Raw genomic sequence first — 165,586 nt, forward strand, 5'->3', positions numbered from 1 at the left:
ACCGCACCCGGCGCCCGGGCCRACGCGGTGCGCGCCGCCGCGTCCGCCGTGCGGGACGCCGCCGAGATGCTCGGCGACGAGCTGTGCCGCAGCACGGGGCGGCTGCTGACGCAGTCGACGGAGTCGGCCCGTGTCGCCGCCGACCTGCTCGACGAGGCGGCCGCCGCCGGCCTCGGCGCTGCCGGTCGGGTGCTCAGCGGAGGCTCCCCGGCGCTCGACCTCGTGCGGCGCGTGCCGCACGGTGTCGTCGCCGTGATCACCCCGTGGAACGACCCCTACCCGGCGGCGGCGGGCCTGATCGCCGCGGCGCTGGTGACCGGCAACACGGTCGTGCACAAGCCGTCCGAGCGGAGCGCCCTGCCCGGCTGGCACCTGGCGCGCCTGATCGCGGAGCACCTGCCGGACGGCGTGCTCGACGTCGTCAACGGCGACGGTGCCACGGGGGAGGCGCTCGTCGCGGACCCGCGTGTCGCGCTCGTCGCGCAGGTCGGGAGCACGGCGACCGGTCGTCGGATCGCGGCCGTCGCGGGTGCCCGAGGGGCGCGGGTGATCCGGGAGAACGGCGGCAAGGACCCGCTGCTCGTCGACGAGGGCGTGGACCCGGCGTGGGCCGCGCGGCAGATCGCGACGGGTGCCTTCACCAACACCGGCCAGCTGTGCACGTCGGTCGAGCGTGTCTACGTGCACGAACGGGTCGCCGACGAGGTCCTCGCAGAGCTGGTCTCGGTGTGCGACGCGCTCCGCGTGGGCGATCCCCGCGTGGGCTCGACCGACCTCGGGCCGCTCGTCGACGAGGAGCAGCTGGCCGTCGTCGAGCGGCACGTCGACGCCGCCGTGGCCGCCGGCGCCCGGCTGCTGGCCGGCGGGCGCCGGCTCGCCCGCGACGGGTGCTTCTATCCGCCGACCGTGCTGGACGGGTGCACGCCCGCCATGGACGTGATGACCGAGGAGACCTTCGGACCGGTCGCGGCGATCACCAGGGTGCCGGACTTCGCCACCGGCCTCGAGCTCGCCGGTGGCGGAAGGTACGGGCTGGCCGCGACCGTGCTCACGCCCCACCTCGAGCATGCGCTGCGTGCAGCCGACGAGCTGGAGGTGGGCACCGTGAAGGTCAACGCGGTCTTCGGCGGCGCCCCCGGCGGCTCGGCCGACCCCCGCAAGGACAGCGGCGCCGGCGCAGGCTACGGCCCCGACCTGCTCGAGGGCATGACCGTGCTCAAGGCGGTCCACCTCGAGGCGCTGCCTGTCATCGGCCGCTGAGCGCGGCACGGTGTGCGCGGCCGCAGCACCGCTGGGTCGACGAAGGCAGGATCAGCGCTGTTGCGCCTCGCCGATCACCCCGCCGAATCTCGACCCGACGATGACCACGTGATGCGGTGTCATGCGACGTTCGGGCCGAACCGGTCCCAGACGCGATGCCGACCGAGTGCCACCTCGAGGGCCTCGACCAGGACGGCGGCCTCCGCGGCGACCACGACGCCGGCCGCCGACTCGTCCACGCCCGCCGCTGCCAGGACGCCGCGGGCGTCGGGAACGGCGAAGATCGCCTTGGCGTGGCGGTAGGCCTCCTGGACCATCTTGGCCACCCGCGGGTCCACACCGTCGGCGGCGGTGCCGGCCTTGGCGTCGAACACCGGACGAGCGTCCGGCGCCGGCGCTGCCGACCCGAGAAGGACGACCGCGTCGAGCTCGACGGAGCTGGCGGTCAGCCACGTCCGCTGGGCGACGGTCGCCGGGCGGCCGTCCGCCAGCGGCCCACCGTGCGGGGAGACGACCAGCGGGAGGACGCCGGCTTCGGCCAGCCCCGCGTGCACGGCCTCGAGCACGTCCAGGTCGGTCGAGTCGTCGGCCACCAGACCCACCACACGGCCGGCGATCGGCCAGACGTCTCCCACCTGCGAGAGCGCGGCGCTTGGAGTGACGTCGGCAGGCACCTGGGTCGCGCTCGGCGCCCGCAGACCCAGACCTCGCGCGACGATGGCACACAGCTCGGCGTCGATGTTGGCGAGCGCCTGCAGCTGGCGTTCCTTGATCGCCTGCTCGTAGCACTTGCCTAGCTCGAACGTGTACGCCTGGGCGGTGTGGGCCTTCTCGACGGGGGAGAGGCTGGCCCAGAACAGTCGCGGCTGACTGAAGTGGTCGTCGAACGACGCGGGCGCCCCGCGCTCCTTGACGGCCGGCCCGACGGCGGTCGGCACGTCGAGGAACGCCAGATCTGCTCCGGCCTGGAACGGGCACCCGCCGTCCAGCGAGTTCGGTCGGTACGGGGCGACCCCGACGTGGTCCGCGCTCTGGTGCATGCCGTCGCGCAGCATGTCGTTGACCGGGGCGTGCGGCCGGTTGATCGGCAGCTGCGTGAAGTTCGGTCCGCCCAGCCGGCTGATCTGGGTGTCGATGTAGGAGAACAGCCGCCCCTGCATCAGCGGGTCGTCGGTGACGTCGATGCCGCGGACCAGGTGCCCGACGTGGAACGCGACCTGGTCGGTCTCGGCGAAGTAGTTGCGGGGGTTGGCCTCGAGGGTCAGCAGCCCGACCGGCTGCACGGGCGCGAGCTCTTCGGGGACGAGCTTCGTCGGGTCGAGCAGGTCGATCCCCTCGAACACCTGCTCCGGGGTGTCCGGGAAGACCTGCACGCCGAGCTCCCACTGCGGGAACGCGCCGGACTCGATCGCCAGCGCGAGGTCGCGACGGTGGAAGTCCGGGTCGGCCCCGGCCGCGAGCTGGGCCTCCTCCCACACCTGGGAGTGCACGCCGGCCCGCGGCTTCCAGTGGAACTTCACCAACGTCGTGCCGCCGTCGTCGGCGACGAGGCGGAACGTGTGGACCCCGAAGCCCTCCATCGTGCGGTAGGAGCGGGGGATACCACGGTCGGACATGTTCCAGATCGTGTGGTGCTGGGCCTCGGTGTGCAGCGAGACGAAGTCCCAGAAGGTGTCGTGCGCGCTCTGCGCCTGCGGGATCTCCAGGTCGGGGTGCGGCTTGACGGCGTGGATCACGTCGGGGAACTTGATCGCGTCCTGGATGAAGAACACCGGGATGTTGTTGCCGACCAGGTCGAACGTGCCCTCGGCCGTGTAGAACTTCGTCGCGAAGCCGCGCGTGTCCCGCACGGTGTCGGCGGAGCCGCGTGACCCGACGACGGTCGAGAACCGGACGAACACCGGCGTGACGACCTCCGCCTGGAGGAACTGCGCGCACGTCAGCTGCGCAGCGGTGCCGTACGACTGGAATGTCCCGTGCGCGGCCGCGCCGCGGGCGTGCACGACGCGCTCCGGGATCCGCTCGTGGTCGAAGTGCGTGATCTTCTCGCGCAGGTGGTGGTCCTGAAGGAGTGTCGGACCCCGCCGCCCCGCCTTGAGGGAGTGGTCCGTGTCGGACAGCGGCACTCCGCCTGCCGTCGTGAGCCACCGTCCGGCCTGCTGACGGGCTGCGTCGCCCTCCGCGAGGTCGCGCCCCGTCGCGGACACCGGCGCGGGGCCGGTCGTCGAGGGCTTGGGCGGGAGGGGATCGCGCGGGTCTGTCGGCTCCTCGGGAGGGGCGGGGGTTGCTCCGGGGACGCCGGGAGGGGTGCTGGGCTGGGCCATGGGCGGGCTCCTCGCCTCGAGGCACGGTCGTCGCACGTGGCTGGACGATCCGCCGCACCGGTCGCACCACTATCCGACGAGCCGACGTCGCACGCACCCGGTGCCCGCATGGGGGTCGAGGCTTGCCCGCGCGGGCGGGCGATGCCGGGCGTAGCGTCGATCTCGCGTCGAGGCGTGGCGCTCTCCGCCGCACGAGGACGACCACCATGCGCATCGGAATCATCGCCCCACCCTGGGTCCCCGTACCGCCGCCGGCGTACGGCGGTACGGAGTCTGTGATCGACCGCCTGGCCCGGGGTCTGCTGGATGCGGGCCACGAGGTCCTTCTGGCGGCCGCCGCCAACAGCGAGTGCCCGGTACGCCAGGTGCCCGGGACGGCGCCGGCGCCGGCGGACCGCCCCCTGACCGGCGACGCGGTCTCCGAGCTGACCCACGTCATCAACGCCTACGCGGCGATGCGCGATGTCGACCTCATCCACGACCACACGCTCGCCGGGCCCCTGCTGGAGCACCCGGACGGGACGCCGCCGATCGTGACGACGAACCATGGGCCGTTCAACTCGGCGCTCGCACCCCTCTACGAAGCGATGCGCGGAGTCGCCATCATCGCGATCTCCCACCACCAGGCCTCGACGGCCCGCGGCATACCCGTCGCCGCGGTGATCCATCACGGCATCGACGTCGACCGGGTCCCGGTCGGTGCCGGTGACGGCGGCTACGTCTCCTTCGTCGGCCGGATGTGCAAGGAGAAGGGCCCGCGGGAGGCGGTCCTCGTTGCGCGCGCGGCGGGGATGCCTCTGAAGATCGCGGCCAAGCTCCGGGAACCCCGCGAGTACCAGTACTTCGAGCAGGAGGTCGAGCCGTTGCTGTCGCGCGAGATCGAGTACGTGGGTGAGCTCGGGGAGCGGGACAAGCTCGCGCTCATCGGAGGCTCGACGGCGCTGCTCGATCCCATGCAGTGGCCCGAGCCGTTCGGGCTCGTGATGATCGAGGCGCTCGCGTGCGGCACGCCCGTCGTCGCGACCCCGGCCGGAGCAGCACCCGAGATCGTCGACGACGGAATCACTGGCTACCTGCGGCGTGACCAACGTGGCCTGGTGAGCGCGCTCGAGTTGGCGGGTGCGCTCGACCGGGGCGCCTGCCGGACGGCGGCCCGTGAGCGGTTCTCGACCAGGCGGATGGTGGACGACCACCTCGAGCTGTACTCGCGGGTGGTTGCCGCGCGTGCGTCCGAGCGGCCGCAGGCGCCACGGCCGGCCCGCGCCGCGCAGCCGCCCGACATCGTCGCCAACGGCCGTCCCGTCTTGGCCGCAGCGTCCGGGACCGCCGCACACCGCTCCCGCCCGTCATGATGTCGACGCCCGACGAGACGATGACCTCGGTCGGTGGGCCGGGCGCGGTCACCCTCTTCGAGGGCTCCTCGTTCTGCCTGTCGGGGATCGACGGAGACATTGATCCCCGCCGACCTCACGGAGTCTTCTTCGAAGACACCCGCATCATCTCGGCCTGGCAGGTGCTGCTCGACGGTCGACCGCTCGAGGCGCTCGCGGTCATGACGCCCGAGCCGTTCCGCGCCGTCTTCGTCGGCCGGAACCCGAGGGACGGACTCGACGACACGGACCTCGTGGTGGAGCGCCAACGGCGCGTGGCGACCGGCCTGCGCGAGGACGTGCTGGTCCGCAACTACGGGCGGGCCGCCGCGACCTTCGTGCTCACGGTCCGGGTCGCCGCCGACTTTGCCGATCTCTTCGAGGTCAAGGACGGTCGGGTCAAGCGGGTCTGGGACCACAGCGCCCGCGTGGACGCGAACGAGGTCGTGCTCGAGGCCGAGTGGCACGGTCACCGACGTGGGGTGGTCATCACGTCCGACGGTGGGGAGCCGGACGTCAGCGGCGTCACGTTCCGGGTGACCGTGCCGGCCCGCGGCACGTGGTCGGGCCACGTCATCGCGCACCCGGTCGTCGACGGCGCGCGGGTGGCGAGCAGCTTTCCCGTGGGGAAGCCGCTGGAGGACTCGGCCCCGTCGCGGCGCTATCGAGCCTGGCGAGAGCACGCGCCGGTGGTCGACGTCGAGGACGAGTCGCTCCAGCGCATCCTGGAACGCAGCCAGACCGATCTGGGGGCGCTGCGCATCACCGACCCGGCACATCCCGAGCGCACCGCGGTCGCCGCGGGTGCCCCGTGGTTCATGGCCTTGTTCGGTCGGGACTCGCTGCTCGCGTCGTTCATGGCGTTGCCGGTCGACCAGTCGCTCGCGCTCGGCACCCTCCAGACGCTCGCCCACTTCCAGGGCAGCAAGGTCGACCCGCTGACCGAGGAGCAGCCCGGCCGGATCCTTCACGAGGTCAGGCTCGGCGTCGACACGGGACTCGCCCTCGGCGGCGGGGGCGTCTACTACGGCACCGCGGACGCGACACCCTTGTTCGTCGGGCTCGTCGGGGAGCTGTGCCGCTGGGGCTTCGGTGACGACGAGCTCGCTGCGCTCATGCCGCACGTCGATCGCGCCCTGGAGTGGGTCACCGAGCACGGTGACCGTGACGGGGACGGCTTCGTCGAGTACGAACGCCTGCACGAAGGCGGCTTGGCGAATCAGGGCTGGAAGGACTCCTGGGACGGGATCACGTTCGCGGACGGCTCCCTCCCGCGCGCGCCGATCGCGCTGTGCGAGGTCCAGGGCTACGTGTACGCCGCCTACGTCGCGCGTGCCCTGCTCGCCCGGCACCAGGGGGACGACCGCTTGGCCCAGGAGTGGCGGGACCGCGCCGCCGTGCTCAAGGACGAGTTCAACCGGCGCTTCTGGCTACCGGACCGCGGCATGTTCGCGCTCGCCCTGGATCGCGACAAGCGCCCTGTCGACGCGTCCGCATCGAACGTCGGGCACTGTCTCTGGACCGGCATCGTCGACGAGGACAAGGCGGAGCTCGTCGCCGACCGGCTGCTGTCGCCCTCGATGTTCACGGGCTGGGGCGTGCGCACGCTGGCCTCGGACATGGGGGCGTACAACCCCGCGAGCTACCACAACGGATCGGTCTGGCCGCACGACAACGCCCTGATCGCCGCTGGGCTGATGCGCTACGGATTCGTCGAGCATGCTCAGCGCATCGCGGTCGGGCTGCTGGACGCCGCCGACCGGTTCGGTGGTCGGCTCCCAGAGCTCTTCTGCGGGTTCGCGCGTGACGAGTACCCCGGCGGTCCGGTCCCGTACCCGACGTCATGCTCGCCCCAGGCCTGGGCGACGACCACCCCGCTGCTGCTGCTGCGCACGCTCTTGCGGTACGACCCCTGCTTGCCGCACGAGACGGTCTGGCTGTCGCCCGCAATGCCGCCCGGCTTCGGTCGCGTGCGCGTCGAGAACGTGCCGCTGGGCGGTGCCCGCGTGCGTTTCGACGTCGCGTCCGAGGAGGAGGCCCACATCGCTGACCTCCCGGCGGGCCTCACCCTGTCCAGGACTCCGCGCCCCTTGAGTCACGACCTGGATCCGGGCTCCGCACGGGGATAGAACTCTGTCAGCGCGGTGTATGCGTGTCCCACCGGGTCGACGAACAGGGGCCCGGACCTGATGGTCCGGGCCTTCGTCGTGTGAGCGACCGACCGGCGGCGAGGCGTCCGGTCACGCGTCGTCCTCTGGGGGTGCCGGGGCGCCGTCGCGTTCATCGCGCTCGGCCCAGCGCAGCAGCGGCGCCAGGTCGAACACCGCGTCGTCGATGCCGGCATGGAGATCGCCGAGCTCGGCATAGCGCGCGGGGACCGTGAACAGCGTGCAGTCGCGGGGGTCGACGTCGTCGATCTCGTCCCAGCTCAGCGGCGTCGACACCGTGGCTTCCGGGGTTCCGCGGACCGAATAGGCCGAGGCGATCGTGTGGTCGCGGGCGTTCTGGTTGTAGTCGACGAACACGAGCGAGGGGTCCCGGTCGCGCCGCCACCAGGTGGTGGTGACGTCTCCCGGTGCACGGCGCTCCACCTCCCGCGCGAAGGCGAGCGCTGCTCGTCTCACGTCCGCGAACCCGTGCTCGGGCCTGATCCGCACGTACACGTGCAGCCCGGAGCCGCCGGAGGTCTTCGGCCAGCCGACCGCGCCCAGCTCGTCCAGGACCTCCCGCGCCACGTGCGCTACTCGCCGGACCCGGTCGAAGGGGCAGTCCGGCATCGGGTCCAGGTCGATGCGCCACTCGTCGGGGCGCTCGGTGTCGCCCCGGCGGCTGTTCCACGGGTGGAACTCGACGGTCGACATCTGCACCGCCCAGATCACGTGGGCGAGCTCGGTCACGCACAGCTCGTCGGCGGTGCGGCCGTAGCGCGGGAAGTAGAGCTCCACCGTCTCCATCCAGGGCGGCGCCCCGCGCGGCAACCGCTTCTGGTGCACCTTCTCCCCGGCGACGCCCGTCGGGTAGCGGTGCAGCATGCACGGGCGCTCCCGCAGCGCACGCACGATCCCGTCACCCACGGCGAGGTAGTAGCTCGCGAGGTCGAGCTTGGTCGCCCCGCTGGCGGGGAAGTAGACGCGGTCGGGGTTGGAGATCCGCACGGTGCGGGACCCGACCTCGAGCTCCACGGCGGGTGAGTGTTCCGGGGCCATGACTCATTCAAGCGCGCGGCGTGCCTCCGCGGCCGCAGGCTGATCGCGTGATCATCCCAGGAGACGGTCGAGGGCGGGCGTCGCACGCCCGGTGCGTCGTACGGCCTCGCTCAGGCCGCGGGCCAGCTCGTGCATCTCCTCGGGGGCGGCCCGGCTGTGTGCGCCGAACCACAGCTCCCCTCGGGGACCGTCGAGCACACGGCGCCAGTAGCGGACGACCAGCCCATCCGGGAGGCGGTAGAGGATGCGCAGGTTCGTGGGGATCTCGGCGTTGCCGTCGGCGCGCAGGGCGGCGAACGCCTGGCGGGTGGCGCTCACCATGAGGCGCAGGGTGGCCGCGTCGGCGGCGAGTGTGGTCGGGTCGCCCCCGACCCGGTAGAGCGCGAACGCGATCGGCACGACGAACGCGGCGTGCCCCACCAGCCAGTCCTCGATGTCGGCGCTGATGAGGGTGGGAAACCCGGCTCCCTCGAGCACACGCTGCAGGTGCCTGACTCGGGGACTGGTGCTGCCGTCCGACTCGCCGAGCATCGTCTTCTGCTGCCGGATCAGCACGTACCGGACGACCGGGCCGTCCCGGATGCCTCCCGCCGCCGGGAAGCCGAACAGCGCACGGCTACCCAAGGTGGCCGTCAGCTCGGCTTGCATGTCGGCCGTGTTGCCGAAGAACAGCACGTCGGAGCCGTCCGTCATTGTCGTCAGGACGGGCAGGGTGCCCCGGAGCTGCTCAGCGCGCACCGGGACCAGCACCAGCTCGAAGCGATCGTCTGCGGCGAGCTCGCCGACCGAAGGCACTGTCACCACGGAGCGGTCCCCGGTCTCGGCATCGTGCAGGACAAGCCCATGGGTCTGCAGGTCGGCCAGACGAGCACCGCGGGCCAGGAGGGTCACGTCGTGCCCCGACTGCACGAGCCTGCCCGCGTACACACCGCCGATCACGCCGGCGCCGAGCACCAGGATCCGCACCAGTGCACCCTCCAACGTCGTCGAGCCGCGTTCCGTCAGTCAACCGCAGTGACGCGCAGTGGTGCAGCCTCACCCGTGACCCCTCGGGTCGCGACTCGCGACCCCGGTCGAGCGGTCCTGCTACGACACCTCGTCGTGGTCGATTGCCGGTGGATGCGCGGACCGCCTGGGTCCGAGCTCAGGCCGCTCCCGCTGTGGTCGACCGGTCCCCGTGGTCTCCGAGAGCGATCGTGCCGGACAGGACCATGGCGGCGGTCGTCTCGGGTCTGGCGTAGCCGACGGGCAGGGAGCCGGGACCTGCGCTCAGGTCGACCTCGTCCATCGCGAGAGCCGACCGCAGCTGGCGTCCGACGGCTGGTCGGACCCGTCCGATGGTGGTGGCCCCCAGCATGAGCGCTACCCGGGGGGCGTGCCTGGGTGCTGTGCGGCGCCCGTCGGCGGCCTGCACCGCGTCCGCGAGCTCGTTCATCGTCAGGCAGGCCGGGCCGCAGATCTCCAGGGCGCGGCCCCGGGCCGAGGTGTCGGTCACGGCGCGGTCGACGATGGACGCCACGTCGACGACGGAGACGAAGTTGATCGGATTGGCTCCTCGGCCGAACACGACCGGTCTGCCCGACCTGGTCGCCGTCCGGCGGAGGATGTCGATCCACAGCTCCAGGTACGCCGTGGCGCGCACGATCGTCAGGGGCAGCCCGAGGGAGGTGGCGTGCGTCTCCGCGGCGTACTTCATCCGGAACAGCTCCATCGGGTGGTTGGCCGAGGCGCCCACCACCGACATGAGGACCAGGTCGGCACCCGCTGATCGCGCGACGTCGGCGAGCCTGATGTTGCCGTCCCGGTCGATCGCGGCGGGGTCCGCACCGTGGCTGCCGGGGAAGCCGTGCATCGCCGACACGACGACCGCCACCCCGTCCACGGCGCGCGCCAGCGAGGAGCGATCGCGGACGTCGCCCCGCACGAGCGAGATGCCGTCGCTCACGACCTTCGCGGCACGAGCCGGATCGCGTGTCATCACGCGGACCGGCAGGCCGCGCGCCGCCAGGCGACCGACGACGAGACTCCCGAGCCGGCCCGTGCCGCCGACGACGAGGATCACGGCGCCACCCCCGGACGGACCTGGCGCTGCACCGCGTCGTCGACGTCGCCGGTGTCATTCACCGGCTCGAGGTAGAACCGCGCCCACGCTGCGCAGCCCCGCTCGACCCCGAAGATCACGACGCCCCGCATCAGGTGGGGCGAGCCGTCCGGGCGCGTGCCTCGGTGCTCCCACTCGCTCCACACCGTGGAGCCCTCGACCGTGAGCCGCAGCACCTCGGCGCTGATGTCGGGCACGGCCGCGAAGATCTGCTGCCAGTTCTTGCGCACCTGCTCCCTGCCGACGAAGCCCCGTTCGGGATGTGCCGGCGTCTCGTTGCGGTAGGCCGGGGCGAAGCAGGTGACGAGAGCGTCGAGGTCGTGTGCGTTGGTCGCCGCGGAGAGTCGACGAACGAGCGCCGCGGGTCCGTCCTGGACGGTCGGAGGGGTCCCCATGATGAGCGGCTTCCAGCTGGAAAGGTGGGTGTGGCCCCGACGAGTGGGCCGTGAGGGGCACGTCGACCAGATATTTGCTACAGTGCCATGTAATCGATACATCACTATGGAACTAAAAGGAGGCCGCCGTCAAGAGCACCACGCGCCGGTACGACGCCAGCGGGCGTCAGGCACAGGCGGCTCGGTCGCGGTCGGCCGTCGTCGATGCCGCCCGCGACCTGTTCCTCGCGACGGGCTATGCCGCGACGACGATCGCCTCGATCGGTGCCCGGGCGGGCGTCTCGGTCGAGACGATCTACAAGGTGTTCGGCGGGAAGGCGGGCCTGGTGCGGGCCGTCTGCGACGGTGCGCTCGCAGGCGTCGGTCCCGTCCCTGCCGAGCAACGGTCCGACGAGCTCCAGCGCGGCGAACCGGACCCGCGCGCGATCATCCGTGGCTGGGGCGCGCTGACGGCCGAGGTGGCGCCGCGGATCGCGCCCATCCTCCTGCTGGTGCGGGACGCCGCGATCAACGACCCCGCGATGGCCGAGCTCCAGACGGAGATGGACCAGTCCCGGCTGACGCGGATGACGCACAACGCGGCGAGCCTGGCGGACGCGGGCCACCTGCGTGCCGGCCTCGACCTCGGGAGCGCGGCTGATGTCCTGTGGACCTACAGCTCGCCGGAGCTGTTCGAGCTGCTCGTCCTGCGCCGAGGGTGGGCGGTCGAGCGCTACGGAACGTTCGTCGCCGAGGCGATGATCGCTGCCCTCCTCGCGGACGGCGCTACATCTCCTCTGCCGTCCCCGTGACTCGGACGCGGCCCTCGCGCGGAACCTCCACGACGAGGAGCGACGGTCGCCCCGCCTCTGCCCCTTGGTCGACCGTGATCACGGCAGGCACGTCGACGTGCCTTCCGGCCMGCAGGTAGGCGCCGAGCCCGGCCGCCGCGGACCCCGTCGCCGGATCCTCCCGGATCCCACCCCGCGGGAACGGGTTCCGCGAGGCGAACCGGGTCGCCGAGAGCCGGTGGACGACCGGCACTGTGCCGTCCCATCCGTGCGAGTCCTGCAGCGTCAGCACCGCGTCGCCGTCGTGGTCGAGCCTCTCGAGGACGCCGCCGCGCACCAGGACGAGGGGATGCAGGTTGCCGCCGTGCACCAGCGCCGGACGCATCACGGGGTCGAGATCGTCGCGGTCGAGCCGGAGTGCGCTCAGCAACTCGTCGAGGAGGTCGTCGTCGTCGAGCTCCTCGACCTCGGTATCGACCGCCACCAGGGTCGCCCGCTGCGCGGTCACCTCCACGGGGACGAGCCCCGCGTTCGTCGTCAACCGCACCACGGGTGCCGCGTTCCGCCGCTGCGCCAGGGCCACCCCGAGGCGACCGTCGCATGCCCGCAGAACGCGATCTCCGCGCGCGGGGTGAAGTACCGGACCCGCGCCGCGTCCCGCTCGATCGTGGTGAGGAACGCCGTCTCGCTGAAACCGAGCTCCGCCGCGATCCGGAGCATGTCCGCGTCGTCGAGCTCCTCGGCGTCCAGCACGACGCCGGCCGGGTTGCCCGAGTCAGGGTTCGGCTCGGCAGTGGTGAACGCCCGGTACCTGAGGATCTCCATGTCGCAATGGTCCGCGCATATCACCCGGGATCGCGACGGCCAATCGGACAACGGTGGCCCTCATACGAGTCCTACCAGACGAACGGGACGAGCCGAGCGCGGCCGGCGGCAAAGATGCGGTACCTGTCCCCGAGCGCGGTGGTGAGTGCGAGCTCCTCGATCCGGATGCGATACACGAGGGCGATCACCAGCAGCGCCACCGAACCCGCGGTGCTGACCCAGTTCCCCAGCATCAGGCCGCAGCCGGTGAAGGCGAGCAGCAGACCCGTGTAGCTCGGGTGTCGCAGTACCCGATAGGGGCCACGCTCGATGACCGGTTGGTCGGCGCTCGTCGCCAGGACGACCGTGAAGTACCTGCCCAAGGTGACGAAGGACCACCAGCGGAGCAGAAGGCCCAGCCATCCGATGAGCACGCCGAGGGAGAAGGACCAGGCGCCGCCGCCGATCAGCGCGTCCGGTGCCACGATGCGCCCCACGGGGAGGAGCAGGACGGCGCCGAAGAACATCGCCCGGAACAGCGCCTCCGCGCCCAGGTTGCTGCGGGTCGCGTCGCGCCGCACGCGCAGCACCTGCACCAGCTCGCCCAGGACGAACGCACCGATGCTGATGGTCAGGACGGTGCGCGCCCAGTCGGCCTGGTCGACATACGGCGCCTGCACACGGGGATTATCGTCGCTCGCCCGAGACGGCGAGCTGCCGTGTGCCGCCGAGCCCCGCGGTCATTCCGTTGACCAGCGCGACTCGGAGGAAAAGACTGCGCCTATGGACCTCTCGAGGTCAGCGATCCGCCAAGTCGAGCGCCACCGGCGCCGGTCGGTGACGCTGTTCGGGATCCTGATGGTCGGAGCGGCCGGGTCGGCGTGCGCTGCGCCAGACGAGCATGACGACGCCGTCCCGACCGCGACTCTCGCGACGGCGCAGCCCACTGTGGCGCCCCCGCCGACGGGCAGCGGCGAGCTGTTCGTCGTTCGGCCGTTCGACGGTCCGCAAGCCGAGCCGGTGGCCGACGGCACCACGCACCGCTATCTGAACCCGCACGGGGGTGCGGGGGACGGCCATCGTGTGCCCTCGGACTACCGGTGGATCGAGTACACCGTCCCTGCGGGTTGGGAGGTCGGCGACATCTACATCGGGAAGAACCTCGGCGAGCCGAACGAGGTGGCCCTGAGCTTCTGGACGACGGCGGGCGTCTACCCCGATCCGTGTCGGCGGAGCACGACACTGAGTCCGCTCGACCTCGAAGATCACGGGCATCCGCAGGACGCGGCCATCTCGCTGGCAAGCTACCCCGAGCTGGGGTTGTCGGCGCAGCACGGGCGCGAGGCCTCGGAACCGCGGTCGGTGGTGATTGCGGATCCGACGGACGACACAGGCACGGTCGCGCTGCGCTCCGAGCTGACGGTGCCCGCGGATCTCGACATCACGGCCTGCGATGCCGGCACATACGTGGCGTGGCCGGGTTTCGACGTCGGCGATCGGCCGAACGACAACCACGTCGCCGGGCAGACGGACATCGTCTTCCAGGTCGATGTCGACAGGAACCCGCTCCTCATCGATGCCTCGTTCCGACCCGACACGTCCCAGGAGGACGTCGATGAGCTCAACTCCGTGATCGGCTCGATCGTCATGGAGCGCTGGTAAGCGTCGAACCACGAAGGCCCGGACCTGGTGGTCCGGGCCTTCGCCCTCCGCACGCAGGACGGGACGCGAGCGTTCAGCGCGACAGCTCGTCCACCAGACCGGGCCGGCTCGGCACCCACCCCCACGAGGACCGTGCGGGGGCCGACTGGTCCAGCAGCAACGCGTCCGCGAAGTTGGCGCCGAGCCGGGCACGTGTCTGGTCGGCGGGCTCGGGCACGACGCGCCCGTCCGGGCCGGCGACGGCCTGAGCGATCTCCCGGACCGTCGGGTTCTCGTCGGAGGCGGCCAGCACCCGTCGACCTCGGGGGCCGCCGACCAGCGCCGCGACGTAGGCGTCGGCCAGGTCCTCGACGTGCACCACCGACCAGCGCTGCTCGCCGGACCCGACGAGCCGGAGCGCGCCGTCCGACGTGCGAGAGTCCACCCCGAACACCCCGGGCACCAGGCCACGGCCCTGCCCGTAGACCACCGCCGGCGCCACGATGGTCGCGTGGACGTCGGCTGCGAGCAGTCGCTCCTCGCGCTCGACCCGCCACGCCACGAGCGCCGGGGGACGCAGCGGTCCGTCCGCGTGCACCTGGCCGGCGCCCCAGACCCAGACGCCGCTCGTGTGGAGGTACGGCTTGTCGGTCCCCGAGAACGCCTCGATCACGGCATCGATGACGGCGTCGTCGAACGCGGGGTTGTCCGCGTCCCCGGTCGCGGCGGTGTGGATCGCGGCGTCGACCGTGCGCAGCTGTCCGACGAGCCACGGCGTGTCGGTCAGGTCGCCGACGACCGCCGTCGCGCCCGCCGCGCGGGCCTGGTCGGCGGACGCCTCGCTGCGCGTCACGGCGAGGACCTGGTGCCCGGCGGCGACCAGTGCGGTCAGGACGTTCGAGCCGATGTAACCGGTCGCGCCGGTGAGAAGGACGTTCATGGGGAGACTCCCGAGTGTGCGTCTGAACTGGGTCGTCGCCGATAGTATGGATTCGATACCAGTCTCTTCAACGGAAGTCGGTCACCCCGTGGATACCGTGCCCTACGACGTGCTCGACGTGGCCTGCCCGAGCCGGATGGTGCTCGCCCGCGTGGGGGAGAAGTGGACCGTGCGCATCCTGCTCTCGCTCGACCGCTCGGTCCTCCGGTTCACCGAGCTGCGTGGGCTGCTCACGGACATCACGCCGAAGGTGCTCACGGAGACGCTGCGTGCCCTCGAGCGGGACGGGCTGGTCGCCCGACAGGTCTTCGCGGAGGTGCCCCCGCGCGTCGAGTACCGCCTGACCCCGCTCGGGACGTCGTTGCTCGACGCGGTCCGGCCCCTGCGCTCCTGGTCGGAGGCGAACGCTCCGGCGATCCTCGACTCCCGCGCCCGCGCGGACGCGGCTGCGTTCGTCTAGCCGGTGCTGCCCCAGCTAGGGCGACCCCATGCCCACGTGGGTGGGGTCCCACCGGCGGGTGGTGCCGGCGCCTGGGCCGTGGGTCTGAGCCCGCGCCCGAGCGATGGCCGCCTCGGCGGCGCGCTCGGCGACCTCCACCGACGGGCCGGCCGTGCACCGCATGTGCGGCTCGCCGGGTCGTGGAAACGCGGTGCCGACGGCGCTGCACGACGCGTGGACGGGCTCCGGCGGGGCGGCCGCGGTCTCGGTGGCGGGTGGGGGTGGCGCGGACGAGGCCGCGATGCCCGCGCCGAACGCGCCGGCGACGGCGAGGCCGATAGCAGTTCCGGTGATGGCGAGCAGGCGTCGCACGTGCAGCGCCCGTTCGCCGAGGTCGTGGGGTGGGGTGGGCACCGGGTCCGGGTCGAGCTCGAACTCGATGACGGTCTCGAGGTGTGCACGGCGGTGCACGGTCGCGCTGGTCATGGCACGGTCTTTTCGTCCGTGGGGTGATGTGCTCGTCGACATCGGGCGTGGCCGTGGCTACGCCCGGGAGTGGTCGGCTGTGCGGAGGACGTCGCATCCGCTCTCGGCGCCTTCGTGGATCAACGTGGCGCTCGCCGCCACCTTGCCTCAGTTCAGAGTCCCGTGATCGGGGCGAGCGCCGGATCAGGGGTACCCCCTGGTTTTATGACCTCGTGCCGGGCCTGGTGATACGAGCGGCGGAACCGACACCCGACCCGGCAGGCGCCATCGGGCGCGGCGGGTGAGACTGGCGCGATGATCTCGGCACCGATCCCCACCCTGAGCCTGCCCGGCGGGCGGATCCCCGTCGTCGGCCTCGGCACCTGGCAGTCGGAGGGCGGCGCGGCCGAACGCGCGGTGAGCGCCGCGCTGCAGCTGGGCTACCGGCACATCGACACCGCCACCGGCTACGGCAACGAGGCGGAGGTCGGCCGTGCCCTCGCCACGGTCGGCATCGACCGCGACGACGTCTTCGTCACCACCAAGCTGCCCCCGGAGCACGCCGGCCGGGCCCGGCGGACGCTCACCGAGTCGCTCGCGGCGCTGGGCACCGACCACCTGGACCTCTGGCTCATCCACTGGCCGCCGGGCCGCACGGCCTCGCCCGAGACATGGCAGGTGTTCCGCGAGGCGCGCGACGAGGGCCTCGTCCGCTCGATCGGCGTCTCCAACTACTCGATCGCCCAGATCGACGAACTCATCGAGGCCACCGGCGAGGCGCCGGCCGTGAACCAGATCCCGTACAGCCCGCGCGACCACGACCCCGACCTGCTGGCGGCCCACCGTGAGCGCGGCGTCATCGTGGAGGGCTACAGCCMGCTCAAGCGCACCGACCTGGGCTCGGACGCGCTCGTGGAGGCGGCCCTCGCCCACGACGTCACGCCCGCGCAGGTGGTGCTGCGCTGGCACCTCCAGCACGACGTGGTGGTCATCCCGAAGTCGACCACCCAGGAGCGGATCGCGAGCAACCTGGACGTGCTCGGCTTCGAGCTGACGCCCGAGCAGATGGCGGCGATCGACGCCCTGCGCTGAGCGGCAGCCGGTCCGTGCCGGCACGTGCGCGTCAGCCGTTCGAACCATCCACGGGGAACGAGGCGTACCACCGGGGCTGCTCGGCGCTCGCCTCGGGCCGGGCCGCGCTGGGCACCTGCTCCTCGTAGAGGACACTGCCCGGGCCGAACGTGTCGGACCATCCGACCCCGGGGACCTGCTGGTCGTAGACGGAGCCTCCGGACCGGTAGGCGGGTGGTGCCTGCACGGGCATCGGCGCCGGAACCTGCGCCGGCGAGCCGAGTCCGAGCGGGCGCAGCCACCCGGACACGAGCGCGACCGTCACCGCGGCCAGGGCCACGACGACGAGTGCGAGGACGAGCGTGCCGCGCGAGAACCCGGAACGGGGCGACGGCGTGACGGTAGGTGCGGCGGTGATCACGATGACCTCCAGGGACGGGCTCCCCGGCTGGGAGCTGCACCGCCACCGTCCGTCGGCCCGGTCACGGAGGGCCTATCACCGCGGTATCGCCGCGGTATCGGGTCAGGCGCAGGCCGGGCGGTACGGCGTCCCCGGCAGGTAGGCGCCCCACTCCTGCTTGGTCAGGGGCCGCCCGGCGAGCGCGCACGCGGCGTCCTTCCAGTGCTGGACGTCCAGGTCGAGACGCTCGACGCCGTTCCCGGTGCCGACGAACACGTAGCCGTCGGGCGTCGGCGCGAGGGAGGCGTCGCCGTCGGTCGCCGGGATGTCCCGGGTGGTCCCGATCGGGGCGAACGTCGTCGCGTCCCAGATCGAGAGCGCGACCTCGGTGTAGCCGTTCAGACCCAGGAGGAGGCGTCCGTCCGCGCTGTACCGGAGGGTCGAGTACTCCGTCAGGCCCCCGCTCGCGACGCGGGTGGTCGTGCCTGTTTCTAGGTCCCGCGCGACGATCTCGCCGGTGGACTTCCACAGGAGCAGGCGCTCGTTGTCGGGCGTGAAGGTCAGCGCGGCGTCGATCGGGTCGTCGGGTCCGACGGTGTCCGTGACGATCCGCTTGCCCGTGGGCACGGCGTAGACGATCAGCGTGGACGGGCCGCCGAACCAGGACGCAGCGAGCTTCGACGAGTCGGGCGAGAAGGCGAGGGCGCGCGGCTTCGGCAGGCCCCAATCCGGGTCGGCGATGTCGGCGAGCGAGTCGGTGAACACCGGCTCCGTGGTGTCGGCGAGGGCCCACACCCGCACGGTGTCCGTGATGGGGCCCCCGTCGGGGTGCGCCCCCTCCGGCACCGGCGCGTCGGACAGGTCCTCGGTGAACTCCGAGGTCGCGACGTACCGGCCGTCCGGCGAGACCGCCAGCCAGGACGCGTGCACGTCGTCGCGCGACCACAGCAGGCTCCCGTCCGCGACCGACCACATCCTCAGGTGCCCCGTGCGGTCGGCGGCGACGACGGAGGCGCCGTCGGGCGTGACCGCGAGCGCGGTGACCCGTCGGTGCAGGGGCGGGTTGTACGTGCCGTCCGGCTCGGGGTACGGCCCGAGCCACAGGTCGCGCACCTTGTGCAGGCTGCCCTGGTCGAACACGGCGACCTTGCCGTCGTAGAACCCGGCGGCCACGACCGTGCCGGGCGGCCCCGCGGACACCTGATCGATGGGTTCGGTCGGCTCGGTGGTGATGATGCTGCTCGCACCGTCCAGCGAGTAGGTCGTGGTCCGGGACTCCTCGTCGACCGCGACGACGGTGTCGCCGTCGGCCGGCAGGGCCACGAGCCGCACCATGACGCTCGTCGCCGGAGCGCGCAGCACCAGGCGCAGGTCCGCGGCGTCGTAGACCTCCACGGTGCCGTCCCGGTACCCGATCGCGAGCCGACCGCCGTCCGTCGAGTACGCCACGGCCGTCGGAACGGACGAGCCGGGCAGGACCGTCGAGGCGCCGCCGACGAGGTCGTGGAGCGTCACGGTCCCGAGCTGGGACGCGACCGCGAGGGTCGCTCCGTCCGGGGAGAGCGCGACGTCCCCGGCGGCGAGGTACGGCCCCGACCAGGCGCCGGTCGCCAGGTCGACGGCGAGCGCGAGCTGCGGCGGGTTGGCGTCCGCTCGCCCCAGGTACTCCATCACCAGGGCGACCCGGCGGCCGTCGGCGCTGAACCGGATGCTGTCGGGCGCCTCTTGGTCCGAGCGGGACGCCGGGAGCTGGGGCAGGGGGAGCAGCCGCGGGCCGAGCCACGCGCCCCCGTCGTTCGTCCACACCCGCAGCGTGCGGTCGGCCATCGAGACGAGGGTCTGGCCGTCCGGGCTGATCGACAGCCGTTCCTGGGCGAAGAAGTCACCCGTGACGGAACCGGGCACCGGCTCGGGAGGCCCGGTCACCGCCCCGCTCGTCGCGTCGAGCCGGACGAGCTCGCGTGCCGCACCGTCCGCGGTGTCGCGCATGACGACGACCGTCCGCCCCCCGTCGACGAATCCCGAGACCCACGGCACGTGCCACCAGTCCACGCCGGGCGGCCCGATACCCATGCTGGTGATGATCGCTCCCGTGCGGGCGTCGACGAGGTACGGGCCGGTGTCGCCCTTCGGGTCGGTCGGCATGGCGTCCAGCATGACGCGGGACCCGTCGGCGCTCACCGCCGAGTCGTCGAACCGCATCGGGATGAAGACGCCGGCGCTCCCGGAGCTGACGACGTCGCGCCGGGCCAGCACGTCGAGGAGGTTGCCCTGCAGCGAGGGACGCGGAGTCATCTCGACGGCCTGGCGGGCGAGCAGCAGCGCCAGGTCGATCCGCGGCTCCGACTGGCTCGCCGACGAGAGCCGGTCGCYGCGGGCGTCCGYGKCGGCCGCCTCCGCCGCCCGGGCCGAGGCGGCGGCCCGCCGGCCGTTCCCGACGGCGATCGACCCACCGAACAGGGAGACCGCGAGGAGCAGCACGACCGCGACGAGCGCTCCGAGCAGCTGTCGGTTGGACCGGGTCCGTGCCTGTAGCCGCCGCGCCTGCTCGCGGTGCTCGTCCTGCTCGTGCTCGGCCGACGCGTCGAGGAACGCGCTCTCGCTCGCCGAGAGCACCGGGTGGGCTCGGGCTCGCCACTCGAGCGCGGTCTGCAGTCGGGCCTCGCGGTAGAGGTCCTCGAGCGGGCGCCCGGCGCGATCCCAGGCGTCCGCGGTGACCTGCAGGTGCGTGAGCGTGCGCTGCCCGTCGACGTCCTCGTCCAGCCAGGAACGCAGCCGCGGCCAGGCCCGCACCAGGCTCTCGTGCGCAAGCGTCGCGGTGTCCGCGTCGGTGGTCACGAGCCTCGACCGCACGAGGAGGTCGAGCAGCCGTGGTGCGTCGTCGGTCTGCTCGAAGACGCGGATCGGTACCCGGACGACGACGGGGTCGCCGCCGGGAGCCGTCGCGACGAGCCGGTGCACGACCGCGCGCAACGAGTCGCGGTCCGCTGCGGGCAGCGAGACGTAGAGACGCTCGGCCGACTGGGCGACCGCGCCCTTGATGCCTCCGCTCGCCGCGTACCCCGCGACCGTCAGCACCGTGCCCTCCCGCCGTGCCCAGGTCTCGGCCAGGGCGTGGCCGAGCAGCGGCAGGGCGCCGGGCTCGCCCAGCACGTCGCGCACGAGCAGGTCGACCAGTCCGGGTTCCAGCAGGAGCCCGCTGCGGCGAGCCGGCTCCTCGACCGCGCGCCGCAGCGCCGCCTCCGAGAGCGGGCCGAGCAGCAGGACGCCACGCTCGACGTGGCGCGCAAGGTCGGCGTTGCCGGACATCGACGCGAGGTGGTCGGCGCGCACCGTCGCGACGACCGTCCGCCCATCGTCGACGAGCGCCGTGAGGCCGCCGAGGAACCCGGACACGTCGGCCTGGACGGTCGGCGCGAACACCTCTTCCAGCTGGTCGACGACGATCACCGGTGTGTCACCGGTCGCGACCGCCGCGGCGAGGGTGGCGACCGGCGTCGCCMCGGGGGTGAGCACGACGACCGGCTGTTCGCGGCGGCGCAGCGCAGGGACGAGCCCGGCGCGGACCAGCGACGACTTGCCGGACCCCGAGGCGCCCACCACGACCAGGAACCGGGACGTGTCCAGCCGCGCCAGGCAGTCGGCGATCTCCTGCTCCCGGCCGGCGAACAGATCGGCCTGGTCGGCGTCGAACGACCGGAGCCCGGGGTACGGGCACACGTCGGAGGGGCGGACCGCCGCCTCGTCCCCGCCTGCGAGCGCAGGGTCCTGCGCGAGGATCGCGCGCTCGAGGTCGACCATCTCGGCCCCCGGATCGAGCCCCACCTCCTCGCGGAGCACCGCCCGGGCACGGCGCAGCACGTCGAGGGCCTCGCGCTGACGACCGCTGCGGTAGAGCGCGAGCGCGTAGAGGGCCCACCGGTGCTCGCGGGTCCGCGTCCGGCTCACCAGCCGCCGACCGTCGGCGACGGCCTCCCCGGTCCGGCCGCAGGCCAGCAGGGCCTCGACGAGCTCCTCCTCGACGGACTCGCGCATCTCCTCGAGCCGCGCCGCCTCGGCGCGACCGTCGTCCCAGTCGAGCAGGTCGGCGAGGGCCGGCCCGGACCAGCACGCCAGGGCCTGGCCGTAGACCGCCACCGCCCGGTTGGCGTCGCCGACCGCCAGGAGCTCCCGTGCCCGGCCGGCCAGCCGCTCGAAATCGGCGACGTCGACGTCGAGACCGTCGGGCGCGAGCACGTACCCGCCGCTCGTCGTGCTGATCCGTTCCGGGCCCAGCGCGCGACGCAGCCGCATCACGACGCCCTGCACGACCTTCGACGACGACGGGGGGACGGAGTCCCCCCACAGGGCCACGGCGAGCTGATCGACCGTCATCGGCTCCCCGGCGTGGACCAGGAGCGCCGCCAGGACCACGCGGTCGCGGCGCCCGAGCGCGCCATCGCCCTCGACCTGTGTCGGACCCAGGAGCCGGACCCTCATTCTCGGAGTGTCCGCCTGCCTGATACCGGGGTCAACGCGCTGATACCGGGGCGATACCGGGTCGTCGGCTCACGTGGTTGCCCGAGTTTTCGCGATCGTATATGATCGCGCACACCGACGGAGAGGGAGTCGATGACGACGGCCACCCAGCTCGGCGACGCGCCGGACGACAGTGCACGCGAGGGGTTCGGCGCGCTCCCGTCCCGCCCGGGAAAGATCATCGCCGTCCACCTGAGCTACGCCTCGCGCGCGGACCAGCGCGGCCGGCGGCCCGCGCACCCGTCGTACTTCCTCAAGCCGTCGAGCTCCGTCGCCGGCTCCGGGGGAGTCGTCGAGCGCCCCGCGGGCACCGAGCTCCTCGCCTTCGAGGGCGAGATCGCGCTCGTCATCGGCACGACCGCGCGCCGGGTCCCGTCGGAGGCGGCGTGGAGCCACGTCGGCTGGGTGACGGCGGCCAACGACCTCGGCCTCTACGACCTGCGGGCCAACGACAAGGGCTCCAACCTGCGCTCCAAGGGCGGCGACGGCTTCACGCCGATCGGCCCCGCGCTCCTCGACGCGCGAGCGGTCGACCCCGGGGCACTGCGCGTCCGGGCGTGGGTGAACGGCCGGCTCGCGCAGGACGACACCACGGCCGGCCTGCTCTTCCCGCTCGTGCAGATCGTGGCCGACCTCTCGCAGCACCTGACGCTCGAGGTGGGCGACGTGATCCTCACCGGCACCCCCGCCGGGTCGAGCGTCGTGGTCCCGGGTGACGTCGTCGAGATCGAGGTCGACGTCGCCGGGGGACCGACCACCGGGCGCCTCGTCACCACGGTGACGCAGGGCGACGTCGCCTACGACGGCGCGCTCGGGTCGCTCCCGTCCGTCGACGACCACCAGCGCGCCGAGGCGTGGGGGTCGCCCGAGGCGGCCGGCCTCGGACCCGCGCTCTCGGCGGCCCTGCGGGACAAGCTGCTCAGGGCCCCGGTCGCGGGCCTGTCGGCGCAGCTGCGCAAGCGCGGGCTGAACAACGTCACGGTCGACGGCGTCCGGCCGATGCACCCGGGCGCGAAGCTCGTCGGCACGGCCCGGACCCTGCGGTTCGTGCCCAACCGCGAGGACCTGTTCGAGCGGCACGGGGGCGGCTACAACGCGCAGAAGCGCGCGTTCGACACCGTCGCGGCCGGCGAGGTGCTCGTCATCGAGGCGCGCGGCGAGACCGGATCCGCGACGCTCGGCGACGTGCTGGCGCTGCGGGCCCACGCGCGCGGCGCCGCCGGGATCGTCACGGACGGGGCGGTGCGCGACGCCGACGCCGTCGCGGCGGTCGGCATCCCGGTCTGGTCGGCCGGGAACCACCCCGCCGTGCTCGGCCGCAAGCACGTCCCGTGGGAGGCCGACGTCACCGTCGCGTGCGGCGGCACGACGATCCAGCCGGGCGACATCGTGGTCGGTGACGCGGACGGGGTCATCGTGCTGCCGCCCGGCCTCGCCGAGGAGGTCGTCGACGCCGCGCTGGCCCAGGAGGACGAGGACGTGTGGGTCGCCGAGCAGGTGGCGGCGGGCAACCCGGTGCAGGGGCTGTTCCCGATGAACGCGCAGTGGAGAGCGAGGTACGACGCGTGGCGGGCGACGCGGTGAAGGTGGCGACCGGCCTGAGCAAGTCCCAGGCGGCGTACCTCTGGATCAAGGAACGCATCGCGCAGCAGGACTTCACGCCGGGCTACCGACTGGTGCTCGGGACCATCGCCAACGAGCTCGACATGAGCGTGGTGCCGGTCCGCGAGGCCGTGCGCCAGCTCGAGGCCGAGGGTCTGGTCACGTTCGAGCGCAACGTCGGCGCGCGCGTGTCGATGATCGACGACACCCAGTACCGCTTCGCGATGCAGGCCATCAGCATCGTCGAGAGCGCCGCCACCGCGCTGGCCGCCCGCAACCTCACGGTGGACGACCTGCGCCGGGCCCGCGCCGTGAACGACGTCATGACCGCGTCCCTCGACCGCTTCGACCCGCGGGCGTTCTCCGCCCTCAACCAGGAGTTCCACCACATCCTGTACTCGCGCTGCGCCAACCCGCGGCTGCTCGAGATGGTCGACGCCGAGTGGGTCCGGCTCGGGCACATGCGCGACTCGATCTTCGCGTTCGTGCCGGGCCGTGCGCGGGAGTCGGTGCACGAGCACGAGGGCATCCTCGAGCTCATCGAGCGCGGTGCTGCCCTCTCGGAGATCGAGCAGGCGGTCCGGCGCCACCGGACGGGCACCCTCACGGCGTTCCTCCGGCACGAGCACCCCGACGAGACGCTCGGTCTGCCGGCCCTGTGATGACGAAGGAGCCACGATGCTGACGGCCGAGACGATCAGCGCGATCGCCGACGAGCTCGCCGAGGCGGAGCGCTCGCGCGGCCTCGTCCCGCGGATCACGGCCCGGTATCCCGACGCGACGGTCGAGGACTCGTACGCGATCCAGGGCGTGTGGCGCGACAAGAACCTCGCGGCCGGCCGGCGCCTGGTCGGGCGCAAGATCGGGCTCACGTCGCGCGCCATGCAGCAGGCGACCGGCATCACCGAGCCCGACTACGGCGTGATGTTCGACGACACGGTCTGGGAGAACGGCTCGACCATCCCGTTCGACGCCTTCTCCAACGTGCGCATCGAGGTCGAGCTCGCCTTCGTCCTGTCGGCGCCGCTCGAGGGTCCCCGCTGCACGGTGTTCGACGTGCTGAGGGCGACGGAGTACGTGACGCCCGCGCTCGAGATCCTCAACTCGCACATCGAGCTGGAGGGCCGCACGATCGTCGACACCATCGCGGACAACGCCGCGTACGGCGGCATGGTGCTGGGCGGCCGGCCGATGGCCCCCGACCAGGTCGACCTGCGCTGGGTCTCCGCGTTGCTGTACCGCAACGAGACCATCGAGGAGACGGGCGTCGCCGCGGGCGTGCTCAACCACCCGGCCACCGGCGTGGCGTGGCTGGCGAACAAGCTGCACCAGCACGGGGCGAGCCTCGGGGCGGGCGAGATCATCCTCGCGGGGTCGTTCACGCGCCCGGTCTGGGTGTCCCGTGGCGACAGCGTGCTGTGCGACTACGGACCGATGGGGACGATCTCGTGCCGCTTCCTCTGAGAGCGACGTTCCGCGACGACCTGGCGGCGGCGACCCGACCGCTGGCCGGGATGTGGGTGTGCTCGGGCAGCCCGCTGGTCGCCGAGATCTGCGCGGACGCGGGCCTGGACTGGCTGCTCATCGACATGGAGCACGGCCCGAACGGGCTCGGGTCGGTGCTCGCGCAGCTGCAGGCCGTCGCCGCGTACCCGACCGCGCCGGTGGTCCGCGTGCCCAGCAACGACGCGGTCACGATCAAGCAGGTGCTCGACCTGGGCGCGCAGAACCTGCTGGTGCCGATGGTGTCCTCGGCCGACGAGGCCCGCGCCGCCGTGGAGGCGGTGCGGTACCCGCCGCGCGGCCGGCGCGGCGTGGGCTCGGCGCTCGCGCGGTCGGCACGCTGGAACCGCATCGACGGCTACCTGGCGCACGCCGACGAGCACGTCTCCGTGTTCGTGCAGGTCGAGTCGCTCGCGGGCGTGGACGCCGCCGCGCAGATCGCCGCGGTCGACGGCGTCGACGGCGTCTTCGTCGGGCCGTCCGACCTGGCCGCGTCGATGGGTGTGCTCGGCCAGCAGACGCACCCCGAGGTCACGGCGGCGGTGCTGCGGGCGTTCGAGGCGGTCCGCGGTGCCGGCGTCCCGGTGGGCGTCAACGCGTTCGACCCCGCCGTCGCGGACACCTACCTGGCGGCGGGTGCGACCTTCGTGCTCGTCGGTGCCGACGTCGCCCTGCTCGCGCGGGGCTCGGAGGCGCTGGCCGCGCGGTTCGTCGGCACCGACGACGCGCAGCGCGCCGGCTACTGACGCTCACGACCCGCAGCGCGCCGGCTACTGACGGTCACGACCCGCGGCGCGCCGGCTACTGACCCCGGCGCGCCGCCGTCGGTCAGCGGTCCCGCACCAGCGCGGCGCGCAGGCGGGCGAGCCGGTCGCGCAGCGCGGGCGGCACGCGGTCGCCGAACGTCGCGAAGAACTCCTCGGTGAGGTCGGCCTCGAGCTGCCACGAGTCGGGGTCGACCTGGAACAGCCGCGTGAGGGTGTCCGCGTCGAGGTCGAGACCGTGGGTGTCCAGCGCGCCGGGCGCGGGCAGCAGGCCCACCGGGCTGTGCACGGCGCCGACGTCGGTGCGCAGCCCGCGCCGGCGGTCCACCTGGTCGACCATCCACGCGAGCACGCGAGAGTTCTCGCCGAACCCGGGCCACAGGAACGCGCCGTCGTCGTCCTTGCGGAACCAGTTCACCTGGAAGACGAGCGGCCGACGGGCCGGGTCGAGCGTGGCGCCGACGCGCAGCCAGTGCGCCCAGTGGTCGGCCATGTCGTAGCCGCAGAACGGCATCATCGCGAACGGGTCCCGGCGCAGCTCGCCCACCAGGCCCTCGGCCGCGGCGGTGCGCTCCGACGAGATCGTCGCCCCCATGAAGACGCCGTGCTCCCAGCTGTCCGCCTGGGCCACGAGCGGCACGTTGGTGGCCCGGCGCCCGCCGAACACGATCGCGTCGAGCGGCACGCCCTCGGGGTCGTCCCACCCGTCGGCGATCGTCGGGCACTGCGCCGCCGCGACCGTGAACCGCGAGTTCGGGTGCGCGGCGGGGCGACCGGAGAAGGGCGTCCAGTCCTGCCCGGTCCAGTCGACCAGGTGGGGCGGGGCGTCGTCGGTGAGGCCCTCCCACCAGACGTCGCCGTCGGGCGTGAGCGCGACGTTGGTGAAGATCGTGTCTCGGGCGAGCGTCTCGATCGCGGCGGGGTTGGTGTCCGGCCCGGTGCCGGGCGCGACGCCGAAGAACCCGGCCTCGGGGTTGATGGCTCGCAGCGACCCGTCGGGGCCGCGGCGCAGCCACGCGATGTCGTCGCCGATCGTCTCGACGCGCCAGCCGGGCAGCGTGGGGCGCAGCATCGCGAGGTTCGTCTTGCCGCACGCCGAGGGGAACGCCGCCGCGACGTGGTAGCGACGGCCCCGGGGCGACGTCAGCCGGACCAGCAGCATGTGCTCGGCGAGCCAGCCCTCGTCGCGACCCATCACTGAGGCGATCCGCAGCGCGAAGCACTTCTTGCCGAGCAGGGCGTTGCCGCCGTAGCCCGAGCCGTACGACCAGATCTCGCGCGTCTCGGGGAAGTGGGAGATGTACTTCGTCGGGTTGCACGGCCACGGCACGTCGTCCTGCCCGTCGGCCAGGGGAGCGCCGACCGAGTGGACCGCGGGCACGAACGGCGCGCCGGCCTCGATGAGGTCGAGCACTGGGCGGCCCACGCGGGTCATCACGTGCATGCTTACAACGGCGTACGGGGAGTCGGTGACCTGCACGCCCGCGTGGGACAGGGGTCCGCCGACCGGTCCCATCGAGAAGGGCACCACGTACATGGTGCGGCCGCGCATGCTGCCCGCGAACACCGCGTCGAGCTCCGCACGCATCGCCGAGGGCTCGCGCCAGTTGTTGGTCGGACCGGCGTCGGACTCGTCGCCCGAGCAGATGAACGTGCGCGACTCGACCCGCGCGACGTCGTCGGGGTCGGACCGGGCGAGGTAGCTGCCGGGGCGCAGGGTCGGGTCGAGTGCCAGCAGCGTGCCCGTGCGCTCCATCTGCGCCAGGAGCGCGCGCCGCTCGTCGTCCGAGCCGTCGCACCACACGACTGCGTCGGGCTCGGTGAGCTCGGCGACGGCGTCGACCCATGCGTGCACGTCGCCCAGCACGGCGGCGGCGGTGACGTCGGGGAGCGAGATGGTGCGGGTCGTCGCGGCGTCCTTCACAGCGGCGGGCGGTTCGGCCAGCGTGGTCATCGTCGATCTCCTCCTGGGGGGCCGTGGCCGGCCCGTGCTCTCGATAGATCCCATCGTGTCGTCAAGTCGCACGCGCTTCCCGGGCAATTTCCATGTCAAGTTCGGCACTTTTTGACATAGAGTCACGATGTGACCGCACAGGGCAGTGACGTGGACGACGCGGGCGTGCGCGGTGGAGCCGGCGCACCCGACGCGCTGACGCTCGGGCGTCGGCTGCGGCACCTGCGCAAGGCGCGCGGACTGACCCTCGACGACCTCGGTCGTCAGGTCGGCGTCACGCCGAGCCTCCTGTCGCTCTTCGAGAACGGTCGCCGCGAGCCCCGGCTCACGCTCCTGCGCAGCCTCGCGACCGCCCTCGACGTGACCGTCGCCGACCTGCTCGACGCCGAGCCGCCGTCGCGGCGCGCCGCCCTCGAGATCGCGCTCGACCGCGCACAGCGGTCGGCGGGGTTCGAGCGGCTCTCGCTGCCGACCGTCCGCCCGGGTCGTGCCCTGCCCCTCCCGGTGCTCGAGCACCTGGTCGGCCTGCACGCCGAGCTCGCCCGGCGCGACCTCGAGGCCGTCGCGACGCCGGAGGAGGCGCGCCGCGCGAACACGCAGATCCGCCTCGAGCGCCAGCAGCGCGACAACTACCTGCCCGACATCGAGCGGCTCGCGGAGTCCATGGCGCGCAAGGCCGGGTACACGGGCGGGGCCCTCACGCACCGGGCGGTGTCCCGGATGGCCGAGCAGCTCGGGTTCGCGATCATCCACGTCGACGACCTGCCCACCTCCACCCGGACCGTCACCGACCTGGCGAACGGGCGCGTCTACCTGCCGCCGGCGTCGACCCCGGGCGGGCACGGCCTGCGCTCGCTCGCACTGCAGGCCATCGCGCACCGCGTGCTCGGGCACGAGCGCCCGACGTCGTACGACGACTTCCTGCGCCAGCGCATGGAGACCACCTACTTCGCGTCCTGCTGCCTCATGCCCGAGACGGCCGCGGTCGAGCACCTCCAGCAGCACAAGAAGGAGAAGGACCTCGCGATCGAGGACCTGCGCGACGCGTTCGGCGTCACGCACGAGGCGGCGGCCCAGCGCTTCACCAGCCTCGCGACCCACCACCTGGGCATCCCCGTGCACTTCGTGCGGATCGGCGGCGACGGCTCGATCTACCGCGCGTACGCGAACGACGGGCTGCCCCTGCCCACCGACGTGACGGGCGCGATCGAGGGCCAGCTCGTCTGCCGGAGCTGGGGCGTGCGCCGCGCGCTGACCCGGCAGGACCGCACCTCGGAGTCCTACCAGTACACCGACACCCCCGCCGGAACGTTCTGGTGCTCCACGCAGACCGGCTCCGGCACGACGGGGCAGCTGGCGCTCGCGGTCGGGGTGCCCTTCGCGTCCGCGTCGTGGTTCCGGGGGCGGGACACCACGGTCCGGCACCGCTCGACCTGCCCCGACGAAGCGTGCTGCCGACGCCCGCCGGCGAGTGCGTCCGCCCGCTGGCAGGACGCGTCGTGGCCGAGCGCCCGGATCCACCAGCAGGTGTTCACGGCGCTGCCCACGGGGGCGTACCCGGGGGTGGACGCGCGAGAGGTGTACGCGTTCCTCGACCGGCACGCGCCTCAGGCGCCGGAGTCCGACGACGAGTAGGAGCGGCTGGCGCGGCTGCATGTCCGCCCGACTAGCCTGAGCCTCATGCCTGAGGCGGCCGCGCGTGAGCCGGAGGGCCGCACGACGTCGCCCGAGCCGACGGAGGCGGCCGTCCCCGACGCGGCCGCGATGCCCGAGGAGCCGCTGCCGCAGGAGGACCCGGCCGGCGACGGACCGCCGCCCCGACCGGAGCTCGGCGGGGTCGGCTTCGTCGCGACGACCGCCGCGCCGCCCATGCCGAGCATCGTCTCGACCGGGTTGGGCCTGTGGGTCGGCAGCCTGGCGGCCGGGCTGCTCGCCGCCGGGTCCATCGTCCGGTCGCAGCCCGCGTTGCGGGACCGCTTCGCGGCCGAGGTGATGAAGGCGGACCCGACGACCACGCTCGGGACCGCTCAGGACGCCGCGAACGTGCTCGTCTGGGTCGTGGTCGGGGGACTGGCCCTCGTCTGGCTGGTGCACCTCGTGCTGGTGGTGCGCACGGCGGGTGGGCACGGGGGAGCGCGCTGGGGCCTGATCATCCTCGGGATCCTGGGCGGCCTGACGGTGCTGCTGCTGCAGGACGTCATCGCGGACCCCGACGTCTCGCCGATGCAAGACCTCAACCGGGTCGCGATGCTCGCGCAGGCGGTGCTCGCCCTGCTCGGCTCGGTCGTCCTGTCCCTGCGCCCGGCCGGCCGGTGGTTCAAGGACGTGCGGCGCCGACGCTGACCTCCCGAGGCGACGGTGCGCCCAGCAGCTCGCGCGCCGCGCTCGCCACGTCGGGGACGCGGCCGTCGCGCTCCACGAGGTCCAGGAGCTGCACGAGAGCGTCCTGCGCGAGGCGCTGGTCGCGACGCTCGACGGCGCCGTCGAGCTGCCGGCGCAGCTCCTCCACGCCGCTGCGGCGCGTGAGCTCGCCGGCCAGGCCGGGGACGTCCAGGTGGTTGCCGCGCAGCAGCGCCAAGCACGTGCGCACGCCGAACATGCCGAGGCGGTCGAGCAGGTCCGCGCGCGCGTCGGCGGAGACGGGCACCGACAGGGACGGTCGGCGGAAGCGGTCCACCGACAGCAGCAGCCCCTCGACGACCGTCCGGTCCAGCCCGGCGAGCGCGCGGAGGTCCGCGACCTCGCTGGGGCGCAGCGTCTGGGCCGTCTCGGCGAGCAGCCCGGCCGCCGGGAGGGCGATGCCGCACAGCGAGGCCAGGTCCGGGTTCTGGCGGTGGCGCTGCGCCAGGCGGTCGGCGGACACCAGGGCGTCGATGCGACCGGCACCCACCTCGTCGGCACGCGCCACGACGGCGATCGTGCTCGCGACCGCGTCCTCGCCCCGCAGACGGGCGAGGTCCTGGAGGTAGCGGACGTCGGAGCGCCGGACCTGCCGCATGAGGTAGACCACCACGTCGATCGCCGACGTGGCCGCGCCGTTGGCGAGGAACTCGTGGGACCGGCGCGACGCGATGCCGGACAGCGAGTCCAGGCCGGGCGTGTCGACCAGCGTGAGCCCGCGCAGCGCCGGCGCGGGCCAGGAGACGTCGACGTGGTCGATCTCGTCCGCGGGCGCGCCGCGCAGGTCGATCTCGAGGCCGGTCCGGCCGGCCATCGCCGCGCTCTCCCACGGGCGGCCCGAGCGCGGGTGCACGTCGACGCGGGGTGAGTCGCCGTACCGGTACCAGGTGACGGTCCGGGTGCACTCGGTCGCGTCCGACGCGGCGATGCGCGCGCCCGCCAGCGCGTTGAGCAGCGTCGACTTGCCGGACTTGATCATGCCCGCGAGGCCGACGGTCAACGGTCGCTCGAAGCGGTCCAGCAGCCCGTGCAGGGTGCCTGCGGCGACCGGGTCCTGCGCGTATGCGTCCAGGGCGACCTGCAGGAGCTCGCGGGTGCGGCGCGCCGTCGGGCGCAGCGCCCCGTCCGGGTCGCCCGGCCCGCGCTGCCGCCGCCGGCGTCCCGTGGCCGGGAGGCGCGTGTCGTCGCCGGTCATGCCGGCACCGCCTCGAGTGCGGGCAGCCCGTACCGCTCCGCGTCGGCGCGCAGCTGTTCGAGCTCGGCGACGCGCTCCCGCAGCCCCCCGAGCGTGACGGCGCGGTCGCCGCCGACCGTCCGGGTCGCCTCACGGGTGAACCGGATCGACTCGTCCAGCGAGCGCACGAGCTCGTCGGCGCGGGTGGTGAAGTGGTCGCGCAGCACCCGCTGGAGCCGCCGCAGCCGGTCCTTGGAGTCCTTGTTCACCTGGAACACCACCTCGTCGAGGTGCCTCTTGACGACGGCCTTGGCCTCGGCCTGGCGACGGCGGACGCGATTGGCCTTGTCCTCGCGGTAGGCGCGCCCACCGAGGATGACGCCGACGCCGACCGAGATGGGGTTCACGATCGACATGCCGAGCGCGATCGCGGTGACCATGCCGAACATGAGCACGCCGCCGTAGGAGCCGCGGAGCGCGATGAGCGTCTTCTGCATGCGCGACACGGGCTCGACGCGGACCCGCTCGAGCCGGGCGACCAGGTCGAGCGCCTCGCCGTCGTCGCCCTGCAGGAGCTCCGGGAGCGCGACGTCGGTGGCGTCGAACTGGCCCGCGACCTGCGCGGCGAGCCACTGCGCGCGCTCGTGCGCCCAGACGAAGTTCGCCGCGACCGTGGCCCGGATGCGCTGCGAGAGCCACTCGTCGAACTCGTCCCACACGGCGCCCGGGTCGCCGCCGTCGATGGCCTCTTCGGCCTCGCGGCTGATGCGGCGCAACCGGTCCCGCAGGTCGTACTCGATGTCCGCGGTCAGGTCGGTCGTGCCGTCCTGGAGGAGCTGTTGCCAGCGCGCGCTGCGCCGCCGCAGGTCGCCCGCGTTCTGCCGGCCGGTCTGCAGGCCCGCGATGATGCTCTCCCCGCTGGCCGGGTCCTCCAGGGCCGAGAGCTGGGCGCGGCTGGCCATGAGCAGGTGGTCGGTGACGGTGACGACGTCGTGCGCGACCGAGCGCCGGGCCAGCACGCCCGCGTTGTCGACGACCTCGTCGCGCAGGTAGCGGACGAGCTCCGGGAAGCCCGACTCGTCGTGCAGGTCCCGGTCCTGGCGCCGCGCGGCGAGCAGCCGGAGCGTCGAGGACACCGGGATCAGCGGCGCCCGCACGCCCGCGTGCTGCAGGTGCCGGCGGTCGAGGTCGGCCACGGCGCGCCAGTGCGGGTACAGGTCCGTCTTGGTGAGCACGCACGCGACGTTCGGGCACACCTTGAGCGCCTGCTGGAGGAACTCGACCTCGGGGGCCGAGTACTCCTGACCCGCGTCGGAGACGAGCAGGACCGCGTCCGCCGACGGCAGGGCGGCCATCGTCGCGGCGCCGTCCGCCGAACCGATCCCGCCCACGCCGGGGGTGTCGACGAGCACCAGCCCGCCGGCCAGCACGTGCCGCGGCAGCCCCACCTCGGAGCAGTCGACCGTCGAGCCGTCCGGCGCCCGCCGCTCGGCCACGCACCGGGCGTGCGAGTCGATGGGCACCGTGGTCCGGCGCAGGCGCGCCGGGTCCAGGTCGGGCGTGCCGTCGGCGTCGGCGGGGATGCCGAGCAGCACGGCCGTCGGCGCGGCGGACCATCCCACGACCGTGGTCACGGAGGTCGCCACGTCGTCGTCCACGGGGCACACGGGCGCGTTCACCAGGGCGTTGACCAGCTGGCTCTTGCCCTGCTTGAGCTCCCCGACGACGAGCACCCGCACGTGCGGGTCCTGCAGGCGCCGGCGCGCCTGCCGCAGGCGGCCGAGCAGGTCGACGCGGTCGGCGTCGGTCGAGAGCGCCTCGGCGCGGTCGAGCAGATCCATCAGTGGCAGCACAGCAGCTCCTCGGGTTCGCCCGCCCGGTGCGGGGCGCGAGAGCGACCGATCCGGGGCCAGGGTGCCCCGGACCGGTCGGGTTCTCACTGGTCAGACGTCGACATCGACGAAGTCGTCGTCGGACGCGTCCGTGTACGAGCTGTCGTCGTCGATGAAGTCGTCGTCGGAGTTGTCCGTCGACGAGTCGTTGCCGGAGCTGTCGACGTCGAACCCGTCGTCATCCGAGTTATCGGAGTTATCCGAGTTGTCGGTGACGGAGTTGTCGTTCGTCGAGCTGTCGTTGCCCGAGTTGTCGACGTCGAACCCGTCGTCGTCCGAGTTATCGGAGTTGTCCGAGTTGTTGGAGTTATCAGAGTTGTCGGAGTTATCGGAGTTGTCGGTCGAGGAGTTGTCGGTCGTCGAGCTGTCGTTGCCGGAGTTGTCGACGTCGATGCCGTCGTCATCGGAGTTGTCGGAGTTGTCCGAGTTGTCGGTGTGGTCGTCCGTGGAGCTGTCGTTGCCCGAGTTGTCGATGTCGAACCCGTCGTCATCGGAGTTGTCGGAGTTATCAGAGTTGTCCGAGTTATCGGAGTTGTCCGAGTGGTCGTCCGTCGAGCTGTCGTTGTGCGAGTTGTCGTTGTCGACGCCGTCGTCGTCGGAGTTGTCGGACCGGTCAGAGTTGTCGGAGTTGTCGTTGTAGGAGTCGCTCGGGTTGTACGAGTCGCTCGTGTTGCCCTGGTTGGAGTTGTTCGTGTTGCCGACCGTGTTGTCGTCGCCCGTGATGTTGCCGTCGCCGATGACGGCGGTCCCCGACAGGTCGCGGCCGGCTGCCACGCCGCCGCCCGACGCGGTCACGGTGTCGAGGTCGAACATCTGGTCCACGTCTCCGTCGGCCCAGATGTTCTGGTTCACCGACGAGTCGACGATGGTGTCGCGGTCGTCGATGGTCGACGTGTTGTACGTATAGGTCTGGAACACCTGCTGGAGCTGCGGGATGACCGCGCTCACGCCGACGCTGCTGCTGCCCGCGGCGAACGAGGCCGCCTCGGCGCCACCGCCGGACGAGCCACCGCCGCCCGCCGAGCCGCCGCCGCCCGAGGACGACTGGGCCGCGCTGAGCGAGTTGCCGCCGGTGGAGTAGGCGCGGTCGAAGCTCGACGGCGAGGCGTCCATCAGCACAGGCATGATGTCGTCGAAGTCGACGGACGTGATGTCGCCGAGACCGTGATCCTCGAGCGTGCCCTGCGGATCCCTGGCGAAGGCCTCGGCGGTCTCCGGGTCACGCAGCAGGTTGAGGATGAAGTCGAGCAGTGTGCTCGCAACGCTGGACATGGTCTTCCCTTCGTTGGGCTGGTAACGCGGTGCGGTGATCCAGACGCTAGGGAGGCCGGTCCGGGGGCCCATCGGGGGTGACCCCCCTCCTGCAGGCGGCGGGTTGGGGGGTGCAGGTGGCGCGGGCACCCTCGGTCCGCTGGGGAGTGGGTGAAATCGGCGACGCGGCACGCCCGTCCGCCCCACCGGCTCGCGACCCGGATCGACCCGATGACCTGCAGCGATACGGGCTGGGGGGTGCGCCCGGCGCGCCGGCGGCAAATGGGGGCGAATCGGGACAGAGGGTGCGCGGGTCCGGCGGGGGAGAGCATCATGCCGTGGGGGTAGGGCCAGGCATCGTCGCCGGGCCCGTCTCGACAGAACACGATCTTGAGACTCCGAGCCGGGGGCGCTGGAGGAGCGGGAGCCCGACGACTCGTCGGGCGGGACCCGCGATCGCTGTGGTCGCCGGCAACGAGCGTTGCCGTCAGCGTGCCGCTCGCAGCGGTGCGGTAGGGGATGAGCACATGAACGCGGACGACGTGGGGGCGCGTGGGGTCGTTCAGGTCGAGCGACTGCTCCGGAGCGTGGGGGCCGACCCGAGGGCACCTCGTCTGGTCGCCGTCACCGGTCCCGGAGGCAGCGGGAAGACGCTCGCGCTCGCGTCACTGCGGTCGCTGTACGCGACCGCTGAGGACGTGGGTCCCGACCGCGCGGACCGTGCGCCGCTGATCGTCGACGACGTCCATGCCCTCGGCGACGACGTGGTGCGGCGCATCGTCGAGGCGGCGCACCGACCCGGGGCGCAGGTCGCGGTCGCCTTCCGGCCCTGGCCGGTCGAGCGCGGGCTCGGCGAGCTGCGCGAGCTGTTCGACGACCGCGGCACGACCGTCCGCCTCGACCCGCTCGACCGCTCCCAGGTCGCCGCCCGCGCTCGCCACCGCCTCGGTCGCGAGCTCGACGAGGCCGCGGTCGACGCGCTCACGGTGTCGACGGGCGGCGTGCTGCGCCTCCTGGACGCGATGCTCGACGGGGTCGGCGGCACCGGTCCGCAGCCGTGGGACCGGTCGGGCGCCCTCGCGGCGTGGGACCCCGTCCGGCGGCTCGCGAACGTCGACGACTCCTGGCTCCCGGTGCTGCGGGACGCCGTGCTCGCGCTGTGCCTCGGCGCACCGCCCGACCCCGGGGCGCTCACCACGGTGCTCGAGCGCACGCCGACCGAGCTGGTCGAGGTCCTCGGGCACCTGCAGGTCAGCGGACTGCTGCGCCCGGACGGCTCGGTCGTGCCCGCCGTGCGGGAGGCGGTTCTGCTGACCACCGCCCCGGAGCGCCGCACGTTCGTCCTCGACGGCGTGCTCGGAGCGCTCGGGGACCGCGGAGACGCCCCGCTCGAGATCGTCGGGCGGACGGCGGACGTGCACGTCCACGACGCCGCGCTCGCGGAGGTGCGCACGCGGGCCGCGCGCGAGCTCGTCGACACGGACCCGGCACGCGCGGCGCGGCTCTTCGCCGAGGCGGCCAGCGCGGGCGGTGACGCCGACGCCCTCGTGGTGGAACGCGCCCGCGCGGCGGCGCTGGCCGGCGACATGCAGACGGCCACCCGGCTCGCCGACGAGGCGCTCGGGCACGCGACGGGCGGCCGCGCGGCGGACGCCGCCCAGGTGCTGGGCGCCGCGCTCGCGTACGAGGGCCTCGCGAGCCACGCCGCCGCGGTCTACCGGCCGCTCGCGGACGCCGGCGACACGGCGGCGGCGCAGCTGTGGTCGCTCGTCGCGCTCCAGACGGGGCGGCCCGACGGTCGGCTCTCCGACTGGCCGGTGGGGGAGCATCCGCCGAGCCTGCTGGACGGCGCGCGCGAGGCGATGGTCCGTGGCGTGCAGCAGTCGCTCGAGGGCGACGGCACCGCCGCGCTGTCGACGCTGCTCGAGGCGGCCGCCGTCCTGCGGACCCGGTGCCGCGGCGCGCTGCTGCCCGACACCCCCGCGGCGCTGGGCGCGCTCGTCGCCCTGCACTGCGGCGCGAGCGCTCACGCGACGACGGCGCTGCGCGAGGCGGTCGCGTCCGGGCTGGGCGGCCCCGTGGCGCAGCCGCGCCACCGTCTGCTGCTCGCCTGGACGGCGATGCTCGCCGGGCGCCTCGACGAGGCGAGCGAGGAGCTGGCCCTCGCGGAGCTGGCCTGCGGCGGCCGATGGGGCGCGCGCGACGAGCTGGTCGCGCGCGCGATCGCCCTCGGCGTCGCTCGCCGGTCCAACGACCTGGCGGCACTGGTCAACGCCTGGCCGCCGGCGGTCGATGCCCTCGTGCGTCGCCCGGCGGACCTGTTCGGGCTGCTCCCGCTCGGCGAGATCGCGGTCGCCGCGGCACGCCTGGACGAGGCGTCCCGGGTGGCGTCGCACCTGGAGCAGGCCGCGACCCTGCTCGAGGGGCTGGGTCAGCCCGTGCTCTGGTCGGCGCCTCACCACTGGTACGGGATCCAGGTCGCGATCGTCGCCGAGCGCCCGGACTGGATCGCCCGGCACGCCCGGCCGCTGGCCGAGGCGGCCCGGGACAGCCACTACGCCCGGGTCCTCGCCGACGCCGCCCGGGTCTGGCTGCAGGTTCTCGGCGCCCGCGTGGACCMCGTCGCCGTCGAGCGCGCCGCCCGGCGGCTGGCCGGCGTGGGGATGGCGTGGGACGGCGCGCGGCTGGTCGGGCACGCGGCGGCGCGCACCACCGACCGGGCGTCCATGGTCGGGCTGCTCCAGCTCGCGCGGGCGCTGCGGCCCCCGCGCATCGAGCCGCCGCACCCCGGACCGACGCGGCCCGCGGCCCGAGCCCCCCGTCGCGCGCGGGCCGCAGGATCGGGCCCCGCTGCCAAGCCTGTGCTGAGCGTCCGCGAGCTCGAGGTCGCGCGCCTCGTCGTCGACGGTCAGACGTACCGGCAGATCGCCGAGCGGCTGTACATCTCTCCGAAGACCGTCGAGCACCACGTCGCACGGATGCGCCAGCGGCTCGGACTGAGCACGCGAAGCGAGCTGCTCGCCCACCTGCGCGGGCTGCTCGCCCAGGCCCCGGTCGGCTGACGCTCGCTCCCGGACGCGCGCCGTCCGAGATGTGAGATGCCTTGACAGCATGTGGACGCGGTCGCACACTCGTGACATGTCCATCGACCGCACCGCGCCCGTGGCCCCGCGCCACGAGGGTCTCGTCGACGCCGTGTCGACGCGCCGGTGTAGCTGTCGAATGTGTCGCTGACGACTCTGTCGTACCGGTCCCCGCAGCTCTGAGGAGCTCCCCCGCAGGCGTTCCGCCTGGTCCGAGGGTGTGGACCAGTCCCGCCGCACCGCGGCGCAGCCCGTCACCGTTCGCCCCGGGGGAGAACCCTCGGCGCCGGTGCGGACCACACAGTGGCATCGCAAGACGATCGATGGAGCACGAACGTGCCGAACCGCACCCGTATCGACCTGCTTCCCATCCAGGAAGCCGTCGCCACCGCCTCACCTAGCGCCTGGCGCGACGGGCTGGTGTCCGGCCACGAGCCGGGCACCCTCACCGTCGCGCTGCTGGACGGCCACCTCGCCGTCCTCGCGACCACGGCGGCGCCCGCGATCGGGGAGCCCGTCGCGGTGCACCTGGTCGCCGGTGTGGTCGCTCTGGGGGGCGCGTGGTACTCGGCGCGCCCCGTGGCGGCCTAGGCCATCTGCATCGAGGTCATCGCGGCCTTGCACGCGTCGACCATCGCCATGCATGCCGCGGCGCAGATGCGGCAGTGCTCGGACATGTCGGCGTGCATCGAGCACTCGGCCGCGCACGCCTCGCCCATGGCCATGCACGCCGTCATCATCGAGGTCATGACGCCCATGTCGTAGCCGGTCGGGCGCATCATCATCCGCATCATCGCCGTGGCGACGTCCGCGGTGTTCATACACATGGACGCACATCGGCCCATGCCCTCGCCGCCGTCGGCGTCCGCGCACATCGTCGCCGCCATCGAGGCCGCCGAGCACGCCTCGATGCAGTCCTGCATCATCGGCATCTCCATGCCCGTGGTGCCCATCGGCATGGACTTCATCATGTCGGCCATCATGCTCATGGTTGATCTCCCGCTCTCGTCGACGTCCGGTGATCGTGCCCTTGCGACGGTACGCCGGGCGTTCGGCGTGGCGCCACGGTGTCGTCGGTACGACCTCGTCGCGAAACGAGGCCGTTACTCCTAGGGTCGATTCCGGACGGATGGCGTCCGGAAACGGGGGAGCCCATGAGCGGCAACCGGAACCCGACAGCCCGCGCGCTGACGGCGCTGGAGCTCATCCAGGCCAGCCCCGGCATCACCGCCGACCGGATCGCCGACGCCCTCGGCGTCTCGGAGCGGGCTGCGCGGCGCTACGTCGGCACCCTGCGCGAGGCGGACATCCCGATCGTGTCGGAGCGCGGCCCGTACGGGGGGTACCGGGTGGGACGCGGGCTGCGACCGCCGCCGCTCATGCTCACCGCGCCCGAGGCGCTGGCGCTGGTGATGGCCGTGCTGGACGGGCACCACGACCTCGACGACCCGACCGAACCGGTCGGCACCGCGATCGGCAAGATCCTGCGGGCGTTGCCCGAGGCGGTGGCGGCGCCCGTGCGGGCCGTCCGGGACGTCGCCGCCCCGGCTCCGGACCGGGCCGCCGCGCGGCCGGACCCCGGCACGGCGACGGCGCTCGTGCAGGCCTGCGCCGCCCGCCGGCGCGTGCGGGTGGCGTACCGGTCGGAGGGCGGCAACGCGTGGGACACCGAGGTGGACCCGTGGGCGGTCGTCGTCCGGCACGGCCGCTGGTACCTGCTCTGCTGGTCGGTCGCGTCCGACGCCCGTCGCGCGTACCGCGTGGACCGGGTGGAGCGCGTCGACCTGCTCGACCAGACGTTCACGCCGCCCGCGGACCTCGACCCGGTCGCGGAGCTCGACGCGCACCTGGCGTCCGGCTGGGAGTTCGCCGTCGACGTCGTCCTGCAGGCGCCGGCGCACCGCGTGCAGCACTGGCTCCCGCGGGGTCTCGGTCGGCTGGAGCCGATCGACGGCTCGTCGTGCCGCCTGCTGGGGACGACGAGCAACCCCTACTGGTATGCCGAGCGGCTCGCGCCGGTGCCCGTGGACTACCGCGTGGTCGGCGGTCCCGAGCTGCTGGCGACCGTCCGCGCGCTGGGTCGCCGGATGCTGGCGGCCACGGAGTCGTCCGCGGAGTCGGCCACGGTGGAGCCCGTCACCACTCGCGGATCCACGTGAGCGGAGCCCCGGACACCGGACGCCAGTCGAGCGGCGGGTCCTCGCCGACGCGCCCGTCGACCACCTCGCGGAGCAGGTCCGCGTGGCCGGTGTGCCGGCCGTACTCCTCGATGAGGTCGAAGAGCAGCCGACGCAGGGTCGCGTGGTTGCCGTCGTCGTCGCCGTCGTGCCCGAGCTGGTCCAGGCCGCCGTTCTCCAGCGCCTCGGCCAACCGGTCCCGCGACCGCCCGACCGCGCCGTCCCACGCGGCGTAGAGCTCCTCGGGCGTGTCGTCGACCGCCGACAGGAGCTCGGTGTCGTTCTCGCCCCAGGTCTGCGGCTGCCACATCTCGCCGGGGTGCTGGCCGGCGAGCTTCCAGCGGAACGTGGTGTCCTCCACCGCGGCGAGGTGCTTGAGCAGGCCGCCGAGGGTCAGGGCGGAGACGCCGATGTGCTGGGCGAGGCCGGCGGAGTCGAGCCCGTCGGCCTTCCAGCGGAACGTCGTGCGGAGCCGGTCGAGGGCGCCGACGAGGTGGTCGAGCTCGGTCCCGGCGAGCGGCGGGAACCAGGGTGCGGTCTTCGTCATGCGCCGACCGTAGGACGGGTTCCGGACGATCTGCGTCCGGATCGTCAGGCGGTTCCCGCCGGGTTGTCGTCGCCGGCCAGGTACGTGCCGTGTCCCTCGATCACCAGACCGTCCGCGAAGACGAGCACCTCGTCGACCAGGTTGCCGCGCTGGTTGCGGTAGCTGATCACCAGCACGCTCACCCCGGCGAACACGCGCTCGACGGTGAACCGGAGGTCCGGGATCCGTCGCAGCCCCTCGCTCCAGTAGGCGCGCAGCGCTTCCTTGCCGCGCACCACCCCGCCGGACCCGGGAACGATCTGCGCGGCGACCGGCGAGGTGAACACGACGTCGTCGTGGAAGTGGGTCATCAGCGCGTCGAGGTCGTGCGCGTTCCACGCGCTGGCCCATGCCGCGCTGAACGCCGCGGGGTCGGGAACCGTCATGGCACCCGACGGTACGGCTCGCGGGGTCTCACCCGCACCCGGCGTGCGGGCGCTTCTGGGACGGCCTAGCGTCGGTCGACGTGCTGGAACATCTCCCCGGGACACGCCCCGAGACGTCGGACGACGACCGTCCGACGGTGCTCGACGGCCGCTACCGGCTGGACCGGGTGCTCGGCCGGGGTGGCATGGCGACGGTTTACCAGGCGCGCGACCTGCTGCTCGGGCGCGACGTGGCGGTCAAGGTGTTCCCCCCGGTGCACGACGACGGCGACGACCTGCTGCGCAACCGCGCCGAGATCCGCGTGCTGGCGACCCTGGGCCACCCGGGCCTGGTGGTCCTGCACGACGCCGGCACAGTGCACGGCGACGACGGGTCGCAGCAGGTGTACCTCGTCATGGAGCTCGTCGCCGGCCCCACCCTCGCCGAGCGGTTGCGGCGCGGCACCCTCGGGGCCGAGCAGGTGGCCCTCGTCGGGAAGGACCTGGCCGAGGCGCTCGCGGTCGTCCACGCACGGGAGATCGTGCATCGCGACATCAAGCCGGCGAACGTGCTGCTGACGGCGCCAGACGCGCTCGACGACGACGGCCCCGGCGGGCACGCGGTCAAGCTGGCCGACTTCGGCATCGCCCGGCTGGCCGGCGCCACGCGGCTGACCCTGACGGGCATGACGCTCGGCACCATGAGCTACCTGAGCCCCGAGCAGGCGGCGGGCGGTGCGCTCGGCCCGGCGAGCGACATCTACTCGCTCGGCCTGGTCCTGCTCGAGTGCGTGACCGGCGAGGCAGCCTTCACCGGCACGCCCGCCGAGGTCGCCACGGTCCGGCTGACCTCGGTGCCAGCGGTGCCCACCGACCTGCGCCCGGACCTCCGTGACGTGCTCGCGCGGATGACGCGCCTGGCGCCCGACGAGCGGCCGACCGCACAGGAGGTTGCGGTCGCCCTCGCCCCGATCGCCGACGCGCCGACGTCCGAGACCCTGGTGATGCCCGCGATCGAGGCCGAGCTCCCGCCGGCGCGTGGCTGGCGGACGCGCGCCCGGTCCGCGCGCTGGGGGATCGTCGCCGGCGCGGTGGTGCTCCTGTCGGCCGGCGCGGTGCTGCTCGGGCAGGTGGCCGGTGGACCCGGTCCGACGGCCCCGCCGTCCTACCCGGCCGTCCCCGGCAGCGTGGGCGACTCGCTCACCCGGCTGCAGGAAAGCGTCGAGCCGTGAGGCGCGCGCTGGTCCTGGTGCTCGGCGTCGGTCTGCTCGTCGCCGGGTGCGGCAACAGTCCGGACCTGGCCCCCGACCGTGCCCACACCCTGCAGGCCACGGTGCTCGCCGTCAGCCAGGCCTCGGCCGAGGCGCGCTGGGACGACGCGCTCGGCCTGGTCACCGAGGCGCGCGCGGAGCTCGACGCCGGCGTCGACGCCGACGAGGTGTCGACCGCCCGCTACCGCGAGGTCGACGCCGCGCTCGACCAGGTCGAGGCGCAGATCACGGCCGAGCGGGACCGGGTCGCGGCCGAGCAGGCCGCCGCCGCGCAGGCCGCCGCGGACCAGGCCGCCGCGGACCAGGCGGCCGCTGAGCAGGCGGCGGCGGAGCAGGCGGCGACGGAGCAGGCTGCTCCTGCGCCCGCTCCGAAGCCCGAGCCCCCCGCGAAGGGCAAGGACGAGAACAAGGGCAAGGGCAAGGGCGACAAGTAGGCGCGGCGACGCCGCCCAGGGTGCCGGGCTCGTGCCTCAGGGGCAGGATCCGGGCGATCACCGATGCGGTCGATCAACGCCCGGGAGCATCCTGGGAGCGTCCGGTCGACGGCGGCCGGCGCGAGAGGAGCACGACGATGGGCACCATCCACGACAGCATGGCTCGCCAGGGCCTGGTCCGGCCGGCCGACGGCCGAGTGCTGGGCGGCGTCTGCGCCGGGCTGGGCCGACGGTTCGGCATCGACCCCTGGCCCGCACGACTCTTGTTCGTGCTGGTCCTGTTCGTCATACCGGGCAGCCAGCTCCTGATCTATCCGCTCCTGTGGATCCTCATGCCGACCGAGCGCTGGGTCCCTGCGCCGTCCGCGGCGCCGACGGGTTCTGCCGGGTGACGTCGAGCGTCCTGCTGCACGTCCCGCACAGCTCGCGCACGATCCCCGCCGATGTCCGGGCGGGGATCGTGCTGTCGGAAGCCGACCTCGACCGCGAGCTCGACCTGATGACCGACTCCCTCACCGAGGAGCTCGCCCGAGCGGTGTCGGACCGCGTCCTGGCCGCCCCCGTCTCGCGGCTGGTGGTCGACGTCGAGCGGTTCCCCGACGACCGCGAGTCGATGAACGCGGTGGGCATGGGTGCCGTCTACACCCGGACCCACGACGGCGCAGTCCTGCGGGACACCGTCGATCCGACGGTGCTCGACCGCTGGTTCCACCCGCACGCCGCCGCGGTGACCGCCGAGGTGGACGCGATGCTCGCCGAGCACGGTCGCGCGGTCCTGCTCGACCTGCACTCCTACCCGTCGGCCCGGCTGCCGTACGAGCTCGCGGCCGCCCGCGCCCCGCGCCCGCAGGTCTGCCTCGGCACCGACTCGTTCCACACGCCGCCGTGGCTCGTCGCCGCCGCCCGCGAGGCCTTCGCGGGCTGGGACGTCGCGCTCGACTCGCCGTTCGCCGGGACGTACGTGCCGCTGAAGCACTACGGCACCGACGCCCGGGTGGCCTCGCTCATGATCGAGCTCCGGCGGGACACCTACCTGGACGAGGCGACGGTGCGGGCGACCTCGGGGTTCGACGACGTCGTGACCCGGCTCGCCCGGCTGGTCGACGCGCTCACCCGTCGGACCTGACTAGACCGTCGACCAGAGGTGCCGCGGTCGGCGCTGCGACGGGACCAGCGGTCCCGGCTGCTCGGGCACGGCCTTCTCCAGCTCGTCCACCAGGGCCCGCCAGCACCGCTCGGCCTGGCGCATCTGCGCCGCCACGGTCTCGGGGGCCACGTGCCCGACGATCCCCGCGCCGCCCGCGCCGTCGAGCGCGTCGAGGGCGTGCTCGACGCTCTGGCGGGCGGCCCGGTAGTGCGCCGTGTCGCGGGCGTCGGTCGGCGTCAGCACCTCCAGGGCCGCGGCGGCGTCGTCGAACAGCGACCGCACCAGCGCGACGGCGTGGGGGCGGTCGCTCATCGACATCCGGGCGGAGGAGTCGGCCACGGCGCTGACCAGCGTGGACTGGGCGAGTCGCTCGATCGTGCGGCGGAGCGCGTCGGGGTCCAGCTGCATGGCCAGCAGGAGCACGACGGTCCGGCCGAGCAGGGTCTCAGAGCGGGCGCGCGTGACCCTGCGTCGCTCGGCGACCACGCGGGCCTCGTTCTCGGCGCGCAGCACCTCGGCGTGCGCCTCACGCTCCCGCCGCTCGGCCGCCTGGCGGGCCGCGTTCACGCGTCGGGCCACCAGCTCCGTGGCCACCCGGACGTGCTGCTCGCTCTCGGTCTCCCCGCGGTGCACGAGCTCGACCGCGCACTGGTTCACGGGCGCGGCGTACCCCGTGTCCGTGTAGCCGAAGAGGGCGATCCGGTGCTCTTCCCCCCAGAGCACCGCGGTCTTGGTGTAGCCGGAGCGCGAATAGAAGACCGCGACGGAGGCGCCGGCAGCGGCCCGCAGGTCCTCCAGGTCGTCGCGGCCGACGGGGCTGCGCCGGTGCTCGACCCGGCCCGCGAAGTCCGCCCCGATGAGGTCGAGCTCGGTCGGTGTCCCGCTCGGTGTGACGCGGACATCGGTGCGCGCGAGGACCGTGCGGGCGTGCCTCTCGGCGAAACGCTCCGCATCCCGCCACTGCGGGTCCTTGCCCGCTGCGCCCACGTCCACCTCCTCGGCTGCCGCGACCTCGCCGAGATCGGGGGCTGGACCTGGCACGGACGGTCAGGCACCGACCTCGACGGTATTCACACTGGTGACGGGCCGACGCGTCCGTCCGGGGGACGGGCCGGGGCAAACCCGCGATCCGCCGACACCGCCGGACGAATCGACCGGGTGATTTCGCGGCCGGCCGACCCGCGAGGTGGTTGTCGGGCGCACCCGTTCACCCGTTCGCCGACCATCCTGACCAGTGCCGCACCAGCGCACGGATCACCGGGCCGGGCGGCGGCAGCTCCCGGTACGGCGGGTACCGCTCCTGCAGCGCCGCCAGCTCGGCGACGGTCGGAGGGCCGTCGGCCACCTCGGCGGTGGCGTCGGCGCGCACCCACCAGAGCTCGGACCAGTCCGGCGACCAGTGGTCGACGAGGAAGGAGACCGACGGGTTCTCCCGGATGTTCCGCAGCCGACGCAGGTCGGGGCTGCGCTTGGGCTTGTGGTCCACGCTCACCACGACCACGTCACCGACGACCGCGAATGTGACGGGCACCAGGTGCGGCCGCTGGTCCGCGCCGCTCGTCGCCAGCACCGCGCGCTCCGCCGCGACGAAACGTCGTCGGCACTCCTCTGCCCTCACGGCAGCCATTCTGGGAGGCTGGCGCGATGACGGCACGGTGGCCGGCGTTCTCCCCGGCGCTCGAGCGCGCGGCGCACCACGCGCGGGAGTGGCTGACGTCCCTGCCGGAGCGCCCCGTCCGCCCCCGCGTCGACGCCGACGACCTGGCCGCGGTGCTCGGCGGACCGCTGCCCGACGCTCCGACCGCCCCGGAGGTCGTGGTCGACGAGCTGGCGGCCGGCGTCGAGCCGGGCCTGATGGGGATGCCGTCGGGCCGGTTCTTCGGCTGGGTCATCGGCGGCACGCACCCCGCGGCGCTCGCCGCCGACTGGCTGGTCAGCGCGTGGGACCAGAACACGGCCTTGCGGTACTCGACGCCGGGGGTGGTGGCAGTCGAGGAGGCCGCCGGCGCCTGGGCGCTCGACCTGCTCGGGCTGCCCGCCGGCGCCGACGTCGGGTTCGTCACGAGCGCCACGATGGCGAACTTCACCGGGCTGGCCGCCGCCCGCCAGCAGGTGCTCACGGACGTCGGCTGGGACCTCGACCGGGACGGCCTGGCCGGTGCGCCGCGCGTCCGCGTGCTCGTGGGGGCGGAGCGCCACGAGACGGTCGACCTCGCGCTGCGCTACCTGGGGCTGGGAGCGCCGACGGTCGTGCCGGCCGACCGGCAGGGGCGGCTCGTCGTCGGCGAGCTCGAACGAGCCCTGGGCGACGGCCCCACGATCGTGTGCCTGCAGGCCGGCAATCTCCACTCCGGCGCGTCCGACCCGATGGCCGAGGCCATCGACGCGGCGCACGACCACGGCGCCTGGGTGCACGTGGACGGCGCGTTCGGTCTCTGGGCGGCGGCCTCCCCGCGGCTGCGGGGGTTGCTGACCGGCTACGAGCGGGCCGACTCGTGGGGCACCGACGCGCACAAGACGCTCAACGTTCCGTACGACTGCGGCCTCGCGATCGTCGCTCGCCCGGAGCCCCTTCGGCGGGCGTTCGGCATGCACGCCGACTACTTCGCGACCTTCCAGGGATCGGGGGACCCGATGGAGAAGGTGCCCGAGCTCTCGCGGCGAGCGCGCGGGGTGCCGGTGTGGGCGGTGCTGCGCTCGCTGGGTCGCTCCGGGGTCGCGGACCTGGTCGACGGCCTCGTCGCGCGGGCCCGGCAGATCGCCGACGGCATCGCCGCGATCGAGGGCGCGCAGATCCTCAACGACGTCGTCTTCACGCAGGTCAGCGTCGCGTTCGGCAGCGACGAGCGCACCCGCGAGGTCACCGCGCGCGTGCTGGCCGACGGGGTGACGTGGATGTCCGGCTCCCGCTGGCAGGGCCGCGACGTGCTGCGCGTCTCGGTGAGCAACTGGTCGACCGACGACGAGGACGTCGCCCGCTCGGTCGACGCGGTCCGCCGCGCCGCCACCTGACTCAGTCCCGCGACAGCACCACGCGCCACGGTCGGACGGTCACCGCGAGCACGCCGTCGACCACGGACCGGTCGTCCTGCGTGGCCAGCCGCACGGCCTCCTCGAGGGACTCGACGTCGAGGATCGTCATGCCGCTGCCCTCCGTGTCCTCGAACGGACCCGCGGCGACGAGCTCGCCGGCCGCGTGCCGCCGCTGCAGGAACGCGTAGTGCTGGCCGAGGCCCGGCTGGTCCCCGACCGACTCGCCGTCGGGGACCGCCGGGCCGCGCACGTGCAGCAGGACGAACCGCGCCACAGCGACCTCTCAGCGCTCGTCAGGGTCCACGGGGCGCGCCGCCGGGGGACCCACGGGCGGGTCGAACGGGTATCCGGGTCCCGCCGCGAGGGGCCGTACGGTCGCCGGTGTGCGGAACTTGCGGGACCAGCGAACCACGGCCACGACGCCCGCGGCGATCGCTCCGCCGAAGGCGAGCCACGGGATCAGGACGCCGACCACGATGACGATGCCCGAGACCAGCTCGACCAGCGACCCCCAGCCGGTGGCGAGGCCCTCGAGGAACGACTGCGGGCCGGTCGGTTCCACGGGCGGGGCGGGGGGCTCGACGTAGGGCGGCAGGTCGGGTCCGACGAGCGCGACGCGGATGGTCGAGAGCTGCACCTGCTCGGTGAGCGCGGACCGCTGCGACAGGAGCGACTCGAGGCTGGTCTCCCGCTCGGTCAGGGCGTTCTCCGCCGTGACGATGTCGTCGTGGGTGGTCGCGGTGGCCAGCAGGTTCTCCATCCGGCCGACGGACAGCTGCATCGCGTGGATGCGGGCGTCGAGGTCCAGCGCGGCGGAGGTGACGTCCTTCTTGGAGAGGTCCACCGTGTCGACGTCGCCGAGGTCCCGCAGGGCGATGAGCGTCGGTGTGACGGCCGCGGCGGGGAGCCGGATGGTGAGCGCGGCGCGGCCCACCTCGGTGTCCGTCTGGGCCTGCTCGGAGCGGGCGTCGACCCGACCGCCGGCGTCCTCGGTGAGCTGCACGATGGCGTCCGCGGCGGCCTGGGGGTTCTTCACCGACATCGCGACGTCGCCGGTCTGGATCACCTTCCGGTTGGCGTCGACGGCGCTCGCGGCGGGCGCGGCCGAGGTGTCACCTCCCTCGGTGCCCTGCTCGACCGCGGTGTCGGTGCCGCCGCCGCCCTGGTCGGCGCCGACGGCTCCGCCGTCGGCCTGGCTCTCGGAGAAGCCGGAGTCGGCGGCGTCCGACCCGCTGTCGCCGGCGGAGCAGGCGCTCAGCGTGGCGCTGAGTGCGATGACGCCGACGACCGCCAGGCGGGCGGTGCGGGCGCGGACGGTCGGGGCGGGGCGGCTCGTCGTCGGGTTCATGGCCGTGACCGTAGGGCCGGCGGCGTTGCTGCGGGTTCGCTGTGACTGAACTGTGACGGCGTCGCCATGCGTGGCACCGAATCGTGACCGAGCCGTCACCGCAGCGCGTTGTGCCTGCTCAGAGGGTGTATGCCGTCGCGGTCCACAGGTGCACCGCGGCGAAGGCCCGCCACGGGCGCCACGGCTCGGCCAACCGGGTGACGTCGCGATCGGTCCCGACGCCCAGCGCCCGGCGCAGCACGAGGTCCCCGACGGGCATGGCGTCGCGATCCCCGAGCACGCGCAGCGCGAGGTAGTCGGCCGTCCACGGGCCGATTCCTGGCAGCGCGAGCAGGCGTGCTCGGACGTCGGGGGTGCCCGGGGCGAGCACGAGCCCGTCGGCGCACGCCTGCGCGAGCGCGTGCAGCGTGCGGGCGCGGGAGTGGGTGATGCGGACGACGGCCTGCAGCTCGACCTGGTCGACGGCCGCGAGCGTGGCGGGGGAGGGGTACACCGTCAGCCCGTCCGGGCCCGGCGTGCCGTAGGCCGCGGCGAGCCGGCCGCCGAACGTGCGCGCGGCGGCGAGCGAGACCTGCTGACCGAGCACCGTCGTGACGGCGGCCTCGAACCCGTCGGGGTGGCCGAGGATGCGCAGGTCGGGTCGCGCGCGCACGAGCGGTGCCAGGACCTCGTCGTGCGCGAACGCGTCGCGCACCGCGTCGAGGTCGTCGGCCAGCCCGAACCAGGCGTCCGCGAGCGCCCGGAGGTCGGGGCCCGCGCCGTGGGAGGACGTCAGATCGATGCGGTCCTGCGCCAGGGTCGCCGTGACGACGGCGCCGCCGACGACGCGCCGCACGGTGCTGCCGTCCACCGCCTCCACGCCGGGCACCGCGTGGGCGACCAGCGAGGCGAGGGCAGGCGCGGGGTCGAACGGTCGCCGCACGACGAGAGTTCTGGCGATGGTGCCCTCCGGGGTCGAATCCTTCCGACCGTACCGGCCGGTGGCTTTACCAACACAAGATCGATACATGGAAAGGATGCGCCATTCCCGTGACAGTGCTAGAACTGAAGGCAGCTGATCGCACCGGGTGACCGGGGCGACCAGCCGGGCTGCAATCCGGGCCGCGTTGCCGAGGGTCACGGCGAGAGCCGGACCGCCCGTCAGGGTTCAGGGAGTGCGCCAAGCCTCGTGCCGGCGAGACGCCTCTCCGTTGCGCCCCGTCCCCGAGAAACGGGGACGGGGCGCACCTACGTACGCTGGCATCGTGCTCCTGCCCTTCGCGACCACCGACGACACCGTCTCGCACGAGGTCCAGGGCTTCGTCGTCCCTACCGTCTCGATCCTCGCCGCCGTCGTCATCGCCTACCTCACGGCCACGTTCATCGCCGTGCTGGTCCGGCGCGTCGCGCGCAAGTCCGCCGTCGCGGCCGACCTGACCCGGCGCTCGCGCAAGCCGATGCGGGCGGTCCTGCTGGTGGTCGCCGTGTGGATCGCGCTGCGGCTGAGCACGGATCCGGCCGACTGGACGCGCACCACCGAGCACGTGCTGCTCATCGCGTTCATCATCACCATGGCGTGGCTCATCGGCAGCCTCGCGTTCGTGCTCGAGGACGCTGCGCTGCAGCGCTACCGCATCGACGTCGCCGACAACCGCCACGCGCGCCGGATCCGCACCCAGGTCCAGGTGCTGCGGCGCCTCACGGTGGCCGTGCTCGTGCTCTGCGCGATCGCCGCGATCCTGCTGACGTTCCCGTCGGCGCGGGCGCTCGGCGCGAGCTTGCTGGCGTCCGCCGGGCTCATCTCGATCGTGGCCGGCCTGGCGGCGCAGAGCTCGCTGGCCAACGTCTTCGCCGGGATGCAGCTGGCGTTCACCGACGCGATCCGGGTGGACGACGTGGTCGTCGTCAACCAGCAGTGGGGGCGGATCGAGGAGATCACGCTGACGTACGTCGTCGTGCACATCTGGGACGACCGCCGCCTGATCCTGCCGTCCACGTACTTCACGACGACGCCGTTCGAGAACTGGACCCGCCGCGCGGCCGACCTGCTGGGCACCGTCGAGCTCGACGTGGACTGGGAGGTGCCCGTCGAGCCGATGCGCGCCGAGCTCAACCGGCTGCTGCAGGACACCGACCTGTGGGACCGCCGGGTGGGCATCCTGCAGGTCACCGACGCGATCGGCGGGGTCGTGCGCGTGCGGGCCCTGGCCAGCGCCGTCGACGCCCCCACCCTCTTCGACCTGCGCTGCTACGTGCGCGAGGGGCTGGTCGGCTGGCTGCAGCGGGAGGCGCCGCAGGCGCTGCCCAAGACGCGGTGGGAGGGGTCGTCGCCGGCGCCGGCCACCGGCCGGCGTGCCCGGCCCGAGACGGCGCCGACGCCGACGCTCCCGGTGCCCGGCGCATGGTCGTCGGACGACACGCAGACCATCCGAACGAGCGGGCAGGATGCCCGGCTGTTCACCGGCAGCATCGAGGCCCTGGAGCGGTCGCGGAACTTCTCCGGACCGGGCCAGGAGGTCATCGACGAGCGGGAGCAGACCGCCGAGGACCACGGCGAGGGCCGGCAGCCCTGAGCCCGATCCAGCCCGTCACCACCGACGCCCTCGTCGACCAACTGGTCCGGCTCGTCGCGCAGCGGCCCGGCCGGGTCCGCGTGCTGGTCGACGGCGCGCCGCCGACGCGGCCGGGTGAGCTGGCGGACGCCCTCGTCGAGCCCCTGCGCGCGGCCGGGCGGCCGGTGGCTCTGGTGCACGCGGACGACTTCTTGCGGCCCGCCTCGGTGCGGTTCGAGCACGGCAGGGACGACGCCGACGCCTACCCGGAAGACCGGCTCGACCTGCGGGCGCTCGGCCGCGAGGTGCTCGACCCGTTCGTCGCCACCGGCCGCTACCTGCCGACGCTCTGGGACGCGACGACCGACCGCGCCACCCGCGCGCCGTACGCGCAGGCGCCCGACGGGGCGGTCCTGCTGCTGGACGGCAGCCTGCTGCTGGGGCGGTGGCTCGACCACGAGCTCGCCGTGCACCTCACCGTGCGCCCGGCCACCCTCGAGCGCCGCACGCCCGAGGCGGACCGCTGGGTGCTCCCCGCGTTCGCCCGCTACGACGACGAGATGCTGCCGACGCAGATGGCCGACGTCGTCGTGCACGTGGACGACCCCCGCCACCCCGCGCTGCTCACGCCGTGACCGCGGCCGTCACCCGGGCGGCCAGGCGGTGCATCGCGTCGGCCAGCTCGGGCGGCCCGACCACCCGCAGCGGCACGCCGAACATGGCGAACGTCGCGGCGACGCCGTCCCACGACCAGGCGCGCAGGACCACGCGGCTGCGGTCGTCGGCGACCGCCTCGACCACGGCGCCGCGGCCGGCCCAGCGAGCGACCTCGGCCGCCGCCATGTCGACCTCGGCCTCGCCCCGGCACGGCCACGGGTCGCGACCGCTGAACTGCTCGGCGACGAAGGCGGCGACGTCCGGCGCGGGCAGCTCCCGGGGCGCGAAGCGCGGGCCTGAGCCGGTCTTGGGCGTCATGCGGTCCACGCGGAACGTGCGCCAGTCGCCGCGCTCCAGGTCGTAGCCGACGAGGTACCAGCGGCCGCCCCAGGTGACCAGGTGGTGGGCCTCGGCGCGGCGCGGGAGGTCGGTGCCGCTCCCCCCGGCGTAGTCGAACCGCAGGACCTCCCGTGCGCGCACGGCGGAGCCGACGACCAGCAGGACCTCCTGGTCGACCTGCGGCCGGTTGCCGCCGCGCGAGACGGCCGTCACCTGCAGGGCGTCGGCCGCTGTGCGCAGCCGTGCGGGCATCACCTGGCGGAGCGTCGCGAGCGCACGCACGGCCGCCTCGTCGACCCCCGCGACTCCGGTCGACGCGGTCTGCAGGGCGACGACGAGCGCGACGGCCTGCTCGTCGTCGAGGAGCAGCGGCGGCATCTGGGTGCCCGCGTCGAGCCGGTAGCCGCCGTCGGGTCCCTTGGACGCGTGGACGGGGTAGCCGAGCTCGCGCAGCCGGTCGACGTCGCGGCGCACCGTGCGAGGGCTGACGCCGAGCCGGTCCGCCAGCACGCCGCCCGGCCAGTCGCGGCGCGCCTGAAGGAGAGACAGCAGCGCGAGGAGGCGGGAGGACGGCGTCGACATGTCTCCAGGATCGCATCGGGTAGCGGCCAGGACCTGACCGCTACGCCGAGAAGGCTGGTCGCGTACCCACTCACGAGGGAGAACCCATGATCCAGACGCGAGGACTCACCAAGGACTTCGTGGTGAGCCGCACCGAGACCGTGCACGCCGTGCGCGGGATCGACCTCGACATCGCGCCCGGCGAGCTCGTCGCCGTGCTCGGGCCGAACGGTGCGGGCAAGACCACGACCATGCGCATGCTCACCACGCTCGTCCGCCCGACGTCCGGGACGGCGACCGTCGCGGGCGTGGACGTCGTCGCCGACCCGACCACGGTCCGGCGGCACATCGGCTACGTCGGGCAGGGCAACGGCGCCGGCCACCAGCAGCGCGCCGCCGACGAGCTCACGATGCAGGGTCAGGTGTACGGGCTCGACCGCGCGTCGGCCAGGCGGCGGACCGGCGAGCTGCTGGACGCGCTGGACCTGACGTCGTTGGCGCGGCGCAAGGTGTCGGACCTCTCCGGCGGGCAGCGGCGGCGGCTCGATGTGGCGCTCGGCCTCGTGCACGCGCCCTCGCTGCTGTTCCTCGACGAGCCGTCGACCGGGCTCGACCCGCAGAACCGAGCGAACCTCTGGGACCACATCCTGCGGCTGCGCGCCGAGCACGACATGACGATCGTGCTCACCACCCACTACCTGGACGAGGCCGACACGATGGCCGAGCGAGTCGTCGTCGTCGACCACGGCCAGGTCATCGCCGACGACACCGCCGACGGGCTCAAGAGGATCCTCGCGGGGGACCGGGTGGTGCTGACCGTCGCGCTCGACGGGACCGCGGCGCGGGTGGCCACGATCGTCGAGGCGCTGCCCGGCGCCCGCGACGTGACCGTCGACGGAGCGCGGGTCGAGGCGCGGGTCGCCGACGCGGGCGCCGCCGTCCCGTCGCTCGTGCTCGCGGCGTCCGAGGTGGGTGCACCGCTGCTCGAGGCCGTCGCCGTGCGGCCGACGCTCGACGACGTGTTCCTGGCCCTGACGGGCCGCAGCCTGCGCGAGACCAGCACCGCTACCGAGGAGGTCGCAGCATGAGCACCCTGACCCTCACCCCGCCCGTGAACACCGTGACGCCCGTCCGGCGGTCGTGGCTCGCCGACGTCGGGCTCGTCATGACCCGTGAGCTGCGGCCCGTGGTCCGTGAGCCGTTCTCGGTCGTGTTCGGCCTGGTCCAGCCGCTGGTGTTCCTGGGGTTGTTCGGCCCGCTGCTGGTCGGCACATCGGACGGTCTGAGCTCCGCCGAGGTCTGGCAGTGGTTCGTCCCGTCGGTCCTCGTGATGACCACGCTGTTCGGCACCTCGACCACCGGCGCCAACCTGCAGTTCGAGATGCAGACCGGCGCGCACGAGCGGCTGCTGGTGACGCCGCTATCCCGCTCCGCGCAGCTGGTGGGCCGGTCCCTGAAGGAGATGGTGCCGCTGGTGGCCCAGGCGGTCATCGTCATCGTCGTGATGCTGCCGTTCGGCTTCCGCGCCGACCCCGCCGGGGCCCTGCTCGGGCTCGCGATGCTGGCGGTGCTCGGTGTCGGGCTGGGGTCGTTGAGCTACGCGCTGGCGATCGCCGTGCGCAAGCAGGAGTGGATGTTCTGGGCCGTGCAGCAGACCGTGCTGTTCCCGCTGCTCATCCTGTCCGGGATGCTCCTGCCGCTGGAGACCGGTCCGCAGTGGATGAAGGTGGCCTCCGCGTTCGACCCGCTGCGGTGGGTGGTCGAGGCCGAGCGGGCGCTGTTCGCCGGCGACCTGACCAGCAGCGTCGTCGCGGCCGGATGGCTCGCCGCGGTGCTCACGGCCGCGGTCGGGCTGGCGGTCGGCGTCCGCACCCTGCTGCGCAGCGCCGACTGATCTCGCACCTCACATCGCCCGTCCGTCGTGCGTCTTCCCTCAGGAGACGCACGACGGGCGGGCGTTGTCAGTGGGTGGGGGAATGATGTCGACCATGACGATCCAGGGGGAGCTCACGTCGGGTGTCGGGGTTCTCGACGAGGTGCGCGTGGTGCACACCGTCGTGCCCTCGCCGCTCGGTCCGATCACGCTCGTCGCCCACGACGGCGGCCTCAGCGCGCTGCTGCTTCCGAGCTCGAAGTACGAGGCCGCGCAGGGTCCGTTCGGCGAGCGGGCGGACGACGAGTTCGACCACGTCCGCGAGCAGCTGGACGAGTACTTCGCCGGCACGCGCACCGAGTTCGACCTCCCGCTGCACTTCGTCGGCACCACGTTCCAGTGCCGCGTGTGGGAGGGACTGCTGCGCATCCCGTACGGGCAGACGCGGTCGTACGGCGACCTCGCCGCGGAGATCGGGCTGGACCCGCGGACGTCGTCCCGCGCCGTCGGGGCGGCCAACGGCCGCAACCGGATCGCGATCGTCGTGCCATGCCACCGGGTCATCGGCGCCGACGGATCGCTCACCGGCTTCGCGGCCGGCCTGGACGCCAAGCGGTTCCTGCTCGGGCTTGAGGCCAAGGGGCGGCCGCGGGAGCACCTGCTCTTCTGACGGGTGCCTGTCCGGACGGTGGGTCCGGTGGCAGCATGGGGCCATGGCGCTCGTCCGGTACGTGGCGGCCGCCGCCGAGGCCGCCGGCACCGCCGCCGAGCAGGTTCCCGCCTCGACGGTCGGTGAGCTGCGCGCGCAGGTCCTCATCCGGCACGGCGGCGAGCTCGCCCAGCTCATCGGTGGGTGCTCTTTCGTGGTCGACGGCGTGCGCTCCGACGACGCGAGCCCGCTGGGCCCGAGCGACGTCGTCGACGTCCTCCCGGGCGGCTGACACGGTTCCCCAGATGCGCCGCGTCCGCTGTGCTGCGAGCGTGTGCGCATGAGGGTCGTCGTGGTCGGTGCCAGCGGCAACGTCGGCACGGCACTGTTGCGGCGGTTCGTCGACGACGGGACGGTGACCTCGGTGGTCGCCGTCGCGCGACGGATCCCGCGCTGGCCCGCTCCGACCCCCTACAGCGTCGCGTCGTGGGTCGAGTGCGACGTCGCGGCGCCCACCGCCGTCGACGTTCTCGAGCCCGCGTTCCTCGGGGCTGACGCCGTCGTCCACCTCGCCTGGGCCATCCAGCCGAGCCACAACCGTCGGCGGCTCCACGACGTCAACGTGTCGGGGACGCGGAACGTGGTCGATGCGGCTCGTCGGGCCGGGGTGCCGCACGTCGTCGTGGCCTCCAGCGTCGGCGCCTACTCGCCCGCCCCCGACGACGTCCCGCGCGGGGAGGGCTGGGCCACCGACGGCGTGCGGTCGTCGTCCTATTCCGTGGACAAGGCCGCCGTCGAGCGCGTCCTCGACGAGGCCGAGGAACGCTACCCGGACGTCGCGATCGCCCGGCTACGCCCCGCGCTGGTGTTCCAGCGAGCCGCCGGGCACGAGATATCGCGGTACTTCCTGGGTCCCTGGGCGCCGAAGCGCGCCATCGCCGGCCGGCTCCCTGTGCTTCCGTGGCCCACGGGACTGCGGCTCCAGGCGGTCCACGCCGACGACGCCGCCCAGGCCTACCGCGAGGCAGTGGTCCGCCGCGTGCGGGGAGCGTTCAACATCGCCGCACCCGACGTCCTGCGCGGTCCCGAGGTCGCCGATGTTGTGGCGCGCGGACGGCTCCGGGACGTCCCGGTCTCCGAGGCGCGAGGGGTGCTCGCCGCTGCCTGGCACGCCCGGGCCGTGCCGGTCGGACCCGGCTGGCTCGACATGGCGCTGGCTGCGCCGCTGCTCGACACCTCCCGTGCCGAGCGCGAGCTCGACTGGCGGCCGCAGTGGTCGGCCGTCGACGCCGTGCGGGACCTCGTGGCCGGCATCGCGGCCGGAGCGGGGACGGCGAGCCCGCCGTTGCGGCCGCGTCGGCGCTGAGCCGGGTCGTCCCCTTTCTCACCTCGGTGGCCGGGCGTCCGCCGGTGGGCTACGTGCGCGAAATGTGCCGCTGTCGGCGGCCGCGCGAAAAGCGCTGGGACTTTCAGTGGTGTGCTGGCGCTCCTTTCTTCGAATGCGCCCATTGCCCTGTGGATGAATGGTTGCAATCTGGGGGCTGTGGGCGGCTCGATGGTGCTGTGACCTGCGGCAATGCGGATTCGACTCTCGTCTCACCAAGCGAACGAATGCGCCGGGGAATGTCAGTTGTGCCTGGAACACTTCTTTGTGGCGGGATTGTTGGGTCCGATTCTCGGGTCCGCCCCGGCTGGGCAAAGGAGGTGGCGCGCGGTGTCGATCGACGAGATTGGTGACGATGCCGCCTCTGCGTCAGCCGTTCCGGCCGGTCCAGCCCTGACGGTCGGCGGGTCACCGGCGACGGGCGTGGGCTCGCCGGCGGCGGTCGCGCTGGCGGTGTTGAGGTCGGCGGTCGATGCGTTGGCGGTCGCGTCGGATCCGTCGACCCCGGCGGGGCGTCTGGAGGGCGAGGCGGCGGCGGAGGTGGTGCGGGAGGCGTTGGCGGTGGCGGGCCGACTGTCTGCGATCGCGGCGCGGGTGGTGCCGGTGGTGGAGGCGGATGCCTGGTGGTCGCTGGAGGGTGCCCGCTCAATTACGACGTGGGTCGCGGCGCAGGGGCGGGTCACGCACGGGCAAGCGAAGCGCCTCGTGACGCTCGGGCGGGCGTTCCGTGACGACCTGGCCGCCACCGCGAGCGAGGCCGTGGCCGGGTCGGTGCCGGTGGAGGCGGCGCACGCGATCGCGGCGGTGGCGAACACCGAGGACCGCCGTGCGGCGTTGGCGGCGCCCGCCGACGAGTGCGGGGAGCAGTTCCTGCTGGAGTTCGCGCAGGCGCTGCCGGTCTCGCGGTTCCAGCTCCTCGCTCGCCGCTGGGCGGCGCATGCGGACCCGGCCGCGGACGACCGCGGGTACGTGGAGGCGACGGACCGTGAGTTCCTGACGTTGGCCCAGACGATGGACGGGTGCCACCTGCGCGGATTCCTGACCACGGAGCACGGCCACGCGTTGCAGGCGGCCCTGTCCGCGATGATGTCCACGTCTGCGGACAGTGCGGGGGAGCCGGCCGGGCGGCGTCGCGCGGGCGCGTTGGTGAACCTGACCCGGCTGGTCCTGGACCGGGACCTGACCGGCGCCACCGGCACCCACCGCCCCCACATCACCGCGGTCGTCGACCTCGAGACCTTGAACCGTGCCCTGGATCGCGCCCCAGGGCGGCGCCCACTGGCGACGCCCGCGACGGGTGGCACGAGCGGGACGGGTGGCCGGGGACGGCCGGGCGCCACGGGTGCGCCCCGTGGGGTCGGTCGCGACGACGACGCGCCGGCGGGTACGGCGTCGCCGGTCGGTGCAGCTGCAGCAACGCGGCTACCCATCACGGCCGACGGGGACACCGAGCGGTTCGCGGTCGCGGAGCTGGTCGGCACCGGTCCCATCCCGGACAGCGTGCTGGCCCGGTTGGTGTGTGACTCGGCGATCACCCGGGTCGTGTTCGGACCCCAGTCGCAGGTGTTGAACGTCGGCCGCGCCGAACGCACCTACACCGGTGCCAAACGCCGGGCGATCATCGCCCGCGACCAGCACTGCCAGTACCCAGACTGCGACGCACCGCCGGCCATGTCAGAGGTTCACCACACCGAGCACTGGCATCGCGACGGTGGTTCGACCGACGTGCGCACCGGCTGCCTGCTGTGCTGGYACCACCACGAGGTCGTCCACGACCGAGGCATCGAGATCACCCGCGACGACGCGGGACGGTGGCGATTCGCCGACCGACATGGACACCCCCTGCGCACATGATCGGAACGCAGACCGACCACTCAGCCCCGAGGTCGCGCCGCCGAACGATGTGTAGCGCCCGATCCTCGAAGGCTGTTTCAGCGACCCGCGCGCGTCGCTGACGCGCGGACCGATTACCGACGGCCGGGCGGGTCGTTCCGCTGTCCCGACGTGGCACGGTCGGGCATCCTCGACCCATGGCAGACGACATCCCCGCCGAGCGGCACGTGTACGGCCGCATCGACGCCCCGGTCACCGTGGTCGAGTTCGGTGACCTTGAGTGCCCGTACTGCCGGGCAGCCGCGCCCGCACTTCGCGAACTCGTGGATACCTCCGACGGGCAGGTGCGGCTGGTCTGGCGGCACTTCCCGCTGTTCGAGGTGCACCCGTACGCGCTCTCGGCCGCCCTGGCCGCCGAGGCGGCCGGTACCCACGGCAAGTTCTGGGAGATGCACGACGAGCTCATGAGCCACCAGGACCGGCTCGCCGAGCAGGATCTGCGCGCGGCCGCACGCGCGCTCGGGATCGACCCCGCCGAGGTCGCCGGCGACGGTGCGCAGGCCTACGCGCCGGCAATCTCGGCCGACTACGCCGCCGGCATCGAGCTCGGGGTGCGGGGGACGCCGACGGTGTTCGTCGGCGGCTCGCGCTACCACGGCAAGGTCACGCTCGACCGGCTCCGCGACGCGGTCGAGGCGGCGCGATGAGAACAGCGCTGGTCACGGGCKCCGGGCGGGGGATCGGCCGGKGGATCGCGCTGGGGCTGGCGCGCGCCGGGTACCGCGTCGCCCTCGTCGGCCGGACCCGGGCGCACCTGGACGCCGTCGCCGAGGAGATCGGCGCCGACGCGGTCGTCGCCGCGGCGGACCTCGTCGACCGGACGGCCGTGCTCGACGCCGTGACGCGGGTCGAGGAGCAGCTCGGCGGCATCGGCCTGCTGGTCAACAACGCCGGCGTGATCGAGCGGGCGGAGCTGCCGTTCGTCGACGACGACGTCGAAGACTCCTGGCGCGTCATCGAGGCCAACGTCCGCGGCCCGCTGCTGGTCACGCACGCGGTGCTGCCCGGCATGCTCGCGCGCGGCGACGGGCGTGTGCTCAACCTCAACTCCGGCGCGGGCCACCGGGCGATGACCAGCTACACCGGCTACGCCGTCAGCAAGGGCGCGCTGGCGCGGTTCACCACGCAGCTGGACGCGCAGTACCGGGACCGGGGGATCCGTGTGCTCGATCTCGCGCCCGGGCACGTCGAGACGGCGATGACCACGTCGATGCCGCTGCACGAGGGGCGGACCGAGTGGACGCCGGTCGAGGCCGTCGCCGAGCTGGTGCGGGCGTTCGGTGACGGGGAGCTCGACGCGCTGTCGGGGCGGTTCGTGCGCGCCGGCACGGATACCGTCGAGTCGCTCCGCGCGGCGACCCCGGCCATCCTGGCGACCGACGCCCGCACGCTCCGGCTGCCCCCGTACGGCGACGGCGATCCCGTGTCGTGATCGAGCCGATCCGCCACCAGCTCGTCGTCGCCCCCACGCCCGTGGAGGCGTTCGACGCCTGGGTCGACGGGATCGGGCAGTGGTGGCACCCCGCCTACACCCCGGACCCGGCCGGGTTCGTCGGGGCCGGCATCGAGCCGCGGGTCGGCGGGCGTGTGTACCTGGTCGACGCGACCGTCGGCGACGTCGTGTGGGGACGCGTGCTCGCGATCGCCCGCGGCGCGCTCGTCGTGCACACCTCGACGCTGGCCCAGACCCCTGAGCACCCGAGCCGGATCGCCGTGCAGTTCGTGCCGTTGGACGAGGGCGGCACGCGCGTCGAGCTCGAGCACGGCGGCTGGGACGACGGCAACGTGGGCTTCCGGGACAAGTTCACCGACTGGCCGCTGATTCTCGACCGCTATGCCGCCTTCCTCGCCCGGACTGGGCCGTGACCGGGTCGGCCGTGGGCGTCGCGCCGGAACCCGGTCTGACCGTCGGCGTGACACCGGGCGCCGCCGTGACCCCCGAACCCGTCGAGACGCTCCCGGAGCCCACGGCCACCACGAGCACCGCGCCCTCGACTCCCGCGCCCGTGGAGACCGTCGCGCCGACGGAGTCCAGCTCGGCGGTACCGGTTCCGGTTCCGGTCCCGACCGACGAGACCACCACAGCCGTTCCTTCGCCCGAGCCGACCGTCACGGAGACCGTGGTCGTCGAGGTGCCCTTCACCCACGAGCCGGCCGTGTCGAGCTCGACCATCCCGCTCGGCGCGATCATCACGGCGCTCGTCATCCTTGTCGCGGCCGCCGCGGCGCTGGTGCTCGCCGTCCGGCGCAATCGCGACGGGCGTCCGCCGCTGCCGGCGACCGCAGGGGTTCCGGCCGTCACCACCACGTCGACGGTCGACGTGCTCGACGCGACCAGCCCCGCCGCGCTGCCGTCGGACGCGCTGTCGGACACGGTCCGGTTCCTCATGGTGCTGGGCGAGGCCCTCATCGACTCGAGCGCGCCGGTGGTCCAGGTGAACCGGACGCTCGAACGGGTCGCGGCGATCAACGGCGCGCCCGAGGTCGAGGTGGTGGCCCTGCCCACGGCGTTGCTGGTGTCGGTGCCCCACGGCGTCTCGACGCAGACCGCTGCGTCGTCCGCGGGCTGGCGGCAGCTGAGGCTGCACCAGGTGCAGGACGTCCTCGAGGTCGCCGACGAGGCGGAGGCCGGTGACGTCGGGCCGGTCGAGGGCATGGCGCGGATCCGGGCCGCGGTCACCGCGCCACCGCTGTACTCCGGGAGCGCGCGCATCCTGGGGTACGTCGCCGTCACGGCCGGGCTCGCCATGATCCTCGGCGGCAGCCTCGTCGACGTGCTCGTGGCGTCGGCGCTCGGCGCCGCGATCGCCGTGGCGCAGGTGGCCACCGGGCGCCTGCCCGCCCCCTATCAGGCCCTCGTGGTGCTGACCTGCGCGTTCGGCGTCTCCGCTGCGGTCTTCCTCCTCTCGCGAACGGGCATCGACATCGGGACGCTCGCGCCGCTCGTCGCCCCGCTGGTGACGTTCCTGCCCGGTGCCCTCCTGACCACGGCGGCGATCGACCTGGCCACGCGGCAGATGATCGCCGGCTCCGCGCGGCTGGCCGCGGGCGCCATGCAGCTCGTCCTGCTCGCGCTCGGCATCACCGGTGCGGCGGCGCTCGTCGGCGTGCCCGCCTCGGACGTCGGGGCCGCGGCCTTCCAGCCGCTCGGCTGGGCCGGTCCGTGGATCGGCGTGCTCGTCTACGGCACCGGTGTGGTGTTCCACAACTGCGCCCGACGGACCGCGCTCCCGTGGATCCTGCTCGTGCTCGTCGTCGCGTACGCCGGACAGGTGGTGGGCGGGCTGTTCTTCGGCGGCGCGTTCTCCGCGTTCTTCGGGGCACTGCTGATGACCCCCGTCGCGATGTTCGCCGCGACCCGCCCGACCGGCCCGCCCGCGCTCGTGGGCTTCCTGCCGGGGTTCTGGCTGCTCGTGCCCGGTGCCCTGGGGCTCGTGGGAGTGACCTCGATCCTCGGCGCCGACGCGCAGGCGCTCAACACGGTCGTCACCGCCGGCACCACGATGGTGGCGATCTCCTTGGGGGTGCTCGCGGGCATCGCGCTGGGGTCCGGCGCGGCACGACGGGCGGGGCTGTCGGTCGGTCGGTTCTGACGGCTCGGGCGGCCGCCACGTGGTCGAGGACGTCGGCGTCGGCGTCGCTGAGGCGGCCGGATCCAGTTCGGGCGCCACCCTCGTGGGTGCTGGCATTTCGCCTCGCTCGCCGCAATGATCCTGTTCACGGGGATTTCTCGTGCCGATCCAGGGAAGGGTCGCGTGACGCGACGGGCAGCTTGTCGACCGCTCGTGAGTCAGCGCCACATCAAGAGAGGGATCCGAACGTGACAGAGCAGCGCAGTGGATTTGCCGTCGGCCTGACCGTGTTCGCCGCGACGATGATGATCCTCATCGGCGTCCTGCACGCCGTGCAGGGAGTGGTGGCGGTCGCCAACGACACGTTCTACGTCGCGGGCCAGGAATGGATCTTCGAGTTCGACGTCACGACGTGGGGCTGGATCCACCTCGTCGCGGGCCTCGTCGTCGTGCTCGCCGGCTTCTTCGTGCTCACCGGGGCGGTGTGGGCCCGGGCCGTCGGGGTGGCCGTGGTGTTCCTCAGCATCCTGCTCAACTTCGCTTGGCTGCCCTACTACCCGTGGTGGAGCCTCGTGATCATCGCGCTCGACATCTTCGTGATCTGGGCACTCACGGTCCACGGTCGGGACATCGTCCGATGAGCCGCCGCGCAGTTCTCGTAGCGCCTGGGCGTCGTCGCGCGTCGCGGACCGTCGCCCTTGCAGTCGGCGCTGGTCTCTTGCTGGCCCTGTCGGGATGCACCGGGGACACGTCGGGGCCACAGGAGACGCCCAAGTCCGACGTCGAGGTCGCGCAGGCAAACGTCGCGGACGCGGAAGAGGCCCTGGCCACCGCGCAGGCCGCGGCGACCGACGCCGGCGCGGCGTTCTGCGACGCGAGCTCGACGTACATCACGGCCCTGGACCGCTACGGCGACGTGCTGAACCAGACGGCGGTCACCGTCGGCGACGTCCAGACGGCCGGCGACGACCTCGCCGAGCCCGCTGCGGACACGAAGGACGCGGCCCAGAGCGCCGTCGACGCCCGCGACGCGGTCGTCCAGGCGCAAGACGACCTCACAAAAGCGCAGGCCGAGCTGGCCGTCGCCCAGGCGGCCGCTGCCGGTGAACCCGCGCCCGAGCCCACCGAGGAGTCGCCCAGCCCGGAGCCCACGGTCCCCGCCGCCAGCGTGACCCGGGTCCAGCAGGCCGAGGAGGACTTCTCGTCCGCTCGCGGGAGCATCACCGCGGACACGCCGTTGGTGCAGGCGTCCGAGCAGTTCAACTCGGCGGCTGTGGCCTTGGAGATGTCCTGGCTCCGCCTCTTCGCCGACGCGGGCTGCCTGTCGGACGAGCGGCAGGCGGAGGCGAGCGCCACCGTCAGCGCCTACACGGCGGCGCTCCAGCAGTCGCTGAAGGACGCCGGGTACGACCCCGGCTCGGTCGACGGGGTGTACGGCCCGCAGACGGTTGCCGCCGTGCAGGCCCTGCAGAAGGCGAGCGGGCTGCCCGAGACGGGGACGATGGACAAGGCGACCAACGCCGCGCTCCAGGCAGCCCTCGAGGCGAAGGGCGCCGAGGCGGCCGCGGCGTCGGCGGCGGCGACCGCTGCTCTGCAGCAGACGCTCAAGCTGGCGGGCTACTGGGACGGGCCGGTCGACGGGACGTGGTCGGACGAGCTCACGGCCGCCGTCGGGGCCGCACAGACCGACCTGGGTGTCCCGGTGACGGGCACGGTGGACGCTGCGACGATCGCGGCGTTCCAGGCGGCGCTCGCGGGGGCCAAGGAGGGCGCCTCGGCGGAGCCGACACCGGAGCCGACGCCGGAGCCCACGGCGACCGAGGAGGGCTGATCCGGCCGCCGGAGGAGCCGCCGGGGCGGCGGCTCCTCCGGCGGCCGTGGTCGACCTAGACCGGTGCCCGCCACGGCAGCGGCGGCAGGGGCGGCGGGGCGTCGCTGAGCGGCGAGCACAGCGGCAGCTTCTCGCCCAGCCACCGCAGCAGGATCGAGCCGAGCACGGCCGCTGTCAGCGAGCCCGCGAGGATCCCGATCTTCGCGTCGTCCAGCTGCTGGGGGTCGTCAAAGGCCAGGCCGGCGATGAATAGGGAGATGGTGAACCCGATGCCGGCCAGCACCGCGCCGCCCAGCAGGTGTCCCCAGCGCACGCGGCCGGGCAGCTCACCGAGGCCGAGCCGCAGCGCGACCGTCGAGGCGCCCGTGATGCCGATGGCGTTGCCCAGCACCAGGGCGACGGCCACGCCGATGGCCAGACGGGAGCTCGCCGCTGACTGGATCGACTCCGCGTTCAGCACGATCCCCGCGTTGGCCAGCCCGAACAGGGGCACGACGACGAACGCGCTCCAGGGGTGCAGGAGGCGCTGCAGCCGGTCGTTCGTCGGCACCGCCGCCCGGGCGGCGAGCTCCGCGAGGTGCTCGCGCTCCGCGGTGGCGTCGTCGATCAGCTCGCGGCCGTACCCGGCGACCTCGTCGATCGTCTCCTGGTCCGCGGGCCGGGCGGGCACCAGCAGGCCGACGATGACGCCCGCCAGGGTGGCGTGCACGCCCGACGCCTGGACGGCGAACCACAGAGCGATGCCGGCGATCACGTAGGGCGCCAGCTGCCAGACGTTGAGCCAGCGCAGGACGACGATCCCCACGACGATCGCCCCGGCGATCGCCAGCGCGGCCATGTCGACCTCGGCCGTATAGAAGACCGACATCACGGTGATCGCGCCGATGTCGTCGACGATCGCCAGCGTGAGCAGGAACAGCCGCAGCCGGTCGGGGCACTTGGGGCCGAAGAGGGCAAGGATGCCGACCAGGAACGCGGTGTCCGTCGACATCACGACGCCCCAGCCGTGGGCGGCGTCGGTGCCGCCGTTGAAGGCCAGGTAGATGAGCACCGGGACGAGCAGGCCACCGATCGCGCCGAGGGCCGGCACGGCGACGGTCCGCTTGTCCCGAAGGTCTCCCGTGGTGGCCTCGCGGCTGATCTCCAGGCCGACGACCGCGAAGAAGATCGCCATCGCGGCGTCGTTGACCCAGCCGTGCAGGTCGAGCTCGATGCCCCAGCTTCCGATGTGGAAGCCGGCCATGGTCGACCACATCGACTCGTAGGCGTCCGCCCACGGGGAGTTCGCCCAGACGATCGCGACGATGGTGGCGGCCAGCAGGTAGACGGCGCTGCCGGCCTCGTTGGTGAGGAAGTCCCGCACCGACGGCTGGAGGCCGGGCAGCGAGACCCGCAGGGCGGGGCCCGGGGAGGTCGAGGTCGTCGACATGCGGATCAACGTCGCAGGTCATCGGCCGCGACGCAACGGTCGTTCGCCGTCGGCGTCAGAGGTACTTCTCCGGGTCGCCCATGAGCTCGAGGACGTGGTCGGGGACGTACGTCGACAGCTCTCGCGGCGGACGGACGTAGTTGTTGGTGGCAGGGGGCCGGTCCGGGAGCTTGACCTTCTCGTGCGGCACGTCGGTGTACGGGATCGTCGAGAGCAGGTGGCTGATCATGTTGAGGCGCGCGTGCTTCTTGATGTCCGACTCCACGATGAACCACGGGCTGGCCGGCACGTCGGTGTGCACGAGCATCTCGTCCTTGGCCTTGGAGTACTCCTCCCACCGGCTGAGCGACGCGGTGTCCGTCGGGCTGAGCTTCCACTGCCGCACCGGGTCGTTCAGGCGGGAGCGGAACCGCTTGAGCTGCTCGGTGTCCGAGACCGAGAACCAGTACTTGCGCAGCAGGATGCCGTCCTCGATGAGCATCTGCTCGAAGATCGGCGTCTGCCTCATGAACCGGCTGTACTCCTGCGGCGTGCAGAACCCCATGACGTGCTCGACCCCGGCGCGGTTGTACCAGGACCGGTCGAACAGCACGATCTCGCCGGCCGCGGGCAGGTGGGCGACGTAGCGCTGGTAGTACCACTCGCTCTTCTCGCGCTCCGTCGGTGTGGGGAGCGCGGCGATGCGCACGACGCGGGGGCTGAGGTACTCCGAGATCCGCTTGATCGTGCCGCCCTTGCCGGCGGCGTCGCGGCCCTCGAAGATCACGACGACCCGGGCGCCCGTCTCCTTGGCCCACAGCTGGACCTTGACCAGCTCGGCCTGCAGGCGGAAGAGCTCGGCCTCGTAGACGTCGTTCGGGATCTTGCCCTTGCGCTTCTTGCCTGACTTCTTCGCCATGAACGGACCGTACCGCCCGCGGTGTGGTCGCGCCGAGCTTCCGCATCCGCGGACCGGAAGGCCCTGGACGGCCGTACATGCGGCACTACGATCACGTTCGTGACCGACTACAGGATCAGCGAGGCGGCGGAGCTGCTGGGCGTGAGCGATGACACCGTGCGGCGGTGGGTCGACTCCGGTGCGCTGGCGGCCCGGACGGACGATGCGGGGCGGAGCGTGGTCGGCGGCGTCGAGCTCGCGGCGCTGGCCGTGGAGCGAGCGCGGACCCCGGAGGACCCCGCGGCCGGCACCAGCTCGGCGCGCAACCGGCTGCCCGGTCTGGTCACCAACATCCTCAGCGACACCGTGATGGCGCAGGTCGAGCTGCAGGCCGGACCGTTCCGGCTGGTGTCGCTGATGTCGAGCGAGGCGGTCCGCGAGCTCGGGCTCGAGGTCGGATCACGCGCGACCGCGGTTGTGAAGGCCACCACCGTGCTCGTCGAGACCCCGCGGGCGCAGCGATGAGGACCCGCGCGCTCGTCGGCATCGCGGCCGTGCTGCTCGCGCTCGTCGGGTGCTCGTCGGCGACGCCTGCCGCCGAGAGCACCTCGACGCCCACACGCCAGCTGACCGGCGAGCTCACCGTGTTCGCCGCGGCCTCGCTGCAGGGTGCCTTCGACGCGATCGGCCAGGAGCTCGCCGCCCAGAACCCCGGGGTCACGGTGCACCCGACCACCTACGACGGCTCCTCCACGCTGGCGGCCCAGCTGGTCGGCGGGGCCGCGGCGGACGTGTTCGCGTCCGCCGACCTGACGAACATGGCCACGGTGACCGACGCGGGCCTGGCCGACGGCACGCCGACGGTCTTCACGAGGAACACGCTCGAGATCGTCGTGGCGCCGGGCAACCCGAAGAACATCACGTCGCTGGCGGACCTGGCGGCGCTGTCGACGTCGGGCGGCAAGGTCGTCCTCTGCGCCCCCGAGGTGCCCTGCGGCGCGGCGGCGCAGAAGGTCCTCGACGGTGCGGGCCTCACGCTGACACCGGTCAGCGAGGAGCAGAACGTCAAGGCCGTGCTCACCAAGGTGCAGACCGGCGACGCCGATGCCGGCCTGGTCTACCGGACCGACGTGCTCGCGGCCGGCGACTCCGTCGAGGGCGTCGAGTTCGCCGAGGCAGCCACGGCGGTGAACGAGTACCCGATCGTCATGCTGACGACCACCGAGAACGAGGACGTCGCCCGGGCGTTCGTCGACCTCGTCCTCTCCGAAGCGGGGCAGAAGATCCTCACGGACCTGGGGTTCACCGCGCCGTGAGACCGACGCGCATCCCGGGCCTGCTGTGGCTGCCGGCGGCCCTCGCGGCCGGCCTGCTGGTCCTGCCTGTCGTCGCCCTCGTTCTGCATGCCGACTGGTCGACGCTGCCGGCGGACATCACGACGCCGGCCGCGATGGACGCGCTCCGGCTGTCGCTGACCACGTCGGTCGCGGCCACGGTCGTGTGCCTGGTGCTGGGCGTCCCGCTGGCGGTCGTCCTGGCGCGGGCGCGCGGCTGGTCGTCCGACGTGCTGCGCGCGCTGGTCACGCTGCCGCTCGTGCTGCCGCCGACGGTCGGCGGGATCGCGCTGCTCTACCTGCTGGGGCGGCGGGGGCTGGTCGGGCAGTCGCTGGACACGTGGTTCGGCATCACGATCCCGTTCACCACGGCGGCCGTGGTCATCGCGCAGTCGTTCGTCGCCATGCCGTTCCTGGTCCTCTCCGTGGAGGGCTCGTTGCGGACGGCGGGGACCCGGTTCGACGTCGTCGCCGCGAGCCTCGGGGCGGGGCCGTGGACCGTGCTGCGACGCATCACGATCCCGCTGGTCATGCCCGGCCTGGTGAGCGGCACGGTCCTGTGCTTCGCGCGGGCGCTCGGGGAGTTCGGCGCGACCGCGCTGTTCGCCGGCAACTCCCCGGGCGTCACGCAGACCATGCCGCTGGCCATCTACTCGGCGTTCAACGGGGCCGGCGTCACGCAGGGCACGGCCGTCGCACTGTCGCTGCTGCTGGTGTTCGCGGCGATCGCTGTGCTCCTCGCGGCGCGCGCCTGGCGGCCCGGGCGGGCCGCATGACGTCCCTGCACGCCGAGGTCGCGGTCCGCCGGGGCACGTTCGCGCTCGACGTGACGATCGCCGCCCACCCCGGCGAGATCGTCGCGGTGCTCGGCCCCAACGGCGCGGGCAAGTCGACGCTGCTCGCGGTGCTCGCCGGGCACCTGGTCCCCGCGGACGGCGTGGTGCGGGTGGGGGACCGGACACTGAATGCCGTCTGGGACGGGCGGGTGGAGACGGACGTGCGTCCCGAGCGCCGGTCCGTCGGCCTGCTGGGCCAGGACCCGCTGGTCTTCCCGCACCTGAGCGCGCGCGAGAACGTCGCCTTCGCCCCTCGCGCGGCCGGTGTGCCCACGAAGGAGGCCCGGGAGACGGCCGACGAGTGGCTCACCGCCGTCGGGCTCGGCGGGCTGGCCGACCGTCGCCCCGACGCGCTGTCCGGCGGGCAGCGCCAGCGGGTCGCCCTCGCGCGTGCGCTMGCGGCCGAGCCCGACGTGCTCCTGCTCGACGAGCCCTTCGCCCAGCTGGACGTGCGCACGGCCGCCGAGCTGCGCGAGCTGGTGCGCGAGCAGGTCCGGCGCACGCGCACCGCCACCGTCCTGGTCACCCACGACGTGCTCGACGCCGTCACGCTGGCGGATCGGGTCGTCGTCCTGCACGACGGTCAGGTGGTCGAGCAGGGTCGGCCGCTCGACGTGCTCACCGACCCCGTCCACCCGTTCACGGCGGCGCTGGCCGGCGTGAACCTCGTCGTCGGCACGCTCGTGGCCGGTGCCGGCGGCGGGACGGTGCTGGCCGGACCCGACGGCCTGCTGGTGCCGTGCGACGCCGCGCCGGGGGGGCGGGCCCAGGTGACGTTCCCGCCCGGGGCCGTGGTCGTCGGCGGCGAGGGCGGCTGGAGCGCGCGGGTGGTCGACCTCGAGCCCGGGACCACCGGGGTCCGCCTGCGGACCACCGGCGACGTGCTCGTCGACCTGCCGCCGGCGCGGGTCGCGCTGCTGGGTCTGCACGTCGGCGCGACCGTCCGGCTCGCCGTCCCGAGCGAGCACGTGCGGGTGCGACCGCTCGCCTGATCTCACAGGCCGCCGCGGCAACCGGTGCGCGAATGGATCCGAACGCGCAACCGAGCGGGCAGGTCGGTCGAAACATGCGCTCCCTAGCGTCGTCGTCGACACAGACCCCACCCGTCCCCCGGAGGTCCCTATGGCGACCCAGCTCGCGACCGACGCACCGGTCCTCGACACCGCACCCACTCCGCTCACGCACCGGCCCGGCCGCTGGATCGACGGCTGGAACCCCGAGGACGGTGGCCWGTGGGCCACCGTCGGCCGGGTCATCGCCCGACGCAACCTCGGTCTGTCGGTCTTCGCCGAGTTCCTCGGGTTCGCCGTCTGGGCGTCGTGGAGCATCGTGGTCCCCCAGCTCCCCGCGGCGGGATTCGTCCTCAGCGTCGACCAGATGTTCTGGCTCATCGCCGTGCCCTCGCTGGTCGGCGCGACGCTGCGCATCCCCTACACGTTCGCGGTGCCGCTCTTCGGCGGCCGCAACTGGACGATCGTCTCCGCGCTGCTTCTCCTGGTCCCGACGATCGGCCTCGCGGTCGCCGTGCAGAACCCCGACCTGGGCTTCGGTGCCCTGCTCGCGGTGGCGGCGCTCGCCGGCGTCGGCGGCGGAAACTTCGCGTCCTCGATGGCCAACATCTCGTTCTTCTACCCGGAGCGGGAGAAGGGCCGCGCGCTCGGCCTCAACGCCGCKGGCGGCAACCTGGGCACCGCCGCGGTGCAGTTCGCCGTGCCGCTGGTCATCGTCGGCGCCGCGGGCCTCGAGCTCGAGCGCGCCGGGCTGATGTTCGTGCCGCTGGTGCTGATCGCGGCCCTGCTGGCCTGGCGGTTCATGGACAACCTGTCCAACGCCAAGTCGGACCCCCGCTCCTACGGCGTCGCCGCCCGGTCGAGGAACACCTGGATCATCTCGTTCATCTACATCGGCACCTTCGGCTCGTTCATCGGCTTCTCGGGCGCGTTCCCGACGCTGCTCAAGAGCCAGTTCCCCGAGGTGACCATCTCCATCGCGTTCGCCGGGGCGCTCGTCGGCTCGATCGCCCGGCCCCTGGGCGGCATGCTGGCCGACAAGCTCGGCGGCGCCCGCGTCACGATCGTCGCGTTCTCCGCGATGGCGATCGGCGTCGTCTGCGCGATCTTCGCCCTGCGGGCGCACGAGTTCTGGCCGTTCCTGGCGTCGTTCCTCGTGCTCTTCATCGCCACGGGCGCCGGCAACGGCTCGGTCTACCGGATGATCCCCGCGGTCTTCCGGTTCGGTACCACCGATGACGCGGACCGCGCCCGGCGCGTCAAGGCCGCGGCGGGCTGCCTCGGGATCGCCGGTGCGGTCGGGGCGTTCGGCGGGTTCCTCATCCCGCGCGGGTTCGCGATCTCCACCGCGCTCACCGGCAACATCCAGGGCGCCCTCTGGGTGATCGTCGGGCTGTACCTGGTCATGGGCGCCACCACGTGGTTCGTGTACCAGCGCCGCTCCGGCGCCTACGGCACGACGGTCATCTGATGTCTCGGCCCGCGGCGACCCACTGCCCGTACTGCGCGCTGCAGTGCGCGCAGACGCTGCACACCTCTCTCGACGGTGCCGTCACCGCCGCGGGCCGGGACTTTCCGACGAACAAGGGCGGCATGTGCCAGAAGGGCTGGACGTCGCCGACGCTGCTGCGGGCGCCGGACCGCCTGACCACGCCGCTGCTGCACGGGTCGCCGGTGTCCTGGGACGAGGCGCTCGGCTTCGTCGCGTCGCGCCTGGCTGACCTGCGCGCGTCGCACGGGCCGCCGTCCGTCGCGGTGTTCGGCGGCGGCGGGCTCACCAACGAGAAGGCCTATGCGCTCGGCAAGTTCGCGCGGACGGTGCTGGCGACGCCGAACATCGACTACAACGGCCGGTTCTGCATGGCGAGCGCGGCGGCCGGCGCGAACCGGAGCCTCGGCCTGGACCGCGGGCTGCCGTTCCCGCTGGCCGACCTCGGCGGGGCGCAGGCCGTGCTGCTGCTGGGCTCGAACCTCGCGGAGACCATGCCGCCGGCCGTCCAGCACCTCGCGCACACCCGGTCCGTGGGCGGTGTCCTCGTCGTCGATCCCCGGCGCTCGGCGACCGCGGACCTGACCGCCGACGACGGCGGGGTGCACCTGCAGCCGGTGCCCGGCACCGATCTCGCCCTGCTGCTCGGGCTCGCGCACATCGTGCTCGCGGAGGGGCTGGCGGACCTGGCGTACCTCGCCGAGCGGACGACGGGTCTCGAGGAGATCCGGCGCTCGGCGGCGCTCTGGTGGCCCGAGCGGACCGAGCAGGTCACGGGCGTCCCCGTGGCCACCCTGCGCCGCATCGCGTTCCTGCTGGCCAACGCGTCGCCGTCGCGCGGTGGGACGGGCGCCTACGTCCTCACCGGGCGCGGCGTCGAGCAGAGCACGCAGGGCACCGACACCGTCACCGCCGCGATCACCCTCGCGCTGCTGCTGGGCCTGCCCGGGCGCGTCGGGTCCGGCTACGGCGCGATCACCGGCCAGGGCAACGGGCAGGGCGGTCGCGAGCACGGGCAGAAGGCCGACCAGCTGCCCGGCTACCGGTCCATCGAGGACGAGGCGGCGCGGGCGCACGTGGCAGGGGTGTGGGGCGTGGACCCCGCCGACCTGCCGCGCACCGGCATGCCCGCGATCCAGCTGCTGCGGTCGCTCGGCACCCCGGACGGGCCGCGGGCGCTGCTGGTGCACGGGTCGAACCTGCTGGTCAGCGCCCCGGACGCGGACCGGGTGCGCGAGCGGCTGGCGTCGCTCGACCTGCTGGTGGTCTGCGACTTCCTGCCGTCCGAGACCGCGCTGCTGGCGGACGTCGTCCTGCCGGTCACGCAGTGGGCCGAGGAGGAGGGCACGATGACGTCGCTCGAGGGCCGCGTGATCCGGCGGCGGCGCGCGCTGGACCCGCCGCCGGGCGTGCGCAGCGAGCTCGAGATCCTCGCCGACCTGGCGCACCGGCTGGGCTCGACCGTCCGCTTCGACACCGACCCGTCCGCCGTGTTCGACGAGCTCGCGCGCGCGTCGGCCGGCGGTCGCGCCGACTACAGCGGACTGAGCCACGCGCGCCTCGACGCCGAGCCCGACCTGTTCTGGCCCGTCCCGGCCGGTCCGACACCGCACCCGGGCACGCCGCGCATGTTCCTCGACCGCTTCCCGACGCCCGACGGCCGCGCCCGCCTGGTTCCCGTCGACCACCGCGGGCCGTCCGACGACCTGCGCCGCGACGCACCGCTGTTCCTGGTGACCGGCCGCGTGCTCGCGCACTACCAGTCCGGCGCGCAGACGCGGCGCGTGCCGGAGCTGGTGCGCAGCGCGCCGGCTCCGTACGTCGAGATCCACCCGCTGCTGGCCGACCTGCACGGGATCGCCGAGGGCGACCTGGTGCAGCTCGACACGGCGCGCGGCCGCGGGGTGGTCCGGGCTCGGGTCACGGACGCGGTGCGTGCCGACACGGTGTTCCTGCCCTTCCACTGGAGCGGCGTGAGCAGCGCGAACCGGCTGACCACGGACGCGACGGACCCGATCTCCGGGATGCCCGAGTTCAAGGTCTGCGCGGTCGACGTGCGCCGGTGGGAGGGGTCGGTCGACGTGCTCGACGACGCGACGCTGCTGGGGGTCTCATGAGTCCGGTGCGGGTGGTCGTGGTCGGCCACGGGATGGTCGGCGCGCGCTTCGTCGACGACCTGCACCAGCGGGACCGGTCGGGCCGGTTCAGCACGCTCGTCCTCGGCGCCGAGGAGTACGAGCCCTACAACCGCGTGCTGCTCTCCGAGGTGGTCGCCGGCAAGCTCGACGTCGCGTCGATCACCCTGCCGAGCGGCGCCCACAGGACCGCGAGCGAGGTGCTGCCCGGCACGCGAGTCGTGACGGTCGACCGGTCTGCGCGCGTGGTGCACGACGACGCCGGTGAGCGGCACCCGTACGACGTGCTCGTGCTGGCCACTGGTGCGCGGGCGCGGATCCCCGACCTGTTCGGCCGCCGCGACGACGACGGCCTGCCCGCCGGCGCGCACGCGTTGCGCACCCTCGACGACGCCCGCGAGATCGTCGCCGCCACGGTCAACGCGCACCGCGCGGTGGTGGTCGGCGGGGGTGTGCTGGGGCTCGAGGTCGCCTGCGGGCTGGCGAACCGCGGCGTGCCGGTGACCGTGGTGCACGGTGGACGGCACCTCATGGACCGCCAGCTCGACGACGCTGCCGCCGCGGTCGCGACGGCGCGGCTCTCGTCGCTCGGCATCGCGGTCCGGGTGGGCGCCCGCACCGAGGAGGCGCTCGTGAGCGACGGCCGGGTCACCGGCGTGCGGCTCGAGGGCGGGGAGGTCCTGCCCACCGACCTGCTCGTGCTGACCGCGGGCACCTCTCCCGAGGTCGGGCTGGCCCAGCGCGCGGGGCTCGACGTCGCGCGCGGCATCGTCGTCGGCCAGGATCTCGCGTCGCCCGCCGACCCGCGGGTGTTCGCGATCGGGGACTGCGCCGAACCTCCCGAGGGAGGGTCCGGCCTCATCGCGCAGGGCTGGGACCAGGCCCGACGGCTCGCCACCCTGCTCACCGAGCCGGCCGCGGCGCGCGACCACTCACCCCTGCCGACCGTCGGCACCGACGTGGTCAAGGTCAAGGGCGTCGGGCTCGACGTCGTCGCCATGGGTCTCTGCGGTCCCCGTACCGGGGGCCGGCGCGTCCGGCTCAGCGACCCGGAGGGCGGCCGGCACGTCGAGGTCGTCGTGGCCGACGGGCGCGTCGTCGGCGCAACCTGCGTGGGCGCCGGACCGGTCGCTGCCGACCTGGTCGCGGCCTACACGCGCGGCACGCCGGCCCCGGCCGACCCCGCGCAGCTGCTGATGCGGCCCGTCGCGGGGGTCGCGGTCCCCGCCGCGAGCCCGACGATGATGCCGGACCGGGCTGTCGTGTGCCGGTGCAACGGGGTCACGAAGGGCGACATCGTCGGGTGCTGGCGCCACGGCGCACGGTCGGTCGAGGACGTGGCCGCGACCACCCGCGCGACCACGGGCTGCGGCGGCTGCACGGACGCCGTCTGCGGCATCGTCGACTGGCTCCGCAAGTCGGACCCGGACCAGCCGGCCGAGGCTCGTCAGGAGACCTTGACCCGGATCGTGTCGTAGCCGGTCGCGCCGTCCGGGACGACGTCGGCCGGCGTGCCGGTCTGCGGGCCGACCGGGTCGGACGCCCGGACGAACAGGTCGTGGTCGCCGGGCTCGGCGTCCCACGTCCACGACCACTGGCGCCACGAGTCGATGCCGCCGTCGTCGGCGAGCGTCGCGTCGTTCCACGCGCCGTCGTCGACGCGTACCTGCACGCCGGTGACGCCGCGGTGCTGCGCCCAGGCGGTGCCGGCCACGACGACAGACCCGGCGGACACCGAGGCGCCCGACTTCGGCACGTCGATGCGCGATTGCGTCTTGATCGGGCCCTCGGGGGACCAGCCGCGGTCGGTCCAGTAGGCCGTCGCGTCGGCGAACCGCGTGACGTTCAGGTCGGTCACCCACTTCGTCGCCGACACGTACCCGTAGAGCCCGGGGACCACCATCCGCACCGGGAAGCCGTGCTCGACGGGCAGCGGCTCGCCGTCCATCGCGATCGCCAGCAGCGCGTTGCGGTCGTCGGTGAGGGCCGCGAGCGGCGTCGAGGCGGTGAATCCGTCGACGCTGCGGGACAGGACCATGTCGGCGTCGCCGGTCGGCTTCGCGCGCGCGAGCAGCTCCCGGATGGGCAGGCCCAGCCACTTCTGGTTGCCGATGAGGTCGCCGCCCACCGGGTTGGACACGCACGCCAGCGTCACCCAGGCCTCGACCAGGTCGCTCGCCAGCAGCTCGTCCCAGGTGAGCGTGATCTCCTGCTCGACCATGCCGTGCACCCGCAGGCTCCACGTGCTCGGGTCGACCTGCGGCACCACGAGGGCGGTGTCGATCCGGTAGAAGTCGCCGGGCGGGGTCTGCCAGGGTCCGACGCCGTCCACCCCGACGTCGACCCCCGCGGGGACCGGTGCCGCCGTCGTGCTCGGACTGGGGATGTGGATCGCCGCACGCGCCGCCTGGGCACCCCGGGCACCGGCGCCGACGGCCCGCCCGATCACGACGCCGACCACCCCGAGCGCGCCGGCCGCGGCCGTGGCCTGCAGGAACGCGCGGCGCTCGACGGCCGCAGGCCGTGGCCGCTGGCTGGGGGCACCGGGGAGCCGTCGYACGAGGGCACGCAGGGTCATGAGGCCGGCGATCGCGCCCGCGACGCTCGGCAGCGCGGCGAGCGTCCCGGCGTCGGGCCGACCCATCGCCGCGAGGCCCGCGACCGCCCCGAGGACGACGACAAGCGTCGCGCCCCAGGCCCACCGCCGCGCGGCGAGCACCCCGGCCAGCGCGGCGAGCGCGAGCACGACCACCACGGAGCCGAGCCGGAGCACGAGCTTGTCCGCCGTGCCGAACGTCGAGGCGGCGAAGTCCTTGAGCCAGGTGGGCGTCGCGTCGACGAACGCCGACCCGACGGCCACGAGCGGGTCCGACGTCGGGCCGGTGACGAGCGCGACGATCGAACCGACGCCGAGCGTCACGGCCCCCGCGGCGACCCCCGCCAGCGCGGCCAGCCCCGTCTGCAGCCCCTTGTCAGGACGTCCGGCCATCGCTGCCTGCCTCCCGTGGTGGTGCCTTGACTCTGCCGCGCCGGAGCCCGGTTGTCGTCACCCGACACCTGTGCGTTTGCGCAACCACAACACCGCGGCCCGCCCGCCCGATGCCGGGGGGTTCGAGGCGGAACGCCCGAGGGACTGCTGGCCCACGCGCCCGTGCCTCGAAGGTCCGCGCACAACGATGCGCAACGTCCGAACACCTTGGGGCTATAGCGCGCACTTGCTCGGACGCTGCGGGTCTGGATGAGCAACGTCCGAACACCGGGGGGCTATAGCCCGCACTTCCTCGGACGTTGCGCCGGGGTCAGAGGGCGGGGGAGCTCAGCGTGGTCGGGACGTGGGCGCCGTGGCCCTGGTCGACCAAGGTCGCGCGGACGCGTTCCGCAGCAGCGTCCAGGTGCGCTGCCGGGACGTCGGTGCGGGCGTTGCGGAACGTCAGGCTGGCCTCGTCCCACGCGGGGAGCACGTGCAGGTGCAGGTGCGGGACCTCGAAGCCGGCGACCAACAGCGCGGCGCGCGGCGCGGACCACGCGTGCTGTTGCGCTTGCCCGATGGTCTTCGCCACGGCGATCAGGTGGGCCAGCAGGTCGTCGGGGGCGTCGGTGAGCTGCACGATCTCCTCGCGCGGCACCACGAGCACGTGGCCGTCGGTGATCGGGGCGATGGTGCCGAACGCGACGGCGACCTCGTCGGCCCACACGAACCGCGCGGGGATCTCGCCGTCGATGATCTTGGTGAACAGGGTGCTCATGGCGCCCACGCTAGTCAGGCGCGCTCGCGCGCGAGCCGCTGCAGCGCGAGGACGGTGTTCCAGTTCCGGGCGGTGCCGCGGCGACCGGTCGACTTCTCGATCATCGGGAGCGTGAGCTTCGAGCGGCCGATGCCGTCGGGGAAGTAGGCGTACATCTCGTGCCCGGCGAACGCGACGGTCTCGTTGCCGTAGGGCGTCGGGTCGAACGAGGTGTCCTTCGGCGCCCCGTCCCAGCAGTACAGGACCAGGTGCGACGGGTCGGACTCTGCCTGGTCGGGGAACGGCAGCCGGTCCACGATCGCGTCCCACTGCGCCAGCGTCCGCGTGAGCACGGGGACGTCGAAGCCCAGCGACGCGGACAACGCCTCCGACAGCCCCGGACCGACATCGGCGGCCGCACCGGCGGGTACGAGCACGAGGTTCCCGCTGTTCACGTAGGTGGCGACCTCGGTGTGACCGAGTCCCTCGGCGGCGGACCGCAGCTGGGCCGCCTTGATGGTGCGGCCGCCCACGTTGGCGGCCCGCAGGAGGGCGATGACGGGGCTCATGCCCTCACTCTCACACCGCGCACCCGCGGCGTGTGCGGGAAAGGTTCCTCCGGAGTAACGGGGCAGCACCCCCGACGGAAACACGCCGTTCCTAGCGTGGGAGGTGCCCCCGGACCCCAGCCAGACGGAGCTCCCCATGAACCAGCACCTCGTCGTCGTCGGCGGCGGCATGGTCGCGCAGCGGCTGGTCGAGGCGATGCGCGACCGCGACGCCGCTGGTGCCTGGCGCATCACGGTCCTGGCGGAGGAGCCGCGGCGCCCCTACGACCGCGTCGCGCTGACCAGCTACTTCTCGGGTCGCGACGCCGACGACCTCGCGCTCGGCGACCCCGCGCTCTGGTCCGACCCGCTGGTCACGCTGGTCCGCGACGACGCGGTGACGCAGATCGACCGGGACGCGAAGACCGTCACGACGGGCCGCGGCCGCGTGGAGCACTACGACCACCTGGTGCTGGCGACGGGCTCGTCGGCGTGGGTCCCGCCGCTCGAGGGCGCCGACCTGCCGGGCGTGTTCGTCTACCGCACGGTCGACGACGTCGCGGCCCTGCGTGGCTACGTCGAGAAGCTCGCGCAGGACCGGGTCGTCAAGGGCGCGGTGCTCGGCGGCGGCCTGCTCGGCCTCGAGGCGGCGGGTGCGCTCCAGGCGCTCGGCGCGACGACGACCGTCCTGCAGGTGGGCACCCACCTCATGTCCGCGCAGGTCGACCTGGGCGGCGGCGAGGCGCTGCGCCGGCTCATCAACCAGCTGGGCGTCGGCGTCCGGCTCAACGCCACGACGACCCGCATCCGCCCGCACCGCCGCGGCGGCGTGGGCCGCCTGGACCTCGCCGACGGCGGTCGGGTCGACGCCGACGTCGTCGTCATCGCCGCCGGTGTCCGCCCGCGCGACGAACTCGGACGGGCGTCGGGCCTGACCATCGGCGAGCGCGGCGGCGTGGTCGTCGACGACACCTGCCTCACCAGCGATCCGGACATCTCCGCCGTCGGCGAGGTCGCGTGCATCCAGGGGGCCTGCATCGGGCTCGTGGCACCCGGCTACGCGATGGCCGAGATCACCGCCGACCGGCTGCTCGGCGGAGTCTCGGAGTTCCCGGGCGCGGACACGGCGACCAAGCTCAAGCTCTCCGGCGTCGACGTCGCCAGCTTCGGGGACGCGTTCGGCGTCACGCCGGGCGCCCTCGAGATCGTCTGGGCCGACCCGGTAGGCGGCGTCTACAAGAAGCTCGTGATGTCCGACGACGCCCGGACGCTGCTGGGCGGCGTGCTCGTCGGCGATGCCAGCGCGTACGCGAGCCTGCGCCCGATGCTGGGCCGCGAGCTCCCGGGCGACCCGGCCGCCTACCTGCTGCCGGAGGGCGGCGGGGGAGCACCCGACCTCGAGCTCCCCGACGACGCCGCAGTCTGCTCCTGCAACAACGTCTCGGCCGGCACCATCCGCGGCGCGGTCACCGACCACGCGTGCACCGACCTCGGCGCGGTCAAGGCGTGCACCAAGGCCGGCACCAGCTGCGGCTCGTGCCTCCCGCTGGTCAAGAAGCTGGTCACCACCGAGCTCGCGACCCAGGGCATCGCCGTCAGCACCGCGCTGTGCGAGCACTTCGCCCTCAGCCGCGCGCAGCTCTACGACGCCGTCCGGGTGTCGGGCGTCTCGTCGTTCACGCAGGTCATCGAGCGGTTCGGCACCCGCGCCGAGGGGCGCGGCTGCGACATCTGCCGGCCGACCGTCGCGTCGATCCTGGCGACGACGTCCCCGGCGCACGTGCTCGAGGGCGAGCGCGCCGCGCTGCAGGACACCAACGACCACGTCATGGCCAACCTGCAGAAGGACGGCTCGTACTCGGTGGTCCCGCGCATCGCCGGCGGCGAGGTGACGCCCGAGGGACTTATCGCGATCGGCGCGGTGGCCAAGGACTTCGGGCTGTACACCAAGATCACCGGCGGTCAGCGGATCGACATGTTCGGCGCCCGCATCGACCAGCTCCCGCTCATCTGGCAGCGCCTGGTCGACGCCGGCTTCGAGTCCGGCCACGCGTACGGCAAGTCGCTGCGCACGGTGAAGTCGTGCGTGGGGTCGACGTGGTGCCGGTTCGGCGTCCAGGACTCGGTGGCGCTCGCGGTCATGCTCGAGCTGCGCTACCGCGGGCTGCGGTCGCCGCACAAGATCAAGCTGGGAGTCTCGGGCTGCGCGCGCGAGTGCGCGGAGGCCCGCGGCAAGGACGTCGGCGTGATCGCCACCGACAAGGGCTGGAACGTCTACGTCGGCGGCAACGGCGGCTTCACCCCGCGGCACGCGCAGCTGCTCGCGGAGGACCTCGACACCGAGACGCTGGTCCGCACCATCGACCGGTTCCTCCTCTACTACGTGCGCACGGCGGACCGGCTGCAGCGCACGGCCCCCTGGATCGAGGACGTCGAGGGCGGGCTGGAGGGCGTCCGGGCGGTCGTCCTGGAGGACTCCCTGGGCATCGCGGCGGACCTCGACGCCCAGATGGCCCGGCACGTCGACGAGTACGAGGACGAGTGGCGGGCCACCCTCGAGGACCCCGAGAAGCTGCGCCGGTTCGCCAGCTTCGTCAACGCCCCCGACACCCCCGACCCGTCGTTGGCGTACGTGCCGGAGCGGGGGCAGTCGCGTCCGGCCACGTCCGACGAGCGGGCCGCGGCCCTTCGCGGAGAGCCGGTGCTGGTTGCCGGGACGACCTTGGAGGTCCGCTCATGACCCTGCTCGAGACCAGCGTGTGGACGACGGTCTGCGGGCTCGACGACCTCGCGCCGGAGCGGGGCGCCGCCGCGCTCCTGGACGGCGAGCAGGTCGCCCTGTTCCGCCTGCTCGACGGCCGCGTGCTGGCCGTCCAGCAGCACGACCCGTTCAGTGACGCGCACGTGATCTCCCGCGGCATCGTCGGCTCACGTGCCGTGCACGAGGCCGGAGTCGGGGTCGAGGTCCCGACCGTCGCCTCCCCGATGTACAAGCAGGTGTTCGACCTGACGACGGGCCGGTGCCTCGACGTGGCCGGCAAGGAACCGGCGCGCGGCCTGGACCCCGACCTGCGCACCTGGCCGGTGCGGGTGCGCGACGGACGCGTGGAGGTCGGGCGATGACGACCATGCTCGGGCTCCAGCTCACGGGCCGCCGCGTGCTCGTCGTCGGCGGTGGACCGGTCGCCGCGCGGCGCGTGCAGGGACTGCTCGCCGACGCCGCGCGCGTGGTCGTCGTCGCGCCCCAGCTGTGCGAGGTGCTGCTCGACCTGCACCGGTGGGACCTCATCGAGTGGCGCGCGCGCGAGGTGGAGGAGGCCGACCTCGACGGCGCCTGGCTGGTGCACACCGCCACGGGTGACCGGGGGACCGATGCCGCGGTCGTCGGCTGGGCCGAGGAACGCCAGACGTTCTGCGTCGACGCCGGCACCGGGACGCAAGGCTCGGCCCGCATGCCCGCCACGACGCAGCAGGGCGACGTGCTCGTCGGCGTCGTCTCGACCGGCACGCCCGACCCCCGGCGCACCGTCGCGGTCCGTGACGCCCTCGCGGAGCACCTGCGCGAGGGGCGCGTCGACCTGCGGCACCGGCGATCCCACGAGGGGCGGGTCGTGCTCGTCGGCGGCGGTCCCGGGGACGTCGGGCTGCTGACGCTCGCCGGCCGCCGCGCGCTCGCCGAGGCGGACGTGGTGGTCACCGACCGGCTCGGCCCGGTCGCGGTGCTGGACGAGCTGGCGGCGGGCGTCGGGATCATCGACGTCGGCAAGACACCCGGCCACCACCCGGTCCCGCAGCACGAGATCGGCCGGATCCTGGTCGAGCAGGCGCAGCGCGGCCGCACGGTCGTCCGGCTCAAGGGCGGCGACCCGTTCGTGTACGGGCGGGGCGGCGAGGAGGTCCTCGCGTGCCGCGAAGCAGGCGTCGACGTGACGGTGGTCCCGGGGGTGAGCAGCGCGTTCGCCGCGCCCGCCGTCGCCGGCATCCCGCTCACGCACCGCGGCACGGTCGGGGCCGTGCACGTGATGAACGGGCACGACGGCTGGTCTTCCGCGGCTCTGACAGGCCTGCGGGACGCCTCGTGCACGGTCGTCGTCCTCATGGGCGTCGGTGCGCTGGCGATGCTGGCGGCCGAGGCGCTCGACGCCGGCGCCGACCCGGCCACGCCGGTCGCGCTGGTCGAGGAGGGGACCCTGCCGGGCCAGCGCGTCACGCGCGCCCGCCTCGACGACGTCGTCGACGTCGCGGCCGCGGCCGGCGTGCGTGCGCCCGCCGTGATCGTGCTGGGGGCGGTGGCGGCCGCGGACCTGCTCGAGCCGGGTGACACGACGGCCGCCGCGCCCGTCACAATGGCGCCGTGAGCGAACCCATCGACCAGACCCTCGCAGGCCTCGTCGTGCTCATCACCGCCGACCGCCGCTCGGCCGAGCTCGCCGCAGCCCTCGGCCGCCGCGGCGCCGCCGTCCGGCACGCGCCCGCGCTGGGGATGGTGCCGCACATCGACGACGCCACGCTGCTCGCGGGCACGCGCTCGCTGCTGGCCGACCCGCCGGACACGGTCGTCGTCACCACCGGCATCGGGTTCCGCGGCTGGATCGAGGCGGCGGACGCAGCCGGTCTCGACGAGCCGCTGGTGGAGATGTTGCGGGGCACCCGCATCGTCGCGCGGGGACCCAAGGCGCGCGGCGCCATCCAGGCGGCCGGCCTCACGGCGGACTGGGTCGCCGAGTCGGAGACGAGCGCCGAGATCGCCGAGGTGCTGCTCGACGAGGGCGTCGCGGGCCGCGACATCGCGGTGCAGCACCACGGGGCCGGCGCCGACGGACTCGACGAGGCGTTCGCCGCCGCGGGGGCGCGGGTGCGTAGCCTCGTCGTCTACCGCTGGGGACCCCCTCCGGACCCGGCCGTCGTCGAGGCCTCGGTGCGTGCCGTCGCCGCGGGCGAGATCGACGCCGTCGTCTTCACCTCCGCGCCGGGCGCGGCCGCGTGGCTCGCGGCCGCCGACGACGCCGGGGTCTCCCACAAGATCGCCGCGCTGGCTCGACGCGGCAGCGTCGTGATGGCCGCGGTCGGCCCGATCACCGCCAAGCCCCTGCTGGAGCGCGGCATCGAGCCGCTCGTGCCGGACCGGGGCCGGCTCGGCTCGCTGGTCCGCGCGCTCGTCGGGCACTACGGCGGGCTGCAAGCGCTGCAGACCATCGCCGGCCCGCTCCAGGTGCACCGCGGCACCGCGGTGCTCGACGGCCACGTGCTCGCCCTCACGCCGACGGGTCTCGAGGTGCTCCGGCTGCTCGCCGCGGCCGGCGGCGCCGTCGTCCCGCGGGACCAGGTGCTCGCTGCGCTGCCGGGAGACTCGCGCGACCCCCACGCCGCCGAGGTCGCGATCGCACGCCTGCGCGAGGCCACCGGCAGCCGGGTACTCATCCGGACCGTGGTGAAGAGGGGCTACCGTCTCCAGCTGGAGGAGGTCGGATGACGAACGCCCTGCACGCGCGCGGCCCGGTTCCCGAGCGTCCCGCACTGGACCTCGACGGTCCGGTGCTCGTCGGCTGCTCCCACGGCACGGACGACCTGTCCGGGCGCGCGGCCGTGCGCTCGATCCTCACCGGCGTCTCCGCGGCCCGGCCTGACCTGGACGTGCGCGAGGCGTTCGTCGACGTGCAGCAGCCCGAGGTCGCCGACGTGGTCGCGCACGCGCTCGAGAACGACGCGTCGGCGGCGGTCGTGGTGCCGTTGCTGCTGTCCATCGGCTTCCACGTCAAGGTCGACATCGCACGCGCGGTCGACCAGCCCGGCGCCACGGCGGCCTCCCCGCTCGGCCCGGACCCGCGCCTCGTCGACATCCTCGTGGACCGCCTGGAGGCCGTCGGGCTCGCGTCCGACGACGCCGTGGTCCTCGCCGCGGCCGGGTCGACCGACCCCGCCGCCGCGCTCGCCGTCGAGTCGGTCGCCGCCGGGCTGGCCGACCGCGTGCCGCAGCCGGTGACCATCGGGTACGGCGCGGGCGCCGAACCCCGGGTCGCGGCAGCGGTCGAGACCGCGCGCGCCGACCTGCCGCCCGGCGGCCGGGTCGTCATCGCCTCCTACCTCCTGGCGCCCGGGTACTTCTACGACCGCGTGCTCGAGGCCGGTGCCGACGCGGTCGCCGCGCCGCTGGCCCCGGACGACCGGCTGGTCGAGATCGTCCTCGACCGGTACGACGCCGCGACCTGAGACACGCCTTGCCCCCGGGCCGCCGGCAGGCCTAGGAACAGGGGATGGTGCATGTTCGCGCGGCTCTCGGCGTGCTCGCCGTGCTGGTGACGCTGCCCGCGTGCGGCGACGGCGCAGGGGAAACGACGCCGACCCCCTCGTCGGTCGCCACGATCCGCCCCGCCGACGTGCCCCTGTGCCTGCCCGACGGCGCCTCGGCGGTGAACGTGGGACCGGAGGGCGACCCGACCCTCGTGGGCATCGCCGGGTCCGGTGCGCGCGGCGTCGTGCTGGGACCGCAGAGCGACGGCGACGTGTGCCAGTGGGCCCGGCAGCTCGAGCGGCTGGTCGACGAGGGGTACCTCGTCGCGACGTTCACCTGGTCGAGCGACGGCGAGCGGTCCTTCCGGGACGCCGTCGACGTGCTGGAGGGCCAGGGTGCGACGGACGTCGCGTTCGTCGGCGCATCGAAGGGCGGCATGTACGCCGCCGCGCTCGCCGACGACCTCGACCCGGTCACCGTCGTCGCGCTCGGTCCGCCCGCCCAGTACGACGGTCACGACGCCCGCGCGGCCGGCAGCCGCTACACCGGACCGCTGCTCGTGATCGCCTCGGCCGACGACCGGAACGTCACGGCGCTGTCGTCGAAGCTCGTGTCGCGGCCCGACGACCCGAGCACGTTCGTCGAGCTGACGGGCGACGCGCACGGCGTTGCTCTCTTCGCCGGCGAGCACCGCGCCCAGGTCGAGCAGGCGATCGACGACGCGCTCGCCGCGGGGTTCGGCGGCTAGACAGCCCGAAGGCGTGCGACCCGGGATGGGCCGCACGCCTTCGGTGACGGTCAGACGAAGCGCCGCCGTGCCAGTGTCGCGACGCCGATGCCGGCGGCGAACAGCACGAGTGCCGCGATGAACCGCCCGAGCGAGCTGATCCCGGACCCGTCGACCCCGGCGATGTCGATCGAGTAGGCCGTCGCGCCGACCGCACCGGCGGGTGCGCCGTACGCCATGCCCTCGGTCGACGCCCGCTCGGCGCCGGCGCTGAGCACCGCGTACTTCACGCCGAAGTCCTCGGCCGTGGCCTGCCCGCTGACCACGACCTGCGAGGTGCCCTCGTCCGAGAGCTGCTGCGTGCCGTCGACGAGCTGGGGCGCACCCTCCGCCGCGGTGTCGAGGCCGTCCGACAGCTGCGTGGACCCGTCGGCGGCCGTCTGGAGACCGTCCGAGAGCTGCTGCGAACCAGCCGCCGCGACGGCGAGGCCTGCAGCGAGCTCCTTCGAGCCCGTCGCCGCGCTCTGCAGACCGGCCGAGAGCGACCCCGCCCCCGCATCGAGCTGCTTGGCGCCCGCCCCGAGCTGGCTCAGCCCGGACGCGAGCGTGCCCCCGCCTGCGCTCAGCTGGCCGGCGCCCGCCTCGAGGCTGTGCACGCCTCCGCGCAGGGTGCCGTCCTTGGCGACGTCGTCGGCGTCGCCGACGCCCTTCTGGACCGTGTCGACGAGCAGGACGACACCCGCATCCACGGCGTTGACGCCCTCCAGGATCCCGAGCGGCTTCTTCCCGGTGGCGCTGTCGAGCGGGCAGATCGCGAGACTGCCCGACAGCCCGCACTCGATCGCGGCGAGCGTCGGCCCGGCGACGTTGGTCAGACGGCCCTGAAGGTAGGTGAGCCCCTGCTGGAGGTTGGCGGTGGTGGCAAGGTCCGAGCCGTAGAAGGCCGCGGAGGTCGGGTCGCCGAGGCTTGCGGGGTTGGCGAGCCTGGCCTGCCCGGCCGACAGCTTGGCGATCAGACCGCCGACGACCGCCGCTGCCGCCGGGTCGCTCGTCGTGAGTCCCACCATGGCGGGACGGGGCCCGGGTGCGTAGCACGGGTGGGCGCCGGCCGGCAGGGCAGACGCTCCGTCCTTGGCATCCGTGAGGACCGTGATGGCGCACGCGAGCTGCTGGTAGGCACCCGGGGCCGTCGGGCTCGTGCTGTAGACGCCGGCAGCGAGCTGGCTGAGGAGGTACGGCGCGTCCGTGCCGACGGAGACACGAAGCTGGTCGACGCCGTAGAGGAGCGTGCCGGCCGTCGCGGTGGAGCCGATGCTGTCCCGCAGCTTCTTGATCCCGGCCCGCAGCGGCGCGGCCTCCTGGCCGGCGGCGCCGACCTTCGCGTAAAGGGTGTCGAGCCCCTTGTCGACGTCCGCGAGACCGGCGTTGACCTGCGTGAGGCCCGCGATCAGCGCCGGTGCCTTCGCGCCCGCCTCGTGGAGACCCGCGTCGAGCGCCTTGGCCCCGGCCGCCAGCTGCGCGGCGCCGGGTGCTGCGCTCCCGCTGAGGCCTGCGGCGAGCTCCGCGGCGCCCGGGGCCGCTTCGTCGTTGAGCCCCTCCGCGAGCTCGGCCGCGCCGGGAGCGGCCTCGTCGTTGAGGCCTGCGGACAGCGTCGCGGCGCCATCGCGCAGCTGGAGCAGACCGGCGAGCAGCTGGGCCGCGCCGTCGTGCAGCTGCAGGACCGAGTCGTCGATCTGCAGGGCGCCGCCGGTGAGGTCGACACCCTTCTGCGCACCGGACTTGTAGCTCTCGGCGCCGCCCTTGAACGAGGGGTAGTCCAGCGGGGAGACCGGCATCGACGTGAGGTTGGCCTTCGGCACGACCGCGTGGCTCACCGTCGCGGTGTAGCCGAACTCCGCGGTGGCGGAGCCGATGGGCGGGAACAGCGTCATCTGGAACTGCATCCGCGTCCCGCCGTGCCCGTCGCCGGCCATGCCGGCCTCGTCGGACTGCACGTCGGTGAACGTGGCCGGCAGGACGGTGACCAGCTGGCCGATCATCGGGATGACGGTGCGGGCCGAGGCGGTGGCCTGCGCGCCGGTGCCGTCGTCGTAGGTGACGTCCTGCGTCCTGCCGGTCGTGTTCGTGACCGTGTAGTGCACGCCGAGGGTGCCGCTCTTGCCGACGACGGCGCCCGGCTGCACCGGCCTGCCGTCGAGCGTGTAGGTGACCTCGACCCGCAGGGGCAGGTCCTTGTCGTACGTGCTCACCGAGCGCTCGCGGCGCTCGCCGTCGACGCTGAGGGTGCTCACCAGGTTGCCGTCGACCACCGTGTAGCCGCCGAAGCCGTCGAGGTTGCGCAGGCCCTTCGTCGAGACGGGGTTGGTGACGGTCGTCGTGCCGTGGCCGCTGAGGGCGAGCTGGTCGTAGACGCGCGCCTCCTTGAACGCGCCCGTGGCCGACAGGCGGGCCTGGACCGTCTCGGTGTTGGTCACGGCGACGTCGCCGGAGTCCGCCGCCGCGAGCGCGGGGGAGCCGGCGGCGCACACGAGCAGGGGGATCAGGACGACGGCTGCGGCCGCCGTGGTGGTCGTGCGGCGCACGTCAGGCCTCCTGGGGGTCGAAAGGACGGGTGGCGGGCACGCCACGCGGGGTCTCGGCAAAGGTCGCCGCGCCCTCGTAGACGGCGGCGGGCTGCTCGGCCTCGGTGAAGAGCGAGGCCTCCTCAGTGCGTTCCTCCTCGCGGTCCTGCACGACGACGACGCCGAGCAGCGACGTGGCGAGGAACCCGGCACCGGCGGCGAGCAGGATCGATGTCGCGGTGGTGGCCGAGGAGGTGACGAACGCCGCGGGGTCGGCGGAGTAGGTCGCCTCGTAGGCGCCGGCCATCGCGGCCGCGCCCAGGAGCGTCGACCACAGGGGAAGCCTCCCGCGCGACAGCCCGGCGACGGCGAGGCAGAGGACCAGGACGATCAGCACCGCGACGGCGCGGCCGGCGGCGGCGTCGGGCAGGGCGGCCGCCCGCAGCGCGTAGCCGAGCCACGCGGCGGCGAAGCCGACGGCGAACCCGCCGGCGCGCTGGGCGGGGGAGCGGTCGGGCACGAGGCCGAGGGCCCCGCCGAGCGCGGCGCCGAGCAGGGCGACGCCCTGGAGCTCGGGCCCGGAGAACAGCACGATCGCCGTCGTGAGGAGTGCGAGGACGAGCCCCGCCAGGATGTGACGCTTCATGACCACCTCGTCGTGGTGACCGCCGGGAGGAGGGGACCGCCCGGTCGGTGCTGCCGATAGATGGCCGCCCGAAGAGCCGCTGACCTGCACCGTCGCCGTTGACGGCGCAGCTCGGCGGACTTCTCGGGCGGAACCAGGCGACTGTCTACCAGCGCACAAAGCATCTGAGCCACGCGGTACTAGGTAAAACCTGACCGGTAGCAGGTAGATCGTTATGGCGCCGTGACCTGGGCGCGGCGGTCGGCCCTCAGAGGTAGCGCAGCGGGTCGAACTCGTCGAGCGGGATGATCCGCAGTCGGGGCAGCTGCACGTTGAACGCCGCGACGTCGGCCTCGAGGTCGAATGTCTCCAGCCCGTGGGCCACGAGGGCTGAGAGCTGCGTGCTGGTGAACTCCCGGAACGCGAGGAGGCCGACGCGGCGGTCCTCGTCGTCGACGAGCGCCTCGAGCTCGGGCGCGAAGTCGCCGTCGTGGCTGGCCAGGAGCACGTCGCCGCCGCGGCCGGAGATGGCCTCGAGCGTGCGCTTGATGCCGATGTCGACGACCTTCTCGTACGACTCGCCCGACAGGGGGATCGGCTGGAACCCGATGGCCAGCAGGGCCTGCACGAACGACATGGGCAGCGAGCCGTTGGAGGCGTTGAGGAAGAACAGCGCCTTCACGGGCTGGTTCCACGTCTGCTGCGCGAACGTCAGCACGCGCTCCCAGCGGGGTCGCTGCTCCGGGGTGGGGCGCCCGCCGAGGATCGAGGACCCGAGGGTCGCGTCGATGTTCTCGCCGTCCACCAGGAGGTAGGTGGTGCGCGGTGCCGCCTCGGTCGTCATCGCGTCAGCGTATCCGCAGGTGGCGCGAGCCGGCCCGGGTCCCACGCGGGGGACCCCGGCCGGCTGGGGCGGGGTCAGGCCGTCGTGCAGGTCGTGCCGTTCAGGGTGAACGAGCTCGGCGCCGCGTTGGTGCCGGTGTGCGAGCCGTTGAACCCGATCTGCTGGCTCCCGCCGGCCGGGATCGAGCCGTTCCACGCGGCGTTCGTGACGGTCACGGCCGAACCCGACTGCGTGGCCACAGAGCTCCACGCCTGCGTGATCGCCTGCCCGGACGGGAAGGCGAACCTCAGCGACCAGCCGTTGATCGCGGTCGACGACGTGTTCTTCACCGTGACGCTCGCGGTGAAGCCGGTGTTCCACTGGTTGACGGCGTAGGTGACCTGGCAACCGGCGCCCGGCGGGGTGGTGGGGGTCACCGGGGGCGTCGTCGGCGTGACCGGCGGCGTGCTGGGCGTGACCGGCGGCGTCGTCGTCGCGGGCGGGACCTGGCCGAAGGCCGAGGCGATCGCGTCGTAGGCCGGCTTCTTGGCGTAGCCGTCGTCCCAGACCAATGCCGCGCCCTGGCCCGGGAACGTGCTCGGGACCCACGAGTACCTGTCGGTGATGCCCCAGAGGGTCACGCCCTGGCAGCGGATGACGCCGAGGCAGGCCTGGAACACCTTCGTGTAGTCGGCCGCCTGGGTGGCCAGCTTGGTGGCGTCGGACGGTGTCGTCATGCGGATGTCGAGCTCGGTGATCCGGACGTCGACGCCGAGGTCCGCGAAGCGCTGGAGGTTGGCCTTCAGGTCCGTGGGCACCTGCCCGATGATCAGGTGCGCCTGGAACCCGACGCAGTCGATCGGGACGCCGCGGGCCTTGAAGTCCTTGACCAGGTTGTAGATCGCGGTGCTCTTCGCGTTGATGCCGTCGGTGTTGTAGTCGTTGATGCAGAGCTTGGCGGCGGGGTCGGCCGCCCGGGCGGTCCGGAACGCCGTCTCGATGTAGCCGTCGCCGAGCTTCTGCTGGAACGGCGACGACGCGCGCCGCGAGCCGTTGTCGTCGAACGCCTCGTTGACCACGTCCCACGCGACGACCTTGCCCTGGAAGTGCGTCGCGACGTTGGTGATGTGGTTGGTCATGGCGGACTGGAGGGCGGTGGCCGACAGGTTGGTGACCCAGCCGGGCAGCTGGGAGTGCCAGACGAGCGTGTGGCCGTAGACCTTCTTGCCGCTCGAGGCGGCGTAGCTGACGACCTGGTCGCCGGTGCCGTAGCTGAACGAGTTCTGGGACGGCTCGGTGGCGTCCCACTTCATGGCGTTCTCGGGCACGACGAGTGTGAACTCGCTGTCGGCGATCGACTTGTACGCCGACTCGGAGAGCCGGTCGGGTGCGAGCGCGAAGCCGATGTCCTTGCCGGCCGCGGTGGCCAGGTCCTTGAGGGTCGATGCCGCCTGGGCGGGGATCGCGACGGCGGCGCCGACGACGATGGTCGCAGCGAGGGCGACGGCCGCGGTGCGGAGCGCCGAGCGGCGGGGGGTGGGTGCGACAGGCATGGGGGTCCTCCTCGTTGAGCCAGTGCCGGATCGCAGAGTGGTCGCCGCAGGCCCGGGGCCGCGAGGTACCGAAGCGTTTCAGTCGCGCCGCAGCGGGTGTTTCGATACCGCCGCGGAACAGGGGCGCTCGACGGCGCGTTGAGATCAATACGTTTGCATGGACCGCAGGTGAGCAGAGAGGCAGTCGGTGGACGACGGAGCACGGGAGCTGCCAGGCGCGCGCGAGGCGGCCGAGGCGTGGGAGTCGCTGTTCCGCGCGCAGGTCGCCCTCATGCGCAGGTTCCAGCGCGACGACGTCTGGGGCGAGCTCAGCATCCGGGAGTACGACGTGCTCTTCACGCTCTCGGGCTGCCCGGACGGCACGGCCCGGCTCAAGGACCTCGGGGAGGGCAGCCTGCTCACCCAGCCCAGCCTGTCGCGGATGGTCGAACGGCTCGAGGCCGCCGGGCTCGTGCAGCGAGGTCCGGTCGTGGGCGACGCCCGCGGCGTCGCCGTCAGCCTGACCGCCGAGGGGTCGCGCGTGCAGCGGGAGATCGGGCGGCGGCACGTGCGCTCGATCCGGCGGTTCGTCGGCGGGGCGCTGGACAGCGACGAGCTGGCGACGTTGCAGCGGCTCACCGACAAGCTGCGCGCGGCGCAGGCCGAGATCCCGGACCCGTCCCCGGTCGCCGTCAGACCCTGAGCGCTCGCAGCTCCGCGGCGACCACGGCCGGCACGGGACGCGCGGCCGGATCCTCCGCGGTCATCGCGCGCAGCAGGCGCGTCCAGTCCCGGCCGACGTGCTCCGGGATGTGGACCGGTTCGAGCAGGCGGGCCAGGGCGCTGGTCAGCGGGTCACCCGGGTACGCGCGCTCGCCCGTGAGGCACTCGAGCAGGACGAGGCCGAGGGAGTAGACGTCGCTCGCCGGCCCCGCGGCGATGCCCAGCGCCTGCTCGGGGCTCTGGTAGCCCGCCGTGCCCGACGTCCCGGGCTGGGTCGCGGCGGAGTGCACGGTGGTCACCGCGATGCCGAAGTCGGCGAGCACCACCGGGAGCCACGGCGCGTCCCGGTGGCCGCTCTCGGCCCGGTCGGTGGCGACGAGAACGTTGGAGGGCTTGACGTCGCGGTGCACGACGCCCGCGGCGTGGGCGTGGTCGAGCGCCAGGGCGAGCTGCCGGCCCACGTCGGCCGCGAACCCCGGGGAGAGCGGCCCGTCCGCGATGGTGTCGCGCAAGGTCCGGCCGTCGACGAGCTCCATGACGAGGAACGCGACCGGGCCGACGTCCGGCAGCACGTCGGCGCCGACGTCCAGCAGCGCGACGAGGCTCGGGTGCGCGAGCGAGGACAGCACGCGCGCCTCGTACGCGTAGCGGCGGATCTCGTCCGGCGAGGCCGAGCCGATGGCGAACAGCTTGAGCGCGACCGCGCGGTGGAGGCGCTCGTCCGTGGCGCGGAACACCTCGCCCGACCCACCCCGCCCGAGCTGCTGCTCCAGGTGGTAGCGCCGGCCGAGCGCGGGGCTCGCCGGCGAGTGGGACACGAGTAGCGGCACGGGGGACCTTGTCTGGTGAGGTGCGGGGCAACCCCGACGGTAGAAGGGCCCCGCGGACCGCGCATGTCGGCCGTGGTCGAACGGCGCCAAACGGGTGACGCGGCCGGTAAAGCGTTTGCAGCGATATGCAAGCGACTTGCAGCCGAGCGACGTAGAGTGACGATCATGTCACGGCGACTCGCAGAGGTAGCACGCAAGGTCGGCGTCTCGGAGGCGACCGTCAGCCGCGTGCTCAACGGCAAGCCCGGTGTCTCGGAGTCCACTCGGGAGGCCGTGCTCACGGCGCTCGACGTGCTCGGCTACGAGCGACCGACCAAGCTGCGCGGCGAGCGTGCCCGCCTCGTCGGGCTCGTCCTGCCCGAGCTGCAGAACCCGATCTTCCCGGCGTTCGCGGAGGTGGTCGGCGGCGCGCTCGCGCAGCAGGGCTTCACGCCCGTGCTGTGCACGCAGACCGCCGGCGGCGTGTCCGAGGCCGACTATGTCGAGCTCCTGCTCGGGCAGCAGGTCTCGGGCATCGTCTTCGCCGGCGGCCACTACGCCCAGCGCGACGCGACGCACGGGCACTACGAGCGGCTGACCGGCCGCAACCTGCCGGTCGTCCTCATCAACGCCTCGATCGAGGAGCTCCCGTTCCCCCGGGTCTCGTGCGACGACGAGGTCGCGATCGAGCAGGCGGTCGGCCACCTGGCCTCGCTGGGCCACACGAAGATCGGCCTGGTCCTGGGCCCGATCGACCACGTGCCCTCCGAGCGCAAGCTGCGCGCCGCGCAGGCGATCACCCAGCGGCTGGGTCTCGAGCTCGCCGCCAACCAGGTGGTCCGCAGCGCCTACTCGCTGGAGAGCGGCCAGGCGGCCGGCAACCGCCTGCTGCGCGAGGGCGTGACCGGCATCGTCTGCGCGAGCGACCCGCTCGCCCTCGGCGTGATCCGGGCCGCCCGGCGCGCGGGCCTGCGAGTTCCCGACGACATCTCGGTCGTCGGGTACGACGACTCCGCGTTCATGAGCTGCACCGAGCCGCCGCTGACCACCGTGCGTCAGCCGATCGAGCCGATGGGACGCGCCGCGATCGACCTGCTGGTCAGCCAGATCCACGGGGGAGCGGTGCCCCAGGACGAGCTGCTGTTCGAGCCCGAGCTCGTCGTGCGCGGCTCGACCGGCCCCGCGCCTGTGCAGCCGGTGGCGGTCGCGAGCTGAACCCGAGCACGGCGCAGTGGCCCCGTTCCGCCCGTCAGGGTGGGCCGGGGCCTTCGTCGTGAAGGGCCCTCATCGAGATTCGATGGCATCTCGGTCACACTTCGATAACTGTCCTGTCAGTTTCTTGCGTGGTTCTCGTCGCATCCTTTAGTGTCTGGAACGCGACATCGACGTCTCGCGGTGGTCCTCCGGGCCGCGCAGCACGTCGCGGCCGCCGAGACCGGACAACCGGCCCGTCGACGACGACGGCCCACGAGAGACGAGACCGCAGTGGCGCAGGCTCAGCCGCAGACCGACCCGCAGTGGTGGCGTGGCGCAGTGATCTACCAGGTCTACCCGCGCAGCTTCGCCGACGGGAACGGCGACGGCACCGGCGACCTGGCGGGCCTGCGGGCGCACCTGCCGTACCTGCGGGACCTCGGGGTCGACGCGATCTGGGTGACGCCCTGGTACGTGTCCCCGCTCGCGGACGGCGGGTACGACGTGGCCGACTACCGCGCCATCGACCCGGCGTTCGGCACGCTGGAGGAGGCCGAGCAGGTCATCGACGAGGCGCTCGCCCTCGGTATCCGGACCATCATTGACGTCGTCCCCAACCACGTGTCCGACCAGCACGAGTGGTTCCAGGCCGCCCTGGCCGCCGGGCCCGGCTCGCCGGAGCGTGAGCGGTTCTGGTTCCACCCCGGCAAGGGCGAGCAGGGCGAGCAGATCCCCACGCACTGGGTCTCCGACTTCCAGGGCAGCACGTGGACGCGCACGACGAACCCCGACGGCACCCCGGGCGAGTGGTACCTGCACCTCTTTGCGCCGCAGCAGCCCGACCTGAACTGGTCGCACCCGGAGGTGGTCGAGGAGTTCGAGTCGGTGCTCCGGTTCTGGTTCGACCGGGGTGTCGCCGGCATCCGCATCGACTCGGCCGCGCTGCTGGTCAAGGACGCGTCGCTGCCCGAGGTCCCGCCGCAGCCGGGACCGGGTGCGCACCCGCACGTCGACCGCGACGAGCTGCACGACGTCTACCGGGGCTGGCGCGCGGTCGCCGACTCGTACGAGGGCACGCGCGTGCTCGTCGGCGAGGTCTGGCTGCAGGACAAGGTGCGCTTCGCGCAGTACCTGCGTCCCGACGAGATGCACACGGCGTTCAACTTCGACTTCATGGCGCGCCCCTGGGACGCCAAGGAGATGCGGGAGTCGATCGACATCACGCTGGCCGCGCACGGCCCCGTCGGGGCGCCGGCCACCTGGGTGCTCTCGAACCACGACGTCACGCGGCCGGTCACTCGGTACGGGCGCGACGACACGTCGTTCTCGTTCATGGCCAAGCGGTTCGGCACGCCGACCGACCTGACCGTCGGCCTGCGCCGGGCTCGCGCCGCCGCCCTGCTCACGGCGGCCCTGCCGGGCTCGCTGTACCTCTACCAGGGTGACGAGCTCGGGCTGCCCGAGGTCGAGGACCTGCCGCTGGACGTGCTGCAGGACCCGATGCACTTCCGCTCCGAGGGCGTCGACCCGGGCCGCGACGGCTGCCGCGTGCCGATGCCCTGGGCCGGCTCGTCGGCCCCCTACGGATTCAGCCCCGACGGCACCGCCGCGCAGCCCTGGCTGCCGCAGCCGGCCGCCTGGGCGGACCTGACCGTCGCGGCGCAGGAGGCCGACCCCGCGTCGACCCTGCACCTCTACCGCGACCTGCTGGCGATCCGTCGGTCCGAGCCCGCCCTGGGCGACGGACCGATGACGTGGATCGACTCCGCCGACGACGTGCTCGCGTTCGCCCGTGGCGACCTCGTGTGCATCGTCAACCTGGGCGACGAACCCGCCGTCCTGCCCGCCCACACCGACGTCCTGCTCGCGAGCTCCCCGCTCGACGCAGGTCTGCTGCCGCGCGACACCGCCGCGTGGCTGCGCACCCCCGCCTGACCCGACCGCACCACAGCTCGACCCGCACTGATCCCGACCGCAGAACCCGATCGCGACCTGGCACTCTGTCAGGAGCGTTCCCTCACGAAGGAGTGACGATGAGGTCCTCACGCACCACCGCGCTCACCATGGCCGGTGTGCTCTCGATCGGCCTGCTGGCCGCGTGCAGCGACGACACGCCCTCGGGCGACTCGTCGTCGGCCGGAGGCGACCAGGTCTCCATCACGGTCGCCGGCCTGCAGCCCGGCGCCGAGCAGACGGCTGTCGACGCGCTGAACGAGCGCGTCAAGCAGTTCGAGGAGAAGTACCCCGACATCAAGATCGAGACGCAGGAGTACAACTGGCTCGCGTCGACCTTCGCGGCCGACCTCGCCGGTGGCACCCTGCCCGATGTCTTCGAGGTGCCGGCGACGGACACCAAGGTGCTCATCCAGAACGGCCAGATCGCCGACATCGACGAGCAGGTCAAGAAGCTCTCGTACGCGAACGACTTCAACAAGGAGGTCCTCGCGGCCGGCCTGAGCGACGACGGGAAGGTGTACGCGGTCCCGGCCAAGTCCATCTACGCCGTCGCGCTGCACTACAACCGCAAGCTGTTCACGGACGCCGGGCTCGACCCCGACAAGCCGCCGACGACGTGGGACGAGGTCCGGGCGGACGCCAAGACCATCCACGACAAGACCGGCGTGCCGGGCTACGCCATGATGGCGCTAGACAACGCGGGTGGCTGGCAGCTGACCGCCGCGGCCTACTCGCGCGGCGGCCGCACCCAGGTGCTGGACGGCGACAAGTACAAGGCCACGCTGACGGACCCCGCCGTCAAGGAGTCGCTGCAGTTCCTGGGCGACCTCAAGACGGACGGCTCGCTGCTGGAGAACTCCCAGCTGGGCTGGGGCGACATCAACGAGGGCTTCGCCGCCGGGCAGTTCGCCATGTACACCTCGGGCTCCGACATCTACACCGCTCTCGTGCAGAACAACGGGGTCACCGCGGACAACCTGGACTACGGGCTCACCGCGCTCCCGAACGAGGGCGACGACTCGGGCACGCTCGGCGGTGGCACGTACGCCGCCGTCGCGCCGCAGGCGTCGGACGAGGAGAAGGACGCCGCCGTCAAGTGGATCGACTTCTGGTACCTGTCCAAGCTGGTCGACCAGGACCAGGCCGTGGCGGACGCCAAGATCCTCGCGGAGCAGACGCCCCCGCAGGCCGTGGGCACCCCGACGCTCCCGATCTTCAGCAAGGAACAGTACGAGACGTCGCTCGGCTGGATCAAGGACTACGTCAACGTCCCGCTCGACCACATGACGGGCTACACCGACGTCATGTTCACCCAGCCCGTCATCCCTGAGGCTGCTCGCGCGACGCAGGAGACCTACGGGCTGCTGTTCCCGATCGTGCAGGCCGTGATGACCGACCCCAGCGTCGACCTGGACAAGCTCCTGGCCGACGCGAACACGCAGTCGCAGGACCTCATCGACCAGGCCGGCTGACGTGGTGCGGGGTGCCCGGTCCGGGTCCGTCCCCGGACCGGGCATCCCGCCGTCTCCCGATCGCACGTTCCTGACGATCTGTACCGAGAGAAGGACCGCATGACCTCCGACACCGTCGTCGAGCGACCGACGAGGAGACGTTCCCCGGCCACGTGGGTCCGCGGTGGCGGGCTGAGCACCCTCGTGTTCGCGCTGCCGATGCTGGTGATCTTCGGGGTGTTCTCCTGGGCGCCCATCGTCAAGGCCGTCGTGATGAGCTTCCAGAAGACGAACCTCATCGTCACGTCGTGGGTGGGGCTCGAGAACTTCCAGAGGGTGTTCGCCGACCCCGTGCTGCCGATGGCCGTCCGCAACACCGCCTACTTCGCGCTGCTGGCGCTCATCTTCGGGTACCCCGTGCCGCTCATCGCCGCGGTCCTCATGAGCGAGGTGCGCCGCGCCAAGGGCCTCTACTCGGCCCTGGCCTACCTGCCCGTCGTCGTCCCGCCGGTGGTCGCCGTCCTGCTCTGGAAGTTCTTCTACGACCCGCGGCCCGAGGGCGTGTTCAACACGATCATCGGCTACGTCGGGATACCGCCCCAACCCTGGCTGCAGAGCGCGACGTCGGCCATGCCGTCCCTCGTGCTGGAGGCCACCTGGGCCGCGGCCGGCGGCACCGTGATCATCTACCTCGCCGCGCTGACCTCCGTGCCCACCGAGCTGTACGACGCCGCCGAGGTCGACGGCGCCTCGGTCTGGGGCAAGATCTGGCACGTCACGATGCCGCAGCTGCGCGGCGTCCTGCTCATCACCTTCATCCTGCAGATCATCGGGACCGCTCAGGTGTTCCTCGAGCCGTACCTGTTCACCGGCGGTGGTCCCGCGAACGCGACGATCTCCGTGCTCCTGCTGGTGTACCGGTACGCGTTCCAGAACAGCCTCGGCGGGAACTACGGCATGGCGACGGCGCTGTCGCTCATGCTCGCCGTGTTCCTCGCCGTGATGTCCCTGATCTACTTCCGCCTCACGCGCAGCTGGAGCACCTCGTGACGACGACCACCCCGTCCCTGCCGGAGGCGGTGCTGCCCGCCGACGTCCCGACCGGACCCGCCGAGGGCGTGAAGACGCCACCTCCCGAGGAGGACCGCACCGCGGTCTCCACCTCCGACTGGCGACGGCCCCGCGTACGGCGCACCTGGAACACGATGCACGTGCTCCTGCTCATCCTGCTCATCGTCTGGTGCGTCGGGCCGCTCCTGCTGCTTGCCAAGTTCGCCGTCACGCCGACGCAGGACATCCTGCGTACCCCGCTCGCGATCTTCCCGAACGGCGTCAAGTGGTCGAACCTGTACGAGGCTTGGTACGACATCAACATCAGCAAGTACTTCGTCAACACCGTCGTGCTGGCGGCGGGGTCGTGGGCCTCGCAGATGCTGGTCGCGACGACCGGCGGGTTCGTGCTCTCGGTGCTGCGGCCGCGGTGGGCCCGCTACGCCCAGGGACTCGTCCTCGCGACCCTGTTCGTGCCGGCCGTCGTCCTGCTGGTGCCGCTCTACCTGATCATCCTGCACCCGCCCCTGATCGATCACTCGCTGGTCAACTCGTACTGGGCGGTGTGGCTCCCCGCGGGCGCCAGCGCGTTCAACGTCGTCCTGGTCGCCCGGTTCTTCGACAACCTGCCGCGCGAGATCTTCGAGGCCGCGCGCGTGGACGGCGCCGGGCCGTTCCGGCTCTTCTGGTCGATCGTGCTGCCCATGAGCAAGCCGATCCTCGGCGTGGTGTCCGTGTTCGCGGTCATCGCGTCCTGGAAGGACTTCCTCTGGCCGCTGCTGGTCCTGCGCAACCCGGACCTGCAGCCGCTGTCCGTGCGGCTGCCGTCGCTGGAGGCGACGACCGACAAGGGCACGCTGATGGCCGCCTACGCCATCGCGACCGTCATCCCGATCCTCATGTTCCTGGTCTTCCAGCGCATGTTCCTGCGGGGCGCCGGGCTCGGGGGAGCGGTCAAGGGCTGAGCGTCCGCCGCGTTCGCCCGTCCCGACGCGTCGGCGCTTTCTGACACCGCGTCTCGACAATCTCACGGGCCGCTCGGGCCGCTCGCCACGGGGGTGCCGCGCGGCCGGTGCGATGATCGGACGGTGGCCCCTGACACTGCCGTGAGCACCCGTACGCCCTCGTCCGAGACCAGCCCCGTCGCCCCGTACGACGCGCTGCTGCTGTTCTCGTTCGGCGGCCCCGACGGTCCCGACGACGTGCTGCCGTTCCTGCGCAACGTGACGGCCGGCAAGGGCATCCCGGACGAGCGGCTGGCCGTCGTGGCCGAGCACTACCACCACTTCGGCGGGGCCAGCCCGATCAACGGGCAGAACCTCGCGCTGCAGAAGGCGCTCGTCGACGAGCTCGCCCGGCGGGGGATCGACCTGCCGGTCCTGTGGGGCAACCGCAACTGGGAGCCGTACACCCGCGACGCCCTGGCGGCGGCGCACGCCGACGGCGCCCGGCGGATGGTCGCGCTGGTGACCAGCGCCTACTCCTCGTACTCCGGCTGCCGCCAGTACCGCGAGAACCTCTGGGCGTCGCTCGACGAGCTCGGCCTCGACGTGGGGCTCGGCGAGGGCGAGCACCCGCTGGTCGTCGACAAGGTGCGCTCCTACTTCAACCACCCCGGGTTTGTGCAGGCGAACGTCGACGCGGTGACCGAGGCGTTCGAGTCGCTGGGCAGCGACGGCCGCCTGGTGTTCGTCACGCACTCCATCCCGGACACGATGGAGGAGGCGTCGACGGTCAGCGGCGCGTCCTACGGCGCGCAGCACCGCGACGTCGCGGCCACGGTCGCCGCCGCGGTCGAGCAGCGACTGGGTCGGCCCGTGACGTGGGACCTCACGTACTGCTCGCGCTCCGGCCCGCCCACCCAGCCCTGGCTCGAGCCCGACGTCAACGACCACCTGGCCGCGCTCGCGGCCGAGGGCGTGCAGGCCGTGGTGCTGTCGCCCATCGGCTTCGTCTCGGACCACATGGAGGTCGCGTTCGACCTCGACACCGAGGCGCTGGCGACGGCCGCGGAGCTCGGGCTCGCCGCCGTCCGCGCGGACACCGTCGGGACCCGGCAGCCGTTCGTCCGCGGGCTCGTCGACCTCGTGCTTGAGCGGGCCGCGCTGGCCCGGCATGACGACGCGTCCGGCGCGGCGCCCGTGACGGATGACGTCGCGGCCGACGCCGCCGCCCGACCCGTGGACGAGGCGACGGTCGGCGACCTGCCCCCGTGGCGGTCCGTGTGCCGCCCGGGCTGCTGCCAGATGCGCGCCGGCCAGCCCACCGGCATCCCCGCCGCCTGCTCGACCGACCCCTGGTCCTGACCCCTCACCTTGGAGCACCCGCGATGACGCACGATCCCGAGACCCTCAACGCCACCGTCAGGTACACGATGTGGACCGTCTTCGCGCTCKAGGAGGTGCTGCCCGAGGACGACGACGAGCGCGCCGAGCTCATCGCCGCGGCGCAGGCCGCGGTCGCCGACGACGGGCTCGTGATCCGTGGCTGGTACGACGTCGCCGGGCTGCGGGCGGACGCGGACCTCATGGTGTGGTGGCACGCGGAGACGATCGAGGAGGTGCAGGGCGCCTACCAGCGGCTGCGCGCCAGCGACCTCGGACGCCACCTGCTGCCCGTGTGGTCGGTGGTCGGCCTGCACCGGCCGGCCGAGTTCAACCGGTCGCACGTGCCCGCGTTCCTCGCGGGCGAGCCGGCCGGCGACTACATGACCGTGTACCCGTTCGTCCGGTCGTACGACTGGTACGTGCTGCCCGAGGACGACCGCCGTCGGATGCTCGTCGAGCACGGTCAGGCGGCCCGCGGGTATGCCGACGTCCGCGCCAACACGGTCTCGGCGTTCGCGCTCGGCGACTACGAGTGGATCCTCGCCTTCGAGGCGCCGGAGCTGCACCGGATCGTCGACCTGATGCGTGACCTGCGCGCCACCGACGCACGCCTGCACGTGCGCGAGGAGGTCCCGTTCTACACCGGCCCGCGCGTGACGCTCGAGACCTGGGCGGACCGCCAGCCCCGAGGCTGAGCTGTCGGTGACATCATCGAGGGATGGTCGATCTGGCGGGTACCTGGCGGTTCACCGCGCTCGAGGGCGCCGAGGTCGAGGGGCCCCGACGCGCCACGCCGTGGCTGACGTTCGACGGTGACGGCGTCGTGTTCGGGATGGCGGGCGTGAACCGGGTCCGGGGCACGTGGGAGCTGGCCGGCGACACGTTGACCTTCGGCCCCGTCGTCTCGACGCTCATGGCGGGGCCGCCGGACGCCATGGCCTGCGAGCAGCAGGTGTTCCGGTTGCTGGGCGAACCGCTCACGGTGACGACGCCCGACGACCAGACCCTGGCGCTGGCCGGCGCCGGGTCCGCCCGCCTGGTCAGGGACCCGACCGCGGGCGACCGGCCCGTCTGACCGGCGTCAGGCGGCGACCGCGAGCCCCGGCCAGCGCTCGGCCACCTGCGTCAGGGTGTGCACGCGCGTGGCCACGTCGTAGGCGGTCCCGGTGATCATGAGCTCGTCGGCGCCGGTGCGCTCCACCAGTGCGGCGAGCTCCTCGACGGCGCGGTCGGCGGTCGTGGCGACCTGGGTGCCGGGGACGCGTGCGAAGAAGTCGGCGGCGGCGACGGGGTCGAGCGCGGCGAGCTCACGAGCGGCGTCCTCGGGGGACACGATCGGCCCGAGCGGCCGGCCGGTGCGCAGCGACAGGGCCATGACGCGGCTGGGACCGGACAGGTAGGCGGCCTCGTCGTCGGAGTCGGCGACCAGGACCGACGCGGAGATCATGAGGTGGGGCGCGTCGAGCACGGGCGACGGGCGGAAGGCGCGGCGGTAGGCGGCAGCAGCCTCGAGGGTGTGACCCGTGTTGAAGTGGTGCGCATAGCTGAACGGGAGGCCCAGTGAGCCAGCCAGCTCGGCACTGAACGAGCTGGAGCCCAGCAGCCAGACCTGCGGCGTCGACGTCGCGGACGGCGTGGCGGACAGCCGGGTGGCCCGCAGGGACGGCGAACGGCCCGGCAGCTGCTGCCCAAGCAGGGCGAGGACGTCGACGACCTCGCCCGGGAAGTCCTCGGCACCGAGGCCTTCGACCGTGCGCCGCAGGGCGGCCGCGGTCATCGGGTCGGCGCCGGGGGCGCGGCCGATGCCGAGGTCGATGCGACCCGGGTGCAGCGCCTCGAGCATCGCGAACTGCTCGGCCACCACGAGCGTGGGGTGGTTGGGCAGCATGACGCCGCCGGAGCCGACGCGGATGCGCCCCGTCGCCGCGGCGAGGTGGGCGAGCAGGACGCCGGGCGACGTGGAGGCGACCGCGGGCATCGCGTGGTGCTCCGCCACCCAGAACCGCGCGTACCTCGCGGCGTCGGCGGCGCGGGCCAGGGCGGTCGTCGCGGCGAGCGCGTCACCGGACGACTGTCCGACGGCGACGGGCGAGGTGTCGAGCACGGACAGGGGCACGGGGTTCGGACGAGTCACCTCGTCAGCAACACTCGGGCCCCCGTCCGTACTCCCGTGCACGGGATCAGGGGTAGAGACCCCGGATCTGGTGCGCCTCGGCGACGCGGCGCACCCCGATGGTCAGGGCGGCGTCGCGCAGCGAGATGCCCTCCGCCCCCGCGAGGGCGGCGACCGACCGGTGCGCCGACACCATGCGGTGCTCGAGGCGGTCCTCGATCTCCTGCTCGGTCCACCAGTAGGCCTGGTTGGCCTGCACCCACTCGAAGTACGACACGACGACGCCGCCGGCGTTCGCCAGGATGTCGGGCACGACGACCACGCCGCGCTCGGCCAGCACCCGGTCGCCGTCGTGCGTCGTCGGTCCGTTGGCGGCCTCGACCACCCAGCGCGCCTTGACCCGTCCGGCGGCCTCGGCGTCGAGCACGCCCTCGACGGCCGCCGGGATGAGCACGTCGACGTCGAGGGCGAGGAGCTCGGCGTTGTCGATCGGCGAGCCGCCCTCGAAGCCCGTGACCGTGCCGGTCGCCTCCACGTGCCGGAACAGGGCGACGACGTCCAGGCCGTCGCTGTTCCTCACCCCGCCCTGCTCGTCGCTGACCGCGACCACCCGGGTGCCGGCGTCGTACAGGAACCGCGCGGCGTGCGAGCCGACCTTGCCGAAGCCCTGCACCGCGGCGCTGACCTCGTCGAGCCGGACGCCCGCGTCACCGAGCGCGGCGGCCGCCGAGTGCACGACGCCGCGGGACGTCGCCGTCGCGCGCCCGAGCGAGCCGCCGACCGCCAGGGGCTTGCCGGTGGTCACGGCGGGGATGGTGTAGCCGAGGTTCACCGAGTAGGTGTCCATGACCCAGGCCATGGTCTGCTCGTTGGTGCCGACGTCCGGCGCCATGATGTCCCGCTCCGGCCCGATGATCGGCATGATCTCGCTGGTGTAGCGCCGCGTCACGCGCTCCAGCTCGGCCTGGGAGTACAGCCGGGGGTCGATGGTGACGCCGCCCTTGGCGCCGCCGTAGGGCACGTCGACGACGGCACACTTCCAGGTCATCCACATGGCGAGCGCCCGCACCTCGTCGACGTCGACGGAAGCCGAGTAGCGCAGCCCGCCCTTGCCCGGGCCGCGGGAGATGTTGTGCTGCACGCGGTACCCGGTGAAGAGCTCGATGTCGCCGTTGTCCCGACGCAGGGGGACAGCGACGTTCATCTCGCGCCGGGGTGTGGCGAGCATGCGGTGGAGCCCCTCGGGGTAGCCGAGGATCTCGACGGCCCCGGCGAGCTGTGCCTGGGCGGTGGCGAGGGGCGTGGTCTGCTGCGGGGTCTCCGCTGTGAGGTCCGTCACGTGCTCACCTTGTCACCGCGAGGCCCGCGCGCACGTCAGGCCCGAGGAGCGAGCCGGGCGTGTCCGAGGGGCGGGCAGGACGATGTGGCGCGAACAGGACGAACGAGCCTGCGACGGGCTTGACTACGGAGCCGCCGGGGCGCTCATCGACGCGTCGGCACGCAACCGGGCGACGGACGTCGCACGGACGTCGGCGACAGCAGAGACTGGCCTCGGGCCGAGACCCGGTCCACCACCCAGGACGAGGAGCACCCATGTCGACGACAGACGACGTCACCGAGGACGCGGTCCGGCTGGCCCGCAGCTGGCTCTCGGCGACGGCGGAGGGCCAGACGGCCACGGAGCGGCGGACCACCGGTCGGCTCGCGGCCCTCGTCGCCGATCCCGCGGGGCTCGAGCTCGCGGTGCGGTTCGTCGACCGGGTGGCGCGCCCGCAGGACGTGCGGGTGGCGGCGCGCGAGCTCGCCGGTCTGACGTCGGGCGCGGCCTCCGGCTTCCTCGGCCCGCTCGACCGGGCGATGCTCGGCGTCGGCGCGCTGGTGGCGCCCGTGCTGCCMGACGTGGTCGTCCCCGCCGCCCGGCAGCGGCTCCRCAGCCTCGTGGGCCACCTCGTCGCCGACGACGGCCCGGGCCTGGCCAAGCACCTCGCCGCGACCCGGGCGGAGGGCTTCCGGCTCAACCTCAACCTGCTCGGCGAGGCGGTCCTCGGGGAACGGGAGGCGACCGCGCGGCTGGCGCGGGTGCAGGCCCTCGTCGAGCGGCCCGACGTCGACTACGTCTCCGTCAAGGTGTCGGCCGTGGCCAGCCAGCTGTCGACGTGGGACACCGAGGGGAGCGTCGGCCGGGTGGTGGAGCGACTGCGGCCGCTCTATCTGACCGCGGCGCGCCACGGCACCTTCCTCAACCTGGACATGGAGGAGTACCGCGACCTCACGCTGACGCTGCGGGTGTTCGAGCGGCTGGTGTCGGACCCGGAGCTCCTCGACGCGGAGGCGGGCATCGTGCTGCAGGCCTACCTGCCCGACGCGGCGGACGCGCTGGACGAGCTCACGGCCATCGCACAGGAGCGCCGGGAGGCGGGCGGCGCGCGGCTCAAGGTCCGGCTGGTCAAGGGCGCCAACCTGGCGATGGAGCAGGTGGAGTCGGAGCTGCACGGCTGGCCGCAGGCGCCGTACGGATCGAAGGCCGAGGTCGACGCGGCGTACCTGCGCCTGGTGGACCGCGCGCTCGACCCGACCCGGACGTCGGCGCTGCGGGTCGGCGTGGCCAGCCACAACCTCTTCCACGTGGCGGCCGCACACCTGATCGCCCAGCAGCGCGGCGTCGCGGAGGCCCTCGACATCGAGATGCTGCAGGGCATGGCACCCGCCCAGGCGCGCGCGGTCCGCGACGAGGTCGGCGCGGTCTTGCTCTACACGCCCGTGGTCGCGCGCGACGACTTCGACGTCGCCATCTCCTACCTGGTGCGCCGCCTCGAGGAGAACTCGGCCAGCCAGAACTTCCTGCACGCGCTCTTCGCCCCGGGCGAGGCCATGGACGCGCAGGAGGAGGCGTTCCGCGTGGCCTTCCGCGACCGCGACGAGCCGTCGACCGCCGCCCGCCGCGCGGCCCGACCGTTCGCCGACGCCCCGAGCACCGGCGGCTTCGCGAACTCGCCCGACACCGACCCCGCGGTCGGGGTGGCCCGCGCGTGGGCGCGGGGGATCGTGGACCGCGACGTGCCGACGCCGGACGGGGCGATCGAGGTCACGACGACCGACGAGGTCGATGCTGTGGTCGCGCAGGCGGCCGCCGCGCTGCCCGCCTGGGCCGCGACGCCGCCGGCGGAGCGTGCCCGCGCCCTGCACGCCGTCGCCGTCGCGCTCGAGGACGCGCGGGCCGACCTGGTCGCCACGATGGTCCACGAGGCCGGCAAGACCGTCGCCGAGGCCGACCCCGAGGTGAGCGAGGCCGTCGACTTCGCGCGCTACTACGCCGACCGCGCCGCGGACCTCGCCGACGGCGTCGTGCCCGGCGCCGTGCACCGGCCCGACGGGCTCACCGTGGTCACCCCGCCGTGGAACTTCCCCGTGGCCATCCCGGTCGGGTCGGTGCTCGCCTCGCTGGCCGCCGGGAGCCCGGTGCTGGTCAAGCCCGCCCCGCAGACGCCGCGCTGCGGTCGGGCGGCGATGGCGGCGATCCAGCGCGGTCTCGACGCCGCCGGGGCACCCGCCGGGATCCTCACCGTCGTGCTGAGCCCAGAGGGAGACGTCGGGCGGCGCCTGATCACCCACCCCGACGTCGCCCGGGTGGTCCTCACCGGATCGATCGAGACCGCCCGGCTGTTCGCCGGGTGGCGCTCCGACCTGGACGTCCTCGCCGAGACGTCCGGCAAGAACGCGCTGGTCATCACCCCGTCGGCAGACGTGGACCTGGCCGTCGCCGACCTGGTCCGTAGCGCGTTCGGGCACGCGGGCCAGAAGTGCTCCGCCGCCTCGCTCGCGATCCTCGTCGGCTCCGCCGGTCGGTCGGACCGCCTGCGCCGCCAGCTGGCGGACGCCGTCTCGTCCCTGCGCGTCGGGCCGTCGACCGACCTCGGCACCGCCGTCGGACCGCTCACGGAGCCGGCGTCGGGCAAGCTGCTGCGGGCGCTGACGACCCTCGACGCGGGGGAGGCGTGGCTCGTGCAGCCGCGGCAGCTCGACGACGAGGGCCGGCTGTGGAGCCCCGGGGTGAAGCACGGCGTCGCCCCCGGCTCGTGGTTCCACACCACGGAGTGCTTCGGGCCCGTGCTCGGCATCATGCGCGTGGAGACCCTCGACGAGGCGATCGACCTGCAGAACGCCGTCGCGTTCGGCCTGACGGGCGGTCTGCACTCCCTCGACGAGGCCGAGATCGACCACTGGCTGGAGCGCGTCGAGGTGGGCAACGCCTACGTGAACCGGCACATCACCGGGGCGATCGTGCGGCGGCAGCCGTTCGGCGGCTGGAAGGCGTCGGCCGTCGGCCCCGGCGCCAAGGCCGGGGGACCGCACTACGTCGCGCAGATCGGCCGGTGGCAGGACGCACCCGAGGTCCCGCAGGACGACGCCGGCTGGCTCGCGTGGGCCGCGCGGGACGACGCGCGCGTGTGGGCCGACGACCTCGCCGTCGAGCACGACCCGTCCGGCCTGCGCGTCGAGGCGAACATCCTGCGCTACCGACCGGTCCCCGGCCTCGTGCTGCGGGTGGGGTCGGACGCCCGCGACCGGGACGTCGCGCGCGTGCGGCACGCCGCGTCCACGGCCGGGGTCCCGGTGACGGTGAGCGACGCCGCCGCGCAGTCCCACGCGGACTTCGCGGACCTCGTCCGCACGGGCGCCATCACCGGGCGGGTGCGGGTGATCGGGTCGGCACCCGGGCTGCGGGAGGCGGCGGCCACGCGCGTCGGCGAGGTCACCGTGCTCGACGGGCCGGTGCTGGCCAGCGGCGCCCGGGAGCTGCTCACGGTCGTCCGGGAGCAGGCCGTGAGCCGCACGCTGCACCGCTTCGGGCACGTTCCGCCGGGGGCCAGCGGCGCCTGATCGAGGGGCGTCGCGCGCCGCGGCCGACCCGTGTGCGGGACGCGCGGGGGCCCGGTGGGATCACCCACCGGGCCCTCGCGTCCGTCTGGCGCTCCCGCTACGCCGAGGCCCTGATGACCAGCTCGGGGGCGAAGATCAGCGGCGGCGACGGGGGCGCGCCGTTGAGCTGGTCGAGCAGCCGCGCGCCGGCGGCCCGCGCCATGGCGACGACGGGCTGGATGACGCTGGTGAGCGGCGGGGTGGTCGACGCCGCGACGCCCAGGTTGTCGTACCCGACGACGGCGACATCCCCGGGGACCTCCCGCCCGTGCTCCGCCAGCACGGTCAGCGCGCCCGCGGCCATGAGGTCGGAGGCGATGAAGATCGCGTCGATGTCGGGGTACCGCGTCAGAAGCTCGCGCGCGGCGATCGTGCCCGAGGCCATCGTGAAGTCGCCGTGCACGACCGCGTCGTCGGCCATCCCGGCCGTGTGCATGGCGTTCCGCCACCCCGTGAGACGGTCGATGCCGGCGGACATGTCGGCCGGACCGGCGATGGTGCCGATGCGCCGGCACCCCCGGTCGATGAGGTGCTGGGTGGCCAGGCGGCCGCCCTCGACGTTGTCGGTGTCGACGTACTGGACGTCGCGCTCGTCGGCGGACAGCGGCCGGCCGACGAAGACGTTGGGCACGTGCGAGATCTGCAGCGCCCGGTCGAGCTCGTCGTTGGCGTGGTGGGACACCACGATCGCTCCGTCGACGTGCCCGTTGCGCAGGTAGCGCACCGTCCGCTCGCTCTCACCGGGGCGGGCGATCACGAGGACCACCTGCATGTCGGAGTCGGCGAGCGAGGTGCTCAGGCCGTTGAGCGTGCCGGCGAAGAACGGGTCCGACAGCACCCGTTCGTCCGGCTCGGGGACGACGAGCGCGATGGAGTCGGTGCGCTTGGTGACGAGCGAGCGGGCGGCGCGGTTCGGTGTGTAGCCGAGGTCGGCGACCGCGGCCTCGACCGAGGCGAGGGCCTCGGGAGACACGCGCAGCCCGCCGTTGATGGCGCGAGAGGCTGTCGAGCGCGAGACACCTGCGCGCTCGGCGACCTGCTCGAGCGTCGGCGCGGGGGGCCGCGCAGGGTCCACGTGGACCGGGATGTTGTCGACCACCGTTGGTCTTCCCTCCTGTGGCTGCCGGAGCAGCGATGACGAGCTGGTGACGGAGGACGGGGTGCCGGGGAGCACCCCGCCCTGTCGTCTGCCGGACCTCGGGTCGGCGACGACCGCGACGTCAGGTACCTGCTGAGGGACAGTCTGCGGGGCTCAGCCCTTGACCGCGCCCTGCATGATGCCGGCCACGAGCTGACGGCCCGCGACGAAGAACAGGATGATCAGCGGGATGGTGGAGACGGTGACGCCCGCCATGATCAGGGACATGTCCTTGAAGTAGGACGCCTGGAGCAGCTGGATGGCCACCGGGAGCGTCGGGTTCTGCGGTCCGAGGACGATGAACGGCCAGAAGAAGTTCGTCCACGAGGCGACGAACGTGAACAGGCCGAGCATGACGGCCGCCGGGCGCGCCGCCGGGAGGGCGATGTGCCAGAAGGTCCGGATCATCGAGGCGCCGTCGACGCGCGCGGCCTCGACCAGCTCGTAGGGCAGCGCCGACTCGAGGTACTGCGTCATCCAGAAGACACCGAACGCGGTGACCAGCCCCGGGACGATGACGGCGATGAGCTTGCCGGTCCAGCCGAGCTGGGACATGAGGATGAACAGCGGGACGATGCCCAGCTGCGTCGGCACGGCCGTGGTGGCGATGACGAACACGAGCAGGGCGTTGCGCCCCTTGAAGCGCAGCTTCGAGAACGAGAAACCGGCCAGCGTCGAGAACAGCACCACGGAGAGCGCGGTGATCGTGCCGACGAGGATCGAGTTCGTGAGCGCCTTCCAGAACTGGATGTCGCCGTTCAGCACCTTGCCGACGTTGGTGAAGAACTCTCCCTGCGGGATCAGCGACGGGATCGGGTGCTGCGCGATGTACGCCGAGTTCGACGACGCGAGCAGGAACGCGTAGTACAGCGGCGCGATCGCCAGGACGATGGCGACAGCGAGCAGGGTGTACGTGACCCAGCCCGGACGACGATCGGAGCCTGCGGCCGTGGAGCGGCTGCGCCCGGCGGCACGCGCGGCGCCGCGGCCGGCGGTCTGCCGGATGACCGGCAGCGAGGGGGCGCTCATCGGGAGACCTTCTTCCGCTTTGACGAGGTGTCGGACGAGATCCGCCGCGTGATCGAGAAGTTGATGATGCCGATCAGCACGATGATCAGGAACAGGATCCAGGCGACCGCGGACGCTCGTCCGAAGCTCTTCTGGTTGCCCCAGCCCAGCTCGTAGATGTACATGGTCGTCGTCATCCACTGGCGGCTCGGGCCACCCTGGCCGGTCTGGTCGAACAGGCGCGGCTCGTCGAAGATCTGCAGTCCGCCGATGGTCGACGTGATGACGACGAAGATGATCGTCGGCCGCAGCATCGGGACCGTGACCGAGAAGAACTGCCGGACGCGCGTGGCACCGTCGAGAACGGCGGCCTCGTACAGGTCGCGCGGGATCGCCTGCATCGCGGCCAGCAGGATGAGGGTGTTGTACCCGGTCCAGCGGAAGTCGACCATCGTGGCGATGGCGACGTGGCTGGCAAAGATGTCCGCGTGCCAGCGGATCGGGTCGATGCCGATGTAGCCGAGCACCGTGTTGACGAGACCGTACTTGTCGGCGAACAGCTTGCCGAAGATGAGGCTGACCGCGACCGGCGCCACGACGTACGGCAGGAGCACGCCCATGCGCCAGAACGTCCGGGCACGCAGGTTCGCGTCGAGGAGGGCCGCGAGCACGATCGCGATGATCAGCTGGGGGACCGTCGACAGGAAGAAGATGCTGAACGTGTTGCGGATGCTCTTCCAGAAGTTGGGCTCCTGGAGGACGAAGAGGTAGTTCTGCAGCCCGACGAAGTCGCCCTTGCCACCGATGAGGTTCCAGTCGTGGAGCGACACGACGGCGGTGTAGGCGAGCGGGAAGAGGCCCGTCAGCGCGAACAGCAGGAAGAACGGGGAGATGTAGAGGTAGGGCGAGACCTTGACGTCCCAGCGACCGAGGGTCTGGCTGAACCCGACCCGGCGCGGCAGGCGCTCGGGGCCAGGCTGCGGACGGTCCAGCTGAGGCGGGGTGGTGGAGGTGACCATCAGGAGTCCTTCGTGCTGGTGGGCAAGGAGCCTACGCTGGCGGGGCCGGGCCGWTGGGTGACCCATCGGCCCGGCCCCTGGCTAGGGTCAGCCGAGAGCGTTGACCGCGCCCACGAAGGTGTCCCACTGAGCAGCGGTGTCACCACCATTGACGTCGACCTCGGTCAGAGCCGACTGCATCGCGTCGTTGACGGCGAAGTAGTTCGGGCCCTTGAAGGGGGCGACGATGCCCACGGCGCGGTTGGCCAGGATCTGGCCGGCCGGGGCGTTGTTGAAGAACGCGTTCGTGGAGCTGAGCAGCTCGTCCGAGGACAGCGCCTCGGTCTGGCTCGGGAACGTGCCCTTGTTCTTGTAGGCCTGGAGCTGCTGCTCCGGAGCCGTCAGCCAGGCGGCGAACTTCTTCGCCTCCTCGGCGTGCTTGCCCTGGGCGGGGACCGTCATGAACGAGCCGCCCCAGTTGCCGGCGCCGCCGGGGAAGACGTCCGCGATGTCCCAGCCGGTCACGCCGGCCGAGTTGCCCTCGATGACACCGAGCATCCAGCCCGGCGCCAGCATGGTCGCGAAGCCGTCGTTCTGGAACGAGGCCACCCAGTCGTCAGTCCACTGGCTGAAGTGAGCCGACAGGTTGTCGGTGACCGAGGCCGTGGTGACGGCGTCGTAGATGTCCTTCACCTCGGGGTTCGTGGCGGCGATGACCGTGCCGTCCTTGTCCTCGTAGGCGTTCTCGACCTGGTTGATCATGCCCTGGTAGATGGCACCAGCGGAGTCGAAGAAGGGCTTGCCCGTGGCGCCCGTGTACTGCTTGCCCACCTCGAAGTACTTGTCCCACGTGGCGTCCTTGCCACCGAGCAGCTCGGCGACGGCCGCGCGGTCGGTCGGCAGACCGGCGGCGGCGAACAGGTCGGAGCGGTACGCGATGGCCTCGGGGCCGATGTCGGTGCCGTAGCCGAGCAGGACGCCGTCAGGCGTCGTGGCCTGCGCGACCTTCCAGTCGAGCCAGCGCCCGTCGAGGGCCGGGTCCGTCAGGTCGACGAACTTGTCCGGGTACTGCATGAGCTCGGGGAGCCAGTCGATCTCGATCATCTCGACGTCCGAGGCGCCCGAACCCGACGCGAGGCGCGTGTTGAGGTTGTCGCGGGCCTCGTTCGAGGTCGCGGCCTTCTTGTTCTCGATCGTGATGCCGGGGTTGGCGTCCTCGTAGGCCTTGAACATCTCGTCCGTGTAGCCGGGCTCGTTGAACGTGCCGAGCGTGAGCGTGATGTTCTCCGAACCGGCGTCGGAACCCTCGTCGGAGGGCGTGTCCGAGTTGCCGGAGCAAGCGGTGGCGAGGAGGGCGATGCCCGTGACTCCCGCCGCGGCCGCCCACATCTTGCTGGTGGTCTTGCGCACTGTGACTCCCTTGTCAGTCGGACGGCGTCCTCGCCGTACCCCTAGGGCACCCGTCGGCCGCTCGCCGCAGGGGGCGCGGACGGACGTCGGGCTGGGCCGTGTGGACCCGGCATGGTCGCGCTCCCATCCGCAGTGATGCGGGAGCGTTCCCACGCGCTGCGGATACTGTCGTCGGCAGCCCCTCCAGTGTCAAGGAGCGCCGGTGGACTCGTTGGTGTGGTAGCGATCCCACACCAGTGTTTCCGCAGGTCAGAGCGTTTTGGACGCCGGTCCGTGTTACCGAATCGTTACGGCCGCGGCGCCGGTCCGTGACCCGCGATCCATCGGCGCGCCACATCCTGCTCGACCGTCAGCGCGGAGCGGACCGCGCCCGCGGTCGCCTGCTCGATCGCGGAGCCGAACAGCGGCACCGACGCGCGCAGGTCGCCGTCGTACGCGACGACCGTGGACCCGTCCGCCGTCGGCGTGAGCGAGGTCCGCCCGCTGAGCCGCACGGGTGCACCCGCGATCTCCACGACGACGGTTCCCACCCGGGCCCCGTCGGCGGCCGGCGCTTCCCACGCCTCGACCTGGCGCACGTCGATCCGGTTCCCGACGAAGCTGCGCAGGTGCGACGGGATCTGCTCGGTGGGCAGGGCACGGCGGGTGGTCACGGTGAACGCCCCGTCGGCTGAGCCCGTGACGTCGACGTGCTGCTCGAGCGCGCCGGTCGCGCGCACCTTGTCGTGCACGTACTCGGGGTCGGCCAGCAGCCGGGCCGCGGCACGGGCGTCGGTCGGCAGGTCGAGCGTCACGCTCAGTCGCACGGCGGGTCCTTCGAGGGTCGAGGTGGTGGTCCGAGGTTATCTGCCCACGTCCTGGGCGTCCCGCGCTGGTTCTCCGGTCCGGCACAACCCGGGTTCCACCTACCCTGGTCCCCGTGTCCACGCTGAGCACCCTCGCCGCTCGTCATGCCGCGCTCGACGCCCATGACCTCGAGTGGCTGCACCTGCTCGTCGGCGACTGGCAGGTGCTGTCCGACCTCGCCTTCGCCGACCTGGTGCTCTGGCTGCCCACCACGGACGGCGACTTCGTCGCGATCGCCCAGTGCCGGCCCTCGACCGGCGCGACCGTGCACTACGACGACGTCGTCGGGTCGAGCGCGCCCGAGGGCCAGCGACCCCAGCTGCAGCGTTCGCTCGACGAGCGGGCGGCCCAGCGGTCGCGCGAGCCGCGCTGGTTCGGGTCGTACGCGGTCCGCGAGGAGGCCGTGCCGGTCGTTCGGCGCGGCAAGGCGATCGCGGTGCTCGCCCGGCAGACCAACCTCGGCGGCGCCCGGACGCCCAGCCGGCTCGAGCTGAACTACGTCGAGGCGGCCGACGACATCTTCGCCATGGTGGGCCGCGGCGAGTTCCCGGCCCCGGACGCGCCGACCGGTCCGCGCCGCGGCGCCCCGCGCGTCGGCGACGGGCTCGTCCGCCTCAACTCCGAGGGCGAGGTGCTCTACGCCAGCCCCAACGCCCTGTCCTGCTTCCACCGCCTCGGGGTGGTGGGCGACCTCGTGGGGCGCTCGCTGGTCGAGGTGACCGCGGAGCTCATCGAACAGCACGACACCGTCGACGAGTCGATGCCGCTGGTGCTCATGGGTCGGGCACCGTGGAGGGTCGACGTCGAGGCGCGGGGTGTGGCCCTCTCCCTGCGCGCGGTGCCCCTCACCGAGCACGGCCAGCGCGTCGGCGCCGTTCTGCTGTGCCGCGACGTGTCGGAGCTCCGCCGGCGTGAGCGCGAGCTGATCACCAAGGACGCGACGATCCGCGAGATCCACCACCGCGTGAAGAACAACCTGCAGACGGTGGCCGCGCTGCTGCGGCTGCAGTCGCGGCGCGTCGACTCTCCGGAGGCCAAGGAGGCGCTCGGGGAGGCGATGCGGCGGGTGGCCACCATCGCGCTGGTGCACGAGACGCTGTCGCAGACGCTCGACGAGAGCGTGCCGTTCGACGACCTGGTCGGGCGCAGCCTGCGGCTCGCCGCCGACGTCGCCACGGAGGGCGCGCACGTCCGCACGCTCGTGCGCGGCTCGTTCGGCTCCATCCCCGCCGAGGACGCGACCGCGCTGGCCCTGATCCTCACCGAGCTGGTGACCAACGCGGTCGAGCACGGGTTCGACGGGCGGGAGTCGGGGACGGTCGAGGTCATCGTCGACCGTCAGGACGACCAGCTGCGGGTCGAGGTGGCCGACGACGGCTCGGGTCTGCCGACCGAGCGGGGCGCCGGCACCGGGCTGGGCACGCAGATCGTCTCGACGCTCGTGACCAACGAGATGCGCGGGACCATCGAGTGGGCGAGCCGCGTGGGCGGCGGGACCTCCGTCGTCATCGAGGCCAGGCTGCGCGCACCTCGCGATGCGGGCTCGCTGATCTGAGCTGTGCGCGCGGGCGCGTCACCGCGCCGGACATGACTCGGCCCCGCCACGTGCGACGTGACGGGGCCGGTACGGCAGAGCGAGAGATCAGCTGGCGCGGCGCTGGCGCGCGGTCCGACGCTTGAGGGCGCGGCGCTCGTCCTCGGACAGCCCGCCCCACACACCGGCGTCCTGACCGGTCTCGATCGCCCACTTGAGGCACGTGTCCACGACGGGGCAGCGACGGCAGACGGCCTTCGCCTCGTCGATCTGGAGCAGCGCGGGCCCGGTGTTCCCGATGGGGAAGAACAGCTCCGGGTCCTCGTCGAGACACGATGCGCGGTGGCGCCAATCCATGATTTATCTCCTAGGCACACGCCAGCGCGGCACCCGGGGGGTCAGGGCGCGCGTATCTAGACGTGAGATCGGGGGTGGGTTTCCTTGCTTCCACAAGGCTCGCACCGGTACGGGGACTGCACAAKGGGTTACGGGAAGGTTTCATCTCCGTAACGACTGAGGCGTTCGTCACACCTGTGATTCACCCGTGCGCGGCCTGAGCCCGCATGTTGATGCAGGTGAGGGGCATTGTCGGACAAATGTCCAGGTCAACACGCCGTTTCGGAGGGGTGATCGGCGTCACGTCGTGGCGTGGACCACGTCGCGGACGTGGTATCGCAGGTCGAACGGCCCAGGTTCGAGATCGCGCAGGTCAGGGGACCGCGCGGTCGTCGGCGGCGTGTCCGCCGCGGCGCCGCGACCTGCTTAGGCTCCTGCGTGTGACCGAGCGCCGTCCCGCCCTGCTGCTGATCGTGTGCGCCCTCGTGACCCTCGAGGCCGCCGCCTTCCTCGGGCTGGGGGTCGCCTGGACCGCCGACGTCGTCCGGGGCGCCGCGACCATGCCGGCCGCGAGCCTGTTCCTCGCCGCCTTCGGCGTCGGCATCGCGCTCCTGCTCCTGCTTGCGGCGCGCGGCCTGTGGCGTGGGCGCCGCTGGGCCCGGTCGCCGGTGATCATGTGGCAGATCCTGCTCGTGGTGCTCTCGCTGGGTTGGCTGAGTGCCCAGGCGTCCGTCCTGGGGGTCGTCGTGCTCGTCGTCGCCACGCTGGTCGGCGTGGGCCTCCTGCTGCCGCCGGTCGTCGCGGTCACGGGGCGCCGTGAGGGTCCGGCCGAGTAGGCGCCGCGTAGACCTGCACCACCACGACGTCCCGGCCGGTCAGCAGGACGCCGCGGCCGGGCGGTCGTCGGAGCGGGTCCACGCAGAACGCGGCGTGCGGACCGGCGAGCTCCGCCGACGCGGGGTCGTGCACGTCGAGGACGAGCGTGCGCCTGCGCCGCAGCAGCGCGGGCAGGGCGCCCCGGAAGGCCTGCGCCGCCGCGGCCGAGGTGACCGTCGCGACGACGCCCACGGCTGGAGTGGCGGCGAGGACCTCGTCGAGCGACGGGTGGCTGCGCTCGAGCTCGTCCAGGTCGTCGACGAGCACCACCGGCGGTGAGCTCGCGTCCCGGCACGCCGCGACCAGGTCGACGAGCGCGACGTCCTCGACGCCGGGGAAGCCGGGTGGAGCCGGCACGGTCGGATCGACCACCCGGAGCACGCTGCCGCCGGCACGCACGAGCGAGCGTGCGAGCACGGCCAACGTCGAGGTGCGCCCGGAGCCGGGTGGCCCGGCCACGAGCAGCCCGTGCGCGAGGTCCACCTGGACGATCCCGGCGTCGTCCCCACCGTGGCCGAGCGGCACCACGAGGGTGCCCGACAGCGCGATCGGGTCCTCTGGGAGCTCGACACGGTCGGGCAGAGCGCGGACGAGCACGGGCCGTCGTGCGGAGGTGGCGGGTGCGGGGTCGCCAGTGGGCGGCGCAGGCAGCGCCACCTGACACAGCTCCGCGCCGCCGGGGTGCAGGTGCACGGCGCGGCCGGGGGTGCGGCGTGGTCCCGCCAGCGCCGAGGGCACACCGGCGTGCGCGTCGAGCGTCGGGTCGGCCAGCGGCAGCACCAGGCGGTGCGAGAAGGCACCCGCGTGCTGCAGCGCGCTCGCGCCGGCGTCGGCGCACGCGGCGATCGCTGTCCTGCCGGACGCTCCCCGCCACAGGGCGGTCAGTCGGTCGGCACCCGCGCCGTGCGCGAGCCGGCCCAGCGACTCGAGCGCGAGGTCGAGGCGGTCGACCAGGAGCAGCGCCCGAGCTCCCGTGGGCGCCGCGAGCAGTTCGAGGAGCCGCGCGGTGGCGCGGGCGTCGTCGGTGTCGAGGGYGCTCCCGAGCCCGCCGTGCCGGTCGCCGGCGCGGAGCCGGTCGACGGCGCCGGCGGGCAGGCCGACGGCGTGCACGTGCCAGCCGTGCTCGAGGGCCTCGATGCCGAGGGTCAGCAGCGTCGTGCTGCGGCCCGAGCGCGGCCCACCCAGCGCGAGCAGGTGCCCGTCCGAGGGGTCCCAGCGCAAGCCCGCCCGGCGCAGCTGCTCGGGGAGGTCCGCGACGGCGAGCGCGAGTCCGGGACCGTCCGGCACGTCGTCGCGGCGCACCACCTCGGGCAGCGCGGGGAACCAGGGCGGTCGCTCCCGGGGACGTCCCGCGCGCGCGGCCTCGTCGGCGGCCCGGACCCACGCCGCGATGGCGTCGGCCGCCTCGCGAGGAGCGCCGCCGCGAGGCGTCCAGGCGGCGCCRTCGGGCCACGGTCGGGCCGGCCGGACCACCGGCACGGCGCTCGTCGCGACGGCGCGGGCGACCTGCACCGGTTCGAGCGGCMGCGTGCCCCGGCGCAGCCACGCGCGCCCGGGCGTCGTGGGGTCGATCCGGGCGGCGTCGGGCGCGTCGAGGACGTCCGTCGAGTCGGCGACGTCGGCCACCCGGAGGGCCACCCGGAGCGCGACGTTCGCGCGCAGGTCCGCACCGACCGCGCCCGCGGGGCGCTGGGTGGCCAGGACCAGGTGCACCCCCAGCGCGCGGCCCTGCGCCGCGATCCGGGCGAGCGCGCCGGACGCGTCGGGGACGTCCTCCGTGAGCGCGCGGAGCTCGTMGACCACKACGAGCAGCCGCGGCGGCGTGCCGGCGGCCGCGGGGTCCAGGTCGACCAGGTCGCGGGCGCCGACCGCGGCGAGGACGCGCTCGCGTCGGCGCAGCTCGGCGCGCAGCGCGGTGAGGACCCGGCGGGCGTGCGTCGCGTCGAGGTCGGTGACGTGCTCGAGCACGTGCGGGAGCCTGGCGACGGGCCCGAGCCCCGTGCCGCCTTTGAAGTCGACCAGCAGCATCGTCAGCCGGTCGGGCGGGTGCGTGAGCGCGAGCGCGAGGACGAGCGTGGTGAGGAGCTCGGACTTGCCGGCGCCGGTGGTGCCCGCGACGAGCACGTGCGGACCGTCGGTGACCAGGTCGACGGCGAGCGTGCGACCGTCCGGGCCGACGCCGAGCGCGGCCACGAGACCCGTGCGTGGCACCGCCCACGAGGAGGCCACCTGGTCGGGTGCGGGAATGCCGTCGAGGGCCCCGAGCGACGCCCGGCCGGGCAGGACGCCGGGCGTGTCGCGGCGGTCGGCGGACGCGCGGGCGGCGGCCGCGGCGCGGACCTGCGCTCCCGCGTGCGCGGCGGTKACCGCGTGCACGGGGACCGCGYGGGTGGATCCGGCAGCGTCCCGCAGGAGGACCGACCGGGGACCCACCTCGAGGCGGGCGCGGCACCATGCGGGCACGTCGGCGGCCGTCTCGGCGAGCAGCAGCAGGCGCTCGGCCGGGGGAGCCGACGACCTCCAGCGGGCCAACGCCGCGGCGTCGCCGGGGTCGTCGGCCACGACCAGGGCTCCAGGCCCGGGGCCGTCGGACGCCCACACTCCCCACGCCCAGTCGTCGGCGTGCCGGGTGTGCACGGTGAGCGGCACGGCGAGATGGGTGCCGAGCACCCCGAGGACCACGGCCCGAGCCACCGGCAGCGCGAGGTGGCGCGGACCGACGACGGCGAGCGAGCCTCCCGGGTCCCACGGCTGCTCCACGACCACCGGTTCTGCGTCGACGTACCGTGCCCTCGACGTCGCGACGGCGAGCGCGGCAGGGTCCCGCGGCGCCGGGTCGGCGGGGGCGGCCCGACGGCGTCGCCAGGCGCGGAGGCCCGCCGTGGCGAGCGCGACGGCCGGGGCGGCGAGGCCGGCGAGCAGCAGCAGCGGCTGCCGCAGCGCGAGGGCGAGCGCCAAGGACCCGACCGCGGACGTGAGCCACGTGGTGAGGCTGCCGAACGTTCTCGGCTCGTCGGCTGACGACTCGATCGGTACGGCGCCTCCGTGCGCACGACGCAGGACGAGGGTCGTCGCTCCCGATCGGCGCGGGTCGTCGGGGCGCCAGGGACGCCACCGGCCGCGGCGCCCGACCCGGAGCCGGACGCGCTCGCCGCGTCGGCGGACGTGGACGAGCTCGAGGGTCGGGTCGCGGACCGCCAGCACATCCGGGCCCCCGCCCCCCGGGCGGAGGGTCGTGACGACCCCCTCGGGGAGCGCGAGCACACTGCCGCAGTCGGGTCCCGCGACGACGGCGACGTGCCACGGGGCAAGTGCCGCGATCTCCGCCGGCGGGCGCGGACCGACGCCGACGCGCAGGACACACCCCTCGACCAGCGGCGGCTGTCCGACCACGTGGTGGTCGTCCAGCGGGACGTCGGCCACCGCCAGGCACACACCCGCGCCCACCCACCCGCCGTAGCCGCTCACACGGGACAGTGCGGGCCGCATGGCGCTCAGCGCGATTCCCGGGTCCGCCTCGACATCGGTGGGGTGCAGACCCGGACCGCGGACCGGGTCGGGGTGGAGCAGGGTGAAACGCACCGCCCGACCCTGCCCTGCGGTTGGTCGGCCCGAGACCCGGAGCCGGCGACACGGGGACGAGGTCGCGCGCCCACAGGACCGCCGGTCGGGTCGGGGGTCCGGCGGGCTCCGAACAGTCGACGCCGCGCGCCCACAGGTCCGCCGGTCGGCTCGGCGGGCCCGTGGGCTCCCCGTCAGTCGACGGCGAGCGCGGCCACCGGTGAGGTGCGCGCGGCCGCCCGCCCCGGCAGCACGGATGCCAGCAGCCCGGCGCCCAACGCGACGACGAGCACGATGGCCAGGTCAAGCCACGGCACGACGAGGACCACGTCGCCGATCTGTCCGAACAGCACGACCGAACCCGCCCACCCGTACAGCAGGCCCAGCCCGGCACCCAGGACGGCGCCGACCCCCGCGATGAGCATGCCCTCGACAGCGAGCATCCAGCGCAGCTGGCGGCGGGACAGCCCGATCGCCCGGAGGGTCGCGGACTCGCGGCGCCGCTCGAGGACCGAGAGGGATAACGTGTTGGCGACACCGATCAGCGCGATCACCACGGCGACGCCCAGCAGCCCCACGACCACCGCGAGGAGCGTGTCGACCACCCGCTCGTACGTCGCCCGCTGCGCGCCGGCGCTGCTGACCTCGGCCGCGGTGTCCGGCAGGGCCGCCCGCACGTCCTGCAGCACGAGCGCCGCGTCGGCGTCGGGCTCGAGCCGGACCCACACCATCGAGACGGGGGCGTGCGGGTCCAGGGCGTCCAGGGTCGCCGGCGTGACCAGGGAGTACAGCCCGCCCAGGTCGGTGGCCACCGGTCGCAGCGGCACGGTCGTGCCGCCGTTCGCGGGGACGGAGTCGTCCCAGTTGCTGGCGTAGGCCGTCGCGTCCTGGACCTCCCGGCTCGTGGGTTCGCCCTGGGCCTTCGGCAGCAGCAGGGTGCCGTCCGTGAGGCCGTCCACGGTGCGCGGGTCGACCAGCACGTCCTCGACCGAGCCGTCGGCCGGCGCGGCCACGGTGTACCAGCTGTCGCCGATCTTGACCGGTGCCGTGCGCATCTCGAGCACGGTCTCGACGCCGTTGACCCCGGCGACGGCCTCGGCCACGTCCGGCGTCAGCGTCGCGTCACCGTCGGGAACGCCGCTGTCGATGGTGAGGTCGACCGGGTAGTGCTCGTCGAGCTCCCGGGCCAGCGACACGCGTGCGCTCGCGGCCCCCGTGCTCATCATCGCGACGAGCGTGACGCCGATGAGCAGGGCGGCGCTGGTGGCCGCGGTCCGGCGCGGGTTGCGCACGGTGTTCGCGGCGGCGAGCCGTGCGCTGGTGCCGGTGCGGGCGAGCGCGCGCCCCGCCCACGACACGACCTTCGGCACCCAGAACACGGCGCCGACGAGCACGCCGACGAACGACAGGGCACCGGCGAGCGCCCCGACGCTGAGCAGCACCGTCGCGTCGGCGCGGCCCGTCCGGGACAGGACGGTGGCCATCAGCATGACCGCGAGGCCGCCGAGCATGAGCAGGAGCGCAAGGCCGAGCCGCAGCCGACCGGCGCGGGCGCCCACGGCCGGCGCGTCGGCGGGACGCAGCGCGGCCATCGGCGACACCCGGGTGGCCTCGCGCGCCGGCACCAGGGACGCGAGCACGGTGACGACCGTGCCCACCAGCAGCGGGAACACGATCACCGGGAGCGTCACCTGGATGGTGTCGGGCAGKGGGACGCCGAGGTCGAGGCGGCCGAGGATCACCAGCGCGAGCTGCGCGAGGCCGGCGCCGAGCACGAGCCCCGCCACAGAGGCGACGGACCCGAGGATCGCCGCCTCCAGCAGCACGGACCGGCGCAGCTGCCCCTTGCCCGCACCGACGCACCGCAGCAGCGCGAGCGTGCGGGTCCGCTGGGCCACCAGCACCTGGAACGTGTTGGCGATGACCAGCGCCGCGACGAGGAGCGCCACGGCGGCGAATCCGAGCACCACGGTGACGAGCACGTTGCCGCCGTCGGAGAACTCCTCGACGGACTTCGCGGCGGCCTCGTCCTTGGTGAGGGCCTCGGCACCGGGCACCAGCGGGACGATGGCGGCCTGGAGTGCCTGCTCGTCGGCGTCGGGCCGGGCGGCGACCAGGGTGTCGGTGCCCAGCTCCGTGAGTGAGTCGACCCCGCTCCAGCGGATCGCGTCGTCGGGGGTGACCAGACCCGCGCCGCCCGACTGCGACCACGCGTCGGCCGGGTCGCTCGCGATGCCGGTCACGACGACGTCCTCGTCGACCGCGCGCCACACCTCGTCGGTGGTCCCGTCGTCGGCCGGCTCCGAGACCCCGTAGCGGACCTGCACGTGGTCGCCGACGCCGACCCCGAGGGCCGTCGCCGTCGCCGTCGGCAGCGCGATCTGGCCGCTCCGGGTGGGCGCCGAGCCGTCCTCGACCACCAGCGAGCTGAGCCGGGGGTCGGTCGTCGTCGGCAGCATCAACTGGTAGCGGCTCGCGCCGCCGCGGCGGACCTCGAAGCCCGTCGGTGCGAGCACCTCGGCAGCCTCGACGTCCGGGAGCGCGCGCAGGGCGTCGAGCTGGTCGTCGTGGATGTTGCCCTGCACGACGACGTCCGCGTCGGCGTAGGTCGCCGTCACGGCGTCGTACCCCGTGCGGGTCATGATGTTGCCGGCGAGCAGAGTCGTGGCCAGGAACGCGGTGCCGATCGCGATGGCGACGGCGGCGGCCGTGAGCCGGCCGAGGCTGCGGCGCATCTGCGCCAAGGTCAGGCGAAGCATCAGATCGCCGCCTGATCCAGCGTGCGGAGGGCCTCGAGGCCGGTGAGCACCGACTCGGGCGTCGGGTCGGCGATGTCGCCCGCGATCCGCCCGTCGGCCAGCAGCACCACCCGGTCCGCGTACGCCGCGGCGGTCGGGTCGTGCGTGACCATGATGATCGTGCGGCCGAGCTCGCGCACCGAGCGACGCAGGAAGCTGAGCACCTCAGCGCCCGAGCGTGAGTCGAGGTTCCCCGTCGGCTCGTCGGCGAAGACGACCTCCGGCTTTGCGATGAGCGCCCGTGCGATCGCGACCCGCTGCTGCTGACCACCGGACAGCTCCGCCGGTCGGTGGGTGAGGCGCTGGCCGAGGCCGAGGGTGCCGACGAGGGTGTCGAGCCACTCACGGTCGACGTCGGTGCCGGCCAGCTCGAGCGGCAGCAGGACGTTCTGCTCGGCCGTGAACATGGGCAGCAGGTTGAAGCTCTGGAACACGAAGCCGATGCGGTCGCGGCGCAGGCGGGTCAGCGCACCGTCGTCGAGCGTCGTGATCTCCGTGGCCCCCAGGCGAGCGGTGCCCGACGTCGCCTGGTCGAGGCCGGCGAGCACGTGCATGAGCGTCGACTTGCCCGAGCCGGACGGGCCCATGATCGCGGTGAAGGCACCCGCCGCGAAGTCGACGTCGACCCCGTCCAGCGCCCGGACCTCGGCGGCGCCCTGCCCGTAGACCTTGGTCAGCGACCGGGCGCTGACGGCGACCGTGGCGTCCGGCTGGGGCGGGTCTGTCTCCAGGGGGCGGAAGACGGTGGTGTCCACGGGAGGGCTCCTTCGAAGGGCGGTGATGACGCTCCGACGCTACGGAGCGGGCCATCACCCGCACATCAGGCCCGGGACTGGTCGTGCGTCATCCTGCGGGCCCATCAGGAGCCCGGCCGGACCAGTCCCGTCTCGTACGCGACGACGACGGCCTGCACCCTGTCGCGCGCGTGCAGCTTGGCCAGGATCCGGCCGACGTGCGTCTTGACCGTGGCCTCGGCGACGAACAGGTCGGAGCCGATCTCCGTGTTCGAGCGGCCGCGCGCCATGAGCACGAGGACCTCGCGCTCGCGGTCGGTGAGGTCGGCGACCGCGAGCCGCGCGGGGTCGGTCGGTGCCCCAGGCTCGTCGGGCGGCAGCGCCGTCACCAGGTGCTCGAGGAGCCGCTTGGTGCTCGACGGGGCGATCACGGCGTCGCCGCGGTGCACGGTGCGGATGGCACCCAGCATCTCCTCCGGCGGGGCGTCCTTGAGCAGGAACCCGCTGGCGCCGGCCCGGATGGCGGCCAGGACGTACTCGTCGAGGTCGAACGTGGTGAGCACGATCACGCGGGGCGGCGGGTGGTCCTCGGTCGCGCGCGCGGTGATCTGCGCGGTCGCGGTCAAGCCGTCCATCGTCGGCATCCGCACGTCCATGAGCACGACGTCCACCGGACCCGTGGCCGTCAGCGCCGCGGGGTCGAGCGCGCGCACTGCCTGGGCGCCGTCGCCGGCCTCGAGCACGACCTCGAGGTCGGCCTGCGAGTCGATCACCATGCGGAAGCCGGCGCGCACCAGCTGCTGGTCGTCGACGAGGCCGACGCGGATGCGGGTCTCGCTCATCGGGCGTTCTCGTCCTGACTGGTCGGCACGGGTGCGGTCCTCTCGGGTGGGGTGGTGTGGTCGCCCGGCGTGGGCAGCTGGGCGCGGACCCGGAAGCCTCCGCCGGGCCGGGGGCCGGCGGCGACGGTGCCGCCGAACATCGTGGCGCGCTCACGCATCCCCAGCAGGCCCTGCCCGAGGCCGTCGGAGTCGGCCGAGGCGCCGCGGCCGTCGTCGCTGACCTCGACGACGATGGCGTCGGGCAGCCACTGCACGAGCACCGTCACCGTGGGGTCCGGGCCGGCGTGCTTGAGCACGTTGGTCAGCGCCTCCTGCGCGATCCGGTAGACCGTGAGGCCGGTGCCCGGCGGCAGCGCCCGCGGCTCGCCCATCCGGACCAGCGACGCGCGCAGGCCGCTCGCCCGCACCTGGTCGACCAGGGCGCCGACGTCCGATTCTGCGGGTTGCGGCGCGAATCCCTGGGCTGCCGGGTGCGAGAGGCCGCCCGGTCCGGGGACGTCGCTGGTGTCGGTTCCGCCGCGCAGCACGCCGAGCAGGCGCCGCATGTCGGTCAGCGCGGCGCGGCCCGTCTCCGCGATCGTGCCGAGCGCCCGCGTGGCCGCCGCCGGGTCGGCGTCGGCGGCGTACCGGCCGCCGTCGGCCTGGGCGATCATCACCGTCAACGAGTGGGCGACGATGTCGTGCATCTCGCGCGCGATGCGGGCCCGCTCGGCGGCGGTCGCGATCTGGGACTGCTGGTCACGCTCGACCTCCAGGCGCTGCGCTCGGTCGACCAGCGCCTCGATCGTCTCGCGCCGCGAACGCCGGACCAGGCCGAAGGCCCAGACGGACAGCGCGACGACGCCGGAGAAGATCGCGGTGGACGCGGCCCCCGGCGCGTCGAACCAGCCGTTCATCGAGACCCCGAGGACCACCGAGCCGACGAGGGCCCCGACGATCGCCACGCGGTGCGCCCAGCGCGGGCCGTGCACGGTGACCGAGTAGAGCGCGACCAGCACGGCGATGTCGGCCGGCAGCACGAGCGGGGTGAAGAAGAGGACCTGAAGCAGCGCCGCGGTGTACACCGCCGCCGCGGAGGCGGTGGGCCGGACGCGGCGCCAGGCGAGCGGCGCGACGATCGCGACCGACAGGAGCGCGCTCGCGAGCGTGCGGGTCGCGCCGGACGTCGAGCTCGGGATGTCGGTCGCCGTCACGACCATGAGGAGCAGCAGGAACCCGGTGCCGGTGGCGTCGACGGCGAACCGGTGCGCCTCCTCCCACCGCAGCAGCCGTTCCCACCTGGTCACCCCACGAGGGTAGGGGCGGCCGACCGCGGCGGAGTGCCCCCGGGGGACGACCTGGACCATCGCAAGGTCCGACCTCAGGCGCAGGTGGTTCACGTGGACCTGTAGGCGCGCCCCTCTGGCGGTCAAGACCGTCCCATGACCTAGCATGGGCGAATGACCCAGGTGCTGCTGGCCGAGGACGATCCCGCGATTGCCGAACCTTTGGCCCGCGCCCTCGGGCGTGAAGGTTATGACGTGCGTGTGCAAGGTACGGGTCAAGGTGCGATCGACGGCGCCGCGGCGGCCGACCTGGTCGTCCTCGACCTCGGGCTGCCGGACATGGACGGCCTCGACGTCGCCCGCGCCATCCGCAACCTCGGCCTCACGACGCCCCTGCTGGTCCTCACCGCTCGCGCCGACGAGGTCGACCTCGTCGTCGGGCTCGACGCGGGCGCCGACGACTACGTGACGAAGCCGTTCCGGCTGGCGGAGCTGCTCGCCCGCGTCCGGGCCCTCCTGCGGCGCAGCGTCGGTGACTCGGGCGACGAGGACGAGCTGCACGCGCAGAACGTGCGCGTCGACGTCGCCGCGCACCGGGCGTTCCAGGGCGAGCGTGAGCTGCACCTCACGGCCAAGGAGTTCGACCTGCTGCGCGTGCTGGTCGGTGCCGCAGGCACGGTCGTCGCGCGCGAGACCCTGATGCGCGAGGTCTGGGGATCGGACCCGACGGGCTCGACGAAGACGCTCGACATGCACGTGTCCTGGCTCCGCCGCAAGCTCGGCGACGACGCCAACGCCCCCCGGTACGTCACGACGGTGCGCGGCATGGGCTTCCGGTTCGAGACGGGCGGCGCCAGCGCCGAGCGGGCCTGACCTTTGCGTCGTCGCGTCCTGCAGGCGACGATCGCGGCGGTCACCGTCGCGGTCGTCCTGCTCGGCTTCCCCCTGGCGTTCCTGGGTGCTCAGCTGGTCCGCGAGAACGAGATGCAGGCCCTCCAGTCGCGGGCCACGGACGCGGCGCGCGCGGTCGACTTCCGCGTCGAGCAGGACATCGCGCTGTCCGACCGCATGTTCGAGAACGCGGCGGGCGGGCCAGGAGACATCCCGGCGTCCGTCGTCGTGCAGGCGCCGGACGGCCAGGTCTACCAGGCCGGCGACCGGATCCGCGGCCGCACCCTCTCAGTGAAGGTCGACTCGGACACCGGCGCGACCGTGCTGCTCTACGTGTCCTGGTGGGACGTCTTCTGGCTCAGCGCCCGGGTCATCGCGCTCGTCGTGGTCGCGGCGGTGGTGGCCTTCGCGGCCGGCATCGCGATGGCGATCTGGCAGGCCAACCGGCTGACGGCCCCGCTCCTGTACCTCGCCGCGTCCGCCGAGCAGCTGGGCGCCGGCCAGGTGCGCCCCCGCCTCGAGCCCTCGGGGGTCGAGGAGATCGACCTGGTCGCCGCCGAGCTCGCGCGCAGCGCCGACCGGATGGCCGGCCGCCTTGCCGCTGAGCGGCAGTTCGCCTCCGACGCCTCCCACCAGCTCCGCACGCCCCTGACCGCCCTGTCGATGCGGCTCGAGGAGATCATGCTCGCCACCGACGAGCCCGCCGTGAGCGAGGAGGCACGCATCTCGCTCGAGCAGGTGGAACGCCTGGTGCGGGTGGTCGACGACCTGCTGGCCAGCTCGCGGCGGCTCCAGGGCGGCACCACCGAGGCGGTCAGGCTGCTCGAGGTGGTGCATCAGCAGGAGGAGGAGTGGCAGCCGACCTTCCAGGCGCACGGTCGGCGACTCGTGGTGGAGGTCGACCGGGCCACCCAGGTGCTCGCCACGCCCGGCGCGCTCGCCCAGGTCATCGCCACGCTCATCGAGAACTCCCTGCGGCACGGGGCCGGCACCACGACCGTGCGGTCCCGGCCCGGCGGTCCGTCCGGCGCCGTCGTTGTCGAGGTGGCCGACGAGGGTGCCGGGGTGCCCGACGACCTGGCCCCCCGGATCTTCGAGCGCGAGGTCACGTCCGGCAAGGGGACGGGGCTCGGGCTCGCGCTCGCACGGGACCTTGCGTCCGCCGACGGGGGCCGGCTCGAGCTGGCCCAGCGCCGGCCCGCGGTGTTCGCGCTGTTCCTGTCCGGCGTGCCTGCGTCGATGCGGCCCGACGTCGTGCTGCCGCTCGGTGCTGTCGTGTCGGCGCGGCCGGACCGCCGCCGACGCTGAGGAATGTGACGCACGACCCGCCGGGTCGAGGCCCGGTTGACTGACGCCCACGTACCGTAGGACGTCATTGCCGATGATGAGCCGCAGGAGAGTGCCACCGTGTACCGGATCACGCCCCGCACGCAGAGCTACGCGTGGGGTTCGACGACCGCCATCCCCGACGTCCTCGCGACGGTCCCGGACGGAGGGCCGGTGGCCGAGGCGTGGTTCGGCGCCCACACGAGCGCACCGTCGACCGTACAGACAGCCGAGGGCGACCGTCGGCTGGACGAGCTCATCGCCGAGGATCCCGCTCGGCACCTCGGCGCGGCGATCGCCTCGAGGTTCGGTGCGCTCCCGTACCTGCTCAAGATCATCGCCGCGGACGCGCCGCTCTCGCTCCAGGTGCACCCGAGCCTCGAGCGCGCCCGCAAGGGCTTCGCGCGCGAAGAGGCGGCAGGGATCCCCGTCGACGCGCCCGAGCGCAGCTACCGCGACCAGAACCACAAGCCGGAGCTGGTCTACGCGCTGACCAGGCTCGACGCCATGGTCGGGTTCCGTGCACCGCGTCGGGCCGCCGAGCTGCTGGCGGACCTCGACACGCCGCTCGCGGCGGACCTGCACGCGCTGCTCGTGGACGACCCCACGTCAGAGGGGGTCCGGAAGGCGTTCGAGTGGCTGCTGACGCCCGCGACTCGGCCGAGCGAGGCCGACGTGGCCAAGTTCGCTGAGGCTTGCACGCGGCGCCTCGCCGACGGGTCGCCGTCGCCGCGGACCGACCGGACGGTCATGCGCCTCGCGGCGGCCTATCCCGGCGACCCCGGCGCGGTGACCTCGGTACTTCTCAACCCGGTGACGCTGCGGCCCGGGGAGGCGCTGTTCGTGCCCGCCGGCGCCGTGCACGCGTATCTGCGGGGGGTGGGGATCGAGATCATGGCCAACTCCGACAACGTCCTGCGCGCGGGGCTGACGAGCAAGCATGTGAACACCGACGAGCTGCTGAGCAATGTCGACTACGTCGCGGCTCCGCCGATCAGGATCGCCCCCGAGCGGGTGTTCACCTCGACGCGGATCTTCTACGCACCCGTCGACGACTTCGAGCTCTCCGTCTCGCGGCTCTCCGACGACGGACCCACGCGGATCCCTGGTCGGGGCCCGCGTGTGGTGCTGTGCCTGGAGGGCGAGGTCGCCGTCTCGACCGAGCGCGACGGGACGTTTGTCCTCACGCGGGGGCAATCCGTCTTCGTCTCCGCGGCGGACGGCGGACTCACCGCCAACGGCGACGGCGTCATCGTCCAGGCCGACGTGCCCTGACGCGGCTGGGTCATACCGAGCCGGTGAAGACCCACTTCTTGTAGCCGACGTAGCGCAGCGCTGTCCCGATCGCGATGCCGACGATGGTGGCGACGTTGTCGGCGAACGCGTTCGTCAGGTCCAGCACGTAGTGCGAGAACGCCAGGGTCAGCAGCGGGACGATCGCCCCGACCAGGTTGATGCCACTGAAGATGACGAGCTCGCGCGTGCGCTGCGTGGTGCGCTGCTGGGAGAACGTCCAGTGGCGGTTGCCCACCCACGACACGAGAGTGGCGGCCAGCAGCGAGATGATCTTGGCGGTGAGCGGCTTGTGCTCGAGCAGGTGGCCCGGCCCGAAGCGCAGCAGGTTGAACAGGCCGAGGTCGACGACGAAGGCGATGCCACCCACTGACAGGAAGCGGGCAAGCTCGTACGCGCGTGCCCGCAACGCGGCTGCCCGCGAAGCGGGAGCGATCGGCGCCGCCGTCACGACCGGGTGGGCGGTCAGCTCGTCGCTCGCGCTCATGGAGTTCCTCGGGATCTCGGTGTCGGACGTCCCGCGAGGATAGCCCGCGATGCTGAACGCCACCTGTCAGGCGTCGGGACGAACCGTTTCGGCGCGCGCACCGGCGCTCGGCTAAAGTCGTCGCCCGTGACAGCACCCGTGGTGGCCGTGGTCGGTGGTGGGCAGTTAGCCCGCATGATGGCACCGGCGGCGACCGCGCTCGGGCTGCACCTGCGGGTCCTGGTCGAGAGCCCGACGTCCTCGGCCGCGCAGGTGGTGGTCGACGCCCCGGTCGGCGCCGCGTCCGACGAGTCCGCGATCGTCCGTCTCGCCGACGGCGCCGACGCGCTGACCTTCGAGCACGAGCATGTGCCGAACGCGCTGTTGGACCGCCTGGAGGCCGCCGGTGTCGCGGTCCACCCGGATGCGGCCGCTCTGGTGCACGCGCAGGACAAGATCGTCATGCGTACCCGGCTGACGGAGCTCGGCGTTCCGGTCCCGGTTTGGGCGGAGCTGCCGTCCCGGCGGGATCTCGACGTCTTCCTCGCCGCGCATGGCGGCGTCGCCGTGGTCAAGACGGCTCGGGGCGGGTACGACGGCAAGGGCGTCCGCGTGGTGCGCGGCGCGGACGAGGTGACGGACTGGTTCGCTGCCGTCGACGCCGGAACGGGTGTGCCGCTGCTCGCCGAGGAGAAGGTCCCCTTCACCCGCGAGCTCGCCGTGCTCGTGGCCCGGCGGCCCTCCGGCGAGCTGCGCACGTGGCCCGTCGTCGAGTCGGTGCAGCGGGACGGGGTGTGCTCCGAGGTCGTCGCGCCCGCACCCGACCTGGACCCCGCCACCCACGCTGAGGCACTCGACGTGGCCACCCGGATTGCCGAGGGCCTGGCCGTCACGGGCGTGCTGGCCGTCGAGCTGTTCGAGGTGCCCGGCACGGCCGGAGGCCCCCCGCGCGTTCTGGTCAACGAGCTCGCGATGCGCCCGCACAACTCCGGCCACTGGACCATCGACGGCGCTGTGACCAGCCAGTTCGAGCAGCACCTGCGCGCCGTGCTCGACCTGCCCCTCGGCGATACCACGGCCCGCTCGGCGTGGACCGTCATGGCCAACGTGCTGGGCAGCGCGCTGGATGACCCGACCGACGCGTTGGCCGACGTCGCGCGCGCCGACCCCGGCGCCAAGGTGCACCTGTACGGCAAGGAGGTGCGCGCCGGCCGCAAGCTCGGGCACGTCAACGTCAGCGGCGACGATCTCGACGACGTCCGTCGGCGGGCTGTCGCGGCGGCGGCGCTCCTGCGCGGCGAGGCGTCCGCCTGACGCGAACAGATCGCCGATCGCCCCGTCCGCTGGGACATGATGGGCGCGGCGCCACCGGGGCGCGGACGGCTGGACGGAGACCACGATGGCAGGGCAGGCCCAGGTAGGGATCGTCATGGGCTCCGACTCGGACTGGCCCGTGATGAAGGCCGCAGCGGAGGCGCTCGCCGAGTTCGACGTAGCCGTCGAGATCGATGTGGTCTCGGCGCACCGCCAGCCCGAGAAGATGATCGCGTACGGCCGGACCGCGGCGGACCGCGGCCTGCGGGTGCTCATCGCGGGGGCCGGGGGAGCGGCGCACCTGCCCGGCATGCTCGCGGCGGTCACCACGCTCCCCGTGGTCGGTGTGCCGGTCCCGTTGGCCTACCTCGACGGCATGGACTCGCTGCTCTCCATCGTCCAGATGCCGGCGGGCGTCCCCGTGGCGACCGTGTCGATCGGCGGTGCGCGCAACGCCGGGTTGCTCGCCGTGCGGATCCTGGCGTCCAGCGAGGGCGAGCAGGCCGCGCGCCTGCGGGCCGCGATGGCCGCGTTCCAGGACGATCTGCAGGGGCAGGCAGATGGCAAGGGCGAGCGCCTCCGGGCGCAGACGACGTCCCGACCGAGCGTGGGGTTCAGCGTCTGACCGTGTGAAGGGTCCGTGGGGAGGGCCCTCTCGAGGTGCGAGGTCCTGGACGCCTGCCTAGCGTCGAGCGGATGACATCCGCCCCCCGGCCGCGACTCGCCGCTCTCGACGCCCTGCGGTTCCTCGCCGCCGCGGCGGTGGTTCTCTACCACTTCACGGGACGCACCAGCAGCGCGTGGGGTCCGGACCAGGCGGAGCAGCTGGACGGCGTCGGACGGTGGACGTCCTACGGGTCGCTCGGCCCGGAGCTGTTCTTCGTCATCAGTGGCTTCGTCATCCTCATGACGGCGTGGGGCCGACCCACCGCGCAGGTCGTCGCGTCCCGCGTCGGTCGCCTCTACCCGGCGTACTGGGTCGCGGTCCTGTCCGCCGGGCTGCTCCTGCTGGTCCTGTGGCCGCAGGGCAAGGCGATCACGCCGCACCAGGTCCTGGTGAACCTCACGATGCTCCAGCCGGCCCTCGGCGTCGAGCACGTCGACGGCGTCTACTGGACCCTCTGGACCGAGCTGCGCTTCTACCTCCTGCTCGGAGTGTTCTCCTTGGTGGGCATCACCCGGCGCCGCGTGCTCGGCGTCGCGCTCGCGTGGCCCTGGGTCGCGCTGCTCGCGGAGCGCTCCGGTTCCGATGCGCTCGGCACGCTCCTGATCAGTGACTACGCGCCGCTCTTCGCGGCGGGGATGGCCCTGTTCGTGCTGCTGCAGGACCGCGCGGCCGGGACACGGGCGGTCCTGCCGTGGGCCGCCGTCGCGACGAGCACCGGGCTCGCCGTCGCGCTCGTCGTCCCATCGCGGGTGGCGGTGCTCGAGCGGACCACCGGGTACACGCCCTCGCCGACCCTGCTCGGCCTCGCGGTCGTCGGCTGCGTCGTCGCCGTCGCGGTGGCCGTCCTGACCCGGGTGTCGCGCTGGCAGTATGGCGGCCTCGTGACGCTCGGCGCGCTCACCTACCCGCTGTACCTCATGCACCAGTACTGGGGTCTCGCCGTCATCCGCGCCCTGGCGGACCGCGTGCCGGCCGCGGTGGCGCTCACCGCGGCCCTCGTCGTCGTGACCGCACTGGCCTGGGCGGTCCACAGGTTCGTCGAGGTGCCGTGCGGCCCGTGGCTGCGCCGCTCGACCCTGGCAGCGTTGGAGCGCCCACGGTCTGCCCTGCTCGACCGGGTCATGCGCGGACCGCGGCTCGTCGAGGCGATGGCCTGACCATTCAGGCGCTGGGCATCCCGCCCACCGGCCCGGCCGGCAGAGAGCCGTCGCGGATCGCGGCGAAGAACGCGGGCGCCGCGTCGGGGTCGAGCCTGACGGTGGAGCCGACGCCGCCCGGTCGGTAGTTGACGTCCGAGATCGGCGGGGTGCCCGTGATGCCGCCCGCGCCGTTGGCCGCCTTGAACGCGAGGGCGAGCTTGGCCATGCCGGTGATCCCCGTGCCCTCGTCGACCGTGAGCGCCGCCGTCCCTGCGTCGATCAGAGCGACCTGCTGTCCCGGGTGCACCAGCAGCGTGGTGGGCCGGACCTTCGCCATGACGGCGCCGATCAGCTGGCGCTGGCGTTCGGCGCGGCCGACGTCGCCCGTGGGGTCGGACTTGCGCATCCGGGAGAAGGCGAGCGCCGCCGTCCCGTCGACGTCGTGGCAGCCCGCGGCCCAGACCATGCCCGAGTCGGCGTCGTTCACGTCGGCGTCGTAGCAGAGGTTGACGCCGTCGACGGCGTCCACGATCTGCTCCACACCGCCCATGCCGATCTCCGCGTAGTGATCGACCGTCATCCCGGTGAGGCCCTCGACGGTCTGGACGAGGAGGGGCGCGCCGCCCCACGAGAAGGCCGCGTTCAGCTTCGAGGGGTCGTGGCCGGGGATCTCGACGAAGGTGTCCCGCGGCAGGGAGATTAGTGCGGTGGGGCCGTGCTCGGGCACGTGCAGCAGCAGGATCGTGTCCGTGCGCGCGCCCTCGGTCCCGTCCTCGCCGACCGAGCCGTCGGCGCGCGAGTCGGAGCCCGTGAGCAGGTACGTCGTGCCCGGCGTGTTCGCAGCGCCGCTCAGCGCCGCGGTGTGCTGGATCTTGCCGTTCGCCCACACGGCCAGGCCGATGGGCCACGCGAGCAGGGCGGCGAGCACCACGACGGTGACGACGGCGATGATCGTGCCGCGGTGGCGGCGACCGGCCGACGCCCCGTCCGAGGCGGTCGGTCGGTCCCGGGGCGTCGGTGGCGGCGCTGAGGCCCCGCGGGGCCCGGGGGGACGCGACGGCGCAGTGGTCGACGCCCGGGCCGCTGTAGGTCGCGACGACGTGCTCCGGGGGAGCGAGGCGGGTGCGGATGTGGGCTTGGCGGTCGACGGAGTCTGGGAACGCCCGGACACCTCGATGGCCGCGGGACGCTGAGGGCGGCTGGACGGCGCAGTCGGTGAGATGGACGCGGGCTTGTCGGTTCCGCGTTGCGAGGGCGTTGCGGTCGCGGGCCGGGCCTGAACCAGTGGGGGACGGGTCGGCTCAGCGGCATCCGGGCGTGGCATGCGGCTCGGCGCCGGTGGGCGTGCGGGCCGCCCGACGACGATCGGCGCCGCGGCGGGCGCCGGGTCGGCCGGTCGTCGCGGCGCGCCGGGCGCGAAGCTGGGAGGCGGCGTGCGGGTGGTTCGCTCGTCGGAACTCATCCGTCAGCAGACGTCGGTCGTGTCGTCGACCGTGAACGCCTCGTGGCCGGCCTTCTTCGTCTCGGTCGGCGTCGGGGTGTCTGCCGGGGCCGGAGCCTCGGTGGCGCCAGGCGTCGTCGGTGCGGCCGGCGTCGTCGCTGCCGTGGTCGGCGACGGGGTGGCCTCGCCGAGCGCAGGCACGTCGTTGGCCATGTTTGCCCAGACGGCGTCGGCAGCCGACGTCCACTCGACCCGGTTGGGGTCCGACTTCGCGGGCGCGAACGGGATCGTCATGAACGTGATGTTGCCACTGTTGATGTTGCGGAGGTTGTAGGCGAGGCCGGTCATGTTGCTGATCGACATCGTGTTGTCGGTCGTCAGCGAGCTCGTGGCAGCGCTGAGGAACGAGATGAGCTTCTGCGGGTTGGTGATGACGTCTCGTGAGAGGACCTCGCGAACCATCGCCGCGATGAGCTTCTGCTGGTTGCCGATGCGGTTCGTGTCCGAGCCGTCGCCGACGCCCTCGCCCTTGCGCGCCCGGGCGTAGGCGAGCGCGGTGGGACCGTCGAGCGTCTGGTAGCCGGCCGTGAGGTAGAGCCCGGCGTCCTTCGACGTCATGTCGTTCGGGATGCACATCGGGACGCCCCCGATCGCGTTGACCATCTGCTGGAAGCCCGCGAAGTCCACGACGATGAAGTGGTTGATCGGGATGCCCGTGTTCTGCTGCACGGTGTTGATCGTGCAGGCCGCGGCGGACTCCATGTCGCCGCCGTTGTCCCACCCGGTCGCGAACGCCGAGTTGAACATGCCGCGCGTGGCGCGGGTGGTCTTCCCGCTGGTCATGGTGCAGGAGGGGATGTCCACGAGCGAGTCGCGGGGGATCGAGACGAGCTCGACGCGCGACCGGTCGGCCGAGATGTGCAGCACCATGGTGGTGTCGGAGCGCATGCCCTCGACCTTGCCGCCGATCTCACCGTTCTCGCCGTCACGCTGGTCGGACCCGAGGATCAGGATGTTGACGGCCTGCCCGGCGTTGGGGTCGTCCGGGTCCGGCGCCTTCGACTGGGTCGGGATCGGCTGCACGAGGGCCGAGACGTCGACCTTGTCCATGTTGCCGTTGAGCTTGGCGGCGACCGCGGCGACCCCACTGGCCCCGAACACCACGACCGCGGCCAGGGTGAGCGCGATCCCACGGAACACCCGGTGGGTGTGCAGGGATCGCGCGTGCCGGGCAGCACGGGGGCGTGGGACAGCGGCGTGGCGGTTGGTCACGTCGACGATCGTAGGAGAGCACTTCGGCTGTGGGGGGGAGCGCGCGCAGCGACGCGGTGGAGGATCTGTGCAGATCAGCGACCGATCGCAGTGACGCTGCCGGCCGAGCCTACGACTACCGCCCCAGCTCCGCGTACTTCGCCTCGGTCGCATCCTTCTGCGGCCGCCACCACGCCTCGTTGGCCTGGTACCAGGCCACCGTGGCCTCGAGCCCCGCTCGGAAGTTCTCGTACTTCGGGGCCCACCCCAGCTCGTCGCGAAGTTTCGTGGAGTCGATCGCGTAGCGCAGGTCGTGGCCCGGGCGGTCGCTCACGAGGTCGTACGCATCGGGGGACTGGCCCATGATCTCGAGGATGTCCTCGACGACCGTCTTGTTGTTCTCCTCGCCGTCTGCACCGATCAGGTAGGTCTCGCCGAGGCGGCCGCGCTCGATGATTGCCCAGACCGCGCTGTTGTGGTCCTCGACGTGGATCCAGTCGCGCACGTTCTCGCCCGAGCCGTAGAGCTTGGGCCGAACCCCGTCGATCACATTGGTGATCTGGCGCGGGATGAACTTCTCGACGTGCTGGTACGGACCGTAGTTGTTCGAGCAGTTGGAGATCGTGGCGCGGACACCAAAGCTGCGGGCCCACGCGCGGACCAGTAGGTCGGAGGCCGCCTTGGTCGACGAGTAGGGGCTCGAGGGGTTGTACGGGGTGTCAGGCGTGAACTTGGCCGGGTCGTCCAGCTCGAGGTCGCCGTAGACCTCGTCCGTCGAGATGTGGTGGTACCGCACGTCGTGCCGGCGGACCGCCTCGAGAAGCTGGTATGTGCCGATGACGTTCGTATGCACGAACGGCCACGGGTCGTGCAGCGAGTTGTCGTTGTGCGACTCGGCCGCGAAGTGGACCACCACGTCGACGTCCTTGACCAGGCTGTCGACGATGTCCGGGTCGGCGATGTCACCCTTGGCGAGGACGACCTTGCCGTCCACCGGGTCCAGGCTGCGCTCGTCGCCGGCGTACGTCAGGGCGTCGAGCACGGTGACGCGCACGTCAGGGCGATCGCGCACGGTCTGGTGGACGAAGTTGGAGCCGATGAAGCCGGCTCCGCCGGTGACGAGCAGGTGCATGAACAAGCCCTCCAGTACGCGTGATCGCCCCAGAGCCTAGCCGCTCGGACGAGCGGCCCGGACGGCCGGAGCCCGGAACGGGCCCACCGTAGGGCCGTCGACGAGTAGCCGCTCGATCTGGGAGCGCGCCACGACTGCGGTGCGTTCGACCCGCCGGCGCTCGCGCAATAGGTGGGGTAGCAGGCTCGCGTAGGACGTCAGTGCGCGCAGCCGGACCCTGGTCCGCGACCAGGGCTCGCGGCGGCGCAGGGCCACGGAGCCAATCGTCAGCACGAATCGGGCGACGGCGCGCAGGACGAGCTCCCGGGAGGCGTTCTTGGTGAGCACGGCCAGCCGGTTGCGGTCGTCGTGGAAGTGGAAGAAGTCGCTGCCCTCGTGCGACGAGGCAGAGTGCACGTGCTCCACGACGGCTTCCGGGCAGTGCTCGATGCGCCGACCTGCCCGCCGCAGTCGCCACGACAGGTCCGTGTCCTCGTAGTACATGAACAGCCGCTCGTCGAACAGCCCCACGTCGCGCAGCGCCGACGTGCGCAGCATCGCCGCCGCGCCGCTGAAGCCAAAGACCGACGCTGGCGGGTGGTGCCGGCGCGCGTCGCCGAGCCAGCCCCGGTCGACCCCGTAGCCATCGACGCGGACCTCGTTGCCGGTCGAGTTCACGAGCCGCACGTCGCCACCCGGGTCGGGCACCCACCGTCCGTCGGGACCGGCGACCGCGCGGTCGTCGGCTGGCCCGGCGGCGCGGAACCGCTCGGCGAGCAGCACGGTCGCGGCGAGGGCCGCCAGGCCTTCGTCGGCGACTTCGAGCCGCGCGGCCATCGAGCGCACCAGCGTCGGTGCGGCCGTCGCGTCGTTGTTGAGCAGCAGCACGTACCTGCTGCGCACGTGGCGGAGGGCGAGGTTGTTACCGGCCGCGAAGCCGAGGTTCCGCCTGGCGCGCACGACGACGACCTCGGGGTGCGTGCGCTCAACGAGGTCGGCGGTGCCGTCGTGCGAGCCGTTGTCCACGACGACCACCTGCATCGACAAGCCCCCGAGCTGCTGGGCAGCAAGGCTCGCGAGGCAGTTCAGCACGAGGTCGGCAGCGTTGTAGGTGACCGTCACGACCGTGACGTCGGGGATCGTCATGCCGCGCCGGCCAGGTAGGCGTCGACGGTGAGGTCGGCAGTGCGCGTCCATGTCCAGCGGGCAGCCCACGTCCGGCGGGCGGCGCGGGCGGCGTCGGAGTCCTCCGCGCCGACCCCATCCAGCAGCGCTTGCGCGAGCCGACCCGTGTCGGTCGCGGGCGCGAAGAATCCGTGCGGGCCTGCGACCTCCCGCAACGCCGGAACGTCCGACAGGATGACGGGCCGCCCGGCGGCGAGAGCCTCGAGCGCGGGCAGCCCGAAGCCCTCGTCGAGAGACGGCAAGGCTAGCGCGCGTGCGCCGGCGACGAGGCTGCGCAGCTCGTCGTCGCCGAGCCAGCCCGTGAGGTGCACCCCGGGGCGCCCTTCGGGCAGCGCTGCGCGGCCGGCGGGTCCGGCCAGGACCAAGTCCGGGACGGAGGCGTCCTCGGCGCGTGCCAGTTCGTGCGCCTGCACGAGCCGCACCAGGTTCTTACGTGGGTCGAGTGAGCCCACGAACACCAAGTAGTCGAGGGGCAGGCCGTGGTCAGCGAGCCAGCCCTCGCGCGCCGGCGCGGCCCCGGACCATGCGGCGTCGACCCCGAGCGGCGTGGCTCGGACGCGCCCGGCGGGCAGCCCGTAGCGGTCGCGGACCGCGTCCGCCACGGCGTGACTCGGTGTCAGGACGAGCGCGCCGCGGTCGAGCGAGCGGTGGACGAGCTCGCGGTAGGCGAGGGCGTCGTTGCGCACCGTGTCGGGCAGGTCGAGGTAGGTGAGGTCGTGAACTGTCACGACCTCGCGGGCGCGACGGGTCGGTCCGGTGACGAAGTTCGTCCCGTGGAAGACGTCTGTGCGCCCGACGACCGCCTCGACGGGCAACCAGGTTGAGCGCTGCCAGACACTGCGCACCAGCCGGGCGGGCACGCGGTGGCCGGCCTGCACGACGCCGGGCGGAAGAGCAGTGAGCGCAGCGCCGCGGGCGGTAAACGTGGCGGCGCGGACTTCCGCATCCACCGACGCGCGGGCGAATGCCGCGGGGAGCTCCGCGAGCAGCTGCTCGACGTAGCGGCCGATGCCCGTCCTGGCCCCGAGCAGGGGGGTCGCGTCCAGCGTCAGCCTCACCGGGGCATGGTCTCATGCTGCCGCGGTGAGGCTGAGGTCGGCGGGTCGGTCGGGGCATCGCCTCTATACTGTGGCGGCCTCCCGTCCGGGCGGTACGACGCTCGAGGCGCTTAAGGAGGGTGCACGTGGCAGTCCGCAGCAACGCTCCGTGCCAGGAGCAGGCATGACGACCACCGCCCCCGAGGTGGGCCAGGAGGCACCGTCGGCGCCGCCGGACGGTCGGGCCGCGCGCTGGCGCCGTGGACTGCCGCTCACCGTCCCGATCGCCGCGTACCTGTTGCTGGTGCTGCTCGGCGTCACGACCTCCAGCATCGGTGTCTACTGGCTGCGGGAGGACCCCGCGCACCCGCTGGGCGTGCAGCTCGGCCAGTCGGCGACGGTGCGGTCGGACGAGTACAACACCGAGTCGCCCCTCTGGCTCGGCCAGCTCGCTCTCGGCCCGCACGAGTCGGTCAATCCGCTGAGCGTCTCGCCCGACTTCTTCGCGCAGCTCCCCGACGGGCCCGTCTCGTCCGTCGTGTTCTTCGAGGGCACCGCGCTCGAGCTCGGTCCGTGGCTGCCCGATCGGACACTCTTCGCCGCCAAGTGGTGGCTGCCCGCCCTCCTGCTCGCGATCGGCATGCCGCTGTGGTTCCGCCAGGTCACGGGGTCGTTGCGGTGGGGGTACCTGGGCGCGCTGCTCGTGATCGTGTCGCCGTCGAGCATGTGGTGGTCGATGCGCCCCGTGAACACTCTCGGCTTCATGTTCGCCGGCTGCGCGCTGGGCATCTACGCGATGCGACACGTCGATGCTGGACGGTGGGTGCGTGCGACTCTTGCCTTCCTCGGCGCCGGCATCCTGATCGCCCGGTTCCCGTCGTACTACCAGCCGCTCGCGATCATGATCGGCTTCCCCGTCGTCTTCGCCACGGCGGCGTGGGCTCTGGCGCGGCCGGGCCGCTGGCGCGACAACTTGATCGGCCTCGGCGCGCTCGGGCTGTCTGCCGCGCTGTGGACCGGCGCGCTCATGCTGGAGAACCTGCCGGCGATCCGCGCGGGGCTCGACACCGTGTACCCCGGCACCCGCACCTCCACGTCGGAGTCGCTGCCGTTCGGCCGCGTCTTCGGCGCCACGAACTTCGGTTGGCTCGAGTCGGTCGGAAGCACGGCTGTGGGTACTAACCACACCGAGATCGCCAGCTCGTTCACCGTGCTGCTCGTGGTCGTGGCGTTCCTGGTCGTGGCGCAGCCCTGGAGGGGTACCCGCGAGGCGCAGGCTGCGTTCTGGCCCGTGTTCGCTGTCGGGCTGTTCTGGCTGTCCTGGTGCACGATCGACTGGGGCGGCCTCGGCGCGCATCTGCCGATCGTCAACCGCGTGCCGGGGTTCCGGGCCAGCCACGGCACCGGGTTCGTCGCAATCTTTGCGTTCTGCCTGTTCATGACCCAGTGGCGCAAGTCCTCGCGCTGGGCCGTGCCGATCACCGCCGGGCTCGCGACCGCGTGGGTCTCCGCGTACGCAGGTGCTTCGCTGCGGGCGTCGTTCTTGCCAGGCCTGACGACCAAGATGATCTGGTTCAGCGCCGCGGTGGCCGCCCTCGCGGTGTTCGGCCTGGTCCGCTGGCCGCATCGATGGCAGTCGCTGGCCGCCGCGGGCCTCGCGGCGACGGCGATGACCTACGGCGCCAACCCGGTCCTGATCGGGCTCGGTGACCTGCGGGACTCCGACGCAGCGAAAATGTTCCTCGAGAAGGGGGAAGCGTCGCGCGAGGACGGTTCCTTGTGGGCCAGCAACTCGTCGTACGTCGACGCCCTCATGTTCGCGACCGGAACGCCTGCGCTGTCGTCGCGCCAGCAGATCGGCCCCGACGTCGACGAGTGGGAGCGGCTCGACCCCGCTCGCGTCCATGAGGACGCGTGGAACCGCGGCGGCACGTACATCAACTTCGACTGGACGTCCGACCCCGGGATCACGTGGACGAACCCGTCTCCGGACATCGTCGTCATGCACACCTCGCCGTGCACCGTCGCCGACCGGATCCCCGAGCTGCAGCACGTGGTGTCGGACAAGCCCTTGACCGACTCCTGCCTGACCCCCGCGGGCCAGTTCGAGTGGTCGGGCGTCGACCAGTACCTCTACGCGGTGGACTGACCGTCGACCCGACGTGGCGCGCCGCCGGCCCTCGAGCGGCGGCGCGCCGCGTGCGTCAGCGCTCCTGCAGCGAGGCGACCCAGGCCTGCACGGCCAGGTAGTCGGGCAGCTTGCCCTGCTCGCGGGCCTCAGCCAGCGTCGGGGCCGCCAGGTCCTTGTCCGACAGCAGCGGCTCCAGCGCGCGCCCGTCACGGCCCACCGTCGGCCACTCGATGCCGAGCGCAGCGTCGTCCGGCCGGATCCCGTGCTCTGCGCGGGGGTTGTAGCCCGTCGAGCACAGGTAGGTGACCGTCGAGTCGTCCTCGAGCGCCATGAACGCGTGACCCAGGCCCTCGGACAGGTAGATCACGCGCCGGTCACGGTCGTCGAGCAGCACCGTGTCCCACGTGCCGAACGTCGGCGACCCGACCCGGATGTCCACGGCGACGTCGAGCACCGCGCCGCGGACGCATGTCACGTACTTCGCCTGGCCCGGCGGTACGTCGGCGTAGTGGATGCCGCGCACGACGCCCGCGGCCGAGACCGAGAGGTTCGCCTGGCGCAGATCGAGCCGGTGACCGGTCGCCTCGGCGAACGACTCGTCGGTGAACCACTCGAGGAACCGGCCTCGGGCGTCGGGGAACTGGCGGGGCGTGAGCTCCCACGCGCCGGGGACTGCGAGCTGTCGAACGTCCAACGAACTTCCTCCGTAAGGTAGGCCTCTGCGGGCTCCAGGGTACTGGCGAAGTCCGCCCCAGGAACCGCGGCGGGACGCCGTGACCACGCGTACGAAGGAGTACCTGCATGACCCCTCCGCAGCGATCGCTGGCCGTCGTCGCGGGGGTCGCCGCCTCCGCGCTGGCCGTGGCTCTCGTCCTCGCCGGCTGCGACGACGCGCCCGGCCCGGCCGCCGCGACGACCTCGGCGGCGACGTCGACGGCGACCGGCAGACCGTCGGCGAGCGAGGAGCCGGTCGTCGGCGAGGCCACCGCGCAGGCGGACGCCACTGCGTCGGCGGGCGCGACCGCCCCCGGTGCCGCCACGGCCCAACCCACGGCGAGCGCGGGGGACAGCCGCGCCGCGGTCCGTGTCCAGATCACGCGGTCCGGCTGGGACGCCGACGCCCACCAGCTCGTGGTGGCAGCAACGGTGCCGAGCGTCGTGGAGGACGGCGGGACGTGCACGGCGACTGCGCGCTCGAACGGTGTCGAGGCCTCCACGGACGTGGTGGCCGTCGCCGACGCCGCCGGCACATCCTGCGGTCAGGTCGCGTTCCCTGGCGACAGACTGTCGGCCGGCACCTGGGACGTGGTCGTGACCTACTCCTCGGCCGCCTCGGTCGGAGCCTCGGAGGCCGTGCGCGTCACCGTCCCGTGACCGAGCGACCGAGGCTGGCCTGTACGCTGTCGGCCGGTGTCCTGTCACGGGCGACGTCGCCAGGGCACCCGGCGCCGCGCCCGCCGTGGCGTGCGCGACAGAGCCGTACGAGAGGAATCCCGTAGTGCCCACCGAAGAGCCCCGCATCGCGGCCGTGATCCCGTGCTACAACGAGGAGGTCGCGATCGGGTCCGTCATCAAGGACCTGCAGGCTGCCGTGCCGTCGATGGACATCTACGTCTACGACAACAACAGCTCCGACCGCACCTCCGAGGTCGCGGCCGCCGCCGGCGCGATCGTGCGGACCGAGTCGCGCAAGGGCAAGGGCAATGTCGTGCGGCGAGCGTTCGCCGACATCGATGCCGACGTCTACCTCCTCATCGACGGCGACGACACCTATGACGCGTCCGCCGCGCAGCAGCTCATCGACGCCCTGCAGTCCGGGCCGTACGACCACGTGCTCGGCGTCCGCCGCCAGCGCGAGGACGAGGGGACCGCGTACCGCCCGGGTCACGAGACCGGCAACCGCGCGTTCAACGCGCTCGTCGGCTGGCTGTTCGGCGAGCCGGTGAGCGACATGCTCAGCGGCTACCGGGTCTTCTCGCGCAGGTTCGTCAAGTCGTTCCCCGCCCTGTCCCGCGAGTTCGAGATCGAGACCGAGCTCACGGTGCACTCGATGAGCATGCGCCTGCCGCAGGTCGAGGTGGAGGTCGGGTTCAAGGACCGGCCGGTCGGCAGCGAGAGCAAGCTGCGCACGTACCACGACGGGTTCCGCATCCTGCGCCTGGTCATGTCGCTGCTCAGGCACGAGCGGCCGTTCTTCCTCTACGGCCTGTTCGCGGCGTTGTCGTTCCTCGTCGGGATCGTCCTCGGCATCCCGGTCGTCGTCGACTTCGTGGAGACCGGGCTGGTACCGCGTCTGCCCACGGCCGTGCTCGCGTCGTCGTTCGTCCTGCTCGGGAGCCTCGCGGCGATGATCGGGCTGGTTCTCGACGGCGTCCTGCGCTCGCGACGCGAGGCGATGCGGCTGGCGTACCTCAACCTCGCCGCCCCGCCGACCCAGCCCATCTGACCGCGCCGCGCCGCACCCCCGGTCCGCTGCCGTCCTCGACGGACAGCGGACCGCGGCGTCTCAGTCCAGCGGCGAGGTCAGTGTGCCGTACTCGAACTGCTGCGTGATGCTCGACCGGCCGACGACCGCGTCGCCGGTCGGATACCCGAGCGGGCCGCTCTCCCAGCCCTGTGCGGCCCACTGCGCGTAGATCTGGCCGCGCGTCGCGTGTGCCCCGGTGGCCGGCGAGTAGTGGATCGCCCCGCCCTGGAAGTTCTGGAAGCTGCCGCCGTTGCGCAGCCCCCCAATCTGGTCCGTCGTGGGGTACCCAAGGGCACCGCTCTCCCAGCCGACGCGGCCCCAGGCGGCGTGGATCGGGGTCGGTACGGAGTGGGCGCCGGTGGCGGGCGAGGTGTAGATCGACCCGCCGGTGAAGTCCTGGTAGGCGCCACCGTTGCGCAGGCCGGTGTTCAGGTCGGTCGCGGGGTAGCCGAGGGCGCCATTCTCCCAGCCGACGCGGCCCCAGGCGGCGTGGATCGGGGTCGGTACGGAGTGGGCGCCGGTGGCGGGCGAGGTGTAGATCGAMCCGCCGGTGAAGTCCTGGTAGGCGCCACCGTTGCGCAGGCCGGTGTTCAGGTCGCTGTTCGGATAGCCGAGGGTGCCCTTCTCGGCGCCGACGCGCAGCCACGCCGGCTGGACGGCCGGCAGCACAGGGTGCGCCCCGGCGGCCGGTGACCACCAGATCGCCCCACCCGCGAACGCCTGAGAGGTGCCACCGTTCGTCAGGCCGTCGACCGGCTCTGCCGTCGGGTACCCGAGCGGGCCGTTCTCCCAGCCGAGGCGGCCCCAGGCCGCGTGGAACGGCTTCGTGACGTAGTGCGTGCCGGTCGCCGCGGCCGAGTAGATCGAGCCGCCCGCGAAGTCCTGGTAGGAACCGGAGTCGCGCAAGCCCTGGGCCAGGTCGCTGGTCGGGTAGCCGAGCGGCCCGCTCTCCCAGCTTGTCTGCGCCCAGAGTGCGTACACGGCACCGCGGGTCGCGTACGCGCCTGTCGCCGGGGAGTAGTGGACGGCACCGCCCTGGAAGTTCTGGAAGCTGCCGCCGTCGCGCAGGCCGCCGATCGGGTCGGAGACCGGATACCCGAGCGGGCCCGCCTCCCACGCCACGCGTCCCCAGGCGGAGCGGAAGGGGGTCGTCACGTAGTGCATGCCGGACGCCGAGGACGCGTAGATGGAGCCGCCCGCGAACTCCTGGTACGTCCCGCCGCCCTTGATCCCGTACTGCTGCGTCGTGGTCGGGCGGCCGAGCACGGACGAGCTGTACCCGAGGCTCGACCACAGGGTGAGGAAGTCGCCGGTCACGGCGTAGGGCCACTGGGTGGTGCCCCACCAGTCGGTGAAGAACGTCCAGAAGTTGAGGTTCCCGTACGACGAGCAGGAGTCCGGGGAACCGCTGAGCACCGCTCGGTTGGGCTGGTAGGGCGTGTAGTTGTACAGGCCGGCAGTCGCCTGGTTCCTGATGATGACGCCCGACGAGCCGCATGACGCATTGGGATGGAACTGGATCGTGTTGTTCTGGCCCGACACATAGCCGTAGCGCGCCGGGTTGACGGCGTACAACCTGAACTGCCGCGCCGCCATGAACACCTGGTTGAAGAAGCCGAAGTACTCCGCGTCGCACGGGGCCGTGTCGGGGCAGCCGTACCCGGTCGCCGAGCGGTACCGGGTCGACGTGAGCGCGCTGCCGGAGGCGGTCAGCAGGCTCTGCTCCTTCTGGAGGAGCACGAGCAGGACGCGGGGGTTGACGCCACACGCCTGCGCGACCTTCCAGATGATGGCCGACGAGTGCTCGCCGGTCGTGCCCTGGTAGGTGTTCGGGCACCCGCTGGCGGTGCGTGTCCACGTGTCCTGGTAGAAGCCCTTGAGACACGGCGTTCCGTTGGACGAGGCCTGGCACCCTGCGCCCTTCGCCTCGATGAACGCCGCGACGTCAGCCTGCGACATGGCTCCGGCGTCGAAGAACACCGCGTCGGCGATGATGTTCCCGGGGTCGAACTGGGAGCGGTCCGCGGCCACCGCGCCCGTCGCGGGGAAGAGGCCGGTGATCAGCACCGCGCTCAGGGTGAGGAGGAGGGCGAGGGGGCGTCGCACCATTGCGCCCCGGCGCCCGTGAAGCGCCCGGGCACGGGTGCCCCGATGGACCATACGCATCCCGGGAGGCTACCGCGCGGGTCGACAGCCCTGAGCGTGGCGGCCGCGCGTGTCGCCCTCGGGGCGAGTTCGGGCGCAGGACGCGCGTCCGGACTGCGCGGGCGCCGAGTATGCTGGCAACGCTCGCCGTTCGCGCGTCGGTCCGTCTGCGCGCAGGCACGTCCCTGACCGGCGTAGCTAACCCGTGAGGTGTCCGAACTCCCCGCTGTCCGCGGTGCGCGACGGGTCGTGCGACCGTGCGGATAACAAGAAAGGTCGAGCCCTTGTCGATGCGTCGCGTGGCGTTCTACCTGTTCTACGACCACCAGGGTGTCGTCGACGACTACATCCCGTACATGCTCTCCGCGCTGCGCGAGCACGTCGAGCACATCTTCGTGGTCTCGAACTCCATGCTGACACCTGAGGGCCGCACCAAGCTCGAGACTGTGGCCGACACGGTCTGGGTGCGCGAGAACGTCGGCTTCGACGTCTGGGGATACAAGGAGGCGATGGAGCAGTTCGGCCAGAGCCGCCTGGAGGAGTACGACGAGCTCATCCTGCTCAACTACACGATCTTCGGGCCGGTGTTCCCGTTCGCGGAGATCTTCGACCGCGTCGAGGCGTCGGACGTCGACTTCTGGGGCCTGACGTCCCACAAGGAGGTCGACCCGAACCCGTTCACGCCGTCCGAGCCGCCCGTGCTCCCGCTGCACATCCAGTCGCACTGGATCGCCGTCCGGCGCCGCATGTTCACGTCGCTGGAGTTCCGCGACTACTGGGCGTCGATGCCCGCTATCACGTCGTACTCCGACTCGATCCTCAAGCACGAGTCGCGCTTCACGAAGCACTTCGCCGACCGCGGATTCCGCTACGAGGTCCTCTTCCCCGCCGACCGGTACCCGGACGACCACCCCATCTTCGAGGACTTCCAGCTGCTCCTCGACGACCGCTGCCCGATCGTCAAGCGGCGCATCTTCTTCCACGAGCCGACGTACCTGGACCGACGGGCGATCGTCGCGCGGCGCCTGATCGAGCGCCTCGAGGAGACGGATTACCCGACGGACCTGATCTGGCAGAACGTCGTGCGCACGGTCGAGCCGCGCACGCTGTACACGAACCTCTCGCTGCTCGAGGTGCTCCCCGAGGCGGACGACGGCTGGCGGCCGAGCGCCGAGCGCCGTGTCGCCGTGCTCGCGCACCTCTACTACGACGACATGGTCGACGACGTCATGTCGTACGTCCGCAACCTTCCGGTGCCGTACGACCTGTACGTCTCGACGAGCACCGAGGAGCGCAAGGCGAACATCCTGGCGGCGCTCGAGCCGTACGCCGTGCCGAGTGTCGAGGTCCGGGTCACCGAGCAGAACCGCGGGCGCGACATGAGTGCGCTGTTCATCACCTTCCGTGACGTGCTCGTGTCGGGAGGCTACGACTACGCGCTGCGTGTGCACTCGAAGAAGTCGCCGCAGAACGACTACAACAACGGGCAGCTGTTCAAGCGGCACATGTACGACAACCTGCTGTGCAGCCCGGGTTACGTGGCGCACGTCCTGCGGCTGTTCGAGGAGAACCCCACCCTCGGCATGGCGTTCCCGCCGGTGGTGAACATCGGCTTCCCGACGCTCGGCCACGCCTGGTTCACCAACCGGGGGACAGCGCAGGAGTGGGCCGAGCGGCTGGGCATCACCACGACGTTCGACCGCAGCACTCCGGTCGCGCCGTACGGAACGATGTTTTGGTTCCGTCCCGACGCGCTGCGCGACTTCACCAAGTACGACTTCGCGTGGGAGGACTACCCGGCCGAGCCCGGGCACGCCGACGGCGGGCTGGCGCACGTGCAGGAGCGCCTGCTGGCGTATGCCGCGATGAACGCGGGATACCACACGCGGTCGATCATCAACCGCGACTGGGCCTCGATCAACTACGCGTTCCTGGAGTACAAACTCCAACGCATCAGCTCGATGCTGCCTGCCTACACGCAGGAGCAGGTCGACTACCTGCACCAGGTGTCCGACGCCACGATGCTGGGCCAGCTCAAGGTGGCGCTCGGCACGGGTGCGCCGTGGGCGGCGCGGGCGCTGCGTCCGTTCTACCGCGCTGGCCGCGGGGCGTACCGCGGCGCACGCCGGATCGCCCGGCGCTCCTGAGCCGTTCTGTCTTGCGCGCAGGCGCCCGCACACCGTGGGGTGCGGGCGCCTGTGGCGTTCTTCGGGGGGCGGCGATCAGCGCGTGACGCTCGCGCCGTCGCGGCTCCGCGCGGCTGTCCCGGCCGGGTCGGGACGGAAGACGAACGTGCGGTACGTCACGAACCGGAAGGCAGTGGCGAGCCCGAAACCGATGACGTTCGCCGAGATGTTGTCGGCCAGGGGTGACGTGAACCCCAGCACATCGTGCGACACCCACAGGGTGCCCACGGCGATGACTAGGCTCGCGAGCGAGAAGGCCGCGAACAGGGCGGCCTCGCGGCCCGCGGTGCGTCCGCGGCGGTGCCGGAAGACGAAGGAACGGTTGCCCACCCACGTGACCATCGTGGCCGCGACCACGGACAGCGTCTTGGCGAGCGTCGGGTCCAGGCTCGGCGGTCCGTACGCGAAGAGGTTGAACAGGCCGACGTCGACGACGAAGCCGACGGCCCCGACCAGCCCGAAGCCCACCAGCTCGCGAGCGAGCCGACGCACCCGCTGCGACCACACGGTCCCGCTACCCGACACGTCCATGCTCCATCCGTCCGCGACGACCCCGCGGGACGCCCCGTCCAGGGTAGTCGCGGTCGGCGGGAGCGCCTGCACGCCAGGAGCGTCGTCCCGCCCGGCGGGCCCGAGGCGTGCACGGGGGCGCCGTGGGTACGGCAGACTATGCGCCGTGACTCGCATTCTCGTGACCGGAGCCGGGGGGTACATCGGCGCGCACGTCGTGGACGCACTGGCGCGCCGCCGCGCCGACGTCGTGGCGGTGGCCCGCCACGGTGCCCCGACGCCGGCCAGCCCTKCCGCGGCCGCCGTCCGCTGGGTCGAGGGTGACATCTTCGAGGGTGACCTGCTCGAGCGGACCGGGCCCGTCGACGTCTGCCTGCACCTCGCCTGGGAGGCGGGGTTCGTGCACAACGATCCGGTGCACATGCTGCGGCTGTCGGACCACTTCCGCTTCCTGACGGGTCTGTCGGACGCGGGCGTCGGGCACATAGCCGTCCTGGGCACGATGCACGAGGTGGGCTACCACGAAGGGGCCATCGACGAGACGACCCCGACGCGGCCCCGCTCGCTGTACGGCGTCGCGAAAAACGCCCTGCGCGAGGCGCTGACGTTTTCATTCGCGGCCTCCGGGACGACGTTCCAGTGGCTGCGCTGCTACTACATCGACGGCGACGACGAGCGCAGCCAGTCGGTCTTCTCGAAGATCGCCGACGCCGCGGCGCGTGGCGATGCCACGTTCCCGTTCACCTCCGGCACCGCCCAGTACGACTTCATCGACGTCGACGAGCTGGCGGAGCAGATCGCCGCGACGACGTTGCAGTCGACGGTCGACGGCGTCGTGAACTGCTGCTCGGGCGAGCCGGTGGCGCTCGGCGCGCGCGTCGAGGAGTTCATCCGCCGGCGCGGCCTCGACATCCGCCTCGAGTACGGCGCCTACCCGGACCGTGCCTACGACTCCCCGGCCGTCTGGGGCGACGCGACCAAGATCCGGCAGATCCTCGCCTCCGAGCGAGCTTCGCGCTAGCCCTGCGTCGTCGACGCCGTCCACTGTCCGCTGTGCCCAGGAGGTGACCATGTCCACGTGTCTCGTGACCGGAGGCGCGGGCTTCATCGGCTGTGCCGTGTCGACGCTGCTGGCGGACCGGTTCGACCGGGTCGTCGCCCTCGACTCGCTGCACCCTGAGGTGCACGCCCGGGCCGAGCGGCCGGGAGCGCTCGACGACCGAGTCGAGTTGGTCGTCGGTGACGTCACCTCTGCCGCCGACTGGGACGTGCTGCTCGGCCGTCACCGTCCCGACGTGGTGCTGCACCTGGCAGCCGAGACCGGGACCGCGGTGTCGCTGACGCAGGCCAGTCGGCACGCCCGGGTCAATGTGCTCGGGACGACGCAGATGCTCGACGCCTTCGTGCGGCACGACGCGCTGCCTCGGACGGTGGCGCTCTCCTCCAGCCGGGCCGTCTACGGCGAGGGCGCCTGGAGCGACGGTCACGCCCTGCTGTACCCCGGGCAGAGGTCCCACGAGCAGCTCGCGCAGGGGGTCTGGCAGCCCGACGGGCTGGTGCCCGTCCAGCACGCTTCGGCGAAGGTCCATCCCTCGCCGACGAGCGTCTACGGGGCGACCAAGCTGGCGCAGGAGAACGTGCTGGACGTGTGGGGGGCAGCGCTCGGGGTCACCACCATCACGCTGCGCCTGCAGAACGTCTACGGCCCCGGGCAGTCTCTGACGAACCCGTACACCGGGATCGTGTCGCTGTTCGCGCGGGTGGCCCGCTCGGGTGAGCCCATCCCCGTGTACGAGGACGGGCAGATCGTCCGGGACTTCGTCTTTATCGACGACGTCGCCGTCGCCCTCGTCCGTGCCGTCGAGCACGGTCACCGACCCGCGTCGCCGTACGACATCGGCAGCGGGACACCGACCACGGTCGCCACGCTCGCCGGTATCGTCGCGGCCCACTACGGTGCACCGGCGCCGCAGACGACAGGTAAGTTCCGGGACGGAGACGTCCGGTACGCCGTGGCCGACCCGACAGCCGCGCGCGAGGCGCTCGGCTGGATGCCCACCGTCACGTTGGAAGAAGGAGTTGCGCGCCTGTGCGGCTGGATCGACGCGGAGCAGCGATGAGTCGCATGGGGATCGTGCAGGAGACCAGGGACCTGGTGGCCTCGCGGGAGCTGCTGGGCAACCTGGTGCGCCGCGAGCTCCGAAGCCGGTACAAGGGCACGGTCCTCGGATGGGCCTGGTCGCTGATCAACCCGCTGGCCGCGACGCTCATCTACACGGCCGTCTTCTCTCTCGTGATGAAGGTGCAGCCGCCGGTCGGCATCGACGGCCTGTACAGCTATGCGCTGTTCCTGCTCTGCGGTCTGCTGCCCTGGAACTTTCTCGCCGTCGCGGTGCAAGGCGGCCAGACGGTCCTGCTCGACAACAGCAACCTCATCAAGAAGACCTACTTCCCCCGGCGACTGCTGCTGCTGTCGCACATCGGATCGGCATTCGTGACGTTTCTCGTCGAGATGGGCGTGCTCGTGCTCGTGTTCGCGCTGTTCGGCGTGAACGTGCTGGTGTGGATCCCGCTGGTGCTCGTGGTGATGGTGCTGTTTGCCGCCTTCGGGCTGGGGATCGCGCTCGCGTTGTCGGTGGCGAACGTCTACTTCCGCGACGTCGCGCACTTTGTCGGCCTGTTCATGCAGATCTGGTTCTACGCGACCCCGATCGTCTACCCCATCTCGCTCGTCGCCGGGCTCGAGGACGGCAGCAGCTGGGCGGCCTCGTTCCCGCTCACGGCGATCTACGAGCTCAACCCAACCGTCGCCTTCATCGAGCCGATCCGCGACATGTTCTACAACGGCACGGCGCCCGAATGGCGGTTCCTCGGCCTCGCGGCGGGCTGGGCAGTTGTCTCGCTGCTCGTGGGCAACCTCGTCTTCCGCCGCCTCGAGCCCCGACTCGCTGAGGAGCTGTGATGAACGTCGCGATCAACGTCGAGGACATCTCGAAGCGGTTCCGCATCTATCACGAGCGCAACCAGTCGGTGAAGAGTGCTCTGATGCGCCGAGGCCGGGCCCAGTACGAGGAGTTCTGGGCCCTGCGCGACGTCGACCTCCAGATCCCGCACGGCAAGACGTTCGGCCTCGTCGGGCACAACGGCTCGGGCAAGAGCACGCTGCTCAAGTGCCTCGCCCGGATCCTCGTACCCGACCAGGGTCGGATCACCACGAACGGCCGTGTCTCGGCACTGCTCGAGCTCGGGGCCGGCTTCCACCAGGAGCTCTCGGGCCGCGACAACGTGTACCTCAACGGATCCATCCTTGGTCTGACAAAACGCGACATCGACGCCCGGTTCGACGACATCGTGGGTTTCGCCGGCCTGGAGCAGTTCATCRACTCTCCCGTGAAGAACTATTCCTCGGGCATGTACGTGCGCCTCGGCTTCTCGGTCGCGATCAACGTCGAGCCCGACATCCTGTTGGTCGATGAGGTCCTCGCGGTCGGTGACGAGGAGTTCCAGCGTCGCAGTGCCGCGAAGTTCCGCGAGTTCCGCGACGACGGGCGCACGATCGTGATCGTCAGCCACGCGCTGGGCTCCGTCCGCGACATGTGCGACGAGGTGGCGTGGCTCGACCACGGGCGCCTGCTCGGCGTCGGCGAGACCGACGAGATCGTCAGCCGATACGCGGGGGCGATGTCGGAGCCTCTGCCCGACGAGAAGCCGGTCGGCAGTCGCGAGGTGACCGTGACGGACGTCGCACTCGTCGTTGACGGCACGCCTGCAAGCGAGGTGCTGAGCAACTCCCCGGTTCGCCTGCGGGTTGGCTGGGACGCGGCTGAGTCGGCGAACGACCTCGAGCTCAGTCTGACCGTGCGGACCCTCGACGGCGTGATGATCGGCGTCGTCCGGTCCACGCCGCTCGGGCCGCTGTCCGTGCGTTCCGGCAGGGGGGCGCTCGAGCTCGCCATACCGCGCTGGCCCAGCGCCGCCGGCAGGTATGCGGTGGACGCGACGTTCACGCGAGTGTCCGACGGGCACCTCGTGCATGAGCTTCCCGCGGCCACCGAGTTCGTCGTCCACCCCGATGGCGACGACGGCAGCGTCGGGCTTGTCGCGTTCGGCGGCACCTGGGCCTGACGGCAGGACGCCTACGCGCCCGCTGCCGCGGCATAGGCACCGACGGTGGCGTCCGCGCTGGCCTGCCAGGTGAAGCGTGCGGCCCGCGCCAGACCCGCGGCGCCGTAGGCGGATGATCGCGCGCCGAGGGCGTCCAGCAGACCGCGGGCGATGGAGCCCTCGTCGAGCGGGTCGACGGTGACGCCCGTCCCACCGAGCACCTCGTCGCACGCGGTGTGCCGGGAGGTCACGACCGGCACGCCGTGCGCCATGGCCTCGAGCACGGGCAGGCCGAACCCTTCAGTCAGGGACGGGAACACGAAGGCCCGGGCGCCCGCGAGCAGCGCGTGCAGGTCGCGCCGGGAGACCGTCCCCGTGACGTGTACGCGGGGCCTGACCGCCGAGGGCACCTCGGGCACGGCTCCCCATCCGGACGGGCCCACGAGCACGAGGTCCGGCAGGTCCGGGTCCGACGCGAGCGCGACCTCATACGCACGCAGGAGCCGCGGGACGTTCTTGCGGGGCTCCACCGTGCCCGCCCACATGAGGTAGGGCCGGACGAGGCCGTGGCGAGCCGCTGCGTCCTGCAGGTCGCCTGCGGTCAGCGTCGGGACGTCCGTCCCGTGCGCGACCACGCGTACCCGGCCCCGCTCGATGCCGTGCGCGACGCAGTCGTCGGCAGTCGCCTGCGAGGGCACGATGACGACGTCAGCCGCGTCACGGACGGTCTGCAGCGCCCGCTGGAAGAACCGGTTGCCGTGCGGCGTGAAGAGCTCGGGTCGATCGAGGAAGGCCAGGTCGTGGACGGTCACCACCAGTGGGCGACGCGTCGGCGGCACGGCCCACGTGGTCGCGTGGACGACGTCGCTCGCGCGGACCGTGGTCTCGGCGCGCGGTAGGCGCAGGTGCTGCCAACCGGCGTACAGCGCGCGGCGCGGAAGCTGCGACGCGTGTACGGGGATGCCGGGGTCCCAGTCGGGGTGTGGCCCGGTGCGGTGCCGGGCGCTCAGCCCTGTCACTGCCACGTCCGACCGTTCGGTCAGCGCACGGGCCAGTTCCCGGACGTAGGTACCGGAGCCACCGGGGACGGGCTGCCAGAGCTGCTCGACGACCATCGTGATCTGGAGTGTCGACGAACGCACCCGCCTAGCGTAGGGCCGGCGCGGGCCGGGTCGTGCATCCGTGAGAGGATCACGACCCGTGACCCTGCGTGTGCTGCTCGACGCCACGGCCATTCCCGCCGACCGCGGCGGAGTGGGCCGCTACCTCGACGGCGTCGTCCCGGCCCTGGTCCGGCAAGGGGTGGATCTGCACGTCGCGTGCCTGGACCGCGACGCCGACGGCTTCGCGGCGTCGGGTGCGACTCCGCTGGCCGTGTTGCGCGACGGGGTGTCGCGACCCACCCGTGCCGCCTGGGAGCAGACCCGCCTTCCGCGTCTGGTCTCGCGCGTCGGCGCGCAGGTGCTGCACAGCCCGCACTACACGATGCCCGCCGTGCGCCGAGTGCCGACAGTCGTCACACTGCACGACGCGACGTTCTTCAGCCTCCCCGACGTGCACGTGCCGCTGAAGCGGACGGTCTTCCGGGCCGCGATCAGCTCTGCGGTCCGACTCGCGGACGCCCTCGTGGTCCCGTCCGCGGCGACCCGCGACGAGGTCCTGCGGTACGCCGGTGGCGACCCCGCCCGCTTCCACGTGGCCTATCACGGAGTGGACCGGGACACGTTCTTCCCGCCGTCGCCCGAGGCGTGCCGCGCCCTGGCCGACGACCTCGGGCTCGGAGGGACGCGGTACGTCGCGTTCCTCGGCACGCTCGAGCCCCGCAAGAACGTCCCGGCTCTCGTTCGCGCATGGACGATGGTGGCGTCGCAGTTCGACGCCCCGCCGGCCCTGGTGCTCGCCGGGGCGCGCGGCTGGGACACCCAGCTTGATGCGGTGCGACGCGACGTACCGGCGGGGCTGCGTCTCGTGGTGCCGGGGTACCTGCCGATCGAGCAGCTCGCGCCGCTGCTCGGCGGGGCCGACGTCGTCGCCTACCCCGCGCTCGGCGAGGGGTTCGGCCTCCCGGTCCTCGAAGCGATGGCATCCGCCGGCTGCGTCCTGACCACCCGGGAGCTGTCCCTGCCCGAGGTCGGCGGCGACGCGGTTGCCTACAGCGGCACGTCGAGCGGCGAGATCGCCGCGGTCCTGCGAGACCTGCTCGCGGACGACGCGCGTCGCGCCGACCTGAGCCGAGCGGCAGTGGAGCGCAGCGCCATGTTCACATGGGACGCGTCGGCGCGCCGACATGTCGAGGCGTACGTGGCAGCGGTCGGACGAAGGCGCTAGCGAGGGGAAGGCGGCGTTGCGTCGCCCGCCGGTCAGAGCGGGCGACGGAGCACCAGGTTGGCCTGTCCGTCCGGCCCGACGCTCTGCGTGAACGCGAAGATCTCCTCGTCCGTGGTGCGCAGCGGCGCCCCGTAGCGCAGGAGCCCGATCTCGAAGCCGTGCCCGCGGTACTCGGCGAGAACCCCGGCCGGCCGCACGCCGCGCTCCTCGAGAGCGCCCGGCCAGAACTCGGCGACGACGACCAGCTGCGGGTTCTCGGCGATGGTGCGCGTCATGCCACGCAGGACCTCGGCCTCGAAGCCCTGGACGTCGATCTTCACCACGTCGACCCGGCCGCGCACGACGTCGTCGAACCGGACCATCGGCGCGGTGGTGTCCCCCTCCGACACCTCCCGCACCCGGGTGTCGCCGATGTTGTGCGCGGCAGAGTGCAGCGCGACCGTCGTGCTCGAATCGCCCAGCGCACACGCGTGAACTTCGACGGCAGGTTCGAGACCGGCGACATTGCGCCGCAGTACCGGGACCAGAGCCGGGTGCGGTTCGAAGGAGATGATCCGGCCCGGTCGACACGCCGTGGCGATGAGCCGCGAGAAGTACCCGACGTTCGCGCCGACGTCCACGAATGTCGCTCCCGGCCGCACGATCCGGCGCAGCAGGCCGCCCTCCTCCGGCTCCCACGTCCCGTTGCCGCGCAGGAACGGCAGCATGATGCCGTCGTCCGCGTGGATCCACAAGGGTCCCGCGTCACTGTCCACCCGCGTCAGGGGCGGAAGGTCGGCGTGTGGCGCGTGGCGCGGGGTCGGGATCGATCGTGAGGAGATCATGCGGTGTCCGATCGGTCAGACGCGGGTGGGGTAGACGAACCGGTCGGCCGCAAGCCCGAGGCGCAGGGCGAGCTCCGAGCCGACGCGGCCCCGGTCATACACGTTCACCTGAGCCGGAAGGGTGCCAAAGAGGTCGTCGAGGGCGGCGGCGAGCTCCTCCACGCCGCCGATCGGTCGCTCGAAGACGAAGCCGCGGAACTCGCACCGCACGACGCCCGCCTCGTCCGGGGCGACGACGCACCGAACACGCGTGGAGTCGTCGTGCACCGTGCGCGGCAGCCACCCGACATCGACGGTGTAGCCCGCAGTCCGTGCCCCCTCGACCATGACGGAGCGTGCGGCCCCGGTCCGCGCGGCCTCGACGAGCCCGGACGACCGGAAGGCCACCAGTTGGTCCTGAAACTGCGGGAAGCGGAGATCGACCAGGGCGCGTCCCCGGTGGTCGGCGACGGCCGCCGCGCGCGCCGCGCTGGGCGCGCTATCGGGCGCTGGCCGGTAGACGAACGTGGAGGGGGCCAGGCAGACGCGGTGCCCGAACGACTTGCTGCGCAGCGACCAGTCCTCGAGCTGGCCGAAGCCGTACGTGAAGACGGGGTCGAGCAGGCCGACGTCGCGGACCGCGGCCGTGGGGATGAGCACGCAGCCGCCCGTCGCTACGGGGACGTCGAAGACGACGTCGCCGAAGTTGGACCCGAGCGCGGCAGCTAGCCAGTCCACCGTTTCCTGATCGGCGAGGTGCCGTGCGGGGGCCGTGTTCTCCAGTGAGTACAGACCGACATCGTTCGACCACGGCATCACACACGCCACGCCCGGTTGCGTGGCGGCGGGCAGCAGGCTGTCCAGCAGATTGGCCGGGAGCAGGCAGCCGGCTTCGACGAGGAGCACGTGGTCGTACTCGCCCTCGAGGGCTGCGCGCAGCCCGAGATTCGCTGCGCGGGCGGGACCCAGTGTGCGGCGACTGCGGTAGTAGCCGACGCCCACCTCGGCACAGCGCGCGGCCAGGGGAGCGGCGTCGGCAGGGTCGTCGTCGAGCAGCAGGACATCGACGGCGGCGTCGCGGGCACCCAGCCGGTGGGCCGACTCGAGGCTCGACAGCGTTCGATCGGGGCCGTGGTGTGCCGTGAGGCACACGAGGACGCGTGCGGTCATCGGCGGACCAAGCGCGCCTTGAGGTCGCCGGCGCGGCGGGCCACGCGAAACGCCCGCGAGTCGAGCAGCTCGGCAATCGTCGCACGCAGCTCGTTCGCCTCTGCGCGCTCCTGGGCCAGGGCCAGCTGGAGGTTGCCGACCTCGGCCCGCAGGCTCAGGAGGTCACCCGACATCGACGTCACGCGCCCGGTCAGGTCGACAACTCGCGCGTTCGCTAGCTCGACGTCGATGAGGGCCTGCTCGAGGTCCAGCCGCTCGAGTGCGAGGCGGTCGACCAGGGCTGAGGCGTCAGGGGTGCGCTCGGGGCGTTCGTTCACGGCACGGTTCCTCTCGTCGGACCGCTTGGACTCTACCGGCGGATGGGTGCGGCGAGCGTGTGCAGGTACACGTCGACCAGGCGCTGCGCGTAGTGGGCCCAGGTGAACGTCGAACCGGCCTTGAGGACCGACTCCACCTGCGTGCGGGCGACCTCGGCGTCGGTGACGAGCGCCTCGACGGCATCGGCGACCGCTGACGGCGTCCACTCGCGGGCGACGACGGGGACGTCGGGGAGGATTTCAGCGAGCGGACCGAAGCCGACGAACACCGTCGGCGCCCCCAACGTCGCCGCCTCGAACGGGATGAGCCCGAAGCCCTCAGCGGACGTGGGGTAGAGCACGACCTCGGCATGAGCGAGCAGCCAGTCCCGCTCGCTGGTGGTCATCGCGGCGAGTGTGATCGGGCCGGGCCCGCTGCCCACCGCGGCGGCCTCGTCGTCGTGCGACGAGCCGACCGGCACCTGGTGCCCCGCCAGGACGAGCTGCAGGTCGTGCCCGCGGTCGCGCAGCTCCTGCCACGCGCGGATCGCGAGGTCCCGGTTCTTGTGCGAGTACGTCGCGCCCAGCACAAGCAGGAATCGGTCCGCGGCGGCACCGCGCGCGATCACGCCCTCGGGCGGACGCGCGTCGGCAGCAGGGTCGGCGGCGAGGTGGTCCGTCCCGTTCTCGATGACGTGCAGCGCGTCGCGCGGGACGCCGAGCCGGCTGTGCACGACCGAGCTCGCAGTGTCGTGCGAGATGGCCACGACGGCGTCCACCTGGTGCATCGCGTCCTGCATGCAGTGCCGGTAGAACAGCCAGTTGTAGTGCGTCGGGTGATAGCTGCCGTTGTCGTACGCGATGAGGTCCTGGAGCGTAATCACCGCCCGGTGCGCGAGCTCGCGCCAGCGCTCGAACGGCAGCGGTCCGTCCGGCTGGAACGGCCGGTGAAGGATGTCGGCACGTCCGGCCCCGGGGAAGTCGCACTCGCCGACGTCCGTAACCCGCACACCCGCGCGTACCAGGACCCGCGCCGCGTACGGCGGGATCGAGGCCTGCGGCGTGCCGACCACGACCTCGCGAACACGCGGCTCGTTCGCGAGCGCGTCGATCTGCGCCAGGGTGGCGACCTGCGTGCCCATCTCGTAGGCGCCCAGGCAGCTGCCGTCGAAGAGGACCGTCAAGCCGAGCACCGCCGCCTCCCGCAGGCCGAGCGCGTCCGACAGCGGGGTGTCTGGCGCGTACCGCTCCTGGTCGTGCAGCACCGGGTAGAAGGCGTGGCGGGACTCGAGCCACTCGCGCAGCTCAGGCGTGGCGTGCACGTCGCGGTCACCGGTCTGCCACGGCCGGCGGACGAAGGTGGTGGGGTCGACCAGGTTGCGGAAGCCGCGCCGTACTCCCCGTAGCGCGAGGTCGGCGACCGCCGCATCGGCGCGAGGAGCGTCGGGGTCCAGGCCGCCGAGCGCGCGCAGCGCGAGCGTCGCGACGACGACCGCGCCGCCAGCGGGAACAGGCACCGGGACGACCTTCTGGCCGAGGCGCAGCCCCCGCAGCACGTCGGTGAGCGTCTGCTCGTCGTGGCCCTCAGGCAGGGCGTCGGTCGGGTCCGTGCGCCCCGGGAAGCTGAGGTAGCCCGCGTCGTTCGACAGGTACGAGACCGTGCCGACTCGGATGTCGCCGCCGACGAGGTCGCGGGCCGGGCCGACGGGATCGTGGGGGAAAATCACCGGGCTCGTCACGACCAGCTGAGCGTCCCATTCTTCGCTGGTGAGCGCGGTGCTGGCCTCGGCGAGGGACGCCGAGCTCACCTGCACGCGGCCGTCGAACGCCTGCTCGGCTCTCGCGACGTCCTCGTCGACCAGGAGGAGCACGGGCAACCCGGCTGCGACGAGCGACGACACGCTGGCCCGCCAGGGCTCGGACAGGGTCCCGGCGCACACGACGGCGACGACCGTGGGGCCGTCGGTGGCCCGCAGGTGCAGAACTTCACTCACTCTGGGCATCCAGGGGTTCAGGGGCGTCGGCCGAGCACGGGCAACTCTGCCGGAACTCGGACGAGGGTAGCAGCAGCGCGCCCCACCATCGGGTGGCACCGGCGCCGCGCCGGCCACGGTGCCTCGGCCGCGGGGGGCGTCGGGCGCGCTGAACGGCTACGGTGAGGCATGGTCTACGGTGCGTTGGCCCGGCGGCGAGGGCCTGCGACCTGGTTCCGCACCGGCACAGCGGCGGCTGTCGCCGCGGTCGTGGTCACGAGCGGGTTCGTACCGGCTGAGGCGGCCGCGGGCGACCCGTCGCGGCTACTCGTATTCACCCGGACCACCGGCTTCCGGCACGACTCGATCGCCGCCGGCGTCCAGGCGGTGACCGACCTGGGTCGCGGTGCTGGTCTCGAGGTCGAGACCACCGAGGACCCGGCGCGGTTCTCCGCCGCGGGCCTGGCCGACGTCGCCGCCGTCGTCTTCCTGAACACCACCGGCGACGTCCTCGACGCTGGTCAGCAGTCGGCGTTCGAGGCGTACGTGCGCGGCGGGGGCGGGTACGTGGGCGTGCACGCGGCCGCCGACACCGAGTACGACTGGCCGTTCTACGGCGAGCTTGTGGGTGCCTGGTTCGCGTCCCACCCCGCGATCCAGCCGGCGCGGGTCCTCGTCGAGGACCGCGCCCACGCCGCGACCGACGGGCTCGCGGCGGAGCTGCGGCGCAGCGACGAGTGGTACTCCTACCGAACCGACCCTCGCGCGACCGCGCGCGTCCTGCTCAGCCTGGACGAGTCGAGCTACTCCGGCGGAGCCATGGGCGCCGACCACCCCATCTCGTGGTGCAAGGGCCTGGGTGCAGGACGTTCGTTCTACACGGGCTTCGGGCATACCAGCGAGAGCTTCGCGGAGCCCGCCGTACGCACACTGCTCCGCGGGGGCATCCGTTGGGCCGCGGGCCAGGTCGCCGCCGACTGCTCGCCCGACGGTGCCGCCCGTGGCCTGTACGACGGCTGGACCGACGGGTGGACCCAGGTCGGCTCCGGCGGGTTCACCGACGCCGACGGGGCGCTGATGTCGCGCGGCGGCACCGGAGCGCTCGTCACATCCACCCGCACCGTGGGCGCAGGCTCCTTGCGGCTGGCGTGGCGCGCAGACGTCGGTGCGCGGCCCACGGTGCGCCTCGGGCTCGGCGCGGGCGCGAGTCCCGGCGGCGGGTTCGACGTCCGGCTGGACACAGGTGCGGTGACCAGCCGGAGCACCGGCGCCGCTCTGGGGACGCCCGGAGACGCCGCCGCCTTGCGCAACGGCGGCACCGCCTGGAACGACACGGAGCTGCGCATCGAGCAGTTCGGTCTCCAGGTGCTGCTCAACGGGACCGTCGTCAACGTCGTGCCGAGTTCTCGCGGGGGCACCTTCGCAGGTCGCGTCGGGCTGGTCGACGGCGGGACCGGCGTGAGCTTCCGGGACGTCCGGGCCCTCGACTCCCCGACCGGATCCCCTATCCAGGCGGAGAGTGCCGCAGCCCTGGACGGGACCCAGCTCGTCGACAAGGCGTCGGCGCACGGTGGCCGGACCATCGGGTTCATCGACCCCGGGTTCGGGGCCAGCTACGCAGTCGCGCTCGACGGCGTCACCGGCATCCGGGCCCGGGTCGTCTCAGGCGGGCCCGGCGGCACGATCGCCGTCCACGCCAACGGTGGCGGCCCGACGCCGCAGGGGACGCTTTCCGTGGCCAACACGGGCGGGTGGAACACCTACGAGGACGTCGCGACACCCCTGGTCGGCATCCCACCGACCGGCAACGGTGGCGGCTCGCTCGTCCTGCGGTTCGGCGGGCTCGGCGGCGGGCTGTTCGACGTCGACGACTTCACCCTGATCGTCGGCGGCACCGATCGTGCCGACCCTCGCGTCGGGCTCGGCGGACGTTGCCTCGACGTGCAGTCCGGCAGCTCGGTCGACGGGACCCCGGTGCAGCTCTGGTCGTGCAACGGGTCGGCCGCACAGGCCTGGGCGCCGATGGGTGACGCTGTGACCACCATGGGAAAGTGCCTCGACGTCGCCGGCGGCAGCACGGCCGCGGGCGCGCGGCTGCAACTGTGGCGGTGCAACGGCACCGGTGCGCAGCAGTGGCTGCCGACGGACACAGGCTCTCTGGTCAACCCCCGGTCGGGTGCGTGCGTCGACGTCCGCGGTGGCGCCGACCAGGACGGTGCTGCCGTCCAGCTCTGGACGTGCAACCAGTCGCCAGCGCAACGCTGGGCGACCGGTGCCGGGACCCCGCTCGTGAGCGGGCAGTCCGGCAAGTGCCTCGACGTGGCCGGCGGGGCCCGAGCCGACGGGGCGCCGGTGCAGACCTGGGACTGCAACGGCTCACCCGCGCAGCGCTGGGTCGTCGGGACCGGCGAGAACGTCGTCAACCCGCAATCGGGCCGCTGCCTGGACGTGCAGGGCGGCGGGGGCGGCGATGGGGCTCGGATCCAGTTGTGGACCTGCAACGGTTCGGGCGCGCAGCGGTGGTTGCCCGGAGGCGGCGGGACGGTCGTCAACCCGCAGTCCGGCCGGTGCCTGGACGTGAGCGGGCCCGACGCGGTCCGGACCGTCCCCCTCCAGCTCTGGTCCTGCCACGGCGGGACGAACCAACGCTGGAGTCGCGCCGGCGCCGCGTAGCGGCCGGTGCGGTCCGCCACGCGCCCAGCCGATCCGGCCGCGCTGGTCGATGTCGTGGAACCACTGCAGGCGGGTGCCGTCAGGATGCGACGCGGGCTCAGCTGCCTGCTGTCCCGGACGACGGACCGGTCACACCCTGGAGGGCGGCGGTGAGCGCGGGCTCGACGTGCCCGGCGTACGTCGCCGAGATGTGGTTGGTGTCGCCGCGCACTACGAGCCCGTCGACGACCGCAGGGCAGACCCCGGCAGAGGTGCAGAACCACGACTCCGTGGCCACGTAGGTCACCGGTAGCCCCGCCGCACGCGCGGTGGCGACCCCCGCGCGCTCCGCATCGGTGGTCCTGTACCAGATGTCGGCGACCTGGGACAGGCAGTCGGCGGGGACGCTGCCCCGCGTCGCGCACTGCGGCAGCTCCTTGCCGTACGGCGGCGACTCGAGGACGACGACCTGCCGGGTGTAAGGCGCGACCGCGCGGATGGTCCTGACCAGCCCGGCGCTCCACTCCGCGTCGGCCTCGGCGCCGACCTTGCCGCTCGCGAGCGAGGGCAGGTAGCCCTGCGCGCTGCCCAGGATGACCAGGTCGGGGTCGAGTGCGGCGAGCTGCCCGATGGCCCAGGCGCGGTGCTCGTCGCAGGCGTCGTACCGGCCGCGCTCCCCGCTGAGCACGCGCACCTCCTCGGCCGGACAGCCCCACTTGCCGTACGACTCGATGCGCCAACCGGCGCCGCCGAGCCCCACCTCCAGTGCGGGCAGCCAGCTGATCGCGTTGGAGTCGCCGAGGAGCACAGCGGTGCGCCGGCCGGCCGCGTCGCCGTACGTGCAGTGCTGATGGACGGTGCCCCAGTCGTTCACGCACAGCGGGTCCGTCAGCTGCGGCGCACGGTCCGCCGTCACCCCCTCGAGAGGGGGCGTCGTCGTGGCGGGCCACGTGGTCGCGTGCGTCGCCCGCTCGACGGCCGTGGCGAGGTCACCGGCCGGTCCAGCCTCCGCCGGTGGCGCTGCCGTCGCCGGCGCGGCGATGCTGTCTGCCGGGCGCTGCCCAGCAGCCGCCGCACCGCCCACCCCGACGACGACCAGGAGACACCCCGCCGCGATGGGGAGCCACGGGGTCCGATTCGAGCGGCGCGGCCGCGTGGTCGCTGCCGGGGCGGCACTTCGCCGCTCGAGCCACCGCGAGCGCCGTACCGGCTCCTCGACCAGATGGTGCGACAGGACCGACAGGCCGACGGCCAGCACGGCGGCGAGCACGCGCACCCAGGTGCGGTCCGACCCGATCGCGACGGGCAGCAGGATAATCGCGGGCCAGTGCCAAAGGTACAGCGAGTAGGAGATGCTGCCGAGGTACCGCGAGGCGGGGTTGGTCAGCGGACCCAGTGTAGGCCCGGCCCCGCCCGAGCCGGCGGCGATCACGGCCGCGGTCCCGAGCACTGGGAGCAGACCTGCAGGAGCGGGGAACGCCGAGTCCGACCGGACGGCGAACGCGGACACGACCACCGCGGCGAGCCCGCTCCAGCCGAGGATGCCGCGGACGCCGGTGGGCAGTCGGACGAGCCGGGGTGTGACGAGAGCCAAGGCCGAGCCGACCAGCAGCTCCCACGCACGCGACGCCGTCGAGAAGTAAGCCGTCATGGGTGCCGAGCCGGACTCGTACAGGGACAAGCCCAAGAAGCCGACCAGCGCGGCGGCCACCGCGAGCCCGCCGAGCAGCCGGCGTCGCTCCCGCGCCACACGCGAGATCACCCCGAGCGAGAGCGCGAGCAGCCACGGCCACACGAAGTAGTACTGCTCCTCGACGGCGAGCGACCAGTAGTGCTGCAGCGGGCTCGGCGACCCGGCCGAGCCGAAGTAGTCCACCCCGACGGCGAGGAACCGCCAGTTGGCGCAGAACAGCAGCGCCCACACGGCGTCCGTGCGGATCTCGGCCAGACGCGGCGCGAAATACAGCGCGGCGCTCGCCGCGACTGTGGCGGCCAGCACCAAGGTGGACATCGGCAGGATCCGTCGCGCGCGCCTGCGGTAGAAGGTGACGGCCGAGATGCGCCCCGTCGCGGTGTGCTCCCTGATCAGCAGTCCCGTGATGAGGAAGCCCGAGATGACGAAGAAGACGTCGACACCGACGAAGCCACCGACCGGTCGTCCGAGGGTGTGGTCGAGCACGACGAGGCCGACGGCGAGCGCGCGCAGGCCCTGGATGTCGTCGCGATAGCCCCGGCGAGCCGGCCGGGCGTGCCTGCCCGGGGCGGACGTCACGCCTACGGGCGCTCGGACTCGAGCAGGCCGAGCAGGTAGGTGCCGTACCCGGACTTGACGAGCTGCCCGGCGTGCTGGCGCAGCTCGTCATCGGTGAGGAAGCCCTGGCGCCAGGCGACTTCCTCGGGGACGCCGATCTTCAGGCCCTGGCGGTGCTCGATGGTTCGCACGTAGTCGGAGGCCTCCAGCAGGGAATCGAAGGTTCCGGTGTCGAGCCATGCGGTGCCGCGGGGCAAGACCTCGACCTGCAAACGGCCCTCGGCGAGGTAGGCACGGTTGACGTCGGTAATCTCGTACTCCCCACGCGGGGAGGGGGCGAGGTCGCGAGCGATGCCGATGACGTCGTTGTCGTAGAAGTAGAGACCCGGCACGGCGTAGTTCGATCGCGGTGACGCGGGCTTCTCCTCGAGCGACAACGCGCGGCCGTTCTCGCCGAACTCGACGACCCCGTAGCTGGTGGGGTCGGCGACGCGGTAGGCGAAGACGGCCGCGCCGTCGATGTCATGGAACCTCTGGAGCTGGGTGCCCAGGCCAGCCCCATAGAAGATGTTGTCGCCCAGGACGAGCGCGACGCTGGAGTCGCCGACGAACTCCGCACCGAGCACGAACGCCTGGGCCAGGCCGTTCGGCTCCGCCTGCACCGCGTAGCTCAGCTGCACCCCGAACTGCGAGCCGTCGCCCAGCAGGCGCCGGAACTGCCCGGCGTCGTGCGGGGTGGTGATGATCAGGATCTCCTGGATCCCGGCTGCCATCAGTGTGGAGAGCGGGTAGTAGATCATGGGCTTGTCGTACACCGGCACGAGCTGCTTGCTGACGCCGAGGGTGATCGGGTGGAGCCTGGTGCCGGAGCCGCCGGCAAGGATGATTCCGCGCATGGGCGATCATTCTGCCGTACGCGGGCACGGTCCGAGGCGACGCTCAGAATCGCGTCTCGAGGGATGGTTGCGTCGATCTGCCCGTTTGGTACTGTCCCGGCATGGCGGAGCGGGTGTGCTGCGTGTGTGCCTCGACGATGACCACGGCAGGACCCCGATGGCGGTATCGCTGTGCCACGTGCGGCACAGAGAGCTCGAGCCTCGGCGTCACGATCAACGAGCGGAGCCCCATCGACGAGGAGCTGCGCGAGGAGGGTCTGAAGACCCTTCGTCATCAGAACAACGCCGAGATCGTCCGGCGGCTGTCCGAGTGGGGGTTGCCCGCGGGGCGGTTGCTTGACGTGGGCTGCGCGCACGGCTGGTTCCTGTCGCAGGTCGCGGACACGGGCGTCGCGGCGATCGGGATCGAGCCCGACGTCGCTATCGCGGCTCGAGCCGTGGAGCTGGGCCACGAGGTCAGGGTCGGGTTCTTCCCGTCCGCGCTGGAGCCCGGCGAGACATTCGCTGCCATCACGTTCAACGACGTCCTGGAGCACCTGCCCGACCCGCGGGAGGCGATCGAGGAGGTCGCCCGCCGACTCGTGCCCGGTGGGCTACTCGTGGTCAACATGCCGGACCGTCTGGGCGTGGTCTACCGGCTGGCGTCGCGGGCGCGCCGGCTCGGGTTGTCGAGCGTGTTCGAGCGGCTCTGGCAGATGGGTCTGCCCTCACCGCACCTTTGGTACCTCGACCACCGGGGCCTCGTCGGCCTCGGGCAGTCGGTCGGGCTCGAGGTGGTGACGGTCACGCACCTGCCGAGCATCGAGCGCAAGGGCCTGTGGGCTCGTGCACACTTCGACCGGTCACCGTCCCTGGTGACGGTGCTCTCCGTCGGCATCGGCTGGCTCGCGGCTCCACTGCTGAACTCGCGTCGGCTGAGCGACATTATGCTGGTGACCTTCCGTCAGCCGACGAGCGCCTAGGACGCACGCTCCGTCTCGGCGAGCCGCCGCAGCCGGGTGTCGTCCCACGATCCGGCGCGGTCGACCAGGACGAGGGAGCCGTTGCCGTGCAACGTCTCGACCGTCGTCGTGAGGAAGTCGCGGAGACCACCAGTGCCGTCGCCGTGCAGCGGGATCAGGCGGCGGCCGGCGGGCTCGGGCGGCGCGACGAGCAGCGCCGCATACCGGACGTCGGGCCCGCCACCCGTGAGCGCCGGTGCGGTGCCGTCGACCGCAGGAGAGCACCCGAGCACGTCCGCGTAGGTCATGACTGCGCTGGCCGCGTCGACCGCTCCCGCGGGGAGGGCGCCGTCGAAACGCCGGGCCAGAGCCGGCAACGACACGGCCACGAGGTGGTGGCCGCCCGGGACATGCCGGTCCGGTCGGTCGGAGATGACGACGTCCGCAGATCCGTCCAGGGTGACGCACGCGCCAACGCGCCAAGTGGCCAACGCCCACACGACGGTGCGCCAGTGCGGCGGCAGGTCCAGGAGCACCCGCGTCCCCGGCCCGGCGTCGAACTCCTCCACCAGCAGGTTCGCGGTCTTGTTCACCCAGTTCTCCAGCACGGCGCCGGAGAGCTCCACGCGCTCGCCGCCGTCCCCGTACCAGGTGATCCGCGGCCGCCCGGGCTCGCGCGTGAGGAGGGCGAGCAGGTCGGCGATGGTCGTCACGGGCACCGGCACAGCCTAGATCGACACGCCCGGATCACCCGTCTGCGCCAAGTTCACCCGACAAAATCGGACAACTACCACGGCTCCGCTTGACCAACGCGAACGACACGCGTGTAATTCCTTAGAACGGATTCATGAGCGAGCACCACTCGCGGCACCTCCCCGGAGGGTCGCACGCCGAGCCCCTGAACGAGCAGCAGACAGCACGAGGACCGCACGGAGGCACGCATGTGGAACCTGCTCGACAACGACGAGATCTTCCCGTCCGACGCACGGAAGAGTGCACAGACGCACGCTTCCAACGTCCTGCCGATCTTCGGCGCCCTCGAGGACGAGGGCCCGATGGGGTGGCAGGAGCGCGCGCTGTGCGCGCAGACCGACCCCGAGGCGTTCTTCCCCGAGAAGGGCGGCTCGACGCGTGAGGCCAAGAAGGTGTGCACGGGTTGCGACGTGCGCTCCGAGTGCCTCGAGTACGCCCTGCAGAACGACGAGCGCTTCGGCATCTGGGGCGGGCTGTCCGAGCGGGAGCGGCGCAAGCTCAAGCGGCGTGTCGTCTGACCGGCTGCGCCGGGTGGGAGTGTCGCGCGCGGGCCTCGTCCCGCGCGACGGCATGATGTTCCGAGCATGACTGACACGCTCCTGCCGGTGGACATCCCCACCGTGACCTCCTCGACACCGGTGACGACGCCGGTGTCCGCAGTCGTCGTCACGCGTGGTCGCACCCCGTATCTCTCCTCGACGCTCGCGGCGGTCGCCGCGCAGACCCGTCGACCGATGCGGGTACTGCTCGTGGACGTGTCAGACACTGCGGACGCCTCCGTCGAGGAGCTCCTGACCAGCACGTTCGCCGCTGCGGGCGGCCCTGGTGCCCCCGCGCTGCGCTACGTGAAAGCACCCGGTGCGCGGACGTTCGGGCATGCGGTCCGGCGCGGGATGCAGGCTGACGAGGGCGCGGCGACGACGTGGCTGTGGCTGTTGCACGACGACAGCGCGCCGGCCCCGTCGGCGTTGGCGGAGCTCGTCCGTGCCGTGAGCCATGCCCGGTCGGTGGCCGTCGCTGGAGTCAAGCAGCGGACCTGGACCGACCCGGAGCGGCTGCTCGAGGTGGGTGTGCGGACGTCACGGTCCGGGCGGCGGATGACCGACGTCGAGCCGGGCGAGCTCGACCAGGGCCAGCACGACGGCCGCGAGGACGTGCTCGGAGTCGGCATCGCGGGCGCGCTGGTCCGGCGCGACGTGTGGGACGACCTCGGCGGGACCGACCCGTTGCTCGGGCCCTTCGGCGACGGGTTCGACCTGTCCCGTCGAGCAAGACTGGCTGGGCACCGGGTGATCGTCGTGCCGTCGGCGGTCGTGCGGCACGCCCAGGCGGGATATCTCGGCCTGCGCTCCACCGCCCTCGAGAGCGCTCCGGTCGACGAGGACGGCGACGGCGAGGACGACCGCGCCGACCCGCGCCGCTCGTTCGCGGCCCGTCGGCGCGCACTCGTGCACAGCCGGCTGGTCTCCGCGCCGGCGCTGCTGGTCCCGGTCGTCGCCGTCCTCGCGCTGGTCGGTGCGGTCGTCCGCTCGCTGGCTCAGCTTGCCGTCAAGCAGCCCGGGCTCGCCGTCGACGAGCTGCGGGCGGTGCTCGTCGCGCTGGCACGGCCGGACGGCGTTCTGCGAGCCAGGCTCGGAGCCACCCGCAGCCGGCGCCTCCCGCGGCGTGCGCTGCGGCCCTTGCAGGCCGGGTGGCGCGACGTCTGGTCCCAGGCTCGCGACCGCCGGCTCGCCCGTGCCGAGGCGCGCCGTGTCGTGCAGGCCCCGAGCGAGCTCGAGCTCGGGGAGCTGGCCGGTCTGGCGACGCGCCGCCGGGCGGGTCTCGCCGCGGTCGTCGCCGTGCTCGTCGTGCTGGTGGCCGTCGCTCTCGGGCCGCTCGTCGCGCCCGTCGTCGGGGGAGCGCGCCTCGTCGGCGCGGCCCTGCTGCCGGCCTCCGCACGCCTGGGCGACCTGTGGTCGGCAGCCACGGGCGGATGGGTGGCGGACGGTCTCGGTGGCCCCGGCCCCGCGGACGCCCTCCTCACCGCGCTGACCGTTCCTACGGCCCTCATGGGCGGCTCCACGTCCACCGCGGTGGCCCTGCTGCTCCTCGGCTCCGTCGTGCTCGCGG

General features: G+C 73.0%; 143 protein-coding genes and 1 pseudogene. 79 read left to right on the forward strand and 65 right to left on the reverse strand.

Annotated features, from left to right (window positions below; all coding sequences use genetic code 11):
- Positions 1–1,260, forward strand: a 1,260-nt coding sequence (locus AC1DYZ_RS08550; protein WP_477064778.1) for an aldehyde dehydrogenase family protein, incomplete at its 5' end; no start/stop codon positions are given.
- A gap of 119 nt (positions 1,261–1,379) precedes the next feature.
- Here AC1DYZ_RS08550 and AC1DYZ_RS08555 read toward each other — a convergent pair.
- Positions 1,380–3,584, reverse strand: coding sequence for a catalase (locus AC1DYZ_RS08555; protein ID WP_477064779.1), 2,205 nt, complete (start codon positions 3,582–3,584; stop codon positions 1,380–1,382).
- Positions 3,585–3,790: 206 nt separating this feature from the next.
- Here AC1DYZ_RS08555 and AC1DYZ_RS08560 point away from each other — a divergent pair, with 206 nt between their 5' ends.
- Both AC1DYZ_RS08560 and AC1DYZ_RS08565 read left to right on the forward strand, forming a co-directional pair.
- Complete coding sequence (locus AC1DYZ_RS08560; protein WP_477064780.1) at positions 3,791–4,936, forward strand: glycosyltransferase family 4 protein; 1,146 nt, start codon at positions 3,791–3,793, stop codon at positions 4,934–4,936.
- A 20-nt stretch (positions 4,937–4,956) separates the two neighbouring features.
- On the forward strand, positions 4,957–7,083 hold the full coding sequence (locus AC1DYZ_RS08565; protein ID WP_477064781.1) for an amylo-alpha-1,6-glucosidase: 2,127 nt from the start codon (positions 4,957–4,959) through the stop codon (positions 7,081–7,083).
- Positions 7,084–7,194: 111 nt separating this feature from the next.
- Here AC1DYZ_RS08565 and ligD read toward each other — a convergent pair whose 3' ends face one another.
- The 4 genes from ligD to AC1DYZ_RS08585 form a co-directional block, all read right to left on the reverse strand.
- On the reverse strand, positions 7,195–8,160 hold the full coding sequence (ligD, locus tag AC1DYZ_RS08570; protein WP_477064782.1) for a non-homologous end-joining DNA ligase: 966 nt from the start codon (positions 8,158–8,160) through the stop codon (positions 7,195–7,197).
- Positions 8,161–8,211: 51 nt separating this feature from the next.
- Entirely contained in the window at positions 8,212–9,126 is a 915-nt protein-coding gene (locus AC1DYZ_RS08575; RefSeq protein ID WP_477064783.1) for a ketopantoate reductase family protein, read from the reverse strand.
- Between the two features lie 178 nt (positions 9,127–9,304).
- On the reverse strand, positions 9,305–10,222 hold the full coding sequence (locus tag AC1DYZ_RS08580; protein ID WP_477064784.1) for an SDR family oxidoreductase: 918 nt from the start codon (positions 10,220–10,222) through the stop codon (positions 9,305–9,307).
- A complete protein-coding gene (locus AC1DYZ_RS08585) occupies positions 10,219–10,656 on the reverse strand; it encodes a nuclear transport factor 2 family protein (RefSeq protein ID WP_477064785.1) in 438 nt (145 codons plus the stop codon). The genes AC1DYZ_RS08580 and AC1DYZ_RS08585 overlap by 4 nt, the downstream gene beginning before the upstream one ends.
- A 212-nt stretch (positions 10,657–10,868) precedes the next feature.
- Between AC1DYZ_RS08585 and AC1DYZ_RS08590 the strand changes: the two are divergent.
- Positions 10,869–11,447: pseudogene (locus tag AC1DYZ_RS08590) on the forward strand (TetR/AcrR family transcriptional regulator); the annotation flags it as partial.
- Here AC1DYZ_RS08590 and AC1DYZ_RS08595 read toward each other — a convergent pair.
- From AC1DYZ_RS08595 to AC1DYZ_RS08605, 3 genes are all read right to left on the reverse strand, one after another.
- Complete coding sequence (locus tag AC1DYZ_RS08595) at positions 11,422–12,009, reverse strand: PhzF family phenazine biosynthesis protein (RefSeq protein ID WP_477064786.1); 588 nt, start codon at positions 12,007–12,009, stop codon at positions 11,422–11,424. The pseudogene AC1DYZ_RS08590 and the gene AC1DYZ_RS08595 overlap by 26 nt on opposite strands.
- The gene (locus tag AC1DYZ_RS08600) at positions 11,964–12,251 is read right to left on the reverse strand and encodes a PhzF family phenazine biosynthesis protein (RefSeq protein ID WP_477064787.1); all 288 of its coding nucleotides are present in this window, start codon (positions 12,249–12,251) and stop codon (positions 11,964–11,966) included. The genes AC1DYZ_RS08595 and AC1DYZ_RS08600 overlap by 46 nt, the downstream gene beginning before the upstream one ends.
- Positions 12,252–12,322: 71 nt before the next feature.
- A complete protein-coding gene (locus AC1DYZ_RS08605; RefSeq protein WP_477064788.1) occupies positions 12,323–12,811 on the reverse strand; it encodes a methyltransferase family protein in 489 nt (162 codons plus the stop codon).
- On the opposite strand from AC1DYZ_RS08605, the gene AC1DYZ_RS08610 reads away from it, so the two are divergent.
- A complete protein-coding gene (locus tag AC1DYZ_RS08610) occupies positions 12,786–13,892 on the forward strand; it encodes a hypothetical protein (protein WP_477064789.1) in 1,107 nt (368 codons plus the stop codon). The genes AC1DYZ_RS08605 and AC1DYZ_RS08610 overlap by 26 nt on opposite strands.
- A gap of 73 nt (positions 13,893–13,965) precedes the next feature.
- Here the strand turns inward: AC1DYZ_RS08610 and AC1DYZ_RS08615 are convergent, their stop codons facing one another.
- Positions 13,966–14,811 (reverse strand): NAD-dependent epimerase/dehydratase family protein, encoded by an 846-nt coding sequence (locus AC1DYZ_RS08615; protein WP_477064790.1) that lies wholly within the window; start codon positions 14,809–14,811, stop codon positions 13,966–13,968.
- An 88-nt stretch (positions 14,812–14,899) separates the two neighbouring features.
- Here AC1DYZ_RS08615 and AC1DYZ_RS08620 point away from each other — a divergent pair, with 88 nt between their 5' ends.
- Positions 14,900–15,271, forward strand: a complete 372-nt coding sequence (locus AC1DYZ_RS08620; protein WP_477064791.1) for a winged helix-turn-helix transcriptional regulator — start codon at positions 14,900–14,902, stop codon at positions 15,269–15,271.
- Positions 15,272–15,286: 15 nt separating this feature from the next.
- Here AC1DYZ_RS08620 and AC1DYZ_RS08625 read toward each other — a convergent pair whose 3' ends face one another.
- On the reverse strand, positions 15,287–15,736 hold the full coding sequence (locus AC1DYZ_RS08625; protein WP_477064792.1) for a hypothetical protein: 450 nt from the start codon (positions 15,734–15,736) through the stop codon (positions 15,287–15,289).
- A 294-nt stretch (positions 15,737–16,030) separates the two neighbouring features.
- On the opposite strand from AC1DYZ_RS08625, the gene AC1DYZ_RS08630 reads away from it, so the two are divergent.
- On the forward strand, positions 16,031–16,807 hold the full coding sequence (locus AC1DYZ_RS08630; RefSeq protein WP_477064793.1) for an aldo/keto reductase: 777 nt from the start codon (positions 16,031–16,033) through the stop codon (positions 16,805–16,807).
- Positions 16,808–16,838: 31 nt separating this feature from the next.
- Here AC1DYZ_RS08630 and AC1DYZ_RS08635 read toward each other — a convergent pair whose 3' ends face one another.
- Positions 16,839–17,207 carry a hypothetical protein gene (locus AC1DYZ_RS08635; RefSeq protein ID WP_477064794.1) on the reverse strand — a complete coding sequence of 123 codons (369 nt, stop codon included), beginning with the start codon at positions 17,205–17,207 and terminating at the stop codon, positions 16,839–16,841.
- Between the two features lie 102 nt (positions 17,208–17,309).
- Positions 17,310–21,665, reverse strand: coding sequence for an nSTAND1 domain-containing NTPase (locus AC1DYZ_RS08640; protein ID WP_477064795.1), 4,356 nt, complete (start codon positions 21,663–21,665; stop codon positions 17,310–17,312).
- A 132-nt stretch (positions 21,666–21,797) separates the two neighbouring features.
- Here AC1DYZ_RS08640 and AC1DYZ_RS08645 point away from each other — a divergent pair, with 132 nt between their 5' ends.
- The 4 genes from AC1DYZ_RS08645 to AC1DYZ_RS08660 are packed head-to-tail and all read left to right on the forward strand — an operon-like array spanning position 21,798 to position 25,555.
- Complete coding sequence (locus AC1DYZ_RS08645; RefSeq protein ID WP_477064796.1) at positions 21,798–23,288, forward strand: fumarylacetoacetate hydrolase family protein; 1,491 nt, start codon at positions 21,798–21,800, stop codon at positions 23,286–23,288.
- Positions 23,270–23,968: a GntR family transcriptional regulator gene (locus AC1DYZ_RS08650; RefSeq protein ID WP_477064797.1), complete on the forward strand. Its 699-nt coding sequence runs from the start codon at positions 23,270–23,272 to the stop codon at positions 23,966–23,968. Before AC1DYZ_RS08645 ends, AC1DYZ_RS08650 begins: the two co-directional genes overlap by 19 nt.
- A gap of 16 nt (positions 23,969–23,984) precedes the next feature.
- Positions 23,985–24,770, forward strand: coding sequence for a 2-oxo-hept-4-ene-1,7-dioate hydratase (hpaH, locus tag AC1DYZ_RS08655; RefSeq protein WP_477064798.1), 786 nt, complete (start codon positions 23,985–23,987; stop codon positions 24,768–24,770).
- Positions 24,755–25,555: an HpcH/HpaI aldolase family protein gene (locus AC1DYZ_RS08660; protein WP_477064799.1), complete on the forward strand. Its 801-nt coding sequence runs from the start codon at positions 24,755–24,757 to the stop codon at positions 25,553–25,555. The genes hpaH and AC1DYZ_RS08660 overlap by 16 nt, the downstream gene beginning before the upstream one ends.
- A gap of 82 nt (positions 25,556–25,637) precedes the next feature.
- On the opposite strand, the gene AC1DYZ_RS08665 is transcribed toward AC1DYZ_RS08660, so the two are convergent.
- Entirely contained in the window at positions 25,638–27,527 is a 1,890-nt protein-coding gene (locus AC1DYZ_RS08665) for a phosphoenolpyruvate carboxykinase (GTP) (protein WP_477064800.1), read from the reverse strand.
- Between the two features lie 129 nt (positions 27,528–27,656).
- On the opposite strand from AC1DYZ_RS08665, the gene AC1DYZ_RS08670 reads away from it, so the two are divergent.
- A complete protein-coding gene (locus AC1DYZ_RS08670) occupies positions 27,657–29,162 on the forward strand; it encodes a helix-turn-helix domain-containing protein (RefSeq protein ID WP_477064801.1) in 1,506 nt (501 codons plus the stop codon).
- A 45-nt stretch (positions 29,163–29,207) separates the two neighbouring features.
- Positions 29,208–29,870: a hypothetical protein gene (locus tag AC1DYZ_RS08675; RefSeq protein WP_477064802.1), complete on the forward strand. Its 663-nt coding sequence runs from the start codon at positions 29,208–29,210 to the stop codon at positions 29,868–29,870.
- On the opposite strand, the gene AC1DYZ_RS08680 is transcribed toward AC1DYZ_RS08675, so the two are convergent.
- From AC1DYZ_RS08680 to AC1DYZ_RS08690, 3 genes are all read right to left on the reverse strand, one after another.
- On the reverse strand, positions 29,845–31,122 hold the full coding sequence (locus AC1DYZ_RS08680; RefSeq protein ID WP_477064803.1) for a dynamin family protein: 1,278 nt from the start codon (positions 31,120–31,122) through the stop codon (positions 29,845–29,847). The genes AC1DYZ_RS08675 and AC1DYZ_RS08680 overlap by 26 nt on opposite strands.
- Positions 31,119–32,942, reverse strand: a complete 1,824-nt coding sequence (locus AC1DYZ_RS08685) for a dynamin family protein (protein WP_477064804.1) — start codon at positions 32,940–32,942, stop codon at positions 31,119–31,121. The genes AC1DYZ_RS08680 and AC1DYZ_RS08685 overlap by 4 nt, the downstream gene beginning before the upstream one ends.
- Positions 32,943–33,044: 102 nt before the next feature.
- Positions 33,045–34,265: an IniB N-terminal domain-containing protein gene (locus AC1DYZ_RS08690; protein ID WP_477064805.1), complete on the reverse strand. Its 1,221-nt coding sequence runs from the start codon at positions 34,263–34,265 to the stop codon at positions 33,045–33,047.
- Positions 34,266–34,771: 506 nt separating this feature from the next.
- Between AC1DYZ_RS08690 and AC1DYZ_RS08695 the strand changes: the two genes are divergently transcribed.
- Positions 34,772–37,306 (forward strand): helix-turn-helix transcriptional regulator, encoded by a 2,535-nt coding sequence (locus AC1DYZ_RS08695; protein ID WP_477064806.1) that lies wholly within the window; start codon positions 34,772–34,774, stop codon positions 37,304–37,306.
- A 357-nt stretch (positions 37,307–37,663) separates the two neighbouring features.
- A complete protein-coding gene (locus AC1DYZ_RS08700; protein ID WP_477064807.1) occupies positions 37,664–37,918 on the forward strand; it encodes a nuclease in 255 nt (84 codons plus the stop codon).
- Here AC1DYZ_RS08700 and AC1DYZ_RS08705 read toward each other — a convergent pair.
- Positions 37,915–38,316 (reverse strand): four-helix bundle copper-binding protein, encoded by a 402-nt coding sequence (locus AC1DYZ_RS08705; protein ID WP_477064808.1) that lies wholly within the window; start codon positions 38,314–38,316, stop codon positions 37,915–37,917. The two genes, AC1DYZ_RS08700 and AC1DYZ_RS08705, sit on opposite strands and share 4 nt — an antisense overlap.
- 165 nt (positions 38,317–38,481) lie before the next feature.
- Between AC1DYZ_RS08705 and AC1DYZ_RS08710 the strand changes: the two genes are divergently transcribed.
- Positions 38,482–39,486: a helix-turn-helix transcriptional regulator gene (locus AC1DYZ_RS08710; protein ID WP_477064809.1), complete on the forward strand. Its 1,005-nt coding sequence runs from the start codon at positions 38,482–38,484 to the stop codon at positions 39,484–39,486.
- Here the strand turns inward: AC1DYZ_RS08710 and AC1DYZ_RS08715 are convergent.
- Together AC1DYZ_RS08715 and AC1DYZ_RS08720 are read right to left on the reverse strand one after the other, a co-directional pair.
- A complete protein-coding gene (locus AC1DYZ_RS08715; protein WP_477064810.1) occupies positions 39,464–40,051 on the reverse strand; it encodes a mycothiol transferase in 588 nt (195 codons plus the stop codon). The two genes, AC1DYZ_RS08710 and AC1DYZ_RS08715, sit on opposite strands and share 23 nt — an antisense overlap.
- Positions 40,052–40,095: 44 nt before the next feature.
- A complete protein-coding gene (locus AC1DYZ_RS08720; protein WP_477064811.1) occupies positions 40,096–40,476 on the reverse strand; it encodes a nuclear transport factor 2 family protein in 381 nt (126 codons plus the stop codon).
- An 80-nt stretch (positions 40,477–40,556) separates the two neighbouring features.
- Here AC1DYZ_RS08720 and AC1DYZ_RS08725 point away from each other — a divergent pair, with 80 nt between their 5' ends.
- From AC1DYZ_RS08725 to AC1DYZ_RS08740, 4 genes are all read left to right on the forward strand, one after another.
- Positions 40,557–41,687: a serine/threonine-protein kinase gene (locus tag AC1DYZ_RS08725; protein ID WP_477064812.1), complete on the forward strand. Its 1,131-nt coding sequence runs from the start codon at positions 40,557–40,559 to the stop codon at positions 41,685–41,687.
- Complete coding sequence (locus AC1DYZ_RS08730) at positions 41,684–42,160, forward strand: mucin-associated surface protein (protein ID WP_477064813.1); 477 nt, start codon at positions 41,684–41,686, stop codon at positions 42,158–42,160. The genes AC1DYZ_RS08725 and AC1DYZ_RS08730 overlap by 4 nt, the downstream gene beginning before the upstream one ends.
- Before the next feature lie 137 nt (positions 42,161–42,297).
- Complete coding sequence (locus AC1DYZ_RS08735) at positions 42,298–42,552, forward strand: PspC domain-containing protein (RefSeq protein ID WP_477064814.1); 255 nt, start codon at positions 42,298–42,300, stop codon at positions 42,550–42,552.
- On the forward strand, positions 42,549–43,286 hold the full coding sequence (locus tag AC1DYZ_RS08740; protein ID WP_477064815.1) for an N-formylglutamate amidohydrolase: 738 nt from the start codon (positions 42,549–42,551) through the stop codon (positions 43,284–43,286). Before AC1DYZ_RS08735 ends, AC1DYZ_RS08740 begins: the two co-directional genes overlap by 4 nt.
- Here the strand turns inward: AC1DYZ_RS08740 and AC1DYZ_RS08745 are convergent, their stop codons facing one another.
- A complete protein-coding gene (locus tag AC1DYZ_RS08745) occupies positions 43,287–44,348 on the reverse strand; it encodes a hypothetical protein (RefSeq protein WP_477064816.1) in 1,062 nt (353 codons plus the stop codon).
- 166 nt (positions 44,349–44,514) lie between these two features.
- Positions 44,515–44,925 (reverse strand): TIGR03668 family PPOX class F420-dependent oxidoreductase, encoded by a 411-nt coding sequence (locus AC1DYZ_RS08750; protein ID WP_477064817.1) that lies wholly within the window; start codon positions 44,923–44,925, stop codon positions 44,515–44,517.
- Positions 44,926–44,951: 26 nt separating this feature from the next.
- Here AC1DYZ_RS08750 and AC1DYZ_RS08755 point away from each other — a divergent pair, with 26 nt between their 5' ends.
- Positions 44,952–46,319 (forward strand): pyridoxal phosphate-dependent decarboxylase family protein, encoded by a 1,368-nt coding sequence (locus AC1DYZ_RS08755; RefSeq protein WP_477064818.1) that lies wholly within the window; start codon positions 44,952–44,954, stop codon positions 46,317–46,319.
- Between the two features lies 1 nt (position 46,320).
- On the opposite strand, the gene AC1DYZ_RS08760 is transcribed toward AC1DYZ_RS08755, so the two are convergent.
- The 3 genes from AC1DYZ_RS08760 to AC1DYZ_RS08770 form a co-directional block, all read right to left on the reverse strand.
- Positions 46,321–46,614, reverse strand: coding sequence for a YciI family protein (locus tag AC1DYZ_RS08760; RefSeq protein ID WP_477064819.1), 294 nt, complete (start codon positions 46,612–46,614; stop codon positions 46,321–46,323).
- 9 nt (positions 46,615–46,623) lie between these two features.
- Positions 46,624–47,688 carry a DUF4349 domain-containing protein gene (locus AC1DYZ_RS08765; RefSeq protein ID WP_477064820.1) on the reverse strand — a complete coding sequence of 355 codons (1,065 nt, stop codon included), beginning with the start codon at positions 47,686–47,688 and terminating at the stop codon, positions 46,624–46,626.
- 118 nt (positions 47,689–47,806) lie between these two features.
- Positions 47,807–48,610, reverse strand: coding sequence for a DNA-3-methyladenine glycosylase 2 (locus AC1DYZ_RS08770; protein WP_477064821.1), 804 nt, complete (start codon positions 48,608–48,610; stop codon positions 47,807–47,809).
- 322 nt (positions 48,611–48,932) lie between these two features.
- Between AC1DYZ_RS08770 and AC1DYZ_RS08775 the strand changes: the two genes are divergently transcribed.
- Together AC1DYZ_RS08775 and AC1DYZ_RS08780 are read left to right on the forward strand one after the other, a co-directional pair.
- A complete protein-coding gene (locus AC1DYZ_RS08775; RefSeq protein ID WP_477064822.1) occupies positions 48,933–50,240 on the forward strand; it encodes a mechanosensitive ion channel family protein in 1,308 nt (435 codons plus the stop codon).
- Between the two features lie 80 nt (positions 50,241–50,320).
- Positions 50,321–50,854, forward strand: coding sequence for a nucleoside/nucleotide kinase family protein (locus AC1DYZ_RS08780; protein WP_477064823.1), 534 nt, complete (start codon positions 50,321–50,323; stop codon positions 50,852–50,854).
- Here AC1DYZ_RS08780 and AC1DYZ_RS08785 read toward each other — a convergent pair.
- Positions 50,844–51,797, reverse strand: a complete 954-nt coding sequence (locus AC1DYZ_RS08785) for a helix-turn-helix transcriptional regulator (protein WP_477064824.1) — start codon at positions 51,795–51,797, stop codon at positions 50,844–50,846. The two genes, AC1DYZ_RS08780 and AC1DYZ_RS08785, sit on opposite strands and share 11 nt — an antisense overlap.
- Positions 51,798–51,883: 86 nt before the next feature.
- On the opposite strand from AC1DYZ_RS08785, the gene AC1DYZ_RS08790 reads away from it, so the two are divergent.
- From AC1DYZ_RS08790 to AC1DYZ_RS08845, 12 genes are all read left to right on the forward strand, one after another.
- Positions 51,884–52,864: an ATP-binding cassette domain-containing protein gene (locus AC1DYZ_RS08790; RefSeq protein WP_477064825.1), complete on the forward strand. Its 981-nt coding sequence runs from the start codon at positions 51,884–51,886 to the stop codon at positions 52,862–52,864.
- Positions 52,861–53,670: an ABC transporter permease gene (locus AC1DYZ_RS08795; protein WP_477064826.1), complete on the forward strand. Its 810-nt coding sequence runs from the start codon at positions 52,861–52,863 to the stop codon at positions 53,668–53,670. Before AC1DYZ_RS08790 ends, AC1DYZ_RS08795 begins: the two co-directional genes overlap by 4 nt.
- Before the next feature lie 94 nt (positions 53,671–53,764).
- Positions 53,765–54,319, forward strand: coding sequence for a methylated-DNA--[protein]-cysteine S-methyltransferase (locus AC1DYZ_RS08800; protein ID WP_477064827.1), 555 nt, complete (start codon positions 53,765–53,767; stop codon positions 54,317–54,319).
- A 43-nt stretch (positions 54,320–54,362) separates the two neighbouring features.
- A complete protein-coding gene (locus tag AC1DYZ_RS08805) occupies positions 54,363–54,590 on the forward strand; it encodes a MoaD/ThiS family protein (protein ID WP_456825981.1) in 228 nt (75 codons plus the stop codon).
- A gap of 48 nt (positions 54,591–54,638) precedes the next feature.
- On the forward strand, positions 54,639–55,664 hold the full coding sequence (locus tag AC1DYZ_RS08810) for an NAD-dependent epimerase/dehydratase family protein (RefSeq protein ID WP_477064828.1): 1,026 nt from the start codon (positions 54,639–54,641) through the stop codon (positions 55,662–55,664).
- Positions 55,665–56,012: 348 nt separating this feature from the next.
- Positions 56,013–57,536, forward strand: a complete 1,524-nt coding sequence (locus tag AC1DYZ_RS08815; protein WP_477064829.1) for an HNH endonuclease signature motif containing protein — start codon at positions 56,013–56,015, stop codon at positions 57,534–57,536.
- 176 nt (positions 57,537–57,712) lie between these two features.
- Positions 57,713–58,222, forward strand: coding sequence for a DsbA family protein (locus AC1DYZ_RS08820; RefSeq protein WP_477064830.1), 510 nt, complete (start codon positions 57,713–57,715; stop codon positions 58,220–58,222).
- Positions 58,219–59,007, forward strand: a complete 789-nt coding sequence (locus tag AC1DYZ_RS08825) for an SDR family NAD(P)-dependent oxidoreductase (protein WP_477064831.1) — start codon at positions 58,219–58,221, stop codon at positions 59,005–59,007. The genes AC1DYZ_RS08820 and AC1DYZ_RS08825 overlap by 4 nt, the downstream gene beginning before the upstream one ends.
- Entirely contained in the window at positions 59,004–59,441 is a 438-nt protein-coding gene (locus AC1DYZ_RS08830; RefSeq protein ID WP_477064832.1) for an SRPBCC domain-containing protein, read from the forward strand. Before AC1DYZ_RS08825 ends, AC1DYZ_RS08830 begins: the two co-directional genes overlap by 4 nt.
- Entirely contained in the window at positions 59,438–61,168 is a 1,731-nt protein-coding gene (locus AC1DYZ_RS08835) for a threonine/serine exporter family protein (RefSeq protein WP_477064833.1), read from the forward strand. The genes AC1DYZ_RS08830 and AC1DYZ_RS08835 overlap by 4 nt, the downstream gene beginning before the upstream one ends.
- A 227-nt stretch (positions 61,169–61,395) precedes the next feature.
- Positions 61,396–61,788: a DUF7144 family membrane protein gene (locus AC1DYZ_RS08840; RefSeq protein WP_477064834.1), complete on the forward strand. Its 393-nt coding sequence runs from the start codon at positions 61,396–61,398 to the stop codon at positions 61,786–61,788.
- Between the two features lie 77 nt (positions 61,789–61,865).
- A complete protein-coding gene (locus tag AC1DYZ_RS08845; RefSeq protein WP_477064835.1) occupies positions 61,866–62,978 on the forward strand; it encodes a peptidoglycan-binding domain-containing protein in 1,113 nt (370 codons plus the stop codon).
- 55 nt (positions 62,979–63,033) lie between these two features.
- On the opposite strand, the gene nhaA is transcribed toward AC1DYZ_RS08845, so the two are convergent.
- Together nhaA and ppk2 are read right to left on the reverse strand one after the other, a co-directional pair.
- The gene (gene nhaA, locus AC1DYZ_RS08850) at positions 63,034–64,407 is read right to left on the reverse strand and encodes a Na+/H+ antiporter NhaA (RefSeq protein ID WP_477064836.1); all 1,374 of its coding nucleotides are present in this window, start codon (positions 64,405–64,407) and stop codon (positions 63,034–63,036) included.
- 55 nt (positions 64,408–64,462) lie between these two features.
- Positions 64,463–65,305: a polyphosphate kinase 2 gene (ppk2, locus tag AC1DYZ_RS08855; protein ID WP_477064837.1), complete on the reverse strand. Its 843-nt coding sequence runs from the start codon at positions 65,303–65,305 to the stop codon at positions 64,463–64,465.
- A 99-nt stretch (positions 65,306–65,404) separates the two neighbouring features.
- Between ppk2 and AC1DYZ_RS08860 the strand changes: the two genes are divergently transcribed.
- The 7 genes from AC1DYZ_RS08860 (at position 65,405) to AC1DYZ_RS08890 (ending at position 73,566) form a co-directional block, all read left to right on the forward strand.
- Complete coding sequence (locus tag AC1DYZ_RS08860; protein WP_477064838.1) at positions 65,405–65,809, forward strand: TOBE domain-containing protein; 405 nt, start codon at positions 65,405–65,407, stop codon at positions 65,807–65,809.
- Positions 65,806–66,600: a molybdate ABC transporter substrate-binding protein gene (modA, locus tag AC1DYZ_RS08865; RefSeq protein ID WP_477064839.1), complete on the forward strand. Its 795-nt coding sequence runs from the start codon at positions 65,806–65,808 to the stop codon at positions 66,598–66,600. The genes AC1DYZ_RS08860 and modA overlap by 4 nt, the downstream gene beginning before the upstream one ends.
- Positions 66,597–67,394, forward strand: coding sequence for an ABC transporter permease (locus AC1DYZ_RS08870; RefSeq protein ID WP_477064840.1), 798 nt, complete (start codon positions 66,597–66,599; stop codon positions 67,392–67,394). Before modA ends, AC1DYZ_RS08870 begins: the two co-directional genes overlap by 4 nt.
- Positions 67,391–68,446, forward strand: a complete 1,056-nt coding sequence (locus AC1DYZ_RS08875; protein WP_477064841.1) for an ABC transporter ATP-binding protein — start codon at positions 67,391–67,393, stop codon at positions 68,444–68,446. The genes AC1DYZ_RS08870 and AC1DYZ_RS08875 overlap by 4 nt, the downstream gene beginning before the upstream one ends.
- A 130-nt stretch (positions 68,447–68,576) precedes the next feature.
- The gene (locus tag AC1DYZ_RS08880) at positions 68,577–69,935 is read left to right on the forward strand and encodes an MFS transporter (RefSeq protein ID WP_477064842.1); all 1,359 of its coding nucleotides are present in this window, start codon (positions 68,577–68,579) and stop codon (positions 69,933–69,935) included.
- Positions 69,935–72,070 carry a molybdopterin oxidoreductase family protein gene (locus tag AC1DYZ_RS08885; RefSeq protein WP_477064843.1) on the forward strand — a complete coding sequence of 712 codons (2,136 nt, stop codon included), beginning with the start codon at positions 69,935–69,937 and terminating at the stop codon, positions 72,068–72,070. Before AC1DYZ_RS08880 ends, AC1DYZ_RS08885 begins: the two co-directional genes overlap by 1 nt.
- Complete coding sequence (locus tag AC1DYZ_RS08890) at positions 72,067–73,566, forward strand: FAD-dependent oxidoreductase (RefSeq protein WP_477064844.1); 1,500 nt, start codon at positions 72,067–72,069, stop codon at positions 73,564–73,566. The genes AC1DYZ_RS08885 and AC1DYZ_RS08890 overlap by 4 nt, the downstream gene beginning before the upstream one ends.
- On the opposite strand, the gene AC1DYZ_RS08895 is transcribed toward AC1DYZ_RS08890, so the two are convergent.
- The 3 genes from AC1DYZ_RS08895 to AC1DYZ_RS08905 form a co-directional block, all read right to left on the reverse strand.
- A complete protein-coding gene (locus AC1DYZ_RS08895; RefSeq protein WP_477064845.1) occupies positions 73,536–75,077 on the reverse strand; it encodes a molybdopterin-dependent oxidoreductase in 1,542 nt (513 codons plus the stop codon). The two genes, AC1DYZ_RS08890 and AC1DYZ_RS08895, sit on opposite strands and share 31 nt — an antisense overlap.
- Positions 75,078–75,387: 310 nt before the next feature.
- Entirely contained in the window at positions 75,388–75,834 is a 447-nt protein-coding gene (locus AC1DYZ_RS08900) for an HIT family protein (protein ID WP_477064846.1), read from the reverse strand.
- Between the two features lie 14 nt (positions 75,835–75,848).
- Entirely contained in the window at positions 75,849–76,382 is a 534-nt protein-coding gene (locus AC1DYZ_RS08905; protein ID WP_477064847.1) for a DUF1697 domain-containing protein, read from the reverse strand.
- Between the two features lie 136 nt (positions 76,383–76,518).
- On the opposite strand from AC1DYZ_RS08905, the gene nirB reads away from it, so the two are divergent.
- From nirB to AC1DYZ_RS08935, 6 genes are read left to right on the forward strand one after another with little or no spacing between them, the layout of a single operon-like run.
- The gene (gene nirB, locus AC1DYZ_RS08910) at positions 76,519–79,101 is read left to right on the forward strand and encodes a nitrite reductase large subunit NirB (protein ID WP_477064848.1); all 2,583 of its coding nucleotides are present in this window, start codon (positions 76,519–76,521) and stop codon (positions 79,099–79,101) included.
- Positions 79,098–79,484, forward strand: a complete 387-nt coding sequence (nirD, locus tag AC1DYZ_RS08915) for a nitrite reductase small subunit NirD (protein ID WP_477064849.1) — start codon at positions 79,098–79,100, stop codon at positions 79,482–79,484. Before nirB ends, nirD begins: the two co-directional genes overlap by 4 nt.
- Positions 79,481–80,719, forward strand: a complete 1,239-nt coding sequence (gene cobA, locus AC1DYZ_RS08920) for a uroporphyrinogen-III C-methyltransferase (protein ID WP_477064850.1) — start codon at positions 79,481–79,483, stop codon at positions 80,717–80,719. The genes nirD and cobA overlap by 4 nt, the downstream gene beginning before the upstream one ends.
- Positions 80,716–81,834 carry a uroporphyrinogen-III synthase gene (locus AC1DYZ_RS08925; protein ID WP_477064851.1) on the forward strand — a complete coding sequence of 373 codons (1,119 nt, stop codon included), beginning with the start codon at positions 80,716–80,718 and terminating at the stop codon, positions 81,832–81,834. Before cobA ends, AC1DYZ_RS08925 begins: the two co-directional genes overlap by 4 nt.
- Positions 81,831–82,571, forward strand: a complete 741-nt coding sequence (locus tag AC1DYZ_RS08930; RefSeq protein ID WP_477064852.1) for a sirohydrochlorin chelatase — start codon at positions 81,831–81,833, stop codon at positions 82,569–82,571. The genes AC1DYZ_RS08925 and AC1DYZ_RS08930 overlap by 4 nt, the downstream gene beginning before the upstream one ends.
- A gap of 44 nt (positions 82,572–82,615) precedes the next feature.
- A complete protein-coding gene (locus AC1DYZ_RS08935; RefSeq protein WP_477064853.1) occupies positions 82,616–83,341 on the forward strand; it encodes an alpha/beta fold hydrolase in 726 nt (241 codons plus the stop codon).
- Between the two features lie 50 nt (positions 83,342–83,391).
- Here AC1DYZ_RS08935 and AC1DYZ_RS08940 read toward each other — a convergent pair whose 3' ends face one another.
- The 4 genes from AC1DYZ_RS08940 to AC1DYZ_RS08955 form a co-directional block, all read right to left on the reverse strand.
- Entirely contained in the window at positions 83,392–85,902 is a 2,511-nt protein-coding gene (locus AC1DYZ_RS08940) for a hypothetical protein (protein ID WP_477064854.1), read from the reverse strand.
- Position 85,903: 1 nt separating this feature from the next.
- Positions 85,904–86,527, reverse strand: coding sequence for a hypothetical protein (locus tag AC1DYZ_RS08945; RefSeq protein WP_477064855.1), 624 nt, complete (start codon positions 86,525–86,527; stop codon positions 85,904–85,906).
- Positions 86,528–86,774: 247 nt separating this feature from the next.
- On the reverse strand, positions 86,775–87,350 hold the full coding sequence (locus AC1DYZ_RS08950) for an NYN domain-containing protein (RefSeq protein ID WP_477064856.1): 576 nt from the start codon (positions 87,348–87,350) through the stop codon (positions 86,775–86,777).
- Between the two features lie 74 nt (positions 87,351–87,424).
- Positions 87,425–88,882, reverse strand: coding sequence for a glycoside hydrolase family 10 protein (locus AC1DYZ_RS08955; RefSeq protein WP_477064857.1), 1,458 nt, complete (start codon positions 88,880–88,882; stop codon positions 87,425–87,427).
- 187 nt (positions 88,883–89,069) lie between these two features.
- Between AC1DYZ_RS08955 and AC1DYZ_RS08960 the strand changes: the two genes are divergently transcribed.
- Positions 89,070–89,564 (forward strand): MarR family winged helix-turn-helix transcriptional regulator, encoded by a 495-nt coding sequence (locus AC1DYZ_RS08960; protein ID WP_477064858.1) that lies wholly within the window; start codon positions 89,070–89,072, stop codon positions 89,562–89,564.
- Here AC1DYZ_RS08960 and AC1DYZ_RS08965 read toward each other — a convergent pair.
- Entirely contained in the window at positions 89,554–90,414 is an 861-nt protein-coding gene (locus AC1DYZ_RS08965; protein WP_477064859.1) for a serine/threonine-protein kinase, read from the reverse strand. The two genes, AC1DYZ_RS08960 and AC1DYZ_RS08965, sit on opposite strands and share 11 nt — an antisense overlap.
- Before the next feature lie 156 nt (positions 90,415–90,570).
- Here AC1DYZ_RS08965 and AC1DYZ_RS08970 point away from each other — a divergent pair, with 156 nt between their 5' ends.
- The 8 genes from AC1DYZ_RS08970 (at position 90,571) to AC1DYZ_RS09005 (ending at position 99,446) form a co-directional block, all read left to right on the forward strand.
- A complete protein-coding gene (locus AC1DYZ_RS08970) occupies positions 90,571–91,608 on the forward strand; it encodes a LacI family DNA-binding transcriptional regulator (RefSeq protein WP_477064860.1) in 1,038 nt (345 codons plus the stop codon).
- Between the two features lie 270 nt (positions 91,609–91,878).
- A complete protein-coding gene (locus tag AC1DYZ_RS08975) occupies positions 91,879–93,522 on the forward strand; it encodes a glycoside hydrolase family 13 protein (RefSeq protein WP_477064861.1) in 1,644 nt (547 codons plus the stop codon).
- A 98-nt stretch (positions 93,523–93,620) separates the two neighbouring features.
- Positions 93,621–95,015: an ABC transporter substrate-binding protein gene (locus tag AC1DYZ_RS08980; protein WP_477064862.1), complete on the forward strand. Its 1,395-nt coding sequence runs from the start codon at positions 93,621–93,623 to the stop codon at positions 95,013–95,015.
- A 99-nt stretch (positions 95,016–95,114) separates the two neighbouring features.
- Positions 95,115–96,044, forward strand: a complete 930-nt coding sequence (locus tag AC1DYZ_RS08985) for a carbohydrate ABC transporter permease (protein WP_477064863.1) — start codon at positions 95,115–95,117, stop codon at positions 96,042–96,044.
- Entirely contained in the window at positions 96,041–97,009 is a 969-nt protein-coding gene (locus AC1DYZ_RS08990) for a carbohydrate ABC transporter permease (RefSeq protein ID WP_477064864.1), read from the forward strand. Before AC1DYZ_RS08985 ends, AC1DYZ_RS08990 begins: the two co-directional genes overlap by 4 nt.
- 123 nt (positions 97,010–97,132) lie before the next feature.
- Positions 97,133–98,350: a ferrochelatase gene (locus tag AC1DYZ_RS08995; protein WP_477064865.1), complete on the forward strand. Its 1,218-nt coding sequence runs from the start codon at positions 97,133–97,135 to the stop codon at positions 98,348–98,350.
- 23 nt (positions 98,351–98,373) lie between these two features.
- Complete coding sequence (hemQ, locus tag AC1DYZ_RS09000) at positions 98,374–99,066, forward strand: hydrogen peroxide-dependent heme synthase (protein ID WP_477064866.1); 693 nt, start codon at positions 98,374–98,376, stop codon at positions 99,064–99,066.
- 23 nt (positions 99,067–99,089) lie between these two features.
- Positions 99,090–99,446 (forward strand): META domain-containing protein, encoded by a 357-nt coding sequence (locus AC1DYZ_RS09005; protein ID WP_477064867.1) that lies wholly within the window; start codon positions 99,090–99,092, stop codon positions 99,444–99,446.
- Between the two features lie 6 nt (positions 99,447–99,452).
- Here the strand turns inward: AC1DYZ_RS09005 and AC1DYZ_RS09010 are convergent, their stop codons facing one another.
- Positions 99,453–100,505, reverse strand: coding sequence for an MsnO8 family LLM class oxidoreductase (locus AC1DYZ_RS09010; RefSeq protein ID WP_477064868.1), 1,053 nt, complete (start codon positions 100,503–100,505; stop codon positions 99,453–99,455).
- 46 nt (positions 100,506–100,551) lie between these two features.
- On the reverse strand, positions 100,552–101,823 hold the full coding sequence (locus AC1DYZ_RS09015; protein WP_477064869.1) for a Glu/Leu/Phe/Val family dehydrogenase: 1,272 nt from the start codon (positions 101,821–101,823) through the stop codon (positions 100,552–100,554).
- A gap of 254 nt (positions 101,824–102,077) precedes the next feature.
- On the opposite strand from AC1DYZ_RS09015, the gene AC1DYZ_RS09020 reads away from it, so the two are divergent.
- Positions 102,078–105,365: a proline dehydrogenase family protein gene (locus tag AC1DYZ_RS09020; RefSeq protein ID WP_477064870.1), complete on the forward strand. Its 3,288-nt coding sequence runs from the start codon at positions 102,078–102,080 to the stop codon at positions 105,363–105,365.
- Positions 105,366–105,462: 97 nt separating this feature from the next.
- On the opposite strand, the gene AC1DYZ_RS09025 is transcribed toward AC1DYZ_RS09020, so the two are convergent.
- The 5 genes from AC1DYZ_RS09025 to AC1DYZ_RS09045 form a co-directional block, all read right to left on the reverse strand.
- Positions 105,463–106,503, reverse strand: a complete 1,041-nt coding sequence (locus AC1DYZ_RS09025) for a LacI family DNA-binding transcriptional regulator (RefSeq protein WP_477064871.1) — start codon at positions 106,501–106,503, stop codon at positions 105,463–105,465.
- A gap of 153 nt (positions 106,504–106,656) precedes the next feature.
- Positions 106,657–107,571, reverse strand: coding sequence for a carbohydrate ABC transporter permease (locus AC1DYZ_RS09030; protein ID WP_477064872.1), 915 nt, complete (start codon positions 107,569–107,571; stop codon positions 106,657–106,659).
- Positions 107,568–108,569, reverse strand: a complete 1,002-nt coding sequence (locus AC1DYZ_RS09035) for a carbohydrate ABC transporter permease (protein WP_477064873.1) — start codon at positions 108,567–108,569, stop codon at positions 107,568–107,570. The genes AC1DYZ_RS09030 and AC1DYZ_RS09035 overlap by 4 nt, the downstream gene beginning before the upstream one ends.
- Positions 108,570–108,656: 87 nt before the next feature.
- Entirely contained in the window at positions 108,657–109,958 is a 1,302-nt protein-coding gene (locus tag AC1DYZ_RS09040) for an ABC transporter substrate-binding protein (protein WP_477064874.1), read from the reverse strand.
- Positions 109,959–110,245: 287 nt separating this feature from the next.
- Complete coding sequence (locus AC1DYZ_RS09045) at positions 110,246–110,764, reverse strand: DUF2505 domain-containing protein (protein ID WP_477064875.1); 519 nt, start codon at positions 110,762–110,764, stop codon at positions 110,246–110,248.
- A 113-nt stretch (positions 110,765–110,877) separates the two neighbouring features.
- Here AC1DYZ_RS09045 and AC1DYZ_RS09050 point away from each other — a divergent pair, with 113 nt between their 5' ends.
- Positions 110,878–112,359 carry a sensor histidine kinase gene (locus AC1DYZ_RS09050; RefSeq protein WP_477064876.1) on the forward strand — a complete coding sequence of 494 codons (1,482 nt, stop codon included), beginning with the start codon at positions 110,878–110,880 and terminating at the stop codon, positions 112,357–112,359.
- An 87-nt stretch (positions 112,360–112,446) separates the two neighbouring features.
- Here AC1DYZ_RS09050 and AC1DYZ_RS09055 read toward each other — a convergent pair whose 3' ends face one another.
- Positions 112,447–112,695 carry a WhiB family transcriptional regulator gene (locus AC1DYZ_RS09055; RefSeq protein WP_118768014.1) on the reverse strand — a complete coding sequence of 83 codons (249 nt, stop codon included), beginning with the start codon at positions 112,693–112,695 and terminating at the stop codon, positions 112,447–112,449.
- Between the two features lie 419 nt (positions 112,696–113,114).
- Here AC1DYZ_RS09055 and AC1DYZ_RS09060 point away from each other — a divergent pair, with 419 nt between their 5' ends.
- Positions 113,115–113,510: a hypothetical protein gene (locus AC1DYZ_RS09060; RefSeq protein WP_477064877.1), complete on the forward strand. Its 396-nt coding sequence runs from the start codon at positions 113,115–113,117 to the stop codon at positions 113,508–113,510.
- Here the strand turns inward: AC1DYZ_RS09060 and AC1DYZ_RS09065 are convergent.
- From AC1DYZ_RS09065 to AC1DYZ_RS09085, 5 genes are all read right to left on the reverse strand, one after another.
- The gene (locus tag AC1DYZ_RS09065; RefSeq protein ID WP_477064878.1) at positions 113,479–117,132 is read right to left on the reverse strand and encodes an FtsK/SpoIIIE domain-containing protein; all 3,654 of its coding nucleotides are present in this window, start codon (positions 117,130–117,132) and stop codon (positions 113,479–113,481) included. The two genes, AC1DYZ_RS09060 and AC1DYZ_RS09065, sit on opposite strands and share 32 nt — an antisense overlap.
- 173 nt (positions 117,133–117,305) lie before the next feature.
- Positions 117,306–119,846 carry an ABC transporter permease gene (locus AC1DYZ_RS09070; protein ID WP_477064879.1) on the reverse strand — a complete coding sequence of 847 codons (2,541 nt, stop codon included), beginning with the start codon at positions 119,844–119,846 and terminating at the stop codon, positions 117,306–117,308.
- A gap of 23 nt (positions 119,847–119,869) precedes the next feature.
- On the reverse strand, positions 119,870–120,664 hold the full coding sequence (locus AC1DYZ_RS09075) for an ABC transporter ATP-binding protein (RefSeq protein ID WP_477064880.1): 795 nt from the start codon (positions 120,662–120,664) through the stop codon (positions 119,870–119,872).
- 104 nt (positions 120,665–120,768) lie between these two features.
- A complete protein-coding gene (locus AC1DYZ_RS09080) occupies positions 120,769–121,485 on the reverse strand; it encodes a response regulator (protein WP_477064881.1) in 717 nt (238 codons plus the stop codon).
- Complete coding sequence (locus AC1DYZ_RS09085; RefSeq protein ID WP_477064882.1) at positions 121,482–122,771, reverse strand: sensor histidine kinase; 1,290 nt, start codon at positions 122,769–122,771, stop codon at positions 121,482–121,484. Before AC1DYZ_RS09085 ends, AC1DYZ_RS09080 begins: the two co-directional genes overlap by 4 nt.
- Before the next feature lie 153 nt (positions 122,772–122,924).
- Here AC1DYZ_RS09085 and AC1DYZ_RS09090 point away from each other — a divergent pair, with 153 nt between their 5' ends.
- The 3 genes from AC1DYZ_RS09090 (at position 122,925) to manA (ending at position 126,242) form a co-directional block, all read left to right on the forward strand.
- Complete coding sequence (locus tag AC1DYZ_RS09090; RefSeq protein ID WP_477064883.1) at positions 122,925–123,623, forward strand: response regulator transcription factor; 699 nt, start codon at positions 122,925–122,927, stop codon at positions 123,621–123,623.
- A 3-nt stretch (positions 123,624–123,626) separates the two neighbouring features.
- On the forward strand, positions 123,627–124,949 hold the full coding sequence (locus AC1DYZ_RS09095) for an ATP-binding protein (RefSeq protein WP_477064884.1): 1,323 nt from the start codon (positions 123,627–123,629) through the stop codon (positions 124,947–124,949).
- A gap of 99 nt (positions 124,950–125,048) precedes the next feature.
- Positions 125,049–126,242, forward strand: a complete 1,194-nt coding sequence (gene manA / locus AC1DYZ_RS09100) for a mannose-6-phosphate isomerase, class I (protein ID WP_477064885.1) — start codon at positions 125,049–125,051, stop codon at positions 126,240–126,242.
- 10 nt (positions 126,243–126,252) lie between these two features.
- On the opposite strand, the gene AC1DYZ_RS09105 is transcribed toward manA, so the two are convergent.
- Entirely contained in the window at positions 126,253–126,747 is a 495-nt protein-coding gene (locus AC1DYZ_RS09105) for a GtrA family protein (RefSeq protein WP_477064886.1), read from the reverse strand.
- Positions 126,748–126,873: 126 nt separating this feature from the next.
- Here AC1DYZ_RS09105 and AC1DYZ_RS09110 point away from each other — a divergent pair, with 126 nt between their 5' ends.
- The 3 genes from AC1DYZ_RS09110 (at position 126,874) to AC1DYZ_RS09120 (ending at position 129,864) form a co-directional block, all read left to right on the forward strand.
- Positions 126,874–128,040, forward strand: coding sequence for a 5-(carboxyamino)imidazole ribonucleotide synthase (locus AC1DYZ_RS09110; RefSeq protein ID WP_477064887.1), 1,167 nt, complete (start codon positions 126,874–126,876; stop codon positions 128,038–128,040).
- A gap of 85 nt (positions 128,041–128,125) precedes the next feature.
- A complete protein-coding gene (gene purE, locus AC1DYZ_RS09115; protein WP_477064888.1) occupies positions 128,126–128,665 on the forward strand; it encodes a 5-(carboxyamino)imidazole ribonucleotide mutase in 540 nt (179 codons plus the stop codon).
- A 71-nt stretch (positions 128,666–128,736) separates the two neighbouring features.
- Positions 128,737–129,864, forward strand: a complete 1,128-nt coding sequence (locus tag AC1DYZ_RS09120) for an acyltransferase family protein (protein ID WP_477064889.1) — start codon at positions 128,737–128,739, stop codon at positions 129,862–129,864.
- A gap of 4 nt (positions 129,865–129,868) precedes the next feature.
- On the opposite strand, the gene AC1DYZ_RS09125 is transcribed toward AC1DYZ_RS09120, so the two are convergent.
- The 5 genes from AC1DYZ_RS09125 to AC1DYZ_RS09145 form a co-directional block, all read right to left on the reverse strand.
- Positions 129,869–130,777: an LCP family protein gene (locus tag AC1DYZ_RS09125; RefSeq protein ID WP_477064890.1), complete on the reverse strand. Its 909-nt coding sequence runs from the start codon at positions 130,775–130,777 to the stop codon at positions 129,869–129,871.
- 534 nt (positions 130,778–131,311) lie between these two features.
- Positions 131,312–132,559 carry an LCP family protein gene (locus AC1DYZ_RS09130; protein ID WP_477064891.1) on the reverse strand — a complete coding sequence of 416 codons (1,248 nt, stop codon included), beginning with the start codon at positions 132,557–132,559 and terminating at the stop codon, positions 131,312–131,314.
- Between the two features lie 115 nt (positions 132,560–132,674).
- Positions 132,675–133,670 carry a dTDP-glucose 4,6-dehydratase gene (gene rfbB / locus AC1DYZ_RS09135; protein ID WP_477064892.1) on the reverse strand — a complete coding sequence of 332 codons (996 nt, stop codon included), beginning with the start codon at positions 133,668–133,670 and terminating at the stop codon, positions 132,675–132,677.
- 36 nt (positions 133,671–133,706) lie between these two features.
- Positions 133,707–134,795, reverse strand: coding sequence for a glycosyltransferase family 2 protein (locus AC1DYZ_RS09140; protein ID WP_477064893.1), 1,089 nt, complete (start codon positions 134,793–134,795; stop codon positions 133,707–133,709).
- Positions 134,792–135,892 carry a glycosyltransferase family 4 protein gene (locus AC1DYZ_RS09145; protein WP_477064894.1) on the reverse strand — a complete coding sequence of 367 codons (1,101 nt, stop codon included), beginning with the start codon at positions 135,890–135,892 and terminating at the stop codon, positions 134,792–134,794. Before AC1DYZ_RS09145 ends, AC1DYZ_RS09140 begins: the two co-directional genes overlap by 4 nt.
- 163 nt (positions 135,893–136,055) lie before the next feature.
- Between AC1DYZ_RS09145 and AC1DYZ_RS09150 the strand changes: the two genes are divergently transcribed.
- A complete protein-coding gene (locus AC1DYZ_RS09150) occupies positions 136,056–138,020 on the forward strand; it encodes a DUF7657 domain-containing protein (protein WP_477064895.1) in 1,965 nt (654 codons plus the stop codon).
- 55 nt (positions 138,021–138,075) lie between these two features.
- Here AC1DYZ_RS09150 and rfbC read toward each other — a convergent pair whose 3' ends face one another.
- Positions 138,076–138,696, reverse strand: coding sequence for a dTDP-4-dehydrorhamnose 3,5-epimerase (gene rfbC / locus AC1DYZ_RS09155; protein WP_477064896.1), 621 nt, complete (start codon positions 138,694–138,696; stop codon positions 138,076–138,078).
- 107 nt (positions 138,697–138,803) lie between these two features.
- Here rfbC and AC1DYZ_RS09160 point away from each other — a divergent pair, with 107 nt between their 5' ends.
- Positions 138,804–139,376, forward strand: a complete 573-nt coding sequence (locus AC1DYZ_RS09160) for a hypothetical protein (protein WP_477064897.1) — start codon at positions 138,804–138,806, stop codon at positions 139,374–139,376.
- 124 nt (positions 139,377–139,500) lie between these two features.
- The gene (locus tag AC1DYZ_RS09165; RefSeq protein WP_477064898.1) at positions 139,501–140,448 is read left to right on the forward strand and encodes a glycosyltransferase; all 948 of its coding nucleotides are present in this window, start codon (positions 139,501–139,503) and stop codon (positions 140,446–140,448) included.
- Between the two features lie 60 nt (positions 140,449–140,508).
- Here AC1DYZ_RS09165 and AC1DYZ_RS09170 read toward each other — a convergent pair whose 3' ends face one another.
- Positions 140,509–142,536, reverse strand: a complete 2,028-nt coding sequence (locus tag AC1DYZ_RS09170) for an LGFP repeat-containing protein (RefSeq protein WP_477064899.1) — start codon at positions 142,534–142,536, stop codon at positions 140,509–140,511.
- Between the two features lie 368 nt (positions 142,537–142,904).
- On the opposite strand from AC1DYZ_RS09170, the gene AC1DYZ_RS09175 reads away from it, so the two are divergent.
- The gene (locus AC1DYZ_RS09175; protein ID WP_477064917.1) at positions 142,905–144,761 is read left to right on the forward strand and encodes a rhamnan synthesis F family protein; all 1,857 of its coding nucleotides are present in this window, start codon (positions 142,905–142,907) and stop codon (positions 144,759–144,761) included.
- Positions 144,762–144,836: 75 nt separating this feature from the next.
- Here AC1DYZ_RS09175 and AC1DYZ_RS09180 read toward each other — a convergent pair whose 3' ends face one another.
- Entirely contained in the window at positions 144,837–145,403 is a 567-nt protein-coding gene (locus tag AC1DYZ_RS09180; protein WP_477064900.1) for a GtrA family protein, read from the reverse strand.
- A gap of 73 nt (positions 145,404–145,476) precedes the next feature.
- On the opposite strand from AC1DYZ_RS09180, the gene AC1DYZ_RS09185 reads away from it, so the two are divergent.
- Genes AC1DYZ_RS09185 through AC1DYZ_RS09200 form a run of 4 tightly spaced genes read left to right on the forward strand, consistent with a single transcriptional unit; the run spans position 145,477 to position 149,435 of the window.
- Positions 145,477–146,331 (forward strand): NAD-dependent epimerase/dehydratase family protein, encoded by an 855-nt coding sequence (locus tag AC1DYZ_RS09185; RefSeq protein WP_477064901.1) that lies wholly within the window; start codon positions 145,477–145,479, stop codon positions 146,329–146,331.
- Positions 146,332–146,380: 49 nt separating this feature from the next.
- Positions 146,381–147,430, forward strand: coding sequence for an NAD-dependent epimerase/dehydratase family protein (locus AC1DYZ_RS09190; RefSeq protein ID WP_477064902.1), 1,050 nt, complete (start codon positions 146,381–146,383; stop codon positions 147,428–147,430).
- Positions 147,427–148,272 (forward strand): ABC transporter permease, encoded by an 846-nt coding sequence (locus AC1DYZ_RS09195; RefSeq protein ID WP_477064903.1) that lies wholly within the window; start codon positions 147,427–147,429, stop codon positions 148,270–148,272. The genes AC1DYZ_RS09190 and AC1DYZ_RS09195 overlap by 4 nt, the downstream gene beginning before the upstream one ends.
- On the forward strand, positions 148,272–149,435 hold the full coding sequence (locus AC1DYZ_RS09200) for an ABC transporter ATP-binding protein (protein ID WP_477064904.1): 1,164 nt from the start codon (positions 148,272–148,274) through the stop codon (positions 149,433–149,435). The genes AC1DYZ_RS09195 and AC1DYZ_RS09200 overlap by 1 nt, the downstream gene beginning before the upstream one ends.
- Positions 149,436–149,446: 11 nt before the next feature.
- Here the strand turns inward: AC1DYZ_RS09200 and AC1DYZ_RS09205 are convergent, their stop codons facing one another.
- Complete coding sequence (locus AC1DYZ_RS09205) at positions 149,447–150,556, reverse strand: glycosyltransferase family 4 protein (RefSeq protein ID WP_477064905.1); 1,110 nt, start codon at positions 150,554–150,556, stop codon at positions 149,447–149,449.
- 58 nt (positions 150,557–150,614) lie between these two features.
- Between AC1DYZ_RS09205 and AC1DYZ_RS09210 the strand changes: the two genes are divergently transcribed.
- Positions 150,615–151,742 (forward strand): glycosyltransferase family 4 protein, encoded by a 1,128-nt coding sequence (locus AC1DYZ_RS09210; RefSeq protein ID WP_477064906.1) that lies wholly within the window; start codon positions 150,615–150,617, stop codon positions 151,740–151,742.
- 32 nt (positions 151,743–151,774) lie between these two features.
- On the opposite strand, the gene AC1DYZ_RS09215 is transcribed toward AC1DYZ_RS09210, so the two are convergent.
- From AC1DYZ_RS09215 to AC1DYZ_RS09230, 4 genes are all read right to left on the reverse strand, one after another.
- Complete coding sequence (locus AC1DYZ_RS09215) at positions 151,775–152,497, reverse strand: FkbM family methyltransferase (RefSeq protein ID WP_477064907.1); 723 nt, start codon at positions 152,495–152,497, stop codon at positions 151,775–151,777.
- Between the two features lie 84 nt (positions 152,498–152,581).
- Positions 152,582–153,715, reverse strand: a complete 1,134-nt coding sequence (locus tag AC1DYZ_RS09220; protein ID WP_477064908.1) for a glycosyltransferase family 2 protein — start codon at positions 153,713–153,715, stop codon at positions 152,582–152,584.
- Complete coding sequence (locus tag AC1DYZ_RS09225) at positions 153,712–154,032, reverse strand: hypothetical protein (RefSeq protein WP_477064909.1); 321 nt, start codon at positions 154,030–154,032, stop codon at positions 153,712–153,714. The genes AC1DYZ_RS09220 and AC1DYZ_RS09225 overlap by 4 nt, the downstream gene beginning before the upstream one ends.
- Before the next feature lie 32 nt (positions 154,033–154,064).
- Positions 154,065–156,005, reverse strand: coding sequence for a glycosyltransferase (locus AC1DYZ_RS09230; RefSeq protein ID WP_477064910.1), 1,941 nt, complete (start codon positions 156,003–156,005; stop codon positions 154,065–154,067).
- A 168-nt stretch (positions 156,006–156,173) separates the two neighbouring features.
- On the opposite strand from AC1DYZ_RS09230, the gene AC1DYZ_RS09235 reads away from it, so the two are divergent.
- Positions 156,174–158,657: a ThuA domain-containing protein gene (locus AC1DYZ_RS09235; protein ID WP_477064911.1), complete on the forward strand. Its 2,484-nt coding sequence runs from the start codon at positions 156,174–156,176 to the stop codon at positions 158,655–158,657.
- A gap of 97 nt (positions 158,658–158,754) precedes the next feature.
- Here AC1DYZ_RS09235 and AC1DYZ_RS09240 read toward each other — a convergent pair whose 3' ends face one another.
- Together AC1DYZ_RS09240 and rfbA are read right to left on the reverse strand one after the other, a co-directional pair.
- Positions 158,755–160,908, reverse strand: a complete 2,154-nt coding sequence (locus AC1DYZ_RS09240; RefSeq protein ID WP_477064912.1) for an acyltransferase family protein — start codon at positions 160,906–160,908, stop codon at positions 158,755–158,757.
- A 2-nt stretch (positions 160,909–160,910) separates the two neighbouring features.
- Positions 160,911–161,783 (reverse strand): glucose-1-phosphate thymidylyltransferase RfbA, encoded by an 873-nt coding sequence (gene rfbA / locus AC1DYZ_RS09245; protein ID WP_477064913.1) that lies wholly within the window; start codon positions 161,781–161,783, stop codon positions 160,911–160,913.
- 101 nt (positions 161,784–161,884) lie between these two features.
- Between rfbA and AC1DYZ_RS09250 the strand changes: the two genes are divergently transcribed.
- Positions 161,885–162,745: a class I SAM-dependent methyltransferase gene (locus tag AC1DYZ_RS09250; protein ID WP_477064914.1), complete on the forward strand. Its 861-nt coding sequence runs from the start codon at positions 161,885–161,887 to the stop codon at positions 162,743–162,745.
- Here AC1DYZ_RS09250 and AC1DYZ_RS09255 read toward each other — a convergent pair.
- On the reverse strand, positions 162,742–163,443 hold the full coding sequence (locus AC1DYZ_RS09255) for a TIGR03089 family protein (protein WP_477064915.1): 702 nt from the start codon (positions 163,441–163,443) through the stop codon (positions 162,742–162,744). The two genes, AC1DYZ_RS09250 and AC1DYZ_RS09255, sit on opposite strands and share 4 nt — an antisense overlap.
- A gap of 222 nt (positions 163,444–163,665) precedes the next feature.
- Here AC1DYZ_RS09255 and AC1DYZ_RS09260 point away from each other — a divergent pair, with 222 nt between their 5' ends.
- Entirely contained in the window at positions 163,666–163,995 is a 330-nt protein-coding gene (locus tag AC1DYZ_RS09260; protein ID WP_456826089.1) for a WhiB family transcriptional regulator, read from the forward strand.
- A 66-nt stretch (positions 163,996–164,061) separates the two neighbouring features.
- Positions 164,062–165,586: glycosyltransferase family 2 protein (locus tag AC1DYZ_RS09265; protein ID WP_477064916.1), on the forward strand; the 1,525-nt coding region annotated here is incomplete at its 3' end.

This window comes from Cellulomonas sp. P1_C4 (assembly GCF_056406355.1).

Coding starts and splice junctions, on each gene's coding strand:
- AC1DYZ_RS08555 (WP_477064779.1), bottom strand. CDS start 3,584: ATGGCCCAGCCCAGCACCCCTCCCGGCGTCCCCGGAGCAACCCCCGCC.
- AC1DYZ_RS08560 (WP_477064780.1), top strand. CDS start 3,791: ATGCGCATCGGAATCATCGCCCCACCCTGGGTCCCCGTACCGCCGCCG.
- AC1DYZ_RS08565 (WP_477064781.1), top strand. CDS start 4,957: ATGACCTCGGTCGGTGGGCCGGGCGCGGTCACCCTCTTCGAGGGCTCC.
- ligD (WP_477064782.1), bottom strand. CDS start 8,160: ATGGCCCCGGAACACTCACCCGCCGTGGAGCTCGAGGTCGGGTCCCGC.
- AC1DYZ_RS08585 (WP_477064785.1), bottom strand. CDS start 10,656: ATGGGGACCCCTCCGACCGTCCAGGACGGACCCGCGGCGCTCGTTCGT.
- AC1DYZ_RS08600 (WP_477064787.1), bottom strand. CDS start 12,251: ATGGAGATCCTCAGGTACCGGGCGTTCACCACTGCCGAGCCGAACCCT.
- AC1DYZ_RS08615 (WP_477064790.1), bottom strand. CDS start 14,811: ATGAACGTCCTTCTCACCGGCGCGACCGGTTACATCGGCTCGAACGTC.
- AC1DYZ_RS08625 (WP_477064792.1), bottom strand. CDS start 15,736: ATGACCAGCGCGACCGTGCACCGCCGTGCACACCTCGAGACCGTCATC.
- AC1DYZ_RS08645 (WP_477064796.1), top strand. CDS start 21,798: ATGACGACGGCCACCCAGCTCGGCGACGCGCCGGACGACAGTGCACGC.
- hpaH (WP_477064798.1), top strand. CDS start 23,985: ATGCTGACGGCCGAGACGATCAGCGCGATCGCCGACGAGCTCGCCGAG.
- AC1DYZ_RS08665 (WP_477064800.1), bottom strand. CDS start 27,527: ATGACCACGCTGGCCGAACCGCCCGCCGCTGTGAAGGACGCCGCGACG.
- AC1DYZ_RS08675 (WP_477064802.1), top strand. CDS start 29,208: ATGCCTGAGGCGGCCGCGCGTGAGCCGGAGGGCCGCACGACGTCGCCC.
- AC1DYZ_RS08680 (WP_477064803.1), bottom strand. CDS start 31,122: ATGACCGGCGACGACACGCGCCTCCCGGCCACGGGACGCCGGCGGCGG.
- AC1DYZ_RS08685 (WP_477064804.1), bottom strand. CDS start 32,942: ATGGATCTGCTCGACCGCGCCGAGGCGCTCTCGACCGACGCCGACCGC.
- AC1DYZ_RS08690 (WP_477064805.1), bottom strand. CDS start 34,265: ATGTCCAGCGTTGCGAGCACACTGCTCGACTTCATCCTCAACCTGCTG.
- AC1DYZ_RS08705 (WP_477064808.1), bottom strand. CDS start 38,316: ATGAGCATGATGGCCGACATGATGAAGTCCATGCCGATGGGCACCACG.
- AC1DYZ_RS08710 (WP_477064809.1), top strand. CDS start 38,482: ATGAGCGGCAACCGGAACCCGACAGCCCGCGCGCTGACGGCGCTGGAG.
- AC1DYZ_RS08715 (WP_477064810.1), bottom strand. CDS start 40,051: ATGACGAAGACCGCACCCTGGTTCCCGCCGCTCGCCGGGACCGAGCTC.
- AC1DYZ_RS08720 (WP_477064811.1), bottom strand. CDS start 40,476: ATGACGGTTCCCGACCCCGCGGCGTTCAGCGCGGCATGGGCCAGCGCG.
- AC1DYZ_RS08735 (WP_477064814.1), top strand. CDS start 42,298: ATGGGCACCATCCACGACAGCATGGCTCGCCAGGGCCTGGTCCGGCCG.
- AC1DYZ_RS08755 (WP_477064818.1), top strand. CDS start 44,952: ATGACGGCACGGTGGCCGGCGTTCTCCCCGGCGCTCGAGCGCGCGGCG.
- AC1DYZ_RS08765 (WP_477064820.1), bottom strand. CDS start 47,688: ATGAACCCGACGACGAGCCGCCCCGCCCCGACCGTCCGCGCCCGCACC.
- AC1DYZ_RS08785 (WP_477064824.1), bottom strand. CDS start 51,797: ATGTCGACGCCGTCCTCCCGCCTCCTCGCGCTGCTGTCTCTCCTTCAG.
- AC1DYZ_RS08790 (WP_477064825.1), top strand. CDS start 51,884: ATGATCCAGACGCGAGGACTCACCAAGGACTTCGTGGTGAGCCGCACC.
- AC1DYZ_RS08795 (WP_477064826.1), top strand. CDS start 52,861: ATGAGCACCCTGACCCTCACCCCGCCCGTGAACACCGTGACGCCCGTC.
- AC1DYZ_RS08800 (WP_477064827.1), top strand. CDS start 53,765: ATGACGATCCAGGGGGAGCTCACGTCGGGTGTCGGGGTTCTCGACGAG.
- AC1DYZ_RS08805 (WP_456825981.1), top strand. CDS start 54,363: ATGGCGCTCGTCCGGTACGTGGCGGCCGCCGCCGAGGCCGCCGGCACC.
- AC1DYZ_RS08810 (WP_477064828.1), top strand. CDS start 54,639: ATGAGGGTCGTCGTGGTCGGTGCCAGCGGCAACGTCGGCACGGCACTG.
- AC1DYZ_RS08820 (WP_477064830.1), top strand. CDS start 57,713: ATGGCAGACGACATCCCCGCCGAGCGGCACGTGTACGGCCGCATCGAC.
- nhaA (WP_477064836.1), bottom strand. CDS start 64,407: ATGTCGACGACCTCGACCTCCCCGGGCCCCGCCCTGCGGGTCTCGCTG.
- ppk2 (WP_477064837.1), bottom strand. CDS start 65,305: ATGGCGAAGAAGTCAGGCAAGAAGCGCAAGGGCAAGATCCCGAACGAC.
- modA (WP_477064839.1), top strand. CDS start 65,806: ATGAGGACCCGCGCGCTCGTCGGCATCGCGGCCGTGCTGCTCGCGCTC.
- AC1DYZ_RS08885 (WP_477064843.1), top strand. CDS start 69,935: ATGTCTCGGCCCGCGGCGACCCACTGCCCGTACTGCGCGCTGCAGTGC.
- AC1DYZ_RS08890 (WP_477064844.1), top strand. CDS start 72,067: ATGAGTCCGGTGCGGGTGGTCGTGGTCGGCCACGGGATGGTCGGCGCG.
- AC1DYZ_RS08900 (WP_477064846.1), bottom strand. CDS start 75,834: ATGAGCACCCTGTTCACCAAGATCATCGACGGCGAGATCCCCGCGCGG.
- AC1DYZ_RS08905 (WP_477064847.1), bottom strand. CDS start 76,382: ATGAGCCCCGTCATCGCCCTCCTGCGGGCCGCCAACGTGGGCGGCCGC.
- nirB (WP_477064848.1), top strand. CDS start 76,519: ATGAACCAGCACCTCGTCGTCGTCGGCGGCGGCATGGTCGCGCAGCGG.
- nirD (WP_477064849.1), top strand. CDS start 79,098: ATGACCCTGCTCGAGACCAGCGTGTGGACGACGGTCTGCGGGCTCGAC.
- cobA (WP_477064850.1), top strand. CDS start 79,481: ATGACGACCATGCTCGGGCTCCAGCTCACGGGCCGCCGCGTGCTCGTC.
- AC1DYZ_RS08930 (WP_477064852.1), top strand. CDS start 81,831: ATGACGAACGCCCTGCACGCGCGCGGCCCGGTTCCCGAGCGTCCCGCA.
- AC1DYZ_RS08935 (WP_477064853.1), top strand. CDS start 82,616: ATGGTGCATGTTCGCGCGGCTCTCGGCGTGCTCGCCGTGCTGGTGACG.
- AC1DYZ_RS08945 (WP_477064855.1), bottom strand. CDS start 86,527: ATGAAGCGTCACATCCTGGCGGGGCTCGTCCTCGCACTCCTCACGACG.
- AC1DYZ_RS08950 (WP_477064856.1), bottom strand. CDS start 87,350: ATGACGACCGAGGCGGCACCGCGCACCACCTACCTCCTGGTGGACGGC.
- AC1DYZ_RS08955 (WP_477064857.1), bottom strand. CDS start 88,882: ATGCCTGTCGCACCCACCCCCCGCCGCTCGGCGCTCCGCACCGCGGCC.
- AC1DYZ_RS08980 (WP_477064862.1), top strand. CDS start 93,621: ATGAGGTCCTCACGCACCACCGCGCTCACCATGGCCGGTGTGCTCTCG.
- AC1DYZ_RS08985 (WP_477064863.1), top strand. CDS start 95,115: ATGACCTCCGACACCGTCGTCGAGCGACCGACGAGGAGACGTTCCCCG.
- AC1DYZ_RS09005 (WP_477064867.1), top strand. CDS start 99,090: ATGGTCGATCTGGCGGGTACCTGGCGGTTCACCGCGCTCGAGGGCGCC.
- AC1DYZ_RS09030 (WP_477064872.1), bottom strand. CDS start 107,571: ATGAGCGCCCCCTCGCTGCCGGTCATCCGGCAGACCGCCGGCCGCGGC.
- AC1DYZ_RS09035 (WP_477064873.1), bottom strand. CDS start 108,569: ATGGTCACCTCCACCACCCCGCCTCAGCTGGACCGTCCGCAGCCTGGC.
- AC1DYZ_RS09055 (WP_118768014.1), bottom strand. CDS start 112,695: ATGGATTGGCGCCACCGCGCATCGTGTCTCGACGAGGACCCGGAGCTG.
- AC1DYZ_RS09080 (WP_477064881.1), bottom strand. CDS start 121,485: ATGAGCGAGACCCGCATCCGCGTCGGCCTCGTCGACGACCAGCAGCTG.
- AC1DYZ_RS09090 (WP_477064883.1), top strand. CDS start 122,925: ATGACCCAGGTGCTGCTGGCCGAGGACGATCCCGCGATTGCCGAACCT.
- AC1DYZ_RS09105 (WP_477064886.1), bottom strand. CDS start 126,747: ATGAGCGCGAGCGACGAGCTGACCGCCCACCCGGTCGTGACGGCGGCG.
- purE (WP_477064888.1), top strand. CDS start 128,126: ATGGCAGGGCAGGCCCAGGTAGGGATCGTCATGGGCTCCGACTCGGAC.
- AC1DYZ_RS09120 (WP_477064889.1), top strand. CDS start 128,737: ATGACATCCGCCCCCCGGCCGCGACTCGCCGCTCTCGACGCCCTGCGG.
- rfbB (WP_477064892.1), bottom strand. CDS start 133,670: ATGCACCTGCTCGTCACCGGCGGAGCCGGCTTCATCGGCTCCAACTTC.
- AC1DYZ_RS09140 (WP_477064893.1), bottom strand. CDS start 134,795: ATGACGATCCCCGACGTCACGGTCGTGACGGTCACCTACAACGCTGCC.
- AC1DYZ_RS09150 (WP_477064895.1), top strand. CDS start 136,056: ATGACGACCACCGCCCCCGAGGTGGGCCAGGAGGCACCGTCGGCGCCG.
- AC1DYZ_RS09160 (WP_477064897.1), top strand. CDS start 138,804: ATGACCCCTCCGCAGCGATCGCTGGCCGTCGTCGCGGGGGTCGCCGCC.
- AC1DYZ_RS09175 (WP_477064917.1), top strand. CDS start 142,905: ATGCGTCGCGTGGCGTTCTACCTGTTCTACGACCACCAGGGTGTCGTC.
- AC1DYZ_RS09190 (WP_477064902.1), top strand. CDS start 146,381: ATGTCCACGTGTCTCGTGACCGGAGGCGCGGGCTTCATCGGCTGTGCC.
- AC1DYZ_RS09195 (WP_477064903.1), top strand. CDS start 147,427: ATGAGTCGCATGGGGATCGTGCAGGAGACCAGGGACCTGGTGGCCTCG.
- AC1DYZ_RS09220 (WP_477064908.1), bottom strand. CDS start 153,715: ATGACCGCACGCGTCCTCGTGTGCCTCACGGCACACCACGGCCCCGAT.
- AC1DYZ_RS09235 (WP_477064911.1), top strand. CDS start 156,174: ATGGTCTACGGTGCGTTGGCCCGGCGGCGAGGGCCTGCGACCTGGTTC.
- rfbA (WP_477064913.1), bottom strand. CDS start 161,783: ATGCGCGGAATCATCCTTGCCGGCGGCTCCGGCACCAGGCTCCACCCG.
- AC1DYZ_RS09250 (WP_477064914.1), top strand. CDS start 161,885: ATGGCGGAGCGGGTGTGCTGCGTGTGTGCCTCGACGATGACCACGGCA.
- AC1DYZ_RS09260 (WP_456826089.1), top strand. CDS start 163,666: ATGTGGAACCTGCTCGACAACGACGAGATCTTCCCGTCCGACGCACGG.